This window comes from Staphylococcus epidermidis (genome assembly GCF_006742205.1).
Taxonomy (GTDB): domain Bacteria; phylum Bacillota; class Bacilli; order Staphylococcales; family Staphylococcaceae; genus Staphylococcus; species Staphylococcus epidermidis.
Genome location: NZ_AP019721.1, coordinates 2,133,846 through 2,364,531 on the forward strand (window position 1 = coordinate 2,133,846; position 230,686 = coordinate 2,364,531).

The 230,686-nt window shown below is 33.8% G+C and carries 200 protein-coding genes, 10 tRNA genes, 10 rRNA genes, 1 other RNA gene, 6 pseudogenes, 2 riboswitches and 1 other annotated feature (2 of these 230 only partly in view); of the genes and pseudogenes, 58 read left to right on the top strand and 169 right to left on the bottom strand.

All coding sequences use genetic code 11. The features are described from left to right. Nucleotides 1-1,133, bottom strand: the 5' end (the start) of a protein-coding gene (locus FNL83_RS10460) for a DUF4040 family protein (RefSeq protein ID WP_002438805.1). Its footprint begins 1,270 nt before the window's first position; the window shows 1,133 of its 2,403 coding nt (coding positions 1-1,133); the start codon lies at nucleotides 1,131-1,133; its stop codon lies off the left edge, out of view. A 723-nt stretch (nucleotides 1,134-1,856) separates the two neighbouring features. Here FNL83_RS10460 and sroA point away from each other — a divergent pair. The 5 genes from sroA to sarA all read left to right on the top strand — a co-directional run bounded on the left by sroA (nucleotide 1,857) and on the right by sarA (nucleotide 5,652). Next, nucleotides 1,857-2,063 carry a sigS mRNA-stabilizing protein SroA gene (gene sroA, locus FNL83_RS10465; protein ID WP_001832147.1) on the top strand — a complete coding sequence of 69 codons (207 nt, stop codon included), beginning with the start codon at nucleotides 1,857-1,859 and terminating at the stop codon, nucleotides 2,061-2,063. A 15-nt stretch (nucleotides 2,064-2,078) separates the two neighbouring features. Then, nucleotides 2,079-2,303: a DUF2922 domain-containing protein gene (locus FNL83_RS10470; RefSeq protein ID WP_054828587.1), complete on the top strand. Its 225-nt coding sequence runs from the start codon at nucleotides 2,079-2,081 to the stop codon at nucleotides 2,301-2,303. A gap of 353 nt (nucleotides 2,304-2,656) precedes the next feature. Then, complete coding sequence (locus FNL83_RS10485; RefSeq protein ID WP_001832125.1) at nucleotides 2,657-3,586, top strand: DMT family transporter; 930 nt, start codon at nucleotides 2,657-2,659, stop codon at nucleotides 3,584-3,586. A 325-nt stretch (nucleotides 3,587-3,911) separates the two neighbouring features. Beyond that, nucleotides 3,912-4,865, top strand: coding sequence for an efflux RND transporter periplasmic adaptor subunit (locus FNL83_RS10490; RefSeq protein ID WP_002438787.1), 954 nt, complete (start codon nucleotides 3,912-3,914; stop codon nucleotides 4,863-4,865). Between the two features lie 412 nt (nucleotides 4,866-5,277). Then, nucleotides 5,278-5,652 (top strand): global transcriptional regulator SarA, encoded by a 375-nt coding sequence (sarA, locus tag FNL83_RS10495; protein ID WP_001832055.1) that lies wholly within the window; start codon nucleotides 5,278-5,280, stop codon nucleotides 5,650-5,652. A gap of 172 nt (nucleotides 5,653-5,824) precedes the next feature. On the opposite strand, the gene FNL83_RS10500 is transcribed toward sarA, so the two are convergent. The 13 genes and pseudogenes from FNL83_RS10500 to adhP form a co-directional block, all read right to left on the bottom strand. Further along, the gene (locus FNL83_RS10500) at nucleotides 5,825-6,601 is read right to left on the bottom strand and encodes an alpha/beta fold hydrolase (protein ID WP_001832174.1); all 777 of its coding nucleotides are present in this window, start codon (nucleotides 6,599-6,601) and stop codon (nucleotides 5,825-5,827) included. A gap of 208 nt (nucleotides 6,602-6,809) precedes the next feature. Further along, complete coding sequence (locus FNL83_RS10505; RefSeq protein WP_002456002.1) at nucleotides 6,810-7,529, bottom strand: hypothetical protein; 720 nt, start codon at nucleotides 7,527-7,529, stop codon at nucleotides 6,810-6,812. Nucleotides 7,530-7,773: 244 nt separating this feature from the next. After that, a complete protein-coding gene (locus tag FNL83_RS10510) occupies nucleotides 7,774-8,283 on the bottom strand; it encodes an SA0570 family protein (protein WP_002438783.1) in 510 nt (169 codons plus the stop codon). Nucleotides 8,284-8,485: 202 nt separating this feature from the next. Continuing rightward, a complete protein-coding gene (locus tag FNL83_RS10515; RefSeq protein ID WP_002438782.1) occupies nucleotides 8,486-9,283 on the bottom strand; it encodes an alpha/beta fold hydrolase in 798 nt (265 codons plus the stop codon). Then, entirely contained in the window at nucleotides 9,261-9,989 is a 729-nt protein-coding gene (locus FNL83_RS10520; RefSeq protein ID WP_001832134.1) for an HAD family hydrolase, read from the bottom strand. The genes FNL83_RS10515 and FNL83_RS10520 overlap by 23 nt, the downstream gene beginning before the upstream one ends. Nucleotides 9,990-10,047: 58 nt before the next feature. Further along, complete coding sequence (locus FNL83_RS10525; RefSeq protein ID WP_002456003.1) at nucleotides 10,048-10,992, bottom strand: FecCD family ABC transporter permease; 945 nt, start codon at nucleotides 10,990-10,992, stop codon at nucleotides 10,048-10,050. A gap of 278 nt (nucleotides 10,993-11,270) precedes the next feature. Further along, nucleotides 11,271-12,158 (bottom strand): ABC transporter substrate-binding protein, encoded by an 888-nt coding sequence (locus FNL83_RS10530; RefSeq protein ID WP_002456004.1) that lies wholly within the window; start codon nucleotides 12,156-12,158, stop codon nucleotides 11,271-11,273. Between the two features lie 448 nt (nucleotides 12,159-12,606). After that, nucleotides 12,607-13,359 carry a MerR family transcriptional regulator gene (locus tag FNL83_RS10535; protein WP_002438776.1) on the bottom strand — a complete coding sequence of 251 codons (753 nt, stop codon included), beginning with the start codon at nucleotides 13,357-13,359 and terminating at the stop codon, nucleotides 12,607-12,609. A 54-nt stretch (nucleotides 13,360-13,413) separates the two neighbouring features. Continuing rightward, nucleotides 13,414-14,049, bottom strand: a complete 636-nt coding sequence (locus FNL83_RS10540) for an endonuclease III domain-containing protein (RefSeq protein WP_002456006.1) — start codon at nucleotides 14,047-14,049, stop codon at nucleotides 13,414-13,416. Between the two features lie 256 nt (nucleotides 14,050-14,305). Further along, nucleotides 14,306-15,967 (bottom strand): arginine--tRNA ligase, encoded by a 1,662-nt coding sequence (gene argS, locus FNL83_RS10545; RefSeq protein ID WP_002438772.1) that lies wholly within the window; start codon nucleotides 15,965-15,967, stop codon nucleotides 14,306-14,308. After that, the gene (locus FNL83_RS10550; RefSeq protein WP_002456007.1) at nucleotides 15,964-16,380 is read right to left on the bottom strand and encodes a YwiB family protein; all 417 of its coding nucleotides are present in this window, start codon (nucleotides 16,378-16,380) and stop codon (nucleotides 15,964-15,966) included. The genes argS and FNL83_RS10550 overlap by 4 nt, the downstream gene beginning before the upstream one ends. Before the next feature lie 489 nt (nucleotides 16,381-16,869). Then, nucleotides 16,870-17,261, bottom strand: a pseudogene (locus FNL83_RS12120) (hypothetical protein). A gap of 80 nt (nucleotides 17,262-17,341) precedes the next feature. After that, entirely contained in the window at nucleotides 17,342-18,364 is a 1,023-nt protein-coding gene (gene adhP / locus FNL83_RS10570; protein WP_002438761.1) for an alcohol dehydrogenase AdhP, read from the bottom strand. A 291-nt stretch (nucleotides 18,365-18,655) separates the two neighbouring features. Here adhP and larA point away from each other — a divergent pair, with 291 nt between their 5' ends. The 4 genes from larA to larC are packed head-to-tail and all read left to right on the top strand — an operon-like array spanning nucleotide 18,656 to nucleotide 22,746. Beyond that, entirely contained in the window at nucleotides 18,656-19,924 is a 1,269-nt protein-coding gene (gene larA, locus FNL83_RS10575) for a nickel-dependent lactate racemase (RefSeq protein ID WP_002456009.1), read from the top strand. 19 nt (nucleotides 19,925-19,943) lie between these two features. Beyond that, entirely contained in the window at nucleotides 19,944-20,771 is an 828-nt protein-coding gene (gene larE, locus FNL83_RS10580) for an ATP-dependent sacrificial sulfur transferase LarE (protein WP_002468728.1), read from the top strand. Nucleotides 20,772-20,785: 14 nt separating this feature from the next. Then, the gene (gene larB, locus FNL83_RS10585) at nucleotides 20,786-21,562 is read left to right on the top strand and encodes a nickel pincer cofactor biosynthesis protein LarB (RefSeq protein ID WP_049387477.1); all 777 of its coding nucleotides are present in this window, start codon (nucleotides 20,786-20,788) and stop codon (nucleotides 21,560-21,562) included. Further along, complete coding sequence (gene larC / locus FNL83_RS10590; protein ID WP_002438754.1) at nucleotides 21,559-22,746, top strand: nickel pincer cofactor biosynthesis protein LarC; 1,188 nt, start codon at nucleotides 21,559-21,561, stop codon at nucleotides 22,744-22,746. Before larB ends, larC begins: the two co-directional genes overlap by 4 nt. A gap of 84 nt (nucleotides 22,747-22,830) precedes the next feature. On the opposite strand, the gene FNL83_RS10595 is transcribed toward larC, so the two are convergent. From FNL83_RS10595 to FNL83_RS10610, 4 genes are all read right to left on the bottom strand, one after another. Continuing rightward, nucleotides 22,831-23,337, bottom strand: a complete 507-nt coding sequence (locus FNL83_RS10595; protein ID WP_002438753.1) for a YwhD family protein — start codon at nucleotides 23,335-23,337, stop codon at nucleotides 22,831-22,833. Nucleotides 23,338-23,393: 56 nt separating this feature from the next. Further along, entirely contained in the window at nucleotides 23,394-24,692 is a 1,299-nt protein-coding gene (locus FNL83_RS10600) for an HD domain-containing protein (protein WP_002438750.1), read from the bottom strand. Between the two features lie 91 nt (nucleotides 24,693-24,783). After that, nucleotides 24,784-25,260, bottom strand: a complete 477-nt coding sequence (locus tag FNL83_RS10605; RefSeq protein ID WP_002438748.1) for a GNAT family N-acetyltransferase — start codon at nucleotides 25,258-25,260, stop codon at nucleotides 24,784-24,786. Between the two features lie 616 nt (nucleotides 25,261-25,876). Continuing rightward, nucleotides 25,877-26,815, bottom strand: coding sequence for an aldo/keto reductase (locus tag FNL83_RS10610; protein WP_049387478.1), 939 nt, complete (start codon nucleotides 26,813-26,815; stop codon nucleotides 25,877-25,879). A 155-nt stretch (nucleotides 26,816-26,970) separates the two neighbouring features. On the opposite strand from FNL83_RS10610, the gene hypR reads away from it, so the two are divergent. After that, nucleotides 26,971-27,393 carry a redox-sensitive transcriptional regulator HypR gene (gene hypR, locus FNL83_RS10615; protein WP_002468721.1) on the top strand — a complete coding sequence of 141 codons (423 nt, stop codon included), beginning with the start codon at nucleotides 26,971-26,973 and terminating at the stop codon, nucleotides 27,391-27,393. 4 nt (nucleotides 27,394-27,397) lie between these two features. After that, nucleotides 27,398-28,729, top strand: a complete 1,332-nt coding sequence (gene merA, locus FNL83_RS10620) for a hypothiocyanous acid reductase MerA (RefSeq protein ID WP_002484563.1) — start codon at nucleotides 27,398-27,400, stop codon at nucleotides 28,727-28,729. A 325-nt stretch (nucleotides 28,730-29,054) separates the two neighbouring features. Here merA and FNL83_RS10625 read toward each other — a convergent pair whose 3' ends face one another. From FNL83_RS10625 to pta, 6 genes are all read right to left on the bottom strand, one after another. Next, complete coding sequence (locus FNL83_RS10625) at nucleotides 29,055-29,396, bottom strand: YuzB family protein (protein WP_001832090.1); 342 nt, start codon at nucleotides 29,394-29,396, stop codon at nucleotides 29,055-29,057. A gap of 213 nt (nucleotides 29,397-29,609) precedes the next feature. Then, a complete protein-coding gene (locus tag FNL83_RS10630; protein ID WP_001832075.1) occupies nucleotides 29,610-30,686 on the bottom strand; it encodes a phosphomevalonate kinase in 1,077 nt (358 codons plus the stop codon). 12 nt (nucleotides 30,687-30,698) lie between these two features. Next, nucleotides 30,699-31,682 carry a diphosphomevalonate decarboxylase gene (gene mvaD, locus FNL83_RS10635; RefSeq protein WP_001832151.1) on the bottom strand — a complete coding sequence of 328 codons (984 nt, stop codon included), beginning with the start codon at nucleotides 31,680-31,682 and terminating at the stop codon, nucleotides 30,699-30,701. 4 nt (nucleotides 31,683-31,686) lie between these two features. Beyond that, nucleotides 31,687-32,607: a mevalonate kinase gene (mvk, locus tag FNL83_RS10640; RefSeq protein ID WP_001832069.1), complete on the bottom strand. Its 921-nt coding sequence runs from the start codon at nucleotides 32,605-32,607 to the stop codon at nucleotides 31,687-31,689. A 706-nt stretch (nucleotides 32,608-33,313) separates the two neighbouring features. Continuing rightward, complete coding sequence (locus tag FNL83_RS10645) at nucleotides 33,314-34,153, bottom strand: lipoate--protein ligase family protein (protein ID WP_001832052.1); 840 nt, start codon at nucleotides 34,151-34,153, stop codon at nucleotides 33,314-33,316. Continuing rightward, complete coding sequence (pta, locus tag FNL83_RS10650; protein WP_001832032.1) at nucleotides 34,153-35,142, bottom strand: phosphate acetyltransferase; 990 nt, start codon at nucleotides 35,140-35,142, stop codon at nucleotides 34,153-34,155. Before pta ends, FNL83_RS10645 begins: the two co-directional genes overlap by 1 nt. A 170-nt stretch (nucleotides 35,143-35,312) precedes the next feature. On the opposite strand from pta, the gene hemQ reads away from it, so the two are divergent. The 4 genes from hemQ to FNL83_RS12125 all read left to right on the top strand — a co-directional run bounded on the left by hemQ (nucleotide 35,313) and on the right by FNL83_RS12125 (nucleotide 38,310). Next, nucleotides 35,313-36,062 (top strand): hydrogen peroxide-dependent heme synthase, encoded by a 750-nt coding sequence (hemQ, locus tag FNL83_RS10655; protein ID WP_001832113.1) that lies wholly within the window; start codon nucleotides 35,313-35,315, stop codon nucleotides 36,060-36,062. Nucleotides 36,063-36,563: 501 nt separating this feature from the next. After that, entirely contained in the window at nucleotides 36,564-37,328 is a 765-nt protein-coding gene (locus tag FNL83_RS10660; RefSeq protein ID WP_001832039.1) for a threonine/serine exporter family protein, read from the top strand. Nucleotides 37,329-37,340: 12 nt separating this feature from the next. Next, nucleotides 37,341-37,793, top strand: coding sequence for a threonine/serine exporter family protein (locus tag FNL83_RS10665; protein ID WP_001832133.1), 453 nt, complete (start codon nucleotides 37,341-37,343; stop codon nucleotides 37,791-37,793). Between the two features lie 379 nt (nucleotides 37,794-38,172). After that, the gene (locus FNL83_RS12125) at nucleotides 38,173-38,310 is read left to right on the top strand and encodes a transposase (RefSeq protein ID WP_011082604.1); all 138 of its coding nucleotides are present in this window, start codon (nucleotides 38,173-38,175) and stop codon (nucleotides 38,308-38,310) included. A 153-nt stretch (nucleotides 38,311-38,463) separates the two neighbouring features. Here the strand turns inward: FNL83_RS12125 and FNL83_RS10670 are convergent, their stop codons facing one another. The 4 genes from FNL83_RS10670 to FNL83_RS10685 form a co-directional block, all read right to left on the bottom strand. Beyond that, nucleotides 38,464-39,954 carry an APC family permease gene (locus FNL83_RS10670; RefSeq protein WP_001832531.1) on the bottom strand — a complete coding sequence of 497 codons (1,491 nt, stop codon included), beginning with the start codon at nucleotides 39,952-39,954 and terminating at the stop codon, nucleotides 38,464-38,466. Nucleotides 39,955-40,069: 115 nt separating this feature from the next. Beyond that, nucleotides 40,070-40,438 (bottom strand): DUF423 domain-containing protein, encoded by a 369-nt coding sequence (locus FNL83_RS10675; RefSeq protein WP_002494334.1) that lies wholly within the window; start codon nucleotides 40,436-40,438, stop codon nucleotides 40,070-40,072. Nucleotides 40,439-40,462: 24 nt separating this feature from the next. Further along, nucleotides 40,463-40,822, bottom strand: a complete 360-nt coding sequence (locus FNL83_RS10680) for a DUF5327 family protein (RefSeq protein WP_001832078.1) — start codon at nucleotides 40,820-40,822, stop codon at nucleotides 40,463-40,465. A 9-nt stretch (nucleotides 40,823-40,831) separates the two neighbouring features. Further along, nucleotides 40,832-41,482 carry a uracil-DNA glycosylase gene (locus FNL83_RS10685; protein ID WP_002456854.1) on the bottom strand — a complete coding sequence of 217 codons (651 nt, stop codon included), beginning with the start codon at nucleotides 41,480-41,482 and terminating at the stop codon, nucleotides 40,832-40,834. A gap of 166 nt (nucleotides 41,483-41,648) precedes the next feature. Here FNL83_RS10685 and FNL83_RS10690 point away from each other — a divergent pair, with 166 nt between their 5' ends. The 3 genes from FNL83_RS10690 to vraX all read left to right on the top strand — a co-directional run bounded on the left by FNL83_RS10690 (nucleotide 41,649) and on the right by vraX (nucleotide 44,558). Next, nucleotides 41,649-42,629: a choloylglycine hydrolase family protein gene (locus FNL83_RS10690; protein ID WP_002438731.1), complete on the top strand. Its 981-nt coding sequence runs from the start codon at nucleotides 41,649-41,651 to the stop codon at nucleotides 42,627-42,629. A gap of 103 nt (nucleotides 42,630-42,732) precedes the next feature. Continuing rightward, nucleotides 42,733-43,563: a bifunctional hydroxymethylpyrimidine kinase/phosphomethylpyrimidine kinase gene (thiD, locus tag FNL83_RS10695; protein WP_002458379.1), complete on the top strand. Its 831-nt coding sequence runs from the start codon at nucleotides 42,733-42,735 to the stop codon at nucleotides 43,561-43,563. An 815-nt stretch (nucleotides 43,564-44,378) separates the two neighbouring features. After that, nucleotides 44,379-44,558 carry a C1q-binding complement inhibitor VraX gene (gene vraX, locus FNL83_RS10700; protein ID WP_002438726.1) on the top strand — a complete coding sequence of 60 codons (180 nt, stop codon included), beginning with the start codon at nucleotides 44,379-44,381 and terminating at the stop codon, nucleotides 44,556-44,558. 283 nt (nucleotides 44,559-44,841) lie between these two features. On the opposite strand, the gene FNL83_RS10705 is transcribed toward vraX, so the two are convergent. The 8 genes from FNL83_RS10705 to nagB form a co-directional block, all read right to left on the bottom strand. Beyond that, a complete protein-coding gene (locus FNL83_RS10705; RefSeq protein WP_001832117.1) occupies nucleotides 44,842-45,102 on the bottom strand; it encodes a hypothetical protein in 261 nt (86 codons plus the stop codon). A gap of 3 nt (nucleotides 45,103-45,105) precedes the next feature. After that, complete coding sequence (locus FNL83_RS10710) at nucleotides 45,106-45,468, bottom strand: protein VraC (RefSeq protein WP_001832023.1); 363 nt, start codon at nucleotides 45,466-45,468, stop codon at nucleotides 45,106-45,108. Then, the gene (locus tag FNL83_RS10715) at nucleotides 45,434-46,582 is read right to left on the bottom strand and encodes an acetyl-CoA C-acyltransferase (RefSeq protein WP_001832124.1); all 1,149 of its coding nucleotides are present in this window, start codon (nucleotides 46,580-46,582) and stop codon (nucleotides 45,434-45,436) included. Before FNL83_RS10715 ends, FNL83_RS10710 begins: the two co-directional genes overlap by 35 nt. A 2-nt stretch (nucleotides 46,583-46,584) precedes the next feature. Further along, nucleotides 46,585-47,958 carry a long-chain fatty acid--CoA ligase gene (locus FNL83_RS10720; RefSeq protein WP_002438725.1) on the bottom strand — a complete coding sequence of 458 codons (1,374 nt, stop codon included), beginning with the start codon at nucleotides 47,956-47,958 and terminating at the stop codon, nucleotides 46,585-46,587. 105 nt (nucleotides 47,959-48,063) lie between these two features. Next, the gene (locus tag FNL83_RS10725; protein WP_002438724.1) at nucleotides 48,064-48,711 is read right to left on the bottom strand and encodes an HAD family hydrolase; all 648 of its coding nucleotides are present in this window, start codon (nucleotides 48,709-48,711) and stop codon (nucleotides 48,064-48,066) included. Nucleotides 48,712-48,832: 121 nt separating this feature from the next. Further along, entirely contained in the window at nucleotides 48,833-49,381 is a 549-nt protein-coding gene (hxlB, locus tag FNL83_RS10730; protein WP_002456012.1) for a 6-phospho-3-hexuloisomerase, read from the bottom strand. Nucleotide 49,382: 1 nt separating this feature from the next. Beyond that, nucleotides 49,383-50,015: a 3-hexulose-6-phosphate synthase gene (hxlA, locus tag FNL83_RS10735; protein WP_001832167.1), complete on the bottom strand. Its 633-nt coding sequence runs from the start codon at nucleotides 50,013-50,015 to the stop codon at nucleotides 49,383-49,385. A 108-nt stretch (nucleotides 50,016-50,123) separates the two neighbouring features. Continuing rightward, entirely contained in the window at nucleotides 50,124-50,855 is a 732-nt protein-coding gene (nagB, locus tag FNL83_RS10740; RefSeq protein WP_001832077.1) for a glucosamine-6-phosphate deaminase, read from the bottom strand. Nucleotides 50,856-51,139: 284 nt separating this feature from the next. Between nagB and FNL83_RS10745 the strand changes: the two genes are divergently transcribed. The 6 genes and pseudogenes from FNL83_RS10745 (at nucleotide 51,140) to FNL83_RS10780 (ending at nucleotide 56,321) form a co-directional block, all read left to right on the top strand. Next, nucleotides 51,140-51,502: a YojF family protein gene (locus FNL83_RS10745; protein WP_002438722.1), complete on the top strand. Its 363-nt coding sequence runs from the start codon at nucleotides 51,140-51,142 to the stop codon at nucleotides 51,500-51,502. A 15-nt stretch (nucleotides 51,503-51,517) separates the two neighbouring features. Next, complete coding sequence (bshB2, locus tag FNL83_RS10750; RefSeq protein ID WP_002456851.1) at nucleotides 51,518-52,183, top strand: bacillithiol biosynthesis deacetylase BshB2; 666 nt, start codon at nucleotides 51,518-51,520, stop codon at nucleotides 52,181-52,183. Between the two features lie 13 nt (nucleotides 52,184-52,196). Continuing rightward, the gene (gene folE2, locus FNL83_RS10755) at nucleotides 52,197-53,075 is read left to right on the top strand and encodes a GTP cyclohydrolase FolE2 (RefSeq protein WP_001832035.1); all 879 of its coding nucleotides are present in this window, start codon (nucleotides 52,197-52,199) and stop codon (nucleotides 53,073-53,075) included. A gap of 431 nt (nucleotides 53,076-53,506) precedes the next feature. Beyond that, nucleotides 53,507-54,241 (top strand): annotated as a pseudogene (locus tag FNL83_RS10770) (ArsB/NhaD family transporter); the annotation flags it as partial. A gap of 2 nt (nucleotides 54,242-54,243) precedes the next feature. Next, a pseudogene (locus FNL83_RS10775) lies at nucleotides 54,244-54,447 on the top strand (arsenate reductase/protein-tyrosine-phosphatase family protein); the annotation flags it as partial. A 371-nt stretch (nucleotides 54,448-54,818) separates the two neighbouring features. Further along, the gene (locus FNL83_RS10780) at nucleotides 54,819-56,321 is read left to right on the top strand and encodes a glycosyltransferase (RefSeq protein ID WP_002456849.1); all 1,503 of its coding nucleotides are present in this window, start codon (nucleotides 54,819-54,821) and stop codon (nucleotides 56,319-56,321) included. Between the two features lie 368 nt (nucleotides 56,322-56,689). On the opposite strand, the gene FNL83_RS10785 is transcribed toward FNL83_RS10780, so the two are convergent. The 4 genes from FNL83_RS10785 to tadA all read right to left on the bottom strand — a co-directional run bounded on the left by FNL83_RS10785 (nucleotide 56,690) and on the right by tadA (nucleotide 62,607). Further along, nucleotides 56,690-60,040 (bottom strand): SdrD B-like domain-containing protein, encoded by a 3,351-nt coding sequence (locus FNL83_RS10785; protein WP_002487864.1) that lies wholly within the window; start codon nucleotides 60,038-60,040, stop codon nucleotides 56,690-56,692. 443 nt (nucleotides 60,041-60,483) lie between these two features. Then, nucleotides 60,484-61,050, bottom strand: coding sequence for an NADPH-dependent FMN reductase (locus tag FNL83_RS10790; protein WP_001832301.1), 567 nt, complete (start codon nucleotides 61,048-61,050; stop codon nucleotides 60,484-60,486). 4 nt (nucleotides 61,051-61,054) lie between these two features. Next, nucleotides 61,055-61,933, bottom strand: a complete 879-nt coding sequence (locus FNL83_RS10795; RefSeq protein ID WP_002469110.1) for a Cof-type HAD-IIB family hydrolase — start codon at nucleotides 61,931-61,933, stop codon at nucleotides 61,055-61,057. A gap of 167 nt (nucleotides 61,934-62,100) precedes the next feature. Then, a complete protein-coding gene (tadA, locus tag FNL83_RS10805) occupies nucleotides 62,101-62,607 on the bottom strand; it encodes a tRNA adenosine(34) deaminase TadA (RefSeq protein WP_001832295.1) in 507 nt (168 codons plus the stop codon). A 66-nt stretch (nucleotides 62,608-62,673) separates the two neighbouring features. Between tadA and FNL83_RS10810 the strand changes: the two genes are divergently transcribed. The 4 genes from FNL83_RS10810 to FNL83_RS10825 all read left to right on the top strand — a co-directional run bounded on the left by FNL83_RS10810 (nucleotide 62,674) and on the right by FNL83_RS10825 (nucleotide 66,419). Beyond that, a complete protein-coding gene (locus FNL83_RS10810) occupies nucleotides 62,674-63,291 on the top strand; it encodes a deoxynucleoside kinase (RefSeq protein WP_001832278.1) in 618 nt (205 codons plus the stop codon). Further along, a complete protein-coding gene (locus FNL83_RS10815) occupies nucleotides 63,284-63,946 on the top strand; it encodes a deoxynucleoside kinase (protein ID WP_001832291.1) in 663 nt (220 codons plus the stop codon). The genes FNL83_RS10810 and FNL83_RS10815 overlap by 8 nt, the downstream gene beginning before the upstream one ends. Before the next feature lie 154 nt (nucleotides 63,947-64,100). Then, nucleotides 64,101-64,200: riboswitch (TPP riboswitch) on the top strand. Nucleotides 64,201-64,300: 100 nt separating this feature from the next. Continuing rightward, nucleotides 64,301-65,053: a 3-oxoacyl-ACP reductase gene (locus FNL83_RS10820; RefSeq protein ID WP_001832302.1), complete on the top strand. Its 753-nt coding sequence runs from the start codon at nucleotides 64,301-64,303 to the stop codon at nucleotides 65,051-65,053. Between the two features lie 61 nt (nucleotides 65,054-65,114). Further along, nucleotides 65,115-66,419 carry an NtaA/DmoA family FMN-dependent monooxygenase gene (locus tag FNL83_RS10825; protein WP_001832263.1) on the top strand — a complete coding sequence of 435 codons (1,305 nt, stop codon included), beginning with the start codon at nucleotides 65,115-65,117 and terminating at the stop codon, nucleotides 66,417-66,419. A gap of 88 nt (nucleotides 66,420-66,507) precedes the next feature. Here FNL83_RS10825 and FNL83_RS10830 read toward each other — a convergent pair whose 3' ends face one another. The 6 genes from FNL83_RS10830 to FNL83_RS10855 all read right to left on the bottom strand — a co-directional run bounded on the left by FNL83_RS10830 (nucleotide 66,508) and on the right by FNL83_RS10855 (nucleotide 73,782). Continuing rightward, nucleotides 66,508-67,203 (bottom strand): HAD family hydrolase, encoded by a 696-nt coding sequence (locus tag FNL83_RS10830; RefSeq protein ID WP_001832318.1) that lies wholly within the window; start codon nucleotides 67,201-67,203, stop codon nucleotides 66,508-66,510. Nucleotides 67,204-67,571: 368 nt separating this feature from the next. Further along, the gene (locus FNL83_RS10835) at nucleotides 67,572-69,266 is read right to left on the bottom strand and encodes a CDP-glycerol--poly(glycerophosphate) glycerophosphotransferase (RefSeq protein WP_001832305.1); all 1,695 of its coding nucleotides are present in this window, start codon (nucleotides 69,264-69,266) and stop codon (nucleotides 67,572-67,574) included. Between the two features lie 16 nt (nucleotides 69,267-69,282). Then, nucleotides 69,283-70,314: an alcohol dehydrogenase catalytic domain-containing protein gene (locus tag FNL83_RS10840; RefSeq protein ID WP_001832309.1), complete on the bottom strand. Its 1,032-nt coding sequence runs from the start codon at nucleotides 70,312-70,314 to the stop codon at nucleotides 69,283-69,285. Continuing rightward, nucleotides 70,307-71,023, bottom strand: coding sequence for an IspD/TarI family cytidylyltransferase (locus FNL83_RS10845; protein ID WP_001832311.1), 717 nt, complete (start codon nucleotides 71,021-71,023; stop codon nucleotides 70,307-70,309). Before FNL83_RS10845 ends, FNL83_RS10840 begins: the two co-directional genes overlap by 8 nt. Nucleotides 71,024-71,292: 269 nt before the next feature. Next, on the bottom strand, nucleotides 71,293-72,369 hold the full coding sequence (locus tag FNL83_RS10850; protein WP_001832304.1) for a branched-chain amino acid aminotransferase: 1,077 nt from the start codon (nucleotides 72,367-72,369) through the stop codon (nucleotides 71,293-71,295). A gap of 456 nt (nucleotides 72,370-72,825) precedes the next feature. Continuing rightward, on the bottom strand, nucleotides 72,826-73,782 hold the full coding sequence (locus FNL83_RS10855; protein ID WP_001832307.1) for an NAD-dependent epimerase/dehydratase family protein: 957 nt from the start codon (nucleotides 73,780-73,782) through the stop codon (nucleotides 72,826-72,828). 258 nt (nucleotides 73,783-74,040) lie between these two features. Here FNL83_RS10855 and FNL83_RS10860 point away from each other — a divergent pair, with 258 nt between their 5' ends. Beyond that, the gene (locus FNL83_RS10860; RefSeq protein WP_002469109.1) at nucleotides 74,041-74,250 is read left to right on the top strand and encodes a hypothetical protein; all 210 of its coding nucleotides are present in this window, start codon (nucleotides 74,041-74,043) and stop codon (nucleotides 74,248-74,250) included. 87 nt (nucleotides 74,251-74,337) lie between these two features. On the opposite strand, the pseudogene FNL83_RS10865 reads toward FNL83_RS10860, so the two are convergent. Then, nucleotides 74,338-75,287: pseudogene (locus FNL83_RS10865) on the bottom strand (ornithine cyclodeaminase family protein). A gap of 251 nt (nucleotides 75,288-75,538) precedes the next feature. Continuing rightward, nucleotides 75,539-76,048: a GNAT family N-acetyltransferase gene (locus tag FNL83_RS10870; RefSeq protein ID WP_001832276.1), complete on the bottom strand. Its 510-nt coding sequence runs from the start codon at nucleotides 76,046-76,048 to the stop codon at nucleotides 75,539-75,541. 573 nt (nucleotides 76,049-76,621) lie between these two features. Here FNL83_RS10870 and FNL83_RS10875 point away from each other — a divergent pair. Continuing rightward, complete coding sequence (locus FNL83_RS10875; protein ID WP_002494717.1) at nucleotides 76,622-77,791, top strand: M20 family metallopeptidase; 1,170 nt, start codon at nucleotides 76,622-76,624, stop codon at nucleotides 77,789-77,791. Between the two features lie 125 nt (nucleotides 77,792-77,916). Here the strand turns inward: FNL83_RS10875 and tuf are convergent, their stop codons facing one another. From tuf to FNL83_RS11020, 28 genes are all read right to left on the bottom strand, one after another. Then, nucleotides 77,917-79,101 carry an elongation factor Tu gene (tuf, locus tag FNL83_RS10880; protein ID WP_001832289.1) on the bottom strand — a complete coding sequence of 395 codons (1,185 nt, stop codon included), beginning with the start codon at nucleotides 79,099-79,101 and terminating at the stop codon, nucleotides 77,917-77,919. A 218-nt stretch (nucleotides 79,102-79,319) separates the two neighbouring features. After that, nucleotides 79,320-81,401, bottom strand: a complete 2,082-nt coding sequence (gene fusA / locus FNL83_RS10885) for an elongation factor G (RefSeq protein WP_001832287.1) — start codon at nucleotides 81,399-81,401, stop codon at nucleotides 79,320-79,322. Between the two features lie 119 nt (nucleotides 81,402-81,520). After that, on the bottom strand, nucleotides 81,521-81,991 hold the full coding sequence (gene rpsG, locus FNL83_RS10890) for a 30S ribosomal protein S7 (RefSeq protein WP_001137495.1): 471 nt from the start codon (nucleotides 81,989-81,991) through the stop codon (nucleotides 81,521-81,523). 70 nt (nucleotides 81,992-82,061) lie between these two features. Then, a complete protein-coding gene (gene rpsL, locus FNL83_RS10895; RefSeq protein ID WP_001833079.1) occupies nucleotides 82,062-82,475 on the bottom strand; it encodes a 30S ribosomal protein S12 in 414 nt (137 codons plus the stop codon). Nucleotides 82,476-82,565: 90 nt separating this feature from the next. Next, entirely contained in the window at nucleotides 82,566-82,826 is a 261-nt protein-coding gene (locus tag FNL83_RS10900; protein ID WP_001832275.1) for a ribosomal L7Ae/L30e/S12e/Gadd45 family protein, read from the bottom strand. A gap of 327 nt (nucleotides 82,827-83,153) precedes the next feature. Next, nucleotides 83,154-86,750 (bottom strand): DNA-directed RNA polymerase subunit beta', encoded by a 3,597-nt coding sequence (gene rpoC, locus FNL83_RS10905; protein ID WP_002438689.1) that lies wholly within the window; start codon nucleotides 86,748-86,750, stop codon nucleotides 83,154-83,156. Between the two features lie 158 nt (nucleotides 86,751-86,908). After that, the gene (rpoB, locus tag FNL83_RS10910; RefSeq protein WP_001833083.1) at nucleotides 86,909-90,460 is read right to left on the bottom strand and encodes a DNA-directed RNA polymerase subunit beta; all 3,552 of its coding nucleotides are present in this window, start codon (nucleotides 90,458-90,460) and stop codon (nucleotides 86,909-86,911) included. Nucleotides 90,461-90,675: 215 nt separating this feature from the next. Then, nucleotides 90,676-91,284 carry a class I SAM-dependent methyltransferase gene (locus FNL83_RS10915; protein WP_002495284.1) on the bottom strand — a complete coding sequence of 203 codons (609 nt, stop codon included), beginning with the start codon at nucleotides 91,282-91,284 and terminating at the stop codon, nucleotides 90,676-90,678. A gap of 191 nt (nucleotides 91,285-91,475) precedes the next feature. Then, complete coding sequence (rplL, locus tag FNL83_RS10920) at nucleotides 91,476-91,844, bottom strand: 50S ribosomal protein L7/L12 (protein ID WP_001832283.1); 369 nt, start codon at nucleotides 91,842-91,844, stop codon at nucleotides 91,476-91,478. A gap of 37 nt (nucleotides 91,845-91,881) precedes the next feature. Continuing rightward, nucleotides 91,882-92,382: a 50S ribosomal protein L10 gene (gene rplJ / locus FNL83_RS10925; protein ID WP_001832306.1), complete on the bottom strand. Its 501-nt coding sequence runs from the start codon at nucleotides 92,380-92,382 to the stop codon at nucleotides 91,882-91,884. A gap of 39 nt (nucleotides 92,383-92,421) precedes the next feature. Further along, nucleotides 92,422-92,569 (bottom strand) — a sequence feature (ribosomal protein L10 leader region). Between the two features lie 87 nt (nucleotides 92,570-92,656). After that, the gene (gene rplA / locus FNL83_RS10935; RefSeq protein ID WP_001832314.1) at nucleotides 92,657-93,352 is read right to left on the bottom strand and encodes a 50S ribosomal protein L1; all 696 of its coding nucleotides are present in this window, start codon (nucleotides 93,350-93,352) and stop codon (nucleotides 92,657-92,659) included. Nucleotides 93,353-93,564: 212 nt separating this feature from the next. Continuing rightward, entirely contained in the window at nucleotides 93,565-93,987 is a 423-nt protein-coding gene (gene rplK / locus FNL83_RS10940) for a 50S ribosomal protein L11 (protein WP_001832298.1), read from the bottom strand. Between the two features lie 331 nt (nucleotides 93,988-94,318). After that, entirely contained in the window at nucleotides 94,319-94,867 is a 549-nt protein-coding gene (gene nusG, locus FNL83_RS10945; RefSeq protein ID WP_001832303.1) for a transcription termination/antitermination protein NusG, read from the bottom strand. Nucleotides 94,868-94,877: 10 nt separating this feature from the next. Beyond that, nucleotides 94,878-95,060, bottom strand: a complete 183-nt coding sequence (secE, locus tag FNL83_RS10950) for a preprotein translocase subunit SecE (RefSeq protein WP_002438679.1) — start codon at nucleotides 95,058-95,060, stop codon at nucleotides 94,878-94,880. 62 nt (nucleotides 95,061-95,122) lie between these two features. Continuing rightward, nucleotides 95,123-95,266 (bottom strand): 50S ribosomal protein L33, encoded by a 144-nt coding sequence (rpmG, locus tag FNL83_RS10955; RefSeq protein ID WP_001832285.1) that lies wholly within the window; start codon nucleotides 95,264-95,266, stop codon nucleotides 95,123-95,125. A gap of 123 nt (nucleotides 95,267-95,389) precedes the next feature. After that, a complete protein-coding gene (locus FNL83_RS10960; RefSeq protein WP_001832284.1) occupies nucleotides 95,390-95,965 on the bottom strand; it encodes a sigma-70 family RNA polymerase sigma factor in 576 nt (191 codons plus the stop codon). Between the two features lie 69 nt (nucleotides 95,966-96,034). After that, nucleotides 96,035-96,562 (bottom strand): NYN domain-containing protein, encoded by a 528-nt coding sequence (locus FNL83_RS10965; protein WP_001832317.1) that lies wholly within the window; start codon nucleotides 96,560-96,562, stop codon nucleotides 96,035-96,037. Next, nucleotides 96,559-97,308 carry a 23S rRNA (guanosine(2251)-2'-O)-methyltransferase RlmB gene (gene rlmB, locus FNL83_RS10970; protein WP_002494171.1) on the bottom strand — a complete coding sequence of 250 codons (750 nt, stop codon included), beginning with the start codon at nucleotides 97,306-97,308 and terminating at the stop codon, nucleotides 96,559-96,561. Before rlmB ends, FNL83_RS10965 begins: the two co-directional genes overlap by 4 nt. 7 nt (nucleotides 97,309-97,315) lie before the next feature. After that, nucleotides 97,316-97,702, bottom strand: coding sequence for a Mini-ribonuclease 3 (locus FNL83_RS10975; RefSeq protein WP_001833082.1), 387 nt, complete (start codon nucleotides 97,700-97,702; stop codon nucleotides 97,316-97,318). A gap of 4 nt (nucleotides 97,703-97,706) precedes the next feature. Further along, nucleotides 97,707-99,107 (bottom strand): cysteine--tRNA ligase, encoded by a 1,401-nt coding sequence (cysS, locus tag FNL83_RS10980; RefSeq protein WP_001832267.1) that lies wholly within the window; start codon nucleotides 99,105-99,107, stop codon nucleotides 97,707-97,709. After that, complete coding sequence (gene cysE, locus FNL83_RS10985; protein ID WP_002438669.1) at nucleotides 99,091-99,720, bottom strand: serine O-acetyltransferase; 630 nt, start codon at nucleotides 99,718-99,720, stop codon at nucleotides 99,091-99,093. The genes cysS and cysE overlap by 17 nt, the downstream gene beginning before the upstream one ends. Before the next feature lie 384 nt (nucleotides 99,721-100,104). Next, entirely contained in the window at nucleotides 100,105-101,559 is a 1,455-nt protein-coding gene (gltX, locus tag FNL83_RS10990) for a glutamate--tRNA ligase (RefSeq protein ID WP_001832310.1), read from the bottom strand. A gap of 409 nt (nucleotides 101,560-101,968) precedes the next feature. Next, a complete protein-coding gene (locus FNL83_RS10995; protein WP_001832313.1) occupies nucleotides 101,969-103,027 on the bottom strand; it encodes a PIN/TRAM domain-containing protein in 1,059 nt (352 codons plus the stop codon). A 53-nt stretch (nucleotides 103,028-103,080) separates the two neighbouring features. Continuing rightward, a complete protein-coding gene (gene radA, locus FNL83_RS11000; RefSeq protein WP_001833080.1) occupies nucleotides 103,081-104,454 on the bottom strand; it encodes a DNA repair protein RadA in 1,374 nt (457 codons plus the stop codon). Nucleotides 104,455-104,944: 490 nt separating this feature from the next. Beyond that, nucleotides 104,945-107,398, bottom strand: coding sequence for an ATP-dependent Clp protease ATP-binding subunit (locus FNL83_RS11005; RefSeq protein WP_001832300.1), 2,454 nt, complete (start codon nucleotides 107,396-107,398; stop codon nucleotides 104,945-104,947). Nucleotides 107,399-107,411: 13 nt separating this feature from the next. Beyond that, nucleotides 107,412-108,419 (bottom strand): protein arginine kinase, encoded by a 1,008-nt coding sequence (locus tag FNL83_RS11010; RefSeq protein WP_077755964.1) that lies wholly within the window; start codon nucleotides 108,417-108,419, stop codon nucleotides 107,412-107,414. Next, nucleotides 108,409-108,972 (bottom strand): UvrB/UvrC motif-containing protein, encoded by a 564-nt coding sequence (locus FNL83_RS11015; protein WP_001832265.1) that lies wholly within the window; start codon nucleotides 108,970-108,972, stop codon nucleotides 108,409-108,411. The genes FNL83_RS11010 and FNL83_RS11015 overlap by 11 nt, the downstream gene beginning before the upstream one ends. Nucleotides 108,973-108,992: 20 nt before the next feature. After that, entirely contained in the window at nucleotides 108,993-109,454 is a 462-nt protein-coding gene (locus tag FNL83_RS11020) for a CtsR family transcriptional regulator (RefSeq protein ID WP_001832288.1), read from the bottom strand. Between the two features lie 156 nt (nucleotides 109,455-109,610). Here FNL83_RS11020 and FNL83_RS11025 point away from each other — a divergent pair, with 156 nt between their 5' ends. Beyond that, nucleotides 109,611-110,825, top strand: coding sequence for a NupC/NupG family nucleoside CNT transporter (locus FNL83_RS11025; RefSeq protein WP_001832269.1), 1,215 nt, complete (start codon nucleotides 109,611-109,613; stop codon nucleotides 110,823-110,825). Nucleotides 110,826-111,100: 275 nt separating this feature from the next. Here the strand turns inward: FNL83_RS11025 and FNL83_RS11030 are convergent, their stop codons facing one another. The 3 genes from FNL83_RS11030 to pdxS all read right to left on the bottom strand — a co-directional run bounded on the left by FNL83_RS11030 (nucleotide 111,101) and on the right by pdxS (nucleotide 114,157). Further along, nucleotides 111,101-112,300, bottom strand: a complete 1,200-nt coding sequence (locus FNL83_RS11030) for an IS110-like element ISSep2 family transposase (RefSeq protein ID WP_280114369.1) — start codon at nucleotides 112,298-112,300, stop codon at nucleotides 111,101-111,103. Between the two features lie 409 nt (nucleotides 112,301-112,709). After that, nucleotides 112,710-113,267: a pyridoxal 5'-phosphate synthase glutaminase subunit PdxT gene (gene pdxT / locus FNL83_RS11035; protein WP_011082818.1), complete on the bottom strand. Its 558-nt coding sequence runs from the start codon at nucleotides 113,265-113,267 to the stop codon at nucleotides 112,710-112,712. A 2-nt stretch (nucleotides 113,268-113,269) separates the two neighbouring features. Then, entirely contained in the window at nucleotides 113,270-114,157 is an 888-nt protein-coding gene (gene pdxS / locus FNL83_RS11040; RefSeq protein ID WP_001830030.1) for a pyridoxal 5'-phosphate synthase lyase subunit PdxS, read from the bottom strand. A 96-nt stretch (nucleotides 114,158-114,253) separates the two neighbouring features. Here pdxS and pdxR point away from each other — a divergent pair, with 96 nt between their 5' ends. Next, nucleotides 114,254-115,618 carry a MocR-like pyridoxine biosynthesis transcription factor PdxR gene (gene pdxR / locus FNL83_RS11045; RefSeq protein ID WP_001830028.1) on the top strand — a complete coding sequence of 455 codons (1,365 nt, stop codon included), beginning with the start codon at nucleotides 114,254-114,256 and terminating at the stop codon, nucleotides 115,616-115,618. A gap of 239 nt (nucleotides 115,619-115,857) precedes the next feature. Here the strand turns inward: pdxR and rrf (FNL83_RS11050) are convergent. From rrf (FNL83_RS11050) to FNL83_RS11365, 64 genes and pseudogenes are all read right to left on the bottom strand, one after another. Next, nucleotides 115,858-115,972, bottom strand: a 5S ribosomal RNA gene (gene rrf / locus FNL83_RS11050). A 70-nt stretch (nucleotides 115,973-116,042) separates the two neighbouring features. Beyond that, nucleotides 116,043-118,964 (bottom strand): 23S ribosomal RNA (locus tag FNL83_RS11055). 183 nt (nucleotides 118,965-119,147) lie between these two features. Then, nucleotides 119,148-119,224, bottom strand: a tRNA-Ile gene (locus FNL83_RS11060). Between the two features lie 98 nt (nucleotides 119,225-119,322). Then, nucleotides 119,323-120,873: ribosomal RNA gene (locus FNL83_RS11065) — 16S ribosomal RNA — on the bottom strand. 229 nt (nucleotides 120,874-121,102) lie between these two features. Continuing rightward, nucleotides 121,103-121,217: ribosomal RNA gene (rrf, locus tag FNL83_RS11070) — 5S ribosomal RNA — on the bottom strand. 70 nt (nucleotides 121,218-121,287) lie between these two features. Next, nucleotides 121,288-124,209 (bottom strand): 23S ribosomal RNA (locus FNL83_RS11075). Nucleotides 124,210-124,474: 265 nt separating this feature from the next. After that, nucleotides 124,475-126,025: ribosomal RNA gene (locus tag FNL83_RS11080) — 16S ribosomal RNA — on the bottom strand. Between the two features lie 117 nt (nucleotides 126,026-126,142). Beyond that, nucleotides 126,143-126,218: transfer RNA gene (locus tag FNL83_RS11085), tRNA-Ala, on the bottom strand. A gap of 14 nt (nucleotides 126,219-126,232) precedes the next feature. Further along, a tRNA-Pro gene (locus FNL83_RS11090) sits at nucleotides 126,233-126,306 on the bottom strand. A gap of 26 nt (nucleotides 126,307-126,332) precedes the next feature. Beyond that, nucleotides 126,333-126,409, bottom strand: a tRNA-Arg gene (locus FNL83_RS11095). Between the two features lie 12 nt (nucleotides 126,410-126,421). Further along, nucleotides 126,422-126,510 (bottom strand) — tRNA-Leu (locus FNL83_RS11100). An 11-nt stretch (nucleotides 126,511-126,521) separates the two neighbouring features. Next, nucleotides 126,522-126,596, bottom strand: a tRNA-Gly gene (locus FNL83_RS11105). Between the two features lie 18 nt (nucleotides 126,597-126,614). Continuing rightward, nucleotides 126,615-126,687: transfer RNA gene (locus FNL83_RS11110), tRNA-Lys, on the bottom strand. 6 nt (nucleotides 126,688-126,693) lie between these two features. Then, nucleotides 126,694-126,769: transfer RNA gene (locus FNL83_RS11115), tRNA-Thr, on the bottom strand. Nucleotides 126,770-126,775: 6 nt separating this feature from the next. Continuing rightward, nucleotides 126,776-126,851, bottom strand: a tRNA-Val gene (locus tag FNL83_RS11120). A 10-nt stretch (nucleotides 126,852-126,861) separates the two neighbouring features. Next, nucleotides 126,862-126,976, bottom strand: a 5S ribosomal RNA gene (gene rrf / locus FNL83_RS11125). Together the 16S, 23S and 5S rRNA genes with 9 tRNA genes alongside form the textbook arrangement of a ribosomal RNA operon. Nucleotides 126,977-127,460: 484 nt before the next feature. After that, a complete protein-coding gene (lysS, locus tag FNL83_RS11130) occupies nucleotides 127,461-128,948 on the bottom strand; it encodes a lysine--tRNA ligase (RefSeq protein WP_001833056.1) in 1,488 nt (495 codons plus the stop codon). A gap of 335 nt (nucleotides 128,949-129,283) precedes the next feature. Further along, the gene (gene folK / locus FNL83_RS11135; protein WP_001832213.1) at nucleotides 129,284-129,763 is read right to left on the bottom strand and encodes a 2-amino-4-hydroxy-6-hydroxymethyldihydropteridine diphosphokinase; all 480 of its coding nucleotides are present in this window, start codon (nucleotides 129,761-129,763) and stop codon (nucleotides 129,284-129,286) included. After that, entirely contained in the window at nucleotides 129,764-130,129 is a 366-nt protein-coding gene (gene folB, locus FNL83_RS11140) for a dihydroneopterin aldolase (protein WP_001832204.1), read from the bottom strand. Further along, complete coding sequence (gene folP, locus FNL83_RS11145; protein ID WP_001832209.1) at nucleotides 130,107-130,925, bottom strand: dihydropteroate synthase; 819 nt, start codon at nucleotides 130,923-130,925, stop codon at nucleotides 130,107-130,109. Before folP ends, folB begins: the two co-directional genes overlap by 23 nt. 295 nt (nucleotides 130,926-131,220) lie before the next feature. Beyond that, nucleotides 131,221-132,153, bottom strand: coding sequence for a cysteine synthase A (cysK, locus tag FNL83_RS11150; protein WP_001832242.1), 933 nt, complete (start codon nucleotides 132,151-132,153; stop codon nucleotides 131,221-131,223). Between the two features lie 336 nt (nucleotides 132,154-132,489). After that, entirely contained in the window at nucleotides 132,490-133,371 is an 882-nt protein-coding gene (gene hslO / locus FNL83_RS11155; protein ID WP_001832190.1) for an Hsp33 family molecular chaperone HslO, read from the bottom strand. A 254-nt stretch (nucleotides 133,372-133,625) separates the two neighbouring features. Next, nucleotides 133,626-135,728, bottom strand: coding sequence for an ATP-dependent zinc metalloprotease FtsH (ftsH, locus tag FNL83_RS11160; protein ID WP_001832199.1), 2,103 nt, complete (start codon nucleotides 135,726-135,728; stop codon nucleotides 133,626-133,628). 274 nt (nucleotides 135,729-136,002) lie between these two features. Next, on the bottom strand, nucleotides 136,003-136,542 hold the full coding sequence (gene hpt / locus FNL83_RS11165; RefSeq protein ID WP_001832216.1) for a hypoxanthine phosphoribosyltransferase: 540 nt from the start codon (nucleotides 136,540-136,542) through the stop codon (nucleotides 136,003-136,005). Then, nucleotides 136,542-137,840: a tRNA lysidine(34) synthetase TilS gene (gene tilS, locus FNL83_RS11170; protein ID WP_002447894.1), complete on the bottom strand. Its 1,299-nt coding sequence runs from the start codon at nucleotides 137,838-137,840 to the stop codon at nucleotides 136,542-136,544. The genes hpt and tilS overlap by 1 nt, the downstream gene beginning before the upstream one ends. 277 nt (nucleotides 137,841-138,117) lie before the next feature. Beyond that, nucleotides 138,118-138,519 (bottom strand): S1 domain-containing RNA-binding protein, encoded by a 402-nt coding sequence (locus tag FNL83_RS11175; protein WP_002457104.1) that lies wholly within the window; start codon nucleotides 138,517-138,519, stop codon nucleotides 138,118-138,120. 93 nt (nucleotides 138,520-138,612) lie between these two features. Next, nucleotides 138,613-139,014 carry a cell division protein DivIC gene (divIC, locus tag FNL83_RS11180; RefSeq protein WP_001832241.1) on the bottom strand — a complete coding sequence of 134 codons (402 nt, stop codon included), beginning with the start codon at nucleotides 139,012-139,014 and terminating at the stop codon, nucleotides 138,613-138,615. 23 nt (nucleotides 139,015-139,037) lie between these two features. Continuing rightward, nucleotides 139,038-139,301, bottom strand: a complete 264-nt coding sequence (locus tag FNL83_RS11185) for an RNA-binding S4 domain-containing protein (RefSeq protein ID WP_002447891.1) — start codon at nucleotides 139,299-139,301, stop codon at nucleotides 139,038-139,040. Next, nucleotides 139,298-140,488, bottom strand: coding sequence for a MazG nucleotide pyrophosphohydrolase domain-containing protein (locus FNL83_RS11190; RefSeq protein ID WP_001832236.1), 1,191 nt, complete (start codon nucleotides 140,486-140,488; stop codon nucleotides 139,298-139,300). The genes FNL83_RS11185 and FNL83_RS11190 overlap by 4 nt, the downstream gene beginning before the upstream one ends. Continuing rightward, entirely contained in the window at nucleotides 140,485-142,026 is a 1,542-nt protein-coding gene (locus FNL83_RS11195; RefSeq protein WP_002457103.1) for a polysaccharide biosynthesis protein, read from the bottom strand. The genes FNL83_RS11190 and FNL83_RS11195 overlap by 4 nt, the downstream gene beginning before the upstream one ends. After that, on the bottom strand, nucleotides 142,016-145,516 hold the full coding sequence (gene mfd / locus FNL83_RS11200) for a transcription-repair coupling factor (RefSeq protein ID WP_002484485.1): 3,501 nt from the start codon (nucleotides 145,514-145,516) through the stop codon (nucleotides 142,016-142,018). The genes FNL83_RS11195 and mfd overlap by 11 nt, the downstream gene beginning before the upstream one ends. 5 nt (nucleotides 145,517-145,521) lie before the next feature. Then, nucleotides 145,522-146,094 carry an aminoacyl-tRNA hydrolase gene (pth, locus tag FNL83_RS11205; protein WP_001832229.1) on the bottom strand — a complete coding sequence of 191 codons (573 nt, stop codon included), beginning with the start codon at nucleotides 146,092-146,094 and terminating at the stop codon, nucleotides 145,522-145,524. Nucleotides 146,095-146,346: 252 nt separating this feature from the next. Continuing rightward, nucleotides 146,347-147,006, bottom strand: coding sequence for a 50S ribosomal protein L25/general stress protein Ctc (locus FNL83_RS11210; protein WP_001832185.1), 660 nt, complete (start codon nucleotides 147,004-147,006; stop codon nucleotides 146,347-146,349). 169 nt (nucleotides 147,007-147,175) lie between these two features. Beyond that, the gene (locus FNL83_RS11215; RefSeq protein WP_001832233.1) at nucleotides 147,176-148,141 is read right to left on the bottom strand and encodes a ribose-phosphate diphosphokinase; all 966 of its coding nucleotides are present in this window, start codon (nucleotides 148,139-148,141) and stop codon (nucleotides 147,176-147,178) included. A gap of 143 nt (nucleotides 148,142-148,284) precedes the next feature. Next, complete coding sequence (glmU, locus tag FNL83_RS11220) at nucleotides 148,285-149,640, bottom strand: bifunctional UDP-N-acetylglucosamine diphosphorylase/glucosamine-1-phosphate N-acetyltransferase GlmU (RefSeq protein WP_001832214.1); 1,356 nt, start codon at nucleotides 149,638-149,640, stop codon at nucleotides 148,285-148,287. 608 nt (nucleotides 149,641-150,248) lie between these two features. Further along, on the bottom strand, nucleotides 150,249-150,557 hold the full coding sequence (gene spoVG, locus FNL83_RS11225) for a septation regulator SpoVG (RefSeq protein WP_001832195.1): 309 nt from the start codon (nucleotides 150,555-150,557) through the stop codon (nucleotides 150,249-150,251). 59 nt (nucleotides 150,558-150,616) lie between these two features. Further along, nucleotides 150,617-150,997 carry a RidA family protein gene (locus tag FNL83_RS11230; RefSeq protein ID WP_001832217.1) on the bottom strand — a complete coding sequence of 127 codons (381 nt, stop codon included), beginning with the start codon at nucleotides 150,995-150,997 and terminating at the stop codon, nucleotides 150,617-150,619. Nucleotides 150,998-151,018: 21 nt separating this feature from the next. Next, on the bottom strand, nucleotides 151,019-151,843 hold the full coding sequence (gene purR / locus FNL83_RS11235; protein WP_001832187.1) for a pur operon repressor: 825 nt from the start codon (nucleotides 151,841-151,843) through the stop codon (nucleotides 151,019-151,021). A 14-nt stretch (nucleotides 151,844-151,857) separates the two neighbouring features. Then, nucleotides 151,858-152,706 carry a 4-(cytidine 5'-diphospho)-2-C-methyl-D-erythritol kinase gene (gene ispE, locus FNL83_RS11240; RefSeq protein WP_001832203.1) on the bottom strand — a complete coding sequence of 283 codons (849 nt, stop codon included), beginning with the start codon at nucleotides 152,704-152,706 and terminating at the stop codon, nucleotides 151,858-151,860. A 392-nt stretch (nucleotides 152,707-153,098) separates the two neighbouring features. Next, complete coding sequence (gene veg / locus FNL83_RS11245) at nucleotides 153,099-153,362, bottom strand: biofilm formation stimulator Veg (RefSeq protein WP_001832193.1); 264 nt, start codon at nucleotides 153,360-153,362, stop codon at nucleotides 153,099-153,101. Between the two features lie 99 nt (nucleotides 153,363-153,461). Next, entirely contained in the window at nucleotides 153,462-154,352 is an 891-nt protein-coding gene (gene rsmA / locus FNL83_RS11250) for a 16S rRNA (adenine(1518)-N(6)/adenine(1519)-N(6))-dimethyltransferase RsmA (RefSeq protein WP_001832224.1), read from the bottom strand. Further along, entirely contained in the window at nucleotides 154,353-154,898 is a 546-nt protein-coding gene (gene rnmV, locus FNL83_RS11255) for a ribonuclease M5 (protein ID WP_001832196.1), read from the bottom strand. Between the two features lie 206 nt (nucleotides 154,899-155,104). Next, nucleotides 155,105-155,875: a TatD family hydrolase gene (locus tag FNL83_RS11260; protein ID WP_002458670.1), complete on the bottom strand. Its 771-nt coding sequence runs from the start codon at nucleotides 155,873-155,875 to the stop codon at nucleotides 155,105-155,107. 27 nt (nucleotides 155,876-155,902) lie between these two features. Continuing rightward, nucleotides 155,903-157,873 (bottom strand): methionine--tRNA ligase, encoded by a 1,971-nt coding sequence (gene metG / locus FNL83_RS11265; protein WP_002457101.1) that lies wholly within the window; start codon nucleotides 157,871-157,873, stop codon nucleotides 155,903-155,905. Nucleotides 157,874-158,082: 209 nt separating this feature from the next. After that, complete coding sequence (rsmI, locus tag FNL83_RS11270; protein WP_001832235.1) at nucleotides 158,083-158,922, bottom strand: 16S rRNA (cytidine(1402)-2'-O)-methyltransferase; 840 nt, start codon at nucleotides 158,920-158,922, stop codon at nucleotides 158,083-158,085. A gap of 1 nt (nucleotide 158,923) precedes the next feature. Next, nucleotides 158,924-159,172 (bottom strand): GIY-YIG nuclease family protein, encoded by a 249-nt coding sequence (locus tag FNL83_RS11275; protein ID WP_001832208.1) that lies wholly within the window; start codon nucleotides 159,170-159,172, stop codon nucleotides 158,924-158,926. After that, complete coding sequence (locus FNL83_RS11280; protein WP_002457100.1) at nucleotides 159,165-159,890, bottom strand: tRNA1(Val) (adenine(37)-N6)-methyltransferase; 726 nt, start codon at nucleotides 159,888-159,890, stop codon at nucleotides 159,165-159,167. The genes FNL83_RS11275 and FNL83_RS11280 overlap by 8 nt, the downstream gene beginning before the upstream one ends. A 95-nt stretch (nucleotides 159,891-159,985) precedes the next feature. Then, nucleotides 159,986-160,333 carry a DNA replication initiation control protein YabA gene (gene yabA, locus FNL83_RS11285; RefSeq protein WP_001832238.1) on the bottom strand — a complete coding sequence of 116 codons (348 nt, stop codon included), beginning with the start codon at nucleotides 160,331-160,333 and terminating at the stop codon, nucleotides 159,986-159,988. A 16-nt stretch (nucleotides 160,334-160,349) separates the two neighbouring features. Further along, on the bottom strand, nucleotides 160,350-161,153 hold the full coding sequence (locus tag FNL83_RS11290) for a PSP1 domain-containing protein (protein ID WP_001832240.1): 804 nt from the start codon (nucleotides 161,151-161,153) through the stop codon (nucleotides 160,350-160,352). Nucleotide 161,154: 1 nt separating this feature from the next. Then, on the bottom strand, nucleotides 161,155-162,081 hold the full coding sequence (locus tag FNL83_RS11295) for a DNA polymerase III subunit (protein WP_001832202.1): 927 nt from the start codon (nucleotides 162,079-162,081) through the stop codon (nucleotides 161,155-161,157). Nucleotides 162,082-162,386: 305 nt separating this feature from the next. Beyond that, complete coding sequence (locus FNL83_RS11300) at nucleotides 162,387-162,716, bottom strand: cyclic di-AMP receptor DarA (protein WP_001832200.1); 330 nt, start codon at nucleotides 162,714-162,716, stop codon at nucleotides 162,387-162,389. A gap of 33 nt (nucleotides 162,717-162,749) precedes the next feature. Then, complete coding sequence (tmk, locus tag FNL83_RS11305; protein ID WP_001832211.1) at nucleotides 162,750-163,361, bottom strand: dTMP kinase; 612 nt, start codon at nucleotides 163,359-163,361, stop codon at nucleotides 162,750-162,752. A gap of 3 nt (nucleotides 163,362-163,364) precedes the next feature. Beyond that, on the bottom strand, nucleotides 163,365-164,702 hold the full coding sequence (locus FNL83_RS11310; protein ID WP_001832221.1) for an aminotransferase class V-fold PLP-dependent enzyme: 1,338 nt from the start codon (nucleotides 164,700-164,702) through the stop codon (nucleotides 163,365-163,367). Nucleotides 164,703-164,730: 28 nt separating this feature from the next. After that, nucleotides 164,731-165,264, bottom strand: coding sequence for a GNAT family N-acetyltransferase (locus tag FNL83_RS11315; RefSeq protein WP_080356281.1), 534 nt, complete (start codon nucleotides 165,262-165,264; stop codon nucleotides 164,731-164,733). A 477-nt stretch (nucleotides 165,265-165,741) separates the two neighbouring features. Then, nucleotides 165,742-165,856, bottom strand: a 5S ribosomal RNA gene (gene rrf / locus FNL83_RS11320). Between the two features lie 70 nt (nucleotides 165,857-165,926). After that, nucleotides 165,927-168,848 (bottom strand): 23S ribosomal RNA (locus FNL83_RS11325). Nucleotides 168,849-169,113: 265 nt separating this feature from the next. Next, nucleotides 169,114-170,664, bottom strand: a 16S ribosomal RNA gene (locus FNL83_RS11330). Nucleotides 170,665-171,439: 775 nt separating this feature from the next. Continuing rightward, complete coding sequence (recR, locus tag FNL83_RS11335; RefSeq protein WP_001829377.1) at nucleotides 171,440-172,036, bottom strand: recombination mediator RecR; 597 nt, start codon at nucleotides 172,034-172,036, stop codon at nucleotides 171,440-171,442. Nucleotides 172,037-172,042: 6 nt separating this feature from the next. Then, entirely contained in the window at nucleotides 172,043-172,360 is a 318-nt protein-coding gene (locus FNL83_RS11340) for a YbaB/EbfC family nucleoid-associated protein (protein WP_001829343.1), read from the bottom strand. Between the two features lie 88 nt (nucleotides 172,361-172,448). Beyond that, nucleotides 172,449-174,155, bottom strand: coding sequence for a DNA polymerase III subunit gamma/tau (gene dnaX / locus FNL83_RS11345; RefSeq protein WP_001829412.1), 1,707 nt, complete (start codon nucleotides 174,153-174,155; stop codon nucleotides 172,449-172,451). Nucleotides 174,156-174,221: 66 nt separating this feature from the next. Further along, complete coding sequence (locus tag FNL83_RS11350; RefSeq protein ID WP_001829347.1) at nucleotides 174,222-174,752, bottom strand: GNAT family N-acetyltransferase; 531 nt, start codon at nucleotides 174,750-174,752, stop codon at nucleotides 174,222-174,224. 370 nt (nucleotides 174,753-175,122) lie between these two features. Next, nucleotides 175,123-175,392: signal recognition particle sRNA large type (gene ffs, locus FNL83_RS11355), an RNA gene on the bottom strand. A gap of 107 nt (nucleotides 175,393-175,499) precedes the next feature. Beyond that, a pseudogene (locus FNL83_RS12265) lies at nucleotides 175,500-175,720 on the bottom strand (trehalose operon repressor); the annotation flags it as partial. Nucleotides 175,721-175,909: 189 nt separating this feature from the next. After that, nucleotides 175,910-176,905, bottom strand: coding sequence for a YeiH family protein (locus FNL83_RS11365; RefSeq protein WP_001829391.1), 996 nt, complete (start codon nucleotides 176,903-176,905; stop codon nucleotides 175,910-175,912). Between the two features lie 114 nt (nucleotides 176,906-177,019). Here FNL83_RS11365 and FNL83_RS11370 point away from each other — a divergent pair, with 114 nt between their 5' ends. After that, entirely contained in the window at nucleotides 177,020-177,841 is an 822-nt protein-coding gene (locus tag FNL83_RS11370) for a LysR family transcriptional regulator (RefSeq protein ID WP_001829404.1), read from the top strand. A 77-nt stretch (nucleotides 177,842-177,918) separates the two neighbouring features. On the opposite strand, the gene FNL83_RS11375 is transcribed toward FNL83_RS11370, so the two are convergent. The 3 genes from FNL83_RS11375 to gltB all read right to left on the bottom strand — a co-directional run bounded on the left by FNL83_RS11375 (nucleotide 177,919) and on the right by gltB (nucleotide 184,051). Further along, nucleotides 177,919-178,011, bottom strand: a tRNA-Ser gene (locus tag FNL83_RS11375). Nucleotides 178,012-178,073: 62 nt separating this feature from the next. Then, a complete protein-coding gene (locus tag FNL83_RS11380; protein WP_001829340.1) occupies nucleotides 178,074-179,537 on the bottom strand; it encodes a glutamate synthase subunit beta in 1,464 nt (487 codons plus the stop codon). A gap of 17 nt (nucleotides 179,538-179,554) precedes the next feature. Then, the gene (gene gltB, locus FNL83_RS11385; RefSeq protein ID WP_001832455.1) at nucleotides 179,555-184,051 is read right to left on the bottom strand and encodes a glutamate synthase large subunit; all 4,497 of its coding nucleotides are present in this window, start codon (nucleotides 184,049-184,051) and stop codon (nucleotides 179,555-179,557) included. Nucleotides 184,052-184,242: 191 nt separating this feature from the next. Here gltB and gltC point away from each other — a divergent pair, with 191 nt between their 5' ends. From gltC to FNL83_RS11400, 3 genes are all read left to right on the top strand, one after another. Next, nucleotides 184,243-185,124 (top strand): glutamate biosynthesis transcriptional regulator GltC, encoded by an 882-nt coding sequence (gltC, locus tag FNL83_RS11390; protein WP_002456837.1) that lies wholly within the window; start codon nucleotides 184,243-184,245, stop codon nucleotides 185,122-185,124. Nucleotides 185,125-185,260: 136 nt separating this feature from the next. Further along, entirely contained in the window at nucleotides 185,261-186,373 is a 1,113-nt protein-coding gene (locus FNL83_RS11395) for a YibE/F family protein (RefSeq protein ID WP_002437110.1), read from the top strand. Further along, the gene (locus FNL83_RS11400; protein WP_001829362.1) at nucleotides 186,370-187,155 is read left to right on the top strand and encodes a YibE/F family protein; all 786 of its coding nucleotides are present in this window, start codon (nucleotides 186,370-186,372) and stop codon (nucleotides 187,153-187,155) included. The genes FNL83_RS11395 and FNL83_RS11400 overlap by 4 nt, the downstream gene beginning before the upstream one ends. 512 nt (nucleotides 187,156-187,667) lie before the next feature. Here FNL83_RS11400 and FNL83_RS11410 read toward each other — a convergent pair. Beyond that, entirely contained in the window at nucleotides 187,668-188,054 is a 387-nt protein-coding gene (locus tag FNL83_RS11410) for an NUDIX domain-containing protein (RefSeq protein ID WP_001829379.1), read from the bottom strand. Nucleotides 188,055-188,241: 187 nt separating this feature from the next. Here FNL83_RS11410 and FNL83_RS11415 point away from each other — a divergent pair, with 187 nt between their 5' ends. Both FNL83_RS11415 and FNL83_RS11420 read left to right on the top strand, forming a co-directional pair. Then, entirely contained in the window at nucleotides 188,242-188,520 is a 279-nt protein-coding gene (locus FNL83_RS11415) for a hypothetical protein (protein ID WP_001829373.1), read from the top strand. Nucleotides 188,521-188,894: 374 nt separating this feature from the next. Next, nucleotides 188,895-190,400, top strand: a complete 1,506-nt coding sequence (locus FNL83_RS11420) for a glycosyltransferase (RefSeq protein WP_001832460.1) — start codon at nucleotides 188,895-188,897, stop codon at nucleotides 190,398-190,400. A 128-nt stretch (nucleotides 190,401-190,528) separates the two neighbouring features. On the opposite strand, the gene aae is transcribed toward FNL83_RS11420, so the two are convergent. The 6 genes from aae to FNL83_RS11450 all read right to left on the bottom strand — a co-directional run bounded on the left by aae (nucleotide 190,529) and on the right by FNL83_RS11450 (nucleotide 196,897). Continuing rightward, nucleotides 190,529-191,503, bottom strand: coding sequence for an autolysin/adhesin Aae (gene aae / locus FNL83_RS11425; protein WP_001829380.1), 975 nt, complete (start codon nucleotides 191,501-191,503; stop codon nucleotides 190,529-190,531). 524 nt (nucleotides 191,504-192,027) lie between these two features. After that, nucleotides 192,028-192,873 carry a dipeptide ABC transporter glycylmethionine-binding lipoprotein gene (gene gmpC, locus FNL83_RS11430; protein WP_002456836.1) on the bottom strand — a complete coding sequence of 282 codons (846 nt, stop codon included), beginning with the start codon at nucleotides 192,871-192,873 and terminating at the stop codon, nucleotides 192,028-192,030. Nucleotides 192,874-192,916: 43 nt separating this feature from the next. Continuing rightward, nucleotides 192,917-193,576: a methionine ABC transporter permease gene (locus FNL83_RS11435; protein ID WP_002489642.1), complete on the bottom strand. Its 660-nt coding sequence runs from the start codon at nucleotides 193,574-193,576 to the stop codon at nucleotides 192,917-192,919. 2 nt (nucleotides 193,577-193,578) lie between these two features. Further along, nucleotides 193,579-194,604, bottom strand: coding sequence for a methionine ABC transporter ATP-binding protein (locus tag FNL83_RS11440; RefSeq protein WP_001832450.1), 1,026 nt, complete (start codon nucleotides 194,602-194,604; stop codon nucleotides 193,579-193,581). A 246-nt stretch (nucleotides 194,605-194,850) separates the two neighbouring features. Further along, the gene (locus tag FNL83_RS11445) at nucleotides 194,851-195,996 is read right to left on the bottom strand and encodes a bifunctional cystathionine gamma-lyase/homocysteine desulfhydrase (RefSeq protein ID WP_001829386.1); all 1,146 of its coding nucleotides are present in this window, start codon (nucleotides 195,994-195,996) and stop codon (nucleotides 194,851-194,853) included. Beyond that, on the bottom strand, nucleotides 195,989-196,897 hold the full coding sequence (locus FNL83_RS11450; protein ID WP_001829369.1) for a PLP-dependent cysteine synthase family protein: 909 nt from the start codon (nucleotides 196,895-196,897) through the stop codon (nucleotides 195,989-195,991). Before FNL83_RS11450 ends, FNL83_RS11445 begins: the two co-directional genes overlap by 8 nt. A 302-nt stretch (nucleotides 196,898-197,199) precedes the next feature. Here FNL83_RS11450 and FNL83_RS11455 point away from each other — a divergent pair, with 302 nt between their 5' ends. After that, nucleotides 197,200-197,739: a pentapeptide repeat-containing protein gene (locus FNL83_RS11455; protein WP_002456835.1), complete on the top strand. Its 540-nt coding sequence runs from the start codon at nucleotides 197,200-197,202 to the stop codon at nucleotides 197,737-197,739. Nucleotides 197,740-197,917: 178 nt separating this feature from the next. Here FNL83_RS11455 and FNL83_RS11460 read toward each other — a convergent pair whose 3' ends face one another. From FNL83_RS11460 to FNL83_RS11475, 4 genes are all read right to left on the bottom strand, one after another. Beyond that, nucleotides 197,918-199,246 carry a sodium-dependent transporter gene (locus FNL83_RS11460; protein WP_001829393.1) on the bottom strand — a complete coding sequence of 443 codons (1,329 nt, stop codon included), beginning with the start codon at nucleotides 199,244-199,246 and terminating at the stop codon, nucleotides 197,918-197,920. A gap of 144 nt (nucleotides 199,247-199,390) precedes the next feature. Then, nucleotides 199,391-199,633 carry a hypothetical protein gene (locus tag FNL83_RS11465; RefSeq protein ID WP_001829367.1) on the bottom strand — a complete coding sequence of 81 codons (243 nt, stop codon included), beginning with the start codon at nucleotides 199,631-199,633 and terminating at the stop codon, nucleotides 199,391-199,393. A gap of 14 nt (nucleotides 199,634-199,647) precedes the next feature. Then, a complete protein-coding gene (locus FNL83_RS11470; RefSeq protein ID WP_002456834.1) occupies nucleotides 199,648-200,376 on the bottom strand; it encodes an alpha/beta hydrolase in 729 nt (242 codons plus the stop codon). Nucleotides 200,377-200,482: 106 nt separating this feature from the next. Beyond that, complete coding sequence (locus FNL83_RS11475) at nucleotides 200,483-201,154, bottom strand: phosphatase PAP2 family protein (protein WP_002469436.1); 672 nt, start codon at nucleotides 201,152-201,154, stop codon at nucleotides 200,483-200,485. 251 nt (nucleotides 201,155-201,405) lie between these two features. On the opposite strand from FNL83_RS11475, the gene FNL83_RS11480 reads away from it, so the two are divergent. Beyond that, a complete protein-coding gene (locus tag FNL83_RS11480) occupies nucleotides 201,406-201,654 on the top strand; it encodes a hypothetical protein (RefSeq protein WP_001829374.1) in 249 nt (82 codons plus the stop codon). A gap of 41 nt (nucleotides 201,655-201,695) precedes the next feature. Here the strand turns inward: FNL83_RS11480 and FNL83_RS11485 are convergent, their stop codons facing one another. The 3 genes from FNL83_RS11485 to FNL83_RS11500 form a co-directional block, all read right to left on the bottom strand. Then, nucleotides 201,696-202,064, bottom strand: coding sequence for a Na-translocating system protein MpsC family protein (locus tag FNL83_RS11485; protein WP_001829349.1), 369 nt, complete (start codon nucleotides 202,062-202,064; stop codon nucleotides 201,696-201,698). A gap of 112 nt (nucleotides 202,065-202,176) precedes the next feature. Further along, nucleotides 202,177-204,744 (bottom strand): DUF2309 domain-containing protein, encoded by a 2,568-nt coding sequence (locus FNL83_RS11495; protein ID WP_002456832.1) that lies wholly within the window; start codon nucleotides 204,742-204,744, stop codon nucleotides 202,177-202,179. A 17-nt stretch (nucleotides 204,745-204,761) separates the two neighbouring features. Next, nucleotides 204,762-206,258 (bottom strand): NADH dehydrogenase subunit 5, encoded by a 1,497-nt coding sequence (locus FNL83_RS11500; protein ID WP_001829413.1) that lies wholly within the window; start codon nucleotides 206,256-206,258, stop codon nucleotides 204,762-204,764. 595 nt (nucleotides 206,259-206,853) lie between these two features. Here FNL83_RS11500 and FNL83_RS12425 point away from each other — a divergent pair. From FNL83_RS12425 to FNL83_RS11515, 3 genes are all read left to right on the top strand, one after another. Next, nucleotides 206,854-206,922, top strand: coding sequence for an alpha-1/alpha-2 family phenol-soluble modulin (locus tag FNL83_RS12425; RefSeq protein ID WP_096824640.1), 69 nt, complete (start codon nucleotides 206,854-206,856; stop codon nucleotides 206,920-206,922). Between the two features lie 90 nt (nucleotides 206,923-207,012). Beyond that, complete coding sequence (locus FNL83_RS11510) at nucleotides 207,013-207,084, top strand: phenol-soluble modulin PSM-delta (protein ID WP_087587975.1); 72 nt, start codon at nucleotides 207,013-207,015, stop codon at nucleotides 207,082-207,084. Nucleotides 207,085-207,328: 244 nt separating this feature from the next. After that, the gene (locus FNL83_RS11515; protein ID WP_001832458.1) at nucleotides 207,329-207,592 is read left to right on the top strand and encodes a hypothetical protein; all 264 of its coding nucleotides are present in this window, start codon (nucleotides 207,329-207,331) and stop codon (nucleotides 207,590-207,592) included. 238 nt (nucleotides 207,593-207,830) lie between these two features. Here the strand turns inward: FNL83_RS11515 and FNL83_RS11520 are convergent, their stop codons facing one another. The 3 genes from FNL83_RS11520 to FNL83_RS11530 form a co-directional block, all read right to left on the bottom strand. Continuing rightward, nucleotides 207,831-209,033, bottom strand: coding sequence for a GTP-binding protein (locus FNL83_RS11520; protein ID WP_001829405.1), 1,203 nt, complete (start codon nucleotides 209,031-209,033; stop codon nucleotides 207,831-207,833). Nucleotides 209,034-209,203: 170 nt separating this feature from the next. After that, a complete protein-coding gene (locus tag FNL83_RS11525; protein ID WP_001829355.1) occupies nucleotides 209,204-209,587 on the bottom strand; it encodes a VOC family protein in 384 nt (127 codons plus the stop codon). Nucleotides 209,588-210,101: 514 nt separating this feature from the next. Further along, complete coding sequence (locus FNL83_RS11530) at nucleotides 210,102-211,100, bottom strand: PTS sugar transporter subunit IIC (RefSeq protein WP_224479693.1); 999 nt, start codon at nucleotides 211,098-211,100, stop codon at nucleotides 210,102-210,104. Here FNL83_RS11530 and FNL83_RS12270 point away from each other — a divergent pair. Continuing rightward, nucleotides 211,039-211,173 (top strand): hypothetical protein, encoded by a 135-nt coding sequence (locus tag FNL83_RS12270; RefSeq protein WP_161375103.1) that lies wholly within the window; start codon nucleotides 211,039-211,041, stop codon nucleotides 211,171-211,173. The two genes, FNL83_RS11530 and FNL83_RS12270, sit on opposite strands and share 62 nt — an antisense overlap. Before the next feature lie 261 nt (nucleotides 211,174-211,434). Here FNL83_RS12270 and FNL83_RS11535 read toward each other — a convergent pair. Next, nucleotides 211,435-211,897 (bottom strand): annotated as a pseudogene (locus FNL83_RS11535) (NAD(P)H-dependent oxidoreductase); the annotation flags it as partial. Nucleotides 211,898-212,456: 559 nt separating this feature from the next. On the opposite strand from FNL83_RS11535, the gene FNL83_RS11545 reads away from it, so the two are divergent. The 6 genes from FNL83_RS11545 to FNL83_RS11570 all read left to right on the top strand — a co-directional run bounded on the left by FNL83_RS11545 (nucleotide 212,457) and on the right by FNL83_RS11570 (nucleotide 215,902). Beyond that, complete coding sequence (locus FNL83_RS11545; protein ID WP_001829359.1) at nucleotides 212,457-213,074, top strand: DUF4352 domain-containing protein; 618 nt, start codon at nucleotides 212,457-212,459, stop codon at nucleotides 213,072-213,074. A 109-nt stretch (nucleotides 213,075-213,183) separates the two neighbouring features. Further along, on the top strand, nucleotides 213,184-213,738 hold the full coding sequence (locus FNL83_RS11550) for a hypothetical protein (RefSeq protein WP_001829365.1): 555 nt from the start codon (nucleotides 213,184-213,186) through the stop codon (nucleotides 213,736-213,738). Between the two features lie 77 nt (nucleotides 213,739-213,815). Further along, nucleotides 213,816-214,043, top strand: coding sequence for a hypothetical protein (locus FNL83_RS12370; RefSeq protein WP_002437147.1), 228 nt, complete (start codon nucleotides 213,816-213,818; stop codon nucleotides 214,041-214,043). A 155-nt stretch (nucleotides 214,044-214,198) separates the two neighbouring features. Beyond that, nucleotides 214,199-214,447 carry a hypothetical protein gene (locus FNL83_RS12375; RefSeq protein WP_001829342.1) on the top strand — a complete coding sequence of 83 codons (249 nt, stop codon included), beginning with the start codon at nucleotides 214,199-214,201 and terminating at the stop codon, nucleotides 214,445-214,447. Next, nucleotides 214,410-214,994 carry a tyrosine-type recombinase/integrase gene (locus tag FNL83_RS12380; protein ID WP_001829376.1) on the top strand — a complete coding sequence of 195 codons (585 nt, stop codon included), beginning with the start codon at nucleotides 214,410-214,412 and terminating at the stop codon, nucleotides 214,992-214,994. The genes FNL83_RS12375 and FNL83_RS12380 overlap by 38 nt, the downstream gene beginning before the upstream one ends. A 2-nt stretch (nucleotides 214,995-214,996) precedes the next feature. Beyond that, nucleotides 214,997-215,902 carry an Abi family protein gene (locus tag FNL83_RS11570; RefSeq protein WP_002437151.1) on the top strand — a complete coding sequence of 302 codons (906 nt, stop codon included), beginning with the start codon at nucleotides 214,997-214,999 and terminating at the stop codon, nucleotides 215,900-215,902. 240 nt (nucleotides 215,903-216,142) lie between these two features. On the opposite strand, the gene guaA is transcribed toward FNL83_RS11570, so the two are convergent. The 4 genes from guaA to xpt all read right to left on the bottom strand — a co-directional run bounded on the left by guaA (nucleotide 216,143) and on the right by xpt (nucleotide 221,201). Continuing rightward, on the bottom strand, nucleotides 216,143-217,684 hold the full coding sequence (guaA, locus tag FNL83_RS11575; protein ID WP_001829351.1) for a glutamine-hydrolyzing GMP synthase: 1,542 nt from the start codon (nucleotides 217,682-217,684) through the stop codon (nucleotides 216,143-216,145). 166 nt (nucleotides 217,685-217,850) lie between these two features. Beyond that, complete coding sequence (gene guaB, locus FNL83_RS11580) at nucleotides 217,851-219,317, bottom strand: IMP dehydrogenase (protein ID WP_001829407.1); 1,467 nt, start codon at nucleotides 219,315-219,317, stop codon at nucleotides 217,851-217,853. A gap of 37 nt (nucleotides 219,318-219,354) precedes the next feature. Then, nucleotides 219,355-220,623: a xanthine permease PbuX gene (gene pbuX / locus FNL83_RS11585; RefSeq protein ID WP_001829360.1), complete on the bottom strand. Its 1,269-nt coding sequence runs from the start codon at nucleotides 220,621-220,623 to the stop codon at nucleotides 219,355-219,357. Next, entirely contained in the window at nucleotides 220,623-221,201 is a 579-nt protein-coding gene (gene xpt, locus FNL83_RS11590; RefSeq protein WP_001829410.1) for a xanthine phosphoribosyltransferase, read from the bottom strand. The genes pbuX and xpt overlap by 1 nt, the downstream gene beginning before the upstream one ends. Nucleotides 221,202-221,483: 282 nt before the next feature. Next, nucleotides 221,484-221,586, bottom strand: a riboswitch (purine riboswitch). 211 nt (nucleotides 221,587-221,797) lie between these two features. Here xpt and FNL83_RS11595 point away from each other — a divergent pair. From FNL83_RS11595 to FNL83_RS11615, 4 genes are all read left to right on the top strand, one after another. Next, on the top strand, nucleotides 221,798-222,205 hold the full coding sequence (locus FNL83_RS11595; RefSeq protein WP_001829411.1) for a YflT domain-containing protein: 408 nt from the start codon (nucleotides 221,798-221,800) through the stop codon (nucleotides 222,203-222,205). Between the two features lie 127 nt (nucleotides 222,206-222,332). Further along, nucleotides 222,333-222,998, top strand: a complete 666-nt coding sequence (locus tag FNL83_RS11600) for a hypothetical protein (protein ID WP_001829400.1) — start codon at nucleotides 222,333-222,335, stop codon at nucleotides 222,996-222,998. Between the two features lie 125 nt (nucleotides 222,999-223,123). Beyond that, nucleotides 223,124-224,026: a hypothetical protein gene (locus tag FNL83_RS11605; RefSeq protein ID WP_001829387.1), complete on the top strand. Its 903-nt coding sequence runs from the start codon at nucleotides 223,124-223,126 to the stop codon at nucleotides 224,024-224,026. Between the two features lie 308 nt (nucleotides 224,027-224,334). Continuing rightward, nucleotides 224,335-225,723 carry an L-cystine transporter gene (locus FNL83_RS11615; protein ID WP_002437162.1) on the top strand — a complete coding sequence of 463 codons (1,389 nt, stop codon included), beginning with the start codon at nucleotides 224,335-224,337 and terminating at the stop codon, nucleotides 225,721-225,723. A gap of 121 nt (nucleotides 225,724-225,844) precedes the next feature. Here FNL83_RS11615 and FNL83_RS11620 read toward each other — a convergent pair whose 3' ends face one another. Beyond that, complete coding sequence (locus FNL83_RS11620; protein ID WP_002455899.1) at nucleotides 225,845-226,600, bottom strand: NADPH-dependent oxidoreductase; 756 nt, start codon at nucleotides 226,598-226,600, stop codon at nucleotides 225,845-225,847. 140 nt (nucleotides 226,601-226,740) lie between these two features. Here FNL83_RS11620 and FNL83_RS11625 point away from each other — a divergent pair, with 140 nt between their 5' ends. The 4 genes from FNL83_RS11625 to FNL83_RS11645 form a co-directional block, all read left to right on the top strand. Next, on the top strand, nucleotides 226,741-227,520 hold the full coding sequence (locus tag FNL83_RS11625) for a 2-keto-4-pentenoate hydratase (protein ID WP_002437166.1): 780 nt from the start codon (nucleotides 226,741-226,743) through the stop codon (nucleotides 227,518-227,520). Nucleotides 227,521-227,964: 444 nt separating this feature from the next. Then, nucleotides 227,965-228,534 (top strand): alkyl hydroperoxide reductase subunit C, encoded by a 570-nt coding sequence (gene ahpC / locus FNL83_RS11630; RefSeq protein ID WP_002437170.1) that lies wholly within the window; start codon nucleotides 227,965-227,967, stop codon nucleotides 228,532-228,534. A gap of 14 nt (nucleotides 228,535-228,548) precedes the next feature. After that, on the top strand, nucleotides 228,549-230,072 hold the full coding sequence (ahpF, locus tag FNL83_RS11635; RefSeq protein WP_002437172.1) for an alkyl hydroperoxide reductase subunit F: 1,524 nt from the start codon (nucleotides 228,549-228,551) through the stop codon (nucleotides 230,070-230,072). Nucleotides 230,073-230,320: 248 nt separating this feature from the next. Then, nucleotides 230,321-230,686 carry the 5' portion of an NDxxF motif lipoprotein gene (locus FNL83_RS11645; protein ID WP_002437175.1) on the top strand. The gene runs 258 nt beyond the window's last position, so only the first 366 of its 624 coding nucleotides appear in the window; its start codon is at nucleotides 230,321-230,323; its stop codon lies beyond the right edge, outside the window.

The following is a 230,686-nucleotide window of genomic DNA, read 5'->3' on the forward strand; positions in this document are numbered from 1 at the left end:
ATACCATTTAGCAAACGAATATCACGTGTTCCGGACTCGTGATCAATGATACCAACGCCCATAAATAATGCACATTTAAAAACCGCATGATTCATTAAATGGAATAAGCCAGCAAATAAAACTAAAATATAAAACTTAGACAATTCATCTGATGTGTGCTGAGCATAACCGCCACCTAGACCTACCATTGTCATAATCATACCTAATTGACTTATTGTAGAATAAGCGAGTATACCTTTTAAGTCGTATTGTCGTAAAGCAGTTAAAGATCCAAATAACATAGTTATTAGACCAACAAATGTCACTGTATAAATATAAACATTACTAAGTCCCAATAAAGGTGTAAATCTAAATAGTAAAAAGATTCCAGCCTTTACCATTGTTGCCGAATGAAGATAAGCACTTACTGGTGTAGGTGCTGCCATGGCCTTTGGTAACCAAATATGAAACGGAAATTGTGCAGATTTGGTAAAAGCACCTAATAATAGCATCAAAATCATTGGTATAAATAAAGGATGTCGTGAAATTGCATTGCGTTGATTAAGGATATCAGTAATTGTGTTTGTTCCTGTAATGATATATAAAATGATAAATCCTGTTAATAACGCTAGCCCACCAAACACTGTAATCATGAAAGATTGAATGGCGCCTAATTGACTTTCACCATTATTGTACCAATAGGATATAAGCAAGAATGAGGAAATACTTGTGAGTTCCCAAAATACATACATTAAGATGGTATTATTAGCTATTACAATGCCAATCATACTGAACATAAATAATAGTAAATAGATGAAAAATCTAGGAAGATTGTCCGTACTGTGGGATAAATATTGCGTAGCATAAAAAAATACACCCACACCTATTAGCGAAATAATTAAGCCGAACATTAAACTTAAACCATCTAATCTTAAATCTAAATTAATATCAATTGAAGGCATCCATGGTAATCGAACAGCAATAAACTTATTTCGAATCACATCTGGTATTTTCATAATAAAATATGTAGATGTCACAATAGGAGCTATTAATGCAACATAGCCCGCAACCTTTCTTAGTTGACGATGACTCAGAGTGAATAAAACTATGAGCATGACTAATAAATTAGTCGCCATAAGATATACTAAACTCATTTAACCCCTCCTTTTCTTTTTACATTTATATTAAGTGTAATCATTTATTAAGTGTAATCATTGTATGGCGATTTGAAACATATCGTATTTCAATAAATCTCAATATTTCTTAAGTTATCTGATATCCAAAATATTGTTGAATGATAGAAATTAATATTCCCGATTGAAAGAGAAGATAATCAAATGTTTTTCTTAAATTAGTTAAACTAACAGGTTTTAATCCTTATTATGGTGCAACACGATTTATGATTTGATATTGCTAGTTGATTTGAATGAGTTTATTGAGCATACATAGATTCAAGCACTGTCGCTTTTTTTCTGAATTGGCATATCACAAAAAGGTAACTATTCTTATTTATATCCAAAAGGGAATAGAACTTTATTTTATATAAGATAGAATCCATGAGGCTATAATTTTTCAATCATCGATAAACTTAAACTAATTCATTCTCATATTGGGAGATCTTAATATTTTAATTCATATATAAATAGTAATTTTAGACACTGATCAATCTTTTAAGTTGGTTATTTTAAATATCAGGTTCCAATTTTTTCTTTTACAACTTAACAATTCTACTTACCTCATATACCTTCTAAAACAGGTTTCATAATTAATGATAAATGACGTTTGTATCACATCAAAGGCATTTGCCTATATTTTTCAAAAAATGTGTCCTTTTTTTTCAATCTATTTCGATATATATAGTGAAAGGAGGTTTTATTATGAATGAAGTCAATCAAGTGACGATTATCTTTACTCAAATCAAACATAATTCTGAAGGTAAAGTAGTCGAACATAAGCGTCGTTTTTCTAACATTAATCCGCTTGTTTCTAATGATCAAATCAAATCTTTTCGTTCCATCATTGAACGTATCAGTGGCGAAGAGTATGACAAAGTCGAGATCGTTAAAACAGAATCTTTAATTTAAGGAGGATACATCAGTATGTCAAAAACTTTGGAACTCGTATTTAAATCAAATCTTAATAAACCCGTCAAATTACTATTACCCGATTTTAACGCTATTACTACAGAACAATTAATTAAAGAAAGTATGAACCAACTTTTAGAATTAGACATTTTAAGATTTAGTTTGGGAAAGCCTGTCAAAATTTATGCTGCACAACTTATTGATAAAAGGACAACTGTTATATTTGAAGATAAAAATTAATTCATAAAACATTATTTTTGACGCTTTATTTAAAGTACTAAAATCATAAAAAAGACTTATCGAAGAACAAATTTTTTAAAATTGTTCAAGTCTAAAAAAGAACTTAATTTACATTGTTCTTTTATTAATATGAAGTGAGATATCAAATTCAAAATGATGTCTCGCTTTTTTTAATTCTAAAACTTGTTTAATGTGCATTTTATTATAATGATTCATCAAAATAGTATCGGCTGTATGACACCTCGGAACATTCACAACTTATTTCTATACTTTGCTTATGGCTCAATCATTTTAGAAACATGATTATGAATGGTATGATAATCATATTAAATTGAGAAAGTTGGTTTTTATCATTGTTTTTTCTATATCTTTTAGGAATTTTTGTTGGCATGTTACTTCCTATTCAAACTTCAATCAACTCAAGGCTAAGCCAATTTACCCGTTCATCTTTTTATGCTTCAACCATATCTTTTGCTGTCGGAACAATATGCTTACTTGTGCTTAATATCATTATTCATCCACAAGTATTAACACCAGAATTCTTTTCTAAGCAAACACTTAACTATACTTGGGTCCTAGGAGGACTATTAGGTGTTATCTATTTAACTGGAAACTTATTATTATTACCAAGATTAGGCGCAGCACTTACTGTTGTTATTACGGTTACAGGGCAAATTATTATGGGTGTAATCATTGATACATTTGGATTATTGGGCGCCCATCAACAATCTTTTACATTATTTAAAGGTGTTGGAATTATATTTTTAATTACTGGAATTATATTTATGAATTATGTTCGTAGACATCCTGTTAATAGACATAAGAATACACCAATAGTATTCTGGTTGCTTATTGGATTCGTATTTGGTTTCGCTCCGCCAATCCAAACAACAATCAACAGCACACTGGCTCAACACACACACTCATCCATATTTGCTTCACTCATATCATTTAGCGTTGGTACAATAGCGTTATTTATATTAACATTAGTATTTAATCGTAGTCTGAAAATATCATCTACTCATAAAACACTAGGTAAGATTAAATCTATTTATTTTATTGGAGGGATACTAGGAATGGCATTCGTAACATCTAATATTATTTTAATGCCTTTCTTAGGAGCAGCTTTAACTACTATAATTGCTATGATGGGCCAAATGATTATGGGTATTATTATCGATCATTTCGGTTTGTTGGGTTCACCTAAAAACAAAATAACATCACGTAAGTTAGGTGGATTATTATGTATAGCTATAGGTATTATTTTATTACGATTATTTTAAATTCCTTATTCTGAATAAAAATTATCCGCTTATATTAATGTAGATTCCTCATACAAATAAATGTCTATTTCGAACTGCCAACAAAGATTTTGTCTTTGTTGGCAGTTTTTATGAGTGATTCTTCTTATAGTAACATTTATGTAGAATCATATATTTTAAAATTAAAGATAGCCTTCTATTTTTCAATTTATTAAATTGATTTACTTTATTTTTTGAAATAAAACAATATACAAACCAAAAGTAATGCTTATTTTAAAATTAATATATTTTCATTTAAAATAATAGTGTATAATAACCTCACAATAATATTATGAGGTGAACATCCATGACCAAGCAACGCATCGTTATTTCTTCATTACTATTCATTTTCATTCTCACAACTTGTAGTTTTAGTTACATTACTTTCTCTAAATTAACTTCTAAAACAGAAGATATTAAAAATATAAAAACTATAAAAGCAAAGCCCAAATTACTCCTTTCAACAACTGGTATACAAGCCCCTCTTAACAGCTATATTTTCTACTACACTCCCACTTTAGGACAACTCCAAAAACTTTTAGTAAAAAATCATAGCAAAGTATCTAAAAACACTCCAGTGTTAGAATATTACAATTATGAAAAAGATCATTTATATGAGGAACTCCAAAATACACTTAGTAATGAACGTAACAACAAAACTTTAAATTCTAAAAATGATTTACATTATTATTCATTCCTTAATCAGCTAAAATTACAAATGATTCAAACTAAATCCTCAATTAAATCCACTTTATTTTCACCAATTAATGGAAGTATTTCATATATTAATTCTATCCCTTCAAAACCAAACGAAAAGATAGTGCAAATTAATAGCAACGAACGTATTATTCGTGCTAATATATCAGAATCTGAGTTGAATTTATTAAAAATAAATCAAAATATTTCTGTAACATCTAGTGACAACACTCAATTTACTAGTAAAATTAAAGAAATTTCGAATATACCATCAAAAATAAAAAATGGCGTCTCATATTACGACATTTTACTTTCTACACAACCCAATCATCAAATTGGAACACACTTTAAAATCAAATTAGCCTCAAATGACATAGAGTTACCTACGTCAGCTATTGTTCAAAAACGCTATGTTTTAATTCTAAAAAACGGGAAAATTACAAAAAGAGAAGTAACATACAAAAAGAGTTTAAAAAGTGGGTATATTAATATAACTAAAGGCTTATTGATAGATGAAAAAGTTGTTAAAAATCCTACTTCTAAATTAATAAACATTTATATATAAAAAATGTTAGTAAAATTCTTTCCAAAAAGTATTCTTTTTAGTATAATTTTTATTAAATTAAGGAAAATTAGAAACAATCTTATTTTTTTTGAATATAGCAAATGCTACATTGCTAATTCAAGTATAAACTTTAAAAGATAATTTGTTTTATAAACACTTATTTGTTTACTTCTTAATTTTATTTAGTTATAATTAACTAAATAATATAGCATTAAATATATTCTTTAAATTTAAATTAATACTATATTATGACGGACACTTTCGTATTTTCATAAGAAAAATAGATATAAATTAATAAATTAGGGTATAGTATCCAAGTAATCTTAATTCAATAATATAATTAACTATCTTTAAATTTAAAAAGATGGGTTTTAAGATTTATGGATATGATATAAATAGGGAGGTTTCATTAATGGCTATTTCAAAAATCAATGACTGCTTTGAATTATTAGCTATGGTCACTTATGCTGACAGATTAAAAGGAATAATTAAAAAAGAATTCTCAATCAGCTTTGAAGAATTTGCAGTATTAACTTATATTAGTGAGAATAAAGAAGAGGAATATTATCTTAAAGATATTATCAATCACTTAAATTATAAACAACCTCAAGTTGTTAAAGCTGTTAAAAATTTATCTCAAGAAAATTACTTTAATAAAAAACGTAATGAACACGATGAAAGAACTGTTTTAATCTTAGTAGATTCTAAGCAGCGTAAAAAAATCGATGATTTACTTAAACGAGTAAACAACCGTATCACAGAAGCAAATAATGAAAATGAAGTATAATGGCTAGGGAGTAAAACAGATATTTCTTTCACTTATGAAAGATAAGACTGTTTTACTCTTTTATTAAGTTAATACGATAGTGATCTGAGTCCAAACTTTACTGCTACTACAAAACCCTCAAATGATTTTCCGACAATAATCATTTAAGGGTTTTTATTTATGTTCTTATTTTTTAACTAACAAAATCTAAGTAGAGTTTCAGGAATTTTTCTGGTTCCTCGATATGTGGTGCATGTCCTGAATTATCAAATACAATTTTTGTAACTTGATCATAATATTGATCCATATCATAATGACTTTTATTTTGTATGAGTGGGTCATACTTACCATTCACAATTAAAGTAGGTATGGACACATTATGATGAACACGAGTTAAATCTTTAATATTAAGCAATGCACGTACTGCAATTGCACTTTCTTCCGGAGTTGGTCTATTGTATAATTTTTGGCTTTGATACCATTTCATTGCTTTATCTTTCTCTTTAAATAATTTAGAGAATAAAATAATCATTGCCTCAGATTTATTAAAGCCTGCTAATTCTTCTTGGTAATCAACCATTAATTTGTTGAAACCATTTGCAATGTCTTCACTTTTGGCCGAAACAATTGTCAATGTAATCACTTTATATTGATATTTTTCAGTAAATTCACTCGCAATGATGCCCCCCATATCATGTCCTAAAATATGTGCAGAATCGATATTTAATGCTCCCATTAAATCATTTAAATCTTCAACATGATCTTTTAATTCATATGATTCTGTTCGTGAAGATTTTCCATGACCTCTGACATCATAAGTAATTACTCTATACTGCTTCTTGAGTTCATTTTTTAAATCTTTAAATCCTGCCAAGTTTCCATCTAATCCATGAATTAAAATGATGGGGATGCCTTCGCCTTCATCAATATAGTTAAGTTCAATCTGATTACAAATTTGAATTTTATTCATCTTGGCACCTCCCTTTAGTCATTTATATACCCATATTAAAATAGTGTTACGCTTTTAGGTTATTTTCAGTGTAATTAAATTATTTGTATATTAAAATAGTGATTCATTTTCTAAAACAAACTTATATGGTAAACAAATGATATATTTTAATAAATTAAAAAACTCAGAAAGATATGTCTAGCATATTTTCTGAGTTTAAATCTTTGTATTATGATGATTTAGTGCGTTCAGATAAACGTATCGTATAAAAAATGATTAGCACAACAAGTATAATCCAAATTGCTAAAGAGAAAAACTGTGCAATTTCCGGGTCAGTTACCATTGCATCTATTGTTTTTTGACAAAATAGTAAGCCAACTCCTACAAATTCTATACGTTTAAAGAATATACCAACAAGACTTAAAATAATTCCAGCGAAAAATACAAACTGATGACCATAGATAGAAATAGGAATAATAGCCCAGTTAAAGTGAAACCCTTGCATAATTACTAGAATTAAAGCAATAATACCAATGATTATTCCAGTTCTCATTTCATACTTATTACTGTATAGATAATTTTTTTTGGCAATACGCACATATAAAATGAGTGTTATTGGAAATATAACTAAGCAATAAAACAAGCTTATACCGGTAATTGCTTGAAAAGGTACATATTGTTTATCGTACAAATATGAAATAAGAATAAAGTTAATGATAAAGAAAATCATTGGATTGAGTTGTAATGCAAACAAATTACGCTGAATTGTTAATATTAATTGCGCAGGTGATTTACCTCTATATTCAATGTAATCTTGATCTTTTTCTTCAGACTTTTTAATATCTTGTCGATATTTTTCTTTTATATCATCAATTAAGTGTGGTGACATTCCTTTGTGACTAAAATAATCATTAATATTTTCGAGTAATACTTTATCATTCGTACGCATGATTTACTCCTTTTCATTTAAATCTTGATGTAATTTGTAGATTTCATAAGTTAATCATTTTCAAATTAAAATTTTATCATACATCTTACAATTTTACTTGAACATAATGATTAATCATATCATCATTAGCAACTAAAATGAAAAGAAGAGCTAAAGTGAAATCCATTTTACAAATTATGATTTCAACTTTAAACTCTTCAAATTTCAAACTATTTTATCTTATAAAACGTATATCCAATTCTTCTTATTTATTTAAATCTATACGATATAACTTCACATTTTTATCCTTTGGTGAATTTGAACTGAATTGATAACTTGCTTGATCTTTTTGAATATAGCCAAAGTTACCTGTAACATTATTATAATGTACACGACTTATAGCTTTATGACCAAGTTGTTGTTTTACGGCTTTGTATGAAGGGCCGTTTGCATCATTATATGTCATTGATACGCGTGTAACATTTCCTCTTTCTTTTTTACCATTAGCTGTTACTAGCAAAACACCTTTATCAGTTCTAAATTCGTAATACTTTTCATTACTATTTGGGTTATAAGAATAGATAGGATGACTATACTTTTTTAATACACTCTTCATTGATTCGCCTATCTTAACGTTTTCTAATGATTTATCACCTTTGTTTAATTGTTGTACTGTTTTCATTGAATTACCAGTTGCCGCTTCAACGTTGTTTCCAACGCTTACTCCAGTTAAAACTAATCCTAAAACAAGTAATGATGTTATTAGTTTCTTCATAAGCACTCACTCCTTTAATTCTTTATGTCTTCTGTGCTCATGTTAATTGTACTATAAATATTACTAAAATAACAATAATATTACAAAATGATTACGTGGATTTAGTAGATGACTTTTTTAACAACTGTTTTAGCGCTTATAGAGAAACCTATCTTTCTTAATTCATTGATTATTACCTTACAAAATCTCAGTGTGAACTCTTTTATTTAGGTGCATGTTGTTGAATGAAGTTTGTTGTCTCTTGAGTAAATTGAGCCTGTTCTTCAACAAAAGGATATGCACTTGAATGTTGATAGACGTTAAATTCACAGTGTTGAATCAAATCTGCGACTTCTTTAGCTTCTAGTGTAGTTGTACGTTCTCCGTGTTCTCCAGCAACAATAAGCGTAGGAACTTGAACATGCTTGAAAACATCTGCAATACCTTCAGATTTGAAGACATCTTTAACAGCTTGAATTTCTTCTTTAGTAGAAATACTATTTGTATCAACGACATGCTTTAAAAATTTATTCATCTTACGCGCTTTATAATATCTACGTTTATCTAAAAATTTTTCTTGCTTATCATCTTCCCAGTTACGTATTTTATGCGCATATTTTCTGAACAAGCGTTCTTCAGGCAATTCACCTTCTATTGAAGTAGGATTAACTAATGTGATTGAGGATATATAGCCAGGATTTCTAACAGACATATCAGCAGCAATAAGTGCCCCCATCTCGTGCCCAATAAATGCTGCTTCATCTATATATATAGCATCTAATAAAAATTTTATATCGTCAGCAAAGTCATAAAACTCTATATTTCTAGGCTTATCAGAGTAACCATGTCCTCTCAAATCGATAAGCACAACCTGAAAAGACTTTGCTAATACCTTAGCTAAATCATTAAAAACAGCATAATTATCAAAAGCGGTATGCACGAGTACGACAGGATATCCTTGTCCCATAGTACTATAGTGTAATGTTGTACCGTCTTGTTTAGTAATTAAATCCATTGCCATGTTGTTCTTCTCCTTCTGTTTCAAAATTATCTGGTAAAATTTTAAGCAATTCCTCTATGGTAGTAATCGTATAATCTACTTCTTCTGTTAATGGCTCCAATTCTGCATCTTCTTGTTTATACCACACACTTACCATCCCCATTGCACGTGCAGGAGCAACATCGTTTAATGCATCATCTCCGACATACATTATTTCAGATGGTTTAACCCCCAATTGATCAATCATATCTTCAAAGATTTTAGGATGTGGCTTACGATAGCCTACAGTTTCAGAAGTAGTTAAATAATTAATAACGTGCATAATACCCAATGAATGCAATCTAAATTGTTTAATTTTGGATTTCCCATTTGCAATCACACCAATCATGTAATGATGTTTCGATAACTTTTCTAATGTATACAAAGTATCATAGTAAGGGAAAACGTAACGATAGAAATGCATTTCAAAGTCATTAAATAAATCTTTCCATTTAAGACGGTCGATATGAAATTGTTTAATGATTTCCTTATATAGATCAGGTTTATCGTTGTCTTCATCATCGTCTAATTCAATAAATTTATTCTTATAATCTGCTAATTGCACATGAATAAAATAATCATGAAACCGTTCATATTGCTCTTCTATAAACTTTTCACGCGATTTTACTCTATCTAATAGAGTACCTTCTAAATCAAAGACGATAGCCTTAATGCAGTTTAAATTCATTTTCAATGACCTCTTAATATTTTAATAATACTATTGTAGCAAAAGAGTAGTGTGAACGTCATATGTTAGTCTGTTTAATTAAAATATAAAATAGGACTGGTACACCGAGCAATGCCATCACGATGCCTACAGGAATTTGTATAGGTTGTATCATTGTACTTCCTATAAAATCTGCAATTATCATGACTACAGCACCTATGATTATATTCAATAACATTTGTAAACCTATTTGATAACGCCAATAAAATTTTCTAATCAGTTGTGGAATAATCATGCCTATAAAACCAATAACTCCAACGTATGCGACCACAACTGCTGTCATGATGGAGGCTACTATAAGAACAATATACGTTACTTGTTGTACATTTAATCCTAGAGACTGACTTTTCAATTCACCAACTTGCAGTAATTTAATTCCTTTTTGCATTAAAAATAATACTATGATTGCGACAGATGCTATCAAACTAATAATCATAACATCCTGATATTCAGCTGATGCAAAACCACCGAACAGATAACTAGCAATTGGATTCATCTTCTTAGGATTAATCAAAACAAGCAAATACAATAATGCATTTAATAGTGCACCAAATAGTAATCCCGTTAATATAAGCATTTGAACAGGATATCCTTTGGCTAACATCGCTGAAACACTTAAAACAAGTAACAGTGTGATTAAACTGAAAATAATGGAAAATATAGGGAACCATAAAAAACTAAGTCCCAAAAATAAAGCAATTCCAGATCCTAATGATGCACCACTAGCTAATCCCAATGTAAAACTATCTGCAAGTGGATTATTTAACACAATTTGATACACTTGGCCAGCTAATGTAAGTACTGCACCAGTGAGCATGGCTTCAAGTAATCTAGGTAAACGAACCTGGAATAGTATGGTTTGATTAAAAACATCATCAAGTTTTCCTACATCCCAGCTTAAACTTAAGCTCATGCTTAATATTAAAATAAATAACCATATAATGACACTTCTATATTTATTCATAACTCTCTCTTTCAATACTTTCTTAATCACTATATTAACAAAACAATACTTAAAAAGTGTAAAACGACTGGCTTCCATTCGTTGCACGATTTAGTCATCGAGTAATGAAGTTGAATCAAATGGCATATTTGCATCAGTTTAATTCAATATCCGTCTATCATAAATATTAAAAATACCTGAGACAATAACTACTGTCCCAGGCGTTTGAAATACATCTCTGTCAGCTTATTAATAAAATTAATCATCTAAGTAAAATACAATACATAGTATTCAAATGACTATTTTTTATATATATCGTCTCTTAAATCCTTTAGACCTTCATCAATACGAGGACCTGGTCGAGAAACTTCATCCCCATCTACTGTTTCAATACGTGTATTTTTAACAGCATTAATTTTATCAAAACCGCCACGTTTTTTTATCATTTCTATGTAGTCTGATTTTGATTTACCTTCTGTGGAAATCAGAATATCAGGATTACGTTTAATAATGCTTTCTTTACTTACTGATTTCCAACCTTTAACATCATCAAAACTATTTTTAGCATCTAGTTTCTCTAACATATCGTTAAAGAAGGTATCTTTTCCGGCAGTGTAAATGTCTGGTTTAGACGATACTTCCATAAACACTTCTTGTTTCTTATGATGTTTAGGAACGGAGTTAATGATTTTTTCTACATTGTGTTTTGTTTCATCAACAAGTTCTTTAGCTTGTTTTTCACGATCCGTTAATTGTCCAATTGATTTAAAAGTATCATAAGTTTCATCAATCGATTGTGCATCTTTCACATAAACGACTTTTACTCCCTTATCTTTAAGTGACTTTAGCACTTTACCTGCAGAATTTTTCTGTGACTCATGCGCTAAAATCAAATCCGGTTTAGCTTTTATTAATTCTTCTTTATTTAAATTCATCGCATCGAATTGTTTTTTACCTTTTTTTACATCTTTAGGATAATCATCCACAGTGGATACACCAACTATATCTTCTCCGATTCCTAAGCGATATAAAATTTCTGTGTTACTAGGAATGAGCGAAATAATTCTATGATATTTTTTATCGCTTTTTTCAGTGTCTTTATTATTAGATGAATGATTGGCATCTTGACCACATGCAGCCAGTACTACAATCAATGCACATATAACTATCCATAGTTTACTTTTCATTTGGAGCATCACCCTTTCACAAATTATTTTTAATGTTCCTATTCATCATATCAAAATATACCAATATTTGTAGATACAATTTTATTTGATTTTCACAAAATATGAAAAAAGACAACTTTGAATTAAATCTATTAATATATTTAACCCCAACTTGCTTTGTCTGTAGAATTTCTCGTTGAAATTCTCTGTGTTGGGGCCACAACCCCAACTTGCTTTGTCCGTAGAATTTCTCATTGAAATTCTCTGTGTTGGGGCCACAACCCCAACTTGCTTTGTCCGTAGAATTTCTCGTTGAAATTTTCTGTGTTGGGGCCCCGACCCCAACTTGCCTTGTCTGTGGAATTTCTCGTTGAAATTTTCTGTGTTGATCAGTTTTATAATGTTAGTATCAATCGGTAAAATGCTAAAATGTCTGAGACAATCAACAATGTCCCAGACACATAATGTTTTATAATTTAATAAATGTTTTTATCGCGTCAGAAATGTATAAATTCAAACCACGTTCACGTTGCTTGTTAATAAACTTTACAAATCGCTCGTCCTCAATATAAATCTGAGCTATATATTCTAAAAATTGATTGTCACAATTAGGAACTTGTTCTTTCAAAATACATTGTAATTTCTTAGTTTTTCCACTTGCTTCAAGTATAGAAACTTTGTTTAAGTATAGTTGATTCATTTCGTCAAAAAACATATTTAATTGCTTATTAATTTCCTCAAAATGATTTTGCTGTTCTGATTCATCCTTACATTTTTGTTTATCTTTATATGCTTGATAATAATGAGTATCTCCATACTTACTTGCTGCTTCTTTTTCATACTGTTCATTTAAATTGAAATTTTGCATTGTAGTTACCTCAATCTCATCGTTATCTTTGTGAAAATGATGTTCTAACGTACGGATAATATCGTTTAAGCGATCTCTTTTTTTAACAATGTGATAAAAATTATCATGTAATATTTTAGTTCTAAAATCACTATCACCTTCAAAATACGTCTGTATTTGCTTTAATGTTAAATCTAATTCCTTTAAAAAGAGAATATATTGTAACTTTGAAATATCTTGAACATTATAATATCGGTATCCATTAGCACTCATTTGTTGTGGCACGAGTAACCCCTTTTCATGATAATAATGAAGCGTGCGTATACTAACTCCGGTAATGTCAGAAAGCGTTTTGGGACTGAAGCGTTCTTTCATCATTTCACCTCCTGAATTAAAGTATGAGGTATGACGTTACGTTAAGGTCAATACTTATTTTTTAAAATAGGTATCTAAAAAGGTATAGCGTTGTTTCCCCTTACCATTAAAATAATTTTTCCCAAAATTATCTAATAAAGCGTGAAACTCATTTGCATCTTGATTTGAAAATGATTCAGGAAGTGTTAATTCCTGTTTCAATTTATGATAACTTTCTGTATGTTGATATCCCAATTTTCTAAAAATACGTCTAGTATAACTATCAGGTATGAATTCTTTACCTTTAAAAATATATACTATTAAGACATCGGCGGTCTCTTCACCTATACCACGGATGGTGAGTAATTCTTTTCTTAAGCTATCACCGTATAACTTAGCTATACTACTATAATCAAAATGATGTTGATTTAACCATAGTAACAATGCCTGTATAGCCTTAGCTTTATTTTTATAGAAACCACTCGAACGTATCACTTGCTGCAACGATTCTAAAGGCATTTTCAATATCGTCTGTGCATTAAAAGAAGTTTCTTCTTTTAATCTTGATAACGCTATATCTGCATTGTTCCAATTAGTATTTTGGACTAGAATTGCCCCAAGCATCATTTCTATTGGCGTTTCTGCTGGCCACCAATATTGAGGGCCCATATTTTGATATAGAATTTGATATAATTTTTCTATTGATAACATGATTTCTCCCCCTACAAATCTTCGCATGATTGTTATATCTCGCATGCTACATTGTCCAATTTTCCCAAGAAGTCTGAGGTGTTGTCCTACCTAATTGTTAATATTCCTTTTATAACAAACTTTATGCTGTGTCCCAATATCGGTTTGCTTTGCTTGTTTTTTCTTTTTGGAATGCATCAATAATAAGGACTAAATAATGTAAGAGCCTGTACATATAAATATGTCACAGGCTCTCGTGTATCTATTTTATGAAGTTTTACATAGATTCTGGTGCTGTAACACCTACTAATGCTAATGCATTGTGCAAGGTAATACGCACCGCTTCAATCATAGCTACATGTGCTTTAGTTTTTTCCGTATCATCTGTAAGCACTTTTTCAGCATTATAAAATTTATGGAATGCTGCAGCTAGATCCTGAATATAATTAGTTAGACGATGAGGTGCACGATGTTCGGCTGCACTCTCTATCGTCGATTCGAATTCTGCTACTTTTTTTAATAAGTCTATTGCTTTATCATTATTTATTTTAGAAAAGTCTGCATCAGTAGACACTTCAATACCTTGTTCTTTAGCTTGCTTTAGAATAGAACAAATTCGTGCATGTGCATATTGTGCGTAATAAATTGGATTGTCTTGAGATTGCTCTTTAGCTAACTCTAAATCAAAGTCAAAATGAGAATCAGGACTACGCATTGTTAAGAAATAACGTGCAGCATCGATACCGACTTCATCCATAATTTCACGTAAAGTAATCGCATTGCCTGTACGCTTACTCATCTTCACTTCTTCTCCGTTTTGCATAAGGCGAACCATTTGCATAATTTGAATTTCAAGACGATCGCTGTCTACACCAAATGTTTCTAAGCTAGCTTTGAGACGGTTAATATAACCGTGGTGATCAGCACCCATTAAATCAATTAAAATATCATTTCCTCTATTAATCTTATTGTAGTGATAGGCCGTATCTGGTGTGAAATAAGTGTAATTACCGTCTTTTTTTATTAATACACGATCTTTATCGTCTTTAAAGTCACTTGTACGTAACCAAGTCGCGCCATCTGCTTCATACGTATAGCCTAGCTCTTTCATTTTAGATAATGTATTTTTAATCGCGCCATTTTCATATAAAGATGTTTCGCTAAACCAATTATCAAAGTGCACGTTAAAATCAGATAAATCCTTTTTTAATTTTTCCATTTCATAATCGACACCAAGTTGTCTAAACGTTTTTAAGCGTTCTTCATCAGAGTAGTCTTTTATTTCTGGATGTTTAACAGCGAGATCTTTACCGATTTCAATAATGTCTTTACCATTATAACCGTCTGCCGGCATCTCATAACTCGTATCACCTAAAGCTTCGAAGTATCGTGCTTCAATTGATCGTGCTAAATTAGTGATTTGATTACCTGCGTCATTAATATAATATTCACGTGTAACATTGTAACCAGCCGCAATGAGAATATTAGCTAAAGAATCGCCTACAGCTGCATTCCTAGCATGACCAATATGTAAGTCTCCTGTTGGATTAGCTGATACATATTCTAATAAAATGTTAGTATTCTTAGATTGTGTTGCATATCCAAATCGATCACCTTTTGTGATAGCTTCTGGAATAATGTCTGTTAAATATTGATTATCCAGATAAAAGTTGATGAAACCTGGCCCAGCAATATCAACCTGTTTAACGTGTGCTTTGCTTGTATCTAAATGATCGACAATAGCTTGCGCAATTTCACGTGGATTACGCTTAGCAATTTTTGTTAAAACCATAGCAATATTAGAAGAATAATCTCCATTTTTAGTATCTTTAGGTATTTCAATTTTAATTTCTGGAATATCTTCTGCGAGGTTAGCTTTTCTAATACTAGCTTCTATTTCTTCTATTAGCGTCTGTTTAACCTGATCGATTATATTCATTCGCTTATCTCCTTATAATTTATTTCATATTGATAAGAACCCATCTTTTGTTCATCTTGATATAACTCATAATGTATTTTAAGTTTACCGCCATTATGAGTAACGAAATGCATAAGGCTTAGTGTTTTAACAGTTAAAGGTATTTTTCCGGTAGGTACATCATAGAGTGTTGTCGTCTCATGTCCTTCGACGAAATGTAAGTTCATATTAATGTCGCCTTTACGAATTAACTTTACACCGCTATCTTCAATTTTAATCGTAACATTAACTTTAGCATCTTCAATTTGTTCTTCGTAACGTATAAAATCTGCAAATTTTTGTTGCCAAGAACCTTTTGTAGTAAACTCAAATCTCTGCTTTTCACCATTCTGTTTCAAAACTTGACGGGTTTGAATGTTAATATTTTTATTCAATTTACTACTCACCTTAACCCTTACAATAATAAATGTCATTATAGCATAAAACTGCTATTGCTTGTAGTACTCAAGACATGTGTTCATGTCAAAAATTTACACAATATGAAAAGAACCTGAAACATTAATCTTGTCTCAGATTCTTTTCACATATTCACAATTCATAACTGAGGTGAAAGTGGTGCTTTCCTATTCTAGATATTGTTGCCACAGAGAACTCACACATTTAATATAAATGTCACCTATCACTTCAATCAGATTTACAATTATTCAACATCAATAATGTCAATTTCATATTTTTTTAATAAAAATCTATATTTATCGAAATATACGATGCCGAATATCATTGCTGCAATGATGAACATTGTCTTTTTCATCTTTTAACCTCATATTCCTCAAAATATTTTTAAATCTATAATATATTATAGCATTATCAAATTGTATTTCTATAAAATATTCAAGGTTAGAGTTAGTTTTCAATCATATATTTTAGAGGAAATGCCCATCTTCAAATATAACACGCTCTTTTTTATTTTGAATAAAGTAATTAAAATTATTATTTTGAAAATCACTTAAAAGAGCTTTAGATGTACTATAGTTAAACATAAAATCCTCTGTCTCAATAAACATTTTTTTAAAAAGCAGTCCGTCTTTTAAAGTGATTTTTTTATATCATTATAATCGACTTCATCTACTTTAATATATTCAAAAGTGTTAAAATTTACATTTAAAAGAGCCAAGAATTTTTTTCCAAAATAATAAACGTGTAATGGTTGTCTCTTATTTTGCCCAATAAGGAGACGACCTTTTTCAAATGTTTGTTGTGGAAAATTTAAATCTAAAAATTCTAAAATTTCATCTTCTTTTAATTTAAATCGCATAATTAGCCCTTCCTTTTTTACATTCACAAATCAAAAGATAGTTTAATTTCTAAATATTATATTATCTTTTATGTTCACTTTCAGTGCGTGCTTTTCATATCAATTACCATTCGACCCGTAATTGTTCCTTTTTCCATTTCATCAAAAATATCGTTAATTTCAGATAATTGTCTTAATTGGATTTTAGGAATAACTTTATTTTCGGCAGCAAATTGAAATGCTTCTCTTAAATCTTGTCTGGTACCAACTAATGAACCAACGACTTCAATTCCATCAAGCACTAAACGTGGAATATCTAAATCCATTTTATCTACTGGAAGTCCTACTGCTACCACACGTGCACCCGCCTTAACAACATCAACTGCTTGATTAAAAGGTGTTTTAGCTACAGCAGTAATCACCGTTGCATCTAATCCTTTATTATTCGTTAGACGATTAACTTCCTCAATAGGATCAACATTAGTTGAATTTATGATTGCATCAGCACCAAGCTCTTTAGCAAAATTTAATTTATCATCATTAATGTCAAATGCAACGACTTTCGCGCCCATTACGTTTTTGGCGTATTGCAATGCTAAATTACCTAATCCTCCCACACCAAATACGCCTAACCATTGTCCTGGTTCGATACCACTCACTTTTACTGCTTTATATGTTGTCACACCTGCACAGGTAATAGATGAAGCAGCCGCTGGATCAAGATTTTCGGGAACTTTAACTGCATAATTCGCATCAACAATGACTTCTTCAGCCATTGCCCCATCAACAGTATATCCGGCATTAAGGACATCCCTGCATAATGTTTCTCTACCAGTTGTGCAATACTCACAATTACCACATGCTGCATACATCCATGCTATAGATACACGATCCCCTACCTTTAATGAATCTACGTTATCAGCAATTTTAATGACACGTCCAATTCCTTCATGTCCTAATGTTACACCTGTTACGTCACCGAAATCTGCATTTTTAACATGTAAATCAGTATGACATACACCACAATATTCAGTCTTTACTAATGCTTCTCCAGGTCTTAATTCTCTTAAACGTTTTTCTTCAATACTTACTCTATGATCTTTGGTTACTACAGCTGCTTTCATAAAAAGCCCTCCCTAGTATTAAAGTGTAATTCTATTACTTCCACCCTTATTTTACACTCTTTTGAAATCGTTTTCCAAAAGTCCTTTCATTTATACTGAATTTTTTGTAAATTGTATATAGAGCGACATAATATCGTCACTTTTATAGCATATTTTATGATTTATTCATATATTTTATTTTTTAACTATATATATATATCATGTCAGTGAAAAGTCATCGCTCTTAATCACACCTTATAATTTTGGGGATGAAGGTGTTTATTTTAAAAATCTTAATTGGAGGGGATAAAAGTGAAGACGCAAGTTTTGTACGGAAAATCTGAAATTGAAATCAATGTGCCTGATGATAGCACAATCATAGAGCCTCAAAACATCGACGCTATTCAAGATTATGAATCAACAATTAAAAATGTATTAAGAAACCCCACAAATTCTAAACCTTTAAAAGAAATGGTAAACAGTAATGATATTGTTTCTATTGTTATTAGTGATATTACACGTCCAACGCCCAACCATATTCTTGTACCTTTACTAATTGAGGAATTAAATCATGTTCCTCGTGAGAATTTCGTAATTATTAATGGTACAGGGACTCATCGAGATCAAACGCGAGATGAATTGATTCAAATGTTAGGTGAAGATATTGTAAATTCAGTAAAAATCGTTCACAATCATTGCTCAGAAAAAGAAAGTCTAGCTAAAGTGGGACACAGTCAATATGGATGTGATGTTTATTTAAACAAAGCATATGTAGAATCCGATTTTAAAATTGTAACAGGTTTTATTGAACCACACTTTTTCGCCGGATTTTCAGGTGGACCTAAAGGGATAATGCCTGGAATTGCAGGTTTAGAAACAATTCAAACATTTCATAATGCAAAAATGATTGGCGATCCGAGATCAACGTGGGGAAATTTAGAAGACAATCCAGTTCAAGATATGGCACGGGAAGTTAACCGTATGTGTAAACCTGACTTTTTACTTAATGTTGCATTGAATAAAAGTAAAGAAATTACTGCAGCATTTGCTGGTGAAATCTTAGATACACACAAAGAAGGATGCGCATATGTAAAAGATCATGCAATGTTTAAATGTGAGCAACGCTTTGATATTGTTATCGCATCAAATTCTGGCTATCCTTTAGATCAAAATTTATATCAAACAGTTAAAGGGATGAGTGCAGCGAGTAAAGTTGTTAAAAAAGACGGTCATATTATTATGGTATCTGAGTGTGCAGATGGCTTTCCTGATCATGGTAAGTTTGCCGAAATTTTCAAAATGGCAGACACACCTCAAGGTATTTTAGAACTTATTCACAATCCAAACTTTAAGGAAGTTGACCAATGGCAAGTACAAAAACAAGCAAGTATTCAAACTTTTGCCAATGTGCATGTTTATTCAGAACTTACTGACCAACAACTTAAAGACTCGATGTTAATCCCAACCTCTAACATTGAACATACAATACAAGAATTAGAACATCGATATGGCCGTAAATTAACCATTGGTGTTATGCCACAAGGTCCTTTAACAATACCGTACGTAGAAGATAAAGAATAATAAATGGAGGATGGAAACTATGACTGAATTAAATACTAAAGAAATGAAATTAGACGCACTATTGAAAGACATGCAGAGTGTAGTAATTGCCTTCTCAGGTGGAGTAGATAGTAGCTTGTTACTGAAAAAAGCGATTGATATTTTAGGTGTTAACTATGTTAAACCTGTTGTAGTAAAATCAGAATTATTTAGAAATGAAGAGTTTGAACTAGCGCTTAAACTTGGACAAAGTCTAGGTGTTGAAGTATTAGAAACTGAAATGTCTGAACTTCAAGATGCGAATATCGTTAAAAATACGCCTGAAAGTTGGTACTATAGCAAGCGCTTGATGTATAGTCAACTTGAGAATATTAAGAATAAACTAGGATTTAATTATGTGCTAGATGGTATGATTATGGATGACTTAGATGATTTTCGTCCCGGATTAAAAGCAAGAGACGACTTTGGTGTTCGTAGCGTTTTACAAGAAGCAAAACTATATAAATCTGAAGTTAGAGAATTAAGTCATCAACATGACTTGCCTGTATGGAATAAACCAGCCTTATGTAGTCTAGCATCAAGAATACCTTATGGTGAGGAATTAAGTTTTACAAAAGTTAACAAGGTCAACGAAGCAGAAAAATTCATTTTAAGCCTAGGTATTAACCACGTACGAGTACGCTATCATCACAACATAGCACGCATTGAAGTAACAGAAGATCAATTAAATAATCTTCTTAAATTGAAAGACAGTATCATATTACATTTGAAAGAATTAGGATTTGACTATGTAACAATGGATTTAGAAGGCTATCGTACAGGTAGTATGAATGAAATCATTGATACCAAATCTACAAGTTTTAAATAAGGATGTGAGTACCTATGAGCCATAGTTATAATTCTATAGAAGAGGTGCTCAAAGCTGTAAAATCAAATCAACTATCTATTAATGATGCTAAAGCCCAACTCAGTCATTATGACGAATTGGGCTTTGCTAAAATTGACTTACATAGAGCACAGCGTCAAGGATTTCCCGAAGTTATCTTTGGGCAAGGAAAAACAAAAGAACAAATCACTAAAATCATCTCTAGTTTGATATTTCATAATGAAGTTATTCTAGTGACACGTGTTGATGAAATGAAAGCAAAATACATTTTACAACATTATCCAAACTTGGAATATCATCAAACTGCACAGTTAATTAGCACTCCACTAAAAGATATACCACAAACTAAATACTATGTTTCTGTACTTTGTGCTGGAACTTCTGATTTACCTATTGCAGAAGAAGCTGCATTAACCGCTGAAATCATGGGAGTAAGTGTAAAACGATTTTATGATGTCGGGGTTTCAGGTATTCATCGCTTATTATCCAACATTCATGATATACGCAGAGGGAAAGTTTCTATCGTTATAGCTGGAATGGAAGGCGCTTTAGCAAGTGTTGTTGGAGGATTAGTCAACCACCCTGTATATGCAGTACCAACGAGTGTAGGTTATGGAGCAAACTTGAATGGGGTTACCACCCTATTATCAATGATAAATAGTTGCGCACCCGGAACCAGCGTATTAAATATCAATAATGGATTTGGTGGCGGTTACAACGCTGCACAGATTATTCATATGCTAGAAAATAAAGAGAGTGAGGTATCTTTATGACAAAAGCATTATATTTAGATTGCCACGCAGGTATTGCCGGAGATATGCTACTTTCTGCTTTAGTTGATTTAGGAGCAAACCCTGAAGACATTGAATCAGAACTAAAAAAATTACCTTTAGATCAATTTAAGCTACATTTTCAAAAAAGAGTAAAACAAGGTATTCATGCAATGACATTAAACATTGATGTTAAAGAAGCAAATCATCATCGTCACGTTAATGATATATTTAAAATGATAGATGACAGTACACTTCCGGAAAGGGTTAAATATCGCAGTAAGAAAATTTTTGAAATCATTGGTCAAGCAGAAGCTAAAATTCATGGCATGTCGTTTGAAGAAGTTCACTTTCATGAAGTGGGGGCAATGGACTCTATTATAGATATTATTGGTGGGTGTATTGCACTAGAACAACTAGGGATTAACACATTATACTGTTCAGCTATTCCAACAGGTCATGGTAAAATCAATATTGCTCATGGCATTTATCCAATCCCTGCACCAGCTACTGCTGAAATTCTTAAAGGTATACCAATCGCACATTTTGATGTTCAAAGTGAACTCACAACCCCTACTGGTGCTGCATTTGCTAAGGGACTTGTTTCATCGTTTGGGCCATTTCCTTCAGCAACAATACAACATATAGGCTATGGCGCCGGCAGTAAGGATTTTGATTTCCCTAATATATTAAGGGTTATTCAATTTGAATCTGAATTCGAGCAACAAGATAGCGTCCAAGTAATAGAGTGTCAAATAGATGATATGACACCTGAAGCATTAGGTTATTTTATGAATAATGCGTTAGAGCAAGGTGCTTTAGATGCTTACTATACGCCTATATTTATGAAAAAAAGTCGCCCAAGCACGCAGTTAACGTTAATATGTAAATTACATGATAAGACATATTTCGAACAACTTATCTTACAAGAAACAAGTTCTTTAGGCGTCAGAAGTACTTCTGTTAATAGAAAGACCTTGAACCGCGCATTCAAAATTCTTTCTACACAACACGGCACTGTTTCCATTAAATTTGGCCTACAAAATGGAAAAATTATGAAAATGAAACCCGAGTATGAAGATTTGAAGAAAATAGCTAAAACTACAAAACAACCGTTTCAAGTAATTCATAACGAGGTATTACAACAACTCTATCAAACATATCATATAGGAAATATACTTCAATAAATTAGTTTTATTCATTTAAATTTTGCACATCAAAAAAGGATAGGGACAGTCATTCTACATAAAACAGTCACCTATCCTTTTATTCTATTCAAATGCTCGATATAGTTCTTCACTAGAATTATTCCACATTTCAACGTTATGATTTTGTAGAAATTCTTTTAAAATTTGTTTGTTATCATCACCGATTTGGTCGATGATAAATTGATGTTTCATAGACTTATCCATCATATTAACATGTTCTGGCATGCTCTTATAACCACGTCTAATACTTTTGTTAACTAATAAATAGCATGCAGTCACACCCGCATAATATGGCCCTTCTTCACTACGTTCGGTCGTCACCCAACATAGCCAGTATGCTTTAGCCTCCTCACCTTCAACTTGTGATTTGTCAGTAATCCACTTGACACCCTTTTCAACTTCAGCACGTGCGTGCATACCACCAATATCAACAAATGCCTTCTGATTTTCAACATCTATAAAAACCGGGGCAATATTATCTAAACTAATCGAACCAATATTGGTTCCTTTATGACCATCTAGTGGATCATTTTTTATAATATTGAAATTGAAACCTTTTTTCTCAGACAAACGAGATACCTCCTAATAAGTCATCAAATAAAGACTATATATCTTATTCTTAACTGTTAATTTAATTCATTAAGTAAGTTAATAATAGAACCTTTAATTTGATAATCTTTAATTTTTAAAATCATCTCTTTAGGATAATATAATTTATGGTCTTCTCTATTAATCCCTGTAATACTATTAATCACCAATGATTGATTACTTATTTCTGTAATTCCACCATTACTTTTTAATAAATGAATCGGTTTGCGATTTGAGCCTGGGCGATCATAATCATAAGGTAAATCTGAAAATGCTTCACTTACAAAGTAATAATCAGGATTAATACCACCCGCTTCAAATAATTCTTGCAATTCCGAAATGGTAATAATTGAACCGTCGAAAGGAATATATTTAAATAAATCTCGATTGATAAACCGTCTTGATAAATCACTTAATATTGTATCATTTTCATGAATCCATTTCTTCAAGTAATACAATACAACTGCTTCATCAAGTTCTACATATTGTTCAATCGTCATTGTTCCTTCAAAGAATGGTATAAAGTCTTTTGGATACATTTTAAATTCATATCCTTCATTATAAAGCTGCTTAGCTCGTTTTAAACAATTGTTTAATAAAACTTCCCCACCACGGCTTACTGGATGAAAATATATTTGCCAATACATTTGATAACGACTCATAATAAAATTTTCGACAGCATGCATACCACTATCTTTAATTAACACTTCTTCTTTAGATGGTCTCATCAACCTTAAAATACGCTCCATATCAAATGAGCCATACGTTACGCCTGTAAAATATGCATCTCTTTGTAAATAGTCCATTCGATCAGCATCAATTTGTGAGGAAATCATAGAAATAACAAGCTTATTATCGTGCGTTTTATTAATTACATCAGCTACTTGTTTAGGAAAGTTATCAGAGACTCGACTTAGTACACCATTAACCTCAGTGTCTCCTGTGATAATAGCTTGTGTAAATGCTTCATGGTCTGTATTAAATATTTTTTCAAAACTATGAGAGAAAGGACCATGACCTAAATCATGTAACAACGCAGCACACAACGCAAGTGGCCGATCAGTATTATCCCACGCGTCTTGTCCTATAAATGTCTCATCAATCATTCGGCGCACAATTTCATAAACACCCAAAGAGTGTCCAAAACGACTATGTTCGGCTGTATGAAATGATAAATACAAAGTACCTAGTTGTTTAATACGTCTCAAGCGTTGGAATTCTTTTGTTTTAATTAAGTCCCAAATCAATTGATCCTGTACGTGGATAAATCGATGAATTGGATCTTTAAATACCTTTTCTTCTGTTAATTTACTCGTTGCATATGATGATAGCGTCATACTTTCCCTCCTATCCTATATATTCCAAAAAACATTTATTTTTTGTTCCTCATATTACTAGACGAAACAATGTTAATTATTCATATGTTTGTTAAAATGATTTCTTCATTAAAGCTAAATCCATGATTTCACCATACATTTCAGGTTGATATGAGCGAATAATCTCGAATCCATGATTTTGATAATATTCGATGCCATTACTATTATTGTTATCAACTTCTAAATAAACTGTTTCATACTGGTCTTTAAACCTTTTCAACCCCGCTTCTAGCAAACGAGTTCCATAACCTCTATGTTGAGATTCAGGTCTAACATAGTGTGCAGATAAATAAAGCTCTTCACCATAAATGAAATTTGCAAAACCAACAATCTCACTATCTTCTTCTGCCACTAAAAATAATTGCTCATTTAGTCTCTTTTTTAAATGCGTTTCATTATATGAAGCGGCCAACAGTTCATTAACTGTTGAAGCAGCATAAATATTTAAATATGTGTTATACCAAGCTTTTGTCGCAACATCTCTTATCGCTACAACATCTTTTTCAGTTGCTTGTCTGACACTATACATGTGACTTCTCCCCTAACTATTTACTTCACTATTAATATAGGCATTATACCACATGTATGATACCTTAATTCAATCTAGACATTCAAAAAGCTTCACAAAAATTTATTTTAAAACTATTAATAACTACACCTTTTAAAAAATGATTATTTGACACAATATTTTTTATACACATATTTCTAATTTTTTAAAATTTAAAAGCAAGCATTAAATATTCACTCAATATTATAATTTCATACTAACCTTCTTGAAATCATGATTTGGTTATTTCTCTATTCCATTCTTTTACATGATTAAATGCTTATTTTATGAACTGCACTACGTTAGCTTTTGGACGATTGTTACCAAAAATACTGTTATCAATGTCGTCTATCTTCCTACTTATAAATAATTTCATGAATATTAAAAAGTTAATCTTAGAATTCTAATCTAAATGAGTTCAAATTCAAGACATAAAAATAAGTTAACATTCATACTCAATGGTTTATTCCATTGAGATAACAAGTATGAGAGTATGAACAGTTGTTACAAATATTTTTCAATTCAGTACTATTTTTTATTGCATAAAAAATACCTGAGACAACAAATGATGTCTCAGGTTCTTAATCTATCTCTTAAGTTAATTTTTAATTGAGAATAAACTATCAATTTTGTCTATTTCACCTTGTGATAATTCAATATTTGCAGCATCAATATTTTCAACAACTTGCTCTGCACGTTTTGCACCAGGAATGACAACATCTAGTGATGGACGTGTAAGATAAAATGCTAATACGACATTGGCAATCGTTGTATCATGTGCTTCTGCAATATCAGTTAATGCTTTTACACGACGAACATTATCTTTGAATACGTCTGGCTGAAAATCAGGACGTTCTGCACGATGATCCTCAAATGTTTGATTTTCATCGTACTTGCCAGCTAGTATACCTGAAGCAAGTGGGAAGTAAGGAACAAATGTAATATTATTTTCAGCAGCATATGCCATTACTTCTTCATTTTCACGATGTAATAAATTGTATTCTAATTGAACAACATCAACATATCCATCTTTATTCGCTTCTTTTAATTGTTCTAAAGAGAAATTAGATACACCTATTGCTTTAATTTTACCTTCATCTTTAAGCTCTTTGAGAGCGGCTACCGCTTTATCTTTTGGTGTATCGTCATCAGGAAAATGAATATAATACAAATCAATATAATCCACTTGAAGACGTTCCAAACTATTTTCAACTTGCTGTTTTAAAAATTCTGGATCGTTATTTTGAACAACTTCTCCATTTTCTTTAATAACATGTGAACCTTTTGTTGCAATTTGCACTTTCTCGCGTGGATATTCTTTTACAACTTGTCCAACTAATTCTTCGGAACGTTCGGGCCCGTAAATATATGCTGTATCTAATAATGTTATACCATTATCAATAGCTTGACGAACAACTTCTTTGCCTTGCTCTTCATCCAAATTAGGATATAAATTATGGCCACCTACTGCATTTGTACCTAATGCGATAGGAAAAACGTTGACACTAGATTTACCTAATGGTACTTGATTTACCATTAAAGTCATCTCCTTTATTTAATATACTTAAATATATTCTACCCCAATTGTAACTTATTCATTCATGTTAAATACCTATTAGGAACAATTATCTTGACCTTAAAATCATTATACGCTTTAATGTAACTAATGAAGTTACATTAAGGTGGGTAAAAATGAATTTAGAATTCAATATTGCAGTACATGTATTATGTTTTCTTGCTCAACACGATCAAGAACAATTCAATAGTAAAGAATTAGCTAAATTAACATGTCTGAACCCTGTACAACTTAGGCGCGTTCTAGCATATTTAACTGAACACAACTATATCAAAGTTCAACGTGGTAAAGCAGGAGGCTATCAAGCCAATCAACATACTGCTCAAGTAGATTTAGCCAAGTTATATCAACACTTTGTTTTAGATAAAAATAATAGCCAAAGACGATTTACTGGCGATTCTGACAGTCATTGTCAAATTTCTAAGAAAATTGCTCATACAATGTCACATTATTATTCTCAAGAACATCAAATAATTTTAGATTTTTACAAAAATAAAAATATTACAGATGTTTTGGCAGATATTTTACAGGAGGGATAAAACCATGAAAAATTATGATTTGATTATTATTGGTTTTGGAAAAGCAGGTAAAACATTAGCGGCACATGCTGCTGGTCATGGACAAAAGGTTGCAGTGGTAGAACAATCAACAAAGATGTATGGTGGTACATGCATTAATATCGGATGTATACCTACTAAAACATTAATTCATGATGGTATTGAAGGTAATTCATTCAAAGAGTCTATTACTAGAAAAAAAGAAGTCGTACAAGCATTGAATAACAAGAACTATCAAGGCTTAAATTCAAAGAACAATATAGATGTTCTAAATTATAACGCCAAATTTATTTCTAACGAGATAATAGAACTACAGGATAGTAATGGAACAATTCAAGAAACAATTACCGCAGATAAGATATTAATCAACACTGGTTCACGTGCGAATATCCCAGATATCAAAGGGATAGATACAGCTCAAAATATATATGATTCTACAGGATTACTAAATATTGACTATCAACCTCAAGAACTTGTTATTATTGGTGGCGGTTATATCGCTCTCGAATTCGCTTCAATGTTTGCAAATTTTGGAACACATGTAACAATTCTTGAGCGTGGTGATGCTATCATGACAAATGAAGATCAAGACATTGCAAATCTTATTGTCAAAGATTTACAAGATAAAGGTGTGACTATAAACACTAATACTAGCACTATTGCATTTTCAAACAATAAAGATCAAACTATCATACACACAAATCATGGAGAAATATCAGCTGATACTGTGCTCTTAGCCACAGGTCGTAAGCCAAATACAAATCACTTAGGTCTTGAAAATACAGATGTAAAAATTGGAAAACAAGGTGAAGTGATTGTAAATAAACATTTGCAAAGTACAGTGAAACACATATACGCTGCAGGTGACGTTAAAGGTGGATTGCAATTTACGTATATTTCACTCGATGATTATAGAATCATTAAATCGCATCTATTTGGTGATGGTTCTAGAACAACTGAAAATCGTGGCGCAATACCTTATACTGTCTTTATTGACCCTCCCCTATCTAGAGTAGGACTAATTGCAAGTGAGGCTAAGTTACAAGGATACGATATTCTAGACAATAAAGTCTTTGTCAGTAACATACCCCGTCATAAAATCAATAATGATTCCAGAGGTTTATTTAAAGCAGTGATTAATAAAGATACAAAAGAAATTTTAGGAGCGTCATTATATGGCAAAGAATCAGAAGAACTGATTAACTTAATCAAACTTGCTATAGATCAACATATTCCTTACACAGTATTAAGAGATAATATATACACACATCCGACAATGACCGAATCCTTTAATGACTTGTTTTTAGAACCACTTTGATCTTTGATCATTAGTGGTTCTTATGCAGGTGATTTTACCTCCTGCGTTCCTCTCCATACTTTGATCTTTGATGATTAGATACTACAAAAATATAGGAATTATCTATTACGAATATTTAAAATTAAAGACCGATGAATTCCTTTTTAGAACTCATCAGTCTTTAATAAGAATATGATAGTATTCATATCTAATGCGACAACCTACCATATTACAAAGTAATGAAAATTAAATGGTTTAATATATTAGTATTTGCAACTTAATTATGTACTACTAACATTAAAACCACCTGCGACATTAATTCATGTCACAGGTGGTTTTGATTCATTTATTTCTCTGCTTTGCGCTTCTTTAACTTTTCCTTAAGTTTGCGATCTTGTTCTTCTTTACGACGTTTTCGTTCTTCGTTACGTTTTCTTAGTCGCTCTTCTTCTTCTGGATCACGTGGTTTTTTTAATTGTTTTGTAACCTTTTCCATAAGTTCTTCTTCGGTTAACGCAGCAAGTGGTCGATTATTGACAAATGCAAATGTTTTACGTCGACCTGGTCCACAATAAGATTGACAGCCTATTTCAATTTCAGCTTCCGGATCTAATTTTTCTAATTTTCGCTTCAAAGACTTTAAATTTACAGCCTGACACTCATCACAGATTAAAAATTTATTTTTCATCTTGCTACCCACCTTTCTATATAAACTCTTCCACCATCATCGTTAATATAACTCTATTTATTTTACTCTTTTTACTATAAAATTCAAGATACTTTTCACTTTAAAATTCATACATACCATATACTAATTAAATAAGAAAGTGGAACTGAATACACAGTCCCACCCCCGGTTGAGCCTCGAACCCTAAATGACTTATATCACGAGTTACTTTACTTATTGCCCGTGATAAATTTTAAATTTCAATGGTTTGATATCATTCATTTGCCATTCGTTATAAATAATATTTTTATCAATTACCTTGTTGATAATAGTAATGCCACAATCGCCACCACCAGCACCTGAAGTTTTAGAAGCGCCACCGTGCTTTTCACCGACATCACATAATTTTTTTAGCTTATCTGTTTCAATTTCAACTGATGCTTCGTTATCCATAGATTGAATAATACGTCTGTTTATACGTATCATCTTTTGAACACCTTTGATATTATTAGTTTTAAAAGCTTGGATTAAACTTTCTACACAAGCATGAGATTGATCTAAAAAATCACCATAAAAACTTGGATCTGATTTTAAACGTTTGACCTCACTCACTAAGTGTGGAGAAGAAGCTGGAGACCCAGTCCATCCAATAAGGACTTCCATATTTTCGGGAGCTTGTAAAGGTTCGATATGTAAGCCTGGCCAATTTTTTTCCAAAACATCATTCACCGATGTTTCTTCCATTTGCTGTTTCACCCAGTCATGGTCAAACGTACTATATGCAAGCCAACCACTGTAGACACTAACCGCAATATCGCCACATGAACTTAAACTTTGTAATTTCATATTTGCAATTACAGCTAATTTATAAATATAAAGGTTTGATAATTCCAAACCATAGAATTCATTCAAAGCTTTAACAACAGATACTAAAACAGCGGCGCTTGAACCTAATCCGTACTTCTGACCAGAGTTATCTGCTAAGTTACTATCAATGGTTAAATGAAAGTGCTTTAAATTCATATTGCAACTGCGCACATACTGTTCAAACACTTCTATAGCTGTCACAACATATTTCAGTTGCTTAGCAGCTTGAACATCTGAGATTTCAATTCTATCTTCATTACGGTCAAATTTAACTGGTTCATAATGTAATGTTTTGGAATGAATACTACCTTCAACTTTATTTGACGCCTCAATTGTCGCCGTTACAAAGCGATTTACTGCAATAAGAATAGATTTATATCCTGGTTCGGTTACTGCATACTCGCCTGCAATATAAAGTTTTCCGGGGGCTTTTACCTGAATCATTCTATCTCTTCCTTACTTAATAATTTCAACACCAGAGCTAATGATATCACTTGCTATAATCTTCGATTCGTCAAATACTTTTAAAAATTGTTCCATCACAGCTTGTTTATTTTTCTTTTCTACTAAAACTTTTACATTGGGACCCGCGTCCATTGTAAAGTAACAAGGTAAATTGGCTTTTCGACACTGTTCCACAATCGCCATAGCATCGTAGCTTTCTTGCACTAAATACGTGAAAGGAGGTTGAGCGCCTAAGTTAGTGGCATGCATACGTAAACCATTTGCTTCAATGACTTCTCCTAAGCGTTGAAAATCTTGATTTTTGACTGCCTCTTTTGCTTCATTTAAATCTTCATCAACGTGATCCAACCAATATTGATAAAATCTAGAAGTATCTCTTGTTAGTGACATTCCTGACCTACTAGATACTTTTTTTGACTGATTGTTAATCACTACAAATATCATTGATAAATCTTTTTCCCAACCATTGGAATTAATACCATGTGCATATGAAGTTAAATCATCATGCCCTTTTTCCCATTCGGCAAATCCACCAAAAATACTTCTAGAAGCAGAACCTGAACCACGTCGAGCTAATCGTGATAAGTCTGTATCTGATAAGTTCAATGACAAAGCTTCATTACAAGCGGCAGCTAAAGCAGCGTAAGCACTCGCTGAAGAAGCAAGTCCTGCTGCTGTTGGCACATAATTTTCACTTTCAATTCGCGCATGCAAACGATTTCCAGCCAAATCTCTCACTATATTCATATAGTTTTGAATCTTTTCTTTCTCTTTGGCATTCACTTCATTACCATTTAAAATAAGGCAATCTTCAGTAAAATCAGGGTCAAATGTCACTTTTGTTTCAGTATAAAATCTATCTAAGGTAACTGATAAACTATTATTCATAGGAATAATGTAAGTTTCATCAGCTTTCCCCCAATACTTAATCAACGCAATATTTGTATGTGCTCGTGCTTTGCCACTTTTCACCAATGATTTAACCTCCTAAATGTTCAATCCATGTATGTGCTGCGCCAGCTTTTTCAACAGCAGCAACAATAGTCTTTGCAGTTTTTAAATTTTCCGCAAGAAGAAGCATGCTGCCACCTCTTCCTCCACCAGTTAGTTTACCAGCAATGGCACCATGTTCTTTCCCAATTTGAAGTAATTTTTCTATTTTATCGTGACTTACTGTTAAATGTCTCAAGTCTTCTTGACATGCGTTAAATATGTCAGCCAAATGATGGAAATCATGCTGTTCAATCGATTCGCTAGCACTGTGAACAAGTGTACCAATGTGCTCTATATATTTCATATATTCATCAGATTCACATAATACATGAACATCTTCTACTGCTTGTTTGGTAGAACCCTTTACTCCAGTATCAATGACAACCATATAACCATTTAATTTTAGTGATTTTAATTTTTCGGCCTGCCCTTGTTTAAACCAGACGGGTTTATTTGACACAATCGTCTGCGTATCAATACCGCTTGGCTTACCATGTGCGATTTGCTCCGCCCAATTTGCTTCTTTAATCAATGTTTTGTCATCTAAAGGTTGATCCATAAAATCATAACTGGCGCGTACAAACGCTACTGCTACTGCAGCACTTGAACCTAAACCTCTTGATGGAGGCAAATTAGTTTGAATTTTTACTGATAGTGGTTCTTTCACTCCACTTTTTTCAACAAAGCGATTAATGATAGACTTTAGATGTTCGGGGGCATCGTATAACATTCCGTCATATACGTCACTTGTGATAGAAGAATAATTACCTTCATCTAAACTTTCAATGAGGACTTTAATTTTTCCAGCATTAAATGGAATTGCGATTGCCGGTTGACCAAATGTAACTGCGTGTTCACCCATTAGAATAATCTTTCCAGTAGATTCTCCGTATCCTTGTCTAGTCATGTTTTCTCACCTTTATATACCTTCTTTAAAATATCACTTCATAAGATGTACTGACGATGTTAGAATGATTGACTTGCTATTTTACGTGATATTAATTTAATTTCTTTACATATTCATCTTGATAGATGTCACTTAAATGTCAATTTTATCGAATACATTTATCATATCGCCAATAATCAAGCGTTCATTATAACTATTTAAAAGTAAAATAACAACAAAAGGGCATAATAACTTTTTGTTTAAGTTTTCACAACACTTTAATATTATAAAACTCTTTTAAAGAGTTATCAAAATCATGAAATATATTTACCTTAAATGACAATTTTGTAAACATCGTTAAATTTTTTACTAAAGTTTTTAAAATTTTCCACCTCAACTATAATACTACAAATTTGTGATAGAATATATATCATTTTCTAACAAAGTCATCTTAACTTTTGTTTGAAAGGTATTTTTATTAAACAAAATAGTAGTAAGATTGAATTCAAATTGAATTTGTTGTCCTCTTTTAACCTCGAATAACACTTGCCTATTTTGTTGAATTTCTATGTGAAATTTTCTTGGTTAGAACCCCGTCTTGATTGAAAATTAATAAAAAATTATTTTCTATTCACATCAACTATCACTGCTAATACGTAAAAAAACCTGGGACAATCATTTTGTCCCAGGCTTATCATTTTATGACTTATCTATAGTGTCACACTTGCTAAAAATCTAATTTTTCATTCATTTTCGCATTGCGTTCTAACATCTTATCATAATACCCTTCGTAACGTGTCCACTCGTCTTCTGTAATAGGATCCATATTTAAGTTTGCCCCTAAATCTTTTAGTGCATATAATAATAAAAACATAACATCTTGCACTTTAATTTCTCTATTTAAAAGGGTTTCTAAAGATGCCATACATGAGGGATCTATGTCTGGATAGTGAAATTTAGTAGTCTCCCCTTTAAGCGCACGTTGATAAAACTGTTGCATCATTAATGCCCGTTCTGAGCCAGAACCTTCAATACATAAGTATATTTGCACTGCGATACCACCACGTACTCGTCGCTGCGAAATCCCGGCAAATTTCTTATCATTAATACTTAAATCAAATTTTCCTGGGCAATACGATTGCTCAATTTCTTTAGTATCGATACTAACATCTTCATCCTCAAACATTTTATTAATCAATAAATACATCACTGTAAAGGCTTCATCAATAGTCGTTTCGGTTTGTCCTTTAAAAATCAAAGATATGTTTAAAATTCCTTGATCTAATACGACACCCAAGCCACCAGAATTCCTAACAATTGCATTATATCCTTGTTCATCTGTAAGAAAACGAATACCATCACTTAAAAATGGTAAACGCGAATCATGAATGCCCAAAATCACGGTGTGTTGATGTATCCACGTTCGTACTACATTACAAGATAAATCTTTACCAACGCTTTCGGAAAAAGTGTCATCAAACGCAAAAGATTGCATGGGCTCTAAACCACTTGAATGATCGACATAACGCCAGTTGATTTGATTAAAATATTTAGTTGCTAAGTCCATTATTGTAAAGCTTGAGCAGCTGTAATAATAGATAAGTTATAAACGTCTTCAGTTGAGCAACCACGAGATAAATCATTGACTGGAGAGTTTAATCCTTGTAGGACTGGTCCTACTGCATCGTATCCACCTAAACGTTGAGCAATCTTATAACCAATATTACCTGCTTCTAGACTAGGGAAAACAAATACATTTGCATCACCTTGAATTTTTGCACCAGGTGCTTTCTTCTCTGCTACGCTAGGAACAATAGCAGCGTCAAATTGGAATTCTCCATCAATAACTACATGATCTAATTGATCTGCTTCAGCTTTTTCTTGAGCTAACTTCAATGCTTCTTGCACTTTAGTAACATCATCCGATTTAGCAGAACCTTTTGTAGAAAAGCTTAACATAGCTACTTTAGGGTCCATTCCAAAGCTTTGTGCTGATTTAGCACTCTCTACTGCAATTTCAGCAAGTCCTTGAGCATCTAATTCTGGATTAATCGCACAATCTCCAAAAATATATTGTTCGTCGCCTTTAATCATAAAGAAAATACCAGATGTTCTAGATACACCAGGTTTAGTTTTGATAATTTGTAATGCTGGTCTGACTGTATCTCCAGTAGAATGTGCAGCACCACTCACTAAACCTTCAGCCTTTCCAGTATACACAAGCATTGTTCCGAAATAATTTACATTATCTAATAATTCAACTGCTTGTTCTTTAGTTGCCTTACCTTTACGTCTTTCAACAAAAGCATCTACAAGCTCATCTTTAAGTTCACTCGTTGCTGGATCTATGATTTCAATTTGAGTTAAATCTAAAGCGTGTTTAGAAGCAAGAGATTTAATATTATCTTCGTTTCCTAGAACGATAGGTGAAACATAGTCAGTTTTTTGTAGCTGAGTCGCAGCAATGAGCACTCGTTCATCTTCACCTTCAGGTAATACTATTTTTACATTTTTCCCGGATAATTTGTCTTGTAATACAGATAATAAATCAGCCATAATATCCTCCTTAATTCTCTCTTATAATAACGTTTACATAGTAAATTATACGTTATTTTTCATCAGAATTCCATTTCGCTTTTGTAAACATTTTTTTAGTAGTTAAATGACTGTTTGTGATAGAATTTGATATGAATCCAATAAAAATTTTGAAAAAGGAGCGAATAATAATGAGTGAAGCAGCAGAAACTTTAGATGGTTGGTATAGCTTACATTTATTTTATGCAGTAGACTGGACAACTTTTCGTTTAATTGCTGAAGATGATCGTGAAGCAATGATTACTGAATTGGAAACATTTATTAAAGATAAAACAGTTGCTAGAGAATCACATCAAGGTGATCATGCAATTTATAACATTACAGGTCAAAAAGCGGACCTTTTACTATGGTTTTTACGTCCAGAAATGAAAGAGTTAAATCAAATTGAAAATGAGTTTAATAAATTACGTATCGCAGACTATCTCATTCCAACTTATTCCTATGTGTCAGTGATAGAATTAAGTAATTATTTAGCAGGCAAATCTGATGAGGATCCTTATGAAAATCCCCACGTTAAGGCACGATTATACCCTGAATTACCACATTCTGAATATATATGTTTCTATCCAATGGATAAACGACGCAATGAAACTTATAACTGGTATATGTTACCTATCGAAGACCGTAAAACTTTAATGTATAACCATGGGATGATAGGTCGTAAATATGCTGGTAAAATCAAACAGTTTATTACAGGTTCAGTAGGTTTTGATGACTATGAGTGGGGTGTTACATTATTTTCAAATGATGTACTTCAATTCAAAAAAATTGTCTATGAAATGCGTTTTGATGAAACGACTGCTCGTTATGGCGAATTTGGTAGTTTCTATATTGGTCACATTCTAAACATCGAAGACTTCAAACAATTTTTTAGTATATAAGTTAAAGTGAAAAATTAACCCTACACACTAGGATTATAATCTACTAGTGTGTAGGGTTTTTAATATGTAAAAAGATAACACCTTATCTTAAATTTAATGACTATAAAAAATTTAAGAGCCTGTACAATTAAGATGTACTAGGCTCTTATGTTGTAGTATCCTTGGGAGAACTTTAAATCACTACTACGTATATAGTTAACCTCATAGAATATACCGTCGCTACTCAATATATTCACTGTCATCGTTAACTAATATTATTTTAACCTTTTTGAAACATTTGAAACATTATAGAAAGGTAAATGTACAACTATAAAGTTTTTTTTAATATTTATTATAAAATTCACCTATAAATCATTATTTTATCTGCTTAACTCTATGAAAATGACTTTAAATAACAAGTTGCACGTCATGTAAACCTCAAGGGTTGTGGCGTTTTCCTAAAACCTTTACTATAATTATAATAATGATTTATTCTTAATTTTAAAAAAATTTGGTGATGAAATGAATAAGGATACAATTGAAACATCTCGTGAAGCATTGATAAAAGATGTTGTTATGATTGCTGCTCGTATATTACTTGAATCTGGAGCTGAAGGTACACGGGTAGAGGATACCATGGCACGTATTGCTACAAAATTGGGCTATCCTGAAAGTAATAGTTTCGTGACTAATACTGTAATTGAATTTGTTTTACATAATGAAGCATATCCTCGGTTGTATAGAATTAAAACTCGAGATACGAACTTAATAAAAATTTCTCAAGCTAATGAAATCTCACGTCAAATTACAAATGGCACAATGACGCTTGAAGAAGCTAAGTATCAATTAGAGGAAATATATGTTGCTAAAAGAGATAGCAGTCTCCCTTTTAAAGGAATTGCCGCAGCAATTATCGCTACGAGCTTCCTCTATCTACAGGGAGGTCGTCTGGTTGATATCATCACAGCTGTATTAGCTGGAACGATTGGATACTTAGTAGTAGAAATATTAGATCGAAAGCTACACGCACAATTTATTCCAGAATTCATAGGTTCTTTGGTAATAGGTATTATTTCTGTAATTGGACATGCATTTGTTCCTAGCGGAGATTTAGCTACAATTATCATTGCAGCGGTCATGCCGATTGTACCTGGAGTACTGATTACAAATGCTATCCAAGATCTATTCGGAGGACATATGTTAATGTTTACTACAAAATCTTTAGAAGCTTTAGTCACCGCCTTTGGTATAGGCGCTGGTGTAAGTTCAATATTAATTTTAGTCTAGGAGTGCACTCATATGTTTTGGATATTTAATTTTATATTTAGCTTTCTTGCTTCACTCTTTTTCTGTGTCATATTTGATGCCCCTAGGAAGTTGTATTTTGCTTGTGGCTTTGTCGGCGCTTGTGGATGGATGGTTTATACTGTATTATTTAACGGCTTTGAACTCCATACGATTTACTCAAGCTTTTTCGGTAGTTTAGCGTTAGGTTTACTTAGTCATTATATGGCCCGTCGAAAAAAAGAGCCTGTAATTATTTTTATGGTTACAGGTATTATACCTCTGGTTCCAGGAGGACTTGCTTATGATGCCACTAAAAATTTAGTGTTATTACACTTTGGAAAGGCGATTAACACAATGCTTGAAGTGACATTAATAGCAGGTGCTATTGCTTTAGGTTTATTATTTGCTGATCAAATTTCTAAAATCGTTATTTCAGGTTTTGCTCGTACCAGAAAAAGATTGTAATATCAATAAAATCATTCGCTAAAAAATTAACGTTACTCTAACCAATTAAATTTATAGTTAAATATTGTTAAAAAATATATGATAAATAAAAAGAGGTTGGAACATAATTCCTAGCAAAATAGCCAGTAAATGAGTTTTCATAAATTCATTTACTGGCTTTTTTATTTACAATGCTTCGTATTGTTGGCTCGCTTTCTTAGGGGACAGCTTCAGCCTGTAGTCTTCAGCTTGTCCTGTTCCCTCAAGAGTCTCGCCAAAATACTTTGTGCTTATATGTAATTTTATATTAAAATACTTTAAAAAATAAGGCCTTTTCGTATAATTTAATAAATACCAATAAACTAAATTAACCGGGTGCCTTATGTATAAAGAATATAACATGACTCAACATACTCTACCAATAGAAACTTCAGTTCTTATCCCCACAAATAATATTTCACGACATGTAAATGATATTGTAGAAACAATTCCCGATACTGAATTCGATGAATTCAGACATCATCGTGGCTTAATATAAGAAAAGTAACAGCTCAACGAACTGAAAATAATCAAAAAAAATTATAAAAAAGACAATTTCTATATTATTTCAATAGAAATTGTCTTTTTTTACTTATCTTGGACCTTTTTGTTCCAGCCTCTTTATAAAATTGTCACGAAATAACTTTTAAATCTATTTATTCGTTGAATTAGATTGACCAGGTTCATGAACCATCTCTAAAACTTCGTCTTCAGAATGATTTAAAATCAATCGACTCAATTCATCATTATTCATTTTCTTAAGTTTTGGCAAGCGAATGATAAAAAAGATTAATCCTATTACCAACCAAATTCCTAAAGCGATGTATGATGGTATCGAAAGTGCTGCAGGAGAACCTGGAATAAGCAATAAACATAAGAACACAAAGGATACAATCGATCCTATAATACCAAAAATTTTATAAACTGGTGCATACGTATTACTCTGTTTATTAAAACTAAATAATTTCGTAGCAGATAAACAAGTAATAAAATATGCAATTGAAACACCTGTAGATGACATATCTACAATCCATGTTAATGCCGTTCTACCTAACCAAGGAGCAATTAAAGATACAGCTACTAGGAAGATAATAGCGACATATGGTGTTTTATGTTTACTGTGTAATTTACTAAATACTGTTGGCATAATGCCAGAGCGCCCCATTGAAAATAATAAGCGACTCGAACTCATTAAAAATCCATTTAATCCAGTAAAAATCCCCATAATAATTGCCACTGCTAATACTGCAAGGCCAATAAAACCGAATGCATCTTGAGTCACTGCACCTGTAAGCCATAAGTTACCATTTAAACTTGTTGCTTGTGTACTTAGCCAGCCTGTGTAAAGTAACATCACTACATAAGTGAGTGACGCAGCTAGTAAACTATAAACAATAAGTTTAAACGTCTTGTTAGGAGAAAAGTTAAATTCTTCAGCAGTTTGCGGTATATTATCAAACCCTACGTACGCCCATGGTGCAATAGAGACAATCATAATGATTGATTGAAACCATCCTTTATCTACACTTGCTAATGGCTCTAAATGACTCAAACTAAAGTGACTGCTAAAGAAAGAACCTATAAACATAAGTGCAACTACAAGGACCATTGCAACACAGAAGTAATATTGTAACGAACCAGACACACTGGCACCTCTAATAGTAATCAACATAAACACTATAAGTAGCACAGTTGCGATAACAATTTCAGTTATGTAAACATCCCAACCAGCTACTGTATATAACTTACCGTTGTTCAAAACATTTGGTAATAAAAATTTAATCAACAAACTGAATGCTGTCGCATTTAACGCAACAACACAAACATAGCCAAATGTTAAAAACCATGAAGAGAAAAAGCTTACATATCTTCCAAAACTTAAAAAACTAAAAGCAAATGCGCCACCAGAAACAGGAAATTTTTCAACGAGTGCGCCATAACTTACAGCAATAAGAATCATCAATAACGCACCGATTACTATACCTATTGAAGAAGCAATAGGCCCTGATTGTTTAATCCAATCTCCTGGTAATATAAAAGCGCCCCATCCGATACACGAACCATATGCAATAGCCCATACAAATTTCTCGGAAAGATTCTGCTTAAGGTTACCTCTATCTACATTGTTATTTTTATTTTCCATAAATAAAACTCACCTCGAGAGTATAGTATACCCTAAAAGGTGAGTGAATTAACTCATGAACTTTTACCATTAAATTGTAAAGATTGTCATATTGTAACATGATTATATGAAGTGATTACCCAGCGAATTTAAGTGTAGCAATCACAAGAACAAGCCAACCAATTATAAATAGAACACCACCTATTGGCGTAATTGCACCTAAAATACGAACTTGTGTTAAGGCTAAGAAATACAAGGAACCACTGAAAAAGACAATACCAAAGAATAATAACCAACCAGCCCAATTTACATTAATTGATGTTGTACCACTTATTAAACCTATAACTAACAGACCTAATCCATGATACATTTGATAAGTTGTTGCTTTTTCCCATATTGACATGTATTTATCTGATAATTTATCTTCCAACCCATGTGCTCCAAATGCGCCAGTACCGACAGCCATCATTGCATTTAATGCACCTAAAATAATAAAAACTTTCATCATTTTGAATGTACTCCTTTATATTTAAAAATCAAAAATAGATTCACCATTACCAACTTGATCATCTGTAATCATCATATTATTAGAAGTATGATGCTTTTTCATTGATTGTGGTACTTTACCACCCATTGCTTCTATTTCAGCTGCAGTTACATGATGTTTTTGTGAAGACTGTTGTTTCATCTCATAATCATCTTTGATATTACTATTCATTGGTTTAGAATGATTTAATTTCTCTATTGTAGAACGACTTTGATGAGAACTAACAAGAGATGTGAGCATGTGTATAGCATACATATGCTTTTCAAATTCCGTATCTGTCTGAGCTTCATCTGCTTGTATCAATTCTTGCTCAATCAATTGTAGAATCTGTTCTTTGTTCATTATTCTCACCTAACTTTCACACCACTGAACTGGTGTTTTCCCTTTAGATTTTAAATAGTTATTTGTAGTTGAATAAGGTTTAGAACCAAAAAATCCTCTAAAAGCCGATAGTGGACTAGGATGTGGCGATTTAATGATTAAGTGTTTAGATGTATCAATGAATCGTTCCTTTTGTTGAGCCGGTCTTCCCCACAGAATAAAAACAACATGCTCACGATAATTAGAAACAGCTTGTATGATTTCATCCGTGAATGTTTCCCATCCAATATTTCGATGTGAATGTGCTTCACCTTGTCGAACAGTCAATACCGTATTTAATAACAAGACACCTTCTCTTGCCCAGTCTTGTAAATGAGGCGAAGTTCTATGACACCCTATATCATTTTCTAGTTCTTGATACATATTTCTTAAAGATGGTGGAAATTTAGCATGAGGTTGCACTGAAAATGCTAAACCATGTGCTTGATTAGGACCGTGATAAGGATCTTGCCCTAAAATAACAACCTTGATATCTTCAAACGGCGTTAAATCAAATGCTTGATAGATATTTTGTATATCTGGATAGACGGTTTGAGTCGTATATTCTTTTTCTAAAAAGTCATGCATCGCCTGAAAATCATGGCGCGTTGTTATATCATGAAATACCTCTGACCATTTCATTCGTTTTCACCTCAAGCTACATTTTAACATATTCATATTAGAAAAATGACTGATTTTATAAGCATTAATTTTTGTAAACTTTTATATGATTCAGGTTTACAATAAGCGCATTTTTATCTATATTACAATTAATATAGATAAATTTCAGTAGTTTGGAGTGTTATATATGTGTACTGCCATTTCTTTATATACAAAACAACGTTACCATTATTTAGCTAGAACAATGGACTTTGCATTTGAATTTAATGGTATCCCAACCATTGTTCCACGCCATTATCACTACCAATTTGATCTAGATTCAGACATGCGTCTTGAATATGGTTTTGTTGGAACAAATTTAAAAGTAGGACGTTATAGATTTGGTGATGGTATAAACGAAAAAGGTTTAGCTATTTCGAACCATTACTTCACTGGTGAAGCCTCATACAGTACCCATAAACGTTATGGTTATTTTAACTTAGCACCTGAGGAGTTTATTGTTTGGGTTTTAGGTTTTAATAAAAGTATTAGCGAATTAAAACAAAAGGTTAAGAAAATCAATATTATGAATGAAAAAAATACGACTTTGAATATCGTTCCTCCTTTACATTTCATGGTCACTGATGAAACAGGACATACCGTAGCCATAGAACCTCACAATGGCTTATTAATAGTTAAAGATAATTATGTTCATACCTTAACAAATGAACCTAAATTAGATTGGCATCTATCTAACTTAAGAAATTACGCTTTTTTAACGCCACAGAAATCAACCAATCAATTAATAGGTAAAGTGCTAGTAAGATCAATGGGCTGTGAAGCAGGAACAAATGGCTTACCGGGTGGTTATACGTCAACAGATCGTTTTATACGCGCTACATATTTAAGACACCAACTACGCTGTTCCCATAATGAAGATGAAAATTTAATGAATTGTTTTAAAGTTCTAGAATCAGTCAGTATCCCTCAAGGTGCAGTTATCGATGCCAATAAAATACATTACACACAATATCAATTAGTGATGGAAAGTAAAGAAAGAAGTTATTATATTAAGCCTTACTTTAGCAATCAAATTTTCAAAATAAAATTAACTGAAGACCTTTTAAGTAAGAATGAGATGACATTCTTACCTATTAATCACGAATTAAAGATAACATCAATACAATAGCTAAGTATGATGATTGATTTGCATTTTAAAATTATAATAATTTAGCGTACGCGATAAACATGATATGATAAAGACACTAGAAATTAATGGGAGTGAATGAATGATGGCTTTAAAAAAAGTATTAACGATAGCTGGTTCAGATACAAGTGCTGGTGCCGGTATGCAAGCAGATCTTAAAACGTTCCAAGAACTTGATGTATATGGAATGGTCGCTTTAACATCTATTGTAACAATGGATAAAGAAACATGGTCCCATGATGTAACACCTATTGATATGAATGTTTTCGAAAAACAACTTGAAACTGCAATATCAATTGGACCTGATGCTATTAAAACAGGAATGTTAGGGACACAAGACATTATTAAACGTGCCGGAGATGTTTTTGTTGAATCTGGTGCAGACTATTTTGTAGTTGATCCAGTAATGGTTTGTAAAGGAGAAGACGAAGTACTTAACCCAGGAAACACAGAAGCAATGATTCAATATTTACTACCTAAAGCTACAGTTGTTACCCCGAATTTATTCGAAGCAGGTCAACTCTCTGGTTTAGGAAAATTAACATCAATTGAGGATATGAAAAAAGCTGCTCAAGTGATTTATGACAAAGGCACACCTCATGTCATTATTAAAGGTGGTAAAGCACTCGATCAAGATAAATCTTATGACTTGTACTATGATGGCCAACAATTTTATCAATTAACTACTGACATGTTCCAACAAAGTTATAATCATGGTGCAGGATGCACATTTGCTGCTGCCACAACAGCTTATCTTGCGAACGGTAAATCTCCAAAAGAAGCAATCATTGCTGCTAAAGCATTTGTAGCTTCAGCAATCAAAAATGGTTGGAAAATGAATGACTTTGTAGGACCTGTTGATCATGGTGCATATAACCGTATTGAACAGATTAACGTTGAAGTCACTGAGGTTTAAAATACGATATATATAAATACTAGTACATTTTACCCCTCATCTATAGTCTCATTTAATTCCTACAAACATTGTAATTATAATTAAATCAATATCTATATAGATGTGGAAAGCCTGGAACAAAAAGTTCCAAAATAAGTAAATAAAGACAATTTCTATTGAAATAATATAGGAATTGTCTTTTTTATAATTTTTTTGATGATTTTCAGCTCGTTGAGCTATTACTTTTCTTATATTAAGCCACGAGGATGTCTGAATTCATCGAATTCAGTATCGTGAATTGTTTCTACAATATCATGTACATATCGTGAAATATCATTCGCGGGGATAAGTACTGAAGTTTCTATTGGTAGAGTATGTTAAGTCATATTATAATCTTTATACATAAGACACCTCGTTAATTTAGTTTAGTGGTATTTATTAAATTATACGAAAGCACCTTATTTTTCAAAGTATTTTAATATAAAATTACATATAAACACAAAGTATTTTGGCGAGACTCTTGAGGGAACAGGACAAGCTGAAGACTACAGGCTGAAGCTGTCACCTAAGAAAGCGAGCCAACAATACGAATTATTTTAAATAAAGATGCCAATAAATGAATTTATGAAAATCCATTTACTGGCTATTTTGCTAGGAATTATGTCTCAGCGTCTCTTCTCTTTCCTTTCAATCCATAATAAATATTGTATACATATAAAGTCTTAGAAAGTAATCAGTTTATCGTCGTATGTAAATTTGATACTACAGACCCATGATTTCTTATGATTTATCTTTTATTATTTAAAGTGTAGAGAGGCAAGGGAGGTATAAACAACATGATTATCTACAGAAGAAATATAGAAAATGGAACACCCATTTATGAAATCATAACTAAAACTTTCAAGACAATTACTATAAAGTGTGATGAAACTTTTAATAAGTATGAAATCTATCAATTGCTCTCTCTACTAGAGAATGACGTTGACAACATGCCGACAAGTTACTCATATCGTTAACGTTATTCTAGACAACTAGACATTGCATCAAACCTAATTGAGATTTAGCACTTTTGTCTTTCCAGTCCCAAATAAAATGAGTTTTAAAGCATTTAGTCCCTTAATACGTTTAGGTTTAAAGACATTCTATCATCCCTAAATTAACACTCACCTTAACAAGTGAGAAACGCTAATGTTAGCCAAAACTTGTCCCCTTTTGTAGCTCGGAGAGAACCTTTGAGCATTGCTAACATTGGCGTTTTTAATTATTTAATTTAAAAAAAGATTATTATTTTTATCATTCTCAACTTCTAGTAATTGTTAGTTTGGTATCATCATATGTTTTAAAAACTACAATTTCATCATTTTCTTTTATTAAAAATTGTACTTCTTCATCTATATTTATAGGTTTTAAGTACTTAATTTTGTAATTCATCCAATTCACATTAAGTTCAGAAAATACTTTTTCACATATGAGTTGTCCTGGTACAATGGAACGATGGATCGGATTCTCATCATTAACTATAGTTAAATATTCATTCACCATTTCTATTGTAAATTTCATAATTTATCTTACCTCGATAAATATTTGTTTTATATACATACAATGTTTTTTATCTTTATTGATTTCGAGTCCATATGTATATTTAATGATATTTTTAATTAATTTTTGTGAAACCTTATGCAATGTCGCTTCATACGTACAATCGACTTGAAGTTGATGTTGTGTCTTAATGTGTGTCTCTTTTAATATGATAGGCTTCTTTGAAAAAGATTGAAATAACTCAAATTGTGGCCATAACTTGGCACACATAAGAGTAGGAACATAATGGTCATACTTTATATTAAGCAATTCGCAATAATTTTGAACTTCTTCATTTGTAAATTGAACTTCTCTAATTTCCATACCATCTTTCAAATAAAGCTGCATTTCCTATCCCTCCACCTATTCCCATAGTTGCTATAGTTCTAAATTGATGTTTCATATAAAATAAACGTGTGACTAACGCTGCTCCACTTGCACCATATGGATGCCCTGTAGCAATTGCTCCTCCCCAACAATTCAACTTATTCAAAGGAATGTTAAGCTGTTGTTGGCTCGCAATAACTTGAGAGCTAAATGCTTCATTTAATTCTACTGCATTTATATCATTTATAGTTAATCGTTCTTGAGCTAATAATTGATTTACTGCTGGCACTGGACCTACTCCTAAATACTGTGGTTGAACACCTACAGTTGCACTATTCACAAACTTAATCCCTTCTGTGAATCCTAATTGACGTGCCCGATTTTCTTCCATAACAATCAGTAATACTGCACCATCATTTTTCTTACAACTATTTCCTACTGTGACTGTTCCTTCATTTAAAAGTGGTTTAAGTCTGCCAAGTGTTCTGAGAGTAAGTTGAGGTTTAATACTTTCATCTTGATTAAAATATTCACCTTTCACTTTGAACGGTAAAATTTCTTGGGAAATATTACCGTTATTCATATTTTTTGATGCCAACTGATGACTGCGATACGCAAAGTCATCTTGTTCATTTCTACTGATATGATATTTCTTCGCTACATTTTCGGCTGCTTCAATCATTGAAGGGTCTTCTCCTTCTCTTGCAAAAGGCGCCCGTTCAAAAAATTGTGGAAACTCAGATTCATAAACTGACTGCGGACGTTTGATTTTCCAAGGTGCTCTACTGGTACTCTCAACACCACCTGCAATATATATTGTTCCAGCACCACTTTGTACCATCCTACAGGCTTGTATAACGGCTTCAAGACCTGAGCCACATTGACGATCAATTGTTATACCAGGTATTTTAAAATCTAATCCCGCTTCAAGTAATGATTTTCTAGCTAAATTCCCCCCATTACCTACCGTATTACCTAAAATGACGTCATCCAAAAGAGACATTACTTTTGGATACTGATCTGTAAAATGATTAAATAAAGGTTCTAGTAATGATTCAGGTTCTAAATGCCTCAATCGGCCACCATACTTACCGAAAGCTATACGTTTTGCTGCAATAATAACAGGTTGTTTCATTTTTATAACTCTCCATTAATAAATTTATTTTTCATCTCTTTTCTAGCAATCTTTCCTGATTCTGTATAAATCATATGGTCAATTTTCTTTAATTTTGATGGAACTTCTTGTCTTGAAAGATGTTTCATTAAAAAAGATTTAATTTGTCGGTAATTCAATTGTACTTTACCTGAATAAAGCAATATCGCTATTTCTCCAAATTTAGCATGTGGTATACCAATGACAAGGGCCTCATCAATGCCTTCAATATCCATAATTAAGCTTTCAATAGCTGTTGGATATACATTAATCCCCCCAACTATAATACGATCACTCTCTCTACCTACTAAAAACAAATGTTGATTTTTAATATAAGCGAAGTCGCCTGTTTTAATCCATGCCCCCTCTTGATTGCTTTGTCCAACATAACCACTAAACACCATTTCACTTCTAACGGCTAATAATCCTACTGCATCATCATCTTGATTTAATAATCGTGTCTCGACATGAGGGAAAAGTTTACCAACAGAATTAGCAGGAGATGATTGGTTAAAATTGTAGCTTATAAAACTTGCTTCAGATGTCCCAAAAAATTCTATTAAATTTGCTTGTGGATATAAATTTCTGATTTGTTGAAACTGTTGCAATGTAAGTTTAGCACCACTACTCAAAATACTTTTAATCGATGAACAATGTCGTTGAGTTGAAATAAGTTGTTGTACCATCGTTGGCACTACAAATATTGCTGTCGTTTTGTTCAATTGATTAATAAGACGCATAAGAGATAGTGGATTAAAATTTTTTTGACCTATAAATGTTTTTCCAGTACTTAATGCATAAATACATGCGTACAATGAAAGTGAATGTGATAAAGGACCCGGTGCTACAATGGTTTCTTCACAATGCTGGAGTAATTTCTCATTTTCCTTAAAAGAAACTATCCAAGAATGTTCATTTCTATAAAACGCTTTGGGTAAACCTGTAGTTCCTGACGTGAAACCTATATGTATAACATTACGTGGGATAACCTCATCATTATAAATTGAGTTATCATGATTTGAGGTAAGATGATTATCTTTAATTAACCATTGTATGTCATAACTTTTTACAAGTTGATGTATCCTTTCATTACTCCATTGATGATTAAAAATGCAAGGAATTCCACCTCTTTGATGTACCGCAAAATAGTTAATAATATTATTTACAGGATGTTCATCCATTAGACCTACTTTTTTGTTTAATTTTACTTCTTTATAGCGCATACTAGCCTGATAAATTTCTTTACTTAATTCTCCATACGTTAGATGTCGATCTTCAAACACTAAAGCTAATCGATGCGGGTATTGATTAATATAATGCTGTAAATATTCCATTATTTTTTTCATCTTCATCACCATTTGTAAACACTTTATATAATTATGTTTACATTATACTTGCTTCATAGTTTTAAAAAAAGAGTAGGATAAAATTCCTCATGAATTATCATCCTACCATTGAAAATATTATAAAATTGTTAAAAATTCTTCTGGATCATTAACAATATAATGAGGATTTTCATGCAACAATTCGTGTGCAGATTGTGCTCCCCATGTGACAGCGCATGTTTGCACATGAGCTTGATTCGCACTCTTGATATTCTGTGCTGTGTCCCCTATATACACGGTTTTACCTATCATTAAATGATGTTTCTGTATCAAATTTTGAATCGTTTCACAAAGAAGTTTGTCTTCATTTTTAATACAGACACCTAATGAATCAGTTATAAAACGGCTTAATCCGAGATAATCTAAATACTTTTGAGTTGTTAGTATTTCTTTATTAGACACTACAAATATTTTTTTCTTTTGGTTATGTAAAAATTTTAATGCTTCACTTATTCCGGTATATTCTTTTGATTGATGTATTTCATCGTTGCTAAAACAATGATTGTATTCATCTATTAATTTTTCTATTTGATAAAAAGACAGTTCATGTGAAGCTAGCGCTTTAAAATTGTTATATAAATTTAAATGATATGTATGTAAAATAGCTTGTTCTGTAGGTTCATCTAAATTTAATCTTTTAAAAGCGCTTTGCGTAGCTTTGACGTGACATGTTGTTGTATCAATTAGCGTTCCATCAAAATCAAAAATATAACTATCAAAATTCATGATGTTCACCTCATAGTTAAAGTTATATTATAAATATACACTTAAAGGAGTAATGTTGCACCATTTATTAAAAAAGCACCTTTGTCTAATCATAGACAAAAGTGCTCATCTCTCATTCTAGTTATTCTAAATTAGCATGATTCTCTTGCATTGTTTTTTCACTAATGTGAAATGCATCCATTAAAGGTAATACAACACTATCTAAGAATATAAGTGAAGCCTGTTCAAATAAACTACCAAGTGGTTGTTTCGAACCCTCAACATCATGTTTAGTACCTGCAGGCAATTCAACAACCGTCTCTGCAAGATTACCGATTGGCGATTCCGCATTTGTAGTTAATAAGACAATTTTTGCACCCTCAGATTGTGCTTTTTCAGCTAATAATCTTAAATGTTCTGTAGAACCTGAACCTGAAATAATAATAAACAAATCATGTTCTTTAATTGAAGGTGTTGTTGACTCACCTACAACGTAGGCATTTTTACCTAATTGATTTAAGCGCATTGCAAAACTATTAGCAACAAAACCTGAACGACCTTTACCAGCTGTAAATATGCGATCTGCACCTATAACATCATTAGCAAAACGTTCATACTCTGTATTATCTACTTGAGATAAAGTAGAATCTAACTCTTCAAGAATAAGACGATAATTATTAAATTCACTCATCTTATTTACCTTCAATAGCTGCTCTACATTGTTTTGCTGCTTCTACAGGATCGTCAGCATTCGCAATACCGCCACCAACAATAACTAAATCTGGATCTTCAGCAACAATATCTTTGATAGTATCTGGTTTAATACCACCTGCTACTGCAACCTTAGAGTTTTTGATAACAGATTTAACTGTACGCAAGCTGTCTAATGGAGATTTTCCTTCAGCTTGTAAGTCGTAACCTGTATGAACTGCGATATAGTCTGCACCCATCTCATCTAGTTCTTTAGCACGTTGTTCTAAGTTTTGCACTGCTATCATATCAACAAGCAATGCTTTTCCATGTTTATGCGCTTCTTCAACTGCTGCTTTAATTGAAGCATCTTCAGCAACACCTAAAATTGTAACAATATCTGCACCATATTTTACTGCTTGGCTCACTTCGTAATCTGCTGCATCCATAATTTTCAAGTCAGCTAATACTTTAGCATTATTAATATTTTCATTTAAATGTTGAACTGCAGGTAACCCTTCATTAATTACAATTGGCGTACCAATTTCAACAATATCTACATATTCTTCAACTTTTTGAGCTAATTTTGCTGCTTCTTCTTTATTTAATAAATCAATGGCTAATTGTAGTTCCAATGAAATTCATCCTTTCGTTTTGGGAAATTCTCTTTTGCTTATAGTTGTATACCCTTCGCTAAACTTATTAAACATATAAAATATTTTGTATATAAAACAACTATATAATTATAAACAATCTGGCGCTGCTTCATCGTCTACATAAACTTCAACATTAGGGTGTGTGTGTAAAATGGTCGCAGGTACATCTTCGGTAACCTGTTCATTTAACAGTTTACTTATAGCCTCTTTTTTCTTTGGACCAAATGCGAGTAGGATAATCCTTTTTGCTTTTAAAATACTTTTTACCCCCATTGAAACTGCTTGTCTAGGAACATCCTTTTCATTGTCAAAAAATCGACTATTTGCTTTTATGGTGCTTTCTGTTAAGTTCACCACATGTGTTTCACTATTGAAGTCAGTCCCTGGTTCATTAAAACCAATGTGACCATTTTCTCCAATTCCTAAAATTTGAATATCGATTGGCCCTCTTTCATCTAATAAATTGTTATATCGTTCCGCTTCTGCTTCTAGATTTTCTGATAAGCCATCAGGAATATGAATGTGATTTTTAACAAAATGAGGATATTGCTCAAATAGCACTTTATTCATGTAGGTATGGTAACTTTGTTGATGACTTGCTTTTAAACCTACATATTCATCTAAATTAAATGTTTCAACCTGCGACACATCAACTTTATTTTTGATTAATAAATTTACTAAGTAATGATATACGTCAGTCATAGTTCCACCAGTTGCTAAACCGAGTTTGGCATGAGGGTGCTGCTGTATTTGTTTAAACAACTCGCATGCTACATAAAATGACGCAAGATTTTTTGAATCTAAATTAATAATTTTCAATATCAAACACCTCTAATTTCAATATCACAATGATTGATGACTAACGCCTTACTCTTTTATATCTCTTAAATTATACTGTAACAAATGATTAAGATTTTAAACATATTAACGCTCTATATGTAATATTCAACGTTATTTCTTGAATTTTTCCTAATTAAATCGAGCATTCGTGTACAAATATACATAGCTTTCTAGTAAAATAGATAGATAAACGAGTTTGCTGGTAAATAATATGTTTATCGGTAGTCCGTCACTGACATATTGTTTAGTTTAAGGGAGTGAACGTGTTGGAACCAATTAAAGAACAAGAAGTGCTAGATTTATTAACTTCTTACTCAAATCAGCCTGTTTACCTACACGTTGAAACAACAAATGGTGCTTATGCAAATCATTTCGATCAACGCGTATTTAACGCTGGAACATTTTTAAGAAATATTGTCGTGACTTTTGAACATGCACAACTTAAAGGCGGCGACAAAGATCCATATCGTGTAGGTCTTAAATTAAAAGATGGTGGCTGGGTTTACGTGCAAGGACTTACGCACTATGAAGTTAATGAGAATAACGAATTTTTAATTGCAGGTTTTAATTATGAAGGACAATTGGCTGCTACAATAGAAATAAGTAAACAGCCATTTACTATATAAAGGAGGTTGCCAATCATGACTGATGAAAGACACGTACTTGTGATTTTCCCCCATCCTGATGATGAAACTTTTTCGTCTGCTGGAACTATCGCAAGTTATATTGAAAAAGGTATTCCCGTCACATATGCATGTCTTACCCTAGGACAAATGGGACGTAATCTAGGTAACCCTCCTTTTGCAACAAGAGAATCTTTACCATTTATACGTGAACGTGAGTTAGAAGAAGCATGCAAAGCAATTGGGATTACAGATTTAAGGAAAATGGGGTTAAGAGATAAAACTGTTGAATTTGAACCTTACGATCAAATGGATCAAATGATTCAATCACTTATTGACGAAACAAATCCATCATTAATTATTTCGTTCTATCCTAAATTTGCAGTTCACCCTGATCACGAGGCAACTGCAGAAGCTGTAGTACGTACAGTTGGACGCATGCATGAATCAGATCGACCCCGTCTTACACTTGTAGCGTTTAGCAATGATGCATCAGAAATTCTTGGAGAACCTGATATTCAAAATGACATATCTCAATATAGTGATATAAAACTTAAAGCTTTTGAAGCACATGCTTCACAAACAGGACCATTTTTAAAACAACTTGCTAGTCCCGAAATAGATGGTCAAGCACAAAGTTTCTTAAAAATAGAGCCATTTTGGACATATCACTTTGAATCTTAAATGGAGGTAAAACATGACAGAATTTGACTTATCCACTAGAGAGGGTCGTTGGAAACATTTCGGTTCTGTTGACCCTGTCAAAGGTACGAAACCAACTACTAAAAATGAAATGACCGATTTACAAAGTACTCATAAAAATTTCTTATTTGAAATAGAGGAAGTAGGCATTAAAAATTTAACTTATCCAGTTTTAATTGATCAGTACCAAACAGCTGGTTTATTTAGTTTTTCAACGAGTTTAAATAAAAATGAAAAAGGCATTAATATGAGTCGCATATTAGAAAGCGTTGAAAAACATTATGATAATGGCATTGAACTTGAATTTAACACACTACATCAATTGTTGCGTACTCTACAAGATAAAATGAATCAAAATGCTGCAGGTGTTGATGTGTCAGGTAAATGGTTCTTTGATCGTTATAGTCCTGTGACTAATATTAAAGCTGTAGGCCACGCAGATGTTACTTATGGTTTGGCTATTGAAAATCATACCGTTACACGCAAAGAATTAACTATTCAAGCCAAAGTAACAACACTATGTCCTTGCTCAAAAGAAATTAGTGAATATTCCGCACATAATCAACGTGGTATCGTTACAGTTAAAGCATATTTAGATAAAAATAATGATGTCATCGATGATTATAAAGATAAAATTTTAGACGCTATGGAAGCCAACGCTAGTTCTATCTTATATCCAATCTTAAAACGTCCTGATGAAAAACGAGTAACAGAACGCGCTTATGAAAATCCACGATTTGTTGAAGATTTAATTCGACTAATTGCAGCTGACTTAGTTGAATTTGACTGGATTGAAGGGTTCGATATTGAATGTCGTAATGAAGAGTCTATCCACCAGCATGATGCTTTCGCACGTCTGAAATATCGCAAATAAAACATTGAATTTCAACTACAATGCCAGTTGTATTTTTAGTTTATAAGATGCAACTGGCAATTTTTTAGCATCATCAATATCGATGATACATAATGTAACACAAAAGAAACTCACCCCATGCTAAACATTCAATGTTGAATTTATTAAAGGTCGTTACGAATCTAAATAAATCAGAAATTCTAGATTTAATTTATTGTAGTGTATTTATGCACTTGTAATTTACATACATATTATAACGTTTACAACCAACTTTAAGTCATCAGATTAAAGTATTTATTAATCACACATACGTGTTTACTAACAAATGAACTTCAAACAAATGCATCAATTCAATTATAGGTTACCTGAGCTATTGACAAACTATTTACATTTAATACATTCGACTAGTGAACCAAGAATGTGTCATGCTATGAAGAAAGGTGAAATTCATGATTACTGTATTAGTCATTACTATATTTTTTATTACAGTAACTTTAATAATTTGGCAACCAAAAGGATTAGATATAGGGATTTCTGCAGTCATCGGCGCGCTTTTAGCTATCGTTACTGGAGTAGTGAGTGTCTCAGATATATTAGAAGTGACAAGTATAGTTTAAAATGCCACACTTACCTTTGTCGCAGTTATCCTTATTTCATTAATCCTTGATGAAATAGGATTTTTTGAGTGGTCTGCCATACATATGGTTAAAGCATCACAAGGACATGGATTAAAAATGTTTGTGTTTATCATGATATTAGGTGCAATTATTGCAGCATTTTTTGCTAATGATGGAGCAACCTTAATTTTGACGCCTATCGCTTTAGCGATGATAAGAAATTTAGGTTTCAATAAAAAGCTAGTGTTTCCTTTTATTATAGCTTGTGGGTTTATCGTATATTCCACATCATTACCACTTGTTGTAAGTAATTTGGTTAACATTGTATCAGCAGATTACTTTGGTATTGAATTTGTTGAATATTTAAAGCGTATGTTTATACCTAATTTATTTTCTCTATTAGCTAGTATCTTAATATTATGGTTTTACTTTAGAAAATCCATCCCTAAAACATTTGATATATCAAGTATTTTTGAACCTAAAAATGCTATACGAGACACACGATTATTTAAAATTTCATGGATTATTTTAGCTTTATTACTTATAGGTTACTTAGTGAGTGAGTTCATCCCCTAATAAACAATGACATTTTAATAGAGTCTGATATAGTTGTCACATTGTGTAGTGATGCAGATGCAAACTGTCCAGTTTTACCTAAAAACGTCACTAAAGAACATTGGGGATTTGATGATCCTGCTGGTAAAGATTGGTCAGAATTTCAACGTGTAAGAGATGAGATTAAAACAACGATAGAAACATTTGCTCATAGAGAGTAACTTAACTCAAAACTTAAAACTCACTATTATTTATACTTTTTAACAAATTTAACAACATACTTGGCTATAATACTGATGAGTGAAACTACAAGAACAGAAATATACTAAGTGGAGTAACCATGACAAACAATTAAAAACCGTTTATCGTGGGTGCTATCACAATAGTTGTATTCATAAACAATAAAGTTTATTATAAGCTCGTTTGTAAGTGACTCGTTATTTTAAATTTTTTGATTATAAAGAGGTAAATATTGTTAGTAGTATGTATTTTCGTGTGAATTATTTTTAAATGTTTATTAGTTCTATTAATATTATAAGTTTTTATTATGTTACAATGTTTGTAAAATAAACTTAATTATATGAGGTAAATTATGTACTATTTTGTAGGTAATAACATCGGTCATAAAACTGCTGGTATAGAAAAAGCAATGATTAATCGGTTAAACCTATTTAAAGCATATCATTATCAAGCTAAAATTTTATTACTAGCATGGAATCGCTATTTAACTCAAACAGCATCGCAATATATTAATAGCGAAGATTATGTAAACATGTATGATTATTTTCAAGAAGCAAGTAACGTAACATCAGTGTTCAGTAAAAATTGGCTTCATTACTGGAGAAATGAATGTGGTTATACTATAAAACCGGTTTCTGAGACAAATGACGTTCGGATATATGATCAACAACAATTTATAATGTATGCGCATTTTGCTGATGAAGCTTATCAAAAAATTGATTACATTAATTATTTTGACACATCTAGAAGAAAAATAAAAAGAGAGTTATACGATACACGCGGATTTTTAAGTTGTGTTAGAGTCTTATCAACGGACCAAAAAATACAAGCGGAGTACTATCTTTCTCCTCAAGGAAACGTGAAAATTGAAAAGTATTATGATATTAATTCAAATCATCCCTATGAGGCAAAAAAGATTATATTAAATCATTTAGGTAAAACGCACTTTTTAAACAATGAAACTGAGCTAGGTGCTTTTTTTATTGAAACAATATATCAAAATAGTGACTTATTCTTTAGCGATCGTAACCTTGTTACATCACATATATTTAACATAGTTGCATCTTACATCCCTGTTATTGCAGTGTTACATAGCACTCATGTTAAAGACGTTACTGATTTAGCGCATTCACCAATCAAAAATGTTTATAAAGGGGTTTTTGAACATTTACAAAGGTATAAAGCCATCATTGTTTCAACCCAACAACAAAAAGCTGACGTAATTGAGAGAATCAGTGGAGTTATTCCAGTATATGCTATTCCAGTTGGCTATTCATCTATCGATATGAAAGATTACTCTAATGAAAATAAATATGTTTCACCTAAGAAAATTATTTCTGTCGCAAGATACTCACCTGAAAAGCAATTGATACAACAAATCGAACTTATTAATAAGCTTAAAGATTCATTTCCAAATATCGAACTACATATGTATGGTTTTGGTAAAGAAGAACAACATTTAAAAGAACGAATTCAAGAATTAGGATTAGAAAAGCACGTAATATTAAGAGGTTTTTTAAAAGATTTAACTGATGAATATCAAGATGCATATCTAAATTTAATAACAAGTAATATGGAAGGCTTTTCCTTAGCATTATTAGAATGTGAGTCACATGGTGTACCTTCTATCAGTTATGATATTCAATATGGTCCAGGTGAATTGATACAGGATGGTAAGAATGGATATTTAGTAGAAAAGAATAATCAACACATGCTATTTGAAAAAGTAAAATTATTGCTCAACAACCCTCAACTTCAACAGTCTTTTTCTCACCATTGTATTGAAACTGCACAAAAGTATTCTCGAACACAAATCATGTTACTGTGGAAAAATTTACTTCAACATTTTAACTAAAGCATAAAAATATAAGTCGTCAAATTTTGCTATGAAGTCATTTATCATTAAATGGTTTCATAGTATTTTTTTGTATTAAATAAAAGAATTTTTATTAATTCAATAAAAAGGAACCATGAATTCATTTAAAATTCACGGTTCCTCTATTAAATCATTGTCAGATTGTGAGTTGTATATGTTTCTCTAAAAATCATACATTTAAGTCATTTTTAATAGAAATGACCTTGTTTGCATCATCTTTTTCACAAGATATGATAAACGTGAAAGTTATATTATAGTTTTAATCAACATCTTACATTTGTTGGACTAAATCTACTTTCTATTCAAATCTCATATCTGCTTCTTTCTACAAATTTCATTTGAACATTTTAATTTTTATTTTTTCTATTTTTGCGACGTTTCCCTAATAATAACGCTCCTAAACCTGCAAACAGAGTTCCAAGTAACGTGCCTTTAGAGCCATAATCTTCATTAGCTCCTGTATCAGGTAATTTATCTTTTGTACTCTTATCTGAGCTATTGCCTAAATCTGAGTCGTTGTCTGAGTCTGAATCATTATCGGAATCCGAATCACTGCCTGAGTCTGAATCACTATCGGAATCTGAATCACTGTCTGAGTCTGAATCACTATCAGAATCTGAGTCGCTGTCTGAGTCTGAATCACTATCGGAATCTGAGTCGCTGTCTGAGTCTGAATCACTATCGGAATCCGAATCACTGTCTGAGTCTGAATCACTATCAGAATCTGAGTCACTATCCGAGTCTGAGTCGCTATCGGAGTCTGAATCACTATCGGAATCTGAATCACTGTCTGAGTCTGAATCACTATCAGAATCTGAGTCGCTGTCTGAGTCTGAATCACTATCGGAATCTGAGTCGCTGTCTGAGTCTGAATCACTATCGGAATCTGAGTCGCTGTCTGAATCTGAATCACTGTCTGAGTCTGAATCACTATCAGAATCTGAGTCGCTGTCTGAGTCTGAATCACTATCGGAATCTGAGTCGCTGTCTGAATCTGAATCACTGTCTGAGTCTGAGTCGCTGTCTGAATCCGAGTCGCTATCAGAATCCGAGTCGCTGTCTGAATCCGAGTCGCTATCGGAATCCGAGTCGCTGTCTGAATCTGAATCACTGTCTGAATCCGAGTCGCTGTCTGAATCTGAGTCGCTGTCTGAATCCGAGTCGCTATCGGAGTCTGAATCACTATCGGAATCTGAGTCGCTGTCTGAGTCACTATCGGAATCCGATTCGTCATCATAGTATCCGTTGTCTATACTAAAGTCATCATGATCAGTAATTGTTACATGAACTTCTTCCCCATCAGCATCCTGTTCGTCATCATCACCAGAATCTGTTGTTGTTTGAGTCATACCTGAAGGTTTATCAAAATGAACAATATAATTACCACTATTTAAATTATCAAATTGATACTTTCCATTTTCATCGGTTGTAGTTGTACTAATGATATTTCCGTTTTCATCTTTTAACGTCACTTTAACTCCAGAGATTCCTTTTTCATCATCACCTTGAATACCATCTTTATTAGTGTCATACCATACATAGTTCCCTAAGCTGTATTTAGGTGTTTGATAAAATCCACTATCAATCGTCATATCGTCTTGTCCATTAATAGTTACCCATACAGAATTACCTTCTGAGTCTAGTGCAGGATTTGTTCCTGAATGTTTAAGCGTCGGCGTATATCCTTCAGGTGTTTCGAATGTAATTTTATAAGTCAATCCGTTTTTCAATCCATCAAATTGATATTTCCCATCTTCATCTGTTCTGACTGATTTTGAAGTTCCATCAGGATACGTCAAAGTTACCAATACATTACTAAGCGGTTTTTCATTATCATTTGTATTTTGAATACCATCTTTATCTACATCTTCCCATACGTAATCTCCGATTTTATAAGTTTTTTCAGGAGGCAAGTCACCTTGTCCTTGACCTGAACTTGTAGAGAAAGCAATTGTATTATCATAGGATGCTGTTCTAAACTCACCAGTATACTCATTTATAGTCGTCTGCATTGTCACAGTTTGCTGTATAGTCGTGTAATCATCCTTATTAGGGTCATATTTACTAATAACTTTAATAATATATGGTGAATCTATATTACCAAAATTAATATTCACATCATTATTATTTCCTAATTGGGCATAATCATCATTTGTGACATCTTCATATTCACTGTAATCATAAATTCTGTTACTATCTGGTAAATTTTGATTATCTCCAACCTTATAAACTTTAATTATTGTGCTATCGTCTATAATTGTTGAACCTTCATCACCATTCCCTGAAATATTTACATTTGTTTCCTTGGCTGAATAACGAAGAGGGTTAATATAAATCGTTTGCTCAACTGTATGATTTTTCGTATCTATGTTTGTAAACATACTTTGAAGGTTAGCAGTCCGATTTTCGTTAGGTCTTTGATATTCAACCGTAATTGTTTTATTTACTGATGAAAGGGCCGTTTTATATTCTACATCTAACTTGGTATTATTATTTGGAACCTTTGATTTATCAATGTATGACGTTAATTTAAGGTGTGCTTTAATATTTTCATACTTATCTACATAATCTGTAAAAGTATAGGTGATTTGTTTATTTTTGTTATCATAAGTACCTGTAGCGATGATTTCTCCAGAATTATCTTTTATTTTTGGTATTGTAAAGCTATCGGTTAAATCTGATGGAACTGTATTCTTATCTATATCCACTGTCATCGTATCACCAGATTTCACCTTATCATCTACTTCAAAAGTTACATCATAGATTAAGTTTTCAGCATCATGTGCTTTAATAACACCTTCACTATCATCATATCCTTCAGTAATACTTTGATCAGTAACTTTAATTAAATGGTTAACATTCGAACCTTGTTCCGCCGCTAATTGATTTACGGTTACACGTTTAATCGATGGTTGGGCAGATGTTGTAGATAATGGTCTAGCCTTATTTTCATATTCATTTATTGGTAAATTTAATAACTCATCTTGATTTGAAATTTTTTCATCTATATTTGTATAGCCAGACGGCTGACTTGTTGTTGAATCTTCTTTTACTTTATTAGGTTGCTCTATAGTATTCTCTTCTTTACCAGATTCAGTGTTACTCTCTTTTATTTTAGAGTTAGCAAAATCTGATACGTGTGAATCTTCTACATTATCACTTGTTTGAACAGATTCTTCTCTATTTATTGTTGTGTGAGATGGTTGTTGGGCAGTATCAATTGATGAATTTGAGGATTCGACTGATGAGGGTTCTTTTACCTCTTCTTCTGTAAGATGAGTATTATCTTGAGGGGACTTTTGTAAAAATGTTGCTTCGTTTTCATCTACATTTGTTGTTGACTCTGTTCTATCTTCTGAGCTTTTTTCTATACCATCGTTGTTATTCGTTTCTTCTTTTTTATTTATTTGGTTATTATCATCAGAGTTTATTGACTGATTATTATTAATTACATCATTCTCTTCTTCATCACTAGACTGATCATTACTATCTGATAATTCATCATCCGTATTCGAATCTTTAAAGTCTTGTACTGAATTCTCCTCGGCTTTGGCCTCATTATGACCTAAACCAAACAATAATGTTGCACCTATTACAATAGATGCTGTACCTACTGTGAATTTTCTAATTGCATATTTATTGGATTTATTTGTTATAGGTTTCTTTTTAGTTAGTAAATTATTTTTTTTATTAATCATAAAAACTCCTTATCTTTGACTATTTCAATGTAATTTTCATGTAAAAATCATTTCTAGAGTAAAATACAATATATTATATAAGTATTTTTTGCAATATTTTTTAAACATGTTAACAAACATTTAATAAATAGTTAATTAATTTGCTCAGCATTTCTTAAAATTCTAATAACATGAACAATTAAAATTATTATTATATTCATCAAACAAATCGTCACCAAACTATTTCAAATAAAAAAATATAAATAACCGCTGTATTTCATATTAGTATTATGTACGTCTCTGTCACAGTGTTTTATGGAATATTTTAAAGGCAAATCTCAAGAATAATGTATATGTTTTATTAAGGTGATAAATATATAAAGACTCCCTCTAATGTTTACTAAAAACATCAAAGGGAGCTAATTTAATGATATTGCTTGATAAAAACAAATCATAAAATATGATTATTTTAAGTGTTCATATGGACTATTTGTTACGAAGGATACAATTTGATCAACAAACAATTTTGAACGTAGTTGAAATTCATTATCTTCTAAGTATAAGGTACCATCTTCTAATTTAGCATAATCAGAATCATGTGTAGCAATTTGCGTTGGTACAGCAATACCAAGTAAACTACGTACGATGACTCTCAAGTGTGATAATGGCTCAGAACTTACTATTCCTCCACTATTGCAAATGAGTCCCACGGGTTTCATTTTGAAATGGTCCATATTAAGGTGGTCAAGTGCATTTTTAAGAATACCTGAAAACGATCCATGATAATTTGGCGTTCCTAAAATTAAGAAATCTGCTTCCATTGCTTTATTTTGTAAAGATTTGACATTGTTTTTAATTTCATCAACTGCTTGTGTTGTACCAGCAAAATCCAATTGATGAATGGGTTTCTCAGCTAGGTCAAAGATTTCCACCTCAACATCATGTTCGCCGAGTTGACCTTTTAAATATTTTGATAAAGCGTTCGTATGAGACCCTACTTGAGCACTCCCTATAATAATTAAACCTTTCATTATTTTACACCTCTAAATTATTTTCTTCTTTTAATATTTTCATGATTGCTTTTCCAACTCCACTATTTTCATTGGTGTCTGTGACATATTTAGCAATATGTTTAACTTCATCTGTAGCATTATTCATTGCTACTGGATAACCTACACGTTCTAGCATTGAAATATCATTTAAATTATCTCCTATTGCTACCACATCTGTTAAATCTATACCTAATTGATGAGCAATAGCTGATAAGGCAATGCCTTTTTGAGCGTCTGAATGAGTGATTTCTAGGTTACCTCTTGATGATGAGGATACTGCTAAATTTGGTGATGATGCTAACTCCTGACCTACTTGGTCGATTTTACTTAAATCTGCATCAAAAGCTAACACCTTCATAATAAGTTCTCCAGGAATATCTTCAATTGAATCATAATTTTCTACAACTTTTAAAGTACCGTTATCTATGCGTTTTTGTATATTATTTCGTATCTTGGCTACATCTGCTTTTTGACCCGCACGTTCTGCAATATCTATATAGATTGCTAAATCACGTTTAGGATCTTCTGTATATATGCCACGATTTGTGTAAATTTGATAATAAATATGATTATTTTTAAGTGCTGTCGTAATTTTGTGTACTAAATCATGATTAAGATGTGATGTACTCATTATGTTAAATGATTCCTCACGAACTTCTGCACCATTCAAACATATGTAAGGGACTTTTAAATCTGTTTCAGCAACAGGTGTTTGTGCCTCGTAAAACGCTCTACCAGTTGCAATAACTACTGTAATGCCGTTCGCTTGCGCAAATTTTATAGCTTCTTGATTCATAGTGGTGATTTCATGACCAGCGTTAAGTAATGTTCCATCCATATCCGTTGCTATTAGCTTTATCATTAGTTGACCTCGTTTCCACTTATTTTAAAGTGATGCTATATGAATTTTTTAAATTAATTTAAAATTTATGTGTGTAGCATATGTCTTAACTTCATTATTATTATATGTTATCACACAATCTTTAACGATTTACTAGACTTCAAAAATACGTTTATTTATGTACGACATCATTTTAACAAATTTATATCCTTTTGTATCTTCCCCTGTTTTTCTGCTTTTTTCTTTTCACGTATTTCCTTAAAAAAACTTCTCAATAGTTCTGCACACTCTTCTTCTAAAATTCCTTTTTCTACGGTTGCCCTATGATTAAACTGGGGTTGTTCTAATAAATTCATAAGACTTCCCGAACAACCTCCCTTGGGATCAGTAGCACCATACACAACCTTTGGAATACGGCTCATAATAATAGTGCCCGCACACATAACACAGGGCTCTAATGTAACATACAACGTACATTCTTCTAATCTCCAACTGCCGACAACTTCTGAAGCCCGTTCTATCGCTATGTGCTCTGCGTGGGCGGTAGGTTGCTGCAATGTTTCCCTTAAATTATGTGCACGTGCAATGACTTGACCCTCTTTAACAATAACTGCTCCGATTGGAACTTCTCCTAATGCTTTGGCTTTGTGTGCTTCATTAATTGCTAAGCGCATGTAATCATGATTTTTTTTCATATGTGTTGGAATACCTCACTTATGGTACAATACTCATTGTCTATCTTAACATTTGGAGAAGTGATTATGAATAAACCATTTATTGCAATCGAAGGACCTATAGGTGTTGGTAAATCCTCTCTTGCTCACCGATTAAGCAAGACGTTTGGTTTTTATGAAGAGAAAGAAATTGTTGATGAAAATCCATTTCTATCTGATTTTTATGATGATATAGAAAAATGGAGTTTTCAAACTGAAATGTTCTTTTTATGTAACAGATATAAACAGATTAGAGATATTGAGTCGCTAAATCAAGGTATAGTTAGCGATTATCATATTCATAAAAATAAAATTTTTGCTAAAAATACTTTAGATGCTAAAGAATTTGATAAATTCAGTCGTATTTTTGATATTTTAACTGAAGATATCGAAATGCCAAATACAATTATCTTTTTAGATGCTGATTTAAATGTATTAAAATCAAGAATTGCACAACGTAATCGTAGCTTTGAATCTCATATAGAAGATGACTATTTACTTACTTTAAAAAAAGATTATCTTGCTTATTATGAATCATTAAAGAATGACGGTGCAAATGTCATTCGAATTGATACGTCACAACAAGATTTCGTTAAAAATGATTACGATTACCAAAATATTTTAAATTTAGTAAAACCTATGATTGGAGAAAATAAAGATGAATAATTATGGTATTCCTCAAAATGCAGTAATAACCATTGCTGGTACTGTAGGGGTTGGTAAATCTACGTTAACACAAGCACTTGCTGATAAGTTAAATTTTAAAACTTCCTTTGAGAATGTAGACCATAATCCTTATTTAGATAAATTTTATCATAATTTTGAACGTTGGAGCTTTCATCTTCAAATTTACTTTCTTGCTGAACGTTTTAAGGAACAAAAACGCATGTTTGAGTATGGTGGAGGTTTCGTTCAAGATCGTTCAATTTATGAGGATGTAGATATTTTTGCAAAAATGCATGAAGAACAAGGAACAATGAGTGCTGACGACTATCACACGTATTACGAATTATTTAATGCAATGGTCATGACACCTTATTTTCCAAAGCCTGATGTTCTAATTTATCTAGAATGTGATTATGATGAAGTAATTGATCGTATTCAACAGCGTGGACGTGACATGGAAATCAATACAGATCCAGAATATTGGAGAAAACTATTTAAACGGTATGAAAATTGGATTAACAATTTTAATGCATGTCCTGTTGTTCGACTTAATATTAATGAATATGACATACACGAAGATTTAGACTCCCTTGATCCAGTCATTGATAAAATTGCTCAAGTTATTAAAGCATACCGACAAGTGGATACAAGATAATATATCCAATTGTAGAAAATTAGAGCTTATATTTGTATACTTTCACAAGCTATTTCATATACTTTTTACTTCAATATTAAAATAACAGATATAGCTATTATTAAGAATGTTGACAATATTTTATAAAAATTCTATGTTTGTACTATAAGTGAATTATATGCACTAGGGGTGTTTTTTAACTGAGATGGATATCATCCAAACCCTTTGAACCTGAACTAGCTTATACTAGCGGAGGAAAGTGTTGAATCTCATCTAATTATCATTCTGTCTTTATATATTGATTTGGATGCACAACTTTTCTCATGAAGGTTGTGCATTTTTTCTTATACAAATAAAAATATTGGGGGCATGAAGATGAAAAAAACTGCAATTATCACGGGAAGTAGTCGTGGATTAGGCGCTAAAATTGCAATAACTTTACTAGAAAAAGGCTACAATGTTGTTGTTAATTACAAACAAAATAAGGATAAAGCTGAAAAATTAATTAGAAATTATAATCAAAGTAAGGCTATAGCTATTCAAGCTGATGTGACAGACAGAAACGATGTGAATCAAATGATTCAAACTGCCACACAACATTTTGGAAAAATAGATATAGTAATCAATAATGCACTTGTTGGTTTTAAATTTGATCCAAATCAGCAAAAATCGTTTGAAGATTTAACTTGGGAAGATTATCAACAACAACTTAATGGTACTTTAAAAGGAGCATTTAATGTGACTCAAAGCGTCATACCACAATTTATAGAACAACAAAGTGGATGCATTATTAGTATTGGAACCAATTTGTATCAAAATCCAGTCGTACCTTATCATGAGTATACAACAGCAAAGGCAGGTCTCATCGGCTTTACCCGTAATATTGCTGCAGAACTTGGACAATATGGTATCACAGCAAATGTTGTTTCTGGAGGATTACTCAAAACGACTGATGCAAGTGCAGTTACTACACCTGAAGTATTTGATTTAATTGCTCAAACTACACCTCTTAGAAAAGTAACATCACCTCAAGATGTAGCCAATATGGTTGTATATCTCGCTTCAGACGAAGCACGTGGCGTGACAGGTCAAAATATTACCGTTGACGGTGGTTTAACAATGAACTAAGCGTTTACACTCTTCGGTTGTGTATTTTTTACAAAAAGATAATAATTAATGAGGTGTTCATATGACAAATAATCACTTTCTTAACATAGGTGTGTTACTGTATGGGTGTGGTCATCATCAAGCGGCATGGCGTATGAAAGATTCTAATATTGAGGATATCGGCAACATATCTTATTATCAGCATTTAGCTCAAATAGCTGAGAAAGGCTTTTTGGATATCGTCTTTTTTGCAGACAATCAAGCCTTTAATGCGAGTGATAATACTACTATGCCCGCTTTTTGGTTTGATCCTATAATTAACTTATCAGCTATTGCACAAGTTACATCGCATATAGGATTAGTGCCAACAATATCGAGTACATTTTCAAATCCATTCACCGCTTCTCGTCAATTATTAAGTCTAGACTACTTATCTCATGGCCGTGTAGGTTGGAATTTGGTCACATCCATGACAGATATTGAAGCCCAAAATCACAGTCTTCAATACTTACCGGAAAGACATGAGCGCTACAAAAAAGCAGATGAATTTGCATCGGTAATGAATAAGCTATTCACTTCTTGGTCAACTGCATCTTATGTACCAGATAAAAACAACAACAAAATTATTGAGTCTAAAGATATTAAACCTTTTTATCATGAGGGGGACTATTTTCAAGTACGAGGACCACATACAACACCACAAAGTCCTCAAGGTAAACCAGTATCTATGCAAGCCGGTGCGTCAAAAGAAGGTATTGCATTAGCAGCAAAATATGCTGATGCTGTTTACTCTGTTTCATGGGATATTAAGCAAGCACGTAGTTATAAAAAGAAATTGTCTGATGCTATATCTAAAACTCACCATCCAGATAGAAAAATTAAAATTTTCCCTGGTTTAGTAACGTATGTAGGTGAAACCCATGAAAAAGCATTATCAAAAAAAGCAGAACTTGATCAAAAGTTACCCATTGAAGATGCTTTAAAGCAACTCAGTTTTTTTGTTCAACAAGATTGTTCAGATTGGGAATTAGATGAACCAGTTCCTCCCTTACCTCCCGTTGAAAATTTCAAAGGTCCGATTGGTCGATATGAAACAGTTTTAGCAATTATAAAAGATAAACAACCAACTGTAAGAGAATTATTAGGTTACCTAAGTGCCGGTGGTGGTCATCTTACTCTTATAGGTACACCTGAGGAGATAGTGGATGAGATGGAGCACTGGTTTAATGAAGGCGTTGCAGACGGCTTTAATCTGATGCCACCTTCATTACCCCATAGCCTTGAAGATTTTGTAAAATACATTATACCAGAACTACAACGTCGTTCTTTATTTAAAAATTCTTATAATCAACCTACACTACGTACATTATTAAATCTCAACTCATAAAACCGATGATTTTTATGTATTATTAAAAGAAAAAGACGTAGACGTGCGAATCAACTCACACATCTACGTCTTACTCAATTTAAAAATTTTATTTTCCGTATTGTTCTATAACTTGTTTAACATCTTTTGCACTGTTTATGATGACATCTGCGTCGTAGAGTTCCTCTTTTTTAGCCACGCCTGTTAGCACACCGATACCTAATCCTAAATTAGCATTAATCGCGGTTTTCATATCGTTGGCCGTATCTCCTACTATTGCTACCTGTCCCGGTTCAACATCAAAAGCATTAAATAGTGGATCTAACACTTTAGGATGTGGTTTTTCTTCTGCATGTGTTTCTGTAGAAATTACTAAATCAAAGAGATTTCTAGTTTGCGTTTCCTCCAGAAATTGATCGACTCCTTTTTTAGTATCACTTGTTACTATGCCTATGTGATATCCTTCATTTCTAAGAGCTTGAATAGTTTCTTGTACACCATCAATCCAATTGTTTTCAGGCACTCTTGAATCAATGAGTTCCTGACTCGTATCCCTTGTCCAATCTGAAGTTTCTTTACCTGTTACACCATTAAAAGACTCTATAATTTCACCTAATGAACCTGATCCCATAACAGAATCTGGTTTAATTTTTTTATCGATAATACCTAATTGGCGATGTGCCGCTTCCTTGTCATGTACTGGAAAGGTTTCTAAAAGTTGATCAACGAGACGTACGCCAATTTTTTCCCAACTACTGTCAAACTCAATCAATGTACCATCTTTATCAAATAATATCCATTCCACTTTTAATTCTCTCCTGAAAATGATTTTTATATTAATTATAGTTATATAAACTATTGTATTATAGTTTGCATAACAATTATAGGAAATTGAATTTTGTTTAAGTATTAAAACTAAAATTGGATTCAAAATTAAAAACGCTATTTTTCTTTAGGTGCTTTTATTAATTAATATATTCTTTAAAAGACTCTATTCATAATACGTATTGTACATCACTAATCTAGAACTTACTAAAAATGAAATGACTTAACTATACTTTGAAAATTTACAATACATGACTAGTTTAAGAGTTGCTTCACTATGATATAAATTTTTTAACTTATTATTTACCCATTGTTACAATTATCATAAATTAGAAAATTTAAATTCTTTTACTGAAAAAATTTGTTAAATAAATCTTTAACTAATCGTTCACTTGATTTACCATCTTTATATTTAAAATTTTTATTTAAAAACGGCTTCACCTTTTCTAATTCAAAATCATTATTTTCTAAAGCTAAAATAAGCTCATCAAAAGTTTTCACTATTTTACCAGGAACAAAGGTTTCATAAGGTTCATAAAAATCTCTCGTGTAAATATAATCTTCCAAATCAAAAGCATAAAAAAGCATTGGTTTTTTAAAAACTGAAAATTCATAGATTAAAGAAGAATAATCAGAGATTAAAATATCCGTAATGAACAATACATCATTTACTTCGCGGTAATTTGAAATATCTAAAAAATATTTACTATAAATTGCTGGGATATTTAATTTATTTCTAACAAAAGGATGCATTTTAAACAGAACAGTAGCTTGATGTTCTTCACAATAACTAGCTAATCTTGCAAAATTAATTTTAAAGAAAGGATAGTGTGCTGTGCGATGTCCATTTCCTCTAAATGTAGGTGCAAAAAGAATGACTTTTTTATTTTTTATAATTGGTAATTTTGTTTCTAAACTTTGTTTAATGCGTGTTTTATAAGATTCATCGAACAAAACATCCGTACGTGGAACACCTGTTGGAATAACCCTATGTTCTTCAATTCCAAAAGCTTCAGCATAGTAAAGAATATCATTATTTGACGAAACATAAGCTTTACTATAATTCCTATGTCCAATAGAGTCTATGAAAGGTCCTCCTTTTTTCCCAGTTCTACTAAATCCTACAGTCTTAAAAGCACCCACAGCATGCCATACTTGAACTATTTCTTGGTTTTCTCTAAATTGAAGTTTATATATCATCGGATGATAATCATCAACCAAGATATATTTAGATTTTCCTAAAAAATATGGAAATTTTAATTTATCAATAAACGATCTCCTATTTGCTATATTAGGTTTAAAAATAGAATGAATGACAAGTTTTTTGTCCAATTGTTGTTTAAGCATTTCTTCGTATATAAATTTAAAATTTCCTGACATATTTGCTCTAGAATCTGATGTAAACAAAACATGATTTTTATTATTCTTATATACTGTTTTGGAAATGTTAAATACCGACAAATATATTTTATCTCTCACATTGAAGCTAATTTTCCTCAAAGCTTTATGTAATATGTATGATAATTGCTTAAGTTTACTTATTTTCTTTATTTCAGATTTATATTGAACTTTAAAAATAAACTCATTAATTTCTTGGGATATTGCCGGAACAATGACGTAAGATTTAATCTCTTTGTTATTATATCTTTGGAAACTTTTACCATACTTTTTTAATAAATAACTTTTTTGTAACGATTGGGTCTCAAGTGAGTTGTAATCTCTTAACTCCTCTAAAGTCATCTGATTTTTTTTATCATTCAAAAATTTGGGGTTAATTTGGCAGACATATTCATCTTCTTGTCGGTTGATTAATATATAATTGCCTGTACCTAAAAAATTACCTTTTTCTAAAATAGCAATATTAAATCTTGCCTCAAAAGTTGACCCTTGAATATTAACATGATTGGCATTTAATAGTTTTGTTTCTGTTAGATTTCTAAGAAGGAAATTTCTTGTAGGTTTTACTCCTTCAAAATGTCCTTTGACGAAGAGTTGGACACGTTCCCAATAAATGTCATCTATAAATATATTTTGCTTTGTCATAGTTGTTTCCTTTTCTTTAAATATTCCATTTTAAAACTGTTTTTCCCCATGCGTTAGAAATATCATATTCGAACGCTGTAATGAGATCTTCTATGGTATTTATTTCAAATTCTTTACCTTTAAGTAATGCTAATTGATTAAGAACTTCAGGATATTTACGATACAATTCAATAGTTTTTTCAAAATCCTTTAAACCACTTCTGCTACTACCAATTATAGTTAAACCTTTTTCTAAAACCATTCTTGTATTCACTTGTATAGGCAGTTCGCTCACTCCTAATAAAGCGATACTCCCTTCAGGATTAATAATATTAATAATTTGTTCAATAGCCTGCTGACTTCCTTTACCACCCACGCATTCAAATGCATGATCAATTTTGATATGTTGAGGAATATTGTCAATTTGAATAATTTCATCTACAAATGAAAAACGGCTTAATTTATATAATGTTTTTCCAAAAACTATTATTTTTGTAGTAGGATATAGTTTTTTTAGTAAAACTGCAGTGATATACCCTAAATTACCGTCTCCCCATATCCCCAATGATTCAAATTGTGGTATTGCTTTTGATTGAAAACGATCTATTGCATGAACACTAACTGTAACTAATTCAGTATACGACGCTACACTCAAATCAATTTCTTGTGGTAAAGTGACTACTCTATCAGGTTTCATTACTATATAATCTTGCATAAAACCATCATAACCACTTGACTTAAAATGACTAGAAGTTAAATAATTTTCTGCAATAATATTATGCGATTTAGACGGTGTATTGGGAATCATAACAACCTTAGTTCCATTTTTCAGTCGATGTTCAGAGTCGTATACAATTTCACCTACACTTTCATGAATCAATGACATAGGTAATTTCTTAGATAAAATTTTGCTATCTCTATTTCCACAATAATATCTCAAGTCGGCTGCACAAATTGACAAATATAAGGGTCGAACAATAACTTTGCTATTATGATTATGTAAATCAATAGTTTTAAATGTTGCTTCAAATTGTCGTGGACTTACTAATTGATATACTTGATTAATCATTATCAACAGCTCCAGTAATAATTGAATTCGCAACTTTTAAATCATATGGTGTTGTTATTTTTATGTTAAATAACTCTCCTTTGACTAATTTTACTGGCTTACCCAATTCTACGAGTATTTTACACGCGTCAGTTAATATTTCCTTTTGAGATTGAGTTAACGATAAATAGCTATCCTTTAACTCTTTTATTTTAAAAGTTTGAGGCGTCTGTCCTTGATACATCTCACTTCTTATTGGAATCCCAGAAATAAATTGTGCATCATTTGAAGAAATGATAGTATCAACAGCATTAACAACCGTATCTACTGCACCATATTGACTGGCATATTCCACATTCTCTCTAATAATTCGATTTGTTAGAAATGGCCTAACTGCATCATGGGTAACGATTATATCTTCATCATTTAATTTTTTATGTTGCTCAATGCTTTCTATAATATTCATTATAGAGTGATTTCGGTCGTCTCCGCCTTGTATTACTTTTATTTTCTTATCGTCTAATTGATAATTGTTTAGCAAATCGAGCATATAATTGATCCACTTTTGAGGCGTGGCAATGATGATTTCATCAAAGTCCTTATACATTAAAAATTTCTCTACTGTATGAATAATAATAGGTTTTCCTTGTAATGATAAAAATTGTTTGGGTAATGGAACATTTCCCATTCTAGAACCAATACCACCTGCTAATATACCCGCATAAATCATTTTATCTCTCCTTATTCTTAGTTGTGTAAATAAAAAAAGACAGAAAAAACATACGTTAAAAAAGTTTCTCTGTCTAAATCTAATTAATTTATATTCATTTTATATCAATTGTATTTTACTACACACAACAAAAATATGAAATGAATAATTAATTAAAAAATATTTTTATATAAAAGGATTTTAAAAAGCAGATTGAAATTTAAAAATCAATCTGCCAAATAATAAATATACTATAGATGATAGTTAACAAATAATTGAAAACTCTATTTTTAATACTTAGGAACTTCTACTCTCCATCCGTATTTATCTTCTAATTTGCCACTTTGAATACCAGTATATGTGTCATATAATTTTTGAGTGATTTTACCAGGTTCATTGTTATTAATAACAATTTCTCTATCTTCATAGCGAAGTGTACCTACAGGAGAGATAACAGCTGCTGTACCTGAACCAAATACTTCTGTAAGTTCACCTTTATCATATGCGTTAAACAGCTCTTCTATAGAAACTCTTCTCTCTTCAACTTCATAACCTAAATCTTCAGCTAATTGAATAATTGACTTTCTAGTGATACCAGGCAAGATACTACCGTTTAATGCTGGCGTAACTACTTTTCCATTTTCTACGAAGAAAATATTCATACTACCAACTTCTTCAACATATTTTTGTTCAACACCATCAAGCCACAATACTTGGTCATAACCTAATTTATTAGCGTTTGTTTGTGCGAGTAAGCTGGCAGCATAGTTACCTGCAACTTTAGCGAAACCTACACCTCCACGTACTGCACGTACATATTCATCTTCGACATAAATTTTAGTTGACTTTAATGTGTCACCACCATAATAAGCGCCTGACGGAGATAAAATAATTAGTAATTTATATTGATGTGAAGAACGTACACCCAAAACACCTTCAGTAGCAAATACAAAAGGACGAATATATAACGATTGACCTTCGCCTTCAGGTACCCAATCTCGTTCAACGTCGATAAGCTGCTTCAACCCTTCTAATAATGCTTCTTCATCAACTTCTGGCATTTCTAAACGTGCTAAAGAATTATTAATACGTTTGAAGTTTTGATCTGGGCGGAATAATACAACTTCTCCATTATGTTTATAGGCTTTAAGGCCTTCAAAAACTGCCTGACCATAATGTAACCCTTGCGCTGCTGGTGAAATTTCAAATGGTGCGTACGGCACAATCTTCATATCATGCCATCCTTGATCAGCGTCATAATCAACACTTAACATATAGTCTGTGAAATATTGTCCAAATCCTAAGTTTGCTGTATCAGGTTTTTCTTTTAAAGACTCTCTTTTTTCGAATTTTACTTTTTCTGACATGACTGTTGCCTCCTAATATAATTCCAATTAAATAGATACACTAAATTATATCAATCGTGATTCTACTATTCAATGAATTTTCTAAATATTCAAAATAGATATTAATTTTATTATGTATACAGTATAAGTAAAACACTACCTTTATTAAGTTACAAGTTATGTTATTATCATCACCTATTTTTTCCGTAATTAAATTTGTGTTCTCATCGAAAATTAGCTTCTTTAAAAGTAGACTTGGAACTAAAATAGACTTTTCTTTACCCTATATATTATCATTCAATTTGACCATATGAGCCAAAAAACATCTGTATGAGATGATATATAAATCAGACAATTTGTGTAATGTAGTTACGCGAAAAACTGCTTCTAACTTCACTTGTCATCCAATTTTTTGATGCAGTATCTTTTATTAAAGTTTTAAAAGATAGCTATATACTTTAAAAAATCGGTATGGGCTCAGCATTCTTTTTGTTTTTTCTCAATTGCCTCTAACATCACTTTAGTCATAGTTGGTAAATCATATTTAGGATCAAATCCCCACTCTTCCTGAGCACAGCTCGTATCTATACTATCTGGCCAACTTAATGCAATATCTTGACGCTCTAAATCAATGTCATAATCTAAGGTGAAATCTGGATAGTATACTTGTATAGCTTGTTTTAGCATTTCAGGTTCAATACTCATCGCACTTAAGTTATAGCCATTTCTTGTTTTTAATTTAACACTGTCTTCTTCCATTAATTTGATAATCGCATCAATAGCATCTTCCATGTACATCATATCCATATAAGTGTAACGATTAATATAACTTGTATAATGTCCTTTTCTAACTGCCTTAAAATACATATCAACTGCATAATCTGTTATGCCACCGCCAGGTTCTTTAACATGTGAAATTAAACCAGGAAATCTAACGCTACGTGTATCTACTCCAAATTTGACATAATAATACTGACATAATAATTCCCCAGTTACTTTGTTTATACCATACATAGTCGTTGGTTGTTGTATTGTTAATTGAGGTGTATTTACTTTAGGTGTCGAAATACCAAAAGCTCCTATTGAACTTGGCGTAAAATATTTTAATTGATACCTTCTTGCTGCTTCGAGTGTATTTATAAGTCCCCCCATATTCAAATCCCAGGCAACTAGTGGTTTCTTTTCCGCTGTAGCAGAAAGCAGTGCAGCCATATGCATAAGTGTATCAGCATTGAAATATCTCACTGTTTCAAATAAACGATTTCTATCTGTAACATCTAAGATTTCAAAAGGACCGTTTTTAACTGGAGAGTGTGGTTCTGGCTTTCTTATATCAGTAGCTAATACATTTTCAGTTCCATATCTTTCTCTACACTTAATAACTAATTCAGTACCAATTTGACCAAGTGCTCCAGTGATTATTATTTTTTTCATAAACTAATCTCCTTATATTTAAATATAAAACGCAACTTTTGTAGAATGAACAATCCTCTTACTTAAAAAATATAATAATATGATGGTAATTTCTTTATAAAATATGTTCTTTATTTGTAAAGTCACGCGTACGTTAGTCTAACGTTTGTCTGAAGGCACAGTGACTGACGACTAAAAAGGTAGGTTTGCTCTTTGTTAGTAAAATACGATAAAATATATACTAAAAGTATTGAATTTTAAAGGGGATTTGTATTGTAGATGAAACGAAGTTCATACCTACGTCGTCAATCAAATTTAATTATATCTATGATTATTTTCGTTATTTTTTTAATTGTAGATATCAATGTACTTATTAATAAACATCAAGTTGTGCCTGTGCTATTATCAAGTATCAGTTTAATTATTTTTATCATGCTATTTGTAGTTGCATTGTTCAAATGTATAACTAATTATAAACATCAATCTTAGTTAAAAGTAATTTCCCTATCGTCAGATAAAAAATAAATAGAGCAGTTACGGGTCTACCTGCTCTATTTTTCCTAACATTGATTTAACCTAAGATTGTATTAATTTTTTATAAAAATATTGTGCCACAATGATATCTACAATTGCTAGACCGACCGATTTAAAGACTGTCACTTCTTCTTCAGTTTCGCGGCCAACTTTTTCACCAGAAATAATGTCGCCTAATTCACTATGTAGCATATTTTTAGTTAATATTCCTTCTGCTTGAGGAATTTTTAAATCACCTGTTTCTTCTAAAGCTGCTTCCATAGATTCAACAACAATTTTATTAGCAACAAGCATTGTTTCTGAAGGTATTTCTTGCATATCTGGTTTAAAGGATCCGACTGCATTTAAATGCACGCCTGGATGTAAAGAATGAGTATAAACGGGCTGATTTGCATTTGTTGCTGTAACTACAATATCTGCACTGTCTATCGCTTCATCTGCCGATCTAAATACACTCACTTTAATATTAAATCGATTTCGTATATTTTGAGCAAATTTTTCTGCTTTTTCGAACGTTCTACTTGCGATGTGAATTTTTCAATATCTCTAACAGCAAGTATCGCTTCAATTAAACCTTCAGCTTGTACACCTGCCCCTATTACACTAAGTGTTTTAGCGTTTTCTTTTGCTAGATATTTAGTAGCTACACCTGAAATTGCACCAGTTCTTACTTTAGTAAGAAAACCACCATCTAATATAGACAATGTTTCTCCTGTTTCATAGTCACTTAAAATAACTGATCCAGTAATAGTCGCTTTCCCTTTTTTTGAATTTTCAGGTGCAAATGAGACTGTTTTAAGTCCAACGATATTTAATTCATCTGATAATGCTGGCATCACTAAATAACGATTTTGCTCATTAAATGGCAAAACATATCTTAATGGCGTTATCGTCTTATTCTCTGAAAAAGCTTGCAAAGCTTTTTCTACTTCTAAAATGACTTCATTCATGTCTAATAATTGAGCTTGTGTTTGCTCATCTATATATTTCATTATTATGAATCCCCCCCACGCGTTTAATGTATTATATAGGATTATTTAGATGGTTAAGTTTTTCACAAAGTTTAATATAACAAGATGTGTTAAATCGTAAGTCTCCATTAAAATTCTTTTGCTTAAATAAACTTAAAAGTCTAAGCTCCTATCTCAAATAATATTGACTTTAAAAAGCTCTTTTCTTCTAATCATTTTAAAAATAAAAATCATATATTTGCTTTATCACAATATATTCTTAATAATCATGATTATTTTGTATTAGGTATATGATATCGATGAACAGGTTTACCATTTTTTTTAATATAGGATTCAATTTGATATCCACCACATTTCTTCATCACTGTTTGAGAAGCAAAATTAAGTGGATTACAAGTCATAAGTACGACCTCTACATTTAATGTCTTAAGTTCATCTAAAGCCTTTTCTAGAAGGATAGTAGCGTAACCTTTCCCTCTATAAGATTTAGCTACACCGTATCCCACATGACCACCAATATTAGATAGTTTATCATTTAATTGATGTCTGATATCAACAGCACCTATAATAATTGAATCTTTAAAATAAAATAGTGTTGTAGTCGGTACAAAACCCTCATCAACTTCACTACAATTAAGCCGATCAACCATATTGTTAAATGAACTATAATTGGCAATATCTGTATTCCCTGGTACCACTTTTTCCTCATTTTCATACCACTCTTGAATATAATAATAGTATGCCTCTTTATCTTGATAGGTTATTGGTCTTATTTCCTCCACTTAAATACCCCATAACTTATATTATTGATAACTCTATTTTAATGTGATTAACTGTGAACATCAAAAATTATAACAAACTATATCATAATAATTTTATATTTCTACATATAAGTTAAGGTATTATTTTATAATAATTTTCTTACTTTTTAATTTTTTCCACTTCTAATAAACTATAATTACTAATTCTAATATTCCTTTAGCCAGAACTTCATATAATATTAAAATGTCGTATACCAATTAAATTCTTAGAAATACGCCTAATTCACATCACTACCTAGTATTTTAGTATTCTACATATTTTTGAATACTTTTACATAAACTTTATCTTCTATAATAACAGTTAATAACAAAAATTTTATGGACGATTTTTTCTTATTAATTTTAAGTGAGGTATTATGATTTGTGTTGTATTTTTATGGGGCTATTCATTTATATTTAATCATTTTAATGTTTCCAAATCTTAATAGATAGTGTAAAAAACGTGTGATATCTTAATAACAAAACAAAGTCTATTTAAGCTAAAACAATAATGATATACTAATATCAATAATTAAGATGGAAGAAGTGATACATGTGTTTGATTGGTTTCAATTAGCAAGTAATAAAGAAAAGAGAATGGTGCAATTACGACGATATTTGCATCAATACCCAGAACTTTCTTTTGAGGAAAAACGTACGCATGATTTTATTGTAAATCAATTGAGCCAATTAGCATGCACCATAGAAACACCAGTTGGACGTAATGGTATAAAAGCAACTTTTAAAGGATCTGATTCAAATGGACCAACGATTGCATTACGAGCAGATTTCGATGCACTACCTGTTCAAGAATTAAATGATGTACCCTATCGTTCAAAAAATAAAGGGTGCATGCATGCTTGTGGACATGACGGACATACAGCTATTTTGCTTGGAGTAGCTGAAATTGTTCATGAGCATCGTCATTTATTGAAAGGTAATGTTGTTTTTATATTCCAATATGGTGAGGAAATTATGCCAGGTGGTTCTCAAGAGATGATTGATGATGGCTGTCTACAGAATGTCGATAAAATATATGGCACACACTTATGGAGTGGTTATCCATCTGGGACAATCTATTCTAGACCTGGAGCAATAATGGCTTCACCAGATGAATTTAGTGTGACTATATATGGAAAAGGTGGTCACGGTGCAAAACCACACGAAACAATAGACCCTATTGTCATTATGGCTGAGTTTATTTTAAGTGCCCAAAAAATAATTTCTCGAACAATTGATCCAGTAAAGGAAGCTGTTCTTACTTTCGGAATGATTCAAGCAGGATCAACAGATAGTGTTATTCCAGATACAGCTTTTTGTAAAGGTACTGTACGTACTTTTGACACAAAATTACAAAGTCATGTTCAAAATAAAATGGATAAGCTCTTACAAGGTTTATCTTTATCAAACGATATTACATATGAATTGGAATATATTAAAGGTTATTTACCAGTACACAATCATCAACAATCATATGATGTAGTCAAACAAGCAGCTAATGATTTACATTTAAGATTTAATGAGTCAGACTTAATGATGATTGGTGAGGACTTTTCACATTACCTTAAAGTACGACCTGGTGCATTCTTCTTAACTGGTTGTGGTAATAAAGACAAAGGCATTACTGCACCTCATCATAATCCTCATTTTGACATTGATGAATCTTCATTAAAATATGCAGCTAGTGAATTTTTAAAAATATTAGAAATTGAAAATGTTTTTTAACAAGAGGATAACTAAGTGTATTAAATCATTTAAATAAAATAGCATAATGAACATTGAATGAGTTATATTCAGAGATATAACAAAAAAAGACTCCCAAATGGGAGTCTTTTTTGATGAATAATATATTATTCAAAGATTTCAGTTACAACGCCTGATCCAACAGTACGTCCACCTTCACGAATTGAGAAACGAGTTCCGTCTTCGATAGCGATTGGAGCGATTAATTCAACTGTCATTTCAACGTTGTCGCCAGGCATAACCATTTCTGTACCTTCTGGTAAGTTTACAACACCAGTTACGTCAGTAGTACGGAAATAGAATTGTGGGCGATAGTTAGTGAAGAATGGAGTGTGACGTCCACCTTCATCTTTAGATAATACGTATACTTCAGCTTTGAATTTTGTGTGTGGTGTAATAGAACCAGGAGCAGCTAATACTTGACCACGTTGTACGTCTTCACGTGCAACACCACGTAATAAAGCACCGATGTTGTCACCAGCTTCAGCGTAGTCTAATAATTTACGGAACATTTCTACACCAGTAACAGTTGTTTTAGAAGTTTCGTGCATACCGATGATTTCAACTTCTTCACCAACTTTGATTTGACCACGTTCAACACGGCCTGTAGCAACAGTACCACGACCAGTGATTGAGAATACGTCCTCAACTGGCATCATGAATGGTTTGTCAGAATCACGTTCTGGAGTTGGAATGTAATCATCAACTGCTTGCATTAAGTCTAAGATTTTTTGTTCGTATTCAGCATCGCCTTCTAATGCTTTTAATGCAGAACCAGCGATTACAGGTACATCGTCACCTGGGAAGTCATATTCGCTTAATAAGTCACGAACTTCCATTTCAACTAATTCTAATAATTCTTCGTCGTCTACCATGTCAACTTTGTTTAAGAATACAACTAATGCTGGTACACCAACGTTACGTGATAATAAGATGTGTTCACGAGTTTGTGGCATTGGACCGTCAGCAGCAGATACAACTAAGATACCGCCGTCCATTTGAGCTGCACCAGTGATCATGTTTTTAACATAGTCAGCGTGTCCTGGGCAGTCAACGTGAGCATAGTGACGTTTGTCAGTTTGGTATTCGATATGTGCAGTATTGATTGTAATACCACGTTCTTTTTCTTCTGGAGCGTTGTCAATCATATCGTATGATTGTGCAACAGTGTCACCATTTTTAGCTAATACAGTTGCGATAGCAGCTGTTAAAGTTGTTTTACCATGGTCAACGTGACCGATAGTACCAATATTGGCATGTTCTTTTGAGCGATCAAATTTTTCTTTTGCCATTATTAAATCTCTCCTATTCTTAATAAAAGTTATTTCAAATTTATCTCTCATGATAGTTTCTCACCATCATGAGAAGAAAATTGATTGAGTGTAGCATAAAAGAATTTATAATTCTTTTATAATGCATTTACCCCTAAAAATCAAATCATAAAAATGTCAGCTTATAAATAAGCTCAACCTGTATTTTAACCTAGCATAGCTAGTCTTAACAAGTTATATTATTCACCTTTATTTTTCTTGATGATTTCTTCAGCAATTGATTTAGGAACTTCTGCATAGTGGTCAAAGTACATTGTGTAAGTACCGCGACCTTGCGTGTTAGAACGTAATGAAGTTGCATAACCAAACATTTCTGAAAGTGGTACATATGCGTTAACAACTTGAGCATTACCACGTGGTTCCATACCGTCTACACGTCCACGACGAGCAGTCACGTCACCCATGATATCACCCATATATTCTTCAGGCATTTCGATAGTAACTTTCATCATTGGTTCTAAGATAACTGGATCACATTTTTTAGCAGCTTCTTTAAGCGCTAATGATGCAGCAATTTTGAAGGCCATTTCAGATGAATCGACATCATGATAAGAACCATCAAATAATTTAGCTTTAACATCAATTAATGGATAACCAGCTAAGACACCATTTTCCATAGCATCTTTAAGACCTTGTTCAACTGATGGAATGTATTCACGAGGAACTACACCACCAACAATAGCGTTTTCGAATTCGAAACCGCCACCTGTTTCGTTAGGAGTGAATTCAATATGAACATCACCATATTGACCACGACCACCAGATTGACGTGAGAATTTACCTTGAACTTGTGCAGGTTGTTTAAATGTTTCACGATAAGAAACCATTGGAGCACCTACGTTACATTCAACGTTGAATTCTTTCTTCATACGGTCAACTAAAATATCTAAGTGTAATTCACCCATACCACCGATGATAACTTGTCCAGTTTCTTCATCTGTGTGTGCATGGAATGTTGGGTCTTCTTCTTGTAATTTAACTAAAGCTTGAGTCATTTTATCTTGGTCAGCTTTAGATTTTGGTTCAACTGATAAGTGGATAACTGGTTCTGGGAATTCCATTGATTCCAAGATAATGTCATTTTTCTCTCCACATAAAGTATCACCAGTACCTGTTTCTTTAAGGCCTACTGCAGCTGCAATTTCACCTGAATAAACAGTGTCAATTTCTTGACGTGAGTTCGCGTGCATTTGTAATAAACGTCCAACACGTTCACGTTTATCTTTAGAAGAGTTCTTCACATATGAACCTGAAGATAATGTTCCAGAGTATACACGGAAGAATGTTAATTTACCAACATAAGGGTCAGTCATAACTTTAAATGCCAAAGCAGCAAATTCTGCTGAATCATCTGGTTTAGCAACAACTTCTTCATCAGGGTTGTTCGCACGATGACCAATAATTGGTTTAACATCTAATGGTGAAGGTAAATAATCAATTACTGCATTAAGCATTAATTGAACACCTTTGTTTTTGAACGCTGTACCACAAAGTACTGGGTAGAATTCTACGTCAGTAGTAGCTTGGCGGATAGCATCTTTTAATTCATCAACTGAAATCTCTTCATCCCCAAGATATTTCTCCATTAAATCGTCGTTGTTTTCAGCAACAGCTTCAATTAATTGAGCGCGAGCTTCTTCAGCTCTTTCTTTATGGTCTTCTGGAATTTCGATTTCATCGATTTCTGTACCTAGGTCGTTTGTATATTTAAAGCATTTCATTTCTACTAAGTCAATGATTGCTTCAAATTCATCTTCTGCACCAATAGGTAATTGAATAGGTGCTGCATTTGCTTGTAAACGATCATGTAAAGTGCTTACTGAATATTCAAAGTTCGCACCTAATTTGTCCATTTTGTTTACAAAAACAATACGAGGTACACCATAAGTTGTTGCTTGACGCCAAACTGTTTCAGTTTGAGGTTCTACACCTGATTGTGCATCAAGTACAGTAACGGCACCATCAAGTACACGTAATGAACGTTCAACTTCAACTGTGAAGTCTACGTGTCCAGGAGTATCAATGATGTTTACACGGTGACCTTGCCATTGTGCAGTTGTAGCAGCAGATGTGATAGTAATACCACGGTCTTGCTCTTGTTCCATCCAGTCCATTTGTGAAGCACCTTCATGTGTTTCACCAATTTTATGGATACGACCTGTGTAGTAAAGAATACGTTCAGTCGTAGTTGTCTTACCAGCATCAATGTGAGCCATGATACCGATATTACGAGTATTTTTCAAAGAAAAGTCTCTTGCCATGTATTTTTTCTCCTTCCAGTATTTACTGAATAAGTACTATAGATATGGCGATGCCCTAAGCATGAGCCATTTATTGGTAAACCATATAACGGAACACACTCAGGGTAATTGCTTTAATCTTACCAACGGTAGTGAGCAAATGCTTTGTTCGCTTCAGCCATTTTGTGAGTGTCTTCACGTTTTTTGACTGCACCACCTGTATTATTTGCAGCATCTAAGATTTCGTTAGCTAAACGGTCTTCCATAGTTTTTTCACCACGAAGACGCGCATAGTTAACTAACCAACGTAATCCAAGAGTAGTACGACGTTCTGGGCGCACCTCAACTGGTACTTGGTAGTTAGAACCACCTACACGACGAGCTTTAACTTCTAATACTGGCATGATATTATTAATTGCTTCTTCGAACACTTCTAATGCATCACGACCACTACGTTGTTCAACAAGATCAAATGCAGAATAAAGAATTCTTTGAGCTGTTCCACGTTTACCGTCTAACATAATTTTGTTAATTAATTTAGTAACTAACTTAGAGTTATGAATTGGATCTGGTAATACATCTCTTTTAGGTACTGATCCTTTACGAGGCATAATCTAAATCCTCCCTTCCTATTATAGTATATTATTTAAAAATATATTTAAAATTTACGTAATCTTAAACTTAATTTTTTGGTTTTTTAGTTCCGTATAATGAACGTCCTTGTCTACGTCCATCAACACCTGAAGTATCAAGTGCACCACGTACGATATGGTAACGCACACCAGGTAAGTCTTTCACTCGTCCACCACGAACAAGTACAACACTGTGTTCTTGTAAGTTGTGTCCGATACCAGGAATGTATGCGTTAACTTCAATGTTATTTGATAAACGCACACGTGCATATTTACGTAACGCAGAGTTAGGTTTTTTAGGTGTCATTGTACCTACACGAGTACATACACCACGTTTTTGAGGTGAGTTTAAGTTAGTAAATTGTTTCTTTTTACTATTGAAACCTCTGTTTAAAGCTGGTGAATCTGATTGTTTCGTTTTGCTTTTTCTTGGTTTACGTACTAATTGGTTAATAGTTGGCATTGAATATGTCCTCCTCTCTTCATTTTTTAATCCCACACATCCAGGTGGTTCATTTTAAGGTTAAATAAAATTTAGTAAGTAAAACACTTACTAATTCTCACTTATTAATGCAACTATTGTCGCATTAACATTAATACCTACATATTTTCCTAACGCACGTTGGCTAGAAAAAAATGATACTGGTATATTTTTATGATTGATATAGCTTAACACGCGAGTTAGCAAATGAACTTCAACGTCTTGAGCAATAATCAATGATGTAACTTGACCTTTCTTTAACGCTTTAAGCGTTTCTTTAAGACCAACTACATATTGTTGTTTGTTAAAGCGTGCAACTTTTTCATTAGACATCTAAATATCCTCCAAAGTTCTGCTTGCATCAACCTTTAATATATTAACATTATTTGTTACTAGTAGTCAACAACTTATATTTGCATTTATAAATAAAATACAAAGCACTTCAAAATTTCATAGTAATTATTACAATATCTATAATTTGTAGCAAAAAAGAAAAGAGTGGGACATAAATTAAACTAAACGCATCGTCCCACTCTTGAATGATAACTCTGGCACAAATATTTTCGTCTGAAAATTTCTGTACTAGAATTTTATGGCTCATAATTTTCGCCTAATAATTGATTTGTGACAATGTCATAAATCGAAATCTAATTAGACTCGTTATTCTATCGTTTCAACTTCTTCACTTGTTTCTGTTACTGGTGCAGTAGCTTTATCGTATTGAATATCACTGTAACGTCTCATACCAGTACCAGCAGGAATTAACTTACCAATAATAACATTCTCTTTAAGACCAAGTAAATCATCACGTTTACCTTTAATAGCTGCATCAGTAAGCACACGTGTTGTTTCTTGGAATGAAGCTGCTGATAAGAAGCTTTCAGTTTCCAGAGAAGCTTTAGTAATACCAAGTAATACTGGTTTAGCTGTAGCTGGACGTTTACGATGTTTGAATGCATCTCTGTTAGCGTCAGTAAAGTTATGAATATCAACTAATGAACCTGGTAATAATTTAGTGTCACCAGCCTCAATGATGCGAACTTTACGTAACATTTGTCTTACCATAACTTCAACGTGTTTGTCGTCAATTTCAACACCTTGCATACGGTAAACTTTTTGTACTTCTTTTAATAGGTAACTTTCAGTTGCATTTAGGCCTGCTACAGATAAATAGTTTTTAGGTTCAATTGATCCTTCTGTTAGAACTTCACCACGTTCAACAGATTGACCTATTTCAACTTTAAGTCTTGAAGTACCTGATGCTAGATAAGATCTAGTTTCATTAGCACCTTTAACAATTATTTCTTGTTGGCGATCTTTTGCTAATTTAATATCATCAACTACACCTTCGATTTCAGTAATCACAGCTTGACCTTTTGGATTACGTGCCTCAAAGATTTCTTGGATACGAGGAAGACCTTGAGTGATGTCACTTCCTGCTACCCCACCAGTGTGGAATGTACGCATTGTAAGTTGGGTACCTGGTTCACCGATAGATTGAGCGGCAATTGTACCAACTGCTTCACCCACTTCAACTTTTTCACCAGTAGCAAGGTTTTTACCATAACATTTTTCACATACACCATGACGTGTGTTACATGTAAATGCTGAGCGTATATACATTTGCTCAATACCTGCATCAGTGATTTGTTTTGCAATATCTGGTGTTATTAATTCGTCTGGACGAATAATTACTTCGTCTGTTTCAGGATGGCGAATTGTTTCTTTAGAATAACGACCTTCGATACGTTCGATAAATGGTTCAATCATTTCAGTTCCTTCTTTTATATCAGAAACTAATAAACCACGGTCTGTACCACAATCTTCTTCACGAACGATAACATCTTGTGCTACATCAACAAGACGACGAGTAAGGTAACCAGAGTCAGCTGTTTTAAGTGCTGTATCGGCAAGACCTTTACGCGCACCGTGTGTAGAAATAAAGTATTCTAATACCGTTAAACCTTCACGGAATGAAGATGTGATTGGTAATTCTATAATCTTACCAGATGGTGCTGCCATTAAACCACGCATACCAGCTAATTGAGTGAAGTTTGATGCATTACCACGGGCACCAGAATCACTCATCATGAATATTGGGTTAGTTTTCTCAAGAGACTGCATTAATTCGCCTTGAATTTGGTCTTTTGCGTCAGTCCAAATTTCTACAACCGCATTGTAACGCTCGTCTTCAGTGATTAAACCACGATTATATTGTTTAGTCACACGTTCAACTAATTTTTCATGTTCATCTAAAATGTCTTGTTTATCTGGAAGTACAACAATGTCAGAAACACCAACAGTAATACCAGCTTTAGATGAGAATTTGAATCCTAAATCTTTCATTCTATCAAGCATCATTGAAGTATCAGTAATGCTAAATCTATTGAATACTTCTGCGATGATATTTCCTAAGAACTTTTTGTTGAAAGGTTCAATAAGTTCTGCATTATCAAAGTATTCTTTTAGTCCACCTTCACCTAATTGCGTAGGATCAACAAAGTATTTATCAGGTGTCGTTCTTTCTAGGTTAGCTTGACTTGGTTCATTGATGTATGCAAATGAATCAGGAATAATTTCATTGAAAATAATTTTACCTACTGATGTAGCTAAAATTTTGCTATTTTGCTCATCAGTAAACGTTGGATTATTGAATGAATTAGCATGAACACCAATACGAGTGTGTAGATGTACATAACCATTTGCATAAGCTTTTAAAACCTCATTAGTATCGTTAAAGATTGCACCAGTATTCACGGCATCTTTTCGCTCTAATGTTAGGTAATAGTTACCTAAAACCATATCTTGTGATGGTGTTACAACCGGCTTACCATCTTTAGGGTTTAGGATGTTTTGTGCTGCAAGCATAAGCATACGTGCTTCAGCTTGAGCTTCTTTTGATAATGGAACGTGAACAGCCATTTGGTCACCATCAAAGTCTGCATTATAAGCAGTTGTAACAAGAGGGTGAAGGCGAATTGCACGACCTTCTACTAGAGTAGGTTCAAATGCCTGAATACCTAATCTGTGTAATGTTGGAGCACGGTTTAATAGTACTGGATGCTCAGTTATAACATCTTCAAGCACATCCCAAACTTCATCGTCCATACGTTCAATTTTACTTTTAGCATTTTTAATGTTTGTAGCAATTTCACGTTGAACTAACTCTTTCATAACGAATGGTTTAAATAATTCAAGCGCCATTTCTTTTGGTAAACCACATTGATACATTTTCAAGCTTGGTCCAACTGCGATAACTGAACGTCCTGAATAGTCAACACGTTTACCTAGTAAGTTTTGACGGAAACGTCCTTGCTTACCTTTAAGCATATGTGAAAGAGATTTCAATGGACGGTTACCTGGTCCTGTTACAGGGCGACCACGACGACCATTGTCAATTAAAGCATCGACTGCTTCTTGTAACATACGTTTTTCATTTTGAACGATGATACCTGGTGCTCCAAGGTCTAATAAACGTTTCAAACGGTTGTTACGGTTGATAACACGACGATACAAGTCATTTAAATCACTTGTAGCGAAACGTCCACCGTCTAATTGAACCATCGGACGAATTTCAGGTGGTATAATAGGTAATACATCTAAAATCATCCAAGAAGGATTATTCCCAGAATTTCTAAATGACTCAACTACCTCTAAACGTTTAATCGCACGTGTTAATCTTTGACCTGTTGCAGATTCAAGCTCATCACGTAACTCTTTTAATTCTTCATCTAAATCAATTTCTTCTAATAGGTCTTTAATACCTTCTGCACCCATTTTGGCAACAAATTGATTTGGGTACTTGTCATAATATTCTCTGAATTCAGCTTCAGATAATAATGTTTTCTTTTCAAGTCCAGTTGGTCCTGGATCAACTACAACATATGAAGCGAAGTATATTACTTCTTCTAATGCTCTAGGAGACATATCTAATAATAGCCCCATACGACTTGGAATTCCTTTGAAATACCAAATGTGAGATACGGGTGCTGCTAATTCAATATGACCCATTCTTTCACGACGCACTTTTGATTTCGTTACTTCAACGCCACATCTATCACATACCATACCTTTGTAGCGTACACGTTTGTACTTACCACAACTACATTCCCAATCTTTAGTAGGTCCGAAAATTCTTTCACAGAATAGACCATCTTTTTCAGGCTTAAGTGTACGGTAATTTATTGTTTCAGGTTTCTTAACTTCACCATAAGACCAAGAGCGAATTTTTTCAGGTGAAGCTAATCCTATTTTCATATAATGGAAATTATTTACATCAATCAAGGAGCCTACCTCCTTCAATTTAGATTAGCTGTGCTATTTGATTGATTACATTCATTGAAATTAAATACCTTAAAGAGGTTGAAATGACTAGCATTCCATACCTCTAAGGTTTTAGTTATCTTAAGTGCTTATTAATCAGTAGTTTCTTTTTGTGATTCTGGAGCACTCTTTTGTTGTAAATCTACTTTGCGTTCTGCTGCATCTTCGTCATCAACATCAGCCATTTCGATTTCATTATCATGCTCATCCATCACTTTAACATCTAAACCTAAACTTTGTAGTTCTTTCATCAATACTCGGAATGATTCTGGAACACTAGGTCTAGAAATGTTCTCACCTTTAACTATAGACTCGTAAGTTTTAACACGACCTACAGTATCATCAGATTTATAAGTTAAGATTTCTTGTAAAGTATAAGCAGCACCATAAGCTTCAAGTGCCCATACCTCCATCTCACCGAAACGTTGACCACCGAATTGTGCTTTACCACCTAATGGTTGTTGTGTAACAAGTGAGTATGGTCCAGTAGAACGTGCATGTAACTTATCATCTACCATGTGTGCAAGTTTAAGCATGTACATAACACCAACTGAAATACGATTGTCGAATGGTTCACCAGTTCGTCCATCGTATAGGACAGTTTTACCGTCACGCGCCATTCCAGCTTCTTCGATAGTTGACCAAACGTCATCATCGTTGGCACCATCAAACACTGGGGAAGCAACGTGAATTCCTAAGTTTTTAGCTGCCATACCTAAATGTAATTCTAATACTTGTCCAATGTTCATACGTGATGGTACACCTAATGGGTTTAACATAATATCGATTGGTCGACCATCTGGTAAATAAGGCATATCTTCTTCTGGAACAATCTTAGAAATAACACCTTTGTTACCGTGACGACCACACATTTTGTCCCCAACATGTATTTTACGTTTTTGGACAATATATACACGTACTAATTGGTTAACTCCAGGAGATAGAGTGTCGTCTCCTTCTTCACGATTAAAGACTTTAACATCTAAAACGATACCGCCAGCACCATGAGGTACACGTAATGATGTATCACGAACTTCACGTGCTTTTTCACCAAAGATAGCGTGTAATAATCTCTCTTCAGCTGTTAATTCAGTTACACCTTTAGGCGTTACTTTACCTACTAAGATGTCACCATCTTTAACTTCTGCACCAACATAAACGATACCACGATCATCTAAGTTCTTAAGTGCACTTTCAGATACGTTTGGAATATCACGTGTGATTTCCTCAGGTCCTAATTTCGTATCACGAGCTTCTGACTCATACTCTTCAATATGAATAGATGTATATACATCATCTTTAACTAGTCGTTCACTCATAATTACAGCATCCTCATAGTTGTAACCGTCCCATGTCATGAAACCGACAACTACATTTCGTCCTAATGCCATTTCTCCTAATTCCATTGAAGGACCGTCCGCTAAAATCTCATTATATTCAACAACATCACCAATTGATACAATCGGACGTTGGTTATAACAAGTACCAGAGTTTGAACGCTTGAACTTCGCTAAAGGATAACGATCTAATTCACCTTCATGTTCAGTTCCATTTTCTTCGACTAAACGACGAACTAAAATTTCATTAGATTCAACATGCTCAACGCGTCCTCTATGCTTAGCAGTAATTGCAGCACCAGAGTCTCTTGCGGCTACGTGTTCCATACCTGTACCCACAAATGGAGCTTCAGGATTCATTAAAGGCACCGCTTGACGTTGCATGTTTGCTCCCATTAACGCACGGTTAGAGTCGTCATTTTCTAAGAATGGAATACATGCTGTTGCTGCTGAAACAACTTGTTTTGGTGATACGTCCATGTAATCCATTTTTTCTTTAGCCATAACAGTGTTATTACCACGGAAACGACAAACAACTTCATCATCTAAGAAACGACCATTTTCATCAAGTCTAGAATTAGCCTGTGCAACAACGTAGCTATCCTCTTCATCAGCTGTCAAATAATCTATTTGATCAGTGATTGAGTTTGTATCTAAATCCACTTTACGATATGGCGTTTCAATAAAACCAAATTCATTCACTCTAGCATAACTTGACAATGAGTTTATTAAACCAATATTAGGACCCTCAGGTGTTTCAATTGGACACATACGCCCATAGTGAGAGTAGTGAACGTCACGCACTTCCATTTGAGCACGTTCACGTGTTAATCCACCAGGCCCTAGAGCAGATAAACGACGTTTGTGCGTTAACTCTGCTAACGGGTTAGCTTGGTCCATAAATTGAGATAATTGTGAACTACCAAAGAATTCTTTGATTGATGCAATAACTGGTCTGATATTAATGAGTTGTTGTGGCGTAATAGAATCTGTATCTTGTATTGACATTCTTTCACGAACAACACGTTCCATTCTGGATAAACCGATACGGAATTGATTTTGTAATAGCTCACCGACAGAACGTAAACGACGATTACCTAGATGATCAATATCATCTGTATAACCAATACCATTCAATAAGTTGAAGAAATAACTCATTGAGGCAACAATATCTGCTGGAGTAATACATTTAACTTCAGAATCAGGTAATGCATTACCAATGACAGTAGTCGTACGACCTTCTTCATCGTTAGGCACATACACTTTAATAGATTGGATTTCTACAGGTTCGTCAATTACACTACCTTCAAGTTCAAATACTTCGCTATTAGCGTTTGTTTCTAATACGTCCATGATTTCGTCAAGTTTACGACGATCTAACACTGTTCCTTCGTCAACAACAATTTCACCAGTTTCACTGTTAACAATTGGTTCTGCTAATTTTTGATTGAACAAACGATGTTTTAGGTGTAATTTTTTGTTCGCTTTATAACGACCTACACTGGCTAAATCATAGCGTTTAGGGTCGAAGAAACGAGAATATAATAAACTTTTAGCATTTTCTACTGTTGGTGGTTCGCCAGGACGTAAACGTTCATAAATCTCTAATAAAGCCTGTTCTGTATTTTCTGTTCCATCTTTTTCTAATGTATTACGTAAATATTCGCTGTCTCCTAATAAGTCAACAATTTCTTGATCAGTTGAGAAACCTAGCGCACGTAGTAATACAGTCAATGGTAATTTACGTGTTCTATCGATACGAACATATACAACATCTTTAGCATCTGTCTCATACTCTAACCAAGCACCACGGTTAGGAATGATTGTTGCATCATAGTTTTCACGTCCATTTTTATCGATTTTCTCGTTAAAATACACGGATGGTGAGCGAACTAATTGAGATACGATAACACGTTCAGCACCATTAATTACGAACGTACCTGTATCTGTCATCAGTGGAAAATCACCCATGAAGACTTCTTGTTCTTTAACTTCACCAGTTTCTTTAATAATAAGACGCACTTTCACACGAAGAGGTGCAGCATAAGTAGCGTCACGGTTTTTTGATTCTTCTAAATCATATTTAGGTTCACCTAATCTGTAATCTACAAATTCTAAAGATAGGTTGCCAGTGAAATCTTCAATTGGAGAAATATCTCTGAACATTTCTAATAAACCTTCTTTAAGGAACCAATCATAAGATTTTGTTTGAATTTCTATTAAGTTTGGTAATTCTAATACTTCTGAAATTCTCGCGTAATTTCTACGTTTACGATGTCTTCCATATTGGACAACTTGACCTGCCAAACAGATTCACCCCTCAAAAATTGTGTGTTCACCCTTACTTTTCAATTGAATATAATAAATAATATAAAAGACAAAAAGAAAACGGCAACACATATGATGACACCATTTTCGATTTCTATTTACACTTAATTAATTTATCCATTTTACGTAAAAGTACACACTTATTGAACATAAATTTTTACATTTTATAACTATATCAGAATACCATTTCGAAATCAACCTTTTATACTTTTCAAAATATAATATCCTTTACTCTTAGCTATAATTTCTACATTGCCAAATAGTTCTTCTATTTTCTTTTTAGCTGAAGGCATACCTTGCTTTTTTTGAATGACGACATAAAGTTCACCCGTAGTTTTGAGTCTGTCAAACGCTTGTTCAAAGATTCGATGAACAATGTCCTTACCAGCTCTAATAGGGGGATTAGTTAAAATGTAATCAAAGCACTGATGATTGACAGCAGACAAACAATCGCTTTCCATAATCGTTACATTATCCACTTGATTTTTTGTCTTATTCATTTCTGCCAACGCCAAAGCTCTATTGTTAATATCCAACATTGTAATTTGATGGTGTGGAGATGCTTTTCCTATTGCTAAACCGATAGGACCATATCCACATCCTACATCCGCGATGGTTTTACTTGGGCCTGGAGGATGTTCTTTCAAAAAAGTTTTAATTAGTAAGTCTGATCCAAAATCCACATTATCTTTTGAAAAAACTCCAGCATCAGTAGTAAGTTCTAGTTGCACATTTTTAATTTGATAACTAATTCTTTTTGGGTTACTTTTAACATCAGGTTGTTCATCATAATAATGACTCATTTCTTCACCTCTAATTTTATCATTCAATCCAAAAGCATTTAGTATGCTTGTATTAATTAATTGAAAAACCCCGTTATCAGAATAACGGGGTTTTAACTTCTCAAAGAATTCAGGTTGTATTTGCATTGAAATCTATATTAAATAGGTTAAACATACATTTTCAACCTAACTATTTAATTAGAAAGTAGAAACTATTTTAATTCTACGCTAGCTCCAACTTCTTCTAATTGTTCTTTAAGTTTTTCAGCATCTTCTTTAGGCATAGCTTCTTTAATTACTTTAGGAGCTCCATCTACTAATTCTTTAGCATCTTTTAATCCTAAACCAGTTGCTTCTTTAACTGCTTTAACAACTTTAATTTTTGAAGATCCAGCTGAAGTTAATTCAACATCAAATTCAGTTTTTTCAGCTGCAGCATCTCCGCCACCAGCTGCACCTGCTGCTGCTACTGGAGCTGCTGCAGTTACACCAAATTCTTCTTCAATTGCTTTTACTAAATCGTTTAATTCTAATACTGACATTTCTTTAATTGCTTCAATGATTTGTTCTTGATTAGCCATTTTATATTTCCTCCATTAATTTAATTTTTATGCGCAATTATTCAGCGCTTTCTTCTTTTTGTTCTCCAACAGCTTTAACTGCATAAGCGAAGTTGCGTACAGGTGCTTGTAATACAGATAAAAGCATAGATACAAGACCATCGTGTGAAGGTAATGAACCAACTGTTTTAACTTCTTCAGCAGAGATAACGTTACCTTCCATAACGCCTGTTTTAACTTCTAAAGCTTCATGTTCTTTTGCAAATCCTGCAATAACTTTTGCTGGTGCAACAACATCTTCAGTAGAAGTTGCGATTGCTGTAGGACCTGTTAAGAATTCATCCAAGCCTTCGATACCTGCTTGTTCAGCAGCACGACGAACCATAGTGTTTTTGTATACTTTATACTCAACACCTGCTTCACGTAATTGTGAACGTAATTCAGTAACTTCTGCTACAGTTAAACCACGGTAGTCAACGATAACTGTTGAAACTGAATTTTTAAGTTGTTCAGCGATAGTATCGACTTGTTGTTTTTTTGCTTCAATGATAGCAGACATTCAGACACCTCCATTTAAATTTATTGGGTGCTTTTTTTAATCACAATAAAAAAAGCACTTTCTACCCACGGCAAAAAGTGCTTGAAAGATCATTAATCATCACGTTCAAGTCAATTTTAGCCTCGGTAGGATACTGTTTTAAGTTATTAATAACTCCTACTGTCTTAGGTAAAATAATCACAAGTATTAATATAACTGCTTTAGTATAAAAAGTCAACAAAAAATTACAGACTAAAATCAATAGTTAGTCTGTAATTTGTTTTCTATTTAAAATTTATAGTTTGAAAGATGAAGTATCAACTTTTACTCCAGGACCCATTGTTGTTGTAACAGCAACAGATTTGAAGTAAGTACCCTTAGCAGAAGCTGGTTTAGCTTTCGCTAATACATCTTGTAAAGTTCTGAAGTTATCAACTAATTTTTCTTCATCGAATGACACTTTACCAATTGACGCATGTACAATACCTGCTTTTTCAGCACGGTATTCTACCTTACCAGCTTTGATTTCTTCAACTGCTTTTTTAACATCCATTGTTACAGTGCCAGTTTTAGGGTTAGGCATTAAACCTTTAGGTCCTAATACTCGACCAAGTTTACCAACTTCACCCATCATATCAGGTGTAGCTACAACTACGTCGAAATCAAACCAACCTTGTTGGATTTTTTGTACGTAATCTGCTTCACCTACATAATCTGCACCTGCTTCTTCAGCTTCAGTGATTTTATCGCCTTTAGCGAAAACGAGTACACGTTGTGATTTACCAGTACCGTGTGGTAATACTACTGCACCACGGATTTGTTGGTCATTTTTACGTGTATCAATTCCTAAACGGAATGCAACTTCAACAGAAGCGTCGAAATTAGCAACGCTAGTTTCTTTAGCTAATTTGATTGCTTCTTCAACACTATAGTATTGAGTGCGGTCAACTTTACTAGCTGCTTCTTGATACTTTTTACCTTTTTTAGCCATTTATAGTTCCTCCTTTAGTGGTTTTAGCGGAATTTCCTCCCACATTCACTTGCGCCTTGCAAGTTAAGAGCAGATAACAGATGAACGTTAACATCACTGCTTTGCAATGTTAACAAACCAATAGACAATATTCATTGTATACCCTATCTGTTACCTGCTTTTCATCGTCTAAATTAAGTTTATTTCAAATTAATTTAAAAAGTTTCTCTTTATTATTGTACAGTGATACCCATGCTACGTGCAGTACCTTCAATAATACGCATTGCCGCTTCTTCGTCTGCAGCATTTAAGTCTTGCATTTTTGTTTGAGCAATTTCGCGTACTTGATCTTTAGTTACTGTTGCAACTTTAGTTTTATTAGGTTCACCAGAACCTTTTTCAACACCAGCTGCTTTTTTAAGTAGTACTGGAGCCGGCGGAGTTTTTGTAATGAATGTAAATGAACGGTCTTCATAAACACTGATTTCTACCGGAATGATTAAACCTGCTTGTTCTTGCGTACGAGCATTGAATTCTTTACAGAATCCCATAATGTTCACACCTGCTTGACCTAATGCTGGACCAACTGGTGGTGCTGGATTCGCTTTACCTGCAGGAATTTGCAATTTAACTACTTTTTCTACTTTTTTAGCCACGATGTGCACCTCCTTGATATCGTGATGTGGTCACAGGGCTTAGTTTTGCCCTCCCACTCTTAAACATTTCGTGACGAAATGAGCGCTATAAAAGCGCGACCACATTATTTTAACACTCATATTGATAAAAAATCAATAGTAAAATTTCATCTTTGCTAACTACGCTATTATTATTTGTTTTATTTTATACATTCATAACGCTTGTTTATGTACATCCATCACTTATAAATAAAGGAATATACTTTTCTAACTTATAATTCTATTTTCTTTTAATGAATATCTTTCTTAAATCTATTCAAATGTGTTTTGAGCGAATTTAAACAAAATAGTTTTATAATTTTTCAATTTGGTCAAATTCAACTTCTACAGGTGTTTCACGACCAAACATATCAACAAGTACAGTAAGCTTGAATTTATCCGCTTCAATCTCTTGTACTTCTCCAATTTGATTAGCAAAAGGACCTGATTGGATACGAACTTGTTCTCCAACATCGAGTTCAACATCTATTGTTTTCTCTTTAAGACCCATTTGCTTAAGAATGAAGCGTACTTCTTCAGGAAGTAGAGGGTTAGGTTTTGATCCTGCACCTGCAGATCCGACAAATCCTGTTACTCCAGGAGTATTTCTAACTACATACCACGACTCATCTGTCATGATTAACTCAACTAATACATATCCAGGAAATGTTTTCTTCACAAGCTTTTTAGCTTTCCCATCCTTAACTTGAGTTTCTTCCTCTTCTGGTATGACAACTCTGAAAATTTGTTCAGTCATATTCATAGATTCTACTCTTTTTTCTAAATTCTTTTTAACTTTATTTTCATATCCAGAATAGGTATGTACAGCATACCAACGCTTAGCGCCTACTTCTTCAGACATGTCTTCACTCCTAACCTAAAAATAATTGTTTTAATGCATTAATTCCTATGTCTAAGGCATAGAAAAAGACTAAGAAGAATATCACTGTTGATACAACTATTATTGTATATTTAAATAATTCTTCCTTAGTTGGCCAACTCGTCTTTTCCATTTCTGACTTAACGCCTTTAAAGAAACTTTCTTTTTTAGCCATCATAAGACCTCCACACTCTATGACTTTCTAATGAAAGTCATACTCAATTAATTGATATCATCTTATTTCGATTCTTTATGAACTGTATGCGCGTTACATCTTGGACAGTATTTTTTTAAAGTAAGTCTCGTTGCTGAGCCTTCCTTTTTAGGAACATTATAATTCCGATTGCCACAATTCTCACAATTCAAAGGTACTTTCTTCACAATTATTCACCTTTACTCATTATAATACCAATATACTATACATAAGTATTGTATTAAATGTCAAACTTATGCGCCACGCTATAATTTCCTCACCATACAGTATACTATTTGCATATTATTTTCTTATTCAAAACTTCTTTTAAGTTTACATTTACTACGTTGAATCGCATTATAAACAACTTTGGATTCCAAATTTAAAACCATAGCAATCTCCTTTGGCTTGTAATCATTAAGTAGTAATCGAATGATACGTCTTTCCATTCGACTGAGTTTGACTTCGCTTCTTTTAAAAGCTAATGTTAATTCTTTTCTAATTATCGATCTTTCTATATCGTTTAATGCCAAAGTAGCGTTATATTCAACAATGTATTCATTAACAAGTAGAGGTTGACGTTTATAATTCGCTTTTACTTTTCTAAGATAGTCATATTTAACCGAACGAATTAAAAAATAAATATAGTGTTCTATTGGTACACCTTGTTGATAGTCGAATTTTTGCAAGGCACGGTAGAATTTAATAGCAATCTCTTGATAAATGTCTTCAATATCATACTTATTATGGGAGATATACCTTATTTTATTGTAAATCAGTGGCTTTAGCTCTTCTATTAAAGACTCAAATAGTTCTTCAGAAGATTTATTTTCTATTTGCGATAGACACATTGCTGTATATTCATGTTGCTGTTTATTCAGATTCATATATCTAACCTTTCGAGTAAGTTGAAATTAGTTTATATGAAATCTATCTAAAATCACAACAGAGCAAAATTAGTCTTTTTTCTGATTGCCACGTCTAATCTTTTCAAATTCTTCAAGTATCTCATTAGATAACGGAATTCTAATTCTTGGTTTCTTTTCGCTAAAATCATCAAGTGACTTGTTAACAACAACCTCATTTTCTTTTAATTCACGCCACATTTCTCTTGAAGAAATACGATAGGCACCTGAACCAAAAATAGCATGTTGTTCACTCATATCACTTGTTACAACGGTAATGTGTGTCGTGTGTTTATTATATAATTCATACACGTAGCGTTCTATAAAACTATCTGCAGTTTCTTTTTCTTTAGTAAAGATTGTTTTGACACCATGATAGAAGTATTCCCTTTCTATCCCTGACTGTTCATAGGCATCAAATACACAGACAATTTCATCTGCTATTAATGCATTGTAGTTGGCAATTGTGTCTAATAATTGCTCTCTAGCTTCTTCTAAATTCTCTTTAGCAACAGTGCTAAGTGTTGAGGATTGGCCAATCATATTGTAACCATCTATAATTAAGTATCTTTTTTTCATGACTTTTCCTCTAACTGATGACGTTTACGATATACTTCATACATCATTAAACTTGCAGCCACAGACGCGTTCAAGCTATTGACATGTCCAACCATTGGAATCTTAATATGAAAATCACACTTATCACTCACTAAACGACTCATACCTTGCCCCTCACTACCTATTACAATACCTAGTGACATATCAGCTTGTAAATCTCTATAATCCGTTGCATTATTAGCTTCTGTCCCCGCAATCCAAAAGCCGTTGTCTTTTAATTCGTCGATAGTTTTCGAAAGATTAGTAACCCTTATAACCGGAACATGCTGAATCGCTCCTGTAGAAGCTTTGGCAACGGTCTGTGTTAGCGCAACGGATCGTCTTTTAGGTATAATAACCGCATCAACACCAGAAGCATCTGCTGTTCTTAATATAGAGCCAAGATTATGCGGGTCTTCTAAACCATCTAAAATGATAACAGTTGAATAACTGTCTTTTTTCTTTTGTTTTTGTAAAAATTCATCGAAGTTTGCATATTCATATGGGGCTACTAAAGCAGCCACACCCTGGTGAGGTGCATTTGCTAAAAAATCTAATTTAGATTTTGGTACCGTTTGTACAATTAATTTTTGTGATTTTGCATTTTTTAAAATGTCGTTAATTTGTTGCTTTTTTATACCGTCTTGAATCAAAATCTTATTTATGGCGTGACCTGATATAATCGCTTCTTTAACTGCGTGTCTACCTACTATCACTATATCTTCCACATTCACACTACCTTTCATCCACTATCCTAACAATTGTTTCTAATAAGTTTTCTAATCGTTCTGATTGATGGTCTAAATATAAAAATCCGATAACAGCTTCTAACGCTGAGCTTTTACGATAAGTTTGAATGTCAGTATTTTTAGCTTTTGTATAACTTTTAGCGTTACGTCCTCGTTTTAAAACACTTAGTTCTTCCTCTGTAAACCAGTCAATACCTAACAAATACTCTAAAGTCTTAGCTTGACTTTTCGCTGAAACATAACTCTTCGATACTTGGTGCAAACGATGAGGTTTACTTTGTAATTTTAGCACGATATATTCACGCACATGTTGATCAAGTACTGCATCACCCATATATGCCAATGTTAAAGGATTGAGAAGTTTTACATTCATATGTTTAGCCACGTTTGAATCTTACACCTTGTGGGGTATCTTCTAAAATGATATGACGTGCTTTTAACATATCTCTAATTTCATCTGCTCGAGCGAAATCTTTATTTTTACGTGCTTCATTACGTTCCTCAATCAATTGTTCAATGTCTTCATCTAGTAACTCGTCTGTTTCTTTACTCTTAAGTGGGATACCAAGGACGTCACTAAAAATGCTATACACTTCTTTAAATCTATTTAAAACTTTTGTTGAAGTTGTGTTTTCTAATACATATTTATTTGCAAGTTTAGCTAAGTCATACCATGCAGTTACTGCATTAGCAGTATTAAAGTCATCATCCATTACCGTTTCAAATTGATTTAATATTTTATCTATTTGTTGTATATATTCTGATTGTTCTTCCAAATCTGTAGCAATTTGTTCTCTTTCCTCAATTAACTTGTAGCTATTACGTATACGTTCAAGACCACTTCGTGCCGCACCTACTAATTCTAAATTGTAGTTTATTGGGCTACGATAATGCACACTAATCATAAAGAATCGTAATACGTCTGGATCAACTTCTTTAATGATATCGTGAACTAAAATAAAATTGCCTAGCGACTTGCTCATTTTCTCATTATCAATATTAATAAAACCATTATGCATCCAATAATTTGCGAAAGGTGCATGATTATGAGCTTCTGATTGAGCAATTTCATTTTCATGATGCGGAAATTGTAAATCTGAACCACCTGCGTGAATATCTATTGTAGACCCTAGTTCATGATAAGCCATTACGGAACATTCAATGTGCCAACCTGGTCTACCTTTACCAAATGGACTATTCCAACTAATTTCACCTGGCTTAGCTTTCTTCCATAAAGTAAAATCTAGCGCATCTTCTTTTTGTTCTCCAGCTTCAATACGAGCGCCAACTTTCAAATCATCTAATGATTGATGACTTAATTTACCATATCCATCAAATTGACGTGTTCTAAAATAGACATCACCGTCACTTTCATATGCATAACCTTCATCTACTAATTCTTTAATAAAATCAATAATTTCACCCATATGATGCATCACACGCGGATTAGATGTAGCCTTTTTCACATTCAAAGCACCAACGTCCTCATAAAAAGCTTTAATATACTTTTCAGCAATTTCAGGAACACTTTCATTGAGTTCTTTAGAGCGATTAATGAGTTTATCATCAACGTCTGTGAAATTAGAAACATAAATAACTTCATATCCCTTATATTCGAAATATCTTCTGACTACATCATAATTAATAGCTGGTCGTGCATTTCCAATATGAATATAATTGTAAACTGTTGGCCCACATACATACATTTTGACCTTACCTGGTTCAATGGGCTCAAACGTCTCTTTCCGACGTGTTAAGGTATTATATAATGTAATCATCTTGAATCTCTCCATTCTTAGCTTTTTCAAGCTGTCTTTCTAAGTGTTTAATTTGTTCGTAAAGTGGATCAGGTAAGTTACGGTGATCAAATGTTTTACCAATACGTCTACCTTCTTGTTTAACAATGTGACCTGGTATACCTACTACAGTTGTATAACTAGGAACAGACTGTAATACTACAGAATTAGCTCCAATATTCACATTTGATTCAATTTTTATATTACCTAATATCTTAGATCCAGCTGCTATCAAAACATTATCACCGATATCAGGATGGCGTTTTCCTTTTTCTTTGCCTGTACCACCTAAAGTAACTCCTTGATAAATAGTAACATTATCACCAATTGTACATGTTTCTCCAATAACTACACCCATGCCATGGTCGATAAATAAACGCTTACCGATTTTTGCACCTGGATGTATTTCAATTCCGGTGAAAAAACGTGATAGTTGAGAAATCATTCTGGCTGCTACATAGCGTCTATTTTTATATAATTTATGGGCAATTAAGTGACTCCAAACTGCATGTAATCCAGCGTAAGTAGTTATTACTTCTAAAGTCGAGCGCGCTGCAGGATCCTGTTCAAACACCATCTTTATATCGTCTCTCATTCTTTTTAACACGAACGTCTCCCCCTTAGTCTAATCAAATTTATTTCAACACGTTTAAATCACTATGCGGAATATCATTGGTATCATAAGTTTAAAAATATGAAAAGAGCACCTCTAACATTTGTTGCTAGAGGCGCTCTCGCACGGTTCCACTCTTCATTTAATAGCAATACTCATATTTGATTTATTACTATTCTCATCTCAATTATTTATTTTTATTAACAAAGGTGCATTCATTAATATTTATGATGTGCTCACAGCTACCGCACACTCTCTGACACATAAACATTTAACTACTAATCCTTTGAATCACTTTATATTTATAATCATATGTTGTCACTTGTAAAATTTCAAGTCGTAAACACTTTATGACTTAATATTTATTTAAACAAGTTTTTTTAAGCGTGACAATACTTTATCTTTGCCTAATACTTCAATTGTGTTCGGTAATTCAGGACCATGCATTTGTCCAGTAACAGCAACACGAATAGGCATAAATAATTGTTTACCTTTAATACCAGTTTCTTTTTGAACTTCTTTAATCATTTTCTTAATTTCAGTTGCCTCAAACGATTCTAAAGATTCTAATTTACCATATAAATGGTTCATTAGTTCTGGCACTTGTTCTCCTTGTAATACCTCTTGTTCATCTTTTCCAAGTTCCGGCATTTCATGGAAGAACATTTCTGATAATGGAACAATTTCACCAGCGTAACTCATTTCTTTTTGATACAACGCTATTAATTTACGTCCCCATTCTCTATCCTTTTCTGATGGGTTTTCAGGTATAAGATTAGCCTTGATTAAATGAGGTAATGCAAGTTCAAATACTGTTTCTGTATCTTTTGTTTTCATATACTGATTGTTAACCCAAGCAAGTTTTTGTCTATCGAACATAGCTGGAGACTTAGACAAGCGTTTTTCATCAAAAATCTTTATAAATTCTTCTTTAGAAAAGATTTCCTCTTCACCTTCAGGTGACCAACCTAATAATGTAATAAAGTTAAATAATGCTTCTGGAAGATATCCTAAGTCACGATATTGCTCGATAAATTGTAGGATTTGACCATCTCGCTTGCTTAATTTTTTACGCTCTTCATTAACAATGAGTGACATATGACCAAAACGAGGTGCTTCCCATCCAAATGCTTCATATATCATTAACTGCTTAGGTGTATTTGAAACATGGTCATCACCACGTATAACATCTGATATTTGCATATAATGATCATCTACGGCAACTGCAAAATTATAAGTCGGAACACCATCTTTTTTTACAATTACCCAGTCTCCGATATTGTCAGATTCAAAGGAAATTTCCCCTTTAACCATGTCATTGAAAGTATATGTTTGATCTTTAGGCACACGAAAACGAATTGATGGTTTACGCCCTTCCGCTTCGTACTGTTGACGCTGTTCTTCTGTTAAGTGCGCATGTTGTCCACCATATCTTGGCATCTCTCCACGGGCAATTTGAGCTTCGCGCTCTGCTTCTAACTCTTCTTCAGTCATATAACATTTATATGCTTTGTCTTCCTCTAATAGCTGTTGAATTAGTGGATTATAGATTTCTGCACGTTCAGATTGACGATAAGGTCCAAAACCTTTATCTTTATCGACGGATTCATCCCAATCCAAACCTAACCATTTTAGATTATCGAATTGTGAAGATTCACCATCTTCTAAATTACGTTTACTATCTGTATCTTCGATGCGAACAACAAAATCACCATTATAATGTTTAGCAAATAAATAATTGAATAATGCTGTTCTTGCATTACCAATATGCAAATATCCTGTTGGACTTGGCGCATATCTTACTCTGATACGTTCACTCATTATTTTCACTCCTACTATTAATTGTGTGGATAATAAATAGCCAAATATTAATTAAAATACTTTGCAAATTATACATCAATAAAATGATAACTATGACCACTAACAAAATATGCAAATAAATGCGGTAGTTTATTGTAAGTGGTTTAATTTTAAAAAAGTTATTCAAACGATAAGGATACGCTAAAGTATACCTTGATGAATAACTTGATTAAATATTGAATATTCTAATCCACCTAATATTTCAATAATATTGTAGCACTTAAAGGCCTCTTTGATAAGTCACATGTTTAATATGCATAACCTTGTTAAATAAAATCAATTTGAAATATTTCACTTAAATATAGTACCTAAATTCGTACGGTACGTTTCACATGAAACCCTTATTCTAACAAAGATAATCTATAAAATTTCAGTCAACAAATTTCGCAAAAACAATTCTTCCTGATGATGTTTGTAACAAACTTACGACCTCTAAATTAACTTGTTGACCAATGTAACTCTTCGCGTTATCAACAACCACCATTGTACCATCATCTAAATATCCTACGCCTTGTCCTGGCTCTTTACCTATCTTCGTTAATAAAATACTTAACTGGTCGCCTTGATGTACATTAGGTTTGATTGCTTCCGATAAATCATTAACGTTGAGTGCTGTAATTCCTTGAACGTGACATACTTTATTTAAATTAAAATCAGTCGTAATCACATGTGCATGATACTGTTGTGCTAATTTAATTAATAATGTATCTATATCACTATGGGATTGAGTTGGATGTATAACGCGTGTAGGATAATCTAAATCATAAAGTTGATTTAAAATATCTAATCCTCTTTGACCTTTTTCACGTTTCACGCTATCTTTAGCATCCGCTATAACCTGTAATTCATTTATAACGCCTTGTGGTATCAATATATCACCATCGATGAATCCGCAACGTATAATATCTAATATCCTTCCATCGATAATGGCACTTGTATCTACAATCTTAGGTGTCGCTCTTCGTATATTATTAGACATGGAACGTGCCATATTCTCTGGTAAAAACATAAGCATTTCATCTCTTTTTTTCAGACCAAATTGAAACCCTAAATAACATAAAATAATAGTGATTATCATAGGTACAAAGTGATTTAATATGGAATTACCTATCATTTCTAAGATAAAAGAAACCATCACTGAAATAAATAAACCAATAATTAAACCAATTGTAGCAAATAATATTTCTACCGCACTGCGTCTCATGATTAATTGTTCAAATTGTTTAAAAGCATATGTTACTTTATTAATGAACAATCCAAATATTATAAAAAATATAATTATGCCTATGAAACCATCTACATAATAATTAGTGATAACCGCATGGTGATGAATGCCAAGATCTGTAACAACTTCGGGTATAATTATAACACCAAGAGCTGCACCAACAATGATATAGATTGCTACAACAATTGCTTTTGTTATATTCAATTTATAGCCTCCTTCCATTGATGTTATATCCTAGTATGGCTTAACAATACGGCTTATCGCAGTTTTGAATGTAATGCATATTTCAAAGCTTCATGTACTGATGAAACACCAACGACTTGGATGCCTTCTGGGAATGTCCAACCTCCAATATTTGTCTGTGGAATAATAGCTCTTTTAAACCCTAGTTTGGCCGCTTCTTGAACACGTTGCTCTATGCGTGATACTCTGCGTACTTCACCTGTTAATCCAACTTCACCCACAAAACAATCTAATCCATCAACAGCTTGATCTTTAAAACTTGAAGCTGTCGCAACAATAATGCTTAAATCAACAGCAGGTTCTGTTAATTTGACGCCACCTGCTACTTTAATATAGGCATCTTGTTGTTGGAGTAAATAGTTTTCCTTTTTTTCTAGAACCGCCATAAGTAAACTTAATCGATTATGATCTATACCTGTAGCCATTCGTCTAGGATTATTAAATGTTGTTGGTGTAACAAGCGCTTGGACTTCAATGAGTAGTGGTCTTGTTCCTTCCATAGTGGGGACGATTGTAGAGCCCGGAACATTTGTAGAACGTTCTTCTAAAAACATTTCAGAAGGATTAAGTACACCTTTTAATCCACTTTGCTTCATTTCGAAAATCCCCATCTCATTTGTAGAACCAAATCTATTTTTTACTGCTCTAAGGATACGATATGCGTGATGCTCATCTCCTTCAAAATAAAGAACTGTATCAACCATATGTTCCAATAATCTTGGTCCGGCGATTTGTCCTTCTTTTGTTACGTGTCCCACAATAAATGTGGCAATATTCATTTGTTTAGCAATGTTCATTAAACTTTGCGTACTCTCTCTTACTTGTGATACCGATCCAGGTGCGGAACTAATTTCCGGATGATAGATTGTTTGAATCGAATCAACAACAAGTAAGTCAGGTCTCTCTTCTTTTACAGTTTGATGTATCACTTCTAAATCAGTTTCGGCTAAAACATTAAGATGACTAGAATCTTCTTCCAAACGATCAGCGCGCAACTTAGTTTGATTAATAGATTCCTCACCAGTAATATATAAAACATTCTTATTTTGTGACAGCGCAGCACAAATTTGTAGCAATAAAGTTGACTTACCAATACCTGGGTCTCCACCTATTAGTACTAACGAACCACTTACAATACCTCCACCTAAAACACGGTTAAATTCCTTTGATTCTGTAAGTAATCTAGGGGTAGCTTCATGCTTAACGCTATTTAACTTTTGTACCTTACCTGCTGTTTCTTTTGTTTTTACACCATGTTTAGGATGAGCAACCTTTTCTACTATTTCTTCCATTTGATTCCACGCACCACAGTTAGGGCACTTGCCCATCCACTTAGGAGATTGATAGCCACATGCCATACATTCGAATATTACTTTTTTCTTGGCCATTGAGACACCTCCGATTTAATATGAACAAATCTATTTTAAACTGACAAGTTGAATCTGACAAATTAAAATTAAATAATGATGTTGATAACACTTATAAGTCTATAACCCTTTCATAATATTTCTATAATGAACCTATAACATTCATCATATGCTTATCTGTTTAAACATTCTGGCAATTATACTAATGATGATTCAGCAAAAATATAAGTAAAATTTTAAATTGATTTACCTCATTCATTGTTTATTATTATATATTTAAGTGGTTATCTTAGTATAGAAAATGCCTGAGACAATGATTGTCCCAGGCATTTTATTTATTGGCAATTGACAACCGAGTTGTACTTGGGCTAATCTCAATTTTCAACTCTAGTCCTCATTGCCAAGTGAGACAGGGAATTACTTACGCTTTCTATCTCACTTTTTTTAATTTAATATTTAACGTTATAATTGTAGTAACTCAATATGCGAAATTAAAGTTATAATAATTTAATTATGATTCTGTTGTTTCTTTTTTGGCTGTAATTTCATGAATATCATACTTAAATTCTTTACCATCATGATCAATTGTTACTTCTTTACCTTCAATTTTATTTCCATCTAAAATCAATTCGCTTAAATTATCTTCAACCGTTTTTTGAATTGCTCTAATGAGTGGTCTAGCACCATATTCAGGATCATATCCTTCTTCTGCAATTTTTTCTTTCGCTTTATCAGTAACAACAATATTAATATTTTGCTCTGAAAGACGGTGTGTAAGTTTATTTACCATCATTGTAACAATTTCTTTTAATTCATCTTTTGTAAGTTTGTGGAAGACAATAATGTCATCAACACGGTTTAAGAATTCTGGTCGGAATGAATTTTTTAATTCTTTCATCATTGTTTTTCTGACAGTTTCGTAGTCACTACCTTCTGAAGCACCTCCAAAACCAGCAAAGCGTTGGTCCTGTAATTCTTGAGCTCCCACATTAGAAGTCATAATAATCACAGTATTACGGAAGTCCACAGTACGACCTTTAGTATCTGTTAAATGACCATCATCTAAAACTTGTAGAAGAATATTAAAAACGTCAGGATGTGCTTTCTCAATTTCATCAAATAAAATCACAGAGTATGGTTTACGTCTAACTTTTTCAGTCAATTGACCGCCGTCATCATGTCCTACATATCCTGGAGGTGCACCAACTAATCGACTGACAGCATGTTTCTCCATAAATTCACTCATATCTACGCGAATCATTGCATCGTCTTCACCAAACATAGATTCAGCTAAAGCACGAGCTAATTCAGTTTTACCCACACCTGTAGGTCCTAAGAAAATAAAACTACCGATTGGACGTTTTGGATCTTTAAGACCAGCACGAGCTCTTCGAACAGCTTTACTAATTGAATTGACAGCATCGTTTTGTCCAATGACACGTTTATGAAGTGTATCTTCAAGATTCAATAAACGATCTGATTCAGTTTCATTAATTTTAGTTAAAGGAATACCTGTCCAACCAGCTATTACTTCAGCGATATTTTCTTCAGATAAGGCAGTATCTAAACCACCTTGTGCATTTTTCCATTCATTTTTAGCATCTTCATATTGCTTTTCAAGTTTAGATTGCTTATCTCTTAAATTAGCGGCATTTTCAAATTCTTGAGCATGAACTGCAGCATCTTTTTCATTTTTTACTTTATCAATTTCTTGTTCAATCTCTTTTAAATTACTTGGCGTTGTATGACTTTTAAGTCTAACTTTTGAACTTGCCTCATCAATTAAGTCAATGGCTTTATCTGGCAAGAAACGATCTGAAACATAACGATCACTCAATTTAGCAGCCGCTTCTAAAGCTTCATCTGAGATATTAATTCTGTGATGAGCCTCATAACGGTCACGTAATCCTTTTAAGATTTCAATCGTGTCTTCAACTGTAGGTTCATCCACTTGAATTGGTTGGAAACGACGTTCTAATGCAGCGTCTTTTTCTATATTTTTACGATATTCATCTAATGTTGTGGCACCTATACATTGCAATTCTCCACGAGCTAAAGCGGGTTTTAAAATATTAGATGCATCAATTGCTCCTTCTGCGCCACCAGCGCCAACTAAAGTATGAAGTTCATCGATAAATAGAATAACATTACCAGCTTGATGAATTTCCTCCATAACTTTTTTCAATCTTTCTTCAAATTCACCACGATATTTAGTGCCAGCTACGACTGTACCCATATCTAATGACATTACACGTTTGTCTTTTAAAGTTTCTGGTACTTCATTTTTAACAATTGCTTGCGCAAGTCCTTCAGCAATTGCTGTTTTACCAACACCGGGTTCACCAATTAGCACAGGATTATTTTTAGTACGACGACTTAAAACTTCAATTACACGAGTAATTTCTTTATCTCGTCCTACGACTGGATCTAACGTTCCATCTTTAGCAATAACAGTTAAATCTCTAGCTAATCCATCTAAAGTAGGCGTGTTATTAGACTTATTAGCTTGCGCATTTTTATTACTCATTTCTGGACTTCCTAAAGCTTTTACAACTTGGGCACGTGCTTTAGTAATATTTAAATCTAGGTTTGCAAATACACGTGCTGCAACACCTTCATTTTCTCTAATTAAACCTAATAGTATATGCTCTGTTCCTACAAAGTTATGATGTAGCTTTCGAGCTTCATCCATAGACAGTTCAATTACTTTTTTTGCTCTCGGTGTATAATGTAGTGTGCCCATTTGCTCTTGACCGTGACCGATAAGTTTTTCAACTTCTTCGATGACTTTATCTTCAGTAATATTAAAACTTTCTAATACCTTTGCAGCTATACCTTCTGGCTCTTTCATTAAACCAAGCAAAAGATGTTCTGTTCCAATATTAGAATGGTTCAAACGAATTGCTTCCTCTTGTGCATGTGCCAACACACGTTGTGCACGCTCAGTCAATCTACCAAATAACATGTATAAATACCTCCTATTTTATATGTTCTCTTAATAAATCAGCTCTTTTTTCATTTACTGTTCTATTATCATCGTCATCTATTAAAAATGGTGACTGTATTGCTACCATTAATTCATTAAATTTAAAATTTTCAAGCAAAATATAATTCAAATCAATACCTAGTTTCACTTCGCTCAAACGATATGAGGCTTCTTCCATAGAAATAATTCTACTGTTTTGTAGTACACCTAATGATCGATAAACTCTATCCAGTGTCTCTACAGGATTGTGTTTATCAAGTCTTTCTCTTATTTGCTTTTCTTCATTTATAATTTGATTTACAACTTCAGTTAAGTTATCGATAATGTCTTCTTCTGTTTTCCCTAGTGTAAGTTGGTTTGAAACCTGATAAATGTGACCATATACTTGTGACCCTTCTCCGTATATACCTCGAATTGTAAATCCAAAACGATTAATTGTTTGTGCAATTCTGTTCATTCTTTTCATAATGGAGAGTCCAGGTAAATGTAGCATCACACTTGCACGCATTCCTGTACCAATATTAGTAGGACAGGTAGTTAAATATCCTAAATGCTCATCATAACTAATGTCTAACGCTTTATCTAATTCATCATCAATTTTAGAAGCGCGTTGATATAAATCCTTTAGCGATAAATCAGTTCCTAGAGCCTGTATTCGTATATGATCTTCTTCGTTTATCATAACACTTACCGATTCATCATCATTTAACATTACTGCTGAAGCAGGTTGTTTCACTAGTTCAGGACTCACAAGATGTTTCGCAACCAATTTCATTTTACTTTGTTGATCCATCGTATCTAATCGATTTAAAGTTAAGTTGGGAAGCGCATCTTGAACTTCATTTATCACTCGATATCCTTCTTGCTCTGAAGGGAACATAAGTGGGTGGACATGGTTTTCAAGATTTCTAGCTAATCGAATTCTGGAAGAAATAATAACAGGTGTCTCCTCAGACATCTTCATCCACTCACTAATATTAGTATGGATATTACTCATCATGAGACACCTCGCTTTCACTTTTTAAAGCTTTAATTTCATCACGAACAATCGCTGCCTCTTCAAACTCTTGATCATCTATCAATTTATTTAGATATTTTGATTTTTCTTCAATTTGCTTTTTTATTGCAAGTTTCTTATAAGATGATTGTGGTGTTTTTCCTACATGCTCAAATTGACCACCTTGAACACGTTGAACTATATCAATGATGTCTTCTTTAAACGTAGCATAACAATCAGCACACCCAAACTTACCAACATGTGCAATATCCTTAAGTGTCATCTGACACGTTGGACATTTTTTTTCTTCTTTAAATGCCATCTCATGAAAATTAATACCATGTTTTGCAGCGAGGTGTTGAAGTATCTGTTTCACTACAAATGCTTCTTCTATATCGTCTTGGTGTGTATGATACGTATTATCATCATTAGAATGTAACCAGGGATTTTCTCCTTGGGCACATACTGAACATACCCATTTTTCATGCGTACTATCTATACCTTTAACAGTAAGTTTAACTTCCGCTTCATTAAAATGGCAATTTTCACAAAGCAATTTTAAACACCTCACCTAACCTAGTAATAATTAATAACTGGTAGTAATCGTTTTAAGATATTAGCTCTTATAATATCGCGTGCAACAACATCCATTTTTAAAGTTTCTCTATCAATAATGGTCTGTATCATTTTAGCTTCTCTTTCATTGATCAAACCTTTATCTAACAAACCATCTATGACATAATACCCTTGTTGTTGAGAAATAGATGGACCTATTAATTGTAGTAAGTGATTAATATAACCTGTTGCATCTTTATTTTCAATTTTAGTGATTCGAATGTAACCACCGCCACCACGTTTACTTTCTATTTCATAACCATGTTCATTAGTAAAACGTGTCTTAATAACATAGTTAAGTTGAGAAGGAACACAATCGAAACGTTGAGCAATATGAGCGCGTTGTATTTCTACAACATCTTCATCTGCTTCTTCAAATAACCGCTTAATGTATTGTTCTATGATGTCGGACATATTGTGCATAGATATCACCTCTTTTTTGACCTTCTTTGACTATATTATATGACCATCTTTGACCTTTTTCAACCAATTTGATTTTAAAATTTCAAATTAATGATGTTAGCGTGTTCATTTTGTTGTATGATAGAAAATAGAAAAAATTTAAAGGAATGAAGAAATATGCATATTGTGATTGGGATATTAGGAATCATTTTCTTTTTAGCACTCGCAGTTTTATTTAGTTCAGACAGAAAAAATATTCGCTGGCGATATGTTGGATTGCTATTAGTAATTCAACTAATATTTGCATTTATATTACTTAAAACTAATTTGGGAATTTCAGTTATTGGGAGTATTTCAGATGGTTTTAATTATTTATTAGCTAAAGCAGCGGTCGGTGTCAATTTTGTATTTGGTGGCTTTAAATTTATTGATCCTAAACAACCACCATTCTTCTTTAGCGTTTTGTTACCTATTGTTTTTATTTCAGCATTGATAGGTATATTACAATATACACGAATACTTCCACTAATTATTAACTTATTGGGATTTTTAATTTCAAAAATTAATGGAATGGGCCGTTTAGAATCTTACAATGCGGTCGCGGCAGCAATTCTAGGACAATCTGAAGTCTTTATCTCATTAAAAAAACAATTACCTTACATACCTAAACAACGCTTATATACATTAACTGCTTCAGCGATGTCAACGGTATCAGCATCAATTATAGGCGCTTATTTTACACTTATTGAACCAAAATATGTTGTGACTGCAGTAGTGCTTAACTTATTTGGTGGTTTTATCATTGCATCTATCATTAATCCTTATAAAGTCAATGAGGAAGACGACAAATTATTAATTGCTGAGAACGAAACAAAAAAACAATCTTTCTTTGAAATGCTTGGGGAGTATATACTAGATGGATTTAAAGTAGCAGTTATTGTAGGCGCTATGCTGATAGGTTATATTGCAATTATTGCTTTATTAAATGGAATGGTGAGTGGAATCTTAAGCTTTATGTCTGGCGGTGCTATTCAATGGAACTTCCAAACGCTTATTGGATTTATTTTTGCACCTTTCGCTTTCTTAACTGGAATACCGTGGCAAGATGCAGTTCAATCTGGTTCAGTAATGGCTACAAAATTACTATCTAATGAATTTGTAGCAATGCAAGATTTAGGTAAAGCGACTGGATTATCGGAACATGCTAAAGGAATTACCTCTGTCTTCTTAGTATCATTCGCAAACTTTAGTTCAATTGGTATTATTTCAGGAGCTATTAAATCATTGAATGATGAAAAAGGTGACGTTGTTGCTCGTTTCGGAATAAAATTATTATTTGGTGCAACACTTGTTTCGTTTATATCAGCGGCTATTGCAGGATTCTTTATCTAACATACGTAGATTTAAGCAAGAGTAACGTTTTTGTTTCTCTTGCTTTTATTTTAATTCAAATCGTAAATGTTCACTCATCAAAAATACATTTTTCTAAATTTCGAGCTTCTTCAATGACACTCAATCTGCCAATGTATTGAAAAAGCCTGTGTTTGTCCCAGCCTCTTTCCTACGATTAGTCAAGTACTTATAATTAAAATAAGCATTACTTAACTAAACCGTTCATTTTAATTTTTTTGAATAAGGTGTTAAACTACATTTGATTGTACGTTTGGCTAATGTGGTGACATTTGATAATCGTACAATTTATGATTCATTACAAGATAATGAATTGTTTTTAATAATCGATTTATACAAGCAATGATGGCAGTCTTATGAGGTTTCTCATTAGGCTGCTTTCTTAGTTTGTAGTAATAATCGACGACATGATTGTCATAATGATGCTGCCCTCTTATTATATTCATAATCACCCAAAATAAAAGTTTTCTCGCTTTTTTATTACCACGCTTGTTGATGGTATCTCTACAGTGTGTATGACCTGATTGATATCGTTTGATATCAATGCCAACAAAAGCATTGAGTTGTTTATTTGATTTAAATCGCTTAATATCACCAATCTCCCCAATAATCATAGCTGTGCTTAGCTTACCAATACCAGGTATCGAATGAATATTTTCAAAATAATCGAGTTGTTGTGCTAATTGAATCATGGCATCATCTAATTGTTTGAGATGATGAATAGATTGTTTTAATTGTTGAATAAGTAAGCGTAATTTTTCGACTAGAAAGGAATGTCTATCGACATTAGGATAGCTTTCTTGAGCAATCACTCTTAATTGAAGTGCATATTTTGTAGCTTTATCCATTGACATTCCTTTATCTGTAGAATTGAATATATGTGTAATCAGTACCTCCTTGTCGATATCAAGAACCATGTCTGGATGAGTAAAGATTTCTGCGATGTTGAGTGCAATGATTGAATATCGACTACTGAATAATCTTTCTAAACCAGGGAATGTTTGATGGAATAATTCAAGGATCTGAAATTTAAGTCGATTTTGTTCATTCTCGATTTCTAGATGAAAACGGACGTGTTCTCTTAATTCAAAGAATATTAACTCATGTATAGGTAAGTTGTCTGTTTGTTTAAGCGTCGGTCCTAAACAAGCAAGCTTATGAGCATCTGCCTGATCAGTTTTCCATGATCTTAGAGCGCTCGTTTTAAATTTGGCTTCTAACGGATTCATTTGAATATAGTTAATTTGATTTACACAACAAAATCGTTCCATACTTCTTGAATAGATACCTGTAGATTCAAAAATGAGTTGTGGGTGGTCTAAGTCATTCAAATACTTGAGTAAATAGTTGTAACCATTTTTATTATTTTGGATGAAAAACTCTTTTTGGAATTTTTCATTTTTATAATGTGCAACTACACTACTTCTTTTACTAATATCAACACCTAAGTAATCGATAAAAAAACCTCCTTTGAATAATTGAGAAGCTAAAAACTTTACTCAACCTTTCTCATTTCATTTTCCTATACACGGTTTCAAGAACCCAACATACTACAAACGAATTTCAAAAGGCGAGAGTAAAGCTGACTTGTTTTTTATACGGATTTAAAATCCAAGAGTCTGGACAGTCTACTTCTCTCTATAACTATAAAAAATAGCTATGAAAAAATCTATCGTCATAGATTTCTTCATAGCTAATCTTAGTATGTTTTAAATGATTTAAATATTAGAATTTTGACAAATAATTAGAACAATCAATCGTTATCTCACACATAGAGTAAAATAAACTACAATTTATTAAACTTCCTTCAAAATAAATTGTTAAAATTAATAGAAACTAATTTGTAAATCAAATATTACAAAATGATTAATGTTTAATCATGTGTTCAATAAAATACTTAGTGATACGATAATCATCAGTTAGTTCTGGATGGAAAGAAACACCGAGGTATTGTCCTTGTTTGACGGCTACTATTTTACCTCCAACTTTACTAAGTATTTCCACTCCGTTATCCACTTTAGCAATATGAGGTGCTCTAATAAATACTCCCTCAATATCATTTGCTATCCCTTTAATATCAAGTTCAGATTCAAAGCTATCGACTTGTCTACCGAATGAATTACGCTCAACAGTTATATCTAATTTATTTAAATAACCAGACTCATTTTCAACATTTTTTGCAAGAACAATTAATCCAGCACATGTTCCAAACATTGGCAAATCTAATTGTTGTAACTTTTCTTTAAATCCATATAAATCCATTAAACGACGTAATGTTGTAGACTCTCCACCAGGTAATATTAGACCATCAATTTCATCTAGTTGCTCTACTCTTTTTATAGCAATGCCTTCATAACCACTTAATTCAATATGACGTATATGTTCACGTACAGCACCTTGTAAGGCTAAAACACCAATTTTAATCATTACCAACCACGCTCTTGCATTCTTTCTTCTAGTGAAATTTGATTAATATCTAGACCTTTCATAGCCGTACCTAGCTCACTAGCCAATTTTCCGATTAACTCATAATCTTGATAATGTGTTGTAGCTTGAACGATAGCTTTAGCAAATTTTTCAGGATCTTCAGATTTAAATATACCTGAACCAACAAATACACCATCTGCACCTAATTCCATCATTAGTGCTGCATCCTGAGGCGTAGCAACACCACCAGCTGCAAAATTAACTACAGGAAGACGTCCATTATCTTTAATTTGTTTTAATACTTCATAAGGTGCACCCAAATCTTTTGCAAATGTCATAATTTCATCATCATTCATAACTGTTAAGCGGCTAACTTCAGAATTAACACGTCTCATATGACGGACAGCTTCAACAATATTACCAGTACCAGGTTCACCTTTCGTACGCAACATCGCCGCACCTTCACCAATGCGTCGTGCTGCTTCACCTAAGTTACGACAGCCACACACAAAAGGAACTGTAAATTGATCTTTTCTTAAATGATATTCTTCGTCTGCAGGCGTTAATACTTCAGACTCATCTATATAGTCAACACCCATCGATTCTAAAACTCTAGCTTCTGTAATATGACCAATTCTGGCTTTAGCCATAACCGGAATTGATACGGCATTCATAACTTCTTCAACTATTTTAGGATTCGCCATACGTGCAACACCGCCAGCAGCACGAATATCTGATGGTACACGCTCTAATGCCATTACGGCAACAGCTCCGGCTTCTTCAGCAATTTTAGCTTGTTCTGCATTAACGACGTCCATAATGACACCGCCTTTTTGCATTTCAGCCATTCCTCTTTTAACTCGATCTGATCCTACTATTTTAGACATACTACTTACCCCTTTTCTTATTGATTAAATATATTTTACGAGATAAACTGATATTTAAAAAGGTTCAATTTGTACATAAAGATAGGGGTCAGTTAATTGAAAGTAAATCAACCACTTTATTTATCGTTATATGAAAAGTTAAAAAATCAAATTATCGAAGGTCAATATCAATCAAATGATAGATTTCCATCTAAACGACAGTTAAGTAACTATTTATCTGTTAGCCACACTACAATAGAACATGCATATCAATTACTTGTAGATGAGGGTTTCATTTATTCGAAACCTAGATCTGGCTACTTCGTTTCCGATATAGAATCGTTGCCAGTGATACATCGACAAACAAATCAATTAAACACTGATAACTTAGAAAAGAAGCAACGACAATATAAATATGCTTTTAATTTAGCTGAAATTGATTCTGAAAGTTTTCCTATGCACATTTTTAGAAAATATGCGAAAGACGTTTTTGAAGACCATCAGCTATCACTATTACAACGAGGCGAGCGTCAAGGGGAATATATTTTAAGGCAACAAATTTCACATTACTTATTTAATAGTCGTGGCGTCACTTGTCACCCAAATCAAATTATTGTTGGATCATCAACAAGCCAGTTACTCGATATGATAACCAATTTACTAAAAAAAGAAGAATTTATTATTGAACAGCCAAGTTATCCACCTATTAAACATACGCTTGATAAAAAAGGTATAAGTTATATTCAAGTCCCAGTTGAACAAAATGGAATACAAATCGACCCTATTTTAAATACAAATAACAATATTTTGTATATAACACCATCTCATCAATTTCCAACTGGTTATGTCACCAATTTAAAAAAAAGAACACAATTAATCAATTGGTCCCATCAAGCTAAGCAAAGATATATTATCGAAGATGATTATGATTCAGAATTTAGATATTTTGGCAAACCCATACCTGCATTACAAAGTTTAGACACAAAAGGAAAAGTCATTTATATTAGTACTTTCTCAAAATCTTTATATCCAAGCTGTAGGATTGCATATATTGTTTTGCCACAAAATTTAATGCACAAATATAATAATCAAAAATATAAAGAGGGAAATACAGTGCCTGTGCATGTTCAACACATGGTTGCTCAATTCATGATAAGTGGGAAATTTGAAAGACATTTGAATAAAATGCGAAAGATATATAGAGATAAACTTGATTATATTTTAAAACGATTAAAGCCCTACAATACTCAAATAAAGATTGAAGGCGCACTAACTGGAATGCATTTTACAATAACTGTTAATAATGGATTGTCAATGAAACAATGTTTAAAAAATGCGAAAAAAAATAATTTAAAATTAAAACCTTATCATTACGAAAATTATTCTAAAGTTTATCCAAAATTTATTTTAGGATTTGGGGGGATAAAAAAAGAAGAATTAGAAGATCATGTTAATGCATTAATTCATTCACTCGTTATATAAATACTAGATTTTAAGAAACTTTAAAATGCTTTAATTATTGTTACGATACACAACAGTAATTAAAGCATTTAAGGTTGGATATGTTACTTAACCTTTATAAGCCACATATGAAATTACCTCTTATAAAAGTTGTTAAGTAGCGAATTTATTTATTAATACTTTCTTTTTTAGAACTATTTTTGCATAAAAAAAAGAGACCTTTCGGTCTCGATTAGGCTCATCGCATCCATACGATATTTGCCTGGCAACGTCCTACTCTAGCGGAACGTCAGTCCGACTACCATCGGCGCTAAGGAGCTTAACTTCTGTGTTCGGCATGGGAACAGGTGTGACCTCCTTGCCATTGTCACCAGACAAATGAATGATTATACATTCAAAACTAGATAGTAAGTAAGATTTTGCGTCGCAAAACGTTTTTTAAAAATTGATTAAGTCTTCGATCGATTAGTATTCGTCAGCTCCACGTGTCACCACGCTTCCACCTCGAACCTATTAACCTCGTCATCTTCGAGGGATCTTATAACCGAAGTTGGGAAATCTCATCTTGAGGGGGGCTTCATGCTTAGATGCTTTCAGCACTTATCCCGTCCATACATAGCTACCCAGCTATGCCGTTGGCACGACAACTGGTACACCAGAGGTATGTCCATCCCGGTCCTCTCGTACTAAGGACAGCTCCTCTCAAATTTCCTACGCCCACGACGGATAGGGACCGAACTGTCTCACGACGTTCTGAACCCAGCTCGCGTACCGCTTTAATGGGCGAACAGCCCAACCCTTGGGACCGACTACAGCCCCAGGATGCGATGAGCCGACATCGAGGTGCCAAACCTCCCCGTCGATGTGAACTCTTGGGGGAGATAAGCCTGTTATCCCCGGGGTAGCTTTTATCCGTTGAGCGATGGCCCTTCCATGCGGAACCACCGGATCACTAAGTCCGTCTTTCGACCCTGCTCGACTTGTAGGTCTCGCAGTCAAGCTCCCTTATGCCTTTACACTCTATGAATGATTTCCAACCATTCTGAGGGAACCTTTGAGCGCCTCCGTTACCTTTTAGGAGGCGACCGCCCCAGTCAAACTGCCCGCCTGACACTGTCTCCCACCACGATAAGTGGTGCGGGTTAGAAAGCCAACACAGCTAGGGTAGTATCCCACCAACGCCTCCACGTAAGCTAGCGCTCACGTTTCAAAGGCTCCTACCTATCCTGTACAAGCTGTGCCGAATTTCAATATCAGGCTACAGTAAAGCTCCACGGGGTCTTTCCGTCCTGTCGCGGGTAACCTGCATCTTCACAGGTACTATGATTTCACCGAGTCTCTCGTTGAGACAGTGCCCAAATCGTTACGCCTTTCGTGCGGGTCGGAACTTACCCGACAAGGAATTTCGCTACCTTAGGACCGTTATAGTTACGGCCGCCGTTTACTGGGGCTTCGATTCGTAGCTTCGCAGAAGCTAACCACTCCTCTTAACCTTCCAGCACCGGGCAGGCGTCAGCCCCTATACATCACCTTACGGTTTAGCAGAGACCTGTGTTTTTGATAAACAGTCGCTTGGGCCTATTCACTGCGGCTCTTCTGGGCGTGAACCCTAAAGAGCACCCCTTCTCCCGAAGTTACGGGGTCATTTTGCCGAGTTCCTTAACGAGAGTTCGCTCGCTCACCTTAGAATTCTCATCTTGACTACCTGTGTCGGTTTGCGGTACGGGCACCTGTTATCTATCTAGAGGCTTTTCTCGGCAGTGTGAAATCAACGACTCGAGGAAACAATTTCCTCTCCCCATCACAGCTCAGCCTTATGAGTGCCGGATTTGCCTAACACTCAGCCTTACTGCTTGGACGTGCACTCCAACAGCACGCTTCGCCTATCCTACTGCGTCCCCCCATCGATTAAAACGATACTAGGTGGTACAGGAATATCAACCTGTTATCCATCGCCTACGCCTGTCGGCCTCAGCTTAGGACCCGACTAACCCAGAGCGGACGAGCCTTCCTCTGGAAACCTTAGTCAATCGGTGGACGGGATTCTCACCCGTCTTTCGCTACTCACACCGGCATTCTCACTTCTAAGCGCTCCACATGTCCTTGCGATCATGCTTCGACGCCCTTAGAACGCTCTCCTACCATTGTCCAAAGGACAATCCACAGCTTCGGTAATATGTTTAGCCCCGGTACATTTTCGGCGCAGTGTCACTCGACTAGTGAGCTATTACGCACTCTTTAAATGATGGCTGCTTCTAAGCCAACATCCTAGTTGTCTGGGCAACGCCACATCCTTTTCCACTTAACATATATTTTGGGACCTTAGCTGGTGGTCTGGGCTGTTTCCCTTTCGAACACGGACCTTATCACCCATGTTCTGACTCCCAAGTTAAATTAATTGGCATTCGGAGTTTGTCTGAATTCGGTAACCCGAGAGGGGCCCCTCGTCCAAACAGTGCTCTACCTCCAATAATCATCACTTGAGGCTAGCCCTAAAGCTATTTCGGAGAGAACCAGCTATCTCCAAGTTCGATTGGAATTTCTCCGCTACCCTCAGTTCATCCGCTCACTTTTCAACGTAAGTCGGTTCGGTCCTCCATTCAGTGTTACCTGAACTTCAACCTGACCAAGGGTAGATCACCTGGTTTCGGGTCTACGACCAAATACTCAACGCCCTATTCAGACTCGCTTTCGCTGCGGCTCCACATTTGCTGCTTAACCTTGCATCAGATCGTAACTCGCCGGTTCATTCTACAAAAGGCACGCCATCACCCATTAACGGGCTCTGACTACTTGTAAGCACACGGTTTCAAGTTCTCTTTCACTCCCCTTCCGGGGTACTTTTCACCTTTCCCTCACGGTACTGGTTCACTATCGGTCACTAGAGAGTATTTAGCCTTAGGAGATGGTCCTCCCAGATTCCGACGGAATTTCACGTGCTCCGTCGTACTCAGGATCCACTCAAGAGAGAATATGTTTTCGACTACAGGATTATTACCTTCTTTGATTCATCTTTCCAGATGATTCGTCTAACATGTTCTTTTGTAACTCCGTATAGAGTGTCCTACAACCCCAACAAGCAAGCTTGTTGGTTTGGGCTCTTCCCGTTTCGCTCGCCGCTACTCAGGGAATCGATTTTTCTTTCTCTTCCTCCGGGTACTAAGATGTTTCAGTTCTCCGGGTCTGCCTTCTGACATGCTATAAATTCACATGTCGATAACATGACATAACTCATGCTGGGTTCCCCCATTCGGAAATCTCTGGATCAACGCTTACTTACAGCTACCCAAAGCATATCGTCGTTAGTAACGTCCTTCATCGGCTTCTAGTGCCAAGGCATCCACCGTGCGCCCTTAATAACTTAATCTATGTTTCCACCATATTTTGAATTGTTATTCAAAATAAATAGCTAAAACTAGTTATTAATCTTGTGAGTGTTCTTTCGAACACTAGCGATTATTTATGAATTCAAGCTTATTTAAAACTCTATTCACTCGGTTTTGCTTGGTAAAATCTTACTTGCTTATCTAGTTTTCAATGTACAAATAAATGGTGGGCCTAAGTGGACTCGAACCACCGACCTCACGCTTATCAGGCGTGCGCTCTAACCAGCTGAGCTATAGGCCCATTATATAATTTGAATGCTAATAAACATTCAAAACTGAATACAATATGTCACGTTATTCCCTCATCTTCGTAGAAGATGTTCCGAATAATATCCTTAGAAAGGAGGTGATCCAGCCGCACCTTCCGATACGGCTACCTTGTTACGACTTCACCCCAATCATTTGTCCCACCTTCGACGGCTAGCTCCAAATGGTTACTCCACCGGCTTCGGGTGTTACAAACTCTCGTGGTGTGACGGGCGGTGTGTACAAGACCCGGGAACGTATTCACCGTAGCATGCTGATCTACGATTACTAGCGATTCCAGCTTCATATAGTCGAGTTGCAGACTACAATCCGAACTGAGAACAACTTTATGGGATTTGCTTGACCTCGCGGTTTCGCTACCCTTTGTATTGTCCATTGTAGCACGTGTGTAGCCCAAATCATAAGGGGCATGATGATTTGACGTCATCCCCACCTTCCTCCGGTTTGTCACCGGCAGTCAACTTAGAGTGCCCAACTTAATGATGGCAACTAAGCTTAAGGGTTGCGCTCGTTGCGGGACTTAACCCAACATCTCACGACACGAGCTGACGACAACCATGCACCACCTGTCACTCTGTCCCCCGAAGGGGAAAACTCTATCTCTAGAGGGGTCAGAGGATGTCAAGATTTGGTAAGGTTCTTCGCGTTGCTTCGAATTAAACCACATGCTCCACCGCTTGTGCGGGTCCCCGTCAATTCCTTTGAGTTTCAACCTTGCGGTCGTACTCCCCAGGCGGAGTGCTTAATGCGTTAGCTGCAGCACTAAGGGGCGGAAACCCCCTAACACTTAGCACTCATCGTTTACGGCGTGGACTACCAGGGTATCTAATCCTGTTTGATCCCCACGCTTTCGCACATCAGCGTCAGTTACAGACCAGAAAGTCGCCTTCGCCACTGGTGTTCCTCCATATCTCTGCGCATTTCACCGCTACACATGGAATTCCACTTTCCTCTTCTGCACTCAAGTTTTCCAGTTTCCAATGACCCTCCACGGTTGAGCCGTGGGCTTTCACATCAGACTTAAAAAACCGCCTACGCGCGCTTTACGCCCAATAATTCCGGATAACGCTTGCCACCTACGTATTACCGCGGCTGCTGGCACGTAGTTAGCCGTGGCTTTCTGATTAGGTACCGTCAAGACGTGCATAGTTACTTACACATTTGTTCTTCCCTAATAACAGAGTTTTACGATCCGAAGACCTTCATCACTCACGCGGCGTTGCTCCGTCAGGCTTTCGCCCATTGCGGAAGATTCCCTACTGCTGCCTCCCGTAGGAGTCTGGACCGTGTCTCAGTTCCAGTGTGGCCGATCACCCTCTCAGGTCGGCTACGCATCGTTGCCTTGGTAAGCCGTTACCTTACCAACTAGCTAATGCGGCGCGGATCCATCTATAAGTGACAGCAAAACCGTCTTTCACTATTGAACCATGCGGTTCAATATATTATCCGGTATTAGCTCCGGTTTCCCGAAGTTATCCCAGTCTTATAGGTAGGTTATCCACGTGTTACTCACCCGTCCGCCGCTAACGTCAGAGGAGCAAGCTCCTCGTCTGTTCGCTCGACTTGCATGTATTAGGCACGCCGCCAGCGTTCATCCTGAGCCAGGATCAAACTCTCCATAAAAAATTATGATGTTTGATTAGCTCATAAATACTAAATAGTTTGTAACATTTCGTTACTGTTTATTGGAATTAACGTTGACATATTGTCATTCAGTTTTCAATGTTCATTTCTAATCAACAAGAATTAATTATACATCTTAAGCATAGTTAAGTCAACAAAAAATTCAAGTTAATTTATTAATATATTCTATTAATCCACAAAAAAATGACCAACAGGTCAAAAGTAGATTGCCTGGCAACGTCCTACTCTAGCGGAACGTCAGTCCGACTACCATCGGCGCTAAGGAGCTTAACTTCTGTGTTCGGCATGGGAACAGGTGTGACCTCCTTGCCATTGTCACCAGACAAATGAATGATTATACATTCAAAACTAGATAGTAAGTAAGATTTTGCGTCGCAAAACGTTTTTTAAAAATTGATTAAGTCTTCGATCGATTAGTATTCGTCAGCTCCACGTGTCACCACGCTTCCACCTCGAACCTATTAACCTCGTCATCTTCGAGGGATCTTATAACCGAAGTTGGGAAATCTCATCTTGAGGGGGGCTTCATGCTTAGATGCTTTCAGCACTTATCCCGTCCATACATAGCTACCCAGCTATGCCGTTGGCACGACAACTGGTACACCAGAGGTATGTCCATCCCGGTCCTCTCGTACTAAGGACAGCTCCTCTCAAATTTCCTACGCCCACGACGGATAGGGACCGAACTGTCTCACGACGTTCTGAACCCAGCTCGCGTACCGCTTTAATGGGCGAACAGCCCAACCCTTGGGACCGACTACAGCCCCAGGATGCGATGAGCCGACATCGAGGTGCCAAACCTCCCCGTCGATGTGAACTCTTGGGGGAGATAAGCCTGTTATCCCCGGGGTAGCTTTTATCCGTTGAGCGATGGCCCTTCCATGCGGAACCACCGGATCACTAAGTCCGTCTTTCGACCCTGCTCGACTTGTAGGTCTCGCAGTCAAGCTCCCTTATGCCTTTACACTCTATGAATGATTTCCAACCATTCTGAGGGAACCTTTGAGCGCCTCCGTTACCTTTTAGGAGGCGACCGCCCCAGTCAAACTGCCCGCCTGACACTGTCTCCCACCACGATAAGTGGTGCGGGTTAGAAAGCCAACACAGCTAGGGTAGTATCCCACCAACGCCTCCACGTAAGCTAGCGCTCACGTTTCAAAGGCTCCTACCTATCCTGTACAAGCTGTGCCGAATTTCAATATCAGGCTACAGTAAAGCTCCACGGGGTCTTTCCGTCCTGTCGCGGGTAACCTGCATCTTCACAGGTACTATGATTTCACCGAGTCTCTCGTTGAGACAGTGCCCAAATCGTTACGCCTTTCGTGCGGGTCGGAACTTACCCGACAAGGAATTTCGCTACCTTAGGACCGTTATAGTTACGGCCGCCGTTTACTGGGGCTTCGATTCGTAGCTTCGCAGAAGCTAACCACTCCTCTTAACCTTCCAGCACCGGGCAGGCGTCAGCCCCTATACATCACCTTACGGTTTAGCAGAGACCTGTGTTTTTGATAAACAGTCGCTTGGGCCTATTCACTGCGGCTCTTCTGGGCGTGAACCCTAAAGAGCACCCCTTCTCCCGAAGTTACGGGGTCATTTTGCCGAGTTCCTTAACGAGAGTTCGCTCGCTCACCTTAGAATTCTCATCTTGACTACCTGTGTCGGTTTGCGGTACGGGCACCTGTTATCTATCTAGAGGCTTTTCTCGGCAGTGTGAAATCAACGACTCGAGGAAACAATTTCCTCTCCCCATCACAGCTCAGCCTTATGAGTGCCGGATTTGCCTAACACTCAGCCTTACTGCTTGGACGTGCACTCCAACAGCACGCTTCGCCTATCCTACTGCGTCCCCCCATCGATTAAAACGATACTAGGTGGTACAGGAATATCAACCTGTTATCCATCGCCTACGCCTGTCGGCCTCAGCTTAGGACCCGACTAACCCAGAGCGGACGAGCCTTCCTCTGGAAACCTTAGTCAATCGGTGGACGGGATTCTCACCCGTCTTTCGCTACTCACACCGGCATTCTCACTTCTAAGCGCTCCACATGTCCTTGCGATCATGCTTCGACGCCCTTAGAACGCTCTCCTACCATTGTCCAAAGGACAATCCACAGCTTCGGTAATATGTTTAGCCCCGGTACATTTTCGGCGCAGTGTCACTCGACTAGTGAGCTATTACGCACTCTTTAAATGATGGCTGCTTCTAAGCCAACATCCTAGTTGTCTGGGCAACGCCACATCCTTTTCCACTTAACATATATTTTGGGACCTTAGCTGGTGGTCTGGGCTGTTTCCCTTTCGAACACGGACCTTATCACCCATGTTCTGACTCCCAAGTTAAATTAATTGGCATTCGGAGTTTGTCTGAATTCGGTAACCCGAGAGGGGCCCCTCGTCCAAACAGTGCTCTACCTCCAATAATCATCACTTGAGGCTAGCCCTAAAGCTATTTCGGAGAGAACCAGCTATCTCCAAGTTCGATTGGAATTTCTCCGCTACCCTCAGTTCATCCGCTCACTTTTCAACGTAAGTCGGTTCGGTCCTCCATTCAGTGTTACCTGAACTTCAACCTGACCAAGGGTAGATCACCTGGTTTCGGGTCTACGACCAAATACTCAACGCCCTATTCAGACTCGCTTTCGCTGCGGCTCCACATTTGCTGCTTAACCTTGCATCAGATCGTAACTCGCCGGTTCATTCTACAAAAGGCACGCCATCACCCATTAACGGGCTCTGACTACTTGTAAGCACACGGTTTCAAGTTCTCTTTCACTCCCCTTCCGGGGTACTTTTCACCTTTCCCTCACGGTACTGGTTCACTATCGGTCACTAGAGAGTATTTAGCCTTAGGAGATGGTCCTCCCAGATTCCGACGGAATTTCACGTGCTCCGTCGTACTCAGGATCCACTCAAGAGAGAATATGTTTTCGACTACAGGATTATTACCTTCTTTGATTCATCTTTCCAGATGATTCGTCTAACATGTTCTTTTGTAACTCCGTATAGAGTGTCCTACAACCCCAACAAGCAAGCTTGTTGGTTTGGGCTCTTCCCGTTTCGCTCGCCGCTACTCAGGGAATCGATTTTTCTTTCTCTTCCTCCGGGTACTAAGATGTTTCAGTTCTCCGGGTCTGCCTTCTGACATGCTATAAATTCACATGTCGATAACATGACATAACTCATGCTGGGTTCCCCCATTCGGAAATCTCTGGATCAACGCTTACTTACAGCTACCCAAAGCATATCGTCGTTAGTAACGTCCTTCATCGGCTTCTAGTGCCAAGGCATCCACCGTGCGCCCTTAATAACTTAATCTATGTTTCCACCATATTTTGAATTGTTATTCAAAATAAATAGCTAAAACTAGTTATTAATCTTGTGAGTGTTCTTTCGAACACTAGCGATTATTTATGAATTCAAGCTTATTTAAAACTCTATTCACTCGGTTTTGCTTGGTAAAATCTTACTTACTTATCTAGTTTTCAATGTACAAATGAATGTTAATAAACATTCAAAACTGAATACAATATGTCACGTTATTCCCTCATCTTCGTAGAAGATGTTCCGAATATATCCTTAGAAAGGAGGTGATCCAGCCGCACCTTCCGATACGGCTACCTTGTTACGACTTCACCCCAATCATTTGTCCCACCTTCGACGGCTAGCTCCAAATGGTTACTCCACCGGCTTCGGGTGTTACAAACTCTCGTGGTGTGACGGGCGGTGTGTACAAGACCCGGGAACGTATTCACCGTAGCATGCTGATCTACGATTACTAGCGATTCCAGCTTCATATAGTCGAGTTGCAGACTACAATCCGAACTGAGAACAACTTTATGGGATTTGCTTGACCTCGCGGTTTCGCTACCCTTTGTATTGTCCATTGTAGCACGTGTGTAGCCCAAATCATAAGGGGCATGATGATTTGACGTCATCCCCACCTTCCTCCGGTTTGTCACCGGCAGTCAACTTAGAGTGCCCAACTTAATGATGGCAACTAAGCTTAAGGGTTGCGCTCGTTGCGGGACTTAACCCAACATCTCACGACACGAGCTGACGACAACCATGCACCACCTGTCACTCTGTCCCCCGAAGGGGAAAACTCTATCTCTAGAGGGGTCAGAGGATGTCAAGATTTGGTAAGGTTCTTCGCGTTGCTTCGAATTAAACCACATGCTCCACCGCTTGTGCGGGTCCCCGTCAATTCCTTTGAGTTTCAACCTTGCGGTCGTACTCCCCAGGCGGAGTGCTTAATGCGTTAGCTGCAGCACTAAGGGGCGGAAACCCCCTAACACTTAGCACTCATCGTTTACGGCGTGGACTACCAGGGTATCTAATCCTGTTTGATCCCCACGCTTTCGCACATCAGCGTCAGTTACAGACCAGAAAGTCGCCTTCGCCACTGGTGTTCCTCCATATCTCTGCGCATTTCACCGCTACACATGGAATTCCACTTTCCTCTTCTGCACTCAAGTTTTCCAGTTTCCAATGACCCTCCACGGTTGAGCCGTGGGCTTTCACATCAGACTTAAAAAACCGCCTACGCGCGCTTTACGCCCAATAATTCCGGATAACGCTTGCCACCTACGTATTACCGCGGCTGCTGGCACGTAGTTAGCCGTGGCTTTCTGATTAGGTACCGTCAAGACGTGCATAGTTACTTACACATTTGTTCTTCCCTAATAACAGAGTTTTACGATCCGAAGACCTTCATCACTCACGCGGCGTTGCTCCGTCAGGCTTTCGCCCATTGCGGAAGATTCCCTACTGCTGCCTCCCGTAGGAGTCTGGACCGTGTCTCAGTTCCAGTGTGGCCGATCACCCTCTCAGGTCGGCTACGCATCGTTGCCTTGGTAAGCCGTTACCTTACCAACTAGCTAATGCGGCGCGGATCCATCTATAAGTGACAGCAAAACCGTCTTTCACTATTGAACCATGCGGTTCAATATATTATCCGGTATTAGCTCCGGTTTCCCGAAGTTATCCCAGTCTTATAGGTAGGTTATCCACGTGTTACTCACCCGTCCGCCGCTAACGTCAGAGGAGCAAGCTCCTCGTCTGTTCGCTCGACTTGCATGTATTAGGCACGCCGCCAGCGTTCATCCTGAGCCAGGATCAAACTCTCCATAAAAATTATGATGTTTGATTAGCTCATAAATACTAAATAGTTTGTAACGTTTCGTTACTGTTTATTGGAATTAACGTTGACATATTGTCATTCAGTTTTCAATGTTCATTAATAATTAAATGGTGGAGACTAGCGGGATCGAACCGCTGACCTCCTGCGTGCAAAGCAGGCGCTCTCCCAGCTGAGCTAAGCCCCCAATATCAAAAGAAGTCGGGAAGACAGGATTCGAACCTGCGACCCCTTGGTCCCAAACCAAGTGCTCTACCAAGCTGAGCTACTTCCCGTATGTAAATTAAATCGATACATAAAATGGCGCGCCCGATAGGAGTCGAACCCATAACCTCTTGATCCGTAGTCAAACGCTCTATCCAGTTGAGCTACGGGCGCAATGTAAAAAGATGGTGCCGAGGACCGGAATCGAACCGGTACGGTGATCTCTCACCGCAGGATTTTAAGTCCTGTGCGTCTGCCAGTTCCGCCACCCCGGCACTATGAATGATGGAGCGGAAGACGGGATTCGAACCCGCGACCCCCACCTTGGCAAGGTGGTGTTCTACCACTGAACTACTTCCGCATTTTAAGAAAATCGTAATGAGCCATAGAGGATTCGAACCTCTGACCCTCTGATTAAAAGTCAGATGCTCTACCAACTGAGCTAATGGCTCAAAAGATGGTGCCGGCCAGAGGACTTGAACCCCCAACCTACTGATTACAAGTCAGTTGCTCTACCAATTGAGCTAGGCCGGCTTTAAATGGTGGAGAATGACGGGTTCGAACCGCCGACCCTCTGCTTGTAAGGCAGATGCTCTCCCAGCTGAGCTAATTCTCCACATTATATTGCCTGGCAACGTCCTACTCTAGCGGAACGTCAGTCCGACTACCATCGGCGCTAAGGAGCTTAACTTCTGTGTTCGGCATGGGAACAGGTGTGACCTCCTTGCCATTGTCACCAGACAAAATTAACTTACTTAATTAATGATACATACTTTTCAAAGTTAATGCAACAGTTAATTTTACACTATGTTAAAATTTCTTTTGCAATTGCATAACATTCCGTTCTCGTTTTTGACGACTTTTATATGTTACTTCATTTATCAATATATGTCAACACTTTTTATGATGTTTTGCTATTTTTTGTATCAAATAGTAAAATCCTCTCTTTTCACTTGAAATATTCTAGCATATATTAGTTTTGATTACTATACGATTATTTTAGCAATTTTGTTATATAATTCTCTATTTATAACTTAATACATCTTTCTCCTTATTTCTATTCTTATTCGAGTTTGACACGTATTTTTTCACGGGTTTAATTTCAAACTTGAAAATAAGCGCTGCCTTTAAATATTAAGAAGGCAGCGCCAAAACATAATCAATACAATTAGATTTGTCAACATTACGATGGTTTGTAATTTTTAGCAATTATCACTAATAGAATCTATTTTTGTCTCATGTATGGGAATAGTAATACGTCTCTAATTGACGGAGAATCAGTTAATAGCATTACTAATCTGTCGATACCGATACCTAGACCACCAGTTGGAGGCATTCCATACTCTAATGCTTCGATGTAATCCTCATCCATATCATGAGCTTCATCATTTCCTTGTTCTTTTTCAACAAGCTGCGCTTCAAAACGTTGGCGTTGATCAATCGGATCGTTTAATTCCGTGAAGGCATTTGCATGCTCTCTTCCTACAATAAATAATTCAAAACGATCAGTAAATCTTTCATCGTTTGGATTTTTCTTTGCTAACGGTGAAATTTCAATAGGGTGACCATAAATAAACGTTGGTTGAATAAGTGTTTCTTCAACTTTCTGTTCAAAAAATTCATTTAATATATGGCCATATTTCATATTTTCAGTAATTTCAATATCATGTTCTTTTGCTAATCTAATAGCTTCTTCATCAGAATTAACATTATAAAAATCTACACCGGTAACTTCTTTAACAGCATCAACAATGTGAAGTCGTTTCCATGAAGATTCTAAGTCAATTTCTTCATCATTATATTGTACTTTAGCTGATCCAAACACTTCTTGAGCAATGTGTCTGACCATATTTTCAGTTAAATCCATTATATCATGATAATCAGCATAAGCTTCATACAATTCAATCATTGTAAATTCAGGGTTATGTCTTGTAGATACACCTTCATTACGAAAAACTCTGCCTATCTCGTAGACTTTTTCAAGACCTCCGACAATTAACCGTTTCAAATGTAGTTCTATAGCTATACGCATATAAAGAGTAGCATCTAATGCGTTATGATGCGTAACAAACGGACGTGCAGCAGCACCTCCAGCAATTTGGTGCATCATTGGTGTTTCTACTTCCAAGAATCCTTGTTTATTTAAATAGTTTCTCATTTCTTGAATTATTTTACTACGATTAATAAACGTTTGCGTACTATCTTCATTTGTAATTAAATCTAAATAACGTTGTCGATATCTTTGTTCTATATCTTGTAAACCATGGAACTTATCAGGTAAAGGTCGTAATGATTTGGATAGTAAAGTAAATGACTTAGCTTTGACAGAAATCTCGCCCGTATTAGTTTTAAACATGACACCTTCAACACCTATGATGTCACCTAAGTCAGCCATTTTCCAAATGTTAAATTGATCATCTCCAACTTGATCTTTTCTTACATAAATTTGAATCTGACCTTTCAAGTCTTGAATATGTGCAAATCCCGCTTTACCTTTACCACGTTTAGTCATAAGACGACCTGCAATTGACACGTGGCTTTCGTCTTCTTTTTCATGCAATTCTTCCTTAGAGAATTGGTCCCACTGTTCTTTTAACTCACTTGAAGTAGATGAGCGATTGAATCGATGACCAAAAGGATCAATCCCTAAATCAATTAATTCTTGTAATTTTTGACGACGAACTTGCATTTGGTCGTTCATTTCTTCTGACATAAATTTCTCTCCTTTGAACTTTGATTTATCAATTTATTGTTCCATGTCTTTCTGTTGAAAACTTTAGGAGCTATATATTGTTTCCTAATCAGTTTTAATTTATATTTAAGCCTTTTATTATACCCTTCTTATCTTCATATGTATTGTTATTCAATGAAGGTTGATATTGCATCTAATCAAAGCAAATCTACTCACTTTATTATTCTACAAGACCATCAAAATGTAATAAAGTAATTTATATTTTCATCGAATAGTTGCAACCCTTATAAACTTATTGATTAGCAATATATAAATTTCTTTAATTAAAAGTTTCAAAACCATATTACTATGCTTTATTATTCCTTATATTTTTTCACACTATTATCAGGTACTACTAGTTGTCCGATACTTTTATTAGAAATCGGTTCTATTTGTTTGGTGGCTATATCATTTAACGGGATAAGAACAAACGAACGTTCTTTCATTCTAGGGTGCGGCACTGATAAATTATCTTGTTCAATAATTTGATCACCAAACAGTAGTATATCTATATCTAAAGTTCTAGGCCCCCAACGTATTTCTCTTTTACGATGAAGTTGTTGTTCCGTTGTTAAACAACATTTTAACAAAGATTGTGGATTCAATTCAGTCTCTATCTCAATGCACAAGTTTAAGAATTTCGGTTGATTAGTATATCCCACTGGTTCAGTCTCATAAATATGAGAAACTTGAGTTACTTGAATACCTTGATAGTCATGAAGTATTTTAATAGCCTCATTGAGTTGTAGTTCTCTATTTCCAATATTGCTCCCTAATCCTAAATAAGCTTTAACCATTTAGTCATTCTCCCTCACTATTTCAATCCCAACACCATCGTAATGACCAGGAATAGGTGGGTTTTCTTTAGTGATTCTAACTTTCGTTTCCATTACACGATTATAGTGTGAATTTATATGTTTTGCAATACGTTCAGCCAGATGCTCAATTAAGCATGAACGTGGCCCTTCAACAATAGACTTTACATCTTTATAAACCTCTCCATAATTTACAGTATCTTTTACATCATCTGATTGACCTGCATAACTAAGATCAACCTTTAAAGTAATATCAACAACAAAAATTTGTCCAATATCATTTTCTGCAGCTAATACTCCATGATAACCATAAAAACGCATTCCATTAAGAAAGATGATGTCGTTCATATTCATTCTCCTTTAGAAAATCCATACTTTGGGCTAGTCGCGTATTTAATAATACATTATGAACTCGAACCCCACGAACGCCTTTCATTATACCATAAGCCGTTGTAGCTGCAGTTGCCTCATCTCTATCTGAAGGAGAAGAATCTTGATTCATCATTTCTTTAATGTATCTTTTTCGACTTGTTGCAAGTAAAACTGGATATTCGGTCGCTACTAATTCATCTAATCTTGCCATTACTTCATTTCCTTCTTCTCGTGTTTTAGCAAAACCTATTCCAGGATCTAACCAGATTTTATTATGTGGTATACCGGCTAGTTCAGCCTTATTCGCTTGCGCAAGTAATGATACAAGCATCTCTTCAACAACAGGTTTATCTCTATGACCGTCACCATTATGCATAAGTACAATTTCAGCACCGTATTGAGATACCACATTAAACATATTCGAATCAAATAGGCCTGCCCACTGATCATTAATCATTGAAACACCAAGTTTAAGACAAGCTTCCGCAACTTCACTTCGAAATGTATCAACCGAAATTTGCACATCATATTTAACGATAGACTCAACCACAGGCAATACACGATTCATTTCTTCTTTAAGCGATACTTCTTTATGCGATACTTCTTTATGACCTGGTCGTGTTGAGACACCTCCAACGTCTATGATGTCTACACCTTCATCTATCATCTCTTTAGCACGCTTCACAGCTTGATCAACTGAGTGGTACTGTCCTCCGTCAGAAAATGAGTCAGGTGTCACATTTAATATCCCCATTATTTTTGTTTTAATCATAATTTCACCTTTTTCAATAATATACTCTTAGATTTTTTTAATTTTCAATAATAACTACATTACTAAACACATCTGCTACTTCATGATATCATTCATTTCAATAAGTTTTGAGTATATATTATCGGCATATTAAAAAAAGGTAGCCGATTTTAGATAGAAGCTACAATATTGGTTGGTCTGATTAAATAAAAAACGAAGATTTATTTTATAAAAAGTTGAAAAATCAACGTGAAATACACGCTATTTTAAAACTTTAGAAACAAATCTTCGTCCAAAATGATTTTTAGTTTAGTTTTTAATTATCAAATGAATATAATGGTGTTGATAAGTAACGTTCCCCATTACTTGGTAATACTGTTACAACTGTTTTACCTTTACCTAATTCTTTTGCTTTTTGAATAGCAGCATATATTGCAGCACCAGATGAAATACCTGCTAATATACCTTCTTCTCTAGCAACACGACGTGCCATATCCATAGCAGTATCATTACCTACTTTGATGATGCTGTCATAAACTTCTGTATTTAAAGTATCAGGTACGAAACCTGCTCCCAATCCTTGTAATTTATGAGGGCCTGGTTCACCACCGCTTAATACTGGAGAAGCTTCAGGTTCAATAGCTACTATTTCCACATTTGGATATTCTTTCTTCAATACTTTACCAACACCAGATAACGTACCACCAGTTCCTACACCAGCTAAAAATGCATCAATTTGTCGACCTTCAAATTGTTCAACTAATTCTGGTCCAGTTGTAAGTTCATGAATTTCAGGATTTGCTGGATTTTCGAATTGTTGTGGTTCAAAATAGCCGTGCTCTTCTTTTAATTCTTTAGCTTTTTTTATTGCACCTTTCATAGCTTCAGATCCTGGTGTTAATACTAGTTCAGCACCATAAGCTTTTAATAAGTTACGGCGCTCTTGGCTCATTGTTTCAGGCATTGTAAAAACTGCTTTGTACCCCTTGGCAGCACATACAAATGCTAGACCTATACCAGTGTTACCACTCGTAGGCTCAACGATTGTATCACCAGGTTTAATTTTCCCTTCACGCTCAGCTTTTTCAATCATCGCTAAAGCGATACGATCTTTTACCGAACCACCTGGATTTTGATATTCTAACTTAACATAAATATCAGCTGCATCATCATCAACAACGTTTCTTAATTTGACTACAGGTGTATTCCCAATAATTTGTGTAACATAATCTACAGGTTTTTGTGCCATCCAAAACACTCCTTTTAGTTTTACAATTTATCAATACTTAGTTTTTCTATCGGATATAACTTTATTCTATCAGAATTTTCTAAAAAGACAAACCGTATAGTCTTACTATAAATAAAACTATATACTACTTTGGTCTTTACTATAAGACATTTCCTACAAAAGATTAAGTTAAACGTAAAAAAAGATAGTCGAACGAAAGTGAGGACAACAAATAATCCTCCTTTTCGACGACTTTTACATTACTATATGACTAACTTCTATTAAAATTGAGTGCATAACTTTTAAAATTTATATCCAGTTTGTTTTATAAATTATATTAACTCATCATTTTTTGAACTATTTCATTGTTTCTAATAAATCTTCTAATTCACTTTCACTATACTGATATTTATTACCACAGAAGTGACATACAGCTTCAGCTCCATGATCCTCTTTAATCATGCTATGAATTTCTGCCTCTCCTAAACCTTTAATAGCATTTAAAAATTTCTCATGACTACAATTACATTCAAATTGCGCTGACGTTGAATTTAAAATTTGAACATTACCTTCACCCAAAATTTCATTTAATATTCCTTCAGGTGTAAGTCCTTGCTCAATTAATTTCGATACAGGTTGCATTTGACTAATGGCTTCTTCTAATTTAGTCACCGTTTCATCAGTAGCACCTGGCATAACTTGAATAATAAATCCTCCCGCTGCTTTGATTGAGTTGTCTGGATTAACTAATACACCCAATCCTACTGATGATGGTGTTTGTTCACTTGTGGCATAGTAGTATGTGAAATCATCTCCTAGCTCACCTGATACTATTGGACTCGCACCAGAAAAGTAGTCTTTCATTCCAACATCTTTAACAACCTGAATGGAACCATCAGTACCAACTGCTCGCCGTACATCCAATTTACCTTGATCGTTGAGTGGAAAATGCGTTTGTGGATGGTCTACATATGCACGAACATTTCCTTGAGCATCTGCGTCAGCAATAATTCTGCCAATTGGACCTTTGCCATCAACAGTAACTGTTAACTTTTGGTTTCCTTTTAACATTGCACCCATCATAACAGTAGCTGTCATAGTTCTTCCCATAGCGGCAGAAGCAGTAGGCCATGTATAATGACGTGTTTGTGCTTCTTGTACTGACTCTGTTGTGATTGCAGCATATGCTCTTATTTCCCCACCGTATGCTAAACCTCTCACTATATAATCATGTGTCATTGTTAAATCTCCTTTTTAAAAATAATCTATAATTTAAAACTTTTTATTTTTTAATACTGATTGGTTATTATACATCTCTTATTGGCTAATATGAAATCTATTGCTCATACATGTTTATTGAGTATTATAACCATGAGAGATGATAACAATATTTTTACCAAAAGTTTAAAAATGTATTGGTATAAACTATACATAAAAAAGTCCCTTTTCACTCAATTCATACGTGAGCAAAAAGAGACTTACTAAAACTTGTACTATTGTCTATGATTTGGATCGTTAGGATTGTATGGTTTATCGATGTTCGGAGATTGTTGATGACCTGGTTCATTCGTATGTGAAGTATTATCAGCTTCTCTGTCTGTGTTGTCTTGGTTTACTTCATCTTTTTCATGGTTGTCATCATCTTCTTTATCGTCATCTTCTAACTGTTCTTTACGAATGTCGTTGTATGATTTTCCATACTTTCCATCACTATAATCACTATTTTCATTTTTCACAACTTTTGCAGAGTCATAATCTACTTCTGGTAAAACACCATCATAGAATAATGATTGAATTTGTTCTGCAACTAATGTTTCTTCTGAAAGTAGTGTTTTAGCAATTAACTTAAGTTGTTCTTCATGTTCTAACAAGATTTGTTTACAACGTTCATATTGCTCTTTAACAATTCGTTGAACTTCTTTGTCAATTTCATAAGCAATTTGACCAGAATAATTCGGCTCACCTTGCATATCTTTACCAAGGAATACTTGTCCACCACTATTGCTTGAGAATTGTAATGGTCCTAATTTCTTACTCATACCATATTCTGTAACCATAGATCTTGCAATTTGCGTTGCTCGTTCAAAGTCATTCGAAGCACCTGTTGATACTTCACCAAAGTTAATATCCTCAGATACTCGTCCACCTAATAAACCACATATTTTGTCGAGTAATTCTGGTTCTGTCATTAAGAAGCGATCTTGTTTTGGTAACATCATTGCATAACCGCCTGCTTGTCCACGAGGGACAATTGTTACCTTGTGTACAATTTCAGCTTCATCAAGCACCATACCGATGATAGTATGACCTGCTTCGTGATGCGCTACAATATTACGTTCTTTTTCAGAAATTACACGAGATTTTTTAGCTGGACCTGCAATAACACGGTCAGTTGCTTCTTCAATATCGCGCATATCAATTTTATTTTTACCCTCACGTGCTGCAATTAAAGATGCCTCATTTAGCAAGTTTTCTAAGTCTGCACCAGAAAAACCTGGCGTTCTTTGAGAAATAGCTTTTAAATCTACTGTTTCATCAAGAGGTTTATTTTTCGCATGCACATGAAGAATTGCTTCACGACCTTTAACATCTGGTCGTCCAACTTGAATTTGTCTATCAAAACGACCAGGACGTAACAATGCAGGGTCTAAGATATCTGGGCGGTTTGTAGCCGCAATCATAATAATACCTTCATTTTCTCCAAAACCATCCATCTCAACTAATAGTTGGTTTAATGTTTGTTCACGCTCATCATGACCGCCACCTACACCTGCACCACGTTGACGTCCAACAGCATCAATTTCATCAATAAAAATGATACATGGGGCATTTTTCTTAGCATTTTCAAATAAATCACGAACACGACTCGCACCAACACCAACAAACATCTCAACGAAGTCAGATCCACTAATTGAGAAGAATGGTGCACCAGCTTCACCTGCAACCGCACGTGCTAATAATGTTTTACCTGTACCTGGAGGCCCAACAAGTAAGACACCTTTTGGAATTCTTGAACCCATTTGTTTAAATTTCTTGTTATCTTTTAAGAAATCTACAATTTCTATTAATTCTTGTTTCTCTTCGTCAGCTCCTGCTACATCTGAGAAACGAACTCGACGTTTATTACTGTCGTACATCTTAGCTTTGGATTTTCCAAAGTTCATCATACGACCACCACCGCCGCCACCTTGGGCTTGGCTAAGGAAGAAAATAAATAATAATGCAATGATTAATACAGGAATCAGTGTCGTTAAAATACTAACGAATACACTTTGTTTTTCTTCTTCTTTAACTGTAAATTTAAGATTATCTTGTTTCTTAGCTGTATCTGTGATTTTTTGTAAATCTTTTTCATTGTTATATAAAATTGTCGATGAGTAATCTTCATCTTTTTTTGTTTTACCACTTACCATATATACGTTTTGCTCTGGTTGAATTTCTAAAGTTTTTAAATCGCCTTTATTCAACTTATTAACAAACTGAGTATATGTAAGTTGTTTTGGCATATTCCCATTTCCATTTAAAAATGAAAAGAGGCCAAATATAATAACGCCAATAATTGCGATAACTAGCACATTGCGAAAAGCTTTCTGCATGCGTCATTTCCTCCTACTTCCAATAATAAAACTAACAAAAATTGTAACACAACACTTTATATTCAGGCTAGTATTTCAACTTTAGTATTGCATCTACAATTTTGTCGATTTTAAAATGCATTATTCTTTGTTTACTATCTGTTAACATTAATTATCTTAATAGTTTTAATCAATTCATAACATTTTTGAATTGTTACTTTGAGTCTACACTAAATCTACGCACAGTTCATTATACTAACATACTTATTAATTAATACAGATCCAATTTTAAAATCTATTTAGAATAAACTTCTGCTTTTAGTGTGCCTATGTATGGCAGATTTCTATATAACTCACGATAATCTAAACCATAACCAACTACAAATTCATCTGGAATCTTTTTACCAACATATTTTGCTTCGATATCAGCTTTGCGACGGTTAGGTTTATCTAATAATGTAGCTATTTCTAAAGAGTTAACTTTACGTGATTGCAATAACTCTGTAATAGATTTTAAAGTTGTACCAGTTTCTAATATATCTTCAATTATAAGTACGTCTTTATTTTCTATAGAAGCACCTAAATCTTTCAATATTTGAACTTCCCCAGTCGATTCCGTTCCACCATGATAACTTGAAACATCCATAAAATCGATTGATAAATGTGTATCAATACGTTTAATTAAGTCTGCCATAAACATGACTGATCCCTTCAAAATACCAACACAAACGAGTGGGCGATCTTTATAATCCTCAGTAATGATAGCTCCCATCTCTTTACAAATATTTTGAATGTCTTCTTCCGATAACAAAACATTCTTTAAATCCTTATGCATTATAATTCATCTCCATTATTCGAAATCAAAATAAATTCTTTAAAATTTTCTTTAACATATAAATCGCCAATAGCTAACACTGCATTTTCTTGATTAATAATGAGTGGGATGCGCTGACGTTCAGCAAGAGTCACTTTTTTATCGATAAATAAACGACTCACTTTTTTATGACCTTTTTGACCATTTAATTTATACACATCTCCATTTTGTCGGACACGCACAGTAAGCGGATATAACTGTTGTGGTAAGTCAGGATGAATATCAATTTGATAATCATTAAATTCATATGTACCTGGCTTTCTAATACATATACGGTCTAATATATATTGATCCATTTCACTTTTAGCCATTATTATTAATTTATCATATGCAATTTGAATTATCCATTCATCTGTTACGTGAATATTAAATTGAGATTTATCATTTCTAATCTGTTCAAACCACTCGTCATAAGCATGTTGTGGCATTGCTAAATGACAATCTAATTTTTCGAATAACAAATCCATAACTACGCTTTTGATATTCACATTCAATTCATTAAAAGCAGTTCTAGAAAAGGAATAGGTTAAATATTTACTTTTTGAAACTTCGTTATTGATGAACGTTTCAGCTTGTTCTTTTAACGATTGCAATTCAATATCATGCCAATCCTTAAGTTTGAGTAGCTGATGCGCGTTTAAATGCGGGTTCTCGTTAATTGCAGGTATGATGCGTTGTCTAATGTCATTTCTAACATATTTTCTATCTTGATTAGACATGTCCTCATAGTATGGAATTTGGTTCGCATACTGATACGCTAATATTTCAGTTTTTTTTAAATTTAACATAGGACGATACACTTTGTATTGATTAAAATACGACTCATATGTCATACCTAATGAATTACGTGTTGATCTCCCTGTAAACAAACGATATATAATCGTTTCAAATTGATCATCAAGATGATGAGCTGTTAACAATACATCTGCTCTTAATTGAGCTATGATATCTCCAAACCATTCATAACGACGTTGACGCGCTTCTTGTTGAATACTATTACCGTCTGCTACAATATCACTTAAGTCTAAACGCTTTATATAAATGTCAATATGATGTTGATGGCAATACTCTCTCAAAAACGCTTCTTCTTCATATGACTGTTCACGCAATCCGTGGTTAACATGAACACATGTTAATTTACGATATGTATGTTGATAGTCGTTTAATAAGCTATATAATAAACTCATACTATCAATGCCTGTTGAGACAGCCACAACAATATGTGCTTTTTTAGACCAACCATCTGTTTTGATATTCATTTATTCACCTCGTTACTTTAAATGATGCCACTAAATTGAATTCTACGTGATACAATTAAATCCGTCTTCCATAACGTAATATGACTTACTCAACATCAACAAAAATAGGAGTAGGAGAGAATTCAAAGTAATATAATTGAATTCTACCTCCCACCCCATGTGGATGTTGCATATGTTTAATCAAGGACTAAACATCTTCGTAGTGTCTTCCCACTATTTGTCAAAGTACTAAAAACATCATCACTCTGACATTAACGGTCGTTTAATCTATATCATATTAACGTCTAGAACCTTTACCGCCTCTGCGTGATTCGGTTTGACGTTTAATTGACGTTAATTTATCTTCACTATCTTTTAAGAAGTTACTTAATTTTTTCTCAAAGTCTTCAGTTTTTTGAACTGGTTTACCGTGATTAGCTTTACTGTGACGAGGCTTACGAGGGCGGTCTTTAGCTTTTTTTATTGATAAACTAATTTTACCATCATCCGCGATTGATAAAACTTTAACTTCTACTTCGTCACCTACTGATAAGTGGTCTTCAACATTTTCAACATAATTGTCGGCAACTTCACTGATATGAACTAAACCACTTTTTCCTTCAGGTAATTCTACGAATGCACCAAACTTTTTGATACCTGTAATTTTACCTTTAAGCTTGTTTCCTACTTCGATTGACATTTTCTAAATAAATCCTCCTGGTTAGATTCGATTTTATCCTTATTATATTCCTGTTCACGTAATTTCACAATGATATAATCATATTATTTTATTCTAATTGCCTTTTTCGTTTGAAGTCTTTGACTGAGAGGATTTTTTATCATCAGGTAATCTAAAAATGACTTCACCTTTATTACTTAAATAATAATCGTCTCTCGCTATTTTCTCGATATAGTCTTTATCATTTAAATTATTAAGTTTCTCTTTTAAAGCAATTTCTTCATCTTGTTGTTTTTGAAACTCAGTTTCTTTCTCTTTCCTTTCAACTGCATCTTGATCGTTATTATGTCTTTGAATGACAAGCAATACAAGTAGAATGAGGATAATCGCTAAAAGAATACCTCCGAATAAAGCAATACGTCTACGTACAACACGCATTTTCATTTTTTGTCGTTGTTTTTTCTTATTTTCTTGTGACGTATATTGGTTACCGATATGTTCTACTTTTTTATTCATTGCTTGTCACCTCCTTAAGCATTTCACTCTTCATTAATACGTTCTTCTTTAATCAAATCATACATACCTTTTGCATTTTCTTTTGTAGCATGGTCGCTTAATCCTGTTACTTTAACTGTGACTAATTTTTGTCCAAAACGAATAATGAGTTCATCGTTTTCTTTGATATCTGTACCTGCTTTTGCCACATTTCCATTGACAGTCACTCGACCTTGGTCGCTAATTTCTTTAGCTAATGTACGTCGTTTAACTAATCGTGACACTTTTAGATATTTATCTAATCTCATGAATTTTTCTCTCCTTGTTGTAAAAATTGTTTGAGATCATCTTCGTCAAATTGCCTATTTTTTGTTTTATCATACAATTTCAAGAAGTGGTCTGCAAATACTTTCTCAAATTTAACACGAGGCACTTTACCTTCTTTTTCTTTAGCACGTGACCAAATGTCTTTTAAATCCTCTTGCGAAGTTACATGCGCATTACCAAAGATATGTGGATGTCTATGAATCATCTTGGTGTTGAGACTTTCTATAATTTCTTTGATATCAATATATCCTTCTTTTTTACCTATACTAGAATGTAATAATACTTGTAAAAGTATATCTCCTAATTCCTCTATCATATGCCAATCATCTTCATTATCAATGGCTTCAAATAATTCAAACGTTTCTTCTAAAAGATACCGTTTTAATGAGTCGTGAGTTTGTACTTTATCCCACGGACACCCTTTTTCATTATCAACGAGTAAATCAATAGTTTGAACTGCGTAATCAAAATCTTGATAAAGTAATGTATCCTCATTGATTTTTGGAATAAATAAACTTGTAAGATTATTAAAATAATCGTCGTAGCGATCAATTTCATAAAGTGGGCATTCAATTACGTGAGCTCCATCACTATGAGAACCAGTAATTATTTTCACATTAAAATCATCAGGATATCTTTCCATTAAAGTAAGTTTTAAATCGGCAGCTATCATTACGCTATAAACTTGAGTAATTACTGTATTTGTACGAACATTTAAGGCCGATTCTTTTAATGACGTACCATCAAGCAGTGTAAAACCATCATTGGGGTCTACATCAACCGCTTCAAAAATGTCATCAATAAAACTTTTTCCTCCAAGTACCTTCACAGAGATATCCTTATTAAAATGACTATACTCTAATAATTTTACAGTCGTAGTTTCAGCAACTCTAGGATGACCAGGAACTGCATAAACAATATCTTCAGATTGTGCCAATTCTATTAGTGATGTGACAATCGCTTCATAAACATCTTCAAAACGGTCATGTGCTTCATAAATACTATCGAAACTCTCGAATTCAATTTCTTTCTTTAGCGTATTGATGACAGGATGATTTAAGGTTCTAGCATATACTTTAGACTCTTTTTCTAAAAAACGATAGATACCTAAAGGTAACTCATCAATGCCATAATTACCTAAACCAACTATTGTAATTGTATGGGTCATGACCGTCTTCCTCTCTTCATTTGATATAATTTGTCTCCAAAAGGTAAGTGCTTTATTTCTTTGTATCCTAATACATTAAATATAATAATATACAACATTATAATCACTATGCCTATAATTGAGCTAACTATAAGTTCTAGTAATCCTAACATCCTACTTTTTGAAGGTAAGGCAAGCATGACAGTTTGAACAACTATACTCATAATTATCATACCTAAAATAAGTTTAACGATAAATAAAGATATACGATTAAAACGGTAGTACTTTAAGACTGCAACTTGCAATATTATGACAAAAAGTAGTAGTGATAAGACTGTACTCACACTTGCACCCACGATACCCCAAAAAGGTATTAATATAACATTTAAAATAATTTTGGACAGTATTCCTATTATCACACCCATAATAATGGGACGAATACTGGTTTGAACTTGTAATAATGAGATATTCATCATTATTAACGAAACACATATCACTGTAAACATATAAACACTCAAAGTTAGAGTTAAATGATTACTTTTAAAGAATACAACATTCATAAGTGGAAGCAGATTAATTAATCCTATACTAGCTGCTGTACTTATTACTACCGTGATTTTAATTGATGCATTTGCATAACGATTCATATGAATTTGATTATGTTCACGAATTGCTTGAGTAAGTAATGGGATAAGAACGAAACTAAAAGTCGTAGTTACAATCAAACCCATTTGTATAAATGAAGCACCACGATCATAAATGCCTTTTTGAATAATTGCTTCTTTAAAAGCAATACCGCTATGTTGTAATAAACGTATTATTGTAAAACTATCCACAACTTGCCATAAAATAACGATAAGTTGACTCAATGCAAATATGGATATGGAAATAAACAACTGCTTCCATTGAATGGAAGTATTATTAAAGCGATAGCATAACTTAAGTTTAAGTGGTTTTTTAAGTAATAAATATAACATTGAACCTAAAAAACCAATCGAAGATGCCAATATAGCTAATGCTCCTGCTTGATAAATAGACCAGTGTTTCATTGAAAACATAATAATTGCAACAATGATTAAACTAACTCTAATTACCTGTTCTATAACCTGGGAAATTGCTGGTATGGTCATTACTTGTTTTGATTGATAAAATCCTCTTAACACTCCTAAGACACCTATTAAAATAAAACTAAAACTGGCCATCTTTAACATGGGTGCTAAATTAGAATCGCCCATCCATCGGGTAATCATATTCGCAAACATAAAAAGCAAAATAAAGACGATAAAACCTATGCATTGTAATCGAAACATAACCCTTGTATAGACTTCATCGGATCGATTAACACCTATCACTTGAGTCACAGCACTTGGAATAGCATTCATAGATAAAATAACCCCTAGTGCTACGACAGGATATATTTGTTGATAAGCATATAAACCGTCATCACCTAAAACATTTTGATACGGAATGCGATAAATGGCACTTAGTATCTTCACAATAATTAATGCTAAGGTAAGTATAACGACGCCGTTAAACGCCGTCTCACTCTTAGTCTTCATCTTTAATCGCCATACTTTCTTCAATACATCTAACTAAGAATTTCAAACTATCTAACCATTGTTTTGATTTTGTTAGCGTTACATTCATTGCATTATTTTGCACGCCAACTTTCATTGCTCTACCAAGAGGTTGCGTCTGTTTAAACAATTCTTCTCCATTAATATCTTCAGTCGCTTTAGGTGATAAAATGATTTGTATAGATTTGCCTTTGTCTTTTATCAATTCGACACCCGCATGTAGAGCGTGGACTTTGATTTCAACAATATCTAATAATCGTTCGACTTCAATTGGATAATCATTAAAACGATCTATTAATTCATCTTTGACATCGAAAAGTTGTTCTTCAGTTTCTACTTTTCGAAGTTTTTTATAAATCTCAATTTTAGCCTGTTCACTTTGTATATATTCAGCTGGTAAATAAGCATCTAAGTGCAATTCTACTTCAATATCTGGTGCATCCGGCGATTCTTCTTTAATGCCACGTTTTTCGTTTACTGCTTCTTCTAACATTTGAGAGTATAAATCGAAACCAACCGAATCAATAAAGCCATGTTGTTGCTTACCGAGTAAATTGCCTGCACCACGAATATTTAAATCTCGCATAGCGATTTTAAAACCTGAACCTAGTTCGGTAAACTCCTTAATAGCTTGCAATCGCTCTTCAGCAGTCTCATTTAACACTTTGTTAGCTGGATGTAAGAAATAAGCGTAACCAATTCTACTTGAACGTCCTACACGTCCTCTTAATTGGTATAGCTGGCTTAAACCAAAACGATCAGCCTCTTCTATGATTAAAGTATTAGCATTTGGTACATCTACACCTGTTTCAATAATTGTAGTCGTTACTAAAATATCGTACTCGTGATTAATAAAGCTTAACATTGTTTCCTCTAAATCACGTTCAGTCATTTGGCCATGTGCTACAGCAATGTTAGCGTCAGGCATTAACCTTTGAAGTTGTTCTCTTTTTTCATAAATGGACTGCACTTTGTTATACAAATAAAATACTTGTCCATCGCGAGATAATTCACGCTCTAATGCCTCTTTAATAAAGTTCGTATTCTGTTCTAAGACATAAGTTTGTACAGGAAAACGATTTTCAGGTGGTGTTTCAATCACTGATAAGTCACGTACACCTAACATACTCATATGCAATGTTCTTGGTATTGGTGTTGCAGTAAGCGTCAGTACATCAACGTTTTTTTTCAAAGTTTTAATGCGTTCTTTATGTCGCACTCCAAAACGTTGTTCTTCATCAACAATAAGCAATCCCAAATCTTTATATTGAATATCTTTACCTAATAATTTATGTGTACCTACGACAATGTCAACATATCCTGATTTGAGCCCTTCTTTAGTTTCCCTTATTTCTTTAGCTGTGCGGAATCGACTTACCAATTGAATTTCGACCGGAAAATCTTGCATACGTTCAAGTAGTGTTTCGTAGTGTTGTTGTGCAAGAATCGTTGTTGGTACTAAAAACGCAACTTGCTTACCATCCATGACAGCTTTAAACGCTGCACGGACAGCCACTTCAGTTTTACCATATCCCACATCACCACAAAGAAGACGGTCCATAGGTCTTGCTCTTTCCATGTCACCTTTAATTTCATCGATTGACTTACTTTGATCGGGTGTTAATTCATATGGAAAATCATGCTCAAATGCTGATTGCTCTGCAGTATCTTGGCCGTATTGATAACCTACAGACATTTCACGTTCTTTATACAAATCAATTAATTCATCAGCTATATCTTCAACACTTTGTTGAACTTTCGCCTTTGTTTTTTTCCATTCTGTCCCGCCTAATTTATTTAATCTAGGCGACTTATCTTCAGAAGCCACATACTTTTGAACTTGATCCATTTGATCAACTGGAACGAATAATTGATCAGTTCCTTTATATTGCAATTTAATATAGTCGCGATGTGTATCTCCAACTTCTAGTGTTTCAACACCTAAGTATCGTCCGACACCATGATGCACATGCACTATATAATCGCCCACATTTAGGTCTTGATATGATTTTATTTTTTCAGCATTAGAAATCGTTTTTGTACGTTTACGTTGTTTCTTTTGTCTTGTTTTAAATAATTCTCTTTCTGTGATGACTACCAACTGCATATAAGGTAATTCAAAGCCTTCAGAAAGACTACCTTCCGTCACTACAACTTGACCACCATCAATATCTTCGTGAATATTTGATACTGTTGGAATATGCATTTCATTAAGCATTGATTGAATACGTTCAACTTTTGTTTCAGTTTCAACAAGAACTACGACAGTGTAATCTTGATGCACGTATCTTTGAAATTCCGAGCGCATAATGTCATATTGACCATAAAATTGTTGAACTGGTTTACAAGAGAACTTAATAATATGTTGTAATGGTACTTGCATCGAAGATGTAAATAATGTGAAATATGCAACGGCATGTTGCTCTAATAATGCGTCAAAACTTTCATACTTCATAAATCCTTGTCCGATAAATCCATTTCCACTCTCAATTAAGTTACTCATAAAATCTTCAACTTCTGTTGTAAGTGTTTCTTCTGTTTCCTTAATACGATTAAACTCATCAACTACAATAATCGCGTTTTTTTGAAAATAGTCAATAAGGGTTGATGGTTTTTCATACATAAATGAAACAAGACGTCGTAACAATTGATGATCGAAAAAGGTAGATTCAAACAACTTAAAACTTTCATATGTCTCTTTTAAATCATTACGTACGGACTTTTCAATTTTAGGGCGTGTATATTCATATGCTTTTTTAAGTTCATTTTGTAAGTGTTGTATCACTTCATCAGTAATAATGTAGTCACTAGCTGTTGTGATTTCAACTTGATTTATATTATCGTTAGAACGTTGTGTTTCTACATCAAAGTCTCTGATGGAATCAACTTCAGTATCAAATAGCTCTATTCTCACAGGTGTTCCTATCAACGGATATATATCTATGATTCCACCACGCAATGAAAACTCACCAATATGTGACACTACACTTTCTCGGCGATAACCCATATTAACTAATTTATTTAAGAATGCATCAACATCAATATCCTGACCTACTTTAAGCGTCATTTGATGATCTTTCCATAAATCAACCGGTGTTAGCCATTTTTTAAAGCCGTTTAAAGGCACAATAAATAACCCTTTTTCGCCTTGGGCTAACGCAGTCAACGTTCTAACACGCTCACTCATCAATTGTGGACTTTGAGTAGAAAACTCTTCAGTCATTATATCTTGAACAGGATATTTATAAACTTCTGAGTCATCTACATATTGTAAAATGTCAGTTTCGATTTTATCTGCTTGGTATAAATTATTAGTTACGAGTAGCATTTGTTTATGATCTTTTAAATATTTTTCAGCAATAATTGTTGCCTTCGCTGACGGGGATAATCCCGTAACTAAAATATTCTCTTGGCCGAAGACTTCATCTAATTCTTGAAAACGATTATCTTCGCTAATGTAATTTGCAATCATTGATTTCACTTGACTTCACCATTAAATTCATTCATAACATGATCAAAACGAGAACTTTCAATAAAAGATTCTACAGCTCTTGCAGAATGTTCAATTACCTTTTCCATAATGATCATTTCTTCTTTTGAAAATTTTTGTAAAACATAGTCCGGAACAGACATCCCATTTGTTGGACGGCCAACACCAATTCGAATACGTTTAAATTGATCTGTACCAAGCATTTTAATTATCGATTTCATACCATTATGACCGCCTGCACTCCCCTTTTGGCGCAGACGCACTTGTCCTTGTTCTAAATCTAAATCGTCATATAAAACGATCAAATCTTCAACATCGACATTATAATAATCCATTAAAGGGGCTACAGCTTGACCAGATAAGTTCATCATGGTCATTGGCTCAATAAATAATACTTTTTCGCCGTTTAAACGTTCAATAGTATATGCACCTTTAAATTTTTGTTTGTCTAAAGTAAATTGGTGGCGTTCTAGAATATCATCGACAACTTCGAAACCAATATTATGTCTTGTTAATTCAAAACGTTTACCAATGTTGCCAAGACCGACAATGCATTTCATTATTGTTACCTCCACTATTAATATTATGTATCTTCACATATTTTCAAATGCTATTGCTGTGTTTATTTTAAAATAAAGGACGTAAAAATGATTGACCACTGATATATGTCAACCTCCTCTAAAACCGTCCTAAATAATTAATCATTCCCTATAATAACACAAAAAGCACTATGCTTATTAACATAAGCACAGTGCTCGCCTTTAAATCTGTAATCTCAACTAATGAGAATACCTACTTAAGAGACACGAAGATTAGTCTTCTTTATTTTCTTCTTCATCGTCTTCTTTGTCTTCACCAACAACTTCTGGTTCTTCAGTTGCTGATTCGCCTTCCATAGCTTCAACTTCTTCTTCAGAAGGTTCATCTGTTGGAGGAACTACTGTTACGATAGAATCTTCTGGATTATTTTCGATTGTGAAATCACCAGAGATTTTAATATCAGAAACTGCTAAGCTGTCATTAACTTGTAATTCACTGATATCTACTTCGATAGTTTCAGGAATATTTTCAGGTGTAGCTGTAACTTCTAAGTTGAATAATGGTTGTTCAACTACGCCGCCTTCTTTAGCACCTACAGCTTCACCAACTAATTGAACTTGTACTTCAACAGTACGTTCTTCACTCATGTTGATTGCTAAAAAGTCAATATGAGTGATTTGGTTTTTTAATGGATCAAATTGATAATCTGAAACCATTACTTTAATTGTTTTAGAACCTACGCCTAAATCAATAACACCATTACGTCCTACTTCACGGATTACTTTGATAAATTCAACTTCATCAACTTTAACTGAAGTATTTTTTGTACCGTAACCATATACAACTGCAGGTACTTTACCTGAGTTTCTTAATTGTTTTAGGTCAGAACGTGTTTGTTTACCTTGACGAATGATTGACTTTAATGAAGCCATTCGTATTTCCACCTTTCGAATTTCGAGGTTTAGACATTGGATACGTCTAACCTGCTCCTCACTTACCCATCAACGTTACTGTTGCTTGTAAGTGTTTATTTGTTCGCAATTCTACGAACGATAGTATTATACATGTTGATGTAGGATACGTCAAATTCAATTGTAAATTTTAGTCAAATAATACACTTACTGATTCTCTTTCGTATACACGAATAATTGCTTTCGCAATTAAACCAGCTACAGAAAGTTCTTTTGTATTATTAGGTTTTCTATTCTCTTCTAATTGAATTGAGTTTGTTACTATAAGTTGCTTGATTGCAGAGTTTTCAATTCGTTCTTTCGCTGGCCCAGAAAGCACTGGATGTGTACAGCAAGCATAGACTTCTTTAGCACCTTTATCTTTTAAAGCTTGAGCAGCTAAAGTAATTGTTCCTGCAGTATCAATAATGTCATCTATAATAATTGCAGTACGTCCTTCAATATCACCCACAATGTTCATAACTTCTGCCACATTCGGTTTCGGACGTCTTTTGTCGATAATTGCAATTGGAGTTTTTAAAATGTCGGCTAATTTACGAGCTCGTGTTACCCCACCATGGTCAGGGGACACAACTACACATTCTTCTGGATTAATATCAGGATCATTCTCAAAGTGTTGTGCAAGGATAGGAACACCCATTAAATGATCAATAGGAATATCGAAGAATCCTTGGATCTGAGGTGCATGTAAGTCTAATGCGATCATACGATTGGCACCTGCTGTTTCGATTAAATTAGCTACTAATTTAGCAGTAATAGGTTCACGACTACGGGCTTTTCTATCTTGTCGAGCGTAACCATAGTATGGTACTACGATGTTAATATTTGCTGCTGACGCGCGTTTACACGCATCAATCATAATAAGTAACTCCATTAAATGAAGATTGACTGGGTATGAAGTTGGTTGAACAATAAAAACATCACAACCACGAATGCTTTCTTCAATATTTATTTGAATTTCTCCATCACTAAAACGTTTTACAGAACATTTACCTAATTCAATCCCTACATGATCTGCTACTTCTTGTGCCAAAGGTTCATTTCCTTTAAGCGAAAAGATCTTCATTGATGAATTCTTATATTCATTATTTAACATTTATAGTCCTCCAATTATTTACTTAGACATTTATATTATATAGAAAATAGCGCTTTTTTACTATGATAGATGTACAATCAAAATTATTACAATTTTATAAATTCATTTAAAACTGCATATACGATAGCAATTCAGGGCAAGAACTATTTTTTTAGGTAGCCCTCTTTATTTACTTGTCTTGCACGCGCTAATGCTAAACTATCTTCAGGGATATTATCTGTAATTGTGGATCCAGCTGCAATAAGAGTATGATTACCTACTGTTACAGGTGCTATAAGGTTCGTATTACATCCTATAAAAGCATCTTTACCTACTATTGTTTTAAATTTGTTAGCGCCGTCATAGTTTACAGTGATAGAACCACATCCGATATTTGTACGCTCACCTATTTCAGCATCTCCAATGTAGCTCAAGTGTGATACTTTAGCACCATCTTTAATATCTGCTTTCTTCACTTCAACAAAGTTTCCTACTTTAACTTCAGAACCTAAATTAGATCCTGGGCGTAGTTGAGCGAAAGGTCCAACTGTTGTGTTCTCTCCAACAATAGAGTCATTGATAACCGATTGTTTTATGTTAGCATTCGAATGAATTGTGCTATTATTAATTTCAGAGTATTGGCCTATCCACACATCTTCTTCAATCGTTGTATGACCTCCGATGCGCACGCCCGGTTCAATAGTTGTATCTATTCCAATTTTCACATCTGTTCCAATAAATGTTGAACTAGGATCAATGATTGTCACACCATTTTCCATATGATAGCGATTGATACGTTGTTGCAAAGCCTTTTCAGCTTCACTTAACATCAAACGATCATTAACACCAATGATTTCATCAAAATCTTCGGTACAATAAACTTCAGCTTTACCTCCGTCTTTTAAAATTAAAGACAAAACATCAGGTAAATAATATTCTCCTTGAGCATTATCATTTTTAACTTGTTCTAACTTCTCAAATAGTACTCGATTATTAAAGGCAAAAATACCTGAACTAATTTCTTTAATCGCACGTTCTGAGTCATTTGCGTCTTTCTCTTCAACAATACGCTCTAATATTCCATTATGATTTCTAATAATTCGTCCATAACCATAAGGATTGATAGTAGAAGCAGATAATACAGTAACATGTGATTGTGTACTTTCATGATGTTCAATAAGTGATTGTAAAGTTTGGTATGTAATAAGTGGTGTATCTCCACATACTACTAGAGTAGTTCCTTCTTTATCTGCTAAATGTTCATGTGCCATTTTCACAGCATGAGCTGTTCCAAGTTGTTTATCCTGAAAACTATATAATGATTGATTACCCAATGTATCTTTCACACTCTCAGCGCCATGACCAATAATAGTTACAATTTGATCAACGCCAGCTTGTTTTACGTTGTTAAGCACATGTTCAACCATTGGTTTGCCAGCAACCTCATGGAGCACTTTATATTTCTTTGATTTCATTCTTGTGCCCTTACCTGCTGCCAGAATAATCGCATGTCTTTGCATGAATGCTAACCCTCCATTAAAATTTACACTTCATAGTTATTATAGTTGAATAACAAAGAGAGTTTCAACTTATAAAAGGTTTTGTTAATCATTCATTAAAGGTTTGATAATTTTAGAAATTCAAATAAGTTGTTATGCTTTAATAAGGAAAACGAGGTCATCAAACCCAACAGTTACATTACATATTCAACCTCTTTATTAATCATTGGTATTTTATTTCAGTGTCTAAATCATCATATTATCAATCATAATTATGACGATAAAGTTATAATCATACAGACATATTAATTACGTCTATCATAAGTAAATTTTTATAGATGAATTGTTGTCAGAGAAACATATCAGTATTTTACTTCTATAATTCTTATTTATCGTTAAATGTTTATTTCGTTTTCGTTTATGGAAATACAAAGTACATTAAAAATAACGGAGGGACTACAACTTCAATAAGAAGTCGCAGTCCCTCCCGAACAATATGGTATAAATTTCAAGTAATCCATTACACAATCATTACTAATTTTGCCATTGACTAACAATACATTAAAATGCCTGAGACAATATATCATCAATGTCCCAGGCTTATTTTATAAATGAATACATTTCTTTAATTAAGCTTCGTCTGATTCTTCGTTATCTGAAGTAGCATTTTTGTCTGGAATAACTTCATCAGTTTCATCATATACTTTCATCACTGCATCTTGGATTTCTTGTCTCATATCAGAATTGATAGGATGCGCGATGTCACGGAATTCACCATCTGGTGTACGTTTACTTGGCATTGCGACGAAAAGACCTGAGTTTCCTTCAATTACACGTAAATCATGAATTACAAAAGCTTCATCTAGCGTAATGGAAACGAGTGCTTTCATTCTGCCGTCTGTTTGTATTTTTCTAAGTCTTACATCTGTCACTTTCATGTAGTGAGCCCCCCTAGTATATCTTTATGTTATTAGAAGCTTGACAACTTTTAAGAAAATTATAATTCCTTCACTTTACCTATCAATTCAATTTCTACCTTTACGTCTTTAGGCAACCGTGACACTTCAACACAACTACGAGCTGGTTGGTGTTCGACGAAATAGTTTCCATAGATTTGATTAATTTGTTGAAAATCATTCATATCAGAAATATAGATTGTCGCTTTAACAACAGAATTCAAATCAGAACCTGCTTCTTTTAATACCACAGTTAAATTTTCTAAAACTTGCTTAGTTTGTTCTTGAACATCATCGCTAACAATTGTTCCATCAAGTGTGAGTGGAATTTGACCTGATGTAAAGACAAAACCGTTTATAACAGTTGCATGCGAATATGGGCCTAGTGCTTCGGGTACCTTATCTGAGTTGATTATTTTCATGATGAATTTGACACTCCTTTTTTAAGAAAATTTAGACAAACTGTTGCCTGGTTCCACTTTAAATTCTTGGTTGTACTCGTCGACATCTGACAATCTGACTAAGGAAGTATAATCTTCAATTAATCTTTGTTTTACTTCTTTTGATTCTACAAGTACTGATACCCCTTTTACATGGGCTTTAAACTCATTCATTAAATTCATTACTCCATTAATTGAGCCACCAGCCCTCATAAAATCGTCTACTACGAGGACATTAGAATTCTCAGCTAAAGTTCGTTTCGATAACACCATTGTTTCTATTTTTCTAGATGATCCTGAAACATAATTGATTGAAACCGTAGAACCTTCTGTAACTTTATTGTCCTTTCTTATAACCACTACAGGTAAATTTAATACGTTTGCGACTGCATTCGCAAGTGATATCCCTTTAGTCGCTATGGTAACAACAGCATCAAGTTCTTCGTTCATATATATACTAGCAATTAACTTACCTACTTTATTTAATAGAGAAGGATTACCAACTAAATCGGATAAAAATAAATATCCTCCAGGTAGCAAACGGTCTTTCTCTTGTAATTGCTCTATCACCTCATCAACAACCTCTGTGGCCTCTGATTTACTCATCATAGGCTTATAGGTTACTCCACCGCTAGCACCTGCTGTAGTAATAATAGTTCCTAATTTTTCATTTTGAAACGTATTTTTAATGATTTGAACGTCTTCACTAATTGACGATTTTGCTTGTTTAAATTTCTTTACAAAATACGTGAGGGGTATCAACTTATTTGGGTGGTTCATGAGGTATTGTGTCATAAATACAATACGTTCGCTTCTTTTATATCTCATCTTTTCAAACCCTTCTATCCTAATAATCTTACTAAGTAAACTTCATTACAACAACCATTCACTGCATTATAAATATTTTTAGCTTGTCTTTCTTTTTGAGCTAGCCCGTAAACAGTAGGACCGCTTCCACTCATCAAAGCACCATCAGCACCACATTGTAGCATGTTATCTTTAATCTTTTTAATGTCAGGATGCATAGCCATAGAAACAGGCTCTAACCGGTTAGAAAGACTATTGCATAATAAATGATAATCATTGTTCTCTAAAGCTTGCTTACACTTTTCATTATGAACTATATGTTCTTCAGTTAAATCTAGTGCTTTAAATACATCAGGTGATGAAATTCCGATGTTAGGCTTAGCTAAAACAACCCATGCAGAAGGTGGTCTTTTTAGGAAAGTTACTTGCTCGCCACGCCCCGTACACACAGCAGTTTGGTTATAAATACAAAAAGGTATGTCTGTGCCTATTTGTATGCCTAATGCAGCTAAAGCGTCTAAAGATTGACCTAAACCAAACAATCGATTCAATCCTCTCATTGTAGCGGCAGCATCCGCAGAACCACCTGCAAGTCCAGCTGAAACTGGTATATCTTTATCGATTGAAATTGTCACACCTTCATTAATATTAAATCTCTCAAACATTAAATCAGCTGCTTTATACGCAAGGTTTTTATTATCGTTAGGAACATAATTATGCTCAATATCGACAACAATTTTATTATCAGTTCGCTTTTCAAAAGATAATCGATCATTTAAATCAACTGTTGTCATCACCATTTCAATTTCATGATAACCATCATCTCTTTTAAAAAGGGTGTCGAGCGTAAAATTTATCTTAGCTGGCGCAGTTTCATATATCATTTTTCCGCCCTCGCTTTGAATTGTTATTAAAATGATTTTAACATAAAGCCTTTAAATATTTGATAGATTATGTGCAATTTCTCGTAAAATCTTAATGAAGAGTAATTTTTTAACACTCAACATACGCATTTTCAATATTTAAAAATATATTTAACAACTAAAGCGAATCACTTTTGGATATTACAAAAATTGGACTTATTCAAATGGTTATTCGTTTAATTTAAATGAATTGTGTATTAATAATAAACGTAAGTTGCATAATCTCATGAAAATGGGAATAAATAAAGACTACAATAACAAAGAGTCTGAACATATATTCAATGTCCAGACTCACCTTAAATAAAAAATATTAAATTTAGAGTTATCGACGACGCTCATAAATTATGTTTTTGTTAGTGTGCAACTGCTTCTTGATGATTATCTTCTTCAAATGAAACTTGTACATTTTCTGTAAGCACATCAGTGTATGTATAAGATACGCGTTCAAAGTTGTGTTTATCTTGATCTAATTCGACAATAAAAACAGATGGATATGTTTCTTTTAAAACCCCTGATCGTTCAATTGTCTTTTTACGTCCACCATTGGCTTTAAGTACAATACGATTTCCTAAATGACAATCAATAGAATTTTTGATGTCCAAAATTGATTTTGGCATATTGCCCCACCTCACTACACATTACATTTTACCATATTTGAGTCGTTTTCGTCAAATAAAATTTAAATTTTATCAATGTGAAGGGCCTTTGTCAACATTTTAATTTGTTAATTCGGAGAATTTTTTCTTTTGTTCATATAATGTGGCGAAATCTTGAATCGTGAGTGTTTCTCCACGTCTTTTAGGATCAATACCAGCGCTTTCTAGCCACTGTCGTATAGTTTCTTTATTCTTCTTACCATCTTTAAAGAAGTTTTGGTAGTTATTATTAATTGTTTTACGTCGTTGTGCAAAAGCGGCCTTTGCTAACTTAAAAAAGCCTTCCTCATCATCAACCTGTACAAGTGGTTCTTGGCGTTGCATCAATTTTACAACGATAGAATCAACGTTTGGAGGAGGCATAAATACAGTTTTAGGAACTGTTAAAACTTTACTTGTCTCCGTATAGTATTGAGCAACAATCGATAACGAACCGTATGCTTTGGTACCTACTTGAGCGTTCAAACGTTCTCCTACCTCTTTTTGCATCATTACGACAAAACCATCAATAGGTACATCCTGTTGCATCAAATTAAGTAAAATAGGTGTGGTAATATAATACGGTAAATTAGCAACAACCATAATCTTGTCACAATCTTGTAGATGTGTATCTACAGCTTTAGCAATATCAGCTTTAAGTATATCTTCATTGATAATTGTTACATTATCGTATGGTGAAAGTGTATCTTTAAGCACAGGTATTAATCTTTGATCAATTTCAAAAGCCATCACCTTCTTAGCATTCTTTGCAAGTTGTTCAGTCAATGATCCCATACCTGGTCCAACTTCAATTACACCCGTTGTACAATCTATATGACTCGCTTCGATAATTTTATTAATGATATTTACATCTATTAGAAAATTTTGTCCTAAACTTTTCTTAAAATTAAACCCATATTGATCAAGCAAAGCACGTGTTCGAGATGGTGTTGCTATATCTTTATATTCCATTTAATTCTCCTCTTCTTCAAATAGCGCTTTTCTGACATCGTCTTCAGTATAGCCAAAAGCATTAAGTTTCTTTAATAATTGCTTTCCATTAGAGTGACCGATGTGTAATTTTCGACCTAAGATATTTCTACGGTATCTTGCATCTTTACCGATAATTAATCCCAAATCAATGAGTACACTTTTATCAATAGTTTCTTTAGCTTCTTCAAGTGGTGAACTTACATGCATTAATGCTTCTTGAATATCTTTAATGTTTGCATGTTCTATTCCTATTTTACCTCTTTTACTTTTGGCCTTTTCTCTATCTACATATGCGTGTTTAACACCAGAAACATGTTCCCGTATAGTATTTCTAATTTTATCACCTGGGAAATCTGGATCTGTCAGTACAATCACACCTCTAGTTTGCTGCGCGTGTTGTATCACTTCTAAAGTATATGTATCAATTGCACTACCGTTTGTTTCAATAGTATCACAATCTACAGCACTTTTTACTCGTTCAGTATCATCTTTACCTTCAACAACAATAAATTCGTTTATTTTCATAAATTAACCTTCCACAATATTGATATCTTAATTATTAATTTTATAGAATCTTTTGGCAATATTAAAATAATAACTATCAAATCATAATTTCTTACACTAACCTCAGTTTAAATTAAAAAAATGAGAAAGATATCTTAAACTTATAAAAAAGTGATGTTCCTCATCTTTTTAAAGTTAGACACCTTTCCCACTAAAAATTCATTGAGTTAATTCAAATTGAATAAACGTTCAGCATTTTCGGTTGTTTGGCGACAGACCTCTTCATAAGTCATACCACGCAAATCTGCAATTTGTTGTGCTACTAAAGTAACACGTTCTGGTTCATTACGTTTACCTCTATAAGGGTGCGGGGATAGATACGGGGCATCTGTCTCGCATAACAAACGATCCATTGGTACGTGTTTAGCAACTTCTTTTGGTTGTTTTGCATTTTTGAAAGTGACGGGTCCTCCAAGCGAAACATAGAAGTTCAATTTATTAATCACGACATCAGCAATTTCAGGTGAAGCACTAAAACTATGCATTATTCCGCCCACTTCTTCTGCATGTTCTTCAATCAAAATATCTATGCAATCTTGAGTCGCTTCACGATTATGAATAATAATAGGTAATTGAACACGTTTAGCTAATGCAATTTGCTTTTTAAATACCTCTTTTTGTACATCAGAAGGTGATTTATCCCAATGATAATCTAACCCCATCTCACCAATACCAATAATTTTAGGATGTTTAGAAAGACTTTCTATCCATTCCAATCTTTCATCAGTACAATCTATTGCATCAACAGGATGCCAACCGATAATACCATAGATAAAGTCATACTTATCTATTAGCTCCATAGTACGTTCAATAGTAGGTGTATCAAAACCTACTACAAACATTCTATCTACGCCTGCTTCTCTCGCACGAGATATCACTTCATTTAAATCCTCATCATATTGTTCATCATTTAAATGTACATGCGTATCGATTAACATCATTATCTCTCCTATCCTTAGATTATACTATTTAATTACTGCACCATTTGGAATTGCGCTAGGCAAGCTTATCAAGGTAAGTACGCCATCTTTTTCAGCTGACAAAATCATACCTTCGGATTTTTGTCCCATCAATTTAGCTGGTTTTAAATTAGTAACAACTGCAACTTTTTTACCAATAATGTCTTCCGGACGATAAAACTTAGCTATACCAGATACTATTTGACGTTGTTCATTATCTAATTCAACTTTTATTTTTAATAGTTTCTCCGATTTTTTTACATTTTCCGCATCAATAATGGTTGCTGCTTTGATTTCAACTTTATCAAAATCTTTGATATCAATTTGCTCTTTACCGGGTTCATCAGACTGTTTTATTGATTTAGGTGGTTGCATTGATTCTTTGATATAAGCAATTTCTGCTTCAGTGTCTAATCTTGGGAAAATTGGTGTTGGCTTTTCAGTTACAGTAATTGCCTCTGACAACATACCATATTGTTGCAGACTATCTAATTGATGTAAATCCGGATTGTTAATATTAAGTTGCTTAAATATCTCTCTAGGTGCATGCGTCAAGAATGGTTGTAATAAGATTGTAGCGAAACGAATGTTCTCGACAAGATGTGCCATTACATTACCAAGCATCTCACGTTGATTTTCATCTTTTGCAAGAACCCAAGGTTGAGTTTCATCAATATATTTGTTTGTACGACTAATAAATTTCCATACTGTTGATAAAGCAACAGAAAATTGTAAACTTTCCATATTATCATTGAATGATTTAACAGTTTCAAGCGCCATCGCTTCCATTTTTTCATCCAATTCATGTTTTGGACCTTGGTATGCAGGTAATTCGCCGTGGAAATATTTGTTTATCATAGAGATAGTACGATTCACTAGATTACCTAAATCATTCGCAAGATCGTAATTTGTTCTTTCAACAAAGGCTTCCGGTGTAAATACGCCATCAGAACCAAACGGTAATTCACGCATTAAGTAATAACGTGTCGCATCAAGACCATAACGATCAATTAATACATTAGGATCTACGACATTACCTTTAGATTTACTCATTTTACCATCTTTCATTAAAATCCAACCGTGTGCAAAAACTTTTTTAGGAAGTGGTAAATCCAACGCCATTAACAATATTGGCCATATAATAGAGTGGAAACGTACAATTTCTTTAGCCATCAAGTGTATGTCTGCTGGCCAATATTTATTAAATAATGTTTCATCATCAGATAGATAACCTAATGAAGAAATATAATTAACAAGTGCATCAATCCACACGTATACAACATGTTTAGGATTAGATGGTACACGTACACCCCAATCGAATGATGTACGTGATACTGCTAAATCTTCTAAACCTGGTTTGATAAAGTTATTAATCATTTCATTTTTTCTAGATGGTGGTTGTATAAAGTCTGGATTTTCATCGTAAAATTCTAATAAGCGGTCTGTATATTTATTAATGTTGAAGAAATAGCTTTCTTCTTTTACAAGTTCGACTTCGTGACCAGAATCAGGACTTTTACCACCTACAATTTTGCCGTTTTCATAAACAGGGTCAACAAGTTGTGACTCTGTATAATATGTTTCATCAGGAACAGAATACCAACCTTCGTATTCACCTAAATAAATGTCACCTTGTTTTAATAATCGCTCAAACACTTTCTCAACGACTTGCTTATGACGCTCTTCTGTAGTTCGAATAAAATCATCATTAGAAATCTCAAGTTTACTCCATAAGTTTTTAATACCTGAAATCATTTCATCTAAGTATTCTAGTTCTGTTTTGCCAGCTTTTTGAGCTTTTTCTTGGATTTTTTGACCGTGCTCATCAGTGCCAGTTAAATAACGAACATCATAGCCTTGCATTCTTTTATAGCGAGCTATCACGTCGCCTGCGACTGTAGAGTATGCATGACCGATGTGTAGGTTCCCGCTCGGATAGTATATTGGGGTTGTTATATAAAATGTATCTTTAGCCATCACTGGTCCTCCTCATTAATTACATAATAAATGATATCTAAATTTATTTTTCTTTTCAATGAAGTCGCGTACCGTTATGTATCAGTTTGAAAAATTCGCATCAATTGAAAATTAATTGTCATCATCTTTACTACAATACCATAAAATCAACACGCTATGGGTTTTTTACAATAATTAAGTCATTATAAAGTAAAGTGTTTAACACATTTTTAATCAATATTATGATAAATATTATATATGTCACCCGTCTTCATATGTCGATCTGTAGCGACAAATTTAATTGCTTTTTTAGGTTTAACATGTTTGGTTTCAATATAATAATCAACATGTTCTTTAACCGTATAGCTTTCAAACCATGATTCACCACTCTTAGGTAATGCACCTTCAATCAGTATCACAAACTCACCTTTAAGAGGTAATTTGTCATGATTAATCAATTTCAACATATCATCAACTGTAAGTGTAAGAACTTGTTCAAATTTCTTCGTTAGCTCTCTACCAACAGTAATCCATCTTTGTGAATCTATTTTAGCTATTGCTTTCAAAGTATCAGTAACCCTATAAGGCGATTCATAAAGTATTAAAGTACTATTTTGAAACATTCTATCCTCAAGCACTTCAATTTTTTCTTTTTCTTTTCTTGGCAAAAAACCTAAAAATGTGTATGTGAAAGATGGTAATCCACTTGACATAAGTGCAGTCAACCCAGCATTAGGACCTGGTACTGTTTCTATATTTATATTATTTTTACGTGCTTCGACAACCAATTCATATCCTGGATCACTAATTAATGGCAACCCAGCATCTGATACTAACGCTATATTTAAGCCAGTTTGTAACTGCTTGATTAAATAGTCAGTTTGTTGTTCTTTATTATGTTCATGATACGACTTTAGAGGTGTTTGTATTTCATAATGATTACACAATTTCCGTGTTACACGTGTATCTTCACATGCAATCACATCAACTTTTTTTAATGTTTCTATAGCTCGAAATGTAATATCACCAAGATTTCCAATTGGTGTTCCTACTAAATATAAAGTTGTCATGTTATCCCTCCTGTATCATTTTTAACTTTTGTTGTCTAGTATATGTTTTAATTTCATATTCACGTTTCAATGCTTCCGATTTCGTTGTATATGTTTCTTGATAAACTAACTCTACCGGCCGTCTTATTTTTGTATATTTAGCACCCTTACCGTTATTATGCTTTATTACGCGTGCATTTACATCTTTAGCATAGCCTGTATATAAACTTCCGTCATTACATTTAACAATATAAACAAAATGTTTATCCATAATAAACACCTTTCATCTCATCGCTATATGATCCATCCTCATTATATATGTATAATGGATTACGTATATCTAAACCTTGGTTACCACCTTTTCTTCCTTCCACAACAATTGTTTGTGCAGGCTTATCATGTTTACTATACACTAACGTCAGTGCTTTAGGCTCAATTTTACCATGTCTTAATTCGGTTAAGACATCCATTAGCCTTTCCGCTCGATGAACCATAATAAAACGACCACCCTCTTTAAGTAAATGTCTTGCAGCTTCAATACAATCTTTAAGATTACACATTATTTCGTGACGTGCTATTTTATGTGCTTCTTTTTGATGTTGATGATTTTGATTCATTTTAAAATAAGGAGGATTACAAGTCACTAATGTATATTGAGCAGGTTGAAATGTTTGATATACATCTTTTAAATCCATATGGTGCATAGTTAGTCTATCGTTCAAATCATTCAATTTAAAACTGCGACGTGCCATACTCACTAGTTGCTCTTGTATTTCTATTCCTTCAATAGGTTGAGTTGATTTAGCAGCTAATAATAATGGAATAACACCATTGCCGGAGCATAAATCCATAACTTTATCATTTTTGCGAACTTCGGTTAAATACCCTAACAATAGGGCATCAGTAGAAAAAGAGAATACTTCATCATTTTGTATAATCTCATATCCTTCTTTTATTAAATGGTCAACGCGTTCATTATCTTCTAACATATCTTTACTCCTAAAAAAAGGATGTTATTACAGTATGACTTAAACTACACACTTATAATACATCCTTATATTTAAACATTTATTTATCGAAAGAATTAATCACTCAACACATTAAGGCATAATAAGCAATCTTCACCATGACGATGTTTCCCGAATAATTCACCCTTACAAATATGAAAACCTTCACGATATAACATTGCTAAATTATCTTTACTTGGAGATGGTGTTTTTACATGCTTATAATTATCTTTATCTAAGTGAGTTTCAACCGATTCTTCAGTTTTGTTCATCAATCGTTTTAAATTTTCATTTTCAACTTGCAAAGCAACATTCTCCTCAACAAGTTCGACTGTTAAATCTTTAAGTTCTGACATGTCGGTTGTAAGTTGTTCAACGTGATGTTCTAATTTCATAAGTCTTTCGAATAATTCGTTTCGATTCAAAGGTTATTCAACCTCCTTAATTCAATACTTCTATCTCTTCCATTTTATATTCTAAAGGTTGTTCTAGACCCTCTATTTTAACTTGCATAGAAATATCTAAAATATTTAATCCTATCACTTTTCCGTGACCATCTGGTGTTTGAATCATATCTCCAACATCAGGTAATTGAGTTCGAGCCTCTTCATAGTAGTCATTTTCATATTTAAGACAACACATCAATCTACCACAAGCTCCTGAAATCTTAGTTGGATTTAATGATAGGTTCTGATCTTTCGCCATTTTAATGGATACAGGTTCGAAATCTCCTAAAAATGTAGAACAACATAAAGAACGTCCACAAGGACCGATACCACCCAATAATTTCGCTTCATCTCTTACCCCAATTTGACGTAATTCTATTCTAGTCTTTAGATTTTGAGCTAAAACTTTAACAAGTTTGCGAAAATCAATGCGATCATCTGCGGTAAAATTAAAAATCACTTTAGATTTATCTAATGTATATTCACAATTAACTAATCGCATATCTAATTGCTGATCTTTAACTACTTTTTTACATAATTCTAACGCATCATTGGCATCGCGTTCATTACGATAATATGTTTCTTGATCATCTTCATTCATTTTACGAATGATATTTTTTAGCGGTAATGTGACATCTTCTACATCAACTTCACGTAATGGAAACTTTACGTGGCCAATTTCTATACCTCTTTTAGATTGGACAACAACCCAGTCACCAACCTCTACATCTAATTGATTCGGCGCGTAGTATTCTAATTTCCCTGCTTTTTGAAACTGAACACCTACAACATTGGGCATTTTAAATCACACCTTTTATTACTATTTGTTCAAAAACAAGTGTTGGATTAACATTTTGATTTAACTTTTTATGCGCTTCAGTAATCTGATCATACATGAGGATTAATTGATTAAAAGTTAATTGATTTGCATAATTTTCAATTTCTTCAGTTAAATCACTAAATGTATAATAATTATCCATTTCTATCTTTGCATGCATTATATCTTCGAAAAAGCCATTGACGGCTGATAAAGTAAGTAATTGTAATTTACGATTCTTAGCTTGTTTTAATAACTCAATGACACCTATAAGAGCCATAGCTTTATTAGATAATATTAATTGACACCATCTGATGATTGATTTTCTTAAAGTAACTAAATCAAATTCCTCATTTAACGACGATGCTGCTTCTATTTGAGTTGTATAGGTACTTAGCATTTCTGCTACCGGTCTTGCTATTGACATCTCTACTAAACGCTCTATAAACTGCCGCTTATCAATAGGCTTAAAATATACATGCTGACATCTTGAATGTATAGTGTCTAATATTTGTTCCGGTTTCGTTGATAAAAGTATCGCAATTGTATTATCAGGGGGCTCTTCTAAAAATTTTAGTATACTATTTTCCCCTTGAACAGTTAATTTTTCAAAATCCTCAATAATATATACTTTATATTGACCCTCAATAGGTAGTTGGTTCATATGATGAACAAGTTTTTCAATTTGTTCTTTTTTAATTGTATTTTCATCAGAAGACACATATGAAAAGTCAGGATGATTAAAAGTATCAACTTTCAGTTCGCATTGATTACTATTATTACAAAGAATTAATTTAGTAAAATGGATTGCGACACGTTTCATCGTTTGTGCATCATCACCCTCAAACAAATATGCATGTGACAATTTGTTAGAATGATATGCGTTAGCTAACTGTTGTTGTTCATCCATAAGCGACTTACTCCCTTTATGATATTCATTATGTAAAAAGACTACTTAAATGATAGTTCTAGACTGTTGAGCATCGTCTTCAAACAATTTCGAATTAGCAACTGCATTCCTTGAATTAAACGCATATAATTACTAACTTTCACGCTAAAAACTCAAAGGATGAAGTATAAATTTTGAATGAATATGCCTTCAATCTCAAACTACATTTCAAGTAGCCAAATAAAAAATACATCTATAATAATTACATTTTAAACACTTTTCGTTAACATAAATATGTAAATGAAAAGTAGATTTTTTATAAACAACTAGAATTGATGAAATGCTTCAATCGGCATTACAAATACTGTCGCGCCACCTACTTCAACTTCAACTGGATAAGGAATATATGAATCTGCACTACCACCCATTGGTGTTATTGGTGAAACAAGTTGGTCTCTATTACCACAAGTATTATCAATGACAGATAGAACCTCGTCGACACGGTCATCCTTAACCCCACATAAGAAAGTTGTATTGCCTGCTCTTAAAAATCCACCAGTAGTTGCTAACTTTGTAGCTCTGAAATTGTTTTTTACGAGTTGGTCTGAAAGCTCTTGACTATCTTGATCTTGAACGATCGCTATAATCATTTTCATTTTTATACACCTCTTTTTATCATTATATCATAATTATTTTAAATATTTGATGATAGATTGGTATGTTTCTTCAACAACTTTATCCAAACTATGGTTAGCATTGACTTTAATAAACCGATGAGGATTATCACTAATCACTTTTTGATATCCTTCGATCACTTTTTCATGAAAAGCTTTTTCCTCTTTATCTAATCTGTTTTGTTCTCTGTTATTTTTTAGAATTCTTTGACGACCAATTTCCGCATCAACATCTAAATAAATCGTTAAGTCTGGATACAAACCATTAATTGCAAATTCATTTAATAATTTTACTTCTTTAATTCCTATACCCCTTGCATAACCTTGATAAGCCAATGAACTATCAATATATCTATCACAAAGGACAATTTTACCTGCCTGTAAAGATGGGATAATCTTTTCAACAAGGTGTTCACGTCTAGATGCAGCGAACAGCATAGCTTCAGTTCGAATGTCTATACTATCTCCATCAAGTACAATACGACGTATTTCTTCACTAGTTAATACTCCACCAGGTTCACGTGTTGTAACAATATCATATTCTTTAGCTAATCTTTCGCTTACTTTTTTAATTACTGAGGTCTTTCCTGCTCCTTCTGGACCTTCAAACGTTATAAATGTAGACATTTCTTATTCATCCTTAACTAATATTTTTTTATGATTTAAACCTTCAACTTTAATATTTTGTTTATCATATTTATTTAATAAGTCTATCATATGAGACGTCACGACTTCTCCTTTAAACATCACCGGTATACCTGGAGGGTATGGAACGATATGTTGTGCTAAAACTTTACCTTCTGCCCTTTTAATAGACACTTCTTTCGTATTTTGAAAATGAACAGTTTTGTATTCGCTAAAACCCGTCATAAAATTAAGAGGTTTTATGTCGCGCGTACATTTTTTTGGCACGTTAATTTCTCTAATTTTTTCAATCAACAACTTAAAAGGAAATTTATCTCCTTCATGCCATAGGGGGAGAACGAGTAACACTTGATACATATCAGCTAATTCTACATAAATTTCTTTATCCTCAAACCATTTTTGCACATCATAACCTTCAACACCCTCAAAACTCACAACCAATTTTAAAGGATCCTCTGGTTCTATAACTGTAAATCCCATATTTACTAATAAATCAATTAACATCTTTCTTCGTTGGTCAAATAATGTAGAATCATATTCTTTATAAAATTTATTCGCTAATTCTAAACTAGACATAATGAGGTACGAAGGACTTGACGTTTGGAAATAAGTTAAATAATCTATGACTTGTTGTCTTAATGGTGCATCTTTATGTATATATATAACTGATCCCATTGTTAGTGCAGGGAGTGTTTTGTGATATGACTGCACAACGTAATCAGCATTAAAATTCATTGAGGATTCTGGAAATCCATATAAACCAAAATGTGCACCATGCGCTTCATCTACTAATATCGGTATCCCTCTGTGATGTAATTGTTTGATATATTGAGAAATATCAAAAGTTTCACCGTAATAATTAGGGTATGTACAGATGGCAAGTTTATAATATTGATTTTTATCTTGATTTATCTTTGGATTTACATATTGATTCGTTTTCTTACTGACATCTGTCTTAGTTATTGTCGCTTGTTGTTGTGTTATGTCTAAACCGTGAAATACTGATTTATGAACATTTCTACTAATTAAATATTTACCTTTTCTTGTCGAAAACGCTTGGATAACCGATAATATACCTGAAGTCGTTCCGTTAACTAATAAGAAAGCATCATAGTTTTTATGTTTCCTAAAATTCTCCATGCTTTCTAAAATAATTCCTTCAGGATAATGCATATCATCTAATCCAGTAATTTCTGTCATATCCATTGCTAAATCAAGCCTATTTAAGTAGCCGATTGTCATGTTTTTATGTCCAGGAACATGCATAGAGATAGCTTTTTTCTCTATCAAGTGATTTAATTTTTGAATTATTGGTCTTTTCATATTAATAACTCTCTCTAAATTTAATTTTTCATCTTATATGAGACAAATCATCATCATTCTTATTAACCCAATTCCTTTTTAACAAGCCCATTACATAGCAATCTCTATATTCTCCCCTTGTATAGAAGTGTTCCTTTAACGTTCCTTCTATTTCGAAATTATTACTTTGATAGATATGTACTGCTTTCTCATTCTTAATATCCACATATAAGTATACCTTATTCATATTTAATACTAAAAAAGCATAGTCAATAGCCATTTTAAAGGCTTTTTTCGCGTACCCATTATTTGCATACTGCGGATCGATAATAATTAACACTTCACAAGTTCTATGTATAAAGTTAATTTCTAATAACTCTACCATGCCTACAGATGTTGATCCCTCTTCAACAATGAAACGTCGCTCTGTTTCATCTAAAATATGCTTTGTATATAAATTTTCTAATTCGCTTAATGATTGATAAGGCTCTTCAAACCAATACGACATAATGGAATACTCATTATTCAAATGATGTATAAATGATAAATCTGTCTTCTCCAATGCCCTAATAATCAAAGTCATCCCTCTTTCTTAATTTCTTGTTATTTATTACTAGTGTATTAGAAAACACAAATTTTCTCTAATACTTAACTAACTTCTTAATCATTGTCATTTCAACTTACTTAGATGTTCGATTTAAAATTGCTTTATTAAAAAGAAAATTTTCCCAAACCTAATTATTGTAATTATTTAATATAAAAAAGAGACCTTTCGGTCTCGTACTTTGTCTGGTAACATCTTATTCTATCGAAACGTTAGTCCAACTACCATCATCGGATGCTAAGAAGTTTCCTTCACTCAAGACAAGCGCTAGGCTCTCACTTTATATATAGTGTTCATTAACTCGTTTAGATTATCTAAATTCATTGTCTCTCTCATTTATTCATAAGTTCCTAATACTTTCTCCTCGCCGAGAAACCTATTTTTTAGAACTATTTTTGTATAAAAAAAAGAGACCTTTCGGTCTCGATTAGGCTCATCGCATCTTATACGATATTTGCCTGGCAACGTCCTACTCTAGCGGAACGTCAGTCCGACTACCATCGGCGCTAAGGAGCTTAACTTCTGTGTTCGGCATGGGAACAGGTGTGACCTCCTTGCCATTGTCACCAGACAAATGAATGATTATACATTCAAAACTAGATAGTAAGTAAGATTTTGCGTCGCAAAACGTTTTTTAAAAATTGATTAAGTCTTCGATCGATTAGTATTCGTCAGCTCCACGTGTCACCACGCTTCCACCTCGAACCTATTAACCTCGTCATCTTCGAGGGATCTTATAACCGAAGTTGGGAAATCTCATCTTGAGGGGGGCTTCATGCTTAGATGCTTTCAGCACTTATCCCGTCCATACATAGCTACCCAGCTATGCCGTTGGCACGACAACTGGTACACCAGAGGTATGTCCATCCCGGTCCTCTCGTACTAAGGACAGCTCCTCTCAAATTTCCTACGCCCACGACGGATAGGGACCGAACTGTCTCACGACGTTCTGAACCCAGCTCGCGTACCGCTTTAATGGGCGAACAGCCCAACCCTTGGGACCGACTACAGCCCCAGGATGCGATGAGCCGACATCGAGGTGCCAAACCTCCCCGTCGATGTGAACTCTTGGGGGAGATAAGCCTGTTATCCCCGGGGTAGCTTTTATCCGTTGAGCGATGGCCCTTCCATGCGGAACCACCGGATCACTAAGTCCGTCTTTCGACCCTGCTCGACTTGTAGGTCTCGCAGTCAAGCTCCCTTATGCCTTTACACTCTATGAATGATTTCCAACCATTCTGAGGGAACCTTTGAGCGCCTCCGTTACCTTTTAGGAGGCGACCGCCCCAGTCAAACTGCCCGCCTGACACTGTCTCCCACCACGATAAGTGGTGCGGGTTAGAAAGCCAACACAGCTAGGGTAGTATCCCACCAACGCCTCCACGTAAGCTAGCGCTCACGTTTCAAAGGCTCCTACCTATCCTGTACAAGCTGTGCCGAATTTCAATATCAGGCTACAGTAAAGCTCCACGGGGTCTTTCCGTCCTGTCGCGGGTAACCTGCATCTTCACAGGTACTATGATTTCACCGAGTCTCTCGTTGAGACAGTGCCCAAATCGTTACGCCTTTCGTGCGGGTCGGAACTTACCCGACAAGGAATTTCGCTACCTTAGGACCGTTATAGTTACGGCCGCCGTTTACTGGGGCTTCGATTCGTAGCTTCGCAGAAGCTAACCACTCCTCTTAACCTTCCAGCACCGGGCAGGCGTCAGCCCCTATACATCACCTTACGGTTTAGCAGAGACCTGTGTTTTTGATAAACAGTCGCTTGGGCCTATTCACTGCGGCTCTTCTGGGCGTGAACCCTAAAGAGCACCCCTTCTCCCGAAGTTACGGGGTCATTTTGCCGAGTTCCTTAACGAGAGTTCGCTCGCTCACCTTAGAATTCTCATCTTGACTACCTGTGTCGGTTTGCGGTACGGGCACCTGTTATCTATCTAGAGGCTTTTCTCGGCAGTGTGAAATCAACGACTCGAGGAAACAATTTCCTCTCCCCATCACAGCTCAGCCTTATGAGTGCCGGATTTGCCTAACACTCAGCCTTACTGCTTGGACGTGCACTCCAACAGCACGCTTCGCCTATCCTACTGCGTCCCCCCATCGATTAAAACGATACTAGGTGGTACAGGAATATCAACCTGTTATCCATCGCCTACGCCTGTCGGCCTCAGCTTAGGACCCGACTAACCCAGAGCGGACGAGCCTTCCTCTGGAAACCTTAGTCAATCGGTGGACGGGATTCTCACCCGTCTTTCGCTACTCACACCGGCATTCTCACTTCTAAGCGCTCCACATGTCCTTGCGATCATGCTTCGACGCCCTTAGAACGCTCTCCTACCATTGTCCAAAGGACAATCCACAGCTTCGGTAATATGTTTAGCCCCGGTACATTTTCGGCGCAGTGTCACTCGACTAGTGAGCTATTACGCACTCTTTAAATGATGGCTGCTTCTAAGCCAACATCCTAGTTGTCTGGGCAACGCCACATCCTTTTCCACTTAACATATATTTTGGGACCTTAGCTGGTGGTCTGGGCTGTTTCCCTTTCGAACACGGACCTTATCACCCATGTTCTGACTCCCAAGTTAAATTAATTGGCATTCGGAGTTTGTCTGAATTCGGTAACCCGAGAGGGGCCCCTCGTCCAAACAGTGCTCTACCTCCAATAATCATCACTTGAGGCTAGCCCTAAAGCTATTTCGGAGAGAACCAGCTATCTCCAAGTTCGATTGGAATTTCTCCGCTACCCTCAGTTCATCCGCTCACTTTTCAACGTAAGTCGGTTCGGTCCTCCATTCAGTGTTACCTGAACTTCAACCTGACCAAGGGTAGATCACCTGGTTTCGGGTCTACGACCAAATACTCAACGCCCTATTCAGACTCGCTTTCGCTGCGGCTCCACATTTGCTGCTTAACCTTGCATCAGATCGTAACTCGCCGGTTCATTCTACAAAAGGCACGCCATCACCCATTAACGGGCTCTGACTACTTGTAAGCACACGGTTTCAAGTTCTCTTTCACTCCCCTTCCGGGGTACTTTTCACCTTTCCCTCACGGTACTGGTTCACTATCGGTCACTAGAGAGTATTTAGCCTTAGGAGATGGTCCTCCCAGATTCCGACGGAATTTCACGTGCTCCGTCGTACTCAGGATCCACTCAAGAGAGAATATGTTTTCGACTACAGGATTATTACCTTCTTTGATTCATCTTTCCAGATGATTCGTCTAACATGTTCTTTTGTAACTCCGTATAGAGTGTCCTACAACCCCAACAAGCAAGCTTGTTGGTTTGGGCTCTTCCCGTTTCGCTCGCCGCTACTCAGGGAATCGATTTTTCTTTCTCTTCCTCCGGGTACTAAGATGTTTCAGTTCTCCGGGTCTGCCTTCTGACATGCTATAAATTCACATGTCGATAACATGACATAACTCATGCTGGGTTCCCCCATTCGGAAATCTCTGGATCAACGCTTACTTACAGCTACCCAAAGCATATCGTCGTTAGTAACGTCCTTCATCGGCTTCTAGTGCCAAGGCATCCACCGTGCGCCCTTAATAACTTAATCTATGTTTCCACCATATTTTGAATTGTTATTCAAAATAAATAGCTAAAACTAGTTATTAATCTTGTGAGTGTTCTTTCGAACACTAGCGATTATTTATGAATTCAAGCTTATTTAAAACTCTATTCACTCGGTTTTGCTTGGTAAAATCTTACTTACTTATCTAGTTTTCAATGTACAAATGAATGTTAATAAACATTCAAAACTGAATACAATATGTCACGTTATTCCCTCATCTTCGTAGAAGATGTTCCGAATATATCCTTAGAAAGGAGGTGATCCAGCCGCACCTTCCGATACGGCTACCTTGTTACGACTTCACCCCAATCATTTGTCCCACCTTCGACGGCTAGCTCCAAATGGTTACTCCACCGGCTTCGGGTGTTACAAACTCTCGTGGTGTGACGGGCGGTGTGTACAAGACCCGGGAACGTATTCACCGTAGCATGCTGATCTACGATTACTAGCGATTCCAGCTTCATATAGTCGAGTTGCAGACTACAATCCGAACTGAGAACAACTTTATGGGATTTGCTTGACCTCGCGGTTTCGCTACCCTTTGTATTGTCCATTGTAGCACGTGTGTAGCCCAAATCATAAGGGGCATGATGATTTGACGTCATCCCCACCTTCCTCCGGTTTGTCACCGGCAGTCAACTTAGAGTGCCCAACTTAATGATGGCAACTAAGCTTAAGGGTTGCGCTCGTTGCGGGACTTAACCCAACATCTCACGACACGAGCTGACGACAACCATGCACCACCTGTCACTCTGTCCCCCGAAGGGGAAAACTCTATCTCTAGAGGGGTCAGAGGATGTCAAGATTTGGTAAGGTTCTTCGCGTTGCTTCGAATTAAACCACATGCTCCACCGCTTGTGCGGGTCCCCGTCAATTCCTTTGAGTTTCAACCTTGCGGTCGTACTCCCCAGGCGGAGTGCTTAATGCGTTAGCTGCAGCACTAAGGGGCGGAAACCCCCTAACACTTAGCACTCATCGTTTACGGCGTGGACTACCAGGGTATCTAATCCTGTTTGATCCCCACGCTTTCGCACATCAGCGTCAGTTACAGACCAGAAAGTCGCCTTCGCCACTGGTGTTCCTCCATATCTCTGCGCATTTCACCGCTACACATGGAATTCCACTTTCCTCTTCTGCACTCAAGTTTTCCAGTTTCCAATGACCCTCCACGGTTGAGCCGTGGGCTTTCACATCAGACTTAAAAAACCGCCTACGCGCGCTTTACGCCCAATAATTCCGGATAACGCTTGCCACCTACGTATTACCGCGGCTGCTGGCACGTAGTTAGCCGTGGCTTTCTGATTAGGTACCGTCAAGACGTGCATAGTTACTTACACATTTGTTCTTCCCTAATAACAGAGTTTTACGATCCGAAGACCTTCATCACTCACGCGGCGTTGCTCCGTCAGGCTTTCGCCCATTGCGGAAGATTCCCTACTGCTGCCTCCCGTAGGAGTCTGGACCGTGTCTCAGTTCCAGTGTGGCCGATCACCCTCTCAGGTCGGCTACGCATCGTTGCCTTGGTAAGCCGTTACCTTACCAACTAGCTAATGCGGCGCGGATCCATCTATAAGTGACAGCAAAACCGTCTTTCACTATTGAACCATGCGGTTCAATATATTATCCGGTATTAGCTCCGGTTTCCCGAAGTTATCCCAGTCTTATAGGTAGGTTATCCACGTGTTACTCACCCGTCCGCCGCTAACGTCAGAGGAGCAAGCTCCTCGTCTGTTCGCTCGACTTGCATGTATTAGGCACGCCGCCAGCGTTCATCCTGAGCCAGGATCAAACTCTCCATAAAAATTATGATGTTTGATTAGCTCATAAATACTAAATAGTTTGTAACGTTTCGTTACTGTTTATTGGAATTAACGTTGACATATTGTCATTCAGTTTTCAATGTTCATTTTCTTACCGACAAGAATTAATTATACTCTTCATGGTTGTTTAAGTCAACAACTTTTTGAAATTAATTTTAGTCGTTTGTTTAATGATTCGTTAAGTTGTTTCGCTCAACAAATAAACACTATACAGACTTATTCTCGTTTTAACAACAGTAAAAATTACACTATCAAAAACAATTCAAATTACTCCGGAGGAAAAACCGAACTTTTTTTGTATGAAATTTAATTATAAACGTGTTATACAGAAAAATGGTTGCTAAAATAAAACTTAAACGCCTATACAAACCCTATTCACAAACTTTATTTTTGTTGTTCATTTTAAAATATTTTTACTATTTTACTATAATCCTTGTTTTTTATTCCAAATACTTTACATCATCCTTGGGTAAAGAAGGATTGATTCTTATCCTCATTAATAATAAATGTAATTATAAAAGCCTTTCCGTGAACTCAATAAGTCTGAATTCTAAAAAGCGAAACAGAAATCTTATCATATTCTTCTTTGTTTCAATCCATTACCGAACCCCAACTTGCTTTGTCTGTTGAATTTCTCAGTGAAATTCTCTATGTTGGGAAGATTCATATATAAGCGTGTTCAATCTTCTTCTATTTAAATGTAAATAAAGTCTAGAATATAGACTTATATCCCAGACTTTAAAATAGTAGATATTATTACATTTCCGTTCTACCTGCAATTGCTTTAGATAAAGTCACTTCATCAGCATATTCTAAATCGCCGCCTACAGATAAACCTTGTGCCAGTCTTGTGACTTTAATCCCAATTGGTTTAACCAACCTAGATATATACATTGCAGTAGACTCGCCTTCTAGGTTAGGATTCATAGCTAATATAAGCTCTTTCACCTCATCGTTTTTGAGGCGTTCAACTAATGCAGGTATATTGATGTCTTCAGGCCCAATACCATCCATTGGTGAAATCGAACCATGAAGCACGTGATATAAACCTTTATATTCACGCATTTTTTCCATTGCTATGACATCCTTGTCATCTTCAACTACACATATGACAGAACGATCTCGCTGTTTATCTTCACATATATAACAAGGATCATTTTCTGTAATATGCCCACAAACACTACAATAGGTAAGTTCTCTTTTAACATCAACTAGTGCTTTAGCAAACTTAACAACATCGTCTTCTTTCATATCTAAAGTATGAAAAGCCAGACGTTGAGCCGTCTTTGGTCCAATGCCTGGCAGTTTCATAAAACTATCGATAAGCTTTGATATAGGTTCTGGATAATGCATATTTCATCACATTCCAGGGATGTTTAAGCCTTGAGTATGCTTACCTAAACGTTGTTGTGTTAACTCATCTGCTTTATTCATCGCTTCATTTGTAGCCGCCAATACTAAATCTTGAAGCATCTCAATATCTTCTGGATCAACAGCTTCTTCTTTAATTTCTACATCCACAACTTCTTTATGACCTGTTACAGTAACAGTCACCATACCTCCGCCTGCTGTTCCAGCAACGCGTTCTTCTTTTAATTTCTCTTGTTCTTGAGCCATTTTCTTTTGCATTTTCTGCATTTGTTTCATCATTTGTTGCATATTTCCGCCACCGCGCATAATTTCATTTCCTCCTTAATAGTAAACAATTTCTATAAAAATTTAGCTTTTATTACATTATACATACCAAGATATCGCTTGTCATGTATCAGTCTTCATCAACTAAGTGTACAGTTTCCTCACCAAATAAGTCTTTAGCTTTTTGAGCAATATCTATTTGTTGAGACTGTTGTGTGCTTTGTTTTTCGCTTTGATGTGTTTCATTGGTGTTACGATTTTGTAAGTACTCTGCTCTCACTCTCAGCCATTGGTCAGCCGGCACTCCAACTACTTTGACAGTTTTATTAACTATATTACAAACTACACTTTCAATATTGTTTCTCTTTTCATCATCTTTATTTACTATTTCACAATGAATTTCTTCATCAAATTTAACTAACACATGATCTTCACTAGCTGCTACTGGTTCTGAATTCAGTAGCAAACTTACTAAAGACTTTTTATCATTACTTTTTGCATGATCAATCACTTCTTGCCAATGGTTCTTCAACAATTTGATATCATCTTTGTTTGCTTTGTCTAATACTTTCGCTATTTGTTGCATAGAAAACGTATTTTTAGATCGTTGAATCGTACGTGTTGGTTTCTTAGGTTGTTGACTAACTTTATTAGTTTTGATCCCTTGTTCTTTTAAGGTTTTAAGCTCATTTTCAAGTTGTTCTAAACGTTGTAATAACATCTCATTATCTGGTTCATTAGCTACCGATGCTGTTGCTACATTTTGTACAGTTTGAGGCTGTGTCTTAATCATTTCTGCAAGTTTAACTAGCAACACTTCAAAATGAACACTTTGATTTACACTGAACCTAATGGATACTAGTGTATCATTGATGATATCTATCATCCTGTATAACATATCTAAGTCGAAATGAATAAGTGATTCAAAATGAACGGATTCGTTAGACGTTTTATTCATAATTGTATCTCTAACAAAGTAAATCATATCATTAATGAGTCTGTTGACTTCTTTACCTTCTGAAATAAAATGATGATATCTATTAAATGCGGCTTTAACATCACTTTTTACAATGTCATTAAATAACTCATTTAATGCCGCTTCATCAACACTACCTGTAACATTTAAAGCATCTTGTAAAGTAAGTCGTTCGTCTCCAAACGCTATTGCTTGATCCATAATGCTTAATGCATCTCGCATACCACCTTCTGATGCTTTAGCAATAAATTCTAATGCTGCGTCATCGTAATCCAAAGATTGAGAATTAGCTACATACTTAAGTCTATCTATAATTTGGTCACTGCTAATTGCTTTAAAGTCAAATCGTTGCGCTCTCGAAATAATAGTGGGTGGAATTTTATGTGGTTCTGTTGTTGCCAAGATAAATATAGCATGCGCTGGTGGTTCTTCTAATGTTTTAAGCAAAGCATTGAAAGCACCAGTAGTTAACATATGAACCTCATCAATAATATATACTTTATACTTAGATTCACTAGGTGCGTACTTAACTTTATCTCTAATATTCCTTATTTCATCTACACCGTTATTACTTGCAGCATCAATTTCAATTACATCGTTATTCGTACCTTGTGTGATTCCTTTACAAATCGCACATTCATTACAAGGTTCACCATCGTCACTATTAAGACAATTAATAGCTTTGGCAAAAACCTTTGCAATACTAGTTTTACCCGTACCTCTCGGACCACTAAAAATATATGCATGGGATTGTTTACCTTTTGAAATTGCATTACGCAGCGTTTTAGTTACATGCGTTTGTCCAACCACATCATCAAAACTTTGCGGTCTATACATACGATACAAAGCTTGGTAATCCACCGTAGCACCTCCATTAACAATTACTCATTATTATATCACGCTCTTATATTTTCTTATCAATTAAAATCAATCCAGTACTTCCGGATAATACACCGTCATTCCAGACCATTCATTTTGAACTGGTTTTAGAAATTTTACTAATAATGATTGATGATTTCGTTTTTCTTCTATATGTATATTATATAAATGGGCTGCTTCATAATCAGATTTCTCAAAGTACTGAGGATGATTATTTACAAAAATAGCACAATAGCCTTGTTCTTTAGCACGTTCTTCTACAGCTTTTAACAGGGCTTGACCTAAACCTTGGTTTCGAATAGATTTATCTACTGACAGTGCACCAATGGCTAACGCTATCGCTTTTTTGTTTTTAGACGACAACTTAACCTCTGCTAACACAACGTGACCTATAACTTCATTCAATTCATTCTTAGCTATAACTTCTAATTCATAATTGTAGCTTTCAAGTTTTCTTAGATTTTTAACGCGCGCTCGATCTTGCCAACTGGATTCTGGATTTAGATTATAATTATTTTCTATACTATTTAGTGACGTTTCATAATCGACCTCTGTTAAAGTACTTAAATAAATATGCATGTATCCTCCATTTTAATAAGCCATTCTATATTTCGACGTAAATTTTTTAATTAACTAGGTTTTCATTTTACAACGATATAACTTTAACAAATTATTCGTTATTAATCCATTTAATAAAAATGACTTGAAGTAAAACATCACACTTAACATCAAACATTGAAATGAATATTTAGATAAATAATTATAGTGTTTCGTAGTAACTACTCCAACTTAAGATAGAAATCAATAGCTATTATATTTAGTTTAATTGTAAATAAAAAAATAGCCCTGAATGAAATTTAAATAACTTCACATCGGACTATACATCTAAGTTTCATAACCTAGATCTTTATTATCTATATAAAAATTTGCTTAAATCTAAAGTAAAAAACCATGCACCTTTGTATCGAACGCATATCATAAACGTTACCGAAGTCGACAGCTAAATCTCGGCTACCCTACGGCACATATGAGGATCCACTTAATGCTGCTTCCGTCAGGACCTGACATGGTTCATGGGTTCATATTGCATAGGACCGAAATCTTCAAACACTACGTGCTTCGGGCAGACTTCACAAAAATACGTCCTCAACAAAGGAATTAAGTCTCGCATAAAGCGGATTTCGAGTACAGGGAACCGCTACCTCCCCACCTAGCACGGTAAGAACTATATTACTATAATTCTGCCTCTCTTTGCAAGCGTAAAAATTTAATCTTCTTCACTTAAAAGACAAACACGACGATTTTTTGAACCTCATTAAAATGTAATTATCGTCGTCTTGAAAATTCTTTGAACTTAAATTCTGTGGCTAAATGTTTTGAAATAGTATATTGAAAACATCTGGTAACTTTTAAAAAACAGTACTTCTGACAGTAGCTGTAAAAGGTGTAAAATGATCACCAAAAATTCCGTAGTTAAAAGATGGAAAAGTTTTAAAAGTAATAGACTTACTTGAATAACTTATATCTAATTTCAAATCCTTTTCAATGATTAATTGTCGTTGAAGACATTTCTCCTACGGTCATTAATTCTTTATTTCCAAAAGCATTTAAATTTTCTGCACAATGAGTTACATTGAAAATTTATTCATATATATAAATTACAAATACAACATAAAAGCTAGGACATAATTTCTAGCCTCTTTTTTATTTTAAATATAAACATATAACATGTCACCTTATTTAAACATTATAGACGTAACTAAGAGAGTCACACCAGACAGACAAATTGAAGTTATACAGATCACAATGAATGGTTTAAGTGCTTTTGAAATAACTTCTTTTAAAACGATATTCAATCCTAGAGCAACCATCGCCATTAACATACATAACGTTGTAATAACATTTATAATATTCATAAGTAATGAAGGAATAGGAACAAATGTATTGATACAAGCCATTATAATAAATCCAATTAGAAAGTAAGGAATATCGATTTTTTGTTGTACTTGACTTGAGTGTGACTTATAACGCATATACAAAATCAAGACAATACTTAATGGAATAAGTAAAAACACACGGCCTAATTTTCCAAGTAAAGCAAATGTCATTGCCTCCGACCCGCCAATACCTGCTGCTAAAACGACTTGAGCGATTTCATGTAGACTGATACCTGTCCAAGCACCATAAGTTATAGTAGGTATGTTAAAAATAGCCTCGATAGCTGTATAAATAAGTGCAAATATAGTTCCAACTAGTGCAATAATACCTACACTTATTGCAATGTCTTTTTCTTTAGATTTTAAGATTGGTGCTGTAGCTGCAATAGCTGCAGCTCCACATACTCCTGTACCAATACCAAGTAGTATAGAGATATCTTTATTTCCTTTAATAATTTGATTCAAAAGTAAAGTTAAACTTATTGAAAAGATAATTACGATAATATCAATAAGTAGTAATTTCCAACCTTTACCTAGAATATCTCCCATATTTAATTTTAACCCATATAAGATAATCGCAAATTTTAATAAACGTTTCGATGCAAACGTAATACCTGGGCGAATATGCTCAGGATAACCTATGACTTGGCGGTATATCATCGCAAAAATGATGGCAATAGCTAACGCCCCAATCGTATGTAAAATAGGAAATTTAGCTAATATATAACTGATTATTGCAATCGTAAATGTAAACATAATACCTTTCATAAATGAAGCCTGCGTTATTGATTTCATATGTACTTTCACCTCGATATGAAATCTTAGCACGTTATTGTTATAGCGTTAAATAAATAATAAGTATAGTATATATATCAAAAATGTTATATTAGAATTAAAGGAGAATGATGCATGGATCCGTATAAGGTATTAATTGAAGTAATGAAAACAGAAAGTTTTACTAGAGCAGCAGAAAATTTATATACTTCGCAGCCTTCTGTGAGTCGTGATATTAAACGTTTAGAATTAAAATATAATGTTAAAATATTTGAATTTAAATCTCCATATTTAAAACTAACTAGAGATGGCGAAAAGCTATTACAATACGCATTGCAACGGGAAAGTATTGAACAAGAATTATGGCAAAACTTAACATCGGAATCTGAAATCATCTCAGGCACCTTAACAATTGGAAGCAGTTATACATATGGTGAATATTTATTATCAGAACAGCTTACCAGTCTTATGCAACAATACCCTAAGTTACATATTCATTTACGTGTTAATAATTCAGATTCTGTTATAAATGATATTAAACACAACAGAGTAGATATAGGTATTGTAGAAAAGGAAATTCAAGACAATGCAATAAAATGTAAGGAAATAATGGAAGACGAAATGGTGTATATTTACAAAAAATCGATTCAACCTAGAATGGATATATGTTTCGTTAGAGAAAAAGGGTCTGGAACAAGGTTTTATCAGGAAGTAGGTCTTTCTGAGTTGAAATTAAATCCATATTTGATAGAAATTAACAATATTAAGATTATTAAACAAATGGTAGAGGCTGGAAATGGGTTTGCAATTATTTCAAAATCAGCACTTCATCCAGAAGATTATGAAAAATTAATGATAACAACTTTAAATGTGAAACGTCACTATTACCTTGCTCAACATGTTGATAAATATATAGGTGAAAATATTAGAGCTGTCATTGAAATGATTATGAAGTAGAGTATATAAAAAATCTGAGGCTAGGAATTATGTCCCAGCCTCTTCGGTATCTATTAGTCTTGGAATTTAAATTCTAATGGCGGAGGAAGAGGGATTCGAACCCCCGCGGCCCGTTAAGGCCCTGTCGGTTTTCAAGACCGATCCCTTCAGCCGGACTTGGGTATTCCTCCAATTAACACAATAACAATAATATAATGACTTTAATTAAAAGTCAATATAATTATTCTTGAGTTTACACTAGAACTTCTTTACTTAAGTATTGATCAACAGAATGTGCTACTTCACGACCTTCTTTTATTGCCCAAACAACCAAACTCTGACCTCGTCTTGCATCTCCTGCAGCAAATATTTTAGCGTGATTAGTTTGATAATTTGTATCATTAGCTACAATTTTATTACGCTCGGTGTGTATATCAAACGCATGCGGAACAGTGGTTTCAGTACCAACAAACCCTATAGATAATAAGACTAAATCAGCCGGCCAAAATCGTTCTGGTCCATCTTCCATCACCATGCCATCAGGCGTTTCTTTTAATATTTGTGTATATAAGCCTTTAACATTTCCTAACTCGTCAACATCATAGCGCATTGTTTGTACACCATAGGCTCTTGGTTCTTGACCAAATTTAGCTTCATATTCCTTATGCGCATAATCCATTTTGAAAACAGGCATTGCTAATGGCCAGGAAGTATTACTTTCAAAAGTAATCTCTTCAGGCTGTTTCGTATATTTATTAAATTGAACAATAGATTTACAGTTTTCACGTAATGCTGTCGCTACACAGTCTGCACCAGTATCACCAGCACCTATAATAATTACATTCTTATCTTTAGCAGTAATGCTCAAACTTTCAATCTCACCATTTAGATACTGTGTTTGTTCAGTAAGATAGTCCATTGCAAAATGAATACCAGAGCCCATTCGTCCTTCCAATGGTAAATCTCTCGCATTTTGAGCACCTGTGCATAAAATAATAGCATCATAATTTTCTTCAAGTGTTTCACGGCTCACATCGACGCCAATTTCAACGCCTGTTTTAAATAAAACCCCAGCATCTTTCATAAGTGATACACGTCGACGTATTACGTCTTTATCTAGTTTCATATTTGGTATACCATACATTAGCAAGCCGCCTGGTTCATGCGCCTTTTCATAAACAGTAACTTTATAGCCTTTAAAGTTTAATTCTTCAGCTGCTGTAAGTCCCGCTGGACCACTACCTACGATAGCAACTCGTTGGTCTTTATGATCTTCAGGATATGCGGGATGAACCCACTCATTCTCATATGCTTCATCAATAATTGTACGTTCAATACCTTTAATCGCCACGGATTCTCTATTAATTTTCATAACACATGATTGCTCACATGGTGCAGGACAAACTCTTCCTGTAAATTCAGGAAAATTATTCGTCTCTCTCAATCTTTCGTAAGCAGCTTTAAAATCTTGATGATAGACTAAGTCGTTCCACTCAGGTATATAATTACCAATAGGGCATCCTATTGTTTCTCTTCCATAAGATTGCCCAGTTTGACAAAAAGGTGTTCCACAATCCATACAGCGCGCACCCTGAATCGAAGCATCTTCTTTAGTGAAGCGTTGTTGAAACGCTTCATGATTCGAAAGACGGTCTACCAAAGACAATTCTGATAGCGACTGTTTATCATATTTCATAAATCCTTTAAATTCGCCCATGATAATCCCTCACTTCTTTAATAAATGACTGCTGGCTGTAGCTCTTGTTCAATTGTTTCTCTGTCATCATAAAACGCTGCCAGTGTTGCTTCATCTTCACGTTCCATTTGACGTTTTTTCAAATCAATTTTTTGCATCATTAATTTGTAATCTTTCGGAATAACTTTAATTGCTAACTTTTCAATATTGTCAAATTGGTCAAGTAATTGGCGTGCTTTGTTACTACGTGTATGCTTAAAATGTGCTTCAAGCATGTCTTTGATAAGAGATTTTTCCTCATCAAAACGTATGCTACTGAATTCTAAAGTTTCAAGCGCATTAACCTTTTTAAATTTCTCCACGTCAGAAGGGAAAATATAACTTACGCCCCCGCTCATGCCTTGGCCAAAGTTCTTTCCAACATCTCCTAAGATAATGACATGTCCCCCTGTCATATATTCAAGTCCATGATCACCAATACCTTCTACTACAACATCTGCACCACTATTTCTGATACAGAAACGCTCACCAGCTTTACCATTGATAAACGCTTTACCTCTAGAAGCCCCGTAAAAGTTTACATTTCCTGCTATAATTTCATTTTCACGTTGACTATTTGGAGCATTTACGATGACAGTTCCACCGGACAATCCTTTACCTACGTAGTCATTAGCATCACCGGTATGATGGATTGTTAATCCGCGTGGTGCATATGCAGCTAAGCTTTGACCTGCATGACCTTCAGTGTAAGCAAGTATCGTATCTTCAGGTAATCCTTCTTCTCCATATTGTTTAGCTATCGCACTACCTGTAATTACACCTACATCTCGCTGTTCATTATTAACAACATAATTTCCGGTAAAAGAGTGCCCGTTTTCAATACTATAGCGTGCGTCTGGGTACAGATAATTCAAATCGAATCCTTCATCAAGATGATGGTTTTGTGATATCTCTTTCGTATTAACCCCGTCAAATTGTTCTATTAAACGTTCTATTTGAAGCGAAGCTGCTTTACTATTTGGTTTCAATTGCGTCGAACGTTGAAGAAGATCTGTTCTTCCTACTAACTCTTCTACTGTTTCTAAACCAAGTGAAGCCAAAATTTCACGTAATTCTTCAGCTATAAAATACATAAAGTTAACTACATGCTGTGCCTTACCTCTAAACAAAGCTCTTAAATCTTTGTTTTGTGTTGCAACCCCTACTGGACACGTATCGTTATGACAAACCCTCATCATAATACACCCCAAAACAACAAGTGGTGCTGTTGCGAAACCAAATTCTTCTGCACCAAGCGCACAAGCATAAGCTACATCTTTACCCGTCAGTAACTTACCATCCGTTTCTAATTTTACGCGACTACGCAAATCATTTAATTTAAGTGTTTGATGTGTTTCGGCAAGGCCTATCTCCCATGGCAAACCTGCATGTTGAATACTTGTTTTAGGCGATGCACCTGTACCTCCATCATAACCACTTATAACAATTTTATCGGCGAAAGCTTTAGCTACCCCTGAAGCTATAGTTCCAACGCCAGTTTTTGATACAAGCTTAACTGCAATATCAGCTCTTCTATTTGCATTTTTTAAATCATGAATGAGCTGTGCTAAGTCCTCAATTGAATAAATATCATGGTGTGGTGGTGGTGAAATTAATCCTATACCTGGTGTCGAACCTCTAGTCTCAGCAATCCATGGATATACTTTTGAACCTGGTAGTTGTCCACCTTCCCCTGGTTTAGCGCCTTGTGCGACTTTAATTTGAATTTCTTTTGCATGTTGCAAGTAATCACTCGTCACCCCAAAACGACCTGATGCAACTTGCTTAATCGCACTTATCTTATTACTTCCATCCTTTTGAATTTCGTAACGTGAAGAATCTTCTCCACCTTCTCCACTATTACTTTTACCTCCAATTTGATTCATAGCTTGAGCCAACGTCTCATGTGCCTCTGCTGAGATAGAGCCGTAACTCATTGCTCCTGTATTAAAACGTTTTACGATTTCACTTGCTGGTTCAACACGACTAATATCAATAGATTGGCGTGTCTTGAATTCTAATAAATGTCTAATATGATCCGTACGTTTTAAATTTACAGTTTTGGAGAATTTTTTAAATAACTCGTAATCATTTTCTCTACATGCATGCTGCAATAAAAAAATCGTACGAGGATTAAATGCATGATGCTGACCTTGCTGTCTCCATTGGAATACACTTCCGGATTCAAGATAATCAGAATCATCACTTTGTCTCGCTTTATTCTCTTTGTCTATTTGTTCAATACTTATACCAGATAATTTTGACTGTGTACCTGTAAAATATTTTTCAATGACGCTATTCGATAAACCTACCGCTTCAAATATCTGTGCTCCTTGATAACTTTGTACAGTAGAAATGCCCATTTTAGCCATCACTTTAATAACGCCTTCTGACAATACATTGGTATACGTAGCAACATTTTCAGCGACAGTTCCTGAAAGTTGACCTTGACGCGTTAATTGTTCAATCGTTCGTTGCGCTAAATATGGAACTACAGCGTTTGCACCATAACCAAGTAAACATGCAACGTGATGAACTTCTCGTGTTTCACCGGACTGCGCAATGAGGCTGGTCTCCATTCTTAATCCTTCTCGAATTAATAATTGATGCACGTGACTTAACGCTAATAAAATTGGCATTGCATAACTATTTTCGTGAGTTAAAGACGTATCGTCTAACACCAAAATTTTCGCACCTTCATGTACAGCCTGTATTGCTCGGTTCCCTAGTTCATTTAAGCTACTTTCCAAATCACCTGTATAAAGTGTAGATAAATACGTTACATTAAAATACGAATGATCGATTGATGATAATTGCGCTTCATTTAAAACTGGTTTTTTTAATTGAATTCTTTCTAAAACTGATTCATCAGGACATAAGAGGTTCCCTTCTGAACCTAAATATGAAAGTTCACTAGTTACAATCTTTTCTCGATAAGCATCGATGGGTGGATTGGTAACTTGTGCAAATAATTGTTTAAAATAATTAAATAGTGACTCAGGCTTATCATTAAGAACTGCAATAGGTGCATCATATCCCATCGCTCCGATGGGATCTTTTTTATTGATGACTAAATCTGTCATATATTTATTGATATCTTCTTTAGTGTAAGCAAATTGTTTCTGTAAGCGGAAGAGTGTTTGATCATCCCAGTCGGAAGATTGGTAATAAATATTATCTAAATCATTTTTATTTTTATAATCTTTTAGCCATTGTTCGTAGGGCAACTCATTAGCAATATTAGTTTTTAGCTCATTATTTTCTACAACCTTATTTTGCAAAAAGTCTACAAGTAATAACTTTCCAGGATTAAGTTGTCCTTTAAATGCTACATTTTCTTCTGGAACATCAATGACACCTACTTCGGAAGAAAAAACAATAAAATTGTCTTTAGTTATTGTATAACGCCCAGGTCTTAATCCATTTCTATCAGTCAATGCACCTATCTTATCTCCATTGCAAAAGGAAATCATAGTTGGTCCATCCCATGGCTCCATTAAATAACTATAAAATTCATAGAAAGAGCGAACTTTTTTATCGTTAGATTCATTGTATAACCATGGCTCTGGAATTAATAACATCGCTGCTTTTTCAGGCTCCATTGCTAATGATAAGAACTCTAACGCATTATCAACTATTGATGAGTCACTACCATCTTCATCAACAATAAAATGCACCTTATCTTTCTCATCTTCAAATAATGTTTCAACTAGTTTATTTTGGCGTGCTCGCATCCAGTTTACGTTACCCTTAATGGTATTAATTTCACCATTGTGCATAAGCATGCGATTGGGATGTGCACGTTTCCAACTTGGAAATGTATTAGTACTAAAGCGGGAGTGTACAAGTCCTAATTTTGATTGATATGCCTCATTTTGTAGGTCTAAATATAAGCCTTTAATTTGATCCGAACGTAACCAACCTTTATAAACAATCGTTCTATGAGAGAGACTTGTAAAATATAAATCTATGGATTGTGTTTCACTATATTTTTCAATTTGCTTTCTTGCTAAAAACAATCGTTTTTCAACTTCTTTTACACCTGTGATGTCAACAAATACTTGTTGAATATAAGGCATAGTATCTGCAACATGTTGAGCAATAGCGCGAGTATCTACTGGCACATCTCTATATCCAATGACTTTAAAACCTTCACTTTCAAAATATTGATTAAACATCTCTTCGTGAATTGAATCTCTAACTTTCTCTTTAGAAAAAAATAATCCCACGGCATAATATCCTTCGCCGGGAACTTTGAATTCTGTTAATTGTTCGAACAATTGGTATGGTATCTCCGTCATAATTCCTGCACCATCACCAGTAATACCATCGGCACCTACTCCACCACGATGATCTAACCGTCTTAACATTTCTAAAGATTTTTCTATAATATCGTGAGATCTTTTATTATCCATATTGGCATAAAATCCAATACCACACGCATCATGCTCTTCACGATAATCGTATAGTCCCTTTTTTAATTTCTCATTGTACATGATGCACACTCCCTTATTAGAATTTTCTGACAATTTTGTTTGATAGTAATTACTATAATGTAATTTATTTATCTGTTCAATATATAAATTAGATTAAATTCATCTAATTATTAGAACGATTGTAAAAAATACTGATATACTAGGTTTAGAATAAGACAGTATTTATTTTATTGAATGGAGGGAAATCAACTATGGATATAAAACAACTTAGATACTTTGTAGAGGTTGCACGTCGAGAGCATATTTCAGATGCGGCATTAGAACTAAACATTGCACAGTCTGCGATTAGTCGTCAAATCACTCAACTCGAAAAAGAATTGGGGGTGACATTATTTAAAAGAAGTGGGAGAAATATCATATTAACTGTTGAAGGTAGACAGTTACTCTCACAGGCAACTCAAATACTAGAATTAATGGATAAAACCATTCACTCATTTCAACAACACGTATCACATAACCAACAGACAATTTATATTGGATATGAAGAAAGTGATGCCTCTCAAATGATTCTTCCCCTAATTCAAACATTTGAACAACAAAGTAACAGTACCATGATTCCGCAACTTACAAAACATGATAAATTATTAGATCAAATCCTTTCCAATCAATTGGATCTTGCAATCACTGAATTTACTCCTGTGTTAGAACGGGAAACACATTTACGCGTCATGCCTTTATTTGAAGAAAATTATTATATGTATGTGCCCAAATCACATCCACTAGCTATGACTGTACATCCCCCGCTATCTCAATTTACAAATCAATCACTATACTGTCTCGAACCAATGACAAGCTCAATAAAAAGTAAATTGATTGAAAAGACTAAGGCACAAGTACGAATGATTTCAGATATGAAACTCGCTCAACATATTTTGAGTCATAATAAGGGATTTATTATTTCTAGTCAAAATTCTTTACTATATGATCACGTAAATTGGACTAAAATCCCTTTAAATCATACAGAATTAAAACGAATGCTATGTGTAGTTATGCGAAAAGATAACAAGAAAAACGACATTAATATAGCATGGAATTTAATTTGCACATTATTAAATAAATCGACTATATATTAACCATTCATCTTATCTTTGCAAAACTTTATCACTCTTCAACATAAACATTTCATTGATAACTTTTTGAGTTCAATCATAAAAGGTCGTATAATCACTATATCAATATGATTATCAAGTTGAGAATTGAGGTTTTAAGATGCAATCCAAGAATTTTTTTAAAACACCTTTTACTTGGATGATGATAATCTTTAGTTGCCTGTTTTTAGGTACGTTAATATTCACGTTTTTTAACGATAGATTTTATAATATGCCTATAGGACAAATCACTCAAATTACTGATATCCAATCACAAAAGGTAACAGACGAGCACAAAAATAAAGATATTAAGTACAAAGAGAAGATAACATTCAAGATTCTAAATGGTGAATTCAAGGGGCAAACAACGACGATTCCCCACCAATATGTGAAATCTCAAGCTGATTCAGAATCATTTTCCAAAAATGACAAGGTTCTTTTACATATTTCTAAAAATCCTAAAGACGCAACTATTATAGAGAAAAAACGAGATACTATTGTTGTCATAATAACCGGCTTATTTTTACTTACTGTTTTAGTTGTTGGAAAAAAAGTAGGACTTCAATCTATATTATCTCTTATCGTTAATACCATTGCCGTTATGGGAGCTATTTTAATACATGATCAATATGGGGCTATAAGTTTATTCTTTTTGATGACTTGTGCTATTATCATTTCCACTTCTTTCACTTTACTACTTGTAACAGGTTGGCATAGCCGAACCTTAATTACTATTGTAAGTACGCTGATTGGTACGTTCTTATGTGTTGGAATTACCGAAGTCATCATCAAATTTACCGGGGGAAATGGAATAAAATACGAAACAATCACTTTCCTTACTCTCCCTCCTAAGGATGTCTTTCTAGCTTCCGTACTAATAGGTACACTTGGAGCAGTGATGGATGTTTCTATTACTATTGCAAGTGGGATGTACGAAATTTTAAAACGTAGCCCTCAAATTTCCATGAAACGTTGGGCTCTTGCCGGAAGACATATCGGTCAGGATATAATGGGAACAATGACTAATATACTTCTCTTTTCATATCTATCTGGTAGCTTACCTATGTTTCTAATTTATTTAAAAAATGCTAACACTATTACTTATACTATTTCGATGAATTGGTCATTAGAAGTTGCTCGAGCATTAACTGGTGGGATAGGTATCGTTTTAACTATTCCTATAACAATTGCTTTAATGGAACTATGGTTTAAACTGCGAGGTGTTAATCAATGAGTGCAATTACTATTTTAGGTTTCTTATTATTGTTGATAATGGTTATTTTCGGAGGTAAAAAAGGACTCATTTCTTTTTTCACTTTGTTTTTAAATTTTATCATTCTTGTAATAAGTATTCTTTTAATTATATATGGTGTGCCAATCTATCTTGTCACATTTATATTTTGCTTTATCATAGCCGCAATTAATTTATTTGTATTAAATAGTTACAATGTAAAAACACAAGCGGCTTTTCTAGGTACTTTAGTAACAATACTTATATTAATACTCATGATATACTTTTCAGTTGAGATGGGTCACTTACAAGGTTTTGCCACCGAACAGCAGGATGAAACATATGTGTATTCAATGAATATTGGTATTAATATGGTACAATTTATGGTATTTACAATTGTTCTTGCAGTGATAGCTGCAGTCATTGATTTAGCAATAACAATTAGTTCCCCTATGTATGAACTAAATGAGACTAATCCAAATTTAAATCAGCATCAATTATTTCAGTCTGGTATGCGTGTGGGTAGAGAGATATTAGCAACTTCTGCCAACACCATTTATTTAGCATTTTTCGGAGGACAATTAACTTTATTCTTCTGGTTCTTTAAATTAAAATATTCATTTGGACACATCATTAATTCGAAGATATTCACACAGGAATTTATAGCTATTTTACTTGGTGGTATCGCCGTTGCAATTAGCATTCCCATTACTGCATGGATTACAGCATTTATGATTAAACATGTCAGTCAGAAGAAGACTCTTACGAATCAACAAAATAAATAAAATAATCCCGTCGCCTTTAAATAATTATAAAGAGCGTTTATGATTAAACAATTTAACTTAATTATTATATGGCGATGGGATGTTTAATATTATTTTTAATGTATAAACCTAATTTAAAGTAATTGCATTTTTAATAAATATTCGTCATATTCTTTTTTATATTTGATAGTGTACGTAAATTCTTTAACCCATGAAAATATATCTTTCTCACATCTGTGTAACAACTTACTCACTTTTCTCCGACAACTTTTGCTCAACATTAACTTTCTATAATGCATCGCCAAAATAATATAGCAAATAGGTTTTTTCATATACTGTCTAACCATTAATCTTTTCACTCAGAAAGATTCAGTCATCTATGTACCTGCACAACTAGGTTAGGTTAATGGCTTCTATAATGAGCACAGTTTAAATATTCAATTAGCGCGCTTTCATAAACTTGATATTATCAAAACTTCACATCAATAGAAATTGAGTTGCGTAATATGATGTTAATATTTAAACCCTATCTATTAATCATTGATAAATTCCTTAATCCACGTATTCACTGCAGGCGCTATATTTTCACTGTCATTGATATCGAACCATTTCATGTCAGTAATTTCATGATCGGTTTCAACTTTTGACCAATCTATAGCTCGATTAACTTTAAATCCATTAAGTTCAGTCAACATATTAGGTTGTGGATAGGCTTCTCCGACAATAGTTCCAATAAATTCTAATTCATCTTTAGCTAATTCTAAGCGCAATTCTTCCTTCAATTCTCTCTGTAAAGCTTCCACAAGGCTCTCACCCTCATCAATTTTACCACCCGGGAAATAATACTTATCTCTATGTCGAACTTGTACAAGTAGTAACTGATGATTCTTTTCTTCAACCAAGCAAACACATTTAATCATTCATCAATTCACCCTTATTCATAATAAATATCTTCAATTTCATACTTATATTTAGTATTATGTTATCATAAATAAGTTACTACATGATTTAACTAAACTACATTTAATTGAAAATATGACAATTAACCATACATTCGAATATTTTAATCTTCAAAATAAGTATGGTATACGGAGGGAATCATAATTTATGGCTAAACAAGCAAACGCTTCACGTTTATCAAGATTATTCAATGTAGCAGGATTCATTGTAGATGGTTATAACGGAATTCGCTATAATGCTAAGAATAAACAACTTGTCTATTTATCATTAGGTCTAAGCGCACTTGGAACAATCATTGATTTTTACATTTCTATTAAATCTGCATCTAAACTTCGTAAGTTAAGTGCACTTGGATCATTTGCAATCAATGGGGTACGCTTATTCACAAGTTTTAAAAAAGTTAGAGATGAATATGACTATCACTAAACAAATTAAAACTGATAATTAAATTTTTTCAGAAAAAATAAGTTGCCAAACATTAAAATATATTCTTATGAGATGACTAGTTTTAAAAATATTGTTCTAATCATTTTTAAACTTTTTATCTTAAAGTAAGAGGTGGGGAGATGAATAGATTAAAAATTCTTCCTCACCTCTTTTTTATTTTAAACAAATTAAACAATTATAAAATAGTGTGACAAAGCATTGCATTTAATACTAAACACAAACACGGTTATATAGTACAAATTCTGAATAGTTATTAAAATTCTTGTAATTTTCATAAAAATGTTTATCATAAGTAATTAACAATTTATACAACTTATCTAATAATTTAAGTTTGAAATAAAGGAGAATTAATTATGATATACACAGTAACAACCACCCTTCCATTATCCCATGGTGGTAGAACTCAAGCTTTACTCAGACGAATTAAACTGTTAGATGAAGAATTTAAAATTCCAAGTAAAATTCTCACCACTAATTATCATGGTAATTATCCTAGTATTTATAAAAAATACAGACAAGAAAACAAAGTTACAGAAAATATACAATTCGAGAATATGTATGAATGGTTATCAAATTTCAAACTTTTTAAAGTCCCAAAAACATTGATTACTAGGAATCCAAAATACATTAAAACACCTAGAAAGATTAAAGGACTTATTGATAAGCAAGGAAAAAAGAGTGGTCTTATTCATTATTATAATAATGAATGTCATGTGAGATCTCGAAAGTATTATGGACAGTCTAATGTTCTTGAATATGAGGACTTCATTTCTCCCACATCAGGATTGAAATATGAGCGCCATCAATATAACTTATACGGCCAACTTCATAGAAAAGAATATTATTATGATGACTCTTCTTTAAAACATAGCGACGAATTATTTGATACTGAGGGCTCTATGTACTGCAAGAGATATTTCAAAACTAAACCAAACAGCAAAATTAATGGCGTAGAAATATATAGAAATAAAAAACTTTATAAGACCTTTAAAAATGATAAATTATTAGCTCAGTTTTATTTTCAGAATAGATTCAAAAATCAAGATATCGTCTTTAATGATGCTCGATTTTTAGATAAACCATTACTTAAACAAACGCACCAAACAAAAAATATTCTTGTTTTACATAGCTCGCATTTATCAGGGGACCAAATAAAAAAATCATATCGATTTGCTTTAAATCAATCAAAAAATGTTTATAAGTATATTGTTCTCACTCACCAACAAAAGCACGATATACAGCAACATTTCCATATAAGTGACGACCAATTCCAACTAGTACCACATTTTATCGAATTAGATACGGAGGTAGAACAAGATTCCTCAAACAATCAAAATCGCTTTATATATATAGGCCGTTTTAGCACAGAGAAACAGATTGATCATATTATTAGAGCTTATCACAAGTTTTTGCAAAGTGGTTACCAAACAGAATTACATTTATTTGGTAGAGATGAAGATAATCAAATTCCATTGATGAATACTTTGATTTCAGAATTAAAATTATCGGATAAAGTTAAAATATTTAAATATACCAATCAACCTTTACAAGAATTTAAGAATTCTAAAGCCTCTCTACTTACAAGTCAATATGAGGGATTTGGCTTAACACTTATGGAAAGTATAGAAATGGGGTGTCCAGTCCTATCTTATAACGTTCGTTACGGTCCAAGTGAAATTATTCAAAACGGGATAAATGGCTATCTCATTGAAAAAAATGATATTGATAGTTTATCAAAACATATGATTAACATCATTGAGCACCCACTACAAAAAGTGAAAAATAAAGACACTTTAAAATATAACGCCGCAGTGAATAATTACAAACAACTTATGCAAAGCTTAGACTTATTAAAATAGTCAAGTTTTCCGATATTATAAAGATTTGGTAGCATCTTTATAAAACTATAATTTTAAGCCCATTGATGATTCTTAATCCAATCATCAATGGGCTTAATTTGATAGTTATATATTGTTAAACAATTTTCTTAATGAATAAATTTGTAATTTCTCACTTGATAAGCTGGAATTGTTCTATATGTCATATTTCCAGGAGCTGCACTCCAGTTCATTTCTGAAACTAAAATACTTCCATCGCTATTCACGCGCTCTACAAACGCTACGTGACCATAGTAACCAGCGTCAGTTTGTGCAATTGAGCCTACTGTAGGACGATAATCAATAGTATATCCATCAGCAGCTGATGCATTGTCCCAATTATTTGCATTCCACCAGTATGTACTGATACCTTTTCCTATTTCAGCACGTCTATTAAATACGTGCCATGTGCATTGTCCCCAAGTATACAAGTTTTGATGGTTAAAAGTTGGTGAATAATAGCCACCGTTTGATCTAGTATTATTAGAAGATGAGCTACTAGAACTACCTCCAGGCACTTTTAACTTCTGTCCAGGATAGATAAAGAAATTAGTTAATCCATTTAATTGCATAATTTTTTGATACGTTGTCCCATATTTACTAGCAATTGCAGATAGTGAGTCTCCATACTTAACAGTATATGTTGCAGTACGACCACTAGACCCACTAGCTTTTGCACGACTGGAACTCGTCGCTTTACCAGAAACTTTCAACTTTTGTCCAGGGAAAATAAGATAGTTATTTAACCCATTAAGTTGCATGATTTTTTGATAAGTTGTACCGTATTTTGCAGCAATAGAAGATAATGAATCTCCAGCTTTAACTGTATAAACTGTGCCACTATTTGTTGACGTTGCTCTTGAAGATGAGCCTGATACTTTCAATACTTGATTAGGGAATATTAAATTGGAAGTCAATCCATTAAGTGATTTTAATTTAGCAATACTAATCCCATATTTGTGAGAAATTGACCATACAGATTCTCCACTTTTTACTGTATGCGTTGTTGCAGCTTGTGCATGAGTTGATGCCAATGCGCTAAGGGCAGTTGTTCCAATAATGGCAGTAATATATTTTTTTTGCACTTGAAATCCTCCTCTACTTTAGGTTTTGTTTATTCGCGTTTTAACAATACAAAGATATTATACTCTTTAATTATGTATAGCATGTTTGCTTTAGATGACATTCTGATTACAAATATTATTTTAAATAAAAAATAGGGCTACGCTCAAACATATTTGCATTTATCCAATTTAATACATTTTGCAGTCAATTACAATGTCTTTTTTATTACAATTATTATTAATATGGTTTCGCACCTTATATTTACAATTTCGAATGTAATGTTTTTTCTATTTTCAAATTAATATTAAATGGACAGACGCTTATTTCTAGGTTCTAAATGCAACATTTCGAATAAAAAAAGAAGTAGGAATAGAATTCGCTATGAATTCTTTATCCCACTTCAAAAAGGTAAAATGCCATGAAAGATATAGAAATATATCTTCAACTTAGTCATTGACTATAAAATTGTTTTGCAACCATCACATATAACTGGAATTCTAGACTAAAAATTTCTATATGGTGAATGTTGCGCTAAAACTTTATATTATTTTTTTGCCAACTCATTTTCGATTTCTTCGATTTCCTTTTTAGAAAGATCTACTGGTTTTTCACCGTCTTTAGTGTCTTCTTTTAATGCTTTTTGAGCTTCTTTTGAATGATAAAGTTCTATAATTTTTTTGTAGGTTTTATTATCTTTGTCTTTAGAGTTGACAGCTACAACATTAATATATGGTTTTACTGCATCTGAACTTGCTTTTTCTAAATAAATAGGATCCTTTTTAGCGTCTTTTCCTGCTTTTGTTGCAACACCGTTATTGATAACTGATATATCCACATCAGAAAGTGCACGCGCTGTTTGTTGTGCATCAACAGCTTTAATTTTTAAATCTTTAGGATTACTTTCAATATCTTTTGTTGTTCCGTTTAATCCAAAGTTCTTCTTAAGCTTAATTAAACCTGCAGATTCTAATAACTTAAGTGCTCGAGCTTGGTTAGATACATCATTCGGAATAGCAACTTGCGCACCTTTTTTAACATCTTTAATGTTCTTAACTTTATCTGAATAAATACCTAATGGAGCTAATACTGTAGTGCTAAGTGCTTCAATATTGGTATCTTTATGAGCTTTTTTATATTGATCTAAAAAAGCAAAGTGTTGGAAGGCATTTAAATCAATATCCCCGTCACTAAGTGCTTTGTTTGGAACATTGTAATCTGAAAAGTGCTTGATTTCTAAATCAATATCATCTTTTTTAGCTAATTCTTTAACTTTTTCCCAAGCCTTCGTGTCGTTGGATGCAACACCTATGGTTACCTTTTTACCATTATTACCGCCACATGCTGATAAAACTAAAATTGCAACGATTAAAAAACTTAAAATCTTTTTCATAAATGAATTCCCCCTAAATATTTATAAAACACTTACTAGTATTTTAATTTCTACGGATAACCCTAGCGATAAAGTTACCTAACGTTTGTATAATTTGAACAATAATAATAAGTACAATGACTGTAATCACAATGACAATTGTATCGAATCGTTGATAACCATACACTAAAGCCAAATCACCTATACCGCCACCACCAACAGCACCAGCCATTGCTGTACTACCTATGAGACCAATAATAGCTGTAGTTATAGCTAGAATTAATGAACCAAGTGCTTCTGACAATAAAAAATAACGTATAATTTGAAGAGGTGATGCACCCATTGCTTTAGCTGCCTCAATAATCCCGTCATCGACTTCCAGTAATGAGTTTTCTACTAAGCGTGCGATATAAGGTGCTACATAAACCGTGAGTGGTACTATGGCTGCTGTTGTGCCGATAGATGTGCCAACTAGCAATTTAGTAAAAGGCACTATGGCTATTAATAAAATAATGAACGGAATTGATCTTAAAATATTAATGATAGGATTTAATACTTGATGCAATATTGTATTCGACCATATACCGTTTTTTCTAGTTACCACTAACAAGATGCCAAGAGGTATACCTATTAAAGCACCGATTACAAGTGATACAGTCACCATATACAATGTTTCGTATAGAGCTTGTAATAATTGAGATGAATCTAAACTTGAACCAAACATATTTATATAACCTCCTCATACCGAATATGTCGTTTTGAAAGGTAATCAGTAAGTTTAAAATCATTAAATGACTCATCATGCTCAAATCTCAACCACAAATAACAAACCGTTTCATCTTGAATTTCTGACATAGAAGAAAATAATACGTTAACGTTAAGATGATGCTCGTTGATAAGCTCGTTCAATATTGGCAATTGAATTTGTTCAGAGTCTAAAAACAGTTTATAATCTGTGAAATTTGAATCTTTTCTCGAGTTAAAAGAGGCCCGTAACTCTTTTGAAGGCTCAGTGTTAATCACCGTCGAAACGAAATTTTTTGCAGTGTTCGTTTGTGGATGACTAAAGACATCTTTAACTGTCCCCATTTCTATCACTTCGCCATTTTCCATGACAGCTACACGATGACAAATTTTTTGAATTACGCTCATTTCATGTGTAATCATCATAATCGTCACACCAAATGTTCGATTCACATTACTTAATAAATTTAAAATTGAGCTTGTAGTAGCTGGATCCAGAGCACTTGTCGCTTCATCACATAATAATATTTTAGGATGCGTTACTAATGCTCTTGCGATGGCAACACGTTGTTTTTGTCCACCTGATAATTCATCTGGAAATTGATCTTTTTTATCAGCAAGCCCCACAAATTCTAACATTTCGTCAACTTTTTCCTTAATTTCTTTCTTATTTGTCTTACTTAAAATAAGTGGCATTGCAACATTTTTATAGACTGATTTAGAATTAAGCAAATTGAAATGTTGAAAGATCATACCGATATCTTTTTTAATATCACGTAAATCTTTTTCTTTATATGTATCAATCTCATGACCATCAACAATAACTTGACCATCTGATACTGTCTCAAGTTGATTGACTAACCGAACTAATGTACTTTTACCAGCACCACTATAACCAATAACACCAAAAATATCATGTTGGTCAATCTTAAATGATACATTTTTCAAAGCTTGAATAGTTTCTCTTTTTTTGCGAAAAACTTTGTTAACATTTTTGAATTCAATCACCTAATCTCTCCCTCCAATTTCCGATTAAAATTATCTGAATATTTGCATTATATTGAATTGATGTCGTACCGTCAACAATCTTTTTTGATTTTTCCAAAATTAATTAATATTCTGAAAAATAATGTTCTACAATTGGTTACTTATCTCAAAAATTGTGGAAATTACGCAACTCAATAGTAAATATAAAACAAGAGATTAAGATGCAAAACGTTTCATTTCATCATCTTAATCTCTAAATAAGTGATATTATCTCAAAGTATTTAAGGCTTGTTCTAAATCATTAACTAAGTCTTCTGTGTCTTCAATACCAATAGATAAACGAATGAGACCATCCGTAATACCTTCCTTGGCTCTTACATCTGATGGGATGGACGCATGCGTCATAAGTGCCGGTACAGAAATTAGACTTTCAACTGCCCCTAAACTCTCTGCCAGTGTAAAGTAGTTTGTTGCGTGAATCACTTGTTTAGCCGCTTCTGTATCTTTAACTTCAAAAGATACTACCCCTGTATGCCCAGTTGCTTGATTTTGATGGATAGTATAGTTCATATGTTCCTTAATACTAGGATGGAATACTTGTTGAACTTTAGGGTGCTTTTGTAACATTTGCACAATACCTTCAACGTTTCGGTTTATTTGCTCCATTCTTAGACCTAGCGTTTTAATACCTCTGATTAATAAATAGCTATCTTGAGGTCCAAGTACACCACCTGTAGAATTTGAAATAAAGCCTAGACGTTCTGCTAAATCATCATCAGCAGTAGCAACAAGACCAGCTACAACATCACTATGGCCTCCAATATATTTAGTAGCCGAATGCAATACGATATCAATACCAAAGTCTAAAGGGTTTTGGTAGTAAGGTGTCATAAATGTATTATCGACTACAGATATCAAATCATATTTTTTTGCAATTTTTGCTGATGCTTTAATATCAGTCACACGCAATAATGGATTTGAAGGTGTTTCTACATATAACATTTTAGTTTCAGGTTTAATATATTGTTCAATGTTTTCAATTTTAGTTGTATCAACAAAATCTACGTCTATACCAAAGCGAGTAAATACTTTAGTTAATGCACGATATGTGCCACCATAAACATCAGAATTAAGAACTAAGTGATCTCCTTTATCTAATAACATGATAACTGCACTAATTGCTGCCATTCCTGAACCAAAAGCAAAACCATGCTTACCATGTTCTAAATTAGCAATAACACTTTCAAGAGACGCACGTGTAGGATTTGCAGTACGTGAATATTCGTACCCTTGTCTTAAATCACCAATATCATCTTGTAAATAAGTACTTGTTTGATAAATAGGTGTTGTCACTGCTCCAGTATAGTTGTCTGTCGTATGTCCCCCATGTATCATTTGCGTTTTTTTATTCATTATTAAAACTCTCCTTATAGTTGAATATTTGTTTGGACATGTATCGATCGCTTCCATCTGGAAAGATGGTAACAATCACACCATTTTGAATGCTTTTTTTTAATTCCAACGCTCCTTGTAATGCCGCTCCCGAAGAACTACCAACTAACAATCCTTCTTTATTCGCGACAAGTTTAACATTATTAAAAGCATCTTTATCGGCAACAGTAAAAATACCATCTACTAATTCTTTTTCTAAAAATGATGGCCACTTTTCAGAACCAATCCCTTCAGTTGCATGAGGATGACTGACACCACCATTTAAGACAGAGCCTTCTGGTTCTACAATATAATTTTTTACATCATACGTTTTTAAGTGTTGTGCAACTCCTGTAAACGTACCACCGGACCCAACACCTGCCACAAAATAATCAATATGTGAAAGTTCATCTGTGAGTTGTTTGGCAAGTGTTTGTGTATATGCCCCAGGATTATCTTTAGTTTCGAATTGATTCATATATAAATATCCATATCGTGTTGCGTATGCCAACGCCTCTTGCTGTGCGCCAGTCATTCCCTCAGCTTTGGGGGTACGTCTAACATCTGCACCCAATGCTTTCATAATTGAAATTTTTTCTTCTGCAAATCCTTCTGGAGCAAAGATGATACATTTTACTTTGTGCCGATTAGAAGCAATAGCAAGTCCAATGCCTGTATTACCAGCAGTCGCTTCGACTATTGTATCCCCTTCTTTAAGTCGTCCTTCATCTATTGCTTTTTCAATTAAGTACTTCCCTAGACGGTCTTTGATGCTACCACCAGGATTAAATTGCTCAAGTTTGGCGTATATTTTAACATTCTCGTCACTAAAGCTTTCTAATAAAACTAATGGAGTTTGTCCTATCAAATCGTATGCAATCATTATTTTTGGTTCAGATGACAACAATGAGTATCACTGAACTTAACCCACTTTCTTTATTTATGTTAGCGCTAATTCTTACTTATCAGATATGAATTATAACTTATCGGCATTGTTTTTGCAATTTCTGAAAAACGTACAATCAATTTGAAATTTAAACATTATTTAAAATAAGTATTTTTATAATTGATTACGTTTATATGAGAATACATACCGAAAGTGTTATGATAGGGGTAAATAAGCTAGCACATCGATAAAAGTTATCGAATTACATACACTAGAAATGATAAGGAGCTGCTTTAATTATGACGAAACAAGATTTATCTTTATCTGTATTTACCAATGAAAATTATAAGAATCTTCGTTACACATCATCTAGTTTTAGAAATTCTATGTATGATGAATTAGAGGTTAATAAAAGTCGTTTTAAAAACTGTAATTTTAATGAAGGTATTTTTAAGAATATAGAAGCAATTTGTAATTGTAAATTTACAACGTGCGGGTTTAATAATTGTATTTTCGAAGATGTTCATTTTTACAAAAACCAATTTAAAGATTCAACATTTGTGAATACACCATTTGATCAATCCGTATTTAATAGTACTTTATTCCAAAATGCAATGTTCGATAGCAATCTCATTCGTAGCGTAAAATGGACTGATATCATTTTTAAAAACGTTTCTTTCAAAAATGTAGAAATTGAAGGAACAACATTTAAAGATGTAAAATTCAAAAATTGTGAGTTCAAAAATGTAATTATTACTAATTCAACTATGTCGCAAAAGTTAATGAATGAATTACAAAAACAAGATGTTACTTTAGAAAATATAGACACTTCTATTTAACATTCATTATCTTCCGCTTAAGAAAACAATTTAAGATCATAGTTAAACATTCGCTCGTTTAATGGTGTTAGATATTTCGAATCAACTACATAACATTCTTTATATAGTAAAACGGTCAACTCCACTAAAAAATGGAATTGACCGTTTGTTTTAGTTTTATCAATAACGTCTCAATGACTTAAAATAATTGAACTATAAATACTAAAATAATAACAATAGGCATGATGAACTTAATTAAATAATACCACGGTAAAAATAGGTTGAATTTGTCTTTCCCAAAGCTTTCTTTTAATAATTTTTTATCTAGTAATTGGCCAACCACTAATGTTGTTCCTAGTGCCCCTAATGGCATAAGAATATTAGATACAATAAAATCCATATTATCAAATATCGTACCAGCGCCAAAACGCAAATGACTTAGACTACTAAAAGATAATGTTGCTGGGATACTAATGATAAATACAAGTATACTACCTATGATTGCCACTTTTTGTCTTTTACTATTATCATTTTTAGTAAAATTAGATACATTTAACTCTAATAATGATATAGAAGACGTTAATGCCGCAAATAAGAATAATAGTAAAAATATAAAGTAAAAGAATGTACCAAAAGTCATTTCGCTAAATACTAGTGGTAAAACCTTAAATAATAAGCCAGGGCCTTCTTGGGGTTGGTAACCAAATGTTTTAAGCGCAGGAAATATAGCTAATCCAGCCAAGACAGAAATTAAAATATTCATTACGACAATTGAAAGTGCTGAAGACTTTATCGTCATATTTTTAGGTGCATAGCTTGCATAAGTAATCATTCCGGTTGTACCTAGGGACAGCGTAAAAAACGATTGTCCTAACGCAAATAGTACACCTTGAATAGACATATCTTCAACTCGAGGTTGCAGTATATAACGTACACCTTCTAAAGCACCTTCTAAAGTTAAAGATTGTGCTACAACGATAATTAAAAAGATAAATAATAGAGGCATCATTATTTTAGAAGCTTTTTCTAAACCTTTTTCAACACCTAACATAACAATTACCATTGTTATCAAAATAAATATGCCTTGACCTAAAACAGTCAACCATGGATTACTAATGATTGTTTCAAATTGAATATTTGTCAGCGTACTTGATTTAAAAACCATGATTTGTGCTATGACATAACCTATATATATAATAATCCAACCACCAATAACACTATAAAAACCAAATAGTATAAATACGGCTAAATTACCATTCCATCCGATAATATTAAGCCATTTCTTTCCCGTTAATTTCTTATATATTTGCGTTGTATATGTACGACCCATTTTACCTACCGTAAATTCCATAATTAACAGTGGTAGTCCTACAAATATAGTAAAAATTAAAAACATTAATAGAAAAGCGCCACCGCCGTATATACCTGCCATATATGGGAACTTCCACATTGCACCCAATCCTATTGCAGAACCTGCGCTAGCTAATATAAAACCGGTAGACGTCTTCCATTGTGAATGACCACTCAAATTACCAACTCCCTTTAAAGCGCTAAAGTGTTAAAATGCTTAAGTTCTACTCTATCATGAGTTTATTTTATGTGCAATGTACCTATATATTGTCAGAATAATGAGATACACATTTTTTGATATTTATGGATTGATGCTGTATTTTTATTCAAAATCATAAGTAATGTGTTGTCCCTCTGTCACTTCTTCAATGTCTAGACTTTCAATGTGATCAACATTAATATAATGTACAACATCTTTTTTAATATATAAGTATGCCAATTCATCAAATTCATCTATAATTCGTGATACACATGTATCGTAATCGGGACCATTTTCAAATGTTTTAAATTCCGTATATGTTTTTCCTGATACGGTTGTATAAGTTAATAAAAATGTACGTTTCATATTTCTACACTCCTTTATTTACTGAAAAATTGAATAATAGATTGTTCTACTCTGTATGCATGATCGCCATACGTCATAAGATGACCGCTTTTTTCAAATTTGAGCAGTTCTTTATCTTGACTATTTACATTATCATAAATGTATTGCGCACTTTGAGCATATAATGGGTCATCTTCTTCGCCATACATAATATTCACTGGTACTGTAATATTTGCAAGATAAGCCATAATTTCATCAATTACACCTTGAAACACTTCAATTTCTTTATCATAAGACAAGATGGTTTCCATTTGGTGACGACGCTCTTCTTCGCTTAAACTCAAAATTTCATTCATTCGATGCCCATACCTTTCAAGACGCCACGCAATCTCGCTTTCACGCTTTTTATGTGGGGCTGACATCACAGCTATACGTTCTAAATCAAAATGTTCAGCTAACCTTAAAGTAAATAATCCGCCTAATGATACGCCTGTCACATTAATTCTACTGTATCCTGCATTTCTTAAAAATTGATATGCTGCTGTAACTTGTTCCCACCAATCATTAATATTGTGTTGGGTAAATTCCTTAAGTGGCAAACCGTGGCCTGGATAACTAGGCACGTAACAAGTAAATCCCTCTTCATTCAACTGTTGTGCTAAATGTTTTACATCACGTACAGTTCCCGTAAAAGAATGTAATAACAATACAGCTTGTTGACGATGTCCTTTTAAGTAGATTGATTGTGGTGATTTAACTTTCATTTTTACATTCACTCCTATTTATGTAGATGTTGATATAAAATAGACGCCCTGCACTCTCAAGACCGTCTAAAAAATGCTATTTTTAAATTTTTCGTGCTACTTTCACTTACTTTTCTCCCCCAAATTTTAATAAAGGTGACACTAATATAAATAACGACACCCAAATAATCGCTAAACTTACGCCTCCTACAACGTCAGAAAAGTAGTGTGCATGAAAATACAGTCTACTTATTAAAACGCTAATCCAAAATGCAATACTTAAAATTGTGATTATAAATTTAAAAGCACGCTGTCGGATTAACGGGATAATAATGATCATAATCATTAAAAAGAATAATGTATTAATATTAGAATGCCCACTAGGAAAAGACCATCCTGTATCAACAATTAAATGATTCTCGGGCCTTGACCTTTCAATCGTTTGCTTAATTAAATAATTAATCAATGCGCCACTAGTCATCGTTATGATTAGCCATATTGCTTGTGGAACCTTCTTGTAAAACGTGAGTAGCACTGCAATAATGGTAGCCACAATTAAAATGATCTTAACATCACCAAAGGTAGCGCAAAACGTCATTATATTGTTGATGAAACCATGTCCAAACACTCTATTGGGATCCCCAAATTGATTACTAAACCACTCTTGTACGCTAAGATCAACCATTCTCAACCACTGATTTTGCGCTAGCACATGAGTAGAGATAAAGCTTAAAAGAATAATCATGCTTATTAAAATTGGAATTATCCCTTTTGCTATATTCATATATTTAAAATTCATATCAACACCTATTTCTTTAATATGGTTCACTTAAGTTATTATGTCTTCTTTTGAATATGTAATATGTCTTCTCACTTCAAACATATTCATTCTTTCTCATTTTACACTATATCAGTGTTTTATCATTAATTTTACTTAAAGAACATTTACTTGAATACTTTAAATGTCTACAAAATATCATACTCATTACATATACAATAATGTATAATGTGATTTAACATAAAATATAATTTTAATGAGGAGGCGACACATTGTTTACTAAAAAAATATTGATTTATATTGCGCTCCTTATTACCTTAATTCGTTTTTTTATTCCATTACATCCAGACTTTGATACGTTGTTAGTATGGTTGTTTATTCTTTACATAATTCCAATTATTTTATGTATCATTGGCTTTAAATCAGATAAACTCATCGCTACTATGATTATGATTCCAAATTTAATGGGTATAGGTTATCGTCTATTCATCTTCTTTAATGACTTTTTGCATTTAAAATAAAACAGCACTATCTATTAAAGATAGTACCGTTAAATAATTTATTACTCATGTAATGCTTTATCAAAACGATCTTCCAACTTAAAAATCATTACGCGTTCACCGGTAATAGTACTTAAATCACTATGAAAACTTTTCACATTAAGTCCAGTCAAATCTTTAATAATGCGACTCAAGTCCTCTTCACCAGACTCTACAAGTTCAGAACGTGTACGTTTAATATTTAAAAGCCCTTCATTCGTTTTACACACGCGATATTCAGCAGGTGTCAAAATACCTTGTAAACTAACAATAACCATATCACGAAGAATATCTGTTTTTACAGACAAAGAACCTCTTCCTAAAAAATCTTTCTCCCATTGTGTAATGGCTTTACTAATTTCAGATTCATAAATACCTTTCGTCTTTTTCATAACTGGACGACTCCTATTTCTTGATTACTTATAGTTTAACATTAAACTGAAATAATCAAAAAACTTAATTTCTTCTAATGAATCTTTAATTGTTAATCTCACCGAGTATTTCCTACCAGTCTTTCCAACTATTATTTTCATCAATACTGGCAAGTCTTATCCATTGATGATCAACCTTTTGTCTAAAGTGATTATGATGTTTTAACAAACGTTGAATATATGCATCTGGCGCTTGAATAACAATTAAAAGCCTAATAGGTGCGTGATACGCCTCTTTGTCATTCATCATTACTGACTGCCATGGTAAGCCATACATTAAATCACTAGCATTTCCTTGCATGACACCTACACCACTTGTTACAGTTTGCGTTGTTTTACTACCGCTTCCATAATAGTGAGGTGCCACGGTTGAGGCGTAGTATTGTAAATTAATCCATTGTGCTACTAGTGCTGGCCCAGAAATAATTGTATTTAAAATCTCACCGTCTTCATCCTTTGTCCAATCATAATTATGAAGAAATGCCCGTCCCTCTAGATTACTATTTTGGGTGATTTGACGTTTCCCAATAATGAATTCAGCATTTCGTGCTAGACCCCATTCTGGACGAACTTCACTCCAATCGCTAGCGTGACGATGCGCTTCAGCATTAGGATTATGGTCAGTGTTATTTATATTTGGCAACGATGCCAAACGTTCTAAATTGGCTTTATAACATACTTTTGGCATCACATGCTTAAGTTCGTCAAAGGCATTTTGAGCTTCTGTAGTTAAAGGTGGAACATAAATATACTCTAACTCATCAACTGACGTTTGATGTTCAGCAGCTATAAACACTGTATGTCTTGGAATGTCGATTCCTTCCATCAATAATCCACGTCTAACATTTTCTTGATTACACATTACTGCTAATAATTTCGCATTGAACCCACTCGAGGCACCGCCGCAAGCCCCACACTCTAATGAAGCATGATAGGGATTATTATGTGATTCACTACCGTGTCCGCATAGAACAATAAGTGGTGCAAAATCATCTGTTAAGTCCATTAATTGTAATGCTTTTTTGGAAAATTGAATCTGTTCTTCTAAAGTAAAGCCGATTGGTAGTTTTGAATACGCATCTTGCTCACGCTGAATAGTTAATTTACCTGTTGGTTTACGTAGCCATTTTTGTGAGAATCGATGAACAATACGTTTTGCTTTTTTAGGGAAAATTGTGTTAGCTATAGTCGCAATACTTAAAAAAGGACCACTTAATTCTGGTAAAAGCAAACTTGGCAACACGTTGTTTTTCATTAATTTAAAGTTGTAAAACATAGATGTAAGTGTATGTTGTTGTTGATTATAAATTTTCATTTCATGTTGATCAGCATATTCTTTAATACGATATGCAGGTTCTACCATCACTGGTAAAGATGGATGTGCAAATTGTTCATCAAGTACTTCTTTTTGAATTGGCAGACCAAAGAACCCAGCAATCCCTATTGTTTCAAAAGGCCCTTCACTTTCTAAATGTCTTCTAAACGGTTCGGATCGTACATCAATACAAAACGCAAGTTGTACTTTTGCTTTTGCTTGATCAGTATCTTCGGTTGGAACACGATAAATTTCATCAACCAATCGACGTTCATGCGTTTCTTCCCATGCATCTAACCATAACTTTTTAAAATAAAACGGGCTGAATCGTGTCCCCAATTCAATGTATGCTTGTTGCTTTTTAGATGATAGATTTAACCACTGCTCAACATTCATTTGTATGTTAAATAGCAAATAACGTATTTGCTCTAACTTTTTTTGAAGATATATAGATTTTTTTAATAATGTTGTATGGTGGTCATTTAAAAGTACCATCTCAATTGATAGACGAATCGCAACATAGTCTGTTAATAAGTACGCATCATTACTTTGTGTCTGTGACCGATGATACATGATTCCTGCCCAACCTGGTAAAGATAATAAATGACTCTCAATATATGATTGTCGATGTTCTTCTTTTACTCCTAATTCTTGAAAGGCGTACTCTATTGCTTCGGTTGCTTGATTTGGCAAATGTGCTAAAGTAAGTCGTTGTTTTTTTGTGAATAATGGATCATGTTTAACTAAACGTTGCCAGGCATGATAGAATCCTTTTTCTCTTTTTGGCATAGTCCAACTTGATTGAAAGTCATCAACATATAATTTAGACCACTTAATCATATGAGCATTTAAAATATCAATAAGTCGTGTACCTTCCTTTGTGAAAACACTAGCACTTTGCGCTATCACATCTTCTTTTTTCTTATAATCCTTAAAATTAGTTTGTACCCATTTTTCCAGTTTCTCGTTATCTTTTGTATTAAAGTAACCTTCTTCAATCGTTTTTAAATTTTTCGCTCTTTGAATATATGTGTTGATATCACTGTCAGATAGTGACCTATTATTATAATGCGCACGATTTTCATCCAACCGTTCTTCAAATACTTTTAAATCTATTTCTTTATTACTAATCGCTCTGTGAATAGTAGACGCATTAGGATAAATGTCAACATCCCTCACACTTTTTAACCAACGTGCCACTTGATCAAACGAAGCATCTTCTAGCCCCTCCCACGGATTACGGGCAGCAAATGTTGAAATCGGTGATAAAGGTGTAATTACACGTTTAGCCTGATTGACTAATTCATTGATATCTGATTGAAGCATAATTCTATCCTCCTTTACTAAAATCGTTTTAAATATGATGGATGACTTTCTATAGATTGGGTTTTAGCCTCTCCTACTTTAATAAGCCACAAGTATAACTTCGCAAATGCCTTTGATTCTCTTCGCCGTGATACCCATATGCTTAACATACTGCCGAAAACTATAATAGCAATCGATAGAATAATACTTATGAGTGGTGGTGAAACAATATGAATATCAACGTTACTTAATGTCGTGAAGAAATAATGATGCGTAATAATATAAACAATTACTACAACAATAATCATACATACTCCGATGACTCTTCCGATGAGTCCATGACTAAAAGCAACTAATTGATTCCATGACACCATTAACGACCAAGCTAATATAAGAGCGCTTAATACATCATATGCATGTCTATCACTATTCAACCAAAATATTATCGCTATAAGAATAGCTAGTAGACGACCAAATACAAGCCAGCCATATGATTTTTTAACAGATGGAGGCGTAGGAATGTTAAATCTTTTAACAACAGAACCCGATTGTAGAAATAATGTCGCTTTAAACACACCATGCAATATTAAATGTACTATCGCCGCAGAATATGCCCCAAGCGCACATTGTACTAACATAAAACCCATTTGACTTATCGTAGAACCTACAAGTTGTCTCTTGTAATCAACATGCACAAGACTGATTCCAGAACCCAACAATACTGAAATACTTGCAATAATTAATAACAGTGAAATGGCTATTTCGTCATTAAATACCGGAGAAAAGCGTGTAAGAATAACGCCACCAGCATTAACAATACCAGCGTGCATAATAGCTGAAACTGGCGTAGGCGCAGCTACAGATTCAATAAGCCAGCCTTGAAATGGAAATTGTGCCGCCGGAATAATCACAGCTAAAACAATAAGTAAATTGATACAGAGACGCATTCCATAATTGATTGCATTATCATCTGACATATTCGAATAAATATACCAATCTCCTGTAGCGATATACAATAAAATGACAGCAATCAATAACGACAACCATGCCAATATAAATGACCAAGCTGAAATTCTTGCTGCTTCCCTAGGCACCTTCCATAATTTGTTAACTTTAATGAGCCGTGTTAACACAAATAATGTTGCACCCCAAAACATGGTCATTAACCTTAAGTCTCCACTTAACCATGCCAATGAAGCAAATGCAGTAATTAATGTAAAAAACGGAAAATATTTACGGTAATGCATGTCGCCAATTAAATAACGCATAGAAAACTTTTGAATGATAAAGCCTAAAGTCAAAATAAATGTCATCATTAACCAAGTAAGATGATCAACTACAAAAGGTCCAACATTCGCCCTTTCACCGAAAAATATTAATCCACTTAATCCCGTAATGATAGGTAAAACAAGTAAATATATATGAAATTTAATATATTGAATGGGAACTCGATGATTCAAAAATATTAATCCACTCAGTATAGCAATGACAAGTGTAATAAAAAACATAAACAAAATTAACTCTGAACTTAACATTGCGTATCCTCCATCTCAAAAAATATCTAAAACAATAATAAAAAGCCTACAATAGCTAACCTTTCATATATGTCATAATGAAAGAATTTAAACTATTGTAGGCTTCAATTTAACTCAAGTGTTTCGCACTTTTATCCTCAATATGTATATAAATCTTACGGAGTATAAATAAATCGTACACTTTATTTAAATAAGCTGCCTATATCATTTTGTAGTAAAGTAAGAACTCTTTCCCCTTTATCAATCAAGGTTATTCAACCTAAAATTGCTAAAGCAAGACTTAGTTATTACCTTTTCGAATAATACTATTAATATATTTTAAATGAGCAAGAGTGTCAATGGTTACGCTTCTCAAAATAAGACTCAATTAATCATATAATAATGATTATTGAAAGCTTAATTACTCAAAGATCCTTTTGTAAAGCTTATGTAAACAGTATAAAGACAAAATAACACTTAGGAATAACTCACTGTTGAGTGAAAAACATGAATCATTCACTTAAGACATTGATATTTTAATTTAGGGACTATGCACATATTTAATTCAAATTCCAGTTACACTATAGATAACAAATTAGTAAGGGAGGTCATTTAAATGGCAGATGTAATCGCTAAAATTGTTGAAATTGTTAAAGGCTTAATTGATCAATTTACTCAAAAATAATATTTAAAAGTTACGTATTTTATAAGTTAGCTTTTGAATATTCAACAACCATCTCTAAATACATTTCCCTTTTGAAAGGAGGTCATGAACATGAGCATCGTATCAACTATCATCGAAGTCGTTAAAACTATCGTAGACATCGTTAAAAAATTCAAAAAATAGTCTACATTCTACATAACCACCATCTTTTACGATGGTGGTTTTTTTATGTCTATTTATTTTCAGCTCGTTTAAACTCCTTTAAACATCCAACATTTACTTCTCTTCATTATTGGATAACTTTTCAAAATAAACTATTGTAATGAATATATTTTTACTTATAATGGTATACACAGTATCACGTTTGTTGAAAAAACGATGACTATTGATTCATTTGATAAATAACGACATCGAAAGGAAGGACAAAATGAAGAAGTGTTCAATTTCCAGTTTATTATCAATTATTGTCACACTCATTAGCATTTTTATATGTTTTACAACCATGTTTACGAACATCTATAACAACACTGACTTTAACTTTTGGTATTTCCCAGGAGCAATTATCTTTGTTATCTCAATTATTATTAATATCATAGCAATGTTTAAAGGTAATAAGACGTTAAACATCATCCTATTTTTTATTAACTTTTTTGCCTTACTTATCTTTACCACACCATTTGCAATCGTTTAAATGTTATTTTCAACTGCAAAATAGTTAGGCACGACTCATATCACACCTTCGGCCATAGAAATTTTTTGCAACTAATAACTGATTTTGAAAATACGTCGATATTAATATTTTAGATTTCATTATTTAAGCGGGCAAGCGTCTCTGAATTCAGAGGCACTTGCCTATTTTATTTTTCACGTGAAACAGCACAGTATATTCATTCATATTACATTTTCATTTAAAGTACAGAATCAAACAATTACATTCGTCGATCATAAGTCCATTGATACGGACTATCTAGTAATCGCCAATCTTCATCAATCTCACTACTATGAATTAAGCATGCATCTAATTCCCGGGAAATTTTTTCTTGATCTAAATCCGTACCAATAATTACAAATTGCGTTTGACGATCTCCATATTCGATATCCCAATCTTCTACTACATCTTGACGCGCCTCCAAAATAGCTTGCTGTTGACTTTCACTCATTGTTGCCACCCAGTATGTAACGGGGTGAATATTACAAGATGAACCAGCCTGTGATAACAAACACGCTACATCATTATACTGCGCTAACCATACAATCCCTTTTGTTCTTACAATATTTTCTGGCATTTGTTCTAGCCATTGATGAAATCTTTTTGCATGAAATGGTAATCGTCTAGTATAAGCAAATGATGTAATCCCATACTCTTCTGTTTCCGGCGTATGTGTCGCATGTCCTCCAGCTGTTAATTCTTTGATCCATCCAGCTGATTCACTTGCCTTCTCAAAATCAAATAATTGCGTATTAAGTACATCTGATAATTCCACTTTAGCATTTACTGTTTTAATAATTTTAGCTTCGGGTTGCAATGCACGTAATACATTTTCTAATTTTTCTAAAGCTTCGTCGCTAATCAAATCGATTTTATTGATAATCATCACATCACAAAATTCTACTTGATCAATGAGTAAGTCAGCAATAGTACGCTCATCTTCATCATCAACACTTTCATCACGGTCTGCCAATAAATCTTCACTACGAATATCATTAACAAAGCGATTCGCATCTACAACCGTCACCATTGTATCTAATCGACATATAGAGGTTAAATCAATACCTAATTCTTCATCTATGTATGAGAACGTTTGAGCTACTGGTACAGGCTCAGATATCCCAGTTGATTCAATTACAATTTGATCGATACCCCCTTTGTGAACTAAGCGCTCGACTTCTCGTAACAAATCGTCTCTTAAAGTACAACATATGCATCCATTAGAAAGTTCTACTAATTTCTCATCTGTTCTAGATAAGCCGCCACCTTGTGCTACTAAATCCTTATCAATATTAACTTCACTCATATCATTGACTATGACAGCAATGCGTCGCCCTTCTCTATTTTTTAATATATGATTAAGCAATGTCGTTTTGCCCGACCCTAAATATCCACTTAATACAGTTACAGGTATTTTCGCCATTTCAAGAACCCTCTCTTTTGTAAATAGTAATTATTACGTTTTACATTCTATAGAAAGTTCCTTCTTTTATCAATACTCAATTTTTTAAAAATTGAATAAACGTGATTAAATAAAAAAAGCTAGTTGGAATCATTATAAATTTCCAACTAACTAAGATTAAACTATTACAATTATATATGTTCATCTAAAAAGTAATTAAATACCCAAATGATACCATTGAGACGGTCTTTTACCTCTGCATGATAGGCATTAAAAAAAGTTTTATTGAGTTTCACTTTAGCATGACCACCATCATCAATTAACCTTTTATAGACACGCTCCAACTCTTCTAATGAATCACATTCAATAATAAGATGAGGATTTTTAGAAACGGGATGCTTATGAAACGTATCGGAGAAATGTACGAACGTTTCATCACCAATAATAAGTTGGGCATGATAAGTTCGACCATCTTTACCCATAAGTATTTCTGTTTGAGCATTAAATACATCTTTGTAATAACATAAAGATTTATCTACGTCCTTAACGTAAATAAATGGGCTTACATTTTTCATAATTTCCTCCTTTTTTTATTTATTAACACATTTAGACACACTTTCATCAATTTAAACTAATCATTTTCGGGATTATTGCAAATTAATACAATAAAACCACTCCTCAATGGAGTGGCTACTTTTCTATATTTTAGGTTCACCGTTGACTAGCACACTATTTAAAAAGTTGAGAAATTGTATTACGAATTGAATTGAATCGTTCATAATCTACATATCCTCTCAATACTTTTTTAACACTTTTATTATAAAACGTTTATGCTCCAACATACTAAATTTGCCTAACTGTATATTTTTCATACTCAAGTGTCAAATAAATGGTGTGATATTATTTTGTTCAACCACATTTCTCCTAATATTTAAGAGTTGCACGCATACATATTAACAAAAATATTTTCTCCAACTTTGAATAGAAAATATTCTGTTCATTTTATGTATTCACATAATCGTGAAATCATTTATGACTTTGATCAATTTTCAAATCGCCTAGTCCTAGCGCTCATCATTGTATACTCAGTTATGTCGTTGTGTCCCGTTCTAACATTTGCTTTTTAGTAATAATGGGGTACTTTTTGAAAACAATAGACCCTACAATACCAGCAATAGTTCCTATAATCGCCATAACCACACCATAGATAATCACTTTCGTTAAACTATTAAAACCAAACATCACTAAAAAACCTGCAATAGGTGTAGCAGTGCCAGTTGCATTATTAATCATACCTGACCAAGCAATTATAATACCGGCAATTGCCCCACCAAAGAAATTAGTGACATAAATAGGAATAGGATTAGCGGAAACAATATCAGCTTGAGAAAGCGGTTCGATTCCGACTGAAATGGTTGATTTACGGTCTCCCAATTTCAAACGATGGAACAATGCACTATTCATAAACGCGGAACTAAATGCGGCCATGGCACCTATAGCCATAGGCGCACCCGTTAAACCAAGCAATGCAGTGAGAGCCATTGAACTTAATGGAGCAGTACCTACTACTGTAATAATACCTCCCAATACAATTCCCATAATCAACGGGTTAGCATCTGTACTACTTTGTATAATATCCCCAATTTTAATTAACGTGTTATTAACCACTGGCGTCAATCCAGTAGCAATTAACCTAGCTATAGGTGCGAGAAGAATGATTGAACCAATTAAATCAATACCGTCTGGCACATATTTCTCGGTATACTTCATCATGTAGCCTACAATATACCCAGCGAAAAATCCTGGTAACAAGTCCATACCTCCACAAGCTGCCCCAATAACTAGTGCATAAACTGGAGATACCCCAATCGCTAATGCAGTTAATCCAGCCGCAGCCACACCACCTAAACCTCCAGCAGCATCTCCCAGTTCTTCTAAGAATTTAATCCCAAATACTTGACCACCCACATATTTATTGAAAGCTTCAACTAAAAACGATGCAATCGCCGCATTCGCTAAAGCTCCCATCGCCCTCATCCCACTAGGTGCTTTGTATGTAAATAGAGTAAAAATAACTAAAACTAAAATTAAAAATAAAGTACCTATAAGCAAATCCATATCAAACACTCCCCATAACACTTATAATTTTCTGATTTTTTAGAAAACAACTATAAAATACATAGTACCAAAAAAATATACCTTTGAGGAGAATTTTTTAAAAAATAGAAAATATTTATTAAATTAAATAAAGTTAAATAGTAAAAATTGTGACAAGCTTCAACTTACTCTACCAATGGAGACATTTATTAGAATTCCTCAAATTAATCCTCCACGACATATTAATGAAATGATTGAAACGATACACAATCGTGATTTTGATGAATTCAGTTCTCTAAAAAGAACAATTTAAATTTTTAATAAATCAATCATAAATATCACCTTTTTTCAAAGCAAGATTTGTATTTGCGAGTTCTTCCATAAATTGTGAGTCATTTAAAACATCGAATGGTTTATTACCTTCGCCTATTAAAAATCTAAAATGAGTAATATTCATAAATTCAAATATTAATTTAAATTGGTGGACTAAAGGTTGTGCTTTGATACGTGGACTGTCACCGCCTATGATTAAAATTAAGTTTTTTTTGTGACATAATTTCTTTGAAGTTATCTATTTGCGTATCTCGCAATGATTCAGTCCATCTATCAATAAAGAGTTTTAAAGACGCACTCATGGAATACCAATAGAGAGGCGTTGAGAAAATTATAATATCTGATTTTAAAACTTTATTTAAAATTTTTTTATAATCATCATTATGAATGCTAGTTTCATTGCTATGACGATTATCATTAACCTTTTCAATGTTACTTTGGTATAAATTTATAAACTTTCCATCAATTAGTACATTTTATTATTATCAATAGGTTTTAAAAATCCAAAGTTAAGTAGTTGAACTAGACCTAAAAAGACATAAATAAAAAATCAAGATCATGCTAAGTGAGTTTATATCTGTTGAAGATAGTAAAATCTATATTAAAAAATTAAAAAATATATAATTATTCAATACTAGTTATGACTATTTAAACAAAAAAATTTTAAATGGTGTATTATTATAAGGGTAAGTTAAAATTATGATAACAGAAATTATCACTTCAATTTTCAATAGTATATTAAAGCAAGAAGAAATTTATTTAAATAATAATATTGAACAATTAAGTGAGTTCAGAAAAGACATTATCCTAAAATGAAAACCAATTAAAATTATTTGCCAATCATAACAGTATCCAATCTCTTAAAGATATAAGATAAATAAAAGAGATTTACACATGATAACTATTCATTAATGAAAGTTAATTCATCAATTAAGGTGGTGGTTCTATCGAACAATATCTAATACACCATAGAAAAATGAATATAAAAGGTAATATATATTAAGGAGAAAGCTAATGGAAGAAAAATTTAATAATAGCCAAGAAGAAAGACAGTTTCAACAATTTCAAGAATACCAAAAACGTCAAGAAGAAGAGAAAAAGAAAAAACGCAAAAAGGGTTGGCTTTTCGGTTGTGGTGGTTGTTTAGTTTTATTAATATTAATTATTGTTGGTGTAACTGCGTGTACTGGAACTTTTGTGAATGAAGTTGATAAAGAAATAAATGAAGAAGGTAAACTTGACAAAGACAAAGATACAAAAATCAAATCTATAGGTGAGACTACTGAAATAGATGGAGTGTCATTCACATTAGATAATGCTTCTTATACTGAAGAAAGAAACGAATTTGCAGATGTTCAAGCCGATAAAGTCATAAAGGTAGATATGACTGTTAAAAACAATTCTAAAGAAGAAATTCCAGTAGGTGGAGATATAAAAGTATACGTAGATGGAAAACAAGCTAAATCTTATCCTATTGATAATCAATTAATAGATTCATTATCACCAAACAGAGAAATTAGTGGATCTGAAGGTTTTGCAATAAATGGTAATCCAAAAAAAATCGAATTAGAATTTCAACCTTTAACATCATTCTCTAACAAACGTTATATTTATAATATTAAACCAGAATAATATAGGTATTCACCTGCCCTATTTTTTCCTTTCTCTAGGTTGAGAGATTAAAAAGTTTGAAATATGAAATAATTTATTAGTTATACGATCTTTTATGAGGAGAATATATATGAAAAGATTATTAGGTACATTAATTGCTGCTACACTAGTGTTAAGTGCTTGTAGCCAAAACGACACTAAGGAAGATGAAAATAAAAAGTCAGAAAATACTACTGAAAAGAAATCTGACGATAAAAAAGACAAAAAAACTAATGAGGATAAAAAGTCTGGAGAACAAAAGAAATCTCAAGAAAAAAAGAATAACAAGTCAATGCAAGAATCTGCTACAAATGAACAGGTTCAATCTCAACAACAAACTAATAACAATCAGCAACAATATAGTGATGAATATTTAGCAAACAATTCCGTTTCTAATGATGATCAATTATCATCTGAAGAACAGCAGAAATACAATGAAAATACTAACGAAAACAAACAGAATAGTCATGTTGACTTAAATTCATTACCTGCTACAGATTTTCGAACAGATTGGATGTCTGAATCTGGTCAAAAACAAGTGAATGATTTAGCAAACCAAAAAGATAGCGGTCAAATTTCACAATACGAATTTAATGATCGCGTATCTGATGTGATGAATAATGAAATAGATAATCAACAGCCATAATTGAAATATAGGGTAGCACGTCTACCCTTTTTATTTAGGGAGGGTAAACACGTGGCATAAGAAATTCACCTATAAACATGGTGAAACTAAAAATCGCTATTATGAGAAGTACAAAGACCCTCTCACAAACAAATGACGACGTGTTAGCGTGGTACTTAATAAAGAATGGTAAACAGTCACAAAAAGAGGCTCAGAAGCGCTTAAATGAGCTTATAGAGGCAAAATTAAACGATAAGACACCTACTACACTTAAGTCACTAACATTCCATGATCATTTGATGAGTGGTTTGAAAGATACAAATTAACTTCCGGATTTAAACAATCTACCGTTACAACGAAAAGTTATAAAATAGCGCACATCAAAAGAAATATTGATAAAAATATACTCGCTCAAAATACGAATGCTGATGTTTTACAAGACTTAATTAATTCTTCATTAACAGAGGGATTAAGTCATAAAGTGGTTAAAGATGATTTGAGTATTATAAAAAATATACTACGCTATACTCAAAAGAAATATAACATTACTGATAAATCTTACATAGATGATGTAATAGTACCTAAAAAAGCGACTACAATAGAAGAAGTTAAAGCAAAACGTGAGAACTATTTAGAAATGAATGAAGTTCATCTTATCGCTGAAGAGTTAAAACATATAGCAAATAATAAGCGTGCTAGTTATATATTTATTTACTGCTTATATCATTGAAATTCAAGCATTAAATGGTATGCGTATAGGAGAACTTTTAGCAATACAACCAGAAAACATTGATTTCAAAAACAAAAAACTTATCATTGATGGCACTATACATTGGCGTAAAGAGGGTAACAACCTCGGTTTTAAAGATACTACAAAAACAGCTTTATCTTATCGAACTATCTCTCTGACTACTCGAAGTTGTGATATTTTACGTAAAGTTATGTTAGAGAATAAGAAAGCATTTCAGTGGAAAAATATGTATGTAGATAGAGATTTTATATTTACTAATCATAAAGGAAACCCTATATCACTTACATCAATCAACAGAAACATACAAATTGCTGCAAAGAATGTAGGTATTAAAAAGCATATAACCAGCCATACTATGCGTCATAGTCACATATCATTATTATCGCAATTAGGTATATCACTGCGTGCAATTATGGATCGTGTAGGCCATACAGATCATAAGACTACCCTACAGATATACAGTCATGTTACTGAACAAATGGATAAAGATATGATGAGTAAGTTAGAGAAAGTAGGTATTAATTAAATATGAGTAGTACTCGTAAACCAAAATTAGATTATGAGGAACAAATTAAAAAGTTGAAATCATTAGGAATTCTATTCAATGAAATAACAGAAGAAGAAGCTAAAGAAATATTAAAAAATAACACTTATTTTTTTAAATTGATATCTTTTCGTAAAAATATAAAAAAGGATAGTAGTGGAAATTATAATTTTGAGTTTTCTGCACTTTCTGATTTTGCTACTTTAGATATGCGATTAAGATATACTTTATTACCTATGTGTTTGGATATAGAACATTCACTAAAAACAGATATTCTTAAAAAGATTACTGATGATGTAAACGAAGACGGATATACAATTGTTCAAGATTTTATAAACAATCATAATGGAGATTTAGAAAAAATCTTTTCTAGCGTGATTAAAAGAGATGGTACAGTTATACCGAGTTTTCAAAAATATTATGATGATCCTCCAATATGGGTATGCTTAGAATTAATGACTTTTGGCCAATTTTCAGCATTTGTAGAATTTTATTCTGAAAGAACAAATGACTCTGAGTTACGTAAGGCTGGTAAATTTATTAAATTTGCTAAAAACATTAGGAATAAATGTGCTCATAGCCAACCAATTTTATTAAATTTAAATCCACGCAAAAACTTTACCGTTGAAAGAGAATTAAAAAAGATAGGTAGAAAACAAAGACTGTCTGATAAAAACCTTAAAGTATTAGCAATAATTGATATTCTTGCATTATTAGTTTTACATTCTAAATATTGTAGTAAAGGTATAAAAGATAATCGAAAAAATGATTTATTAACTTTTAAACAACGTAAAAATAGATATTTTCATCATTATCGAAATGTTCCTTCTCTTTCATTTTTCTTTCTATCACTTAACAAAATGATTGACTATTATGTTCAAAACAATTAATATAATAAATAAGGAAAGAGGGACATCCCTCCAAGAGTTATTTCTATACTCTTGTTTTTTATGAAAGAATTTTCTATTCTTTCCGTTTTAAGAGGTTGACCGAGAGGTTGCCTCTTTTTTTATGCCTAAATCTCTTAAGTTTTAACACGTCGCCCTTTTTTTGCCCTTTTTCCAACTTATAAAATACAAAAACAACCCCCTCAAGCCTATGCCTAAGGGGTTTCATTATTCTATGCTATTTTATTCCCACTCAATTGTACTTGGTGGCTTAGAGGTAATGTCATAGACAACGCGATTAACGTGGTCCACCTCATTGACAATTCGACTTGAAATCTTTTGTAAGACTTCCCAATCAATTCTAGCAAAGTCACTAGTCATGCCATCGATGGATGTTACCGCACGAATACCTACAGTATGATCATACGTACGGTAGTCTCCCATGACACCGACCGATTGAATACCTGGAAGTACTGTAAAGTATTGCCAGATATCTCTTTCAAGACCTTCCTCACGAATCACTTCACGTAAAATCGCATCTGATTCACGAACAATTTCAAGCTTATCTTCAGTAATTTCTCCAAGTACACGGATACCTAATCCAGGTCCTGGGAACGGCTGTCTCCAAACTAAGTGTTCAGGTATACCTAATTCTATTCCTAATGCGCGCACTTCATCTTTGAATAATGTATTGATTGGTTCAATAAGTTCAAATTCCATGTCTTCAGGTAATCCACCTACATTATGGTGAGATTTAATTGTTTGAGCTGTCTTAGTACCTGATTCAATCACATCCGTATATAACGTACCTTGAGCTAAGAAATCTACATCTGTTAATTTCGCAGCTTCGTCATCAAAGACATATACAAACTCATTACCAATGATTTTACGTTTACGTTCTGGATCAGACACACCTTTTAGTTTACTCATGAAGCGTTCTTGAGCATTAACACGAATAATATTCATATCAAAACCTTCACCGAATTGCTCCATGACCATGTCACCTTCACCTTTACGTAATAGACCATGGTCCACAAAAATACATGTTAATTGCTCGCCGATTGCCTTATGTAAAAGTACAGCAACTACGGATGAATCTACTCCACCACTCATTGCACATAATACTTTACGATTACCTACTTGTTGACGGATTTTCTCAATTTCAATTTCAATGAAATTCTCCATCGTCCATTCACCTGTACAATTACAAACACGGCGGACGAAGTTTCTTAGTAAGTCGTTCCCATATTCAGTGTGACGTACTTCTGGATGGAATTGTACACCGTAAATGCGACGTTTTTTATCTTCAATAGCTGCATAATTAGTACTTGGACTATCTGCAATCACTTCAAATCCTTCAGGAATTTCAATTACTTTATCAGAATGACTCATCCATACTGTTTGTTCAGAAGGTAAGCCAAAGAAAAGTTCATCTGATTTAGCGTTAATTGTAGCTTTGCCATATTCACGCTCATTGGCACGCTCAACTTTACCACCTAAAAGCTTAGTCGTTAATTGCATACCATAACAAATACCTAAAACTGGAATACCTAAATTGTAAATTTCAGGGTCGATGGTAAATGACCCCTCTTCATACACTGAATTTGGACCACCTGAAAGAATGATACCTTTAGGATTCATTCGTTTAATTTCTTCAATAGAAATTTCGTGATCATGTAATTCACTATAAACGCCCATCTCACGGATACGACGCGTAATTAACTGGTTATATTGGCTACCAAAGTCTAAAACAAGAATCAGCTCTTGCTCTTTCGCCATTTCCATAGTCATGAATCTCCTTTATTGTTTGATTTTATGTAAAAGTAAGAGAAACGCGCCTATCAATGCTCTAAATGATAGCTTTAAGTATTGTAACGTATCATTAAGCATTGTTGTTTTAAGAATTAAGCACGTTCCTACAAATGATTAATTCATCACCCAAAGTTTAACACTAGAAAGAATAGTTTGGTGATTCTTTCGTAATTTGAACATTGTGAGGATGACTTTCAGCTAAACCAGCTGGTCCCATACGTGTAAATTGTGCTTCTTCACGTAATTTTTTTAGGTTTTCTGAACCAGTATAACCCATACCAGCTCTAACGCCACCCATAAGTTGATAAATTGTATCTTGTAATGGTCCTTTATAAGCTGTACGACCTTCAATACCTTCAGGAACAAATTTTCTTGGCGTCTTATCTTCTTGGAAGTAACGATCATTTGAACCTTTTTCCATAGCACCTAAAGATCCCATACCGCGATAAACTTTATATTGTCTACCTTGGAATACTTCAGTTGCACCAGGACTTTCTTCTGTACCAGCTAACAAACTACCTAACATAACCGCATGACCACCAGCAGCTAATGCTTTGATAATATCACCTGAGAACTTAATACCACCATCAGCAATAATAGCCTTACCATGCTTACGGGCTTCTGTAGCACAATCATAAACTGCTGTAATTTGAGGCACACCTACACCTGCAACAACACGTGTTGTGCAAATTGAGCCTGGACCAATACCTACTTTAACAACATCGGCACCCGCTTCAAATAAAGCACGTGTTGCCTCTGCAGTCGCTACGTTACCAGCGACAACAGTAATTTCAGGATATGTTTCCTTGATGTGTTTAACTTGATTAATAACGCCTTTAGAATGACCATGAGCTGTATCAATAATTAATGCATCTACGCCAGCTTCAACTAGTTTTTGTGCACGAATTTCAGTATCTTTAGACGTACCGATTGCTGCCGCAGCTAACAATCTGCCATGTTCATCTTTAGCTGCATATGGGAATTCAAGTACTTTTTCAATATCTTTAATAGTGATTAATCCTTCTAAACGACCATTTTCTACTAATGGAAGTTTCTCAATCTTATGTTTTTGAAGAATAGCCTCGGCTTCATCTAAAGTCGTACCAACTGGAGCTGTTATTAAATTATCTTTCGTCATTACATCTGATATTTTAATTGAAAAATCTTCAATAAAACGTAAATCACGATTTGTTAAAATCCCAATCAACTTGCGATCCTCTTGATTATCGACAATGGGTACACCAGAGATACGGTATTTACCCATTAATGCTTCAGCCTCATACACACTTTCTTCCGGTGTTAAGAAGAACGGGTTAGAAATAACACCATTTTCTGAACGTTTAACCTTTTGTACCTCATCAGCTTGCTCTTCGACGCCCATATTCTTATGAATAACACCTAAACCGCCTTGTCGAGCCATAGCAATTGCCATTTTTGATTCAGTTACTGTATCCATACCTGCTGAGATAACAGGAATGTTTAACTTGATCTTATCTGATAATTTGACACTTAAGTCAACATCGCTTGGTAAAACATCTGATGCAGCTGGAATGAGTAACACGTCGTCGAATGTTAAAGATTCTTTAGCAAATTTATTTTCCCACATTAAAAACAGCCTCCAATTTTATTTATACTTAGTTACATTATTTCACATTTTCTTCAGTTTGTTTATACTTTATACCATTAAAAAAGAAATTTAAGATGATTGCAGAAATTGCGCCAAGCACTATACCATTTTGAGTTAACCAAGCAAATTGTTCTCCTAATCCTTTAAATGCTTGAGGTACTGCACTAATACCAGCACCTAACCCTACTGAAATTGCAATAATTAATAAATTATTTTGATTTTGGAAATTAATGTTACCCAAAATACTAACGCCGTATGCCATAACCATTCCAAACATTGCTATCATTGCCCCACCTAAAACCGGCAATGGAATAATATTAGCTAAAGCACCTAATTTAGGTATACAACCGCAAATTAGTAAAAGAATAACCATTCCATATATCACATTGTTCTTTTTAGCTCCTGATAAAGAAACAAGACCTACATTTTGGGAATATGCAGTGTAAGGGAACGCATTAAATATTGAACCTAAAATGATTGCTAGACCTTCCGCAGTGTACCCTTTTCGAAAATCTTTTCTTTCTAGTTTTCTACCAGTAATTTCACTCAGTGCATGATAGACACCAGTAGATTCAATTAAACTTACAACTGCAACAATGAAAAATACAAGTATTGAGCTGACATCAAATCTGAAGCCAGAAAATCTGAATGGCACAGGGAAACCAAACCAATGTGCATCACCCACTTGTTTGATATCAACCATTCCAAATATACCAGCTAAAGCAGTACCTATTGCTAATCCTATAAGTATCGCAATTGATTTCAAGAAGCCCTTTGTAAATCTTTGCAAAATAAGAATAATGAGTAGTGTAACACCACCTAATATTAAATTCTTAGTATCGCCATAGTTTTTCGCTCCTTCACCACCTGCCAAGTAATTCATTGCAACTGGCATTAAATTGATTCCAATAATTGTCACAACACTTCCTGTTACAACAGGTGGAAAGAATTTAACTAAATAAGAGAAAAAAGGTGCAATTAAAACAACTAAGATACCGGATATTAAAAGCGAACCATATAAAACATCAAGTCCTTTCGTTTGACCGATGAGTATCATAGGTGCAACGGCAGTAAACGTACATCCTAGTACAATCGGTAATCCAGTCCCTGTGACTTTATTTGCTTGAAGAAATGTCGCTACCCCGCACATAAATATATCAACAGTAACTAGATAAGCAATTTCTTCAGCTGAAAATTTTAAGCTTGTCCCCACAATAATAGGAACAAGAATAGCCCCTGCATACATCGCTAACAAATGTTGCACACTTAATATGAAATTTTTCATTACGCTTCACCTAAAAGAGTTACCTTATTGCCTTTTAATGAAGCTACCTTACAAAGTGAAGATACATATAAGCCTGCATCTTCTAAACGTTGGCGACCATTTTGGAAACTTTTTTCAACCACAATACCCACGCCAACTGTCGTCGCATTTGCTTGTTTTACAATGTCATTAAGACCTAGCGAAGCATCACCATTAGCTAAAAAGTCATCAATGATAAGTACTTTATCGTCTGCACCTAAAAATTCTTCAGATACAATGACTGTACTCGTTTTATTTTTTGTAAATGAATGAATATCCGTGCTATAAAAGCCATCTTTCAAAGTACTAGGTTTAGCTTTTTTAGCAAATAGACAAGGAACATCAAAATGAAAAGAAGCCATAATAGCAGGCGCAATACCAGAAGCTTCAATAGTTAAAATTTTAGTAATACCAGCGTCTTTGAAAGACTCATAAAATGTTTTACCTACATCATTCATCAACTTTGCATCAATTTGATGATTTAAAAATCCATCTACCTTCAAAATTTTCTCATCGATGACAACGCCATCTTCTTTGACTTTTCGTCCTAACGACTCCACTCAAAAAACCTCCTCAAGTAAATTCAAATTCGATTCCTAGATACAAAAAAACCTCAAACTACCATTAATAGTTTCAGGATCTATGAGTGAACGTGCAATACTTTGCCTTAAAGCAAATTAAGAAGAAGATACGCATACGTAATCCTAAAAACGCTTATTAAATTTGATAAAACTTAAACAATTGCACTCAATTTATACAGGCTTATGTGTATCCTCATTTGTTACCAGTTATACCAAATGCGTTTCACTTTTATGTTGCTTTAGCGATTTAAACTGCTCTTAATGTATTGGATTGTTACTCATAGTCGTGTCGTTTATGGCGACACGGTAGAAACTTCTAAAGCCATATTCTCTAGATTATATGAGTCATATAAATTATTTTATGATAATAGCAAATTTTTGTTGTATTTTCAATATAATTAAAGAGATGTTCACGATTCAAAAAGCATCAAAATTCAGTGTAAGCGTTATATTAAAGGATGAATTATCATTGAAATGTTTTAATACAAAATTATATAATTATCTGTGTAATAGTTTTATTAAATTAGACTAGGGTATAACCATGTAAGACAACATTTTTAAAAGGGGCGATAATCATGGCAAAAATTACTGTAGTGAATAACCAAGATGAATTATATAAAGTCATCAATCAAAAAAAATCTGAAGGTTATTTAGAGACAGAATTAGCTGTTATCAGTAAAAGTAAGTTGCACTTAGATGATTTACACAACTCTCAAATCTCGTTAATGGCTACAAGTGGCTCATTTAGTGACCGTATGTCTCGTTTACTTACAGGTGAAGATGGAGAAGAAACAGTATTATCTCGTTATGATTTAACTGACAATGAACTAGAAGGATATAAACAAGATATTTTAAACGATAAAATGCTCGTTGTTGCTAACAGTGACCGTTCTTCTCATGATGAAGTTGAAGATAATAATGCTGCATATAAAGAAGTGGATATTACTCATTATGCCGCAGAGTCTGAAGGGCCTAAAGCATAATTTTATTTCTAAATTATAAAAGCATTGCACCATAATGTTTGTGTCGTCGAGCAGACATTATGGTTTTTTTTATCATTAAATAAAGCTAATTCGCTACGAATGAATAATATTAGGGAGAGGATATAACATGGAATTTAAAGTGATAGAATCAGCTAAAGATCCATTATTTAACGAGGCACTCAAATTATATGATGATAAATTGGATATTGGTTTAGATGAAGATAGTAAAATTTTTAAACGCTCACTTGAAAATAATAAAACAGAAAATGATTACGCCTTTATCGTTGGAATTGAAAACCAGACTGTAGTTAGCTTAGCAACTGCACATTACGAAGCAACAACCAATTCTGCATTTTTAATTTACTTAATCGCAAAAGAAAGCCCCAATCATGATGAAAGAATGTCCTTAACTTTAGAGGCAATAGAAAAACAATTAAACCTTTTATCACAAGAAGTTCATAATAGAGATATTAATTTCATCATGTTAGAAGTTCCAAAAGAACCCTCGACTGCTAACATCGATGACAAGCTCAGAAATGCACTAGAACATCGTCGTCAATTCCTCTTTGAAAATCAATTTGAAAAGCAGGACGACATTGACTATATTCATCCAAACCAAAACCAAGAGGAAACGCCACAAAAAGTAGATTTATTTATTAAAGCTAACATTGAATTAACAAAGGACATTTATGGTACAAGTGTCAAATCTAATTATATTCTTAAATATGTTTTTGCAAATGGCATTTCAAGAGAAATTATTTACCCTCTCCTAAAAGAAATGAATTTAAGATAGTCTGTCTAAAACACCTTGAAATCAATATTAATAAAAGGTAAACTATCATATGAGGTAAGACTGACGTTTCACTGACCGAAGACAAACGTCACCATACATAATTAAAATATGAAGGGACTTTTTCAATGTTAACTAAAGAATTTGCTCAACGTGTAGAACTAAGTGAAAAGCAGGTCCGAAAAATTGTACAACATTTAGAGGAACGAGGCTATCACCTTAGTAAAACAGAATATCGTGGTCGTGAAGCCACAGACTTTAAAGAAGATGACATCGAATTATTTACAGATATCGCTAACAAAGTTAAACAAACAAATAGTTATGATTTAGCATTTGAAGAGCTTGAAAAGGAAAAAGACTTTTTACAAGTCATTGTTAAAGACGAGGATAGCCAATTACCAACTGATCAAAATGTAGCACAACTCGTTGAAGATTTACGTTCTGAAATTCAAAAAATGCGAGAAGAACGTCAAATGTTAGGGCAAATGATTAACCAAGTTCATCAGCAACAACAGGAACTCAAAGAATTACAGACTGATATTACAACAAAATTAGATTCGAATGCCCAATCTTTAAAATCAATCCAAAATTCTCAAGAGGCTATTCAGTCAGCACAAGAACAACAATCTAAAGACATCGCTAAAGCTAACGAATTAAAAGATAGTGAATTACGCAGTCATTTTGATTCAATGTCAAATAGCGCTTCAATATCTCAGAGCAACGTCGCAAGTCAAAGCACTACAGCAAGTTTGAGCCAATCTGAATCAGCAAATGATTCAATGAGTTCATCTCTGTCCGAGTCTAACTCAATAACATCCGAAAGTAATACAAATAGCAAATCGGAAATTGAATCAAAAAGTACGTCTACAAGCGAGTTCTTGTCAGAATCAGGAAGTGTATCTAACTCAGAAAAATCTGAGTCAATTTCTCATTCTCAATCAACATCAGCTACACCTTCTTCTCAATCGACTTACCAACAACAACCTAAAGAAGAGAAGAAAGGTTTCTTTGCACGTCTATTTAACTTATAAATGATTTGTATTCATAGCTGACTCATGTTTATTCATAATATTAAATAAAAACGCGTGCAATCATGTCTTCTTATAGCATGATTGCACGCGTCTTTTTTATTAATATAAACCTCTTTACGTCCTCTTTGCTCACTTTTCTGATAAACATAAACTTCTCATTTTTCATTGTTCTAATAATCACCTTCACTCTATTCAACTTTAAATGAATCTGAAAACTATAAATCAACAACTTGAATTTCTTCTTAACCCCCTTTATTCTTATTACATATGTCGGAATACTAAAAATTAAAAAGGAGCTATATATCGATATGGAAATACTTTTTACAGTAATTAATGTCATCGTGTTACTTGTTTTCCTAATAATGTTAAATATTATGGCAAGAAAACACGTCTCATTCCCTAAACGTGTCTTTACCGCTTTAGCAATAGGTATCGTATTTGGCATTGTATTACACCTCATATATGGTGCAGAGTCTAAAACTCTCGAACAATCAACAGACTGGTTTAGTATTGTCGGAGATGGTTATGTTGCACTATTACAAATGATTGTCATGCCACTAATATTCATTTCAATTGTTGCCGCTTTTAGCAAAATACAAATTGGTGAAAAATTCGCTAAGATCGGTTCTTATATTTTTATGTTTTTAATTGGTACTGTAGCCATCGCAGCTATCGTTGGAATTTTTTACGCTTTAATCTTTGGTCTAGATGCATCGTCTATTGATTTAGGTAGTGCAGAACATTCACGTGGTACAGAAATTTCAAAACAAGCCAAAGATTTAACTGCAAACACTTTACCACAACAAATTCTCGAAGTATTCCCAAGCAATCCATTTTTAGATTTCACAGGACAACGTACAACTTCGACAATTGCAGTTGTTATTTTTGCAACGTTTGTGGGCTTTGCTTATCTTAGAGTTGCAAGAAAACAGCCAGAACATGGAAGCTTACTTAAACGTGGTATAGAAGCAATCTATTCTATCGTTATGGCTATCGTAACTTTTGTTTTACGATTAACGCCTTATGGCATTTTAGCTATTATGGCTTCTACTCTTGCGACAAGTGATTTTTCTGCAATTTGGACGTTAGGTAAATTCTTAATTGCTTCATACGCAGCTCTAATCACAATGTATATTATCCATTTAATTATACTGAGTGTCTTAGGTATCAATCCCGTTAAATACGTGAAAAAGACAATAGAAGTACTAATCTTTGCATTTACTTCACGTTCAAGTGCAGGTGCATTACCATTAAATGTTCAAACGCAAACAAAACGTTTAGGTGTACCTGAGGGAATTGCAAACTTCTCTGCAACTTTTGGTTTATCCATAGGGCAAAATGGCTGTGCAGGAATCTATCCTGCTATGCTAGCAGTTATGGTGGCACCAGTAGCAAATGTAGAAATTGACTTCCAATTTGTTGTTACACTTATTACTGTTGTTATTATAAGTTCATTTGGCGTTGCAGGTGTAGGTGGCGGGGCAACATTCGCATCAATACTCGTATTATCTACACTTAATCTACCAGTTGCTCTCGCAGGGGTACTGATATCTATCGAACCTCTCATCGATATGGGTCGTACAGCACTTAACGTTAATGACTCAATGCTAGCTGGAACAGGTACCGCACGCTTAACGAATCATTGGGACAAAAAAACATTTGACTCAAATGATTACGGCGATTTATCTGCAAATTAAATGTAAGAAAAGTGGTCATTGATCATTACGACATACAATTATAAAAAGAGCGGGGCAACATTCGTGTTGAAAATATCGCCCCACCCTAGCCTGAGACATGTATTTCTGTCTCAGGTTCTTTTTATCTTTGAATAAATCCTGCTTTTTTCAATTCATCTAACATATCTAAACGTGTTTTACGTCCTAGAAATGTTTCTATTTGTTGTGACCAATTTTCTGTACGCACACCGTGAGTACGTTCTTTATAATATTCACTCACTACTTGGTCGTATGCTTCCAATTCTTTACGTTGTTGATGCTGATTCGCATCATACTGGTCTTTATGAAAAATATGTTTAAATGGCAAGCGCGGTTTAGGTGACCCATTTTCTTCATCAGAAGGTTCACCTACTGCCATACCAAATAACGGAAACGTATAATCAGGTAAATTTAAAATTTCACGCACTCGCGCAACATCATTACGCAATGACCCTAAATAAACAATTCCATACCCCATATCTTCGGCAGCAACTGCCATGTTTTGCGCAACTAATGCAACATCTATTGTACCTACTAATAGTCCTTCTGCAGAACCATATGATGTCTCCATATTTGACGCCGCAACTTCATCTACTAAATGATGACGATAATAATCTAAAACAAATACAAATAAATAACCATTATCTAAAACATAAGGCTGACCTGACACTTCCTTTAAACGCGCTTTAATGCTTGGATCTTCAACACCAATAATAGAATAAGTTTGAAGATAACTGGATGTAGAAGCACTCTGTCCCGCCTCTACTAATTTTTCTACCGTTTCAGAACCAAGTGGTTGATTCTTAAATTTTCTAACTGAATGATGTTGTTTCATCAACTCATAAACATAATCTGACACTATACCCACTCCTATCAAAATTTACATTATTAATTATTTTATACCCTAAATGAAGTATATTTAAATCAATTTGCACACTTCACATTTAAAAGTTATCATAATAGTATAAATTTTCAGATAATTTAGGGGAGGGGTACAATATGACACTAACAAATAAAGAAGTTGCTAAAGTTTTATTTAAAGCTTATAGATATAAAAAACCCATCGATTTCATTAGTGAGAACTATCAATTAAACGAAGAAGAAGCATATCATGTACAAGAAGAACTAATTGACCAATTAACTTTCAAAGACCGTTCGACTGTTACAGGGTATAAAGTTAGTATGACTAGCAAGGCAACGCAAGCAATTGCTAACACTAACGAACCTGCATATGGAACACTCTTATCTAACCAAATTGTTAATGATGGTGCCTCAGTCTCTCTTTCAGAATTATTTTCACCATTACTAGAACCAGAAATTATCTTTATAGTGCAGGAAGACTTACCTTATGATGCTGATTTAGAAACAATTAGATATCATACCCGTATCGCGCCAGGCATTGAAATTCCAGATGCAAGATATAAAAATTGGTTTCCAAATTTTACTTTATCAGATTTAATATCAGATAATACCGCAACAGGACTTGTCGTAGTAGGTGACCCTGTAGACGGACTTGATAACGATGCATTTGCTAATGTACATTTAAATTTATATAAAGATGATAAATGCATTGCCACAGGAGAATCATCCAAAGTACTCGGAAATCCTTTAAACGCTATTCATTGGCTAATTAAAAAACTACACACGCACGGTAAACAACTTAAAAAAGGAGATATCATTTCATCTGGAACTTTTATATCTCCACTAAAATTAGAATATGGCACGTACCGTGCTGAATATAGTGGTATCGGTAAGGTATCATTTTCGGTTAATAAATAAAGTAAGTTTAATAGGGTTATTTTCACAGAAAGTCATAACAACTTGTGGAATTAACTCTATCTGCTTTATACAGATGCTAAAAAGGGAAATCCATGTATGATACATGTTATTATATATATGAAGTAGTAATAAAATTACACTTCATTATCAATAAAATAACCATAGTTGAGAATGACAACTGAATTTCAAAGTCATACACATTTGAAAATTTCAGTTTCACATTGGATTTTCAACTTTTTTTACTCGTTATTCTTTAATTAATGAGGGATTTAAAACGGCTTAATTATAGCTTTTTTATACTTTCATAGATTTTAAGAACTTCTAAAGTTGACTATTCAATGCCAAGATGTAATAATACTAAACAAGAGATTAGAATTATTATAAACAAACAATTATTTTTAAGTAATTCTAATTAACACTTAACTTTTCAGGAGGAATTTATCTATGTCTTTAATTAACAAAGAAATTTTACCTTTCACAGCACAAGCTTATGATCCAAAAAAAGATGAGTTTAAAGAAGTTACTCAAGAAGATTTTAAAGGTTCTTGGAACGTTGTATGTTTCTATCCTGCTGACTTCTCATTCGTATGCCCTACTGAATTAGAAGATTTACAAAATCAATACGCTAAATTACAAGAATTAGGTGTTAACGTGTACTCAGTATCAACAGATACACACTTCGTACACAAAGCTTGGCATGACCATTCTGATGCAATCAGCAAACTAGAATACAGCATGATTGGTGATCCTTCTCAAACAATCACTCGCAATTTCGATGTGTTGGATGAAGAAACTGGTCTAGCACAACGTGGTACTTTCATTATCGACCCTGATGGTGTGGTACAAGCAGCAGAAATCAATGCTGACGGAATCGGACGTGACGCAAGTACATTAGTTAACAAAATTAAAGCCGCTCAATATGTACGTCAACATCCAGGTGAAGTTTGCCCAGCTAAATGGGAAGAAGGTTCAGAATCATTACAACCTGGTTTAGACTTAGTAGGTAAAATCTAAGGAGGCATTAAAATATGCTTAATGCTGATTTAAAGCAACAATTACAACAATTACTTGAGCTTATGGAAGGCGACGTTGAATTCGTTGCCAGCCTAGGCTCTGATGATAAATCAAACGAACTCAAAGAATTATTAAATGAGATGGCTGAGATGTCAGCACACATAACAATAACTGAAAAATCTTTAAAACGTACACCAAGTTTTTCAGTTAATCGCCCTGGTGAAGAAACAGGTATTACCTTTGCTGGCATACCTTTAGGCCATGAATTCAACTCTTTAGTATTAGCTATACTACAAGTGAGTGGTCGCGCACCTAAAGAAAAGCAATCCATTATCGATCAAATTAAAGGGCTCGAAGGTCCATTTCATTTCGAAACCTTTGTAAGTCTTACTTGTCAAAAGTGTCCTGACGTCGTTCAAGCATTAAACCTAATGAGTGTTATTAATCCTAACATTACTCATACTATGATTGATGGCGCTGTTTTCCGTGAAGAATCTGAAAACATTATGGCAGTTCCTGCCGTCTTCTTAGATGGTCAAGAATTTGGTAATGGACGCATGACAGTTCAAGATATTTTAACTAAATTAGGAAGCACGCAAGATGCCTCTGAATTCAACGATAAAGATCCTTATGACGTGTTAATCGTTGGTGGCGGACCTGCAAGTGGTAGTGCTGCAATTTATACAGCACGTAAAGGGCTACGTACAGGTATTGTCGCTGATCGAATTGGTGGTCAAGTTAATGATACTGCTGGTATCGAGAACTTCATCACTGTTAAAGAAACGACAGGTTCAGAGTTCTCATCAAATCTTGCAGAACATATTGCACAATATGATATTGATACAATGACTGGTATTCGTGCTACAAATATCGAAAAAACAGATTCAGCTATTCGCGTAACTTTAGAAAATGATGCTGTTTTAGAAAGTAAAACTGTCATCATTTCCACAGGTGCAAGTTGGCGTAAACTAAACATCCCAGGCGAAGACCGTCTAATCAATAAAGGCGTGGCTTTCTGCCCTCACTGTGACGGACCTTTATTTGAAAATAAAGATGTTGCTGTCATCGGTGGTGGTAACTCTGGTGTAGAAGCAGCTATTGATTTAGCCGGCATCGTTAAACACGTAACATTATTTGAATACGCTTCTGAATTAAAAGCTGATAGCGTATTACAAGAACGTTTACGTTCACTACCTAATGTTGATATTAAAACGAGTGCTAAAACAACAGAAGTAATTGGTGACGATTACGTTACAGGTATTAGCTATGAAGATATGACTACCGGAGAGTCACAAGTAGTTAATTTAGATGGAATTTTTGTACAGATTGGATTAGTTCCTAATACATCTTGGTTGCAAAATGCTGTCGAATTAAATGAACGTGGCGAGGTTATGATTAATCGCGATAACGCAACAAACGTTCCTGGTATCTTTGCCGCTGGTGACGTTACCGATCAAAAAAATAAGCAAATTATTATTTCTATGGGTGCTGGTGCTAATGCCGCACTTAATGCATTCGATTATATAATTAGAAATTAATTTTTAAAACGTTATTTATCATAAATATTTTAACTTCACAGAGTTCCCATGTTGGAGCTCTGTTTTTTATTATAAAAAACCTATTGAAACAGGTATATCATTCATATAATCCGCCATAATTTAGTCATATCTAACAGTAAATGTAGTTCTAAAATATTCAAATATTTTTCGATAAATGATACTCTAATAGATGTATAAATTTAAAACACTGTTTAATGATAGAGACATAAAAGGAGTTACTCAATTCTATGAAAAAGAGAGTCATTACATACTTGATACTAGCGTTGTCTTTAACACTTGCAGCATGCTCAAATACGAACGATAACAATAATCAAGAGCATCACAGCAACGCTCATGCACCTAAAAACGCTAAAACTTTAAAGGAAAAAGATATCTTTTCTTCAAACAAAAAGGGACAAAAAATTAGCGAAAAAGAGATGAAGCAAGCTTTAGAAAAATATTTACAAGCGAATAGCGATGTACTTGATAATAAGTATGTCATGCAACATAAATTAGATAAACAAAGTGATAGTAATCCTAAAATCACAGAATCACAAGCTGATCGTCTTAGCAAGTTATCCAATTTAGCAGTTAAGAACGATTTACATTTCAAA

What these genes read in the sequence shown, in the direction of transcription:
- sroA (WP_001832147.1), top strand. Translation starts at nt 1,857, where the DNA reads ATGAATGAAGTCAATCAAGTGACGATTATCTTTACTCAAATCAAACAT.
- FNL83_RS10470 (WP_054828587.1), top strand. Translation starts at nt 2,079, where the DNA reads ATGTCAAAAACTTTGGAACTCGTATTTAAATCAAATCTTAATAAACCC.
- FNL83_RS10490 (WP_002438787.1), top strand. Translation starts at nt 3,912, where the DNA reads ATGACCAAGCAACGCATCGTTATTTCTTCATTACTATTCATTTTCATT.
- sarA (WP_001832055.1), top strand. Translation starts at nt 5,278, where the DNA reads ATGGCTATTTCAAAAATCAATGACTGCTTTGAATTATTAGCTATGGTC.
- FNL83_RS10500 (WP_001832174.1), bottom strand. Translation starts at nt 6,601, where the DNA reads ATGAATAAAATTCAAATTTGTAATCAGATTGAACTTAACTATATTGAT.
- FNL83_RS10505 (WP_002456002.1), bottom strand. Translation starts at nt 7,529, where the DNA reads ATGCGTACGAATGATAAAGTATTACTCGAAAATATTAATGATTATTTT.
- FNL83_RS10510 (WP_002438783.1), bottom strand. Translation starts at nt 8,283, where the DNA reads ATGAAGAAACTAATAACATCATTACTTGTTTTAGGATTAGTTTTAACT.
- FNL83_RS10515 (WP_002438782.1), bottom strand. Translation starts at nt 9,283, where the DNA reads ATGGCAATGGATTTAATTACTAAACAAGACGGTACAACATTACACTAT.
- FNL83_RS10520 (WP_001832134.1), bottom strand. Translation starts at nt 9,989, where the DNA reads ATGAATTTAAACTGCATTAAGGCTATCGTCTTTGATTTAGAAGGTACT.
- FNL83_RS10525 (WP_002456003.1), bottom strand. Translation starts at nt 10,992, where the DNA reads ATGAATAAATATAGAAGTGTCATTATATGGTTATTTATTTTAATATTA.
- FNL83_RS10530 (WP_002456004.1), bottom strand. Translation starts at nt 12,158, where the DNA reads ATGAAAAGTAAACTATGGATAGTTATATGTGCATTGATTGTAGTACTG.
- FNL83_RS10535 (WP_002438776.1), bottom strand. Translation starts at nt 13,359, where the DNA reads ATGAAAGAACGCTTCAGTCCCAAAACGCTTTCTGACATTACCGGAGTT.
- FNL83_RS10540 (WP_002456006.1), bottom strand. Translation starts at nt 14,049, where the DNA reads ATGTTATCAATAGAAAAATTATATCAAATTCTATATCAAAATATGGGC.
- argS (WP_002438772.1), bottom strand. Translation starts at nt 15,967, where the DNA reads ATGAATATAATCGATCAGGTTAAACAGACGCTAATAGAAGAAATAGAA.
- adhP (WP_002438761.1), bottom strand. Translation starts at nt 18,364, where the DNA reads ATGAAAGCAGCTGTAGTAACCAAAGATCATAGAGTAAGTATTGAAGAA.
- larE (WP_002468728.1), top strand. Translation starts at nt 19,944, where the DNA reads ATGACTGAATTAAATACTAAAGAAATGAAATTAGACGCACTATTGAAA.
- larB (WP_049387477.1), top strand. Translation starts at nt 20,786, where the DNA reads ATGAGCCATAGTTATAATTCTATAGAAGAGGTGCTCAAAGCTGTAAAA.
- larC (WP_002438754.1), top strand. Translation starts at nt 21,559, where the DNA reads ATGACAAAAGCATTATATTTAGATTGCCACGCAGGTATTGCCGGAGAT.
- FNL83_RS10600 (WP_002438750.1), bottom strand. Translation starts at nt 24,692, where the DNA reads ATGACGCTATCATCATATGCAACGAGTAAATTAACAGAAGAAAAGGTA.
- FNL83_RS10605 (WP_002438748.1), bottom strand. Translation starts at nt 25,260, where the DNA reads ATGTATAGTGTCAGACAAGCAACTGAAAAAGATGTTGTAGCGATAAGA.
- FNL83_RS10610 (WP_049387478.1), bottom strand. Translation starts at nt 26,815, where the DNA reads ATGGTAAATCAAGTACCATTAGGTAAATCTAGTGTCAACGTTTTTCCT.
- hypR (WP_002468721.1), top strand. Translation starts at nt 26,971, where the DNA reads ATGAATTTAGAATTCAATATTGCAGTACATGTATTATGTTTTCTTGCT.
- merA (WP_002484563.1), top strand. Translation starts at nt 27,398, where the DNA reads ATGAAAAATTATGATTTGATTATTATTGGTTTTGGAAAAGCAGGTAAA.
- FNL83_RS10625 (WP_001832090.1), bottom strand. Translation starts at nt 29,396, where the DNA reads ATGAAAAATAAATTTTTAATCTGTGATGAGTGTCAGGCTGTAAATTTA.
- FNL83_RS10630 (WP_001832075.1), bottom strand. Translation starts at nt 30,686, where the DNA reads ATGATTCAGGTAAAAGCCCCCGGAAAACTTTATATTGCAGGCGAGTAT.
- mvk (WP_001832069.1), bottom strand. Translation starts at nt 32,607, where the DNA reads ATGACTAGACAAGGATACGGAGAATCTACTGGAAAGATTATTCTAATG.
- FNL83_RS10645 (WP_001832052.1), bottom strand. Translation starts at nt 34,153, where the DNA reads ATGGACTTAGCAACTAAATATTTTAATCAAATCAACTGGCGTTATGTC.
- pta (WP_001832032.1), bottom strand. Translation starts at nt 35,142, where the DNA reads ATGGCTGATTTATTATCTGTATTACAAGACAAATTATCCGGGAAAAAT.
- hemQ (WP_001832113.1), top strand. Translation starts at nt 35,313, where the DNA reads ATGAGTGAAGCAGCAGAAACTTTAGATGGTTGGTATAGCTTACATTTA.
- FNL83_RS10660 (WP_001832039.1), top strand. Translation starts at nt 36,564, where the DNA reads ATGAATAAGGATACAATTGAAACATCTCGTGAAGCATTGATAAAAGAT.
- FNL83_RS10665 (WP_001832133.1), top strand. Translation starts at nt 37,341, where the DNA reads ATGTTTTGGATATTTAATTTTATATTTAGCTTTCTTGCTTCACTCTTT.
- FNL83_RS12125 (WP_011082604.1), top strand. Translation starts at nt 38,173, where the DNA reads ATGACTCAACATACTCTACCAATAGAAACTTCAGTTCTTATCCCCACA.
- FNL83_RS10670 (WP_001832531.1), bottom strand. Translation starts at nt 39,954, where the DNA reads ATGGAAAATAAAAATAACAATGTAGATAGAGGTAACCTTAAGCAGAAT.
- FNL83_RS10675 (WP_002494334.1), bottom strand. Translation starts at nt 40,438, where the DNA reads ATGAAAGTTTTTATTATTTTAGGTGCATTAAATGCAATGATGGCTGTC.
- FNL83_RS10680 (WP_001832078.1), bottom strand. Translation starts at nt 40,822, where the DNA reads ATGAACAAAGAACAGATTCTACAATTGATTGAGCAAGAATTGATACAA.
- FNL83_RS10685 (WP_002456854.1), bottom strand. Translation starts at nt 41,482, where the DNA reads ATGAAATGGTCAGAGGTATTTCATGATATAACAACGCGCCATGATTTT.
- FNL83_RS10690 (WP_002438731.1), top strand. Translation starts at nt 41,649, where the DNA reads ATGTGTACTGCCATTTCTTTATATACAAAACAACGTTACCATTATTTA.
- thiD (WP_002458379.1), top strand. Translation starts at nt 42,733, where the DNA reads ATGGCTTTAAAAAAAGTATTAACGATAGCTGGTTCAGATACAAGTGCT.
- vraX (WP_002438726.1), top strand. Translation starts at nt 44,379, where the DNA reads ATGATTATCTACAGAAGAAATATAGAAAATGGAACACCCATTTATGAA.
- FNL83_RS10705 (WP_001832117.1), bottom strand. Translation starts at nt 45,102, where the DNA reads ATGAAATTTACAATAGAAATGGTGAATGAATATTTAACTATAGTTAAT.
- FNL83_RS10710 (WP_001832023.1), bottom strand. Translation starts at nt 45,468, where the DNA reads ATGCAGCTTTATTTGAAAGATGGTATGGAAATTAGAGAAGTTCAATTT.
- FNL83_RS10715 (WP_001832124.1), bottom strand. Translation starts at nt 46,582, where the DNA reads ATGAAACAACCTGTTATTATTGCAGCAAAACGTATAGCTTTCGGTAAG.
- FNL83_RS10720 (WP_002438725.1), bottom strand. Translation starts at nt 47,958, where the DNA reads ATGGTGATGAAGATGAAAAAAATAATGGAATATTTACAGCATTATATT.
- FNL83_RS10725 (WP_002438724.1), bottom strand. Translation starts at nt 48,711, where the DNA reads ATGAATTTTGATAGTTATATTTTTGATTTTGATGGAACGCTAATTGAT.
- hxlB (WP_002456012.1), bottom strand. Translation starts at nt 49,381, where the DNA reads ATGAGTGAATTTAATAATTATCGTCTTATTCTTGAAGAGTTAGATTCT.
- bshB2 (WP_002456851.1), top strand. Translation starts at nt 51,518, where the DNA reads ATGACTGATGAAAGACACGTACTTGTGATTTTCCCCCATCCTGATGAT.
- folE2 (WP_001832035.1), top strand. Translation starts at nt 52,197, where the DNA reads ATGACAGAATTTGACTTATCCACTAGAGAGGGTCGTTGGAAACATTTC.
- FNL83_RS10780 (WP_002456849.1), top strand. Translation starts at nt 54,819, where the DNA reads ATGTACTATTTTGTAGGTAATAACATCGGTCATAAAACTGCTGGTATA.
- FNL83_RS10785 (WP_002487864.1), bottom strand. Translation starts at nt 60,040, where the DNA reads ATGATTAATAAAAAAAATAATTTACTAACTAAAAAGAAACCTATAACA.
- FNL83_RS10790 (WP_001832301.1), bottom strand. Translation starts at nt 61,050, where the DNA reads ATGAAAGGTTTAATTATTATAGGGAGTGCTCAAGTAGGGTCTCATACG.
- FNL83_RS10795 (WP_002469110.1), bottom strand. Translation starts at nt 61,933, where the DNA reads ATGATAAAGCTAATAGCAACGGATATGGATGGAACATTACTTAACGCT.
- tadA (WP_001832295.1), bottom strand. Translation starts at nt 62,607, where the DNA reads ATGAAAAAAAATCATGATTACATGCGCTTAGCAATTAATGAAGCACAC.
- FNL83_RS10810 (WP_001832278.1), top strand. Translation starts at nt 62,674, where the DNA reads ATGAATAAACCATTTATTGCAATCGAAGGACCTATAGGTGTTGGTAAA.
- FNL83_RS10815 (WP_001832291.1), top strand. Translation starts at nt 63,284, where the DNA reads ATGAATAATTATGGTATTCCTCAAAATGCAGTAATAACCATTGCTGGT.
- FNL83_RS10820 (WP_001832302.1), top strand. Translation starts at nt 64,301, where the DNA reads ATGAAAAAAACTGCAATTATCACGGGAAGTAGTCGTGGATTAGGCGCT.
- FNL83_RS10825 (WP_001832263.1), top strand. Translation starts at nt 65,115, where the DNA reads ATGACAAATAATCACTTTCTTAACATAGGTGTGTTACTGTATGGGTGT.
- FNL83_RS10835 (WP_001832305.1), bottom strand. Translation starts at nt 69,266, where the DNA reads ATGACAAAGCAAAATATATTTATAGATGACATTTATTGGGAACGTGTC.
- FNL83_RS10840 (WP_001832309.1), bottom strand. Translation starts at nt 70,314, where the DNA reads ATGATTAATCAAGTATATCAATTAGTAAGTCCACGACAATTTGAAGCA.
- FNL83_RS10845 (WP_001832311.1), bottom strand. Translation starts at nt 71,023, where the DNA reads ATGATTTATGCGGGTATATTAGCAGGTGGTATTGGTTCTAGAATGGGA.
- FNL83_RS10850 (WP_001832304.1), bottom strand. Translation starts at nt 72,369, where the DNA reads ATGTCAGAAAAAGTAAAATTCGAAAAAAGAGAGTCTTTAAAAGAAAAA.
- FNL83_RS10855 (WP_001832307.1), bottom strand. Translation starts at nt 73,782, where the DNA reads ATGAAAAAAATAATAATCACTGGAGCACTTGGTCAAATTGGTACTGAA.
- FNL83_RS10860 (WP_002469109.1), top strand. Translation starts at nt 74,041, where the DNA reads ATGAAACGAAGTTCATACCTACGTCGTCAATCAAATTTAATTATATCT.
- tuf (WP_001832289.1), bottom strand. Translation starts at nt 79,101, where the DNA reads ATGGCAAAAGAAAAATTTGATCGCTCAAAAGAACATGCCAATATTGGT.
- fusA (WP_001832287.1), bottom strand. Translation starts at nt 81,401, where the DNA reads ATGGCAAGAGACTTTTCTTTGAAAAATACTCGTAATATCGGTATCATG.
- rpsG (WP_001137495.1), bottom strand. Translation starts at nt 81,991, where the DNA reads ATGCCTCGTAAAGGATCAGTACCTAAAAGAGATGTATTACCAGATCCA.
- rpsL (WP_001833079.1), bottom strand. Translation starts at nt 82,475, where the DNA reads ATGCCAACTATTAACCAATTAGTACGTAAACCAAGAAAAAGCAAAACG.
- FNL83_RS10900 (WP_001832275.1), bottom strand. Translation starts at nt 82,826, where the DNA reads ATGTCTAATGAAAAAGTTGCACGCTTTAACAAACAACAATATGTAGTT.
- rpoC (WP_002438689.1), bottom strand. Translation starts at nt 86,750, where the DNA reads ATGAAAATAGGATTAGCTTCACCTGAAAAAATTCGCTCTTGGTCTTAT.
- FNL83_RS10915 (WP_002495284.1), bottom strand. Translation starts at nt 91,284, where the DNA reads ATGAGTCATTATTATGATGAACAACCTGATGTTAAAAGTAACCCAAAA.
- rplL (WP_001832283.1), bottom strand. Translation starts at nt 91,844, where the DNA reads ATGGCTAATCAAGAACAAATCATTGAAGCAATTAAAGAAATGTCAGTA.
- rplJ (WP_001832306.1), bottom strand. Translation starts at nt 92,382, where the DNA reads ATGTCTGCTATCATTGAAGCAAAAAAACAACAAGTCGATACTATCGCT.
- rplA (WP_001832314.1), bottom strand. Translation starts at nt 93,352, where the DNA reads ATGGCTAAAAAAGGTAAAAAGTATCAAGAAGCAGCTAGTAAAGTTGAC.
- nusG (WP_001832303.1), bottom strand. Translation starts at nt 94,867, where the DNA reads ATGTCTGAAGAAGTAGGCGCTAAGCGTTGGTATGCTGTACATACCTAT.
- secE (WP_002438679.1), bottom strand. Translation starts at nt 95,060, where the DNA reads ATGGCTAAAAAAGAAAGTTTCTTTAAAGGCGTTAAGTCAGAAATGGAA.
- FNL83_RS10960 (WP_001832284.1), bottom strand. Translation starts at nt 95,965, where the DNA reads ATGAATCTGAATAAACAGCAACATGAATATACAGCAATGTGTCTATCG.
- FNL83_RS10965 (WP_001832317.1), bottom strand. Translation starts at nt 96,562, where the DNA reads ATGAAAAAAAGATACTTAATTATAGATGGTTACAATATGATTGGCCAA.
- FNL83_RS10975 (WP_001833082.1), bottom strand. Translation starts at nt 97,702, where the DNA reads ATGAATGTAAAACTTCTCAATCCTTTAACATTGGCATATATGGGTGAT.
- cysS (WP_001832267.1), bottom strand. Translation starts at nt 99,107, where the DNA reads ATGATTACATTATATAATACCTTAACACGTCGGAAAGAGACGTTTGAG.
- cysE (WP_002438669.1), bottom strand. Translation starts at nt 99,720, where the DNA reads ATGAGAGACGATATAAAGATGGTGTTTGAACAGGATCCTGCAGCGCGC.
- gltX (WP_001832310.1), bottom strand. Translation starts at nt 101,559, where the DNA reads ATGAGTGAACGTATCAGAGTAAGATATGCGCCAAGTCCAACAGGATAT.
- radA (WP_001833080.1), bottom strand. Translation starts at nt 104,454, where the DNA reads ATGGCCAAGAAAAAAGTAATATTCGAATGTATGGCATGTGGCTATCAA.
- FNL83_RS11005 (WP_001832300.1), bottom strand. Translation starts at nt 107,398, where the DNA reads ATGTTATTTGGTAGATTGACTGAGCGTGCACAACGTGTGTTGGCACAT.
- FNL83_RS11010 (WP_077755964.1), bottom strand. Translation starts at nt 108,419, where the DNA reads ATGATGAGTAATATCCATACTAATATTAGTGAGTGGATGAAGATGTCT.
- FNL83_RS11020 (WP_001832288.1), bottom strand. Translation starts at nt 109,454, where the DNA reads ATGCACAATATGTCCGACATCATAGAACAATACATTAAGCGGTTATTT.
- FNL83_RS11025 (WP_001832269.1), top strand. Translation starts at nt 109,611, where the DNA reads ATGCATATTGTGATTGGGATATTAGGAATCATTTTCTTTTTAGCACTC.
- pdxS (WP_001830030.1), bottom strand. Translation starts at nt 114,157, where the DNA reads ATGTCTAAAATAGTAGGATCAGATCGAGTTAAAAGAGGAATGGCTGAA.
- lysS (WP_001833056.1), bottom strand. Translation starts at nt 128,948, where the DNA reads ATGTCAGAAGAAATGAACGACCAAATGCAAGTTCGTCGTCAAAAATTA.
- folK (WP_001832213.1), bottom strand. Translation starts at nt 129,763, where the DNA reads ATGGTTAAAGCTTATTTAGGATTAGGGAGCAATATTGGAAATAGAGAA.
- folB (WP_001832204.1), bottom strand. Translation starts at nt 130,129, where the DNA reads ATGAACGACATCATCTTTCTTAATGGAATGCGTTTTTATGGTTATCAT.
- folP (WP_001832209.1), bottom strand. Translation starts at nt 130,925, where the DNA reads ATGATTAAAACAAAAATAATGGGGATATTAAATGTGACACCTGACTCA.
- cysK (WP_001832242.1), bottom strand. Translation starts at nt 132,153, where the DNA reads ATGGCACAAAAACCTGTAGATTATGTTACACAAATTATTGGGAATACA.
- hslO (WP_001832190.1), bottom strand. Translation starts at nt 133,371, where the DNA reads ATGACACATGATTATATAGTGAGAGGTTTAGCATACGGTGGGGAAATA.
- ftsH (WP_001832199.1), bottom strand. Translation starts at nt 135,728, where the DNA reads ATGCAGAAAGCTTTTCGCAATGTGCTAGTTATCGCAATTATTGGCGTT.
- hpt (WP_001832216.1), bottom strand. Translation starts at nt 136,542, where the DNA reads ATGCATAAGGATTTAAAGAATGTTTTGTTATCGGAAGAAGACATTCAA.
- tilS (WP_002447894.1), bottom strand. Translation starts at nt 137,840, where the DNA reads ATGAATATCAAAACAGATGGTTGGTCTAAAAAAGCACATATTGTTGTG.
- FNL83_RS11175 (WP_002457104.1), bottom strand. Translation starts at nt 138,519, where the DNA reads ATGTCAATCGAAGTAGGAAACAAGCTTAAAGGTAAAATTACAGGTATC.
- divIC (WP_001832241.1), bottom strand. Translation starts at nt 139,014, where the DNA reads ATGAATAAAAAAGTAGAACATATCGGTAACCAATATACGTCACAAGAA.
- FNL83_RS11185 (WP_002447891.1), bottom strand. Translation starts at nt 139,301, where the DNA reads ATGAGATTAGATAAATATCTAAAAGTGTCACGATTAGTTAAACGACGT.
- FNL83_RS11190 (WP_001832236.1), bottom strand. Translation starts at nt 140,488, where the DNA reads ATGACCCATACAATTACAATAGTTGGTTTAGGTAATTATGGCATTGAT.
- FNL83_RS11195 (WP_002457103.1), bottom strand. Translation starts at nt 142,026, where the DNA reads ATGAAGACTAAGAGTGAGACGGCGTTTAACGGCGTCGTTATACTTACC.
- mfd (WP_002484485.1), bottom strand. Translation starts at nt 145,516, where the DNA reads ATGATTGCAAATTACATTAGCGAAGATAATCGTTTTCAAGAATTAGAT.
- pth (WP_001832229.1), bottom strand. Translation starts at nt 146,094, where the DNA reads ATGAAATGCATTGTCGGTCTTGGCAACATTGGTAAACGTTTTGAATTA.
- FNL83_RS11210 (WP_001832185.1), bottom strand. Translation starts at nt 147,006, where the DNA reads ATGGCTTCATTAAAGTCAATCATTCGTCAAGGTAAACAAACACGTTCT.
- FNL83_RS11215 (WP_001832233.1), bottom strand. Translation starts at nt 148,141, where the DNA reads ATGTTAAATAATGAATATAAGAATTCATCAATGAAGATCTTTTCGCTT.
- glmU (WP_001832214.1), bottom strand. Translation starts at nt 149,640, where the DNA reads ATGCAAAGACATGCGATTATTCTGGCAGCAGGTAAGGGCACAAGAATG.
- spoVG (WP_001832195.1), bottom strand. Translation starts at nt 150,557, where the DNA reads ATGAAAGTGACAGATGTAAGACTTAGAAAAATACAAACAGACGGCAGA.
- FNL83_RS11230 (WP_001832217.1), bottom strand. Translation starts at nt 150,997, where the DNA reads ATGAAAATAATCAACTCAGATAAGGTACCCGAAGCACTAGGCCCATAT.
- purR (WP_001832187.1), bottom strand. Translation starts at nt 151,843, where the DNA reads ATGAGATATAAAAGAAGCGAACGTATTGTATTTATGACACAATACCTC.
- ispE (WP_001832203.1), bottom strand. Translation starts at nt 152,706, where the DNA reads ATGATATATGAAACTGCGCCAGCTAAGATAAATTTTACGCTCGACACC.
- veg (WP_001832193.1), bottom strand. Translation starts at nt 153,362, where the DNA reads ATGCCAAAATCAATTTTGGACATCAAAAATTCTATTGATTGTCATTTA.
- rsmA (WP_001832224.1), bottom strand. Translation starts at nt 154,352, where the DNA reads ATGGAATATAAAGATATAGCAACACCATCTCGAACACGTGCTTTGCTT.
- rnmV (WP_001832196.1), bottom strand. Translation starts at nt 154,898, where the DNA reads ATGAAAATAAACGAATTTATTGTTGTTGAAGGTAAAGATGATACTGAA.
- FNL83_RS11260 (WP_002458670.1), bottom strand. Translation starts at nt 155,875, where the DNA reads ATGTTAATCGATACGCATGTACATTTAAATGATGAACAATATGATGAG.
- metG (WP_002457101.1), bottom strand. Translation starts at nt 157,873, where the DNA reads ATGGCTAAAGATACATTTTATATAACAACCCCAATATACTATCCGAGC.
- rsmI (WP_001832235.1), bottom strand. Translation starts at nt 158,922, where the DNA reads ATGACAACTTTATATTTAGTAGGAACACCAATTGGAAATCTTGGTGAT.
- FNL83_RS11275 (WP_001832208.1), bottom strand. Translation starts at nt 159,172, where the DNA reads ATGGATAAACATTTTGTTTATATTGTTAAATGTAATGACGGAAGTTTA.
- FNL83_RS11280 (WP_002457100.1), bottom strand. Translation starts at nt 159,890, where the DNA reads ATGTTAGAAGATAATGAACGCGTTGACCATTTAATAAAAGAAGGATAT.
- FNL83_RS11290 (WP_001832240.1), bottom strand. Translation starts at nt 161,153, where the DNA reads ATGCCCAATGTTGTAGGTGTTCAGTTTCAAAAAGCAGGGAAATTAGAA.
- FNL83_RS11295 (WP_001832202.1), bottom strand. Translation starts at nt 162,081, where the DNA reads ATGGATGAACAACAACAGTTAGCTAACGCATATCATTCTAACAAATTG.
- FNL83_RS11300 (WP_001832200.1), bottom strand. Translation starts at nt 162,716, where the DNA reads ATGAAAATGATTATAGCGATCGTTCAAGATCAAGATAGTCAAGAGCTT.
- tmk (WP_001832211.1), bottom strand. Translation starts at nt 163,361, where the DNA reads ATGTCTACATTTATAACGTTTGAAGGTCCAGAAGGAGCAGGAAAGACC.
- FNL83_RS11310 (WP_001832221.1), bottom strand. Translation starts at nt 164,702, where the DNA reads ATGAAAAGACCAATAATTCAAAAATTAAATCACTTGATAGAGAAAAAA.
- FNL83_RS11315 (WP_080356281.1), bottom strand. Translation starts at nt 165,264, where the DNA reads ATGACTTTGATTATTAGGGCATTGGAGAAGACAGATTTATCATTTATA.
- recR (WP_001829377.1), bottom strand. Translation starts at nt 172,036, where the DNA reads ATGCATTATCCAGAACCTATATCAAAGCTTATCGATAGTTTTATGAAA.
- FNL83_RS11340 (WP_001829343.1), bottom strand. Translation starts at nt 172,360, where the DNA reads ATGCGCGGTGGCGGAAATATGCAACAAATGATGAAACAAATGCAGAAA.
- FNL83_RS11350 (WP_001829347.1), bottom strand. Translation starts at nt 174,752, where the DNA reads ATGCATATTTATTTAAGTACTTTAACAGAGGTCGATTATGAAACGTCA.
- FNL83_RS11365 (WP_001829391.1), bottom strand. Translation starts at nt 176,905, where the DNA reads ATGAAATCAATAACGCAGGCTTCATTTATGAAAGGTATTATGTTTACA.
- FNL83_RS11370 (WP_001829404.1), top strand. Translation starts at nt 177,020, where the DNA reads ATGGATCCGTATAAGGTATTAATTGAAGTAATGAAAACAGAAAGTTTT.
- FNL83_RS11380 (WP_001829340.1), bottom strand. Translation starts at nt 179,537, where the DNA reads ATGGGCGAATTTAAAGGATTTATGAAATATGATAAACAGTCGCTATCA.
- gltB (WP_001832455.1), bottom strand. Translation starts at nt 184,051, where the DNA reads ATGTACAATGAGAAATTAAAAAAGGGACTATACGATTATCGTGAAGAG.
- gltC (WP_002456837.1), top strand. Translation starts at nt 184,243, where the DNA reads ATGGATATAAAACAACTTAGATACTTTGTAGAGGTTGCACGTCGAGAG.
- FNL83_RS11395 (WP_002437110.1), top strand. Translation starts at nt 185,261, where the DNA reads ATGCAATCCAAGAATTTTTTTAAAACACCTTTTACTTGGATGATGATA.
- FNL83_RS11400 (WP_001829362.1), top strand. Translation starts at nt 186,370, where the DNA reads ATGAGTGCAATTACTATTTTAGGTTTCTTATTATTGTTGATAATGGTT.
- FNL83_RS11410 (WP_001829379.1), bottom strand. Translation starts at nt 188,054, where the DNA reads ATGATTAAATGTGTTTGCTTGGTTGAAGAAAAGAATCATCAGTTACTA.
- FNL83_RS11415 (WP_001829373.1), top strand. Translation starts at nt 188,242, where the DNA reads ATGGCTAAACAAGCAAACGCTTCACGTTTATCAAGATTATTCAATGTA.
- FNL83_RS11420 (WP_001832460.1), top strand. Translation starts at nt 188,895, where the DNA reads ATGATATACACAGTAACAACCACCCTTCCATTATCCCATGGTGGTAGA.
- gmpC (WP_002456836.1), bottom strand. Translation starts at nt 192,873, where the DNA reads ATGAAAAAGATTTTAAGTTTTTTAATCGTTGCAATTTTAGTTTTATCA.
- FNL83_RS11435 (WP_002489642.1), bottom strand. Translation starts at nt 193,576, where the DNA reads ATGTTTGGTTCAAGTTTAGATTCATCTCAATTATTACAAGCTCTATAC.
- FNL83_RS11445 (WP_001829386.1), bottom strand. Translation starts at nt 195,996, where the DNA reads ATGAATAAAAAAACGCAAATGATACATGGGGGACATACGACAGACAAC.
- FNL83_RS11450 (WP_001829369.1), bottom strand. Translation starts at nt 196,897, where the DNA reads ATGATTGCATACGATTTGATAGGACAAACTCCATTAGTTTTATTAGAA.
- FNL83_RS11455 (WP_002456835.1), top strand. Translation starts at nt 197,200, where the DNA reads ATGACGAAACAAGATTTATCTTTATCTGTATTTACCAATGAAAATTAT.
- FNL83_RS11465 (WP_001829367.1), bottom strand. Translation starts at nt 199,633, where the DNA reads ATGAAACGTACATTTTTATTAACTTATACAACCGTATCAGGAAAAACA.
- FNL83_RS11470 (WP_002456834.1), bottom strand. Translation starts at nt 200,376, where the DNA reads ATGAAAGTTAAATCACCACAATCAATCTACTTAAAAGGACATCGTCAA.
- FNL83_RS11475 (WP_002469436.1), bottom strand. Translation starts at nt 201,154, where the DNA reads ATGAATTTTAAATATATGAATATAGCAAAAGGGATAATTCCAATTTTA.
- FNL83_RS11485 (WP_001829349.1), bottom strand. Translation starts at nt 202,064, where the DNA reads ATGAAAAAGACGAAAGGTATTTATGAATCTGAAATTAGTAAAGCCATT.
- FNL83_RS11495 (WP_002456832.1), bottom strand. Translation starts at nt 204,744, where the DNA reads ATGCTTCAATCAGATATCAATGAATTAGTCAATCAGGCTAAACGTGTA.
- FNL83_RS11500 (WP_001829413.1), bottom strand. Translation starts at nt 206,258, where the DNA reads ATGTTAAGTTCAGAGTTAATTTTGTTTATGTTTTTTATTACACTTGTC.
- FNL83_RS11515 (WP_001832458.1), top strand. Translation starts at nt 207,329, where the DNA reads ATGAAGAAGTGTTCAATTTCCAGTTTATTATCAATTATTGTCACACTC.
- FNL83_RS11520 (WP_001829405.1), bottom strand. Translation starts at nt 209,033, where the DNA reads ATGGCGAAAATACCTGTAACTGTATTAAGTGGATATTTAGGGTCGGGC.
- FNL83_RS11525 (WP_001829355.1), bottom strand. Translation starts at nt 209,587, where the DNA reads ATGAAAAATGTAAGCCCATTTATTTACGTTAAGGACGTAGATAAATCT.
- FNL83_RS11545 (WP_001829359.1), top strand. Translation starts at nt 212,457, where the DNA reads ATGGAAGAAAAATTTAATAATAGCCAAGAAGAAAGACAGTTTCAACAA.
- FNL83_RS11550 (WP_001829365.1), top strand. Translation starts at nt 213,184, where the DNA reads ATGAAAAGATTATTAGGTACATTAATTGCTGCTACACTAGTGTTAAGT.
- FNL83_RS12370 (WP_002437147.1), top strand. Translation starts at nt 213,816, where the DNA reads ATGGTGAAACTAAAAATCGCTATTATGAGAAGTACAAAGACCCTCTCA.
- FNL83_RS11570 (WP_002437151.1), top strand. Translation starts at nt 214,997, where the DNA reads ATGAGTAGTACTCGTAAACCAAAATTAGATTATGAGGAACAAATTAAA.
- guaA (WP_001829351.1), bottom strand. Translation starts at nt 217,684, where the DNA reads ATGGAAATGGCGAAAGAGCAAGAGCTGATTCTTGTTTTAGACTTTGGT.
- guaB (WP_001829407.1), bottom strand. Translation starts at nt 219,317, where the DNA reads ATGTGGGAAAATAAATTTGCTAAAGAATCTTTAACATTCGACGACGTG.
- pbuX (WP_001829360.1), bottom strand. Translation starts at nt 220,623, where the DNA reads ATGAAAAATTTCATATTAAGTGTGCAACATTTGTTAGCGATGTATGCA.
- FNL83_RS11595 (WP_001829411.1), top strand. Translation starts at nt 221,798, where the DNA reads ATGGCAAAAATTACTGTAGTGAATAACCAAGATGAATTATATAAAGTC.
- FNL83_RS11600 (WP_001829400.1), top strand. Translation starts at nt 222,333, where the DNA reads ATGGAATTTAAAGTGATAGAATCAGCTAAAGATCCATTATTTAACGAG.
- FNL83_RS11605 (WP_001829387.1), top strand. Translation starts at nt 223,124, where the DNA reads ATGTTAACTAAAGAATTTGCTCAACGTGTAGAACTAAGTGAAAAGCAG.
- FNL83_RS11615 (WP_002437162.1), top strand. Translation starts at nt 224,335, where the DNA reads ATGGAAATACTTTTTACAGTAATTAATGTCATCGTGTTACTTGTTTTC.
- FNL83_RS11625 (WP_002437166.1), top strand. Translation starts at nt 226,741, where the DNA reads ATGACACTAACAAATAAAGAAGTTGCTAAAGTTTTATTTAAAGCTTAT.
- ahpC (WP_002437170.1), top strand. Translation starts at nt 227,965, where the DNA reads ATGTCTTTAATTAACAAAGAAATTTTACCTTTCACAGCACAAGCTTAT.
- ahpF (WP_002437172.1), top strand. Translation starts at nt 228,549, where the DNA reads ATGCTTAATGCTGATTTAAAGCAACAATTACAACAATTACTTGAGCTT.